Annotated in this window: 189 protein-coding genes; 107 read left to right on the top strand and 82 right to left on the bottom strand. The window is 57.6% G+C overall.

Translation table 11 applies throughout. The features are described 5' to 3' along the window. Window positions 1-133: 133 nt before the first annotated feature. The 7 genes from D777_RS00935 (at window position 134) to D777_RS00905 (ending at window position 4,698) form a co-directional block, all read left to right on the top strand. The gene (locus tag D777_RS00935; RefSeq protein WP_036127759.1) at window positions 134-772 is read left to right on the top strand and encodes an HAD family hydrolase; all 639 of its coding nucleotides are present in this window, start codon (window positions 134-136) and stop codon (window positions 770-772) included. A gap of 87 nt (window positions 773-859) precedes the next feature. Beyond that, complete coding sequence (locus D777_RS00930; protein ID WP_036127756.1) at window positions 860-1,360, top strand: pyridoxamine 5'-phosphate oxidase family protein; 501 nt, start codon at window positions 860-862, stop codon at window positions 1,358-1,360. A 483-nt stretch (window positions 1,361-1,843) separates the two neighbouring features. Further along, entirely contained in the window at window positions 1,844-2,560 is a 717-nt protein-coding gene (locus D777_RS00920; protein ID WP_051668902.1) for a class I SAM-dependent methyltransferase, read from the top strand. A 19-nt stretch (window positions 2,561-2,579) separates the two neighbouring features. Beyond that, window positions 2,580-2,909: a DUF2834 domain-containing protein gene (locus D777_RS00915; RefSeq protein ID WP_036127749.1), complete on the top strand. Its 330-nt coding sequence runs from the start codon at window positions 2,580-2,582 to the stop codon at window positions 2,907-2,909. 260 nt (window positions 2,910-3,169) lie between these two features. Continuing rightward, window positions 3,170-3,562: a DUF6559 family protein gene (locus D777_RS00910; RefSeq protein WP_036127745.1), complete on the top strand. Its 393-nt coding sequence runs from the start codon at window positions 3,170-3,172 to the stop codon at window positions 3,560-3,562. A 75-nt stretch (window positions 3,563-3,637) separates the two neighbouring features. Beyond that, window positions 3,638-4,039 carry a GFA family protein gene (locus D777_RS17765; protein ID WP_081849427.1) on the top strand — a complete coding sequence of 134 codons (402 nt, stop codon included), beginning with the start codon at window positions 3,638-3,640 and terminating at the stop codon, window positions 4,037-4,039. 278 nt (window positions 4,040-4,317) lie between these two features. Then, window positions 4,318-4,698, top strand: coding sequence for a DUF4345 domain-containing protein (locus D777_RS00905; protein ID WP_036127742.1), 381 nt, complete (start codon window positions 4,318-4,320; stop codon window positions 4,696-4,698). Between the two features lie 12 nt (window positions 4,699-4,710). Here D777_RS00905 and D777_RS00900 read toward each other — a convergent pair whose 3' ends face one another. From D777_RS00900 to gstA, 3 genes are read right to left on the bottom strand one after another with little or no spacing between them, the layout of a single operon-like run. Continuing rightward, window positions 4,711-4,944 carry a tautomerase family protein gene (locus D777_RS00900; protein ID WP_036127740.1) on the bottom strand — a complete coding sequence of 78 codons (234 nt, stop codon included), beginning with the start codon at window positions 4,942-4,944 and terminating at the stop codon, window positions 4,711-4,713. Between the two features lie 2 nt (window positions 4,945-4,946). After that, window positions 4,947-5,336 (bottom strand): nuclear transport factor 2 family protein, encoded by a 390-nt coding sequence (locus tag D777_RS00895; RefSeq protein WP_036127738.1) that lies wholly within the window; start codon window positions 5,334-5,336, stop codon window positions 4,947-4,949. Further along, window positions 5,333-5,935 carry a glutathione transferase GstA gene (gene gstA, locus D777_RS00890; RefSeq protein WP_036127737.1) on the bottom strand — a complete coding sequence of 201 codons (603 nt, stop codon included), beginning with the start codon at window positions 5,933-5,935 and terminating at the stop codon, window positions 5,333-5,335. Before gstA ends, D777_RS00895 begins: the two co-directional genes overlap by 4 nt. Before the next feature lie 141 nt (window positions 5,936-6,076). Between gstA and D777_RS00885 the strand changes: the two genes are divergently transcribed. The 13 genes from D777_RS00885 (at window position 6,077) to D777_RS00825 (ending at window position 17,780) form a co-directional block, all read left to right on the top strand. Next, window positions 6,077-6,961 (top strand): LysR family transcriptional regulator, encoded by an 885-nt coding sequence (locus D777_RS00885; protein WP_036127734.1) that lies wholly within the window; start codon window positions 6,077-6,079, stop codon window positions 6,959-6,961. Between the two features lie 48 nt (window positions 6,962-7,009). Further along, window positions 7,010-7,414 carry a VOC family protein gene (locus D777_RS00880; RefSeq protein WP_036127732.1) on the top strand — a complete coding sequence of 135 codons (405 nt, stop codon included), beginning with the start codon at window positions 7,010-7,012 and terminating at the stop codon, window positions 7,412-7,414. 405 nt (window positions 7,415-7,819) lie between these two features. Then, a complete protein-coding gene (locus D777_RS00875; protein WP_036127730.1) occupies window positions 7,820-8,749 on the top strand; it encodes a porin in 930 nt (309 codons plus the stop codon). 303 nt (window positions 8,750-9,052) lie between these two features. Next, window positions 9,053-9,853: an SGNH/GDSL hydrolase family protein gene (locus tag D777_RS00870; protein ID WP_036127727.1), complete on the top strand. Its 801-nt coding sequence runs from the start codon at window positions 9,053-9,055 to the stop codon at window positions 9,851-9,853. A gap of 65 nt (window positions 9,854-9,918) precedes the next feature. Continuing rightward, window positions 9,919-10,914, top strand: a complete 996-nt coding sequence (locus tag D777_RS00865) for a 2-hydroxyacid dehydrogenase (protein ID WP_036127724.1) — start codon at window positions 9,919-9,921, stop codon at window positions 10,912-10,914. Between the two features lie 104 nt (window positions 10,915-11,018). Beyond that, the gene (locus tag D777_RS00860; RefSeq protein ID WP_036127719.1) at window positions 11,019-12,269 is read left to right on the top strand and encodes an MFS transporter; all 1,251 of its coding nucleotides are present in this window, start codon (window positions 11,019-11,021) and stop codon (window positions 12,267-12,269) included. Window positions 12,270-12,308: 39 nt separating this feature from the next. Further along, the gene (locus D777_RS00855; RefSeq protein WP_036127716.1) at window positions 12,309-13,088 is read left to right on the top strand and encodes a CLCA_X family protein; all 780 of its coding nucleotides are present in this window, start codon (window positions 12,309-12,311) and stop codon (window positions 13,086-13,088) included. A gap of 15 nt (window positions 13,089-13,103) precedes the next feature. Next, window positions 13,104-13,487 carry a nuclear transport factor 2-like protein gene (locus D777_RS00850; RefSeq protein ID WP_036127714.1) on the top strand — a complete coding sequence of 128 codons (384 nt, stop codon included), beginning with the start codon at window positions 13,104-13,106 and terminating at the stop codon, window positions 13,485-13,487. A gap of 140 nt (window positions 13,488-13,627) precedes the next feature. Next, a complete protein-coding gene (locus D777_RS00845) occupies window positions 13,628-14,263 on the top strand; it encodes a DUF1326 domain-containing protein (protein ID WP_036127711.1) in 636 nt (211 codons plus the stop codon). 15 nt (window positions 14,264-14,278) lie between these two features. Continuing rightward, on the top strand, window positions 14,279-15,046 hold the full coding sequence (locus D777_RS00840; protein ID WP_036127707.1) for a DUF2182 domain-containing protein: 768 nt from the start codon (window positions 14,279-14,281) through the stop codon (window positions 15,044-15,046). A 142-nt stretch (window positions 15,047-15,188) separates the two neighbouring features. After that, a complete protein-coding gene (locus D777_RS00835; protein WP_036127703.1) occupies window positions 15,189-16,298 on the top strand; it encodes a ferredoxin reductase in 1,110 nt (369 codons plus the stop codon). A 10-nt stretch (window positions 16,299-16,308) separates the two neighbouring features. After that, window positions 16,309-17,505 carry a fatty acid desaturase family protein gene (locus tag D777_RS00830; protein ID WP_036127700.1) on the top strand — a complete coding sequence of 399 codons (1,197 nt, stop codon included), beginning with the start codon at window positions 16,309-16,311 and terminating at the stop codon, window positions 17,503-17,505. Between the two features lie 68 nt (window positions 17,506-17,573). Beyond that, window positions 17,574-17,780, top strand: coding sequence for a hypothetical protein (locus D777_RS00825; protein ID WP_036127697.1), 207 nt, complete (start codon window positions 17,574-17,576; stop codon window positions 17,778-17,780). Here the strand turns inward: D777_RS00825 and D777_RS00820 are convergent. Further along, a complete protein-coding gene (locus D777_RS00820) occupies window positions 17,767-18,159 on the bottom strand; it encodes a MerR family transcriptional regulator (RefSeq protein ID WP_036127694.1) in 393 nt (130 codons plus the stop codon). The genes D777_RS00825 and D777_RS00820 overlap by 14 nt on opposite strands. Window positions 18,160-18,272: 113 nt before the next feature. Here D777_RS00820 and D777_RS00815 point away from each other — a divergent pair, with 113 nt between their 5' ends. Further along, window positions 18,273-19,346, top strand: coding sequence for an SDR family oxidoreductase (locus D777_RS00815; protein ID WP_036127691.1), 1,074 nt, complete (start codon window positions 18,273-18,275; stop codon window positions 19,344-19,346). On the opposite strand, the gene D777_RS00810 is transcribed toward D777_RS00815, so the two are convergent. The 3 genes from D777_RS00810 to D777_RS00800 form a co-directional block, all read right to left on the bottom strand. After that, window positions 19,321-21,921 (bottom strand): EAL domain-containing protein, encoded by a 2,601-nt coding sequence (locus tag D777_RS00810; RefSeq protein ID WP_036127687.1) that lies wholly within the window; start codon window positions 21,919-21,921, stop codon window positions 19,321-19,323. The two genes, D777_RS00815 and D777_RS00810, sit on opposite strands and share 26 nt — an antisense overlap. Window positions 21,922-22,080: 159 nt before the next feature. Further along, window positions 22,081-22,884 carry an enoyl-CoA hydratase-related protein gene (locus D777_RS00805; protein WP_036127683.1) on the bottom strand — a complete coding sequence of 268 codons (804 nt, stop codon included), beginning with the start codon at window positions 22,882-22,884 and terminating at the stop codon, window positions 22,081-22,083. Window positions 22,885-22,949: 65 nt separating this feature from the next. Continuing rightward, on the bottom strand, window positions 22,950-23,861 hold the full coding sequence (locus D777_RS00800; protein ID WP_036127681.1) for a LysR family transcriptional regulator: 912 nt from the start codon (window positions 23,859-23,861) through the stop codon (window positions 22,950-22,952). 150 nt (window positions 23,862-24,011) lie between these two features. Here D777_RS00800 and D777_RS00795 point away from each other — a divergent pair, with 150 nt between their 5' ends. Further along, the gene (locus D777_RS00795) at window positions 24,012-24,458 is read left to right on the top strand and encodes a DoxX family protein (protein ID WP_036127679.1); all 447 of its coding nucleotides are present in this window, start codon (window positions 24,012-24,014) and stop codon (window positions 24,456-24,458) included. Continuing rightward, a complete protein-coding gene (locus D777_RS00790; RefSeq protein WP_036127676.1) occupies window positions 24,458-25,264 on the top strand; it encodes a DODA-type extradiol aromatic ring-opening family dioxygenase in 807 nt (268 codons plus the stop codon). The genes D777_RS00795 and D777_RS00790 overlap by 1 nt, the downstream gene beginning before the upstream one ends. 27 nt (window positions 25,265-25,291) lie before the next feature. Here the strand turns inward: D777_RS00790 and D777_RS17760 are convergent, their stop codons facing one another. After that, on the bottom strand, window positions 25,292-25,459 hold the full coding sequence (locus tag D777_RS17760; RefSeq protein WP_081849425.1) for a DUF2897 family protein: 168 nt from the start codon (window positions 25,457-25,459) through the stop codon (window positions 25,292-25,294). 18 nt (window positions 25,460-25,477) lie between these two features. Next, the gene (locus D777_RS00785; RefSeq protein WP_036127673.1) at window positions 25,478-26,299 is read right to left on the bottom strand and encodes a substrate-binding periplasmic protein; all 822 of its coding nucleotides are present in this window, start codon (window positions 26,297-26,299) and stop codon (window positions 25,478-25,480) included. A 196-nt stretch (window positions 26,300-26,495) separates the two neighbouring features. On the opposite strand from D777_RS00785, the gene D777_RS00780 reads away from it, so the two are divergent. Both D777_RS00780 and D777_RS00775 read left to right on the top strand, forming a co-directional pair. Beyond that, window positions 26,496-27,101 (top strand): hypothetical protein, encoded by a 606-nt coding sequence (locus D777_RS00780; protein WP_150112583.1) that lies wholly within the window; start codon window positions 26,496-26,498, stop codon window positions 27,099-27,101. A gap of 68 nt (window positions 27,102-27,169) precedes the next feature. Next, window positions 27,170-28,114 carry a hypothetical protein gene (locus D777_RS00775; protein ID WP_150112582.1) on the top strand — a complete coding sequence of 315 codons (945 nt, stop codon included), beginning with the start codon at window positions 27,170-27,172 and terminating at the stop codon, window positions 28,112-28,114. Here D777_RS00775 and D777_RS00770 read toward each other — a convergent pair whose 3' ends face one another. Beyond that, complete coding sequence (locus D777_RS00770) at window positions 28,115-29,455, bottom strand: S8 family serine peptidase (RefSeq protein ID WP_051668900.1); 1,341 nt, start codon at window positions 29,453-29,455, stop codon at window positions 28,115-28,117. 75 nt (window positions 29,456-29,530) lie between these two features. Here D777_RS00770 and D777_RS00765 point away from each other — a divergent pair, with 75 nt between their 5' ends. Next, window positions 29,531-30,043, top strand: coding sequence for an RNA polymerase sigma factor (locus D777_RS00765; RefSeq protein WP_051668899.1), 513 nt, complete (start codon window positions 29,531-29,533; stop codon window positions 30,041-30,043). Further along, window positions 30,040-30,759 (top strand): anti-sigma factor, encoded by a 720-nt coding sequence (locus tag D777_RS00760; protein ID WP_036127664.1) that lies wholly within the window; start codon window positions 30,040-30,042, stop codon window positions 30,757-30,759. The genes D777_RS00765 and D777_RS00760 overlap by 4 nt, the downstream gene beginning before the upstream one ends. Window positions 30,760-30,776: 17 nt before the next feature. Here D777_RS00760 and D777_RS00755 read toward each other — a convergent pair whose 3' ends face one another. After that, window positions 30,777-31,661: a helix-turn-helix transcriptional regulator gene (locus D777_RS00755; RefSeq protein ID WP_036127661.1), complete on the bottom strand. Its 885-nt coding sequence runs from the start codon at window positions 31,659-31,661 to the stop codon at window positions 30,777-30,779. Window positions 31,662-31,782: 121 nt separating this feature from the next. Between D777_RS00755 and D777_RS00750 the strand changes: the two genes are divergently transcribed. The 8 genes from D777_RS00750 to ahpC all read left to right on the top strand — a co-directional run bounded on the left by D777_RS00750 (window position 31,783) and on the right by ahpC (window position 41,266). Then, window positions 31,783-32,703, top strand: coding sequence for a DMT family transporter (locus tag D777_RS00750; RefSeq protein ID WP_051668898.1), 921 nt, complete (start codon window positions 31,783-31,785; stop codon window positions 32,701-32,703). A gap of 16 nt (window positions 32,704-32,719) precedes the next feature. Further along, window positions 32,720-32,932: a hypothetical protein gene (locus tag D777_RS00745; protein ID WP_036127658.1), complete on the top strand. Its 213-nt coding sequence runs from the start codon at window positions 32,720-32,722 to the stop codon at window positions 32,930-32,932. A gap of 136 nt (window positions 32,933-33,068) precedes the next feature. Beyond that, on the top strand, window positions 33,069-35,078 hold the full coding sequence (locus D777_RS00740) for a hypothetical protein (protein WP_036127655.1): 2,010 nt from the start codon (window positions 33,069-33,071) through the stop codon (window positions 35,076-35,078). Between the two features lie 178 nt (window positions 35,079-35,256). Next, window positions 35,257-35,865, top strand: a complete 609-nt coding sequence (gene betI / locus D777_RS00735) for a transcriptional regulator BetI (protein WP_036127651.1) — start codon at window positions 35,257-35,259, stop codon at window positions 35,863-35,865. A 14-nt stretch (window positions 35,866-35,879) separates the two neighbouring features. Then, on the top strand, window positions 35,880-37,349 hold the full coding sequence (betB, locus tag D777_RS00730) for a betaine-aldehyde dehydrogenase (RefSeq protein WP_036127648.1): 1,470 nt from the start codon (window positions 35,880-35,882) through the stop codon (window positions 37,347-37,349). Between the two features lie 27 nt (window positions 37,350-37,376). Beyond that, window positions 37,377-39,062, top strand: coding sequence for a choline dehydrogenase (betA, locus tag D777_RS00725; RefSeq protein ID WP_036127645.1), 1,686 nt, complete (start codon window positions 37,377-37,379; stop codon window positions 39,060-39,062). Window positions 39,063-39,273: 211 nt separating this feature from the next. Then, window positions 39,274-40,491 (top strand): BCCT family transporter, encoded by a 1,218-nt coding sequence (locus D777_RS00720; protein WP_036127642.1) that lies wholly within the window; start codon window positions 39,274-39,276, stop codon window positions 40,489-40,491. Between the two features lie 211 nt (window positions 40,492-40,702). Next, on the top strand, window positions 40,703-41,266 hold the full coding sequence (ahpC, locus tag D777_RS00715) for an alkyl hydroperoxide reductase subunit C (protein WP_081849424.1): 564 nt from the start codon (window positions 40,703-40,705) through the stop codon (window positions 41,264-41,266). A gap of 93 nt (window positions 41,267-41,359) precedes the next feature. Here the strand turns inward: ahpC and D777_RS00710 are convergent, their stop codons facing one another. Together D777_RS00710 and D777_RS00705 are read right to left on the bottom strand one after the other, a co-directional pair. After that, window positions 41,360-44,206: a cation-translocating P-type ATPase gene (locus D777_RS00710; protein ID WP_051668897.1), complete on the bottom strand. Its 2,847-nt coding sequence runs from the start codon at window positions 44,204-44,206 to the stop codon at window positions 41,360-41,362. A gap of 74 nt (window positions 44,207-44,280) precedes the next feature. Further along, window positions 44,281-45,012, bottom strand: a complete 732-nt coding sequence (locus D777_RS00705) for a DUF3581 family protein (RefSeq protein WP_036127640.1) — start codon at window positions 45,010-45,012, stop codon at window positions 44,281-44,283. 312 nt (window positions 45,013-45,324) lie between these two features. On the opposite strand from D777_RS00705, the gene ahpF reads away from it, so the two are divergent. Together ahpF and D777_RS00695 are read left to right on the top strand one after the other, a co-directional pair. After that, the gene (ahpF, locus tag D777_RS00700) at window positions 45,325-46,890 is read left to right on the top strand and encodes an alkyl hydroperoxide reductase subunit F (protein WP_036127638.1); all 1,566 of its coding nucleotides are present in this window, start codon (window positions 45,325-45,327) and stop codon (window positions 46,888-46,890) included. A 154-nt stretch (window positions 46,891-47,044) separates the two neighbouring features. Continuing rightward, window positions 47,045-47,857, top strand: a complete 813-nt coding sequence (locus tag D777_RS00695) for an alpha/beta fold hydrolase (RefSeq protein ID WP_036127636.1) — start codon at window positions 47,045-47,047, stop codon at window positions 47,855-47,857. 2 nt (window positions 47,858-47,859) lie between these two features. On the opposite strand, the gene D777_RS00690 is transcribed toward D777_RS00695, so the two are convergent. Beyond that, window positions 47,860-48,525: a transglutaminase-like domain-containing protein gene (locus D777_RS00690; RefSeq protein WP_036127797.1), complete on the bottom strand. Its 666-nt coding sequence runs from the start codon at window positions 48,523-48,525 to the stop codon at window positions 47,860-47,862. A 97-nt stretch (window positions 48,526-48,622) separates the two neighbouring features. Next, window positions 48,623-49,654 carry a histone deacetylase family protein gene (locus tag D777_RS00685; RefSeq protein ID WP_036127634.1) on the bottom strand — a complete coding sequence of 344 codons (1,032 nt, stop codon included), beginning with the start codon at window positions 49,652-49,654 and terminating at the stop codon, window positions 48,623-48,625. Window positions 49,655-49,794: 140 nt separating this feature from the next. On the opposite strand from D777_RS00685, the gene D777_RS00680 reads away from it, so the two are divergent. Together D777_RS00680 and D777_RS00675 are read left to right on the top strand one after the other, a co-directional pair. Next, on the top strand, window positions 49,795-50,346 hold the full coding sequence (locus D777_RS00680) for a YgjV family protein (protein ID WP_036127631.1): 552 nt from the start codon (window positions 49,795-49,797) through the stop codon (window positions 50,344-50,346). A gap of 107 nt (window positions 50,347-50,453) precedes the next feature. After that, window positions 50,454-51,980, top strand: a complete 1,527-nt coding sequence (locus D777_RS00675; protein WP_036127628.1) for a flavin-containing monooxygenase — start codon at window positions 50,454-50,456, stop codon at window positions 51,978-51,980. A 42-nt stretch (window positions 51,981-52,022) separates the two neighbouring features. Here the strand turns inward: D777_RS00675 and D777_RS00670 are convergent, their stop codons facing one another. Next, window positions 52,023-53,081 carry a transporter substrate-binding domain-containing protein gene (locus tag D777_RS00670; protein WP_036127625.1) on the bottom strand — a complete coding sequence of 353 codons (1,059 nt, stop codon included), beginning with the start codon at window positions 53,079-53,081 and terminating at the stop codon, window positions 52,023-52,025. Between the two features lie 50 nt (window positions 53,082-53,131). Continuing rightward, window positions 53,132-54,505: a membrane-bound lytic murein transglycosylase MltF gene (gene mltF / locus D777_RS00665; RefSeq protein ID WP_036127622.1), complete on the bottom strand. Its 1,374-nt coding sequence runs from the start codon at window positions 54,503-54,505 to the stop codon at window positions 53,132-53,134. 170 nt (window positions 54,506-54,675) lie between these two features. Between mltF and D777_RS00660 the strand changes: the two genes are divergently transcribed. Beyond that, window positions 54,676-55,980, top strand: coding sequence for a hypothetical protein (locus tag D777_RS00660; RefSeq protein ID WP_051668896.1), 1,305 nt, complete (start codon window positions 54,676-54,678; stop codon window positions 55,978-55,980). Here D777_RS00660 and D777_RS00655 read toward each other — a convergent pair. Continuing rightward, on the bottom strand, window positions 55,961-56,779 hold the full coding sequence (locus tag D777_RS00655; protein ID WP_036127615.1) for a TlpA disulfide reductase family protein: 819 nt from the start codon (window positions 56,777-56,779) through the stop codon (window positions 55,961-55,963). The two genes, D777_RS00660 and D777_RS00655, sit on opposite strands and share 20 nt — an antisense overlap. A 315-nt stretch (window positions 56,780-57,094) precedes the next feature. Here D777_RS00655 and D777_RS00650 point away from each other — a divergent pair, with 315 nt between their 5' ends. Then, the gene (locus D777_RS00650; protein WP_036127612.1) at window positions 57,095-58,438 is read left to right on the top strand and encodes a DEAD/DEAH box helicase; all 1,344 of its coding nucleotides are present in this window, start codon (window positions 57,095-57,097) and stop codon (window positions 58,436-58,438) included. Window positions 58,439-58,526: 88 nt separating this feature from the next. On the opposite strand, the gene D777_RS00645 is transcribed toward D777_RS00650, so the two are convergent. Both D777_RS00645 and D777_RS00640 read right to left on the bottom strand, forming a co-directional pair. Beyond that, complete coding sequence (locus D777_RS00645) at window positions 58,527-59,240, bottom strand: OmpW/AlkL family protein (RefSeq protein ID WP_036127609.1); 714 nt, start codon at window positions 59,238-59,240, stop codon at window positions 58,527-58,529. A 157-nt stretch (window positions 59,241-59,397) separates the two neighbouring features. After that, window positions 59,398-59,868, bottom strand: a complete 471-nt coding sequence (locus D777_RS00640) for a winged helix-turn-helix transcriptional regulator (RefSeq protein ID WP_036127606.1) — start codon at window positions 59,866-59,868, stop codon at window positions 59,398-59,400. A gap of 90 nt (window positions 59,869-59,958) precedes the next feature. Between D777_RS00640 and D777_RS00635 the strand changes: the two genes are divergently transcribed. Then, window positions 59,959-61,071, top strand: a complete 1,113-nt coding sequence (locus tag D777_RS00635; protein ID WP_036127601.1) for an NADH:flavin oxidoreductase — start codon at window positions 59,959-59,961, stop codon at window positions 61,069-61,071. Between the two features lie 49 nt (window positions 61,072-61,120). On the opposite strand, the gene D777_RS00630 is transcribed toward D777_RS00635, so the two are convergent. Continuing rightward, a complete protein-coding gene (locus tag D777_RS00630; protein ID WP_036127598.1) occupies window positions 61,121-61,756 on the bottom strand; it encodes a TetR family transcriptional regulator in 636 nt (211 codons plus the stop codon). 202 nt (window positions 61,757-61,958) lie between these two features. Between D777_RS00630 and D777_RS00625 the strand changes: the two genes are divergently transcribed. From D777_RS00625 to D777_RS00605, 5 genes are all read left to right on the top strand, one after another. Further along, complete coding sequence (locus D777_RS00625; protein ID WP_036127595.1) at window positions 61,959-63,542, top strand: flavin-containing monooxygenase; 1,584 nt, start codon at window positions 61,959-61,961, stop codon at window positions 63,540-63,542. Window positions 63,543-63,656: 114 nt separating this feature from the next. Continuing rightward, window positions 63,657-65,663 (top strand): phospholipase effector Tle1 domain-containing protein, encoded by a 2,007-nt coding sequence (locus D777_RS00620; protein ID WP_051668895.1) that lies wholly within the window; start codon window positions 63,657-63,659, stop codon window positions 65,661-65,663. 3 nt (window positions 65,664-65,666) lie between these two features. Continuing rightward, the gene (locus tag D777_RS00615) at window positions 65,667-66,266 is read left to right on the top strand and encodes a DUF2931 family protein (RefSeq protein ID WP_036127593.1); all 600 of its coding nucleotides are present in this window, start codon (window positions 65,667-65,669) and stop codon (window positions 66,264-66,266) included. Between the two features lie 172 nt (window positions 66,267-66,438). After that, complete coding sequence (locus D777_RS00610; RefSeq protein ID WP_081849423.1) at window positions 66,439-67,038, top strand: DUF2931 family protein; 600 nt, start codon at window positions 66,439-66,441, stop codon at window positions 67,036-67,038. A 98-nt stretch (window positions 67,039-67,136) separates the two neighbouring features. Continuing rightward, window positions 67,137-67,733, top strand: coding sequence for a DUF2931 family protein (locus D777_RS00605; protein WP_036127591.1), 597 nt, complete (start codon window positions 67,137-67,139; stop codon window positions 67,731-67,733). Between the two features lie 67 nt (window positions 67,734-67,800). Here the strand turns inward: D777_RS00605 and D777_RS00600 are convergent, their stop codons facing one another. After that, window positions 67,801-68,214, bottom strand: coding sequence for a hypothetical protein (locus D777_RS00600; RefSeq protein WP_036127588.1), 414 nt, complete (start codon window positions 68,212-68,214; stop codon window positions 67,801-67,803). Beyond that, the gene (locus tag D777_RS00595) at window positions 68,207-68,782 is read right to left on the bottom strand and encodes a MarR family transcriptional regulator (RefSeq protein ID WP_036127585.1); all 576 of its coding nucleotides are present in this window, start codon (window positions 68,780-68,782) and stop codon (window positions 68,207-68,209) included. Before D777_RS00595 ends, D777_RS00600 begins: the two co-directional genes overlap by 8 nt. 208 nt (window positions 68,783-68,990) lie before the next feature. Here D777_RS00595 and D777_RS00590 point away from each other — a divergent pair, with 208 nt between their 5' ends. The 9 genes from D777_RS00590 to D777_RS00555 all read left to right on the top strand — a co-directional run bounded on the left by D777_RS00590 (window position 68,991) and on the right by D777_RS00555 (window position 75,856). Next, window positions 68,991-69,848 carry an RNA polymerase sigma factor gene (locus tag D777_RS00590; RefSeq protein ID WP_160171421.1) on the top strand — a complete coding sequence of 286 codons (858 nt, stop codon included), beginning with the start codon at window positions 68,991-68,993 and terminating at the stop codon, window positions 69,846-69,848. Further along, window positions 69,838-70,590, top strand: a complete 753-nt coding sequence (locus D777_RS00585) for a hypothetical protein (protein ID WP_036127580.1) — start codon at window positions 69,838-69,840, stop codon at window positions 70,588-70,590. The genes D777_RS00590 and D777_RS00585 overlap by 11 nt, the downstream gene beginning before the upstream one ends. Before the next feature lie 73 nt (window positions 70,591-70,663). Further along, window positions 70,664-72,295, top strand: a complete 1,632-nt coding sequence (locus D777_RS00580; RefSeq protein WP_201443319.1) for a vWA domain-containing protein — start codon at window positions 70,664-70,666, stop codon at window positions 72,293-72,295. Window positions 72,296-72,366: 71 nt separating this feature from the next. Further along, window positions 72,367-73,494, top strand: a complete 1,128-nt coding sequence (locus D777_RS00575) for a hypothetical protein (protein WP_150112580.1) — start codon at window positions 72,367-72,369, stop codon at window positions 73,492-73,494. Window positions 73,495-73,536: 42 nt separating this feature from the next. Further along, window positions 73,537-73,977 (top strand): hypothetical protein, encoded by a 441-nt coding sequence (locus D777_RS17905; protein ID WP_150112579.1) that lies wholly within the window; start codon window positions 73,537-73,539, stop codon window positions 73,975-73,977. 74 nt (window positions 73,978-74,051) lie between these two features. Beyond that, window positions 74,052-74,420, top strand: a complete 369-nt coding sequence (locus D777_RS00570) for a hypothetical protein (RefSeq protein ID WP_036127575.1) — start codon at window positions 74,052-74,054, stop codon at window positions 74,418-74,420. Further along, on the top strand, window positions 74,421-74,921 hold the full coding sequence (locus D777_RS00565) for a hypothetical protein (RefSeq protein ID WP_036127573.1): 501 nt from the start codon (window positions 74,421-74,423) through the stop codon (window positions 74,919-74,921). Between the two features lie 256 nt (window positions 74,922-75,177). Further along, a complete protein-coding gene (locus D777_RS00560) occupies window positions 75,178-75,378 on the top strand; it encodes a hypothetical protein (RefSeq protein WP_036127570.1) in 201 nt (66 codons plus the stop codon). Between the two features lie 139 nt (window positions 75,379-75,517). Next, window positions 75,518-75,856 (top strand): hypothetical protein, encoded by a 339-nt coding sequence (locus tag D777_RS00555; protein WP_150112578.1) that lies wholly within the window; start codon window positions 75,518-75,520, stop codon window positions 75,854-75,856. Window positions 75,857-75,883: 27 nt separating this feature from the next. On the opposite strand, the gene D777_RS00550 is transcribed toward D777_RS00555, so the two are convergent. Next, entirely contained in the window at window positions 75,884-76,456 is a 573-nt protein-coding gene (locus D777_RS00550) for a hypothetical protein (protein ID WP_036127563.1), read from the bottom strand. A 204-nt stretch (window positions 76,457-76,660) separates the two neighbouring features. Between D777_RS00550 and D777_RS00545 the strand changes: the two genes are divergently transcribed. From D777_RS00545 to D777_RS00535, 3 genes are all read left to right on the top strand, one after another. After that, the gene (locus tag D777_RS00545) at window positions 76,661-77,299 is read left to right on the top strand and encodes a MarC family protein (RefSeq protein ID WP_036127561.1); all 639 of its coding nucleotides are present in this window, start codon (window positions 76,661-76,663) and stop codon (window positions 77,297-77,299) included. Between the two features lie 21 nt (window positions 77,300-77,320). Next, window positions 77,321-77,887, top strand: coding sequence for a gamma-glutamylcyclotransferase (locus D777_RS00540; protein ID WP_036127558.1), 567 nt, complete (start codon window positions 77,321-77,323; stop codon window positions 77,885-77,887). Window positions 77,888-78,028: 141 nt separating this feature from the next. Then, window positions 78,029-78,466 (top strand): hypothetical protein, encoded by a 438-nt coding sequence (locus D777_RS00535; RefSeq protein ID WP_036127555.1) that lies wholly within the window; start codon window positions 78,029-78,031, stop codon window positions 78,464-78,466. Here the strand turns inward: D777_RS00535 and D777_RS00530 are convergent. Continuing rightward, on the bottom strand, window positions 78,444-79,373 hold the full coding sequence (locus D777_RS00530) for a DMT family transporter (RefSeq protein WP_051668893.1): 930 nt from the start codon (window positions 79,371-79,373) through the stop codon (window positions 78,444-78,446). The two genes, D777_RS00535 and D777_RS00530, sit on opposite strands and share 23 nt — an antisense overlap. Before the next feature lie 227 nt (window positions 79,374-79,600). Here D777_RS00530 and D777_RS00525 point away from each other — a divergent pair, with 227 nt between their 5' ends. Both D777_RS00525 and D777_RS00520 read left to right on the top strand, forming a co-directional pair. Continuing rightward, window positions 79,601-80,566 carry a LysR family transcriptional regulator gene (locus D777_RS00525; RefSeq protein WP_036127553.1) on the top strand — a complete coding sequence of 322 codons (966 nt, stop codon included), beginning with the start codon at window positions 79,601-79,603 and terminating at the stop codon, window positions 80,564-80,566. 84 nt (window positions 80,567-80,650) lie between these two features. Next, the gene (locus tag D777_RS00520; RefSeq protein WP_036127550.1) at window positions 80,651-80,962 is read left to right on the top strand and encodes a hypothetical protein; all 312 of its coding nucleotides are present in this window, start codon (window positions 80,651-80,653) and stop codon (window positions 80,960-80,962) included. Here D777_RS00520 and D777_RS00515 read toward each other — a convergent pair. Then, on the bottom strand, window positions 80,956-81,972 hold the full coding sequence (locus tag D777_RS00515; protein WP_036127547.1) for a lipase secretion chaperone: 1,017 nt from the start codon (window positions 81,970-81,972) through the stop codon (window positions 80,956-80,958). The two genes, D777_RS00520 and D777_RS00515, sit on opposite strands and share 7 nt — an antisense overlap. A gap of 56 nt (window positions 81,973-82,028) precedes the next feature. After that, the gene (locus tag D777_RS00510; RefSeq protein WP_036127544.1) at window positions 82,029-82,994 is read right to left on the bottom strand and encodes a lipase family alpha/beta hydrolase; all 966 of its coding nucleotides are present in this window, start codon (window positions 82,992-82,994) and stop codon (window positions 82,029-82,031) included. 255 nt (window positions 82,995-83,249) lie between these two features. Between D777_RS00510 and D777_RS17590 the strand changes: the two genes are divergently transcribed. Continuing rightward, complete coding sequence (locus D777_RS17590) at window positions 83,250-84,086, top strand: helix-turn-helix domain-containing protein (RefSeq protein WP_160171420.1); 837 nt, start codon at window positions 83,250-83,252, stop codon at window positions 84,084-84,086. A 9-nt stretch (window positions 84,087-84,095) separates the two neighbouring features. Here D777_RS17590 and D777_RS00500 read toward each other — a convergent pair whose 3' ends face one another. After that, window positions 84,096-86,597, bottom strand: coding sequence for an acyl-CoA dehydrogenase (locus D777_RS00500; protein WP_036127540.1), 2,502 nt, complete (start codon window positions 86,595-86,597; stop codon window positions 84,096-84,098). Between the two features lie 118 nt (window positions 86,598-86,715). Beyond that, the gene (locus D777_RS00495) at window positions 86,716-87,606 is read right to left on the bottom strand and encodes a prenyltransferase (RefSeq protein ID WP_036127537.1); all 891 of its coding nucleotides are present in this window, start codon (window positions 87,604-87,606) and stop codon (window positions 86,716-86,718) included. A gap of 74 nt (window positions 87,607-87,680) precedes the next feature. Between D777_RS00495 and D777_RS00490 the strand changes: the two genes are divergently transcribed. Beyond that, window positions 87,681-88,871: a MalY/PatB family protein gene (locus D777_RS00490; RefSeq protein WP_036127534.1), complete on the top strand. Its 1,191-nt coding sequence runs from the start codon at window positions 87,681-87,683 to the stop codon at window positions 88,869-88,871. Window positions 88,872-88,873: 2 nt separating this feature from the next. On the opposite strand, the gene D777_RS00485 is transcribed toward D777_RS00490, so the two are convergent. From D777_RS00485 to D777_RS00465, 5 genes are all read right to left on the bottom strand, one after another. Continuing rightward, window positions 88,874-89,818, bottom strand: coding sequence for a DMT family transporter (locus D777_RS00485; protein WP_051668891.1), 945 nt, complete (start codon window positions 89,816-89,818; stop codon window positions 88,874-88,876). Window positions 89,819-89,862: 44 nt separating this feature from the next. Beyond that, window positions 89,863-91,263, bottom strand: a complete 1,401-nt coding sequence (locus tag D777_RS00480) for a succinylglutamate desuccinylase/aspartoacylase domain-containing protein (protein ID WP_036127531.1) — start codon at window positions 91,261-91,263, stop codon at window positions 89,863-89,865. Window positions 91,264-91,412: 149 nt separating this feature from the next. After that, on the bottom strand, window positions 91,413-92,813 hold the full coding sequence (locus tag D777_RS00475) for an efflux transporter outer membrane subunit (protein ID WP_036127529.1): 1,401 nt from the start codon (window positions 92,811-92,813) through the stop codon (window positions 91,413-91,415). Continuing rightward, on the bottom strand, window positions 92,810-95,965 hold the full coding sequence (locus D777_RS00470; RefSeq protein ID WP_036127526.1) for an efflux RND transporter permease subunit: 3,156 nt from the start codon (window positions 95,963-95,965) through the stop codon (window positions 92,810-92,812). Before D777_RS00470 ends, D777_RS00475 begins: the two co-directional genes overlap by 4 nt. Before the next feature lie 5 nt (window positions 95,966-95,970). Next, window positions 95,971-97,152 (bottom strand): efflux RND transporter periplasmic adaptor subunit, encoded by a 1,182-nt coding sequence (locus D777_RS00465; RefSeq protein WP_036127523.1) that lies wholly within the window; start codon window positions 97,150-97,152, stop codon window positions 95,971-95,973. A gap of 154 nt (window positions 97,153-97,306) precedes the next feature. Between D777_RS00465 and D777_RS00460 the strand changes: the two genes are divergently transcribed. Further along, window positions 97,307-97,954 (top strand): TetR family transcriptional regulator, encoded by a 648-nt coding sequence (locus D777_RS00460; protein ID WP_036127520.1) that lies wholly within the window; start codon window positions 97,307-97,309, stop codon window positions 97,952-97,954. On the opposite strand, the gene D777_RS00455 is transcribed toward D777_RS00460, so the two are convergent. Then, complete coding sequence (locus D777_RS00455; protein ID WP_036127517.1) at window positions 97,951-99,588, bottom strand: MBL fold metallo-hydrolase; 1,638 nt, start codon at window positions 99,586-99,588, stop codon at window positions 97,951-97,953. The genes D777_RS00460 and D777_RS00455 overlap by 4 nt on opposite strands. Window positions 99,589-99,875: 287 nt before the next feature. Between D777_RS00455 and D777_RS00450 the strand changes: the two genes are divergently transcribed. Then, a complete protein-coding gene (locus D777_RS00450; protein ID WP_036127515.1) occupies window positions 99,876-100,301 on the top strand; it encodes a thioesterase family protein in 426 nt (141 codons plus the stop codon). Here the strand turns inward: D777_RS00450 and D777_RS00445 are convergent. The 5 genes from D777_RS00445 to D777_RS00425 form a co-directional block, all read right to left on the bottom strand. After that, on the bottom strand, window positions 100,287-101,576 hold the full coding sequence (locus tag D777_RS00445; RefSeq protein ID WP_051668890.1) for an MATE family efflux transporter: 1,290 nt from the start codon (window positions 101,574-101,576) through the stop codon (window positions 100,287-100,289). The two genes, D777_RS00450 and D777_RS00445, sit on opposite strands and share 15 nt — an antisense overlap. Before the next feature lie 274 nt (window positions 101,577-101,850). After that, on the bottom strand, window positions 101,851-102,348 hold the full coding sequence (tpx, locus tag D777_RS00440; RefSeq protein ID WP_036127511.1) for a thiol peroxidase: 498 nt from the start codon (window positions 102,346-102,348) through the stop codon (window positions 101,851-101,853). Window positions 102,349-102,472: 124 nt separating this feature from the next. Beyond that, on the bottom strand, window positions 102,473-103,690 hold the full coding sequence (locus tag D777_RS00435; RefSeq protein ID WP_036127508.1) for a Bcr/CflA family multidrug efflux MFS transporter: 1,218 nt from the start codon (window positions 103,688-103,690) through the stop codon (window positions 102,473-102,475). A gap of 227 nt (window positions 103,691-103,917) precedes the next feature. Continuing rightward, window positions 103,918-104,829, bottom strand: a complete 912-nt coding sequence (locus D777_RS00430; RefSeq protein WP_036127502.1) for a LysR family transcriptional regulator — start codon at window positions 104,827-104,829, stop codon at window positions 103,918-103,920. Window positions 104,830-105,042: 213 nt separating this feature from the next. Beyond that, window positions 105,043-106,194 carry an alpha/beta fold hydrolase gene (locus D777_RS00425; RefSeq protein ID WP_036127501.1) on the bottom strand — a complete coding sequence of 384 codons (1,152 nt, stop codon included), beginning with the start codon at window positions 106,192-106,194 and terminating at the stop codon, window positions 105,043-105,045. A 195-nt stretch (window positions 106,195-106,389) separates the two neighbouring features. On the opposite strand from D777_RS00425, the gene D777_RS00420 reads away from it, so the two are divergent. After that, window positions 106,390-107,298, top strand: a complete 909-nt coding sequence (locus tag D777_RS00420) for an acyltransferase (RefSeq protein ID WP_036127497.1) — start codon at window positions 106,390-106,392, stop codon at window positions 107,296-107,298. 12 nt (window positions 107,299-107,310) lie between these two features. On the opposite strand, the gene D777_RS00415 is transcribed toward D777_RS00420, so the two are convergent. From D777_RS00415 to folE, 16 genes are all read right to left on the bottom strand, one after another. Beyond that, window positions 107,311-108,129 (bottom strand): hypothetical protein, encoded by an 819-nt coding sequence (locus D777_RS00415; RefSeq protein WP_036127493.1) that lies wholly within the window; start codon window positions 108,127-108,129, stop codon window positions 107,311-107,313. After that, window positions 108,129-108,584: a YcfL family protein gene (locus tag D777_RS00410; RefSeq protein WP_036127489.1), complete on the bottom strand. Its 456-nt coding sequence runs from the start codon at window positions 108,582-108,584 to the stop codon at window positions 108,129-108,131. The genes D777_RS00415 and D777_RS00410 overlap by 1 nt, the downstream gene beginning before the upstream one ends. After that, window positions 108,581-109,825, bottom strand: a complete 1,245-nt coding sequence (locus D777_RS00405) for a hypothetical protein (RefSeq protein WP_036127488.1) — start codon at window positions 109,823-109,825, stop codon at window positions 108,581-108,583. The genes D777_RS00410 and D777_RS00405 overlap by 4 nt, the downstream gene beginning before the upstream one ends. Then, a complete protein-coding gene (locus D777_RS00400; protein WP_036127484.1) occupies window positions 109,809-110,450 on the bottom strand; it encodes a membrane protein in 642 nt (213 codons plus the stop codon). The genes D777_RS00405 and D777_RS00400 overlap by 17 nt, the downstream gene beginning before the upstream one ends. Before the next feature lie 20 nt (window positions 110,451-110,470). Then, window positions 110,471-111,973, bottom strand: a complete 1,503-nt coding sequence (locus D777_RS00395) for a hypothetical protein (protein WP_227501615.1) — start codon at window positions 111,971-111,973, stop codon at window positions 110,471-110,473. Between the two features lie 346 nt (window positions 111,974-112,319). Next, on the bottom strand, window positions 112,320-114,281 hold the full coding sequence (locus D777_RS00390; protein WP_036127480.1) for a ribonuclease R family protein: 1,962 nt from the start codon (window positions 114,279-114,281) through the stop codon (window positions 112,320-112,322). Between the two features lie 71 nt (window positions 114,282-114,352). Beyond that, the gene (locus D777_RS00385) at window positions 114,353-116,068 is read right to left on the bottom strand and encodes a sensor domain-containing diguanylate cyclase (RefSeq protein ID WP_036127476.1); all 1,716 of its coding nucleotides are present in this window, start codon (window positions 116,066-116,068) and stop codon (window positions 114,353-114,355) included. A gap of 87 nt (window positions 116,069-116,155) precedes the next feature. Continuing rightward, window positions 116,156-116,605, bottom strand: coding sequence for a DUF411 domain-containing protein (locus D777_RS00380; RefSeq protein ID WP_036127474.1), 450 nt, complete (start codon window positions 116,603-116,605; stop codon window positions 116,156-116,158). A gap of 123 nt (window positions 116,606-116,728) precedes the next feature. Further along, window positions 116,729-119,302: a heavy metal translocating P-type ATPase gene (locus D777_RS00375; protein ID WP_036127470.1), complete on the bottom strand. Its 2,574-nt coding sequence runs from the start codon at window positions 119,300-119,302 to the stop codon at window positions 116,729-116,731. Window positions 119,303-119,305: 3 nt separating this feature from the next. After that, window positions 119,306-119,734: a MerR family transcriptional regulator gene (locus tag D777_RS00370; RefSeq protein WP_036127467.1), complete on the bottom strand. Its 429-nt coding sequence runs from the start codon at window positions 119,732-119,734 to the stop codon at window positions 119,306-119,308. Between the two features lie 132 nt (window positions 119,735-119,866). After that, on the bottom strand, window positions 119,867-120,181 hold the full coding sequence (locus D777_RS00365; RefSeq protein WP_036127465.1) for a hypothetical protein: 315 nt from the start codon (window positions 120,179-120,181) through the stop codon (window positions 119,867-119,869). A 52-nt stretch (window positions 120,182-120,233) separates the two neighbouring features. Next, complete coding sequence (locus tag D777_RS00360; protein ID WP_036127462.1) at window positions 120,234-122,501, bottom strand: bifunctional diguanylate cyclase/phosphodiesterase; 2,268 nt, start codon at window positions 122,499-122,501, stop codon at window positions 120,234-120,236. 57 nt (window positions 122,502-122,558) lie between these two features. Further along, window positions 122,559-123,842, bottom strand: coding sequence for an HD-GYP domain-containing protein (locus tag D777_RS00355; protein WP_036127460.1), 1,284 nt, complete (start codon window positions 123,840-123,842; stop codon window positions 122,559-122,561). Between the two features lie 117 nt (window positions 123,843-123,959). Next, on the bottom strand, window positions 123,960-124,397 hold the full coding sequence (locus tag D777_RS00350) for a CoA-binding protein (RefSeq protein WP_036127457.1): 438 nt from the start codon (window positions 124,395-124,397) through the stop codon (window positions 123,960-123,962). A 23-nt stretch (window positions 124,398-124,420) separates the two neighbouring features. After that, window positions 124,421-124,795 carry a dihydroneopterin triphosphate 2'-epimerase gene (gene folX / locus D777_RS00345; RefSeq protein WP_036127454.1) on the bottom strand — a complete coding sequence of 125 codons (375 nt, stop codon included), beginning with the start codon at window positions 124,793-124,795 and terminating at the stop codon, window positions 124,421-124,423. 26 nt (window positions 124,796-124,821) lie between these two features. Next, window positions 124,822-125,391: a GTP cyclohydrolase I FolE gene (folE, locus tag D777_RS00340; RefSeq protein ID WP_036127451.1), complete on the bottom strand. Its 570-nt coding sequence runs from the start codon at window positions 125,389-125,391 to the stop codon at window positions 124,822-124,824. A 195-nt stretch (window positions 125,392-125,586) separates the two neighbouring features. On the opposite strand from folE, the gene D777_RS00335 reads away from it, so the two are divergent. Further along, a complete protein-coding gene (locus D777_RS00335) occupies window positions 125,587-126,519 on the top strand; it encodes an alpha/beta fold hydrolase (RefSeq protein WP_036127448.1) in 933 nt (310 codons plus the stop codon). 12 nt (window positions 126,520-126,531) lie between these two features. Here D777_RS00335 and D777_RS00330 read toward each other — a convergent pair whose 3' ends face one another. Further along, window positions 126,532-127,593, bottom strand: a complete 1,062-nt coding sequence (locus D777_RS00330) for a GGDEF domain-containing protein (RefSeq protein ID WP_036127445.1) — start codon at window positions 127,591-127,593, stop codon at window positions 126,532-126,534. A gap of 180 nt (window positions 127,594-127,773) precedes the next feature. Here D777_RS00330 and D777_RS00325 point away from each other — a divergent pair, with 180 nt between their 5' ends. Further along, window positions 127,774-128,856: a patatin-like phospholipase family protein gene (locus D777_RS00325; RefSeq protein ID WP_036127442.1), complete on the top strand. Its 1,083-nt coding sequence runs from the start codon at window positions 127,774-127,776 to the stop codon at window positions 128,854-128,856. A gap of 34 nt (window positions 128,857-128,890) precedes the next feature. Here the strand turns inward: D777_RS00325 and D777_RS00320 are convergent, their stop codons facing one another. From D777_RS00320 to pilG, 12 genes are all read right to left on the bottom strand, one after another. Next, window positions 128,891-129,886 carry a PAS domain-containing protein gene (locus D777_RS00320; RefSeq protein WP_036127439.1) on the bottom strand — a complete coding sequence of 332 codons (996 nt, stop codon included), beginning with the start codon at window positions 129,884-129,886 and terminating at the stop codon, window positions 128,891-128,893. A 63-nt stretch (window positions 129,887-129,949) separates the two neighbouring features. Then, window positions 129,950-130,762, bottom strand: coding sequence for a zinc ABC transporter permease subunit ZnuB (gene znuB / locus D777_RS00315; protein WP_036127437.1), 813 nt, complete (start codon window positions 130,760-130,762; stop codon window positions 129,950-129,952). Continuing rightward, window positions 130,749-131,540 (bottom strand): zinc ABC transporter ATP-binding protein ZnuC, encoded by a 792-nt coding sequence (gene znuC, locus D777_RS00310; RefSeq protein ID WP_036127434.1) that lies wholly within the window; start codon window positions 131,538-131,540, stop codon window positions 130,749-130,751. The genes znuB and znuC overlap by 14 nt, the downstream gene beginning before the upstream one ends. Beyond that, complete coding sequence (locus tag D777_RS00305; RefSeq protein WP_036127431.1) at window positions 131,533-132,024, bottom strand: Fur family transcriptional regulator; 492 nt, start codon at window positions 132,022-132,024, stop codon at window positions 131,533-131,535. The genes znuC and D777_RS00305 overlap by 8 nt, the downstream gene beginning before the upstream one ends. A gap of 68 nt (window positions 132,025-132,092) precedes the next feature. After that, the gene (locus tag D777_RS00300; protein ID WP_036127427.1) at window positions 132,093-132,554 is read right to left on the bottom strand and encodes a chemotaxis protein CheW; all 462 of its coding nucleotides are present in this window, start codon (window positions 132,552-132,554) and stop codon (window positions 132,093-132,095) included. 11 nt (window positions 132,555-132,565) lie between these two features. Continuing rightward, complete coding sequence (locus D777_RS00295; protein WP_036127424.1) at window positions 132,566-133,618, bottom strand: chemotaxis protein CheB; 1,053 nt, start codon at window positions 133,616-133,618, stop codon at window positions 132,566-132,568. Then, window positions 133,618-141,231, bottom strand: coding sequence for an Hpt domain-containing protein (locus D777_RS00290; RefSeq protein ID WP_036127421.1), 7,614 nt, complete (start codon window positions 141,229-141,231; stop codon window positions 133,618-133,620). Before D777_RS00290 ends, D777_RS00295 begins: the two co-directional genes overlap by 1 nt. Window positions 141,232-141,242: 11 nt before the next feature. After that, window positions 141,243-142,142 carry a CheR family methyltransferase gene (locus D777_RS00285; protein WP_051668889.1) on the bottom strand — a complete coding sequence of 300 codons (900 nt, stop codon included), beginning with the start codon at window positions 142,140-142,142 and terminating at the stop codon, window positions 141,243-141,245. A gap of 27 nt (window positions 142,143-142,169) precedes the next feature. Beyond that, a complete protein-coding gene (locus D777_RS00280; RefSeq protein WP_036127418.1) occupies window positions 142,170-144,245 on the bottom strand; it encodes a methyl-accepting chemotaxis protein in 2,076 nt (691 codons plus the stop codon). Window positions 144,246-144,336: 91 nt separating this feature from the next. After that, window positions 144,337-144,882, bottom strand: a complete 546-nt coding sequence (locus D777_RS00275; protein ID WP_036127415.1) for a chemotaxis protein CheW — start codon at window positions 144,880-144,882, stop codon at window positions 144,337-144,339. 20 nt (window positions 144,883-144,902) lie between these two features. Next, window positions 144,903-145,265, bottom strand: a complete 363-nt coding sequence (gene pilH / locus D777_RS00270; protein ID WP_036127411.1) for a twitching motility response regulator PilH — start codon at window positions 145,263-145,265, stop codon at window positions 144,903-144,905. Window positions 145,266-145,298: 33 nt separating this feature from the next. Then, complete coding sequence (pilG, locus tag D777_RS00265) at window positions 145,299-145,691, bottom strand: twitching motility response regulator PilG (protein ID WP_036127409.1); 393 nt, start codon at window positions 145,689-145,691, stop codon at window positions 145,299-145,301. Window positions 145,692-145,985: 294 nt separating this feature from the next. Here pilG and gshB point away from each other — a divergent pair, with 294 nt between their 5' ends. The 8 genes from gshB (at window position 145,986) to D777_RS00225 (ending at window position 152,983) form a co-directional block, all read left to right on the top strand. Continuing rightward, a complete protein-coding gene (gshB, locus tag D777_RS00260) occupies window positions 145,986-146,948 on the top strand; it encodes a glutathione synthase (RefSeq protein WP_081849422.1) in 963 nt (320 codons plus the stop codon). Window positions 146,949-146,979: 31 nt separating this feature from the next. Next, a complete protein-coding gene (locus D777_RS00255; RefSeq protein WP_036127406.1) occupies window positions 146,980-147,846 on the top strand; it encodes an energy transducer TonB in 867 nt (288 codons plus the stop codon). Continuing rightward, window positions 147,843-148,409 carry a YqgE/AlgH family protein gene (locus D777_RS00250; protein ID WP_036127404.1) on the top strand — a complete coding sequence of 189 codons (567 nt, stop codon included), beginning with the start codon at window positions 147,843-147,845 and terminating at the stop codon, window positions 148,407-148,409. The genes D777_RS00255 and D777_RS00250 overlap by 4 nt, the downstream gene beginning before the upstream one ends. Beyond that, window positions 148,402-148,827, top strand: a complete 426-nt coding sequence (ruvX, locus tag D777_RS00245; protein WP_036127403.1) for a Holliday junction resolvase RuvX — start codon at window positions 148,402-148,404, stop codon at window positions 148,825-148,827. The genes D777_RS00250 and ruvX overlap by 8 nt, the downstream gene beginning before the upstream one ends. Window positions 148,828-148,876: 49 nt before the next feature. Beyond that, the gene (gene pyrR, locus D777_RS00240; RefSeq protein ID WP_036127400.1) at window positions 148,877-149,383 is read left to right on the top strand and encodes a bifunctional pyr operon transcriptional regulator/uracil phosphoribosyltransferase PyrR; all 507 of its coding nucleotides are present in this window, start codon (window positions 148,877-148,879) and stop codon (window positions 149,381-149,383) included. Between the two features lie 50 nt (window positions 149,384-149,433). Further along, window positions 149,434-150,447, top strand: coding sequence for an aspartate carbamoyltransferase catalytic subunit (locus D777_RS00235; RefSeq protein WP_036127397.1), 1,014 nt, complete (start codon window positions 149,434-149,436; stop codon window positions 150,445-150,447). After that, window positions 150,444-151,751: a dihydroorotase gene (locus D777_RS00230; protein WP_036127394.1), complete on the top strand. Its 1,308-nt coding sequence runs from the start codon at window positions 150,444-150,446 to the stop codon at window positions 151,749-151,751. The genes D777_RS00235 and D777_RS00230 overlap by 4 nt, the downstream gene beginning before the upstream one ends. A gap of 239 nt (window positions 151,752-151,990) precedes the next feature. Beyond that, window positions 151,991-152,983: a putative solute-binding protein gene (locus D777_RS00225; protein WP_406564746.1), complete on the top strand. Its 993-nt coding sequence runs from the start codon at window positions 151,991-151,993 to the stop codon at window positions 152,981-152,983. Between the two features lie 52 nt (window positions 152,984-153,035). On the opposite strand, the gene D777_RS00220 is transcribed toward D777_RS00225, so the two are convergent. After that, on the bottom strand, window positions 153,036-153,308 hold the full coding sequence (locus D777_RS00220) for an HU family DNA-binding protein (RefSeq protein WP_036127389.1): 273 nt from the start codon (window positions 153,306-153,308) through the stop codon (window positions 153,036-153,038). 252 nt (window positions 153,309-153,560) lie between these two features. Here D777_RS00220 and D777_RS00215 point away from each other — a divergent pair, with 252 nt between their 5' ends. Both D777_RS00215 and D777_RS00210 read left to right on the top strand, forming a co-directional pair. After that, window positions 153,561-154,625, top strand: a complete 1,065-nt coding sequence (locus D777_RS00215) for a hypothetical protein (RefSeq protein WP_051668888.1) — start codon at window positions 153,561-153,563, stop codon at window positions 154,623-154,625. Between the two features lie 30 nt (window positions 154,626-154,655). Then, on the top strand, window positions 154,656-156,719 hold the full coding sequence (locus D777_RS00210) for a TRAP transporter large permease subunit (protein WP_036127386.1): 2,064 nt from the start codon (window positions 154,656-154,658) through the stop codon (window positions 156,717-156,719). Here the strand turns inward: D777_RS00210 and D777_RS00205 are convergent. Then, window positions 156,710-157,426: a winged helix-turn-helix transcriptional regulator gene (locus D777_RS00205; protein WP_036127384.1), complete on the bottom strand. Its 717-nt coding sequence runs from the start codon at window positions 157,424-157,426 to the stop codon at window positions 156,710-156,712. The genes D777_RS00210 and D777_RS00205 overlap by 10 nt on opposite strands. Before the next feature lie 113 nt (window positions 157,427-157,539). Between D777_RS00205 and D777_RS00200 the strand changes: the two genes are divergently transcribed. Further along, a complete protein-coding gene (locus D777_RS00200; protein ID WP_036127771.1) occupies window positions 157,540-157,902 on the top strand; it encodes a group I truncated hemoglobin in 363 nt (120 codons plus the stop codon). A 37-nt stretch (window positions 157,903-157,939) separates the two neighbouring features. On the opposite strand, the gene D777_RS00195 is transcribed toward D777_RS00200, so the two are convergent. The 7 genes from D777_RS00195 to mutM all read right to left on the bottom strand — a co-directional run bounded on the left by D777_RS00195 (window position 157,940) and on the right by mutM (window position 163,466). After that, a complete protein-coding gene (locus D777_RS00195; RefSeq protein WP_227501614.1) occupies window positions 157,940-158,221 on the bottom strand; it encodes a hypothetical protein in 282 nt (93 codons plus the stop codon). A gap of 116 nt (window positions 158,222-158,337) precedes the next feature. After that, window positions 158,338-159,873: a phosphoenolpyruvate carboxykinase gene (locus D777_RS00190; RefSeq protein WP_036127371.1), complete on the bottom strand. Its 1,536-nt coding sequence runs from the start codon at window positions 159,871-159,873 to the stop codon at window positions 158,338-158,340. A 169-nt stretch (window positions 159,874-160,042) separates the two neighbouring features. Beyond that, entirely contained in the window at window positions 160,043-160,897 is an 855-nt protein-coding gene (gene hslO, locus D777_RS00185) for an Hsp33 family molecular chaperone HslO (protein ID WP_036127369.1), read from the bottom strand. A 71-nt stretch (window positions 160,898-160,968) separates the two neighbouring features. Further along, window positions 160,969-161,376, bottom strand: a complete 408-nt coding sequence (gene hslR, locus D777_RS00180) for a ribosome-associated heat shock protein Hsp15 (RefSeq protein ID WP_036127367.1) — start codon at window positions 161,374-161,376, stop codon at window positions 160,969-160,971. Between the two features lie 41 nt (window positions 161,377-161,417). Beyond that, complete coding sequence (yrfG, locus tag D777_RS00175) at window positions 161,418-162,107, bottom strand: GMP/IMP nucleotidase (RefSeq protein ID WP_036127366.1); 690 nt, start codon at window positions 162,105-162,107, stop codon at window positions 161,418-161,420. An 84-nt stretch (window positions 162,108-162,191) separates the two neighbouring features. Then, complete coding sequence (locus D777_RS00170; protein WP_036127364.1) at window positions 162,192-162,524, bottom strand: hypothetical protein; 333 nt, start codon at window positions 162,522-162,524, stop codon at window positions 162,192-162,194. Window positions 162,525-162,653: 129 nt separating this feature from the next. Beyond that, complete coding sequence (gene mutM / locus D777_RS00165) at window positions 162,654-163,466, bottom strand: bifunctional DNA-formamidopyrimidine glycosylase/DNA-(apurinic or apyrimidinic site) lyase (RefSeq protein ID WP_036127363.1); 813 nt, start codon at window positions 163,464-163,466, stop codon at window positions 162,654-162,656. 204 nt (window positions 163,467-163,670) lie between these two features. Between mutM and D777_RS00160 the strand changes: the two genes are divergently transcribed. Next, window positions 163,671-164,849: a DesA family fatty acid desaturase gene (locus D777_RS00160; protein WP_036127361.1), complete on the top strand. Its 1,179-nt coding sequence runs from the start codon at window positions 163,671-163,673 to the stop codon at window positions 164,847-164,849. A gap of 58 nt (window positions 164,850-164,907) precedes the next feature. On the opposite strand, the gene rsmD is transcribed toward D777_RS00160, so the two are convergent. After that, window positions 164,908-165,534 carry a 16S rRNA (guanine(966)-N(2))-methyltransferase RsmD gene (gene rsmD / locus D777_RS00155; protein WP_036127360.1) on the bottom strand — a complete coding sequence of 209 codons (627 nt, stop codon included), beginning with the start codon at window positions 165,532-165,534 and terminating at the stop codon, window positions 164,908-164,910. A gap of 159 nt (window positions 165,535-165,693) precedes the next feature. Here rsmD and ftsY point away from each other — a divergent pair, with 159 nt between their 5' ends. From ftsY to D777_RS00115, 8 genes are all read left to right on the top strand, one after another. After that, window positions 165,694-166,875, top strand: coding sequence for a signal recognition particle-docking protein FtsY (gene ftsY, locus D777_RS00150; RefSeq protein ID WP_036127358.1), 1,182 nt, complete (start codon window positions 165,694-165,696; stop codon window positions 166,873-166,875). 30 nt (window positions 166,876-166,905) lie between these two features. After that, complete coding sequence (gene ftsE, locus D777_RS00145) at window positions 166,906-167,583, top strand: cell division ATP-binding protein FtsE (RefSeq protein WP_036127355.1); 678 nt, start codon at window positions 166,906-166,908, stop codon at window positions 167,581-167,583. Further along, the gene (gene ftsX, locus D777_RS00140) at window positions 167,584-168,588 is read left to right on the top strand and encodes a permease-like cell division protein FtsX (protein ID WP_036127352.1); all 1,005 of its coding nucleotides are present in this window, start codon (window positions 167,584-167,586) and stop codon (window positions 168,586-168,588) included. A gap of 193 nt (window positions 168,589-168,781) precedes the next feature. Next, entirely contained in the window at window positions 168,782-169,642 is an 861-nt protein-coding gene (gene rpoH, locus D777_RS00135) for an RNA polymerase sigma factor RpoH (RefSeq protein ID WP_036127350.1), read from the top strand. A gap of 99 nt (window positions 169,643-169,741) precedes the next feature. Further along, window positions 169,742-170,653, top strand: coding sequence for an NAD(P)-dependent oxidoreductase (locus D777_RS00130; RefSeq protein ID WP_036127348.1), 912 nt, complete (start codon window positions 169,742-169,744; stop codon window positions 170,651-170,653). A gap of 3 nt (window positions 170,654-170,656) precedes the next feature. Continuing rightward, a complete protein-coding gene (gene hyi, locus D777_RS00125) occupies window positions 170,657-171,436 on the top strand; it encodes a hydroxypyruvate isomerase (RefSeq protein ID WP_036127346.1) in 780 nt (259 codons plus the stop codon). A 104-nt stretch (window positions 171,437-171,540) separates the two neighbouring features. Beyond that, on the top strand, window positions 171,541-172,221 hold the full coding sequence (locus D777_RS00120) for a winged helix-turn-helix domain-containing protein (RefSeq protein ID WP_036127344.1): 681 nt from the start codon (window positions 171,541-171,543) through the stop codon (window positions 172,219-172,221). Continuing rightward, complete coding sequence (locus D777_RS00115) at window positions 172,208-173,683, top strand: sensor histidine kinase (RefSeq protein WP_036127335.1); 1,476 nt, start codon at window positions 172,208-172,210, stop codon at window positions 173,681-173,683. The genes D777_RS00120 and D777_RS00115 overlap by 14 nt, the downstream gene beginning before the upstream one ends. Window positions 173,684-173,688: 5 nt before the next feature. Here D777_RS00115 and D777_RS00110 read toward each other — a convergent pair whose 3' ends face one another. Beyond that, a complete protein-coding gene (locus D777_RS00110) occupies window positions 173,689-173,970 on the bottom strand; it encodes a hypothetical protein (RefSeq protein ID WP_036127328.1) in 282 nt (93 codons plus the stop codon). A 291-nt stretch (window positions 173,971-174,261) separates the two neighbouring features. On the opposite strand from D777_RS00110, the gene greB reads away from it, so the two are divergent. Together greB and D777_RS00100 are read left to right on the top strand one after the other, a co-directional pair. Continuing rightward, on the top strand, window positions 174,262-174,768 hold the full coding sequence (gene greB, locus D777_RS00105) for a transcription elongation factor GreB (protein ID WP_036127326.1): 507 nt from the start codon (window positions 174,262-174,264) through the stop codon (window positions 174,766-174,768). A 164-nt stretch (window positions 174,769-174,932) separates the two neighbouring features. Next, on the top strand, window positions 174,933-175,397 hold the full coding sequence (locus tag D777_RS00100) for a hypothetical protein (protein WP_036127323.1): 465 nt from the start codon (window positions 174,933-174,935) through the stop codon (window positions 175,395-175,397). 14 nt (window positions 175,398-175,411) lie between these two features. On the opposite strand, the gene D777_RS00095 is transcribed toward D777_RS00100, so the two are convergent. After that, complete coding sequence (locus D777_RS00095; RefSeq protein ID WP_036127321.1) at window positions 175,412-175,726, bottom strand: site-specific integrase; 315 nt, start codon at window positions 175,724-175,726, stop codon at window positions 175,412-175,414. 123 nt (window positions 175,727-175,849) lie between these two features. Further along, window positions 175,850-176,110, bottom strand: a complete 261-nt coding sequence (locus tag D777_RS00090; protein WP_036127317.1) for an acyl-CoA-binding protein — start codon at window positions 176,108-176,110, stop codon at window positions 175,850-175,852. Between the two features lie 293 nt (window positions 176,111-176,403). On the opposite strand from D777_RS00090, the gene tssB reads away from it, so the two are divergent. The 17 genes from tssB (at window position 176,404) to D777_RS00005 (ending at window position 202,388) form a co-directional block, all read left to right on the top strand. After that, window positions 176,404-176,898 (top strand): type VI secretion system contractile sheath small subunit, encoded by a 495-nt coding sequence (gene tssB / locus D777_RS00085; RefSeq protein WP_036127314.1) that lies wholly within the window; start codon window positions 176,404-176,406, stop codon window positions 176,896-176,898. 66 nt (window positions 176,899-176,964) lie between these two features. Then, window positions 176,965-178,446, top strand: a complete 1,482-nt coding sequence (gene tssC, locus D777_RS00080) for a type VI secretion system contractile sheath large subunit (protein WP_036127311.1) — start codon at window positions 176,965-176,967, stop codon at window positions 178,444-178,446. A 3-nt stretch (window positions 178,447-178,449) separates the two neighbouring features. Continuing rightward, window positions 178,450-178,878 (top strand): type VI secretion system baseplate subunit TssE, encoded by a 429-nt coding sequence (tssE, locus tag D777_RS00075; protein ID WP_036127308.1) that lies wholly within the window; start codon window positions 178,450-178,452, stop codon window positions 178,876-178,878. A gap of 256 nt (window positions 178,879-179,134) precedes the next feature. Next, entirely contained in the window at window positions 179,135-180,907 is a 1,773-nt protein-coding gene (gene tssF / locus D777_RS00070) for a type VI secretion system baseplate subunit TssF (RefSeq protein WP_036127305.1), read from the top strand. Beyond that, window positions 180,871-181,887 carry a type VI secretion system baseplate subunit TssG gene (tssG, locus tag D777_RS00065; RefSeq protein WP_036127303.1) on the top strand — a complete coding sequence of 339 codons (1,017 nt, stop codon included), beginning with the start codon at window positions 180,871-180,873 and terminating at the stop codon, window positions 181,885-181,887. The genes tssF and tssG overlap by 37 nt, the downstream gene beginning before the upstream one ends. 28 nt (window positions 181,888-181,915) lie before the next feature. Continuing rightward, complete coding sequence (gene tagH, locus D777_RS00060; RefSeq protein WP_036127300.1) at window positions 181,916-183,085, top strand: type VI secretion system-associated FHA domain protein TagH; 1,170 nt, start codon at window positions 181,916-181,918, stop codon at window positions 183,083-183,085. Beyond that, window positions 183,082-183,615: a type VI secretion system lipoprotein TssJ gene (gene tssJ / locus D777_RS00055; RefSeq protein WP_036127298.1), complete on the top strand. Its 534-nt coding sequence runs from the start codon at window positions 183,082-183,084 to the stop codon at window positions 183,613-183,615. The genes tagH and tssJ overlap by 4 nt, the downstream gene beginning before the upstream one ends. Continuing rightward, a complete protein-coding gene (gene tssK, locus D777_RS00050; RefSeq protein WP_036127295.1) occupies window positions 183,615-184,949 on the top strand; it encodes a type VI secretion system baseplate subunit TssK in 1,335 nt (444 codons plus the stop codon). The genes tssJ and tssK overlap by 1 nt, the downstream gene beginning before the upstream one ends. 3 nt (window positions 184,950-184,952) lie before the next feature. Continuing rightward, window positions 184,953-185,789 carry a type IVB secretion system protein IcmH/DotU gene (gene icmH / locus D777_RS00045; RefSeq protein WP_036127292.1) on the top strand — a complete coding sequence of 279 codons (837 nt, stop codon included), beginning with the start codon at window positions 184,953-184,955 and terminating at the stop codon, window positions 185,787-185,789. Between the two features lie 11 nt (window positions 185,790-185,800). Then, a complete protein-coding gene (tssH, locus tag D777_RS00040) occupies window positions 185,801-188,419 on the top strand; it encodes a type VI secretion system ATPase TssH (protein WP_036127290.1) in 2,619 nt (872 codons plus the stop codon). Window positions 188,420-188,587: 168 nt separating this feature from the next. Next, window positions 188,588-190,150 (top strand): sigma-54-dependent Fis family transcriptional regulator, encoded by a 1,563-nt coding sequence (locus D777_RS00035; protein ID WP_036127769.1) that lies wholly within the window; start codon window positions 188,588-188,590, stop codon window positions 190,148-190,150. After that, entirely contained in the window at window positions 190,150-190,797 is a 648-nt protein-coding gene (gene vasI, locus D777_RS00030; RefSeq protein ID WP_227501612.1) for a type VI secretion system-associated protein VasI, read from the top strand. The genes D777_RS00035 and vasI overlap by 1 nt, the downstream gene beginning before the upstream one ends. 18 nt (window positions 190,798-190,815) lie before the next feature. Next, window positions 190,816-192,252 carry a type VI secretion system protein TssA gene (tssA, locus tag D777_RS00025; RefSeq protein ID WP_036127288.1) on the top strand — a complete coding sequence of 479 codons (1,437 nt, stop codon included), beginning with the start codon at window positions 190,816-190,818 and terminating at the stop codon, window positions 192,250-192,252. A 28-nt stretch (window positions 192,253-192,280) separates the two neighbouring features. Beyond that, a complete protein-coding gene (gene tssM, locus D777_RS00020; RefSeq protein WP_036127286.1) occupies window positions 192,281-195,871 on the top strand; it encodes a type VI secretion system membrane subunit TssM in 3,591 nt (1,196 codons plus the stop codon). Window positions 195,872-195,945: 74 nt separating this feature from the next. Beyond that, window positions 195,946-198,030: a type VI secretion system Vgr family protein gene (locus tag D777_RS00015; RefSeq protein ID WP_036127284.1), complete on the top strand. Its 2,085-nt coding sequence runs from the start codon at window positions 195,946-195,948 to the stop codon at window positions 198,028-198,030. Next, a complete protein-coding gene (locus D777_RS17585) occupies window positions 198,023-198,952 on the top strand; it encodes a DUF4123 domain-containing protein (protein WP_051668887.1) in 930 nt (309 codons plus the stop codon). Before D777_RS00015 ends, D777_RS17585 begins: the two co-directional genes overlap by 8 nt. Next, the gene (locus D777_RS00005) at window positions 198,945-202,388 is read left to right on the top strand and encodes a toxin VasX (RefSeq protein ID WP_036127281.1); all 3,444 of its coding nucleotides are present in this window, start codon (window positions 198,945-198,947) and stop codon (window positions 202,386-202,388) included. The genes D777_RS17585 and D777_RS00005 overlap by 8 nt, the downstream gene beginning before the upstream one ends. Window positions 202,389-202,567: the final 179 nt, after the last annotated feature.

Genomic DNA, 202,567 nt, shown 5'->3' with positions numbered 1-202,567 from the left:
GGCCTCAATTTACCCAAAACACGGAAGGAATTGTCCATACAAGTTGTTGTAGCTCGTTCTGGCCTACGGCCTCCACCGGACGGCCCTTTCGGGCCGCCGCTAAACAAAAGCGTTATAATCCAAGGAAGAGTTTGTGCATCTGGTCTTGTTTGACATAGACGGAACATTGGTTGAGTCCTACGACTTCGATACTGAGTGCTTTCAAGCAGCTATCGAGGATGTGCTGGGAGTTACGATAGGGCCTGACTGGAGCTGCTATAACCATGTGACTGATTCTGGGATTCTCGCCGAGGTGATTGATGGACTGGGCCTTCAAAGTGACAGCGAGAGGATCACCGCAGAAGTTAAAGAGCAGTTTGTGAGCAGAGTAGCGGATTACATTTCGTGCCATGCTGTATCCCCAATCCCCGGAGCGTATGAGTTTTTATCGCAGCTCGTCGCCCGCAAGAATGTTGCAGTGGCCTTTGCGACTGGTGGCTGGAGTGAATCCGCGAAGATGAAACTTGGCGCTGCAGGTATCACCTTCTCTTCCATTCCGATGGCGTCTTCCTCGGATCACTACAGCAGAACAGAGATCATGCGGTTGGCCGAAAGGCGTGCGGGTAGGGGTCATTACGATTCCATGACCTATTTTGGGGATGGACCTTGGGATCAGAATGCTTCCAAGGCTCTCGGTTACAACTTTGTCTCTGTCGGAGATCGTATTACGAGCCCTAAGTCGGTTCGGGATTACACAGAAGTCGATGTGGCCTTGGGGTACATTGGCTTATAACCAAAGGCTGCACGGCAACCGGTTTTCTGCCGCTTCGCGCCTCCAAACTGGCGCGTGAGCCGAGCGTTATGCACAAATGGAGAAACCATGAACATCAAGGATGATTGGAAGAAGGTAAGGTCAGTTTTAGAGCAAGGCCAGGCTTCGACGGTTTACTGTTCGATTGCAACGGTTAACCCTGACGGCACGCCCCACATCACGCCAGTTGGCACTGTTTTCCTTCGCGATGATCAGAGCGGATACTTTTTTGATCACTACGCCGAGGCTTTGGGTAAAAACATCGATCAGAATCCGAACGTTTGCATCATGGCGGTCAATGCCGGTCGATTCTTTTGGCTAAGGTCTCTGCTAAAAGGCCGCTTTGTTGCTCCGCCGGGCGTGAGACTTTACGGTAAGGTCGGACGAATGCGTGAAGCCACGCCCGAAGAAATCGAGAAGATAGAAAAACGGGTTAAGCCATCCCAGTGGATGAAGGGGGCGAGATTGCTCTGGAGTGATTTCACCCACGTCAGAGACATTGAGTTTACTCATTACAAGCCAATCACCTACCCGGTGATGATGGATGGGATGTGGCCGGAGCATGCATAACCAGTCGCTGTTGCCGGATAACTTTTCCACCGCTTTGCGGCTCCAGAAATGCCGCAAAGCTCCGCGTTATGCACAAGGAATGTTCATAGATCATGGCAAGGAATCGTGGCCAAGGTGGGCCGATTGAAACAAGGTTGATCAGCCTTTTCGCATCGCTGTTTTTCTCTATCCCAACGGCAGTATTCGTTTGGCTCTGGGCCAATCTGGAGCTGGCAGTCTACTGGGATAGTTTTCTCAGCAGCCGTTACCTCATTTCCTGTATCTTGGTTTTTGCTGTGTTAGCGTTGCTGCTGCCGCGACTTTTTCCATCTATTCTCGGGGGTGTCTGGCGCGGTATCGCCAAGGTTTGGCATTGGTGGGGGTGGTAGCCTCGTGTATAACCAATCGTTCAAGTTTGCTACCGGCCTGGCGGCCGTCTACTACGCTGCGCGCCGCAGGCGCCGCGTGACATGCAGCGTTAGCGACCTGAGACGGATTCTCTGTATGAGCCCCTATAGCGATGAAAAGATTGTCGAGTCATGGGAAAAGAATGCGACTCAATGGTCCGCAGCTGTGCGAGGCGGGCAGATCGAGAGCCGAAAGCTGATAACAGACAAGGCAATTGTCGAGGCTGTATTAAGTCATTCCCCCGGATCGGTCCTCGATATTGGCTGTGGCGAGGGATGGCTAATTCGTGAACTCTCGGCTCACGTAACGCGTTTGGTCGGAGTAGATGCAATTCCTGAGCTGGTTGAGCAAGCCGAACGCGCCGGAGGCGGGGAATTTCGAGTGGCATCTTACGAGGATATCGCCACTGGTGCGATTGAAGGCTTGTTTGACACCGTTGTTTGTAATTTCTCGCTCCTAGGAAAAGAATCGGTAGAGGCGCTTTTTAGTGCTATCCCGGCAATACTGAAACCTGATGGTGTTTTTATCGTGCAAACACCACATCCGGTGTTTGCGGTTCATCCATCCGCATACAGCGACGGTTGGCGGGACGGCTCTTGGGCTGGGTTCAGCGTAGACTTTACTGATCCAGCCCCTTGGTATTTCAGAACTCTTGAAACTTGGGTAGCCCTTTTTTCCAGCAACGGACTCTCTTTACTCGAGATGCGTGAGCCGCTCCACCCAAAGACTCTTAAACCTGCGTCGATCATTTTCACTGGCGCTAACCAGGCAATGCACGCGACAAGCGCGTGTCCGCGGCGTTATATTTCTTAAACCGCAATCAAGGAAGATCATGAGAGTATCGACTTTACCCCTAATCGTTCTCTGCCTATTCATGGGCTTCACCTTTTGGGTTATGGCAGGCGCAGAGCAGTCGCTTTTGGCTTTCGGTGCCCAGCTCATGTCCAGCCCAGACACCGCTCAGGTCGTCATTGATCTGTACATTCTGGCCGCGCTGGCTTGTGTTTGGATGTACCAGGATGCCAAAAGCCGCGGCAAAGGTTTGGGCTATCTCATCCCATTCTTCGTCGTAACGGCGGTGTTTGTATCTGCTGGGCCGCTGCTATATTTGGTGCTGCGTGGTGGGCGAGAGCCGAAAGCTGAAACTAGCAAACAATCATAAGCCGCTTAAGGTTATTCCAAGCCTGGCGGCCGTCCACCGGACGCGACTGTCTCTGGCATTGGGTCGTGTTTTGTCGGCAAAATGGAAAAGAGACCGTTTTCGATTCCAAAAAAGGCCTAAAAACCAATATTCGAACAGACTTTGGCCGAATCAAACCTAAGTGGTTCATCGAAGTTTTGGTTTAACCAGGGGCTGCAGCGGGCCGCTTTTCCAGCGCGGTGCGCTTCCAAATCGGGCGATGAGCCCAGGCGTTAAATTCTATGATTGAGCTCATACGTAAATTCCAACTGAAAAGGGCGTTCCAGAGCTACGTCCATACACTGGGGCCAGCGCTTACAAAGCGATATGGCGGGTCAGACCAATACACCGTTCTTCAAATAAAGAAGACGGTAGCGCATCTGAAGCTCAATACTCAGTACCTTCCATATGCCGTGGCCATGTACCGGCATGAACAGTCGAAAAACACAGTGGATATACTGCGTCTTGATCAGGCTTTCCTCGATTGCCTGCGCTTGGAGGTGGCAGATGCGCTTTTTGATGGGAACCGAAGTTACACAGCAAGGGATGTGCTTGCCTTGAGTAAATCTGTGAAATGGAAAGGTGGTCCTTCCCCAAATTGGTGGTCAAACAATCTGGGCAAGACGAGCCTTTGAGAATTTAACCACGGCGTTACACATTTTGGGCGCTATGTTCGCGCCACCTGTGGCCCAGAGATAGAAGGAAGTGCAATGACGGACCACGTAGGTTCATGTCTGTGCGGAACTGCGAAATTTGAGGTACAAGGGGCGTTCGACAGCTTTTACCTGTGTCACTGCCAACATTGCCAAAAAGATACCGGGTCTGCTCATGCAGCGAATCTGTTTTCGACGTCAGCCAAGTTGACCTGGCGGGCGGGTGCAGATGCTGTGGCTACCTATACACTTCCTGGCACTCGCCACACAAAATGCTTTTGTAAGTTGTGTGGCTCAGCGCTGCCGAGCAGTCAGATCGCTGGTTTGCTCGTCGTTCCCGCGGGATGTTTGGATACTGAAGTCGCTACATCGCCAACTGCCCACATCTTTACATCCAGCAAGGCTGCTTGGGATAGGGAGCTAGGGAAATTGCCACAGTTCGAGGGCGTCCCAAAGTGAGCGTCTCTCGCATAACAAGTGACTGTGGTGTCAATTCCATATTTTAATCGCTACCACGGTCCCTAATGGGCTTTTGGAAGATGCCCTCGATTCTTACAGTGTATCCAGCCCTATGTTCACCGTTGCTGTTGCGGTCATCGAATAGAGGAAGAGCGCTTCGCACACTTCAAATAGGGTGTGGACTCGCACGACCAACCACCAACACGAGACGGTGCCAGACGCTAGACTACACTGGTGCTTGTCTATTCGGTTTCATAACAGTGGTGGGTGCTTAAGCGATGAGTAAACTGTTTGTTCTGGGTGCTGCGGCAGTATTTTTTGTTTATGGCCTTCTGTTCTACGTGATCCCTCTCGAAGCGTTTGAATTTGTGGTTGATGGGTCTGTCACGTCAAGCTCCGGCGTAACCGATATGAGAGCGACGTATGGTGGCATGTCTGTTGGTATTGGCATAATCCTGTTCATGCTTGGCCGGAACCCACAAACGGTGCAGCTGGGCCTGGTCTCGGTATTTGTCGTTATGCTCGGGATGGCGTTTGGCCGATCGGTGGGGATGACCTTTGACGGCAATGCCAATCATTATATGTATCTCTATCTGGCATTAGAGCTGGCTGTGAGCTTTATTGCGCTTTTCTTGATCAAAGCCGGCAAAGGTCAATAGCGGTATAGCCGATCAGGTCTGCCGTGCCGCTTTCCGGGCCCGAAACTCGGGTACCGGCAGTCCTCCGATTCCCCAATCCTCCAGGGCAACTTCATCGATCACGACCATGGTTGAGTCGGGCTTTTTATTCAGCACCTGCACCAGCAGGTCGGTAACGCCTTTAATGAGTTCTGCCTTCTGCGCGGGGGTAGGGCCGTTGCCCTCTGGCCCACCCTCGCGGGTGATTTTGATATTAACGTAGGGCATCTTCAGTCTCCTCGGTTTGCGATTTCATAGTGAAAGATCTTGGCCATGATGGCCCAGCGACCCTGGTCGAAGATCAGGGTCAGGAAGTCCGTGTAGTCTCGGCCCAGCATGGTCATTTCCACCCTAGCGAACGCCAGGTTCGGCTCTGCGATTTCGATGGAGATGATTCGCTCGCTACGACTCTCTCCCTTGCGCGCGGGTGATACCCGTTGATCCAAAACTTGCCGGTATTCGGGGAACGACAGCACCCGGTAATCCTCAGGCAACGCGCTCACGTAGCGGGCATCGGGGTGGAACACGGTGGTGAGCATGGCACTGTCGGCCCGGTAGAGGCCCTCGAAATAGGTTTCAAGCAGGGCCAGGATGGCCTTGTGAGGCTGGGCCGAATTCATTGTGTGATCAGCCCTTCTGCCTGCATGGCGGCCCTGGCGCTGGGACGGGCTGCGACGCGATCACACAGCGCCCGAAGAGCAGGCCAGTCTCCGAGATCGATACCGGGCACAGCCGCCCAGTTACAAACCACGAAGAGATAGGCGTCTGCAACGGTGAAGGTGTCCCCCACCCAGTAGGCCCGACCATCGGCCAGCTGAGTTTCGAGGTAGTTAAAGTGATGGTGGATGGTCTCAACCGCCCGGGCGCGTTGATCGTCCGTCGCTTCGGCTTTGAAGAACGGACCAAAGGCCTTGTGCAACTCCGATGCGGTGTAGTTGAGACATTCCTGTACCCGAGCACGTTCGAGTGAACTCGGCTCTGGAAGCAGCGGGGTTGATTCGCCCAGGTATTGGAGGATGGCGGCGCCTTCGGTGAGCACCACTCCGCCGATATCCAATGCGGGGACGTAGCCTTTGGGGTTGAGGGTCTTGTAGTCGATGCCCGATTCGGTTCGCAGGGCGTCGTTGTCGACGGACTCGAGGGCGAAATCTTTACCCAGCTCGCGAAGTACAATGTGGGAAGCCAGTGAACAGGCGCCGGGCTTGAAATACAGTTTCATGGGTCGATCTCCTTCGTGTGATAAGCGTTAGGCTTGAGCACGAAAGAGATTACCCATTGAAATAATAATAAAATAATATTGAGTTGTTATAGTTATGATCACTAAATAAGATCATGTTTGAAGAACAATCAAGGAGGACCGGTGAAGCTCGAACAATTGCGTGTGTTAGATGGCATTGTGACCCAGGGAAGCTTCCGCAAGGCTTCTGAGGCGCTCTTCAAATCCCAGCCTGCGCTGAGCCAGGCTATCAAAAGCCTGGAGGAAGAAACCGGGCTGACTCTGCTCTCCCGGGAAGGTTACCGCCCCGTGCTTACGTCGTCCGGTAAAGCCTTCTACCGCCAGGCGCGCATTGTGTTGGATCAGGTGCAGTCTCTGAAGGAGCTGGCGGATAAGCTATCCGCCAGTCAGGAAGCCGAAGTGCGGATATCGGTGAGCGCCACCTGCCCGCTGACGCCGTTATTGTCCGTGATCGGCGATCTCAAGCACGAATTCCCCGCGACCGATATTCGGCTGATGTCAGATGCGATGGGCGGCAGTGCCGAACGGCTCATGGCAGGCGAAGCGGATCTCGTTGTGGCCACGCTGGATGGGTTAGCCTCAGAGGCGGTCCTGACCGCGCCCTACACTACGGTGAACATCGTGCCGGTGGCTCACCCCGATTATGAACCGGCCCGACGTGGCAAACGGCTGAGCAATGCCGATATGCGTGCTTATGTGCAGGTGGTTGTGGCTGGCACCGGGCGAGGCCAATATGATCAAAGCCGGGATGTGGTGCACGATGGTTTGCGATGGACAGTGTCGGACTTTGCCGCCAAGAAGGAGATTGTGTGTGCCGGGATGGGGTGGGGCGGTATTCCGGACCATCTAATCGCGGACGAGTTGGAGCGCGGTGAGTTGGTCCCGCTGGATTTGGAAGGCTACCCGGTGCGCCACTCGCAACTTCATGTGATACGCCGGCGCGAAGGCGCGCTCGGCGTTGTTGCTCATGCCCTGTGGGAGCGACTGACCTCAGCCGCTCCTTCCTGACGACGTTGTTGGTCTACTCTGGTATGGAGAAGGGAGTCAGAATTAATCATGAAACCGAAAATAAGCATTATCACGCTCGGGGTAGACGACCTGGACAGGGCCACGCGCTTTTACGCCGATGGCCTTGGCCTGCCAAGGTATGAGTTCGAGGATGGCAACATTTCTTTTTTCAGTCTGGAGGGAACCTGGCTCGCGTTATACCCCCGTGACGAGCTTGCCAGGGACATTGGATTGGATGCCTCCTCTCCGACTGGCTTCTCGGGTATTACGTTGGCTCACAATGTTGCCAGCAAGGAGGAGGTAAATGCGGTGCTGGCGCAGGCAGTCGCCGCCGGCGCCACAGTCGTCAAACCGGCCGAGGAGGTTTTCTGGGGTGGGTATTCCGGATATTTTCAGGATCCGGAAGGGCATTACTGGGAAGTGGCCTTTAATCCCTATGAGGATCTGACGTAGAAGCATCAAACGGATGACATTACCCGATCAGTAAATATAAAAGCACGTGAATGAAAATGCGAAAGCGGGCCGCCAGGGCCCGCTTTTTTTTGGAACGACATAAAACCCGTCAACTCCCACTCCTGACCCCGTAAACAAAATGAACAAAACGGATTTTATGTCCTATAAACCCTTTAAATCCAAAAGCTTCATTTAAATGCGGCGTAAATCTAGCCTTTACTCATCATAAAAAATATACGCATCCAATAGTTTTTAAGAGTTTAAAAAAATATTTATATGTGACTGATGTCGCAGGGGTTTGTTTGTCTTTTAGATAATAAATTCGGAGGTCTTATAGGTAAAAATATAATCGGTAATAAAAATTCAAATAAACGTTTTATTTATAAACAAAAACAAGAGACCGTCATGAAAAAGAGAGTATTAGCATTAGCCGTTTCCACTGTCGTATTCGCCCATTCCTCTGCTGCAGCCACCATCTATGATGGCGACGGCCTGACCTATCAATTGAAAGGTGACTGGCAGATTCAACTCCGTGACAGTGCTTCCGAATCCGAGAGCCTGGATCTGGAGTTTGATGACATGGAAGTCAAAAACACCGTCACCTACGATCTGGGCGAAAATTTGCAGGCTTTCGGGCAGTTGGACTTCAGCTTCGACAAGGCCGCTGAAAGCCAGCAGAGCGGCGATAAGCTTGAAGAAGCGTACATGGGCATCAGGTACAACAACGTTGCCGTCCGGGCGGGCAAGATGAATACCGCCGGTGATGAGTTCGGTGTCGAGTCGGCCTACGAAAAGCCCGCCGGAATGAACGAAGATCAGTTTGAAGCCATGGTCGATGCCGGTGACGATGTGCTCCGCGTGGATGCGGACTTTGACATTGTTTACCTATCGCTTTCCCATGAGTTGGAATCGGAAGGCAATCCCAGTGCGGGAGACGCCTCAACCGACCTGTTTGTGTCCACAAGCGTCGAAGCCCTGACGTTAGCCGCAGCCTATCAGGTGTACGATAACAATGCCGATTCCTGGGGTGTCAGCGCCGAGTATGACGCCGGCATCGTCAACGTCGGCGCCGATTACAGCGTTTCGGACCTTGATAACAGCGATCGCAACGAATCCACCTACAATGTGGTGGGCGTATTCAAGGCCTCTCAGTCGACGGCCATTGCCCTGGGCTATGTGAACGTTGACGATGAGATAGAGGCACTGGATGCCTGGTATGCCAACGTCACCTACCGGTTCCCGGCCCAGAAAAATATCGCGCTGTTTGCCGAGGTCAGCGACTCGGATGCGGGGGATGAATCCGACATCCTCGCAGGCATGCAGATCAAGTTCTGAGACTCTGCATCAAGGCCCTGTGGACTCTTCCTGGGCTCCACAGGCCTGCCCTAGTCGCAGCCAGGAGCCATCCTTCCCCACTGATCAATTCCTGTGAAAGTGGTCAAAGTTTCTGCAGTTCTCGTGTGCCTATAATGGCCCTCAAAAAATGAACACATGTTCACTGAAGTGTTCTGGTCATTCGGTGGGGAGGGCATGCCGCCGTTCCCCTGAATGCGGCCAATGAGGAGCCGCGTATCAAGCCGTTGCAGCACGAACGGCATCACCTCATGCATTAACACAACAATAAGAGGAAAGTTCGAGATGCAGAATAAAGCACTATCAACCTTGATATTACTTCTGGCAGGTCTGGTCACCTCCTTCACCGTACTGGCCGCAAAGCCGGTTCCAACGATCTATGCGGCGCTGGGAGACTCCTATGCGGCGGGTAATGGAACCGGCACCCGTGATCTGGCGTACAGCTGTTACCGGAGTAGTGACGCATATGGGCCACTCATTGAAAAGGCGCATCGTAAATGGAACCTGGATTTCGAGGCCTGCTCCGGAGCCACGTCCGATGATGTGATCAATAGCCAGCTAAGTCCTCTCAGCGCGGACACCAACTATGTGACGGTCAGCATGGGAGGCAACGATATCGGATTTGCCGAACTGATCCTGAACTGCGCCATGTACTGGGATCAGGCTCAGTGCCTGGCAAAAGTGGACGAGGTTCATGCTCGTATTGACAGTGAGTTGCCGGCCAAACTGGAAGCAGCTTACGCTGCCATCAACGCAGCGGCACCCAACGCCAAGGTCATTCAGTTGGGCTACCCCCGTGCGTTCGGAAACAATCTTGCGTGCTGGGATGCTCGGGGCGTGTCTTCTACGGAAGCCCAGGCCCTGAATGGTGTGTCGGACCATCTTGACCAGGTGATTGGCGGCCGTGCAGCAATGGCAGGGGTCACCTACCTGAGCGTTATAGAGCAGTTCAAAGGGCACGATATGTGTTCGAGTGAGCCCTATATCCGTGGCAAGAGCGGTGTCTATCTTGAGGACTGGTTTCATCCCACCGCAGCCGGGCATGCCTCTGGCTTCAAACCCCTGATTGAGGCGGCCATGAAGTAAACGCGTGCTAAGCTTCCCGGTGATGATCTCTCAAGGACAGGGTTATTCAATTCCGGGAAATTCCGATGAAAGTGGCAGTTTTTAGCACCAAACCCTACGACGAGCAGTTCCTTCAACGGGCCAACGAGGAGTCCCACCAGCATGAGCTGGTGTTCTTCGAGGCCCGTCTGAACGAGGCCACGGCGCCACTGGCCAAGGGGTTCGGGGCGGTGTGCGTGTTTGTGAATGATCAGGTGAACTCAGCCGTACTGAATGTTCTGGCTGAGGGGGGCACCCGAGCTATCGCGCTGCGCTGTGCAGGTTTCAACAACGTGGACCTGAAGGCCGCTGAGCGGCTTGGCATAGACGTGGTTCGGGTGCCGGCCTATTCGCCTTATGCGGTGGCCGAGCATACAGTGGCACTGATGTTGACACTTAATCGTCAGATCCACCGCGCCTATCACCGCATCCGGGACGGCAACTTTGCCCTCGACGGGTTGCTGGGGTTTGATCTTCATGGTCGCACGGTGGGTGTTATCGGAACCGGGCAGATCGGTGTCGAGGTGGTTCGTATCATGCGGGGTTTTGGCTGCCGGGTGCTCTGCCACGACCTCAAACCCAACTCCGACGCAGAGCAACTGGGTGCGGACTATGTGCCTCTGGATCAACTCTTTGGCCAATCGGATATCGTCACCCTGCATTGTCCGCTGACACCGGAGACCCACCATCTGATTGATGCCGATGCTATCGGCAAGATGAAAAAGGGCGTGATGGTAATCAACACCAGTCGGGGCGCGATCGTTGATACCAGCGCAATGATTGAAGGGCTGAAATCCGGTCACGTGGGCTATCTGGGTCTGGACGTTTACGAAGAGGAGGGGGATCTGTTCTTTGAGGACCTTTCCAACATCGTGCTTCAGGACGATGTCTTTGCCCGTCTGCTCACTTTCCCCAATGTGGTCATCACGGGCCATCAGGCGTTTTTTACTCGTCACGCCCTGGAAAGCATTGCCCATACCACATTGGGCAACCTGACCGCGCTTGAGAGCAATGGGCAATGCGAGAACCGGGTAACCGGCTAACCGGTATCAGCCAACCCACCGGCAGTTCGTGTTTGGCGGAGTTTGCTTTGGGCAACTAGGCTTGGGGCAATTCTGAATTCTCGCCGTTTGTCATGGGAGGTCCCATGAAATTTCCGTCAAGCACGGCATTTGCTGTACTGGGTGCTGCTCTGATTGCCATCAGTTTCGGGCTTGCTCGCTTCGCGTTTGGTTTGTTCGTTCCTCCGATCCGCGCCGACCTCAACTTATCGCCTTATGCTATCGGTATCATCGGTGCGTTACCGCTGGTCAGTTTCGCGTTCGCTACCGTCATTGCACCGCTGGCGGCGGTCAGATTGGGGGCCAGGAATGCTGCGGTTCTGTCCGGTGGCTTCGGTGTGGTGGGGCTTGGGGTGATCAGTCAGGCTTATGGCGCAGTGTCACTGGGCATTGGTGTGGTGGCCTGTGGGGTCTGCACCGGACTGATGATGCCCGCGCTCACCGCTGCCATGCAGGCGTTGGTCAAGCGTTCCATGCATGGCCGGGTCAGTTCGGTCATGAACGCGGGGACCAGCGTGGGGGTTATGGTCGCGGTACCGGCAGTCATCTTCCTGACCGGCGCCTGGCGCTTTGCCTATGGTATGTTTGCAATCCTTGCGGTGCTTGGTGTGTTTGCGACCTGGTTCTTCCTGCCTTCGGTATCCCGGGTCCGGCCGGCGAATGCCGCACCGCCAGAGCCAATCAGTGCCCTGCAATGGTGGCGTCTTTTCCGCCTGTCCCTGTTTGCTTTTGCCATGGGTTTTGTGTCATCCGCCTTCTGGATTTTTGCCCCGGATCTGGTGATCAATCTCGGCGCTTTCTCGGCGGATGCGACCGGTTGGCTATGGCTGGCTGTGGGTTGCGCTGGCCTGGGCGGCGCTGTCGTGGCCGATCTTGCGGACCGCAACAATCCACCGATCACCCAGGCCCTGATGTTGATGATGCTGGCCGCGAGCCTCGCGCTACTGGCGGCAAGCCCCGGACAACTGGCGATTGCCGTGTTCTCTTCACTGGTGTTTGGTATGGCTTACATGAGCCTGACAGGGCTCTACCTGATGACCGGGATCCGCCTGCTTCCGGGGCGGCTGTCGATGGGGCCGGTGCTGCCATTTATGGCGGTGTCGCTGGGGCAGGCGGCGGGTGCTCCGTTGATTGGTATGCTGGTCGGGGAGCTGGGATACGCGGATGGGTTCTCGGTATTCGCGGCGATTTGTATTGTGGTGGCTTTGTTGTCACCGCTTTATCCCCGTTATCTCGAGCATGAACATGAGCCGGAAGAGGAGCAGACCGGTTTGCAGGCAGCTTATGATTATCAGCTCCAGGACGAGGAAGGTGAACCGCTTCAGCCAAGGCGCTGAACCAATGATAGACTTGGTGCTCGCTGAGCGGGGGAGGCCATGTCAAAATCGTTTTACCGCCGGGGTCCCGATTATCGTGGGGGAGCCCAGGTCACCTTTCTGGATGTTCGTCGCCGATTTCGCTTCCGTTCGGTCGAGATTGGCCGGTGGGTGACTGAGCCTGAAAAGCAGCGCAGCGCTGCCCTGTTCTACGATGCCTTGTGTGACCTGATGACCATCCTCAGTGGCACGGAATCTTTAATCTCCCTTCGTGGCAGCCTGGCCCTGCAGTATGGCATTGGGGGCAGGCCCGGGGTGTCGGCTCATTACACGCCGGCGACCCGCAGCTTTGCCCTGGCGAAGAATGCCGGCCCCGGCAGCATCGCTCATGAATGGTTTCATGCCTTTGACCATTACATTGCAGACAAGCTATTCCCTCACACCAGCAAAGGAGATTTTGGCTCGAAGCTCTGGCTGGAGCGCGAGGATGCCATCGCCCATCCATTGAACGACAACCTTCAGGCTTGCTACCAAGCTATACTGCTGGATGAGAGCGGTTCCAAGCCCAGTGAGTTATTTCGTCGTTCGGTGAAAGCGGACAAGGTGGCTGGAGTGCACTATTTCAGCCAACCTGAGGAGCTATGCGCCCGGGCATTCGAAGCATTCGTCCAGGACGCCGAATGCAAGAACGGGTTTCTGGTGAAAGGCACAAAAGAATCTGAGGAAGCCCGGCTGGGGCTGTATCCGCTGGACGATCAAAGAGTGCTGATTAACCGGGCATTTTTTAGGTATTTCTCGGGGCTGGGCAAGGCTCTCAGACGCTCAGAGTCGGGAGAATAATGTTGGAGTCAGTTGATGCAGCCAAAAGCCATCGTGGAGCAATTCATTTCGGATATTCAGGCCCAGCGTTTCGATGAGGCCAAGGCCTTGCTTGCGGCGGAGGACTTTGAGTATGTCGGCCCAAACATGCGCTTCCTGAGCCGGGATGACATGCTGGCCTATCAGTTTGGCATGGCAGCGATCCAGAAAGACCTTATTGTCCGTCAGCTCAGTGCTGACGGTGAGCATGTGTTCGCGATTCTGGACTATCAGACGCATTTCGAACCCATCGGGGATGTGCGACTTGCCGTCTGGTTCCGGGTTCGAGGCGAAACGATCCACACTGTGGAGGCCTTCTATAACGCTGCCGTGGTGGAAAACATGCTCGGAGGCATCCTTCCCTCGGCCGAGCAGGGCTGACCAGCCGTTTTACCGCATTTCTCCCTTTTTAGGCGTCTGCCGAATAATCACGCCCGGCTGGGAAACTATCAGTCTAACAGCGGATTCTGGCTGTCTTATCCTTGAGTTAAGGGGCTGCGTTTCTGAGAGGAGGAACGGAGATGGACAGAGTCGATTGGAGAATCAAAGGTCAGGAATTCGTTAACTGCAATTGCGACCTGGGGTGTCCTTGCCAGTTTATGGCACGCCCTACTCACGGTGATTGTGAGGCTTTCGCTGCCATCAAAATCGAAGATGGCTTTTTCGGTGATACCCGTCTGGATGATCTCTCGTTTGCCATGACGCTGAAGTGGCCGGGGGCAATCCATGAGGGTAATGGAAGCGCTCAGGCGTTTGTGGATGAACGGGCCAGCCCGGAACAGCGGGAGGCGCTGATGGCGATCCTTTCTGGCGAAACATCGGAGCCGGGGGCCACGTTCTTTAACGTGTTCGCCAGCACCCTGACGGAAATGCACGATCCGGTGTTCTGCCCGATTGAAATTGACTGTGATGTGGACGGCAGAAAAGCCACGGTTCGCGTGGCGGATCTGGTGGAGGCCAGCGGTACGCCGATCTTGAATCCTATTGATGGCTCGGAGCACCGGGCTCGTATCGATCTGCCACAGGGGTTTGAGTACGCGGTGGCCGAAGTGGCGAGTGGACAGACAAGCGCCCGCGCGGACATTCCGCTGGATCTCGATGCCAGCCACTGTCATATGTCGCATCTGGATATCGGGCCGACGGGTGTTCATCGCTGACGCGAGGAGAGTTCCGTGACCAGCAAGGTACTCTCAAGATGGGTGTCGTCAGGTGCAATGGCGGTTGTGCTGGGATTGGTCACGATTACCGTGCTGAGCTGGCTGTATCTCGTGGGTATGGCTGGGGATATGGCGTCAATGTCTGTAACGGACATAATGAGTTTACGGCATTGGACGCCCGGCTATTTCACCATGATGCTGGCGATGTGGGTGATCATGATGGTAGCGATGATGACCCCCAGCGCAGCGCCCATGGTTCTCCTGTACCGGCAGGTGGCCCATAAGAATCGATTGGCTGATGGGCGTTGGGGGACACTGCTGTTTACCGGAGGGTACCTGTTAGTCTGGGCCGCCTTCAGCCTGGTGGCCACGCTTCTGCAATGGTGGCTTGAAGAGGCAGCCATACTCAGCCCCATGATGGTCAGCCAGAATCATCTGTTCAGCGGCTCAGTTCTGGTTGCCGCCGGTATATATCAGTTCTCCCCATTGAAGCAGTCCTGCCTGAGACATTGTCGCGGGCCTTTACTGTTTATTACCCGCTACTGGCAGCCTGGGCCGAGCGGTGCCCTCGCTATGGGCGTGCGGCACGGCACCTATTGCGTGGGATGCTGCGCTGCCCTTATGGCACTGCTGTTTGTTGGTGGCGTTATGGATTTAACCGTTATCGCCGGGATCGCCGTGGTGGTGCTGCTGGAGAAACTGTTTCCGGTTGGGGAGTGGATGTCCAAAGCGGTTGGCGTGCTTGCGGTCATTCTGGGTGTGGCGTTGATCGTCGCACATTGACCCAATATGCAAATGGACAACCGGAAGGGCGGCGAACTACTTTGAAAGAGTCACATAACAAAAAGAGCACACAGGGACTGTCACCCTGGCCGCGGATTAGGGCCTGCCAAATCCTCTAGAACTACAAGTAGAGAGGCCCTGTATGAATGATGCTGCGGAAGCAGAGTATGGTACGTCCCCGTCCATCTGGACCCGTCTGACCACACTCACTGACTATTTCGCCTGGCCACTGCGCACCTCCCATTATCTGGAACTGGTCAATCCCCTGTGGACAACCCACAAGTTACAGGCCCGGGTGGTGAAAGTCTGGGACGAGACCCAGGATGCCCGAACCCTGACCCTTCGCCCCGGTATGAACTGGCGTGGTCATCGGGCCGGCCAGCATGTGAGGGTGGGCATACCCGCCAATGGCAAACATTACACCCGTACCTACACGATTTCCTCGCCGCCGGAGCGGAGCGATGACTGCTTTACCATCACGGTAAAGGCCATCGACAAAGGCACCATCTCCCATCACATCGTGCGCAACATCAAAGTGGGGGATTACCTGCCCATTGGTTTGCCTCAGGGGGATTTCTATCTGCCGGATGCGCAGCCGATTGAGCCCCTATTCATCACGGCCGGCAGTGGCATTACTCCGGCTTTCAGCATGATCAGCAGTTTGATCGCCCAGGGCCGCCTGCCGGATACCTGCCACCTGCACTACGCGCCCCATGAGTTCGATGTGGTGCTGGGCAAACAGCTACGGGAGATGGACCAACAACAGAATCGGTACCACTTGCATCTGTTGTACACCCGCGAAGGCCAGGACGTGCACTTTTCAGCCGAGCAGCTGGATGCCCTGTGCCCGGACTGGAAGCAGCGGGATGTGTATGCCTGCGGACCACCGTCACTGCTGGAGGCCATTGAAACCTGTTTTGAGGAGGCCGGTTGCAGCCGAAACCTGCACATAGAGCGCTTCCGCGCCCCATTTACGGAAATACCGGCGGATGCCGTCGGTGGCAAGGTTCGTTTTGCCCAGAGCGATGTCGACACCGAAGGCGACAGTGAAACGCCGCTGCTCAGGGTGGCCGAAGAGGCTGGTATGAACCCGCCCCACGGCTGCCGTATGGGCATCTGCCACACCTGCAATACCACGCTGGTGTCCGGATGTGTGCGGGATCTCCGGACCGGGGAAGTACTGAACGAGGCTGGCAGCATTGTGCAGACCTGTATCTGTGCTGCGGCTGGCGACTGCGAGCTGGATCTGTAAGGGGAAGGTTATGAAGACACATGAACTACCGGTGGACCTCACCGACGAGCAGATCGAGGAATTCGGCCGCGAACTGGATGCGATACGAGATGAGGTGTTTGATTCCCGGGGAGAGCGAGACCGCACTTACATCCTCAACGTCATCAGAACCCAGCGCACCCTGGCGGTGAGTGCCCGTTTTGTTATTTATCTGTCGCTGTTCTTCATCCCGGCCTGGGGACACGTACTGGCCTACTGGCCGGTGATGCTGACCATTCTTGCCCTCGGCACGGCGATGTTGGGCATTGCCAAGATTCTGGAGAACATGGAGATTGCCCACAATGTGCTGCACGCCCAGTGGGACTGGATGAAAGATCCGGAAATCCAGTCCAATACCTGGGAGTGGGACACCATGAGCCCGTCTGATCGCTGGATGCACTCCCACAACGTGGTTCACCACACCTGGACCAACGTGCTGGAGAAGGATCTGGATGTGGGGTACGGCATCATGCGGGTAACGCCGATGCAGAAATGGAAGCCTGCGTTCCTGCTGCAGCCGGTGTACTTCATTCTGTTGATGCTGCTCTTCGAGGAGGGCGTGGCACTTCATGAGCAAGCCATTGATGATCACCTCAAAGGCAAGAATAAGTTCTCTGATTTCAAACCGTTGCTAAAGCGGATCGGCTATAAGATCTGGCGTCAGGTGGCGAAGGATTACATTGCCTGGCCGTTGGCGGCGGCTCTGGTGGCGGTTCCGATTTCCTTCTTTGTGGATTTCTCGCCGCTGGCGGTCTTTGGGATCGTGGCCGGGGCAAACGCGGTGGCGAACATAATCCGCAACATCTGGGCGTTTGTAATCATCTTCTGTGGCCATTTCCCGGCCGGCGCTCATAACTTTACCCTGAAGCAGGTGGAAGGCGAGACGAGGGCTCGCTGGTATCTGCGCCAGTTGCTGGGCTCCTGCAACATTGAGGGAGGCAAGCTGTTCCACATTCTGTCTGGCAACCTCTCGCACCAGATCGAGCACCACCTGTTCCCGGACATGTGCAGCAACCGGTACAAGGAGGTTGCGCCCCGGGTTAGAGCGCTGGCTGATCGTTATGGGTTGCCATACAACAGTGCGCCGTTGTACCGCCAGTTCGGCACCACCTGGCTGAACAACCTGAGGCTGGCCTTTCCGGGCGGAGGAGAACCTTACGATCACAGAACGGAGCGCGCTGTGCTATAACGTCTGCACAGGGATTTTGGACGGGAACGGAATCATGAAAGCAACCATCAGACAACGGGCGACCAGGGATGAGTGATACCTGGTTTCTGGTGTTTGGTCTGATCTTTACGTCGATTGGCCTGGCTTATTTTGTGTATGGTCGAAAGCAGTCGAACTTGATGGCTCGCATGAGCGGCATCGGGCTGATGTTTTTTCCGTACCTGGTCGATGATATCTACGTCTTTTTTGGCGTAGGTATCGTGTTGATGGCCCTGCCAAAATTCATCGAGTTGTAGCGGTTCTCTTAAGGCTCAGCCCGTGGGCGACGGCGCTCGCTTCCAGCCGTTTTTGTTCGCTATCCAGCAGTTTTCGTATTTGTCTGAGTTCACGGATTTTCTTTTCCACCGCAGCCTTTTTTTCGGCCATCAGGTAGGCACCCTCGGCGCAGTCGATGCGGTCACTTCGCAGGGCATTCAGCAGGTCCCGGATTTCGCGAATGGAAAAACCGAGGTCCTTGAGCTGACACACCATGGCAACCCGATCGACCGCTTTCTCCGGATAGTCCCTGTAATTATTGCCGCCACGATGTACCTCCAGCAGCAGGCCTTCCTTCTCGTAGTAACGCAGTGTATGGCGGTTTACACCGGTGCGTTTTTCCAGTTCCGCGATGCGCATAACCGGCTCCTTGCTGTCTGTGTCTGAATACCGTCAATCAGAGTCTTGACCTTAGAGCTTACTCTATACTTTACGCTCCTCAAAACACTGCAATGATCTTGAGGAGAGTTCCTATGACTGTGATGATAACCGGCGCGACGGGTTTTATCGGGCGCCATCTGTGCGCGCATCTGACCGGAGAAGGTGCCACGGTGATGGCTATGCTCAGGCAGCCTGCACGGCAACTGCCTGAACTTCGCAGAGCGGTTGATCGACTCGGTGGAGACGGGCAGCTTGTTGTTGGCATTCCGGGTGATCTGGACGCACCGGAGTTGGGTCTGCCAATGGGATTGCAGGATGTGGAAGCCATCATCCACCTTGGAGCCCGGTTTGGCTGGCGGCTGGATCCGGCTGTGGCTCAGCGAACGAATGTGGCCGGTAGTCTGGCCGTTGCGAAGCTGGCGAGGTCGTTGGGGTGTCGGCTGGTGTTCATCAGCGGTTTCATGCTGGAGAACCGGGCGCACCTCGAAAAACTGGGAATAACGAGCGACGAGCCGGAGCAGGTGAACTGGTCTCAGGTGTATCGTCGTGCTGGCTCCTATGAGGCGAGCAAGCTCGAAGCTGCGATCCGCGTGCGGGCTTACGCACAGCATGCCGGTATCGACCTGGTTGAAGTTCAGCCGGCCACCGTGGCGGGCCATAGTGAGAGTGGCGAGCTGGATCGGGCTCAGCCGCTGTATACCCTGCTGGACAACCTGGCCCGAGGCCGCATGGCTCTGGTTCCCGGTACCCCAGAGCACTGGTTGCCGCTGGTGCCCGTGGATCATCTTGCCCGGCTGATTGCCCTGGCTGCGACGGCCGGCGAGGTGCCAGACAGGTTATTGGCTTTGGATGCAACGACGCCAAACCTCAGGGGCCTGCTGACGACAGCCGCTCATGAGCTAGGTAAGAAACCGCCCACGCGCCATATTCCAATGCCGATTCTGGCCGCTTTGCTCTCCATCCCCGGGGTGGCCAGAATAATGAACACACCCGTAGAAACACTGCATTTCATTCAGCCCACAAGGTTTGAGACGGCCGATCAGGAACGCTTCGCGACCGAGCAGGGGTTGCGTAGATCCGATATAACGGAGGTTATCCGGAGGACGGCTTCGTTCTATGCAGGTCAGGGTGGCCGCACCGTTAGCGAACCTGGAAACGTGTTTTGAGGTCGGCTTCTGAGCGAGTTTCCAGCCAGGATTTGAGGTCTTCCAGCGACAGCGGCCGGCATACCCAGTAGCCCTGGAGCATGTCGGCGCCGAGTTCTCTTAACAAAGAGGCTGATTCCTCGTTTTCCACGCCCTCTCCGACCACCCGGTAACCGAGGCCCCGGCCCAGTTTGATCGCGGTTTCCGCAATCACCCGGGAGTTTTCGCAGGTATCGATGTCGTGAATCAGGGAGCGGTCCAGCTTGAGCTCGGTGGCTGGCAGCTGCTTAAGATAAGACAGAGAGGAGTAGCCGGTGCCAAAGTCGTCAATAGACAGCTTCAGTCCCAGCTCGGACAGAGCGTTCAGTGCTTGCAGGCCTTTTTCCGGGTCCACCAGGGCAGCGGTCTCGGTCAGCTCGCAGGTAACCTGGCTCGCCTGCACCCCGTGGCACCTCAACCGTGTTTCGAACAAGCCTTTGAGCTCTGCAGAGACCAGGTCTTTTGCGGAGATGTTGATCGCCATCGACAAATCCGGCGCGTGCGGCAGGAGTGTCTTCAGATCACGCAGCGCCCGGTCTGCGACCCAACGGGTCAGATGTTTTATAACGCCGGTGCGCTCAGCCAGCGGGATAAATTCGCTGGGTGACACCCAGCCCCGCTCCGGGTGATGCCATCGGATCAGGGCTTCCACGCCGACCACTTGCCCGGTGCTGACGCAGACCTTGGGCTGGTAATGAAGGCTGGTCTGATCCTGGTGCAAAGCTTCCCGCAGGTCGGACATCAGGGTTAAACGGCTTTCGTTATAGATATCATTCTGACGGGAGTAAAAACCAGTCTCGAAGGTTCCCTGAGGCGCCATTTCCAGACCGACATGGGCGTTCCGGATCAGGACGGATGCCTTGTTACCATGTTGAGGGTACGCTGCCGCACCGAAGCGGGGATGAGCCTCAATGGCCAGATGATCCAGCATCACCGGTTCTGCCAGTTGTTTGAGCGCGTTGTTGATGCTCTGAAAGTTGTCACTGGTGTTGCTTGCATCGACCAACAGGCCAAAGCTGTCGCCGGAAAGCTGGTAGACCCGCTCGACCCGGCCGTGATTGTCGATGGTCGCGTGAACCATCGGCAGCTTCTCGGCCAGTTCGGTCATCTGCTCCGCAAGGCTCTTCAACAAACGCTCGCTTCGCTCGAGCCCGAGGGTGCGGTTGATCTCCTTCAATCGGGTAATCCGGGTAACGCCCACCATGTACCGGCCATCCGGGTCCATCTTCAGTTGCTGGTCCACCATCCACTCAAAACGGTTACGGTTTGGCAAACCGGTGACGGGATCGTGGGTCATGGCGTCGGTCAGGCGGTCCTGAGCGTCGTTACGGGCTTTTTCTTTACGCAGGCTGTCAGCCTGAGCGCCGATTTTCTCTTCTCGCTCCCGATACAACCGGTCCGCGAGCGCCAGGGTTAGAATGAAGGCCTCAAGGCCGGACCCGATCTGCATGGCGTACTCGGTGAAGAAGTTCTCAGGAAACAACCCCAGTGCACGACCTGCGGTTGCCAGCACGCCCAGGGTGAGCGGTGACCAGGCGATGGTAAAGAATACTCCGGCCCGAATGCCGGCCGCCCAGCTGATCGGTCCGGCAATCAGCAGCAGGGAGAAGAATACGAACGCGGATAGCGAGGCAATCTGAATGGCGGTGTTGTAATCCAGAAGTGGTGAGAACAGGAAAAACAGTATCTCGAAGCCCAACATCCCGAGCAGCGCCTTTTTGAGTCTTGGGCTGTGAGAGCCGACCTTGAGAAACTCCATGCAGAACAGAAGTGAAAACATGGCAAGGAAAGGCATCGAGAGAACCAGCACGTGGGCGTGAAGGTCCGGGTGCATGGGATAGAAATGCTGGAACGTGAACCCTCTGATGGCGGCAAAGAAAACCAGATATCCGAAGATCGCCAGCGAGTAAAACAGGTAGAGCTTTTCCCGCAGGGTCAGGAAAACCGCCAGGTTGATCAGCACGATAACCGCAAGGCTGCCGTAGTAGAAAAAGTGCAGCTTGTTCTCGTAAGACTCGGCTTCGTAAAACTCGTGCTCTTTCCAGATCCGAAGCGGCAAGACCATGGTGCCCTGAGTCATCACCCGGATGTAGAGCGTCTTCTCTTCCGAGGGTGACAGGTGAAATCGCATGGTGACATTCGGATGATCGATATCCCTGGGGTAAAAGGGGTGAGTGTCGCCGGTCCGGTACTCACGGGTCAGTCTATCGCCGGAGAAAACGTAAAACGTGGCATCGTCGAGTTGCGAATAGGCCAGCTCTGCAACCAGGTTAAGGCGTTCGGCGGTCTGATTGACGACGGGCACTCTCAGCCAGAAAGCGGACTCGGTAATTCCCATGGTGGCCTTGCCGGAGGGCTGGTCCTGCCAGCTGGACGCTGGCAGAGCAGTGACGGCTTCTATGGATGCATTGGCATCCTTGTCCTCCCAGTACTGGAAATGGCTTCCGATGGAGCCGTCCGGCGCAACGATCACGGTGTGTGTTTCTGCACGGGTTGTGTGGCTGGCACAAACCATCAGAAACAGGAGAAAAACGCGTAACGCCTTGCTCAGGATCACGGAAGGTAAACCCCGCTTTTGGGCCTCGTGGCCTCGTTTTTGTAGTAGTGTGTTATTCAGTTTACCAACCCCTGAGAGGCTGGGAAGCGACGAACCGAGATTTAATGTAGCAATATGTGTCATATTGCTAACGGTCTTCGGGTTCGTTCGTTTGCGCCGTCACTTTCGGGACATGGCCTCGATCATTCGGTTCACTGCATCCAGGTGTTCCTGTTCATTATGGCTCATGCCCTGGAAGCATGCGCAGAGATCCAGGAAGTCTTTCAGCTCCATCCGCTGTGCCATTTTCATCAACCGTTTAGTGAGTCGGGTCGCCTTGGGCGGCTGCTCGGCCATACGCTTTGCCATGGCTAAGGCGGACGGCATCAACTCTTCGTTCGGAACCACCTCCATGGCAATACCCAGTTCTTTCGCCTCTTTGGCGTCGACGACGCGACCGGACAGCGTCAGTTCAAAAGCCCGCTGGTAGCCAATCAGACGTTGCATGAACCAGGCCCCGCCGTCGCCGGGAATGATCCCGAGGTTCAGGAAGGTTTCACCGAACTTTGCTGATTCTGCCGCGATCCGGATATCCGCCATGTTAGCCAGGTCAAAGCCTGCGCCAATGGCGGGCCCATTCACGGCGGCAATAACCGGCACCTCAATGGCGTGCATGGCCAACGGGATTCTCTGAATGCCCTCGCGGTATCGTTCCGCGCACTCGGCCGGGTCGCCGGCGAAATCACCACCACGCTCTGCCATGTCACGAATGTTGCCACCGGCGCTGAACGCCGATCCTGCTCCGGTGATGACTAACACGCTCACGTCCTTGCAAGCGTTCACCCAGGTTGCGGTGGTCACGATATCGTCGATGAGGCTGGAGCCGGTGAGGGCATTGCGCAGATCGTGGCGATTCAAGGTCAGCACGGCGATGCGGTTTTCGAGGGTGAGGGTGGCATCGGTCAGTTGGGGCAGGACGGCCATGGGCTGTTCTCCGAATCATGAAAGAGAGGTGTAAACCGGCTAGCAGCGTTGGATCAGGCTTGTGACTATAACTCAAACTTATCCCAATAGGGCGGGTTGCCGAAATACCCATCCATGAAGTCCACGAAGCTTCGTACTTTGCTTGCCAGCAGCTGTCGATGAGCATACACCGCGTATAGCCCCATGGGCTCGGGTTCATAGTCCGGAAGAATGATTTTCAGGTGACCGTCCCGTATCGCCGAACCAGAGATGAACGATGGCTGAAGCGTGATGCCAGCGCCTGCAATGGCGGCCTCAACCAGCACATCGCCGTTGTTGCTGATCATCCCACCGGCGGACGACTTGCCATCTTGCATCAGCCACTTGTGCACCTCCGGGATGGCGTCCGGGTCCATGTAGCTGTAGCGCAGATAGTCGTGGTTTTTCAGGTCTTCGGGTTTCTGCGGGGTGCCCCGTTCGTGCAGGTAGTCCGGGGAGGCGCACATGATCAGCCGAACGGGCGCGATCTTCCTGGCAACCAGGGAGGAACTCTTCAGGTGCCCGATGCGAAGGGCGATATCAAAGCCCTCCTCAAGGATGTCGACTTTGCGGTCGTTCAGTTGCAGATCAATGCTCACGGCGGGATGGGCTTTGTGAAATTCGCTGAGCATCGGGGCCATATGCCGGATCGCAAAGGAGACCGGAGCACTGATCCTCAGCAGTCCCCTGGCTTCGGTGTGCAGATCACCCACCTGGCTTTCCAGCTCCTCAATGTCGTTGAGTACCTGTTGGGCACGCAGGTGGTAGCGGGTGCCCGCTTCCGTCAGATGGAGGCGTCGCGTGGTGCGGTTGAGCAGTCGTGTGCCGAGATGTTGTTCAAGCTGGGAGACGTATTTGCTGACCAGCTGGGGTGAGAGGTCCAGCCTGTCTGCGGCGAGCGTAAACGAACCTTCGTTTACAACGGTGACAAACGCGCGCATGGTCTCTATGCGGTCCATAAGGGCCCCCAAGGCTTAACTTATTAACAACGTATCATTGATAATAATACAACAACAGGCGGCTTAGTCTTTGTTTTTGGTGATAGTAAAGTAGGCACATCGCTGGGGCGGATGTCCCATCACCAAACACACTCTATCGAGGTGAAGACTATGAATTCCCGATTTGTTCAAACCCTGTTTGCGTCCAATGGCGGTTTTGGTTCCCTGATTCTGCGCGTACCAGTCGGCATTATCCTGCTTGCCCACGGTAGCCAGAAACTGTTCGGCTGGTTCGGTGGATACGGACTCGAAGGCACTGGCCAATGGATGGCGAGTATTGGTCTGGAGCCGGGCTACCTGATGGCGCTGGCGGCAGGGAGCGCCGAGTTCTTCGGGGGGCTGGCGCTGATCATCGGACTGTTGACCCGCCCGGCCGCACTGGTGTCTGCCTTCACGATGCTGGTAGCAATTTTCAGCGTGCATTTCAGCAACGGTCTGTTCATGTCCAATAATGGTTATGAATTCGCGCTGAGCCTGTTTGCTGCGACACTTGCCCTCGCTGTACAGGGCTCCGGTCGGGTCGCCGTTGATAACCTTCTGGCGCGCAGGTTCGCGTGATGAATGCATCAACCAATGTTCTGTTTATCTCCCACGGTGGCGGCCCCATGTCGCTGCTGGGAGATCCGGGCCACCGGGATATGGTGGCCCGGCTCCGGGAAATTGCTCAGGCGTTACCCAAACCCTCAGCGATCCTGGTTGTCAGTGCTCATTGGGAAGAAGCGGTGCCGACCATTACCTCGGGCGCCCATCCGTCATTGATTTATGACTACTATGGCTTCCCGCCTGAGTCCTACGAGATCGAGTATGCTTGCGAGGGTGAGCCGGGCCTGGCCCTGCAGGTATATCAGGCATTGGACAAGTCGGGCATCGACGCCAGGCTGGATGAGCACAGGGGCTTTGATCACGGGCTGTTTGTGCCCTTGAAGCTGATGTACCCGGAGGCGGATATCCCGTGCGTTCAGCTGTCGCTGGTCAACAGCCTGGATGCAGGCAGCCACATCGACATCGGTCGCGCACTGCAGGCGCTGGACTACGATAACCTGTTGGTGATCGGTTCCGGCTTTTCGTTCCACAACATGCGGGCTTTCTTTGCGCCAGATTCACCGGATATCCGGGCTCGCAATGAAGCATTTGAGCGTTGGCTGGAACAGACCTGCATGGATTCCGATATGGATGAAGCAGAGCGCACGAGCAGGCTGCTGAATTGGGAGAAAGCGCCCCATGCCCGTTTCTGTCATCCCCGGGAGGAGCATCTCTTGCCACTGCATGTCTGCTATGGCCTGGCAGGTAAGGCGAGTGATACCCACATATCAGCCACGATTCTGGGGAAGAAATCGGGAATGTTTGGCTGGAGCTGGGGATAAGAGGGCGGTCCGTTTGGGATGGGCCCCCTAGTCGTTTTCCTTCTCCTTGGCTTCCAGTTCCGCCTGGCGCTCTTTGATTCGTTTCATCTTCTCGTCGGAGATGTTCATGGTATTGGCGGAATCCCGCAGCAGCATCAGGCTGCCAATGATCATCGCAGCGGCGAGAATGATGAAGATCCATGCTATGACAGGCATGTTCCAGGCTCCTTCAACTCAGTCGTTATTGGTATACCGCTCAGTATACTCCGTGACCAACTCTTCAACCCTGCCATTGTTCACCAGTTTATAGAGCCGGTCAGCGACCCGTTCCCTGAATGCCGCATGGTTGCAGGGAGATTTCTTGGGAAAGGTAAAGAACAGGCCTTCTCTGCTGATGGGCTTTTCGAGGGGCACGAACTGATCCGCTTTTCCCTCCCTTGCAAGTTTGACCTGACCTTGCAGCTGCTCGTAGAGCACGTAGTCGATGCGCTCTGCCGCCGCCATGGCGAAAGACTGGTCTATCGACCGTACATGCTCGATATTCAGATTCTCTTCCGCGTAGGCGTCGAATCGTTGGCCAAAACTGTTTCCGATCAGCGTGCTTCCGGTTTTACCGATCAGATCCGGCCAGTGCCGGTACAAAAATTCTTTCCCCCTGGGCACCCAAATTGCGGTCGGCAGATGGATGATCGGGGGCAGTATGTAGTCCATGTACCCGAAGCGCTCTTTGGTCATAAAGGCGCCTGCCACCATGTCGATGGTGCCGGTTCTCGCAAGGTGTTGTACCCGGGCCCAGGAGCCAACATTCTGGATATGTGGGGTGACACCCATTGGGGTGAGAATTTCATGCAGCAGGGCGGGTACGACGCCAATGAGCTCTTCGGGGTTATCGGGGTCGGGCCAGAGCAGTGGCGGGTATTCGGGATTACCACTGACAATCAGGCTCTTACACTCATCCTGCGTGGCAAATGCCAGGTTTGCGGTTAGCAGAATAAACAGACAGGCAGCTTTCAGGATGAAACGGGACGGGAGGTGGCTTGTTTGTGTCTGGAGCACCGGTATCGGGGATCCTGTTGTTATTAGTGAGCGCGTGAGTCGAATGTATCACCGTTCTGGCAGGATTGGTAACGCTGGCAGGAGTCTGGCACGGGCCAAAGGAATGCTTGGGTATAAAAAAAGCAAAAAATATGGAATATCTCTGTGCTTGAAACGTTATCCCGGTGAATACGTCATAAAAACCGGAGGTAAAACCATGATGAAGCATGCTCTGACAATCGCGATTTGTTCTGTTCTTTCCATCCCCGCGTTCGCGGCAGAGTCCGATGCATCAGCCAATGCCAACGTACAGGCTGAGGTGCGTATGAACGCCCAGGCTGGCGGCGGTGCTGAAGCTGGGGAACAAAATGGGTCCTCGGGAAGTGCTGACGCCTCTGGCGAGGCTCGGGTTTCTGCTAATGCCAACGCTAATGCCGATGGTGGCCAGGAGACCGCTGCTCAGGCCCGAACCATGGGCCAGGCCGCGAAGAGCAAAGCCATGGAACTGCGAGAGCGGGCCCGTCAGTCTGGTGACGCGGCCGTTGAGGCAGGCGTCTCCGTTGGCAACCAGGCTCAGGCGGAAGCCCGGGCCGAGGCCAATGCTGCCCGTGAACAGGGGCAAGCGATGAGTGAGGCTGCGCGGGAAGAGGCCGGTGCCATGGGCGAAGAAGCCAAAAACCGTGTGCAGGCTCAGCAGAAAACCGAAATCCGTGCGGAAACCCGACAGGAAATCGGCGCGTCTGTCTCCGATAGCATCAAGGGAGAAGTACGTAACAGTGTGAAGGGCTCCGTGCGTAACTCTGCCAAAGGCGGCTTGCTCTGAGCAAATAGCCGAACCTACGGGACCGGGCCACATGGCCCGGTCTTTTTTGCACTTGGGAGTAGCCGATTATGCAACGAACTTACCGTTTACTGGCTTCAGCCGCGATAGCGGTAATGGGCATTCCTCCGGCGTTCGCTGTGGATGGCGGCGCCTATGTGGAAGCCGGCGCTGAATACGACAGTAACCTGAACGTTGATGAGCTGGAAACCTCTTCCGGTGAAAGCGACCAGGCCTTGTTACTGGGCGCCGGATTCGATATCAGCGGTCAGCCTGTGGATAACCTGACCCTCACTGGCACCTATGATATTACATCCCGGAGCTACCAGGATGAGGATGCCTTCGATCAGGACATTCACCTGGCGTCGGTGGACGTCAGCTATGATGTAGGTGCTGTGACCCTGGGGGCCAATCATTATTATTCCTACGCCACCCTGGCGTCTGATCCACTGCTTCAGCTAAATCGCAGCAGTGTCTACCTGGGTATCCTGGCACAGGACGATACCTACCTGATGTTAAGTGCCCTGAGCAGTCGCAAGGATTACGAGGACGACGAGGCGAGAGACGCCGAGGTGACAGGCCTCGGGCTGGACGGTTTCTTCTTTTTCAACCAGCAGCAGACTGTGCTGGTGCTGGGCATTGAGGGTAACGAGGAAGATGCCAAATCCGATGCCTACGACTACCAGATGCTCGCAGGCCGTGTGCGCCTGAAAAACCGGTTCGATGTATCCGGGCACGACAATACCATTCAGCTTGGCTGGCGCTATGAGTACCGGGATTATGACGAACCGGTCTCAACCGTTGAAAGACCGCAGTTCCCGTTCTTTGGTGGTGGAGGTGTGTCATCGGAGACGCGGAGTGACAGGATCTCCACAGCCGACCTCAGCTGGTCAGTGGGGCTGACTGATGTGCTGACAACGGAAGCAAAGGTGGAGTGGACAAACTATGATTCCAAACTGGATTCGGCGGATTACGACAAGACCGTGGCGTCCCTGATCCTGCGAGCCAGCTTCTGATCAGAGGCGATCCAGCAGACCGTAGCCGAAGATTGGGTCCTTACCCGGCTCGCCAAGATCAATGGCGAGTATGGTGAGGCCCTCAAAAAGATCGGCAATGGCTGCGCCAGTGCTCACCCGGTCACACGCCAGGCGGGCGGAGGCCAGAGGTGTCGCCAGGGAGGTACCACTTTGCCGCTCGTAATGACCATTGCTGGAGGCAACCATGACATCAACACCGATGGCGGCGAAATCCACCTGTTCGCCCCGATTGGCCCAGCGGTAAGGGCGCCTTACGCGACTGATTGCTGTGATGCCGACCACATCCGGATACGCGGCAGGGAACAGCGGTGGTGCCGAGGGGCCCTGATTACCCACGGCGGCGACCACTGGAATTCCATTTTCGATGATTCGCCGGATGGCCAAGCGTAGCAACGTATTGTCCGGCCCAGCCATACTGACGTTGATCACATCGGCCTTTTGGGACACCAGCCAGTCCAGCCCTTCCACCAGATGCATCAGCGTGGCACCGGAGCTCTCATTATTCCGGCCAAAAAAGACCGATGCGTTGAGCAGGGTGGCATTCCCGAGCCTGGGCTCTGGATGTTGTGGCAGTGTTCCCACCAGAAGACTGGCAACGGCGGTGCCGTGATCGTCCGGCTCGATCAGTTGTTCCTCTGCCAGAAATCGTTTCTGCACAATATTGGCATTGGCAAAGCTGGGGTGATCTGTCTGGATGGCGGTATCGACCATCCCGATGTTCAGAGGAGCGTCACAATGCAGACGACTGGCTTTCGGGTTCTCCGGAGATCCGATGGCCGAACCGGTTTCCGGGTTGTAGATGTGATTGCGGTCCAGCCGATCAGCAATGTCCTCGGGGAAGAGGGATTTCAGGGCGTCCAGGGAATCGAGAGCTTCGCTGACTCTGAAGCGCAGAATGGTGATGCCCAGCCCTGATAACTCTGTCTGTTCCAGCGGCGTGATGCCGGGTTGGTCGAACAGTTCGGTTTCATCCGGGGTGATGGTTACCAGCCATTGCCGCTCTACGGCCCGCCAGTTGTTTTCGACCCGTGCATCGATAAAGGCTTCTCGACCATCCCTCCTGTGAATGGGCAGGCGACCAGCGAGTTTCTCCACCCTGGTGGTCGCTTTTTCAACCGTTTGATGGACGACCCGTTCAACGGTTCTTTCCTCGGCTGCGCGTTGTACCGCCCGCTCTGCGGACTGTTCAACGCGACGTTCGATGGCATCGAGTGTGGGTTGAGCCAGACCACCGCTTCCGATGGCGAGGATCGAGGGTGATACGGCTACACAACCTGCGAATACCAGTAATCTTGTGAAGGGAATCTTGTCTATGCTCATGGTTATTAAACGTACCAGCCTGAAAAAAATTCCCGAAATTCTGGAATAAAAACGTTCCTTATCCGTCTATAAGGCATGACGACACACAATAGCGCAATAAAACAGGAACTCACGACGCTTCTGCCTGGCCTTCGACGCTTTGCCTATTCGTTGACAGGTTCGATGCCGGAAGCCGATGACCTGCTGCAAGGCACGGTTGAGCGACTGCTTGGCCGCGAGGTTCCGGATAACGTCGGCCTGGACCGTTGGGCGTTCCGGGTTTGTCGCAATCTCTGGATTGACGAATGTCGGGCCCGAAAGGTTCGTCAGCAGGCCGCTCAGCAACCGGAACTCAGCGACGGCCAAGTCTTCGACGGCGAGCGTAAAACCGCTGGAGAAGTAGAGCTCGGCCAGGTGAATACGGCCATGGATCGATTGCCAGCGGAACAGCGCGAGATTATCTCACTGGTGGCCGTTCAGGGTATGTCCTATCAGGAGGTATCCGAGACCCTGGCGATTCCAAAAGGCACGGTGATGAGCCGGCTGGCCCGGGCGCGGGCCGCCCTGGTCACGATGTTGAATTCTGAACCTGCGGGGACATCCACATGAGCATTTCCGACGAAACACTCTCCGCCTTCCTGGACGCCGAACTGCCCGAACAGGAGATGCAGGCCGTCCGTGATGCGTTGCAGGAAGACCCGACCCTGACGGACCGGATTGCCGATCTGGCGGTGGTGGATGAACAGCTGCGTGCTCACTATGGCGAAATTGACGAACAACCTTTGCCGGAAGCTGTGACCGCCATGCTGGCGGAGGCGCCGGAATCGACGGGTAAGGTGGTGGAATTCCCGATGTGGCGTCGCGTGCGCCAGGGGGTTCGGGAGCATACCGGGGCCGCCGTAGCGGCGGTTCTGGTGATGGGGTTTGCGGTTGCTCAGTTGGGCCCGTTCACCAGTAACGATGCCAGTGATCAGTGGCAAACCGTAGCGAACGCTCTGGAAACCACGCCCAGTGGTGAAAACAGGGTGCTTTCTGATGGCCAGTCGCTGGTGGCACGGTTCACGTTCAGCAACCGCGATGGGCAGTATTGCCGGCAGTACCGGTTGCAGGGAAGAGATAGCGCCAGTGAAAACATTGCCTGCCTTGATCAGGCCGGGGAGTGGGAGCGCGTCGCCCAGATTCCGGTTGAAGCTGGTTCGGCAGTTGGCGAGTACCAGACGGCCAGCGGTGGGTCGGCGCTCGACAGCACGCTTGATCGGATGATGGCGAGTGACGTGATGCCGCCTGAGGCTGAAAAGCAGTTGATTGACAGCGGGTGGGATTGAGCTGGGGATCCGGTGTCTCAGCGCCCATGGGTGCGGTATTGGGACGGCGAGACCCCGAACCGCTTCCGGAACGCCCGTGAAAACTGGCTGTGGTCTCCGAATCCGCATTCGAGTGCGACCGCGGTAATCTTTGCGGCCGGATGTCGGAGCAGGCGTCGTGCACGCAACAGCCGTTGCTCCTGAACATACTGGTAGGGTGCCAGCCCGAAGCTTGCCCGAAACAGGCGAGCAAAGTGATAGGGGCTAAGACTAAGCCAGCCGGCCATGGTGGCCAGGTCCAGATTTTGCCCCAGCGCTTCATCAATCCGATGGACCAGGGCCTGCTGTTGCCGGCGGGAAAACTGCCCCTGGACGTCTGGCTCTGGCAGGGTGGTTGCGCCATATCGGCTGGCAAGCTGCAGGATCAGCCAGTGTGCCAGGTGGTCCATGGCCTGGGGTTGGTTCACGCTGTTCCAGTCACTCATGGTGAGTAGCTGTCCAGCCTGGGCCAGTATCCCGTCCTCAACCTGGTATTGCTCCTCCAGGCGCAGGCAGGATGGATCGCGGTCCCAGGTGGATTCCATGCAGTGTTGTAGGTCCTGATCGGTAAAGTAGAAGTGCAGGAATTCGAACGGGCCGTTGATGTTCCATTGCGACTGGCTGCCCGCCGGAAACAGGCACACGGCGCCGGGAAAGCCGTGGCTGACGGTTTTTCCATTCACCTGCCGGGTTGTGGTTTCACCGCCCTGGGTGTAAATGCTCAGAGCGTGGTGCCGGGGCCGCTCGTAGTTGGCCTGACCATACTCATTACGCCAATGGGCCATGGCACGCCCATCATTCAGCTCCACAACACGGCGTGGGGCAGCGCCGGCGCTGGTCAGCGCGGTCACGATATCCCTGGGTTGTTGTTGAGAGTTGGCCATGATCTGGATTCCCGGTGTGTATCGCAAGAATCTTCCACTCTTGAGCAAGATCTGACAAGTCCGGAATTGGGGCACAGAGGTACGCTATCTGTCCGCTCGTCATCCGATTTGGAGGTTTTCTATGCCTGTCAGTGCCCATTATGTGCTTACGGTTTTGATCTGGGGGCTGACCTGGACGGCCATTCGCCTTCAAGTGGAGTCCGCGCCTGTGGATATCTCGGTGTTCTACCGGTTTGTGATGGCCTCTGCCGTTGCCCTTGGCGGACTGGCGCTGTTAAGGCGATTGCCACGCTTTTCAGCGCGTCAGCATGGCTGGCTCGTACTGCAGGGTTTGACCCTCTATAGCATCAATTTCCTGCTGATCTACCGTGCCGCCGAAAACATGACCAGCGGCTTGCTGGCGGTGGTGTTTTCCCTGGCGGCCCTGTTCAATGCATTCAACGGACGGGTGTTCATGGGCATTCTGCCCACACCTCGGATTTACCCGGCGGTCGCGCTTGGGGTAACGGGAGTCGCGCTGTTGTTCTGGCACGATCTGCAGGTCGGAAATGCCACGCCCGCGGCCCTCCTGTTTGCGGCTGCTGGTACTTTCTGGTTCTCGCTCGGCAACATGATCAGCCTCAAGGTTCGGTCCGAAGATATACCACTGTTCGCCGGTAATGCCTGGGCCATGTTCTATGGTGCGGTTGCCCTGGGTGCCTGGTGCCTGATCAACGGTACCCAGTGGATGCTTCCTACCGCTGGGGTGTTTTGGGGCGCGACGGTGTTCCTGGCGATTCCCGGATCCATCGTGGCCTTCTTTAGCTACATCACCGTGATCCGGACCCTCGGTGCGGACAAGGCGGGGTACGCGACTGTGCTGTTCCCGGTGGTGGCTTTGAGTGTCTCCACCTGGCTCGAAGGCTTTGTCTGGAGCGGCACCGCCTTCGCCGGGGCAGCCCTGGCGGTTATCGGAAACTGGGTACTGTTCGGCCGCAAACCGAAGCGGGCGGGTAACGGGCAAACATCGCAGACCTCTGTTAGGTTTAAAGAGTCGGCGTGAAAAAGGGGAGAGCGTTATGTTTGTGGCCGAGAAATCCACCGGGCATCTGATTGAGGTCCTTGATACCAAGGCACTTTTTGACCCACACGACACCCGGGTAAAGGGAAGCCTTCATTACGGTGAAGAAGCCCAGGACCCTGAATTCTATGATAAACCCGAGCTGGCGTTTCCATCTGGAGAGCCGTTGCCAAAATGCTGGACCGATCCCGGTTATCGTCGGAAACAATGATGGCCGATCGGGTCAACCAACTGTAATTTATTGTTAATTAAACACAATACCCCCCATATGGGGGGTACCGGATTACCGGTCCGCTGCTAACTTTTGAACTACTCAGTCCATTGAGATCGATCAAAAAGGAGTGGTTATGGATCAGTTCAGGAAGTTAGCGCTGGCAGCGGCGATTGCATCGCCCTTGGTGATTGCGGGATGTGGCGGCAGTAGCAGTTCAGGAGGTGACAGCGGGACAACGACAGACAGCACGGTTTCCGGTACCGCACTTGCCCCGGGTGGCGCTGTGGCTCACTTCGAGCCGCAGAGTATGTTTGAAATTGCTCTGAATTTTGTGGTGACACCGGTTGCGGCTGGCATTACAGGGCTGGACCCGATTGAGGGCGCCACCGTTGAGTTGATCCGGGTGGATGACCAGGGCAACCAGGTTGGCGATGTACTGGCGACAACGGCGACCTCTGTTACGGGTGATTACACGCTAACCCTGCCACAGGACGTGAACCTGGCGGGCAACCTGATCGTTCGCATTAGCGGTGCGAATGATGAACTCCGTGCGCAGGTTGTGGAGCAGGATGTCGATATCACTCCGGTATCCGAGTTTGTTTTGCGCAAGTTCATTGAAACCGGTGCAGATCTGGACCAGCTGGTTGTTCAGGATGTCGTCAAGCTCAACGGCTCCGTGGAACAGTTTGACCTGGTCGCCAACGGTCTGGCGGATCTGGATGCGGTATACACCGAGCTTGAAAAGGAGGTCGGTGACTTTGTTGAGAACGAAGTTGCGGTCGCTTCAGCCGGGGACGGAGATGCAACCTCGGTTGCCGGTGACTACCGTAGCGCTGCGTTTGGCTTTGAACTTCATGACAACGACGACAGCGCGTTTGGTGACTACGCGCATGATATGTGGGCGGCGACCTTTACCATGTCTGACGGTGGTTCAAGCACCGTATCCATCAACCTGAAGGACGAGGACGGGGCCTACGGTCGTATTGGCGGTAACACGCTTGCTACGAGTAGCCTCTATATCGATACCTACAGCGAAACGGTCGACGAGACATTCTCGGGCACCCTTACCGACTCCGGCATCCTCTCCATTGAGGGTGAATTTGAAGAGGATATTGATGGCGACTCCGGGTGGCGGCGTCCCGCAACCACGTACAACCTTGTCCAGGTTGCCGATAAAGGATTGTTCATTGTGCAGCCGAATGAAGCTGCCGTGCGCTATGCCACCGTGGACACCAACAACGATGGTGTGAAAGATGCGATCGACCCGGATCAGAAAGTCGGTGATGAGGCCCTGCGTTCCATTGAAATGTTTGCGCGTCTGCCAACCGCTTTCACGGATGCTGACCTGTCAGGCGACTTTGGCCGGGTGTACATCGAGTCCTATTTGATGGGTGGCGTGATTGAGCTGCGAACAGAAGTGAACACGCTGACCTTCCATGGCGACGGTACCCTCGATTATAGCGCGGTCGAGGCTGGCCACGGTCATCAGATTGGCAGCGACAGCAACGGCCCGAACTACCAGTCGATCACCGAGGTCGGTGGGACAGGTGAGCCTGTGACGGTTACCGCCGATGGTGATATTACCCATATCGGGTCGGATGGGGGCGTACCTGTGCCCGCTGACGGTTTTATCAACGATACCTTCGACTTTATCGTGCTGAGCGAGGCTGACAGCCAGGACAACGGTGTGGCGAGTGACTACTCCTCGAACAGTGAAACCGTCATGATCAAGCTGCCAACCACTGCTCCGACGGTTACTGGCAACAAGTACCGCATGCAGACCATGTCGATGAAGTTGGGCACGAATGAAGAGTTCAAACTGTTCAGTGGCAAGTTCAACACCTTCCTGACCATGACCTCTGAGTCTGCCGGTGAAATCGATGGCAGCTTCCTGGACGTGTCCAAGACCGGACTTGCCGGCCAGATCGCTGTTGAGACTGGTACAGAGCAGGGTGCAGCTGTCGTTGCCTCCATTGGCTCGGACGGTGCCACCACGCTGACGATCGATGACACCGACGGCGCAACCATTATGGATGGTTTCTTCAACGAAGACGCCAGCATGGGGATCTTCGCACTGCGCTGGGAAGAGACCGGTGGCAACGTGGATGAACTGGGGCTGGTGATTTTGACCAAGACCGAGTAACCGTCACGCAGTAAGTGATTGAAAAGCCCGCATCATGCGGGCTTTTTTCGTTAAAAGCGCGTTTCCTGCATTGAATGGGTTTTGGCCAAAACTTGCAGCCCGTCTCTCATTTCTGTAACCTTTTTATTGATTGAACGTTCAATCAATAAAAATTAACGGATCAAACAGCGAAGCCGTCATGCCAAAAGTCGGGGTCAAGGACACACGAAAACAGCAGCTGATCGACGCGACCATGGAGTCGATTGCCGAGCTTGGGATGCAGAACACGACCATCGTCAGCATCAGCAAGCGGGCAGGGATGTCGTCCGGGATTATCAGCCATTATTTCGGTGGCAAGCAGGGGCTGATCGAAGCCGCCTTGCGCTACTTGCTGGACCAGTTGGGCAAAGAGTTGCGAGAGCGTATGTCGCAAGCTCATCGGTCGCCGGCGTTGAGGCTGGATTGCATTGTTGAAGCCAATTTTTCCGAGTTTCAGCGATCCTCACTCGCAGCCAAGACCTGGCTGAGCTTCTGGGCGCGAAGCATGCATGAGCCGGGGTTAAAACGTCTGCAGCAGATCAACAATGCGCGTTTGTACAGCAACCTGCGGTATTCCTTCGCGCAAGTATTGCCCCCGCAGGCTGCAACCGAGGCGGCGCGGCAGACGGCGGCGATGATTGACGGATTCTGGCTCCGCAGTGCCCTGAGCATTGACCCGATGGAAAGCTTTGAGGCGGGTGAGCGGCTTACCAAACAGTTTATTCATGAAACCCTGGCCAAGGCCGGGGCGACGAATTCAGCGAATTGAGGTTATCGGTCAACATGTCCACCAACCTACCTGTATATCAGAACTTCGTTCATGGCCGTTTTCTGGCCAACACCAGCGGCGAAACCTTCCCCGTGGTCAATCCGGCCACTGGCGAAACCATCTATGAGGTCGAAGTGGCGGATGAGTCTGTCCGGCAGGCTGCTATCGAGAGCGCGCGTGCCGGTTTTGCACACTGGTCTGCCATGCCCGCGATAGAGCGTAGCCGAATCCTGCTGCGCGCAGTGGCGTTGCTGCGGGAGCGTAACGATGAGTTGGCTGCGGTTGAGGTGCGGGACACCGGTAAGCCCTGGCAGGAGGCGGAAGTCGTAGATGTGGTGACTGGTGCCGATGCCATCGAATTTTTTGCCGGACTGGCCCCGTCTATTGAAGGTAATCAGCAGGACCTGGGTGGCGATTTTTACTACACCCGCCGCGAACCATTGGGGATCTGTGCCGGAATCGGTGCCTGGAACTACCCGTTGCAGATTGCCTGCTGGAAATCAGCGCCTGCGTTGGCCACCGGTAACGCCATGATCTTCAAGCCCTCGGAAGAAACGCCGTTGGGCGCGATCAAGCTGGCTGAAATCTTTATCGAAGCGGGCGTACCCGCCGGGGTGTTCAATGTGGTGCAGGGCGCGGCCGAAGTCGGCCAGTGGCTGACTCATCACCCGGACATCGCCAAAGTCTCCTTTACCGGCGAAGTTGGCACTGGCAAGAAGGTGATGGCCGCCGCCGCCAGTACGCTCAAGGACGTCACCATGGAGCTGGGCGGAAAATCACCCTTAATCATCTTCGATGACGCGGATCTGGAAAATGCGATTTCCGCGGCCATGGTGGGCAATTTCTACACCCAGGGCGAGATCTGCACCAACGGCACCCGGGTGTTCGTGCACGAGAACCTGTACCCGCAGTTCATTGAGCGGCTACTGGAGCGCACCCGCAAGAACATCAAGGCGGGGGACCCGATGGATCCGGAGACCAACTTCGGTGCCCTGATCTCGAAGAAGCACCAGGAACTGGTCATGGATTACATCGCCAGGGGCCTGTCAGAAGGCGCCACCCTGAGCCATGGCGGCCGGGCCTTTGCGCCCGAGGATTCGGCAGGTGGCTACTTTGTCGAACCGACCATTTTCACCGATTGCAGCGATGACATGACCATCGTCAAGGAAGAGATCTTCGGGCCGGTCATGTCCGTGCTTACGTTCGCCGATGAAGACGAGGTGATTGCCCGGGCCAATAACACCGAGACCGGCCTGGCAGCGGCGGTGTTCACCAATGATATCCGTCGGGCCCATCGGGTGATTCATCAGATTGAAGCCGGTATCTGCTGGATCAACAGCTATGGCGCTTCACCGGCGGAAATGCCGGTAGGCGGCTACAAACTCTCCGGCATTGGCCGGGAAAACGGGCGCGTCACCCTGGACCACTATACCCAGATCAAGTCGGTGTATGTGGGTATGCAGGATATCGACGCACCGTTCTGATCCCGTGGGCCACAGAGGAGACGCTGTATGAAAGAAAACCAATACGACTACATTATTGTGGGTGCGGGCTCTGCCGGTTGTGTGCTGGCCAACCGCCTCACCGAAGACGGGCAGAAGCAGGTTCTGTTGCTGGAAACCGGTGGCAGCGACAAAAGCATCTTCATCCAGATGCCGACCGCCCTGTCTATTCCCATGAACACCAAAAAATACGCCTGGCAGTTCCACACCGAGCCGGAGCCGTTTCTCGATAACCGACGCATGCACTGCCCCCGGGGCAAGGTCCTGGGTGGCTCTTCCTCCATCAACGGCATGGTGTATGTGCGCGGGCACGCCCGTGACTTCGACGAGTGGGAATCCGAAGGCGCCACGGGCTGGAATTACAGCAATGTGTTGCCGTATTTCAAAAAGGCGGAAACCTGGGCCTTTGGTGGCGATGACTACCGGGGTGACACCGGCCCGCTGGGTGTGAACAACGGCAACAACATGCAGAACCCGCTTTACAAAGCCTTTATCAAGGCAGGTACCGATGCGGGTTACATGGAAACCGGCGACTACAACGGCGGCCAGCAGGAAGGCTTCGGCCCCATGCATATGACCGTCCGCCACGGTCGTCGCTGGTCGACCGCCAATGCCTATCTGCGTCCGGCGATGGCAAGAGAGAACCTGACGGTGGTGACTCATGCCCTGGTACACAAGGTGTTGCTGGACGGCAAAACCGCGACCGGTGTTCGTTACGAGCAGAACGGTCAGGTTCATGACGTCACTGCGAACGACGAGGTGATTCTTTCGGCCGGTTCCATCGGCTCTCCGCATCTGCTTCAGCTATCCGGTATCGGAAACCCGGACGTGCTGAAAACCTCCGGTATCGAGGTGCAGCACGAGCTGCCCGGTGTGGGAGAGAACCTGCAGGATCACCTGGAGTTCTATTTCCAGTTCCGTTGCAAGCAGCCGGTGTCGCTGAATCGCAAGCTGGACTGGTGGAACAAGCTCAAGATCGGTGTGCGCTGGATTCTGCGCAAGGACGGTCTGGGCGCCACCAACCACTTTGAGTCCTGCGGGTTTATCCGCTCCAAGGCCGGCGTTGAGTGGCCGGATTTACAGTATCACTTCCTGCCGGCGGCGATGCGGTATGACGGCAAAGAGGCCTTCGATGGCGACGGATTTCAGCTGCATATCGGCCACAACAAGCCGAAGAGCCGTGGCAATGTCCATGTGCAATCCGCAGACCCGAAAGTGGCTCCCCGCATTCGGTTCAATTATCTCGAGCATGAAGCCGACCGCGAAGGCTTCCGGGATTGCGTGCGGCTGACCCGTGAAATCATCAATCAGCCCGCCATGGACGAGTACCGTGGTGCAGAGATCCAGCCCGGTGCAAGTGTAGAGACGGACGAGCAGATTGATGCCTTTGTCCGTCAGGCGGTTGAGAGTGCCTATCACCCATCCTGTACCTGCAAGATGGGTACGGATGAGCTTGCCGTTGTTGATCCGGAAACCCGGGTGCGCGGCATCGAAAATCTCAGGGTGGTGGATTCGTCCGTCTTCCCGACCATTCCCAATGGCAACCTGAACGCGCCCACCATCATGGTGGCGGAACGGGCGGCCGACCTGATCCGGGGCAAGGAGCCCCTTCATGCTTCCGATGCGCCTGTCGTCATGGACGAACAATGGCAGTCGCGTCAACGTCAAGGGCAAGCGAAGCGGGTGCTGACCTAGCACCCGCTGCCCTGGCCCGGGTGTGCAAGGCATCCGGGTTGCAAGCCCTCAGGATTTCCCTATCAACGCAGCGGCATTTCGGCCGTTTTGGGGCGCCAGATAGGCAAGTCCTGGGTTTGTGTCCGATTCGAACGAGCAACAGCTTCAAAGTAGAGGAGGAACACCCAATGCTGTTCACTATAATGATGAAACACGGCCGGAGGTTGACCGCATGACGCTCTGGTTATCCGCAGGACTGATGTTTACCTTCGCCGCCATTGTGCTGATTCTGTACAAATGGTGGGACATGCAGTGCATCGGCGAGACGCCGGTCCGCACGCTGACCTTTATTGCCATTCTGTTTACCTCGGGCCTCGACGTGGGACTGATCATGTTCCCGCTGACCGAGTTCGGCGGCTACGCGGATACCGCCGCGAGCCCGGAGTACGGATTTGCCAATCCGCTGGCCATCGAGTTTGGCTTCTGGGCCTTCCTGATCTGGGGCTTCTACTTCCTGACCTGTTTCTACTTCGCCATCATCGAGCCGAGGGTGAAGTTCTTTGAGATTCCGCTGGTGAAGCTGATCAACAACGTGGTGATCATCGGCACCTGTGCGTTTACCGCGTACCTGCTGCTGGTCAACCTGCCCTGGTACCTGCCGCAACTCGGGGATGGGGAAACGGTGGTGCCAGCGTTCTATGTGATTGTGTTCGCCTCCATCGGTCTGGCCGTGTATTCCAGCTCCAAGATCAAGTTCGTACGCGTACTGAGCCTAGGCTCCAGCTTCCTGTTTATTGCCCTGATTGTGGGGATGTGGGTTCGTGCGTTTGTGCTTGGCAAAGGCTCACCCGGAGACTTCCTGGGAACGGCTGGCATGCTGGGTGAATACTTCACCCACCTGGATCAGTTCGTCCTGCCAATCAACGACTACCACGAGTTCTACCTGTTCTGGTGGTTCTCCTGGAGCATTATGATCGGTCAGTTCACAGCTCGGTTTGTCAGTGGCATCCGCACCTGGCAGCTATTGATCGCGATGCTGGTGATCCCGTCCATTGCCATCGGCACCTGGTTCAGTGTGTTGTATTACTATCACGCGGAAGGCTTGAAGATTGCGGCCTTTACCAATATTGCGATGATTTCGGTCGGGGTCTTAATGGTGGTGAATTCACTGGATTCTCTGATTCGTCTTTACACCGATAACCTTAATCTGACCGCCCAGCGACTGGGGCGTGCCAATTATGTGGTTTTCAACTTCCTCGCGATGGTGGGCCTGACCATGCTGTTCCAACTGGATTTCCTGCAGATCCAATGGGTCGGTGCGCTCGTGATAGCGCTGTATTTCGCCTGCTTTGGTTATATTCTGCTGAAAAAGCGTCGTGAGGTGGCTGCCATTGAATCGTCACCGAAAGACAATATTCTGGACTTCCATAAGATTGAACTTGTCAGTTAAGACCCCATAAAGGGAAAACAGTAGCCGTCTCATGATGTTGTGGCGGCTGTTGTGTCGCCTGGCACGGCAGGTGGTATCCCAAAAATCTGACATAGGCAGTGCCTATCTTGCGGTTGGGAATTATCAATTTTAACTGGGCGCGGGAAGGACGTATCTTTAGCGCCGTTAATCCATTAGATTCCGACATCCACGAAACAAGGAGCTATCCACAATGGGTATCGTAAACAGCGAGATCAAGCCGTTTAACGCAACTGCTTTCAAACAGGGCGAGTTCGTAGAAATTTCCGAAGCCGACGTTAAAGGCAAGTGGGCGGTATTCTTCTTTTACCCGGCCGACTTCACTTTCGTTTGCCCGACCGAGCTGGGCGACGTTGCAGACAAGTACGACGAGCTGCAGAAGCTGGGCGTAGAGGTGTTCTCCGTGTCTACCGACACTCACTTCACCCACAAAGCATGGCACGATGCCTCCGAGACCATCGGCAAGATCAACTACTACATGGTCGGCGACCAGACTGGCACCATCACCAACAACTTCGGTGTGATGCGTGAAGGTCAGGGCCTGGCAGACCGTGCTACTTTCCTGATCGATCCGGATGGCGTTATCCAGGCGGTAGAAATCACTGCTGAAGGCATCGGCCGTGACGCGGACGACCTGCTGCGCAAGGTTAAAGCTGCCCAGTACGTTCGTAACAATCCTGGCGAAGTTTGCCCGGCCAAGTGGAAAGAAGGCGAAGCTACCCTGGCTCCGTCCCTGGACCTGGTTGGCAAGATCTAAGTTTTTCCTTCGCGGAAGAACCGATAGGAACGAGGTCTGCGCGTCAGGCCTTGCTCTCAGGAAAGCCCCGGCAATGCCGGGGCTTTTTGCGTTTCAGCGGAGATTCAGGGGAGAGTCACCGTGAGATTTTTGCCGATGATGATTCCGGCGAACGATAAAGCGGGTTGCCTCGCTTATCCACAAGACCGAGCTGGCGGTCAGGGTGCATAGTAACCAGTCTCCCGGAGTGAGGCTGACCGTTGAGAACGCCTTCTGGAGAAACGGTACGTACACCACGGCAAGCTGTAATAGCAGGGAAAGCAAAACGGAGACCCAGAGCCAATGGTTGGTGAACAGATCCCGGAAGGCGCTCTGGTGATCGGAACGGGAGACAAACACCGCGAACAGGGAAAAGAAGACCAGCGTCGTGAATGCCATGGTTTGTCCATAGGCCAGGCTGCCGCTGCCTTCGATCAGGCCGCCCGGCATCGATGCATCCAGTACCAGCAGGGTACCGGTTGAGACAATCACGCCAACGAAGACGATCCAGGCCCACATGCCTCGGGTAATGACGCCCTCCACCCTTGGCCTTGGCGGATTCCGCATGGTCTCATCGTCACCGGGATCCAGCCCCAGAGCCAGGGCCGGAGCGCCGTCACTGACCATGTTGATCCACAGGATGTGAGTGGCCAGCAATGGCAGAGCCAGACTTCCGTTTCCAGCCGACAAGCCAATACGATCAGCAAATAGCACCCCTAGGAACATCGTAAGCACTTCGCCCATGTTGGTGGACAACAGATAGCGCAGGAACTTGCGGATGTTGGCGAAGATGGTTCGGCCTTCCTCCACCGCGGCGACGATGGAGGCAAAGTTATCATCTGCCAGGACAATGTCGGCCGCCTTGCGGGAGACATCGGTCCCGGTGATGCCCATGGCAATGCCAATGTCGGCATTGCGAAGGGCCGGGGCGTCGTTTACGCCATCGCCGGTCATGGCAACGATGGCCCGCTTCTCTTGCAGAGCCCGGACAATACGTAGTTTGTGTTCGGGGTTTACCCGGGCATACACCGAGATTTCCTGAACTCTCCTGCCAAGCTCCGCATCCGGCATTTTGTCGAGCTCAGCGCCAGTAAGGGCCTGATTGTCGTGACAGATACCCAGTTCCCTGCCAATCACCGCTGCCGTCACTGGATGATCGCCGGTAATCATGACTGGGCGGATGCCAGCAGCGAGGGCTTCGGCAACGGCGGCTTTGGCTTCTTCCCGGGGTGGGTCGATCATGCCGATCAGTCCTACGAATACCAGGTCGGTTTCCAGGTGCTCGCTGACAGCGTCCGGATCAAACGTTTCGGTGGGAAGCTGTCTGGCAGCAACGCCGAGTGTCCGCAGGGCTTCTCCGGCCAGTTCCTCGTTGATGCGGAGAATGTCTGCCCGGCGCTCCTGCGTCAGTTCCCGGGTCTCTGTGCCGACACGTTCGCGGTTGCAACGGCTGAGCAAGACATCCGGGGCGCCCTTGGTAAACACCTGGATGTGGGTTTGCTGCTCGCTGTCGGTATGGAGTGTGGACATGAGTTTGCGCTCGGACGAAAAGGGGACTTCGCCCACTCGTTCATAGCGGGCATCGAGCATCTCATCGGCCAGGCCGATTTTCCTGGCGGCCACAATCAAGGCGCCTTCTGTCGGATCACCCTGGATATGCCATTGTCCGTCTTCTTCCATCAGGATGGCGTTGGTGGCCCGGTCTCCCACCGTGAGCGCCCGTTCCAGTTCGTGTTTCAGAGGAGCGTTGATAAGGTCCTGGCCCTCGCCTGACTGAATATCTCCGACCGGTTGATAGCCGGTGCCACCGAGGGTGACGCGACCGCTGGCGGTTACCACCGCTCGCACGGTCATCTCGTTGCGGGTCAATGTGCCGGTCTTATCCGAGGCGATGACGCTGGCGGAGCCCAGCGTCTCAACCGCAGCCAGGTGCCGGACAATGGCGTTGCGTTTGGCCATTCGTTGAACGCCCAATGCCAGAACGGCGGTTACGATGGCGGGCAGCCCCTCCGGCACAGCGGCCACTGCCAGAGCCACACCGAGGATGAGTACGTCAACTAGCCCGGCAAGCCCGGAAACGTGCTCTACCGCGATAATGGTTCCGATGATGACAGCGGCAATGGCAATCACCACCAGCCCGAGGAGGCGGCCAACCCGGGCAAGCTCCTGCTGCAACGGTGTGGTTTCGGGCGGGGCGGCCTCCAGCATTTCCGCGATTTGCCCCATCTGTGTTTGCATACCCGTGGCGGTCACAATGGCTTTACCCCGCCCGTAGGTAACGCTGGTGCCACTGAACACCATATTCTGCCGATCCCCGAGCGGTGCCTCACCGACAATGGCCTCCGGCTCCTTGGCTTCTGGCAGGCTTTCTCCGGTGAGTGCGGCTTCGGCGGTTTGCAGTGCGACGGACTGAATCAACCGACCGTCAGCGGGCACGGTGTCGCCTTCTTCCAACAGGATGATGTCGCCGATGACAACGTCACTCGCGGCGATGCGGCATTGCTCGCCGCCACGAATGACCGTCGCCTGGCTGGCCGTCATTCGTTGTAGTTCATTAACGGATTGCTCCGCCCGGGCCTGCTGGAAAAAGCCCATGGCGGCATTCAGCAGGACAATGGCGAGGATCGCGATGGCTTCGTAGGGGAGTTCAGAGTCCTGCTCGAAGAGCCACAGAATGAAGGAAATCGCGGCGGCGACCAGCAGAAGAATAACAAGGGGTTCCCGGAACTGGGCAAGGAGTTTGCGCCAGCCAGGAACAGGCCTGGAAGCCGCCAGCTCATTGGGGCCCTCTCGCTCCAGCCGGGCCTGGGCCTCGTTGTTGCTGAGGCCGTGATGGGCGTTGCTGCCGAGCGCGTCCACAACAGCATCGGGGGGCAGCCTGTAGGCGGCCAGCGATTCACCCGTTACCCGGTTCGTTGCCATGGCATCCTGTCCTTGTGACGAAGATTCACAAGGAACAGTTTAGGCCGAATATGTGACCGCCAGAGTGACTCGGGTCAGGCGCCGGCGGTTTCGCTGCCGTAATCGACGCCTCGGGCTTTGAGCCGGTAGAACTCCTCAAGCACCGCATCCATAGCCTCGATGCTGTAGGGCCGCAGACCGCCCAGAACCAGGCTCTTGGTGACCTCGCCGCAGCTTTTACCACCGGAAGTCAGGTGGTAGTCGAGGGTCACGTTACCCCGTTTGCCGGCGGCTTCGAGGTCGGCCTTGTCCAGTTCGAGTTCCGGGGAGGGTATCTCAAGGCTACTCAAGGACAGGCTCATGCTCTCGTACATCACCATGGGGCGATCCGGGTTGAACATCACATCCCTGGACTCCATCAGCGGTTGCAGGGTATGAGGGAAGTTTTTCCCCGAGGCGGCGACATAACAGCGGATAAAGTCTTCAATGATCTTTTCGTCCCGGGTCAGAGCGCCATCGCGTGTAACCTCAAGATAGACCTTTCCGGCGTCATCACAGACGTCGATATTGCCATCGTCTTTTTCCTGGAACCGCAGCGATACGCCGTTACCCACCAGGCTGCGAAACCGGAAGGTCATTTTCTCGGATAGACCGAAATGCGACAGGACCAGAGCGAACAGCAGGTCCCCGGGAACACAGAAACGCCGGGCGTCCGGATCGTGGATGGGGTTGAAGTCCCCGGCGATTTCTTTGGCAAATCGGCTGGCTTGAGGGGCCGAGATCTGGATGTGGTCGTTCTCGACGGCGTGGAAACGTTCTAGAAACATGGTTCGCCTTTCCGGTGTCCGGAGTCAGTGCAACAGTTGCGACAGGATTCTACCTGCCATCATAGTTGAGCCTGATCGACACCAAAATACGCTATTTGTCCTAGTTTCCGCGCTAAAACGTCACTGAAGTGCCTTGAGCGTGCAAATCCGGGTAGTGCTGGAATAAGACCTTCAGGGCGGAGCATAGCAAACAGCTATCAAACATTTTAGGGCAATTAATTTGAGAGTGATCAGGGCTGTCCGTATCTTACTAGCATCAACGATTAACTACGTTTCGAATTCAGATACTTAGAGACTGAAAGAGGAAATTTCATGCTCGACGCCAATATCAAGCAACAACTGAATGCCTACATGGAAAAGCTGCAGCAGCCGATCGAGCTGGTCGCTGCCTATGACGACAGCCCGAAGTCTCAGGAACTCAAGGAGCTGCTGGAAGAGCTTGAGCCGATGTCTGCAAACATCAGCCTTCGCACCGAGGAATCGGCTGATGTGCGTCGCCCGTCCTTCGCTATTAACCGGGTGGGTACAGACATCGGTGTGCGCTTTGCCGGCATTCCCATGGGGCATGAGTTCACGTCGCTGGTGCTGGCGTTGCTGCAGGTCGGTGGCCACCCCTCGAAGGAATCCCAAGAGCTGATCGAACAGATCAAGGATCTCGAGGGTGAATTCGAGTTCGAGACCTATTTCTCCCTGTCCTGCCAGAACTGCCCGGACGTGGTTCAGGCGCTGAACCTGATGAGTGTTCTGAATCCGAACATCAAGCACACTTCCATCGATGGTGCCCTGTTCCAGGACGAAGTCGAGCAGCGGGAAGTGATGGCGGTACCGAGCGTGTACCTGAACGGTGAATCCTGGGGCCAGGGCCGGATGACCCTGGAGGAAATCGTCGCCAAGCTGGACACCAGGTCCGACGAGAAAGAAGCCGAGAAGATCAACCAGAAAGACGATTTCGAGGTTCTGGTGATCGGTGGTGGTCCGGCAGGCTCCGCAGCGGCGATTTATGCGGCTCGTAAAGGCATTGCCACCGGCATCGCGGCCGAGCGTTTTGGTGGCCAGGTGGCAGACACCATGGGCATCGAAAACCTGATCTCCGTGCCCTATACCGAGGGCCCGAAACTGGTTGCCGCGATGGAACAGCACGTCAACGAATACGACGTGGACATCATGAATATGCAGCGTGCCGAGAAGCTGATTCCGGCATCTCAGCCGGGTGGACTGCATGAAGTCCGTCTGGCGAACGGCGCCTCGCTCAAGTCACGCACCGTTGTCCTCTCCACCGGTGCTCGCTGGCGCCAACTGGGCGTGCCCGGGGAAGAGGAGTATCGCAATAAGGGCGTGGCTTACTGCCCGCACTGTGATGGTCCGCTGTTCAAGGGCAAACGTGTTGCAGTGATTGGTGGCGGTAACTCCGGGGTGGAAGCGGCCATCGACCTGGCAGGTATTGTCGGCCATGTCACGCTGATCGAGTTTGGCGCGGAAATGCGGGCGGACGAAGTGTTGCAGAAGAAACTGCGCAGCCTGTCGAATGTGGAAATCATCACCTCTGGCCAGACCACCGAGATTACCGGTGAGAATGGCAAGGTGAATGGCCTGATCTACACCGACCGGAATACTGGCGAATCCCATCAGGTGGCGCTGGAGGGCGTGTTTGTCCAGATCGGCCTGGTACCGAATACCGAATGGCTGAAGGGCGACATCGAACTGAGCCAGCATGGCGAGATCATCGTAAATGATCGCAATGAAACGTCGATTCCGGGCGTCTTTGCGGCCGGCGACGCCACCACTGTGCCCTACAAGCAGATTGTGATTTCCATGGGGGAAGGCTCGAAGGCGGCACTGAGTGCCTTTGACTTCCTGATCCGCAACTCTGCCGAGTAAGTGAGTTCATACAGACCTGGGAATCCAGGCTGACCCCTGAACCGGCGCCCGCAGGACGTGGGCGGCCGGTTTTTTCGTTCTTTGGCTCTTGGATATCCCGCCTGTGTTGGGCCAGACTGTTTTTAAAAAACGAAACTGAACAAGGATCAGGCACATGCCCAATGTTCTGAGTAAACACCATGTACTGATACGGGGTGCCGGCGCCCACACTCTGGTATTTGCCCACGGCTTCGGCTGTGATCACATGGTGTGGTCTGAAGTGGCGCCCGCGTTCGAGAAAGACTACCGGGTTGTCACCTTTGACCATGTCGGTTGCGGACTGTCGAAACGCGGGTCTTTCCGTGATGAGAGGCACAGCTCCCTGAAAGGCTACGCGCTGGATCTACTTGATATTGTGGACGATATTTCGGAAGAGCCGGTCACGGTGGTCGGGCACTCGGTCAGCGGCATGATTGGCTGTCTGGCCGCCAGCATGTTGCCGAATCGTTTCCGGCAGGTTATCACCATCAACCCCTCGCCAAGGTATCTGAATGACGATGATGGTTATACCGGAGGGTTTGAGAAGGCCGATGTCATGGCGATGCTGGACCAGATTGAACACGATCAGGAAGGCTGGGCTCGCAGCCTGGCGCCACTGGTGATGGAAAACGAGGACCGTCCGGAACTGACCGACCGGCTGATTCGGAGCTTTATGGCGGTGGATTCAATGCTGCTCCGACGTTTCGCGGAGGCCACGTTCCTGTGCGACTATCGCAATGAGCTGTCGAAGATCCCGGTACCTGTGGATATCCTGTACGGTCGCTCGGATAGGGTGGTACCGGTTTCTGTGGTTGACTACATGGCGGAGCGTATTCCCGACGTCCATTGCATTCCACTGGAGGCCAAGGGGCACTACCCGCAGTTGAGTGCCCCGGAGGAGCTGATCTTCAAGATTCGTGAGTCCCTGGGCCGCCTCGAAGCCCGCTAGGCTCAGGCGCTTTTCATGTCCTGTTCCAGGCTTCGTTCGCTTGTATTGGCGTCGTCTTCTTCAAAGAGGTGGCCGTAGGCCGAGCGCACCCCATCCACGATGAACTGGTGGGGGACATCATCGAAAACGCCGTGGTCGTTGATGTACTCCATGTGGGCCTCTCCGCTCTCGGTGTACTCTTGAAAGATGGAGTCATTGAGGCCATCGAACTCCAGCGGTTCCACTTTCATCATCTCACACAACTGGCGATTAAAGGCCGGCGTTGCCTTGACCCACCGCCCGTTCAGGTAGAGCTCGATAAACCCGTGCATGCGGAAAATATCCGAACGCAGCCATTCGATCAGCTTGGGGCTGGACAGATGGTTGCGGACATCAGCAAGCCCGAGCCGGCTGGGAATACCAATGGAGCGTGCTGCCGCCCCCAGCAATACCGCCTTGGGAATGCAGTAGGTTTCGCCGGATTCCAGGGCATAACTGGCAGACAGGGTGCGCGGATCGGTCTGGAACACATAGGGGTTGTAGCTGATGCTGTCGCGCACGGCCAGGTAGAGGGCTTTTACCTGCTCGATCGGGTCTGCAGGGAGGCCCTCTATTTGCTGGTCGATCCAGGCTTTCACTGAGGGCCGGTCGTAATCAAAAAAGGCCGTTGGCTGCAGGTAGCGATCCATGGTGTATCGTCCGGTTTCTGGGGGCATTCATCTGATCCTGCTTGATTAGCAACCTATGGGCAATGGCGGATTCGTTCATGGGGATTGTCCGGATCGATCAGGTCTTGCCTTCGAAGCCCTGCATCACATTGACCGCATTCACCCCGATGGCGTCCACGTCATAGCCTCCCTCCATGGTGAACACCGTCGGCAGCCCCAGTTGCTCCAGGCGCTGGCCCAGCGTCAGGTAGTCATCCGAGGTGAGCTTGAAGAAAGAAATCGGGTCTTCCTCAAAGGTATCCACGCCAAGCGCAATCACAAGGGCATCCGGTTTGAATTCAGCGATGCGTTGACAGGCCGTTTCCAGACCCTGGCTCCAGATGCTGTAAGGGGTGTTGGGTGGATAAACAATGTTGAGATTGTAGCCTTCGCCGTCAGCTTCACCGGTCTCGTCCTCAAAGCCAAGGAAGTGCGGGAACACCAGGTCCGGATCGCCGTGAAGGCTGATGGTGAGCACGTCATTGCGATTATAGAAAATCGCCTGCGTGCCGTTGCCGTGGTGGAAGTCCACGTCGAGAATGGCAACTCTGCCATAGCCCTGATCCCGAAATGCTTGTGCTGCGATCGCGGCGTTATTGAAGAAACAGTAACCGCCAAAGAGATCAGCATGGGCGTGGTGTCCGGGAGGCCGGCAGAGTGCAAAAGCTGCACGTTCGCCATTCGCTACCAGCCTCTGGGCGGTCAGTGCGACGTTGGCCGAGGCGCAGGCGGCTTCGAAGGTGCCATCTGATATCGACGTTTCGGCGGCAAAGCTGTAGTACCCCAGCCGGCCATCAATGTCCTTTGGCAAGCGGTGCCGCATGCCTCGGCCCGCCCACACGGCCGGAATCGCTTCCCCCGGTTTGCCCTCGGCGACCCACTCGTCCCAGCAGGTTTCCAGGAATGCCACATAGTCTGCCGTGTGTACCCGTTTGATCGGTTCCAGCCCAAATTCTTCCGGTGGCAGGACCTCCCCAAGTGCCTGATCCTTCACCCGGGCCAGAATGGTTTCCGCCCGGGACGGCTTTTCATGGGGCTCGATCAGCAGTCCACCGTCCAGTTCTGTCTTTACGTGGCGACGGCTGTGCAAAGGAGAAAAGATGGTTTTCATGGGCTGGGAGGTTCCTCGCAGGTCTGTTCCGATCAGGATTCGTGGCAACGTTCAGCATACTCTGGCACGGGGCTGAGCGTGGCTCAATGCCGGTAAGTGTGGCAGGCTGATGCGGGTTTCAGGGAGAGGGGATTACCGATATGAATGCAGACGGTTTGCTGGAACTTTCCTTGTCCGAATGGCTTGGGCAGGGTTTTGGTCTCGCCGCCCTGGCATTCTGCATAGCCGGTTTCGCCAACAAGAACGATGACCGGCTGATGGTGCTTCTGATCGCGGCCAACGTGGCCTTTGCCCTGATGTTTGCTTTCTTCCAGAGCTGGACCGCAGCCGCCCTGACCGTACTCGTTATTCTGCGCATCATGCTGGCTAGGCGATTTCCCGGTAGTGTGAAGGTGCTGACGCTGATGCTTTCGGTGAACCTGGTGGTTGCCATCGTCACCTGGCAAACCCTGACGGACGTGTTCCCCCTGACGGCGGCCGTGCTGGGAACCGTCGGTATGTTCATGCTGCGGGGCATTCCACTGCGTATTGTGCTTGGCTTTGCCGCACTGGCCTGGATGCTGAACAACCTGGTTATTGGTTCCGTGGGCGGCACGCTTGCGGAGGCCATGGTTCTGGTGACCAATATCATCACCATTATTCGTCTCTACCGTTTGCCGAAAAAATATCCGGATTTCCAGCCGGATAGGTGACGAACTGGCCGATAAAACCCGCAATCTCCGGGAGTCAGGCCAATTTCCCGCTTATGGCAAATCGATTACGTTGGTAATACGAGAACAAAACAAGTGGGACCAATGCCATGAGCCAACAACATTTTGATGTTCTGATTATCGGTGCCGGCGTCTCCGGCATTGGAGTAGGGTGTCACCTGACCCGGGAATGCCCGGGTAAAACCTTCGCCATTCTGGAGCGTCGCCAGTCGCTTGGCGGCACCTGGGATCTTTTCCGGTATCCTGGCATCCGCTCCGACTCGGACATGTTCACGTTCGGTTACAACTTCCGTCCGTGGACGGGTGGCAAAGTGCTGGCAGACGGTGCTTCCATCAAGGATTACGTGGCGAACACGGCCCGGGAGTACGGCGTGGATCGTCATATTCGCTACGGTCTGGCGGTAAAAAGTGCGGACTGGTCCAGTGTCGACAAGTGCTGGAAAGTGACCGCTGAGAACGAAGCCTCTGGTGAGGTGGAAAATTACACCGCTAACTTCATGGTTGGTTGTACTGGCTACTACAACTATGACAAGGGCTACAAACCGGATTTCCCCGGCGAGAGCGATTTCCAGGGTCAGGTTGTGCACCCTCAGCACTGGCCAGAGGACCTGGATTACACTGGCAAGAAAGTGGTGGTGATTGGCAGTGGTGCGACGGCGGTGACACTGGTCCCGACCATGGCCGAAAAGGCGTCGCATGTCACCATGCTTCAGCGCTCGCCCACCTACCTGATGCCGCTCCCGTCAGTGGACAAGGTGACACTGGCCTTGCAGAAAGTCCTGCCGGAAAAGGTGGCCTACAAGCTCACCCGGGCCCGGAACATTTCGATTTCCCGACTGCTGTACGAGCGTTCACGCAAGAGTCCGAAGGCGATGCGCCGACTGCTGTTGCGGGTGATCAAGCATCAACTGGATGGCAAGGTGGACATGCGCCACTTCAGCCCGGACTACAATCCCTGGGATCAGCGCCTGTGTGTGGTCAAGGACGGCGACCTGTTCAAGGTTCTCAAGTCTGGCAAGGCGTCCATTGCCACCGACCATATCGAGCGTTTCACCAAGACCGGCATCCGGTTGAAGTCCGGCGAGGAGCTGGAAGCGGATATCATCATTCCGGCAACGGGCCTGGATGTTCAGATGCTCGGAGGCATCAAGCCGAGTGTCGATGGTCAGGAAGTGGTGATGAAGGACAAGATCATCTACAAGAATGTGATGGTCGAAGGCGTGCCCAACGCGGCCATGATCTTCGGTTACACCAACATTTCCTGGACCCTGAAGGTGGATATTGCCGCCGAATACCTGTGCCGACTTGTGAACCTGATGGACAAACGCGGATACCGCACCGTCGTGGCCAAAGATACCGGCAACAGTCGCGGCGAGGACACCATTCTGGGCGCTCTCGACGCGGGATACATTAAGCGTGCAGCGGATCGCCTGCCCCGTCAGGGCACCCACGGTCCCTGGAAATCATCCCAGAATTACCTGGAAGATGTGAAGATCCTGCGCTTTGATCCGATTGAAGATGGTTGCCTGGAGTTTGACGGCAAACGGACCCACGGTCGCCAGCAGGGTAGCACTGGCTTCCTGAAACCGCTCCGCTCCGCGCTGTTCGGTGTGTGATTGAGCGTGCGGGCACGGCTCCCCGCCGTGCCCGCAACCACTTTATTCCCTTCCCAGGTAGGCCGATTGTATAGCCTGCCATTCGTCAGACTCGGCAATCCGCAGAATTTCCTGGGAGATGCTCTCCCTTAACGGGCTGTCCTCGGGCAGTGCCAGCGCGTAGAGTTGCTCGGCGAAGATGCCCGGCAGAATGGTGAGTCGCTTGGCGCCGAGTTGTTGGTTTCGATACTGCATCAAGGCCCGATCATAGACGATGGCATCGGTCTCCCCGTCAGCCACTGACACCATCGCGGAGGTGAGGTCGGGGTAGAGTTGATAGCGGATTCGCTGCTCTTCCAGGTAGCGCTGGCTGGCTGTGTTTGCGATGGTTGCGACGACGTTACCTGGCAGGTCGTCTGCCCCCTGAATGCCGGTTTTCAGATTGCTGACCGTGAGAGAGGAGGTGATGGCGGCGGTGAAGCTGGCTACCATGATCAAGGCCGCAAACATCCAGACCAGGCCAACCAGGCGTCCCGCCAGGGTTGAGGGCGCTTTGTCACCATAACCAACGGTGGTCATGGTGACCGCTGCCCACCAGAAACCGGAACCCAGGCCCTCAGCCGCCGAGCCACCGAACTGCTCCGGATTCCTGCGACGTTCAACCAGCCACACGAGAAAGCCCACGCCCAATAACAATCCGGCCAGGGCCAGGACGACGCTGACAAATTGCCAACTGAACAGCGCCTTCAGGGTCGAAAACAGGCTCTGCTCCGGCTGAACCGGGACCGCAATCGAGAGGCCTGTCTGGTAGAATGGATGACTGAAATCGAAGCGGGACTCGCGGTCGGCGGTCATGGTCAGAGCACCAACAGCCACGTCAATGTCGCCGGATTCAACGCCGGAGAGTAGCTCATTGAACGCCAGCGGAACCCACTCAGTTTCGTAGTTCAAGTTTTCTGCGATATCCCGCCAGAGGTCGATGCTGATGCCTTCCCAGCGGCCATCGTCGGTCTGCATCACGAAGGGCGGCACATGGGTTATCCCCACTTTCAGGGACTGCTGTTGTGCTTGTGCGGGCAGCGCCGCCAGCATAACGAGAAGACAAATAATCCTTTGCAGCATAGTTGTGAGCGGCCATCTCAGGCCGCACTCCTTTGTTGTGTTTTTATTCGTTAGTTAAACGCGGTCTGGATAACATCCCGGTAGTTACGAATTCGCTGTACATAATGCACGGGCTCATAGCCTCGCGCGTATCCGTATCGGGTGCTGGGGTAATAGCGTTTGTCTGCTTTCAGCGGCAGCACCTCGGCCATATCTTCCCACGAATCCGGGTTCTTTCCGAGGTCGCGTGCGAGCTGGCGAGCATCCAGCAGATGGCCTCTGCCAATGTTGTAGCTTGCCAGGGCAAGGAACGTACGATCCGGCTCGGGAATGGTGTCCGGCAGGCGGCGGTGGCGGTCCGCCAGATAGCGGGCGCCGCCGTCAATCGCTGCGGTGGCATCCAGGCGGTTGGTCACGCCGAGAGACTCGGCGGTACTTTGGGTGAGCATCATGATGCCCCGAACGCCGGTTGGGGAGACCGCATCCGGGTCCCAGTGCGATTCCTGGTAGGACAGGGCTGCGAGCAGGTCGGCCGGAATGCCGGTTTTCGCCTCGGCTTCTTTGAACTCGTCGATGAAGTCGGGCAGTCGATCGTCGATCCGACGGTTGAGTGCCCTCAGGTCCACAAAATCAAAGTCGCCGATGTAGGCGTAGTACCGATTTTCCATGCGCCCAATGGCTGCGTCACCCTGAGCGCTGTTCATCCACTCATGGGCGTCGTCGGCAAGAGCCTGCGCGCCGGCTGGCAGGTACCATCCCAGGTTTCGACCATCGGTCAGCGTCATGGCGACCTCCAGGTGCGGGAAGTGGCGGCGCATCACCTGCACGATGTTGGAGTCTGCTACGGTGCAACCGATGTCCTGTTCGGCAACCTCCGAAAGAAGGATTTCAGTTGTGCGGTTCTCATCCTCGGTGAATTCGATGCCCGCGTTGGTGTCAGCAAGCTTGGTCAGGGTCTCTGCATAGCTTGAGCCGGCGGTGATGACGATTTCCGTGCCGGCAATGGCATCCGGTTTCCTGGGCATCGGGCGGGTATCGCGGTGACAAACCAGTTGTTCGGTAATTTCGGTGTGTGCCGGTCCGCGGGCGAATTTTTCATCCCGCGAGGGCAGGTGGGTCAGCCCTGCTGCGGCCAGGTGGGTATTGCCAGCGGCCAGCGTATCCAGAACCGCGCTGGTGGAATCGAGCATGGTCCATTCCACTTCCCAGCCGCGGGCTTCGGCATAATCCTGTATCAATGAGTGTTCGGGGCCGATGGGATTTTCGTGGCGGTCGAGATAGTAAGTGGTGGAACCATTTCGGGTAGCGACTTTGAGTATGCCGGTTTCGGACGGCGGCTTGAGGCTGGTCTGGGTTTGTCCTTCTCCCTCTCCGGATTGACCGCAGCCCGCCAACACCAATGGAAGGGCAAGGAGGCCGGTCTTGAGCACGCGCGAAAGTCTCATCATAACTCCGTCATTATTCTCTTCTAGGTATTTATACCTATAAGGATACTCGCAGATTTCCGGATTGGATTCATGTCCCCTGTGTGGCGGTCTGCTATCGCGACAAATTGCTGATGGAGAAATCTGGATAGCTTCCTTAGTATCAGGTAAGGCCAATCCTGGAGTTCAACTTGCAGATATTTCGCTCGCTACTTGCCTACGTTGCCCTGTTTGCTGCGTTACTGTCACTGCTGCCGGGCATGGTCCTCCTTGGTGCCGTTTCCGTCGGGCTGGCGGTGACGCTTGGTTGGCGGGATCTGAGGCGGGTACCGAAGGCGGTGTTCACCATTGCGATTCTGATGGGCACCTATGCCTTGGGGAAGGACCCAACCCTATTGGAGGACGCTGTGACCAACATGACCCGTTTGGCCGGCCTTATCCTGTCTGTGATGTTGCTGTCATCGGTGTTGGGGCGATCCGGCGATCTTCAACGAATCTCGGCCAGCCTTTTTTCTGGCAAGCCGGGCCACCGTTACGTGAGTCTTGCTTTCGGTACGGCCCTGGTATCTGTTCCGTTAAACTTCGGTTCGGTGGCGGTGGTCGGGAGTCTGGTGGGGGAACGAATCCGAAAGGAGGGAGACTCGGTAGCCACTCGAAACGCCACTCGGGCTGTATTGAGGGGATTTGGGGCCTCGCCGATATTTTCACCGCTTTCGATTTCCGTGGTGTTGACCCTCACTCTGTTGCCGGGTTTGGCGAGTTTCCATCTCCTGTCATTGGCCATTCCTTTCGCAATTGCAATGATCCTGGTCGGGTTGATATTCCGGGAATCAGAGCCTGCCTCCGAACGGCAGGTAGGCGAGATCCAGGCCGGGAAGCCCACTTGGGCCCGGTTTTCGGGTTTGATCCTGGCTATCTGCATAGGCGTTTTTGTGCTGAGCCATCAGTTCCAGTTCAGTTATGCCCATGCGGTTACCCTGAGTTGCATGGGCGCCGTGATCGGGAGTCGGTTGATGGCCTGGAGCCGTGGAACCAACCCTCCGTTAACCAATATGGCCAACGTCAGCAATGAGCTGGCGATTGTGGGTGGTTCCGCCTTTATCGGTGCTGTCATCAGTGGTGTGGTGCTGGGGCAGATTCCGGATTCTTTGAACCTGCCCGGCTGGATCTGGCCAATGTTGGCGGCCTGCGTGCCCTGGTTCTTCTTTCTGGCTGGTCTGGCTGGTGTAAATCCGATTGTCGTGGGCACCCTCACCGGAGGTATCCTTGGTTCCATCTGGCCCGATAGCGTGCTGATCGGCCTGGGCATTGTGATGGTGACAGGTTGGGGGATAACGGCGTTTGGTACACCGTTTGCCGCCAATGCTCTGATCATGGAACGATTGACCGGGTATCGTGCCGTGGATGCGTCGCTGCGGTGGAGTCTCTGGTTGTCGTTATCTGGCCTTGCGGTTGCCAGCGGTCTGGGGGCTGGCCTTACTGTGGCACTGTCCTGATTTTCTCCAGACCTTGTGCCAGAGTGGCATGGGAAAGTTCACCCATGTGGCTGTCCACCAGAGTGCCGTCTGAACGATAGAACAAGGTAGTAGGCAGGCCATTTCCTCCAACCGCACGAGCCAGGTCGGCGTTGGTATCCCGATACAGGTTGTCCAGAATCAGCCCCTGTTTTTCGAGGAATCGTCGGATGGTTTCTGGCTGTTCCCTTTGATTGGCGAATACGAAGCGGACGTCCGGGTAGCGGCCCTGGGCTTCTTCAAGAACCGGCATTTCCCGGATACAGGGTGGGCACCACGTGGCCCACAGATTGATCACCATGGGCCGGCCTTCGGCGAGACGCTTGAGCGCAACGGTTTCATTCTCCATGGACGTCAGCGCGACGGGTGGCAGGCCTCGTGCCTGGTGCTCAATCATGCCGATGATCCCGGCTGTTGCTGCCCAGAAAACCAGGCCGGATGATGCTGCGATCGCAAGGGGGCGTCGGATGTGCGCATGGCGCCATAGCAGATAGGCCCCGCTGGCGAGAGCGCCAGCGATCCCCCAGACCACATCGAACCCGCCGTCACGGATATCGATGATCCCCATCAGATTGTCCTGATAGTGCTCAAAATACCCGACAACGAAGCCAATGCGGGCCACCACCATGGCCGATATAAAAATATCTCCGACGTAACCCGCGACTCTGACCTGGTAGCGCCGACCTAGAATGCCAGCGATCAGCAGGGCAAGAACAAAGGCGAGGATGAGGAGCAGGTGGCCGATAGACAGGCTCACGGGGCCGAGATTGACACTGTGCATAGGGGATCCATTGTCGGGACTGGTAGCGCCTCAGACGGACTTCGCTATAGTAAGTTCCCTGGCGCCGTTATATAAACACCTATAGCTAAAGGCCCTGAGCTCTGGTACTGTGCCCGCATCCTGCCTCTAGGGATTCCGCATTATCCGGCATCTGAAAGCCCTGTGCGAACCATCCATACGACCTGTCAGAGGACGTCACCCCGAAAACGGCGCGTGACCGTAGTCGTCTTTATCGTCCATGTGTAGTCATGGCATCTGCCCGCATTCGCCAATCGTGGTGTTCGTGGAGGCAGAGTAATCAAGAGTTGATCTTATATGAGTTTTTCTTCCCTCGGTTTGTCCGAGCAGTTGGTGCGTGCCACCAGCGATCAGGGTTATGAAACCCCATCCCCCATTCAGCAGCAGGCCATTCCCGCCGTACTATCCGGCAAGGACGTCATGGCGGCTGCCCAGACCGGTACCGGGAAAACGGCTGGTTTCACTTTGCCTTTGCTCCAGCGGCTGGGTGAGAAACCGCGTCAGGGCAAGGGCCCCAGGGCGCTGATCCTGGCGCCAACCCGTGAATTGGCTGCCCAGGTTCATGACAGTGTGAACCTCTATAGCCGGTATATCCCCACGAAATCCGCAGTGGTTTTCGGTGGCGTGAAAATCAACCCGCAGATGATGAAACTGCGCAAGGGGCTGGATGTGCTGGTGGCGACGCCGGGCCGGCTGCTCGATCTGTATCAGCAGAACGCCGTGCGCTTCAACGAAGTGGAAATCCTGGTTCTGGACGAAGCCGACCGTATGCTGGACATGGGCTTCATTCGCGACATTCGTAAAGTCCTGGATCTGCTGCCAGCCAAACGTCAGAACCTGCTGTTTTCGGCAACCTTCTCCAGTGATATCCGCAAGCTGGCACAGGGTCTGTTGAATAACCCGGTTCAGGTTGAAGTGGCTGCCCGGAATACCACAGCGGAAACGGTGAAACAGTCGGTTTACCCAGTGGATCAGAGTCAGAAAAGCGCGCTGTTGAGCAAGCTGGTTCGGGACAACAGCTGGGAACAGGTGCTGGTGTTCACCCGCACCAAACACGGCGCCAACCGCCTGACCCAGAAACTGGAAAAGGACGGTATCACCGCCGCGGCCATTCACGGCAATAAATCCCAGGGCGCTCGTACCCGCGCCCTGGCGAACTTCAAGGCCGGCGAAGTCCGGGTACTGGTTGCCACTGATATTGCGGCCCGGGGCCTGGATATCAAACAGTTACCCCAGGTAGTGAACTTCGAGTTGCCGAACGTACCGGAAGACTATGTCCACCGTATCGGCCGTACCGGTCGCGCCGGCGAGCGCGGCCATGCGTTGTCACTGGTTTGTGCTGACGAAGGCAAGCTGCTGGCGGGTATCGAAAAGCTCATCAAGAAGCAGCTTCCCCGCAAGGAAATCGAAGGTTTTGAGCCGAAGAACAATCTGCCGTTGAAGCCGAAGGCGAAGGCTGATCCCAGCAAGGCGAGAAACCGTAATGCGGGTCGCGGCACTAACGGTGGCAAGCCAGGGCAGGGTCGCAGTGGCAACGGCAAACCGGGTAATGCTGCCAAGTCGGCTGGCCGCAGCAATAATGGCGGGCGTGGTCGTGCGGGTGGTCAGCAGCGTAGCGGTGCTCGTCGGCAGAGTGCCTGACGTATAAAAAGGCGGGGCCGAAGCCCCGCACAGGAGAACGCACCTTCCGGCAGCCCACAGACCATGGAGGCTGCCGGAGGCACGGGGATCAGAATTTGTAAGTGAAGCCGACCATGTAGACCATCGGGTCGATTTCCACTTCGAACTCATCGGTTTCAGCCAAGTAGTTACCGGCACCGTCGTAGACTTTCACTTTTGCGTCGGTGTTGATGTCCGCCCACCAGATGGCCGCGTTCAGGCCGAAGTTGTCACTCAGCATGTAATCCAGACCGGCCTCCAGGGCCACACCAACGCTGTCGTCCAGTTCGAGCTCGCTGGAGCCGACACCCAGGGCGCCGTCCAGGTTCGACGTGGTTTTTTCTTCAAAGAAGATGGTGTAGTTCACACCAACGCCCACGAAGGGCTGCAGTTTGGATGAGCTCGCCATCGGGAAATACTGCAGTGTCACGGTCGGGGGAAGGTGCTTGGTTTCCCCGAGCTTGACGTCGTTGGGAATATCACCCCCACCGTTGATGTTGTGCTTGAACGGAGTCGCGCCCAATACACCGAGGCCGATGTGATCGGTGAACATGTAGGTTGCACGCAGCCCCAGCTGGCTGTTGTCGTCAACGGTCACCTTTGAGTCAACGCCTGCGCCAAGAAGCGGAGCGCCGCCGACCGTGATGGACTCACTGGAATCATCCGGTGCCACATGCACCACACCTGCACGCAGAATGAAATCGCCACCGTCGAAGGCTTGGGCGAGGGGGGCAGCTGCGAGCAGACCGGCAGCCAGGGCACAGAGTTTGAATTTACGGGACATTGTCATCTCCTTCACCAGAATCAGTAATGGCTACAGGTTAATGACGCGGGAATCCGGAAACTTGATTTGGCGCAAGAATCGCTTGCCAGTGGCCCTGGTTCAGGGCAAGTCTTGATTCAGCTCAAGAAAAACACCGTGAGGACGGCACTACGGATTGTCAGGCGGTGTTTTTCTTGCTGTCGGTGCTCTCGGCTTCGGGTATGAAGACGTCGCGGATGGACAGCGGGTTACCGTCGGCATCCTGAACGCCAACGGTATGAATGGGGCGACCGGTTGCGCGATCACGCAGGTCCAGTGGTGTCTGTTCCGGAGAGGGATTCCATTTGTCGCCCCATTGCCGAAGCGCGACAACAAGCGGGAACAGATCCCTGCCTTTTTCGGTAAGGCGGTATTCGAAGCGGGAGCCGTGTTCGCCCACATCCACTTTCCGAAGCACCTCGTTATCCACAAGGCGGGCAAGGCGGTCGCACAGGATGTTCTTGGCGATGCCCAGTTGTTGCTGGAAGTCCACGAATCGGCGGGTACCGTACATGGCGTGCAGCACGATCAGCAGGGACCACCAGTCGCCAACTTCATTGAGAGCGCGAGCGACGGAGCAATTGGAATCATCAAAACGTTTTCTGGCCATGTAGGTAAGTGTACCGAATAGGGTTGCATCTTAAAACCAGATTTAATAGGGTTGCTTTACGAAACCAAATTAATGAGGTTGCACACTATCATGAGCATGAATCTTGGTCCTATGTTTGAGCCGTTTGAAATTCACAACCTCAAGCTACGCAATCGCGTGGCCATGGCTCCAATGACCCGTAACTTTTCTCCAAACGGGGTTCCGGGCGAGAACGTAGTGGATTACTACCGCCGTCGTGCCGAGGCGGGCGTGGGCATGATCATTACCGAAGGCACCACGGTGAATCACCCGGGTGCCAATGGCTACCCCAACGTGCCGGCGTTCCACGGTGAAGAAGCCCTGGCGGGTTGGAAAAAGGTGGTGGATGCCGTGCATGAGGCGGGCGGAACCATCTTCCCGCAGCTTTGGCACGTGGGCGCTGTGCGCAAAGAGGGCACCGAGCCGGATCCTTCCGCTCCCGGCTACAGCCCGTCTGGCCTGTTCGCACCGGGCAAGCCCAACGGCAAGGCGATGACCAAAGAAGACATCCAGGACGTGATCAAAGCTTTTGGTGATGCCGCCCAGGACGCCAAGGCCATCGGTTTCGACGGCGTTGAAATCCACGGCGCTCATGGATACCTACTGGACCAGTTCCTGTGGGAGGGCACCAACCAGCGCGACGACGAGTACGGCGGCAGCCTGGAAAACCGTCTGCGTTTTGTGGTCGAGATTGTTGAGGAAGTGCGCCACCGCGTCGGCCCGGATTTTCCGGTTATGTTGCGTTTCTCCCAATGGAAACAGCAGGACTATGAAGCGAAACTGGTGAACAGTCCGGAAGAACTTGAGCGCTTCCTGAAGCCGCTGGTGGAAGCGGGTGTGGATATCTTCCACGCATCCACCCGTCGCTTCTGGGAGCCGGAATTTGAGGGCTCTGACCTGAACCTGGCCGGCTGGACCCAGAAACTGACCGGCGTACCGACTATGTCTGTGGGCAGCGTTGGCCTGACTGAAGATTTCATCAGTGGCACCTTTGCCAGCAAGAAGGATGCGGTGGAAAAAGCCGGCATCGACGAACTCGTGGAGCGCATGAACAACCACGAGTTCGAGCTGATCGCCGTTGGCCGGGCCCTGCTGCAGGACCCTGAGTGGCTGGTAAAAGTGAAAGAAGGACGCCTCGACGAGGTCGACTCTTTCGCCAAGAAATCACTGACCAAACTGTATTGATCGCGTTGTAGATCCCGCTGTGCCGCAGAGCTGAAAGCCTGCGGCTTTTTTATGCCTGCGATTGCCGGTCGCGGGTGAGGGCGTGCAGATCCAGCTCCTCCAAGTGTTCCACCATTGCGCCTCTGAACTGGCGATTGATGAAGCGCTCGGTTTCCTTTTGAATCACTTCCCGCTGCTCAGGCTTCTCGATGTAGTCCATCGCCCGGAACAGGATGTAGCGGATGGTCATGTGGGAAATTTCGTGGATAACCTCCGGCGTAACACCCGCAACCAGCTCCCTTTCCAGAATATCCTCCGCCATCTCCCGGGCACTGGCATTGAGCTGCGCCTCGAGGGCTCTCCGAAGAACCGGTGAGGGGCCGTGCAGTTCGCGAACGGCCACGGTCGTGGCGGCCGGGTTCGAGAGAAAGTAGCTGTACACGAATGCCACGGTATCGTGGGAGGCCTGTTCGGAGGTGTCGGCCATCTGCCGTAGCTGCCGGACGCCCGATTTCATGTCCTCGGCGATGTATCCCAGCACCTGAAGACCGAATTCATCCAGATTTTTGAAGTGTCGGTAGAAAGTGTTCGGGTTCAGGCCAGCCTCACGGGCAAGCTCCCGCAGCCCCAGGGACGTCAGGCTTCGGGTATCTGTTATCAACCTCAGTGCTGCCTGCACCAGTTTCAGTTTTCCGCCGCTTAACACTTTTACTCCTACCTCACCCCAATCTGCCAAACACCAGAAGCCGCAGGCCAGTGAGGACAACCACCTGTCAGCCAGGGCCAATCCAGAACCCGGGAGTATACAGCTGTCTACTTCTGCATGTATACATATGTCTACCGGTCACAGTTTGGCCGCTTAGACAATAACAGGCAAGGCTCATAAGGGTCTCTGAAGGAGAACAGCAATGACAGATAACGCACAGATTGCCATCATCGGTACCGGTTTTTCCGGCCTGGGTATGGCCATCAAACTCAAGGAAGCCGGTTTTCACGATTTTGTGATCATTGAACAGAGTGATGATGTCGGCGGCACCTGGCACGAGAACCATTACCCGGGTTGCGCCTGCGATGTGCAGTCAGCGCTCTATTCCTTCTCCTTCGAACAGAACCCCAACTGGAGCCGCATGTTCGCGCCCCAGCCGGAAATTCAGGCCTACCTCCGGCACTGTGCCGAGAAATACGGCCTGATGGAGCACGTTCGCCTGAATACCCACGTTGCCGGCGCGCGCTGGGATGAAAAGGCATCCGGCTGGACCATCGAAACCTGTGACAGCCCGAAACTGTGGGCTTACATGCAGAAAAATGGTCTGAAACCCGGTGACGAGCTGGATCGTTCCGATAAAACCCTGCCTAAATTCAAGAAACTGAAGGCTGATATCGTGGTGTCCGGCATGGGTGGGCTCAGCACCCCGGCGTACCCCGAGATCAAAGGCATCGAGACTTTCACCGGGGCCAGCTTCCACTCCCAGGACTGGGATCACGACTATGACTTCCGGGGCAAGCGCGTAGCGGTCATCGGCACCGGTGCCTCCGCGATCCAGTTTGTACCGGAGATTGCCAAGGATGCAGGCCATCTTGACCTGTACCAGCGCACCCCGCCCTGGATCATGCCCAAGCCGGACCGGGCAATCCGTCCGCTTGAAAAGGCTTTGTTCCGGAAATTCCCACAGACCCTGAACGCGTTCCGTCAGAGCATCTACTGGATGCTTGAAGGCCGTGTACTGGGATTTGTCGGCAATCCCCGCCTGCTCAAGGTGGGTGAGTTGCAGGCACGTCGCCATATTCGCAACCAGATCAAAGACAAGGAACTGCGTAAAAAGGTCACGCCGGATTTCCATTTCGGCTGCAAGCGGGTTCTGATTTCCAACAACTACTACCCGGCGCTGGACCAGGACAACGTTGATGTATTGACCGACGGCATCCGGGAAGTAAAAGGTAATGTCATTGTCGATAACCAGGGCAATGAGCGGGAAGTGGACTGCATTGTCTACGGCACCGGATTCAAGGCCCAGGATCCGATTCCCCGCGGCATGGTGTTCGGCCGTGGCGGACAGGATTTGCTGGATGCATGGCGCGAGGGCGCGGAGGCCTACAAAGGCACCACGATCGCCGGCTTCCCCAACTTCTTCATGCTGATGGGACCGAATACTGGTCTGGGCCACAGCTCCATGGTCTACATGATTGAATCCCAGGTTCAGTACGTACTGGATGCCATCAAGAAGATGCAGCACCGGCAGTGGAAGAGTGTGGAAGTCAAAGAGGAAGCGTTCAGCGAATACAACGCCTCCATTCACGCCAAACTGGGTGACTCCGTCTGGCAGACCGGCTGTCAGAGCTGGTATGTCAACGAGAACGGAAAGAACACCACACTCTGGCCGGGCTTCACCTGGCAGTTCCGTCAGCAGACCAAGCGCTTTGATGCGGAGCAGTATGTTTGTGAGACGTCAGGTGTGATCGAGGAAGGTGCTGAAGCGGCCCTGGCTGGCTGAGCGCTTGAATGTGACCGCATTGTGACATAACGTTCCAAGCTCGACATGCCACGGAGCCGGTGTGTCGAGCGACAGCAACCCAGGACGGGTTGCTTCCAGTAAACAGGGAACGTTATGTTTATCAAACACTTCTTTGATATCAGGCCAGAGGAACTGCGTCTGATTGAAAGCCCTCGTGTTGCCGCTGAAACGGTTCGCAAGGCGCTCTCCAGTCCCCATTCACCCCGGGCATCGCTGTTCTTCTATTCAATTCCGGGATTCGGTTCGGGAACAAAAAACAGCGAATATCCGCGCTTACTAGACAAGCTCGCCTCGGGAGAACTCTGTCTTATCTATTCCGGTATCGGCAGTGATACTCCCAGAAGCCCTGCGGTTGTCTGGCAAGACAGGTCAGGTAAATCGAGTGGCGGCTGGCGGTGTGCACTGTTCGGTGAATCTATTCCGGGACTTGAGAGGACGGTCGAGACACTGAACCGGAAGAGCGTCACTCCTGCGGATATAGACCGAATTCGCAGCCCGGGAGGAGGTGAACGATCCAACCCAGACGAGACAACTCCAAATCCTGGCCAGCACGCCGACCCCACTGACCACAAACTATCCCTGCCTCTGGGGGCTGCCGCGAGTGTGCTGCCCATTGCGGCCACTGCCAGTGACGAATCTGAGCCTGACGACAGTGAGGGCGTCCATGTTGTTCTCGGGTTGTTTACCGATGGGACGCTGAATAACTACGACAACATTGTGGAATTCCGGGAAAAAGCCAAACGATGCCTTGATCCCGATAAGGTCGCCCCAGCGGATATCGAGGCGTGTCGTGATCGTTTGGCCTTGGAGCTGGGTGACAGTTATGCCAATGCGCCTACAAATGTGATCAAGTTGTTTGATTTGTATAGAGAAGGTGAGCAGAGAGATAAAAATGCAAGAACGAGGTTTGTCAGGGAATACGAGCCTGGTGCAGGGACTCAGAGTGGGGAAAGTGATTCGGTTATAGGAATGGCAACAGGGCTCGGCGATACCGGAGTGATCGCTCAGGTTGAGCGGTTATTCAAGAAAGCTGCGCGAACGATTGCGCGAGACGTTGGGAATTCAAAGATACAAAGTATCTCTGTAGACCTTTTTGGATTTAGTCGGGGAGCTGCTGCTGCCCGCCATGCGAGCAATCAGATCCTGAAAGGAAAAGACGGGGAAATGGCCAAAGCCATGCTTGACCATGACATTAAATGGCCAGATAGAGTGACCGTCCGATTTCTAGGTCTGTTCGACACTGTAGCAGGGGTTGTTAATCCGACAAGACTGGATCTATCCCCAGGAAATGATCGCAACAGTCCCCTGAAACTTTATGTTAATCCGCACAAGGTTGTTCAGGCGGTTCACTTGGTAGCAAAAGATGAGAAAAGGGCAAATTTCTCTTTGAATAGCATCAAGCTGTCTGGTAACGATATTGCCGACAACTTTCGTGAGATCGAGTTACCTGGGGCACACTCAGATATTGGAGGCGGTTACCCCGAGCAGATCGTAGAGGAACTCCTACTCCATCCAAAACTGACTGTGAAAGGTTCGATGGTCAGATGGCCCAAGCAAACGCCTGAATGGGACGTTCTTAAGGCTTTGAGGTCGACTATCGATTCTGAAGGATGGGTTGGGCGTCATAGTTTAAAGCTCGATGATGGGAGATCCGCTTCCCTAAGGATTGATCAAGAATCGAATGAACATCCGTTGCCGGATGGGAGAGTAGATCTTTACCTGCGGATGAGGCGTTTGTTAAAGGGCGAATACTCTCACGTAAGCCTAAGGGTTATGCACAGGCTAGCGAGATCGGCTGGTGTCCCCCTGAAACCTATTCCGAATCGCCGTGATATGAGTTTACCGGGTGATCTGGAGGCGATTTTTGATTCTTTGCTAAAAGATATTACCAACGGCGAGGACGAACCAAGAGTTGGTGATCAAGAGCTGGCGTATATCCGGCAGCGTTATCTGCACCATTCGGATAACTACAATCTATTGGAAGGTTTAATTAGTGGTACCCCCTTCTCGTCAGAATACCCTTTCGATGAGTTCCTACACCCATTACGACCTAGTGCATCTCGCGCTAGGCTCATACATTTTAATGCCGAGAGTTCATGAGTGATGCTGAAAATTAAGGGATTAATGATCTGGCTAGCAATATTTCTATGTTCGTGTAGCTCGCTCTCAGGATCAGAGGAAAAAATTACCTGGTACTTTCAGCTTGCAACGCCTGAGCATTACGACATTTGGGTAGAGCACCTCCAGTTCGAACGATCTGGCGTGCGGCGCTGGTATCACCCTGCGGGATACATGAGCTGTTGCTGGAAAGGCCCAAGTGGACCATCTGGTGTTTCCGGCTTTATGGAACCCTTCCCAAACTTTGTGGCCATCCAGTGGTTCTCGTTTTCGGAGCAGAAGTTCTATCAGCGGCTGATCGAAATTCCATCAGAGTGGAAGGAGAGGATGAAAGAGTTGGCGCCGTCATACACTCCCAAACGGATGCGGATGACGCCGAGAGATACGCTGACATTTGGCTTGGCACCAGGTGGGGAAATTGTTGTCTGGATGATGAGCCAGATAGGCAATGAAGTCGAACTGGCTCGCTTTAAGGCGAACGAACTGGATCGTGATCCAGAGATCTATTCAGTCAATACCGAAGACTATCGCGAGCAGCATGGGGAATATCTGAAGCAGCATGGGATTCCCACGACAGGCTGGTAGTAGGTCTCTACGCCAGAAATCTCTGCACCATTAAGATCATTAAAACCTCTTCGAACTTTTGATTGGCGAATCCCAAACATCTTGGGAATTTCCATTCACAGAGTTACATCCGATGCGTTCTACGCTGTCTCGGGAGCGGAAATTGCTTTCCAATAAAAAGATGCAATAGATCATGATGATCCAAAAATATTTGGCAATAGCTTTACTTCTTTCTGCAACAGCCTGCAGCACGGTTTATCAACAGGTTGACGAGGTAACGTGGAGATTCCAGGTTGCCACACCGAAACATTACGATGTTTGGGTAGAGCACCTTGAGTTTGAACTATCTGGCGTTCGTCATTGGTGGCACCCGGTTGGCTACATGGGGTGTTGCTGGAAAGGCCCGAATGGGCCTACGGGTGTTCTGGGACGCATGGAGCCTTTTCCCAATTTTGTGGCCATCCAGTGGTTTTCGTTCGCGGAGCAGGTGTTTTACCAGCGGTTGATAGAGATCCCTCCTGAATGGAAAGAGAAAATGCGTGCGCTTGCGCCTATGGTCACACACGTTGACGTTCGCATGAGGCCGCGGTACATCCTGGCCTTCGGCTTGGCTCCGGGCGGAGAAATTGTAGTCTGGATGAAAAATCAAATCGGCAACGAGGTAGAGCTCGCACGCTTTCAAGCCAACAAGATTGAGCGTAGTCCGGCTATATACCGCAATAGTACAAAGGAGTACCTGGAGGAGAATGGTGCTTATCTTGAAAAACACGGAATTCCCCTGACCGGCTGGTAACCCTTAGGATAGGAGTACGTATGCCGCATCCACCCCTGACGTATCCAATGTAAGAGCGGGTTGTTCATATTGGTCACAGACCGTAATAGGGCATTGCGATGATTAAAGGGTTAGTGCTGGCGATTACCATACTGCTTTCGGCATGCAGTACTTCAGCGCCAAGCGAGGAAGAAACTATATGGTACTTTACCCTGGCGACGCCAAAGCATTACAGCATCTGGGTAGAGCACCTCGAATTCGAACGTTCTGGCGTGCGGCACTGGTATCACCCGGCAGGCTATATGAGCTGTTGTTGGAAAGGGCCGCACGGCCCTGCGGGGGTGTCAGGCAGGATGGAGCCATACCCGAACTTTATCGCTATCCAATGGTTCTCTTTTGCTGAGCAGAAGTTCTATCAACGCTTAATTGCAATTCCTGAACATTGGAAAGAGCGCATGAAAGAGTTGGCTCCACAGAAAACGCAGTTATACGGAACTGTTTATCGTCCGAGAAATTTTCTGACATTTGGATTGGCGCCAGGCGGGGAAATTGTCGTCTGGATGATGGGCCAGGTAGGTAACGAAGTCGAACTGGCTCGCTTTCAGGCGAATGAATTGGATCGTGATCCGGAGATCTACTCGGTCAATACTCAGAACTACCTTGAGGAAAATGGGGAGTTTCTTGAGCAGCATGGCATTCCAAAGAGTGGTTGGTAGCTCTTGGCGCACAAATACCCAATTTGGGCAAAATAATTCCCAAATTGGGTATTTGTTCGAATTTTCGTCAGGGCATAGCTTCGACCAGTGCGTTTATCTCATCCGTCACCCGGATAAGGCTACTCAACAAGCTTTCGTCGACATCAATGAATCCCTCATACTCCGCCAGATTCCTCTTTCGGTGAGCCTGATCCAGAACGCGCCATTTTTGAGGGGGTAGTCCAAGAGTATGTTTAAGGCACTGGAAAACCAGATAACGGTTGTCTGAGCGATAGCCACACTGGCGCAATGCTGCCAAAGAAAGGGCATGGGCTGCGTTGTAAGCCAGGTCAAAGCGGCTTTCGGGGCTTAAGGACTCTAGCTTTGCATCCTGCAACCTTGCTCTTCCTGACTTTATGAGACCCTGAACTTCTGAAGGGTCGGGGGGTTCCAACTTCAGCTTTCGTATCTGCACCAGGTTGTCGAGAGCTTTTTTATCCATCAATGCTTCCTTTCAGTAGAACATACGGCCCTTCCAGGACCTTCCTGATGAACGGGTTGCCTTGGGCTCGCCGTTGGTGAAATTCCTCAGTAGTGTAAAGTGTTGGATTGATCGGGCGGCTGAGTTCTTTTTCTACAGGTTCTAATGCTTCAAAAACATCTTCAAGTGTAAGCGAATCTGAAACCAGCATCAGGTCGATATCACTGTCTGCATGATCTGTTTGCTTTGCGAAGGAACCATACAAGAGCGCAAGCTTCAGGGCACTTTCCATCGGTTCCATTGCGCGCCGTATAGCCTCTTGCGGCCCTAAAGTTTTAACGACCAGAGAGCGCAGTTCGTGGTAGACCGGCGAATGCGTGTTGGTGCTGTATCGTTTCTGCCGACCATGACGTTTCAGTATGACTAATCCGCACTCAACTAATCGATTGATTTCTCTCTGGACGGCCCCTGTACCCACGCCTGCTTTTTCAATGAGCTCACCAATAGAGAACTCATGTTCCGGTTGGGAATAAAGAAGCTTCAGGACCTGTTGGCGGGAGAGCGAAAACAGGGCGTCTGCGATACTCATGTTCGGGGCGGGGCAGTCTTTACTAGGTGGCATGATATTGCTGAGGCTCAATTTTACCCAATTTGGGAAATAATATACCCATATTGGGTGGAATAAAAGTGAGCCATTCGTTCCTTCTTCAAACTCCAGCCAAAGAACTCGTCACTGGAAGTCTCTCCGCGATTGCGTTAAAACTGGTCCCAACCCACAACAAATTCAAATGGTTGGCATGGCATCCAGTACTGAGCCCGGGTCTTCGATCGACTGGCCTTCGGTGGTCTTTGATCCTGTTTTCATGGCGGGACTGGAGCGCATGGCGGCGAAGCGTTTTGTGCAGCCTGCGCTGAAAGAAGAAGCCGTAACGGCGATGATTGAGGCGCTCAGTGAGAATCACTGGCAGTGCCTGCAGAGCTTCACCGGGAAAAGTCAGCCTTCTACGTTTGCCTATTCCATTGCCAGCCGCGCCATGGAGGATTTCGCCCGCCGCCGTTTCGGTCGCCCGCGTCCACCCGCCTGGTTGCAGGAGCTTGGGCATGCCTGGGTAAAGCTTTGGCACATGCTGTGCCTGGAGCGCCAATGGCCGGACGCCATCAAAAACCGCTTGGCGATAGACTTTCAGGACGGCCTGATTGAACAGGCTATCCGCACTATCAAGCAGAAGATTCCCCGTTGCGGAGAACCCGGTTTCTCCGAATGTTGCACCACCGAGCTGGGCTTGGCACAGCTACCCGACGATCACGGGAGCAGTCTCACCGCCATTCTCCGTAATACGCAACGGAGCAAGGCGCTGGAAGTGTTGGGCCAGTTGCTTGGCCAGGCTGACGCATCGGATGCGGTGTGTCCGTCTAATGCTGAAGAAGCGCTCGACTCGATCAACACTCGGCTTTCTCTGAGTGAAAATGACCGTCTACTGCTTTCGCTGAGCTATGAAGATGGCCTATCCAGCCGCAGGATCGCGGAGCTTCTCGATCTCAGCGCCGCGACGGTACAGCGCCGCTTGCAACGTATTCGTGTCGAGCTTCAGACCTGCCTGAAGCAAATGGGGGTCGATGAGGCGATCGACATGGAGGCAGAGTTTGGCCAATAGCACAGAAAAAACCGTGATTCAGGCCCTGCTACAGCAACAGTCTACAGAGTTGCTGGGCCATCCCCTGTTCACTGATTTCGAGAGTGAGGACGCTGTCCTGGCGGCATTTGTCGACGAACGCCTGACTGCCAAGCAGAAGACGGTGGTTAAAGAGGTGTTGTCCAGCAACCCGATGCTGCGCCAGCAATGGCTGGCGGTGCGGGCGGCTCAGGCGAGTCAGCCTGCCGTTGGCCGCTCAAAAGTGAAACTCGGATGGTCGTTCGGCGGGATTGGTGCGGTTGCCAGCGTGGCCCTGGCAGCGGTGCTGCTCTGGCCGAACAAAGAGCCAGAGCCACAACTGGAGCTTGCAGCGAAACGGGAAATGCGCGCCCCGGTCAACGTCGCATCGGCACCTGATTATGCGGACATAGTCCAAGTCGTGCCGCTCTCCGCCTGGCAGGCATTTTGGGAGGTGTACGAGGGTGAAGAAAGCACCGCGTCGCCGATTGACCAGACCGCACAACTATTTGGGCAACTGGCGAGCAACCTTCGTGCGCTGGAAGCAACGGCATGCCAGGACGGTCGTGTGCCGCTGGGCGAAGAAGTATTGCCGGTCAAGGCCTCGTGGGGGCCATTGTCTGAGCGCTTCGCAGAGGAACTCGCCCCGCTTACGCCGCAAAACGATGCCCAATGGTGTCAGCTCGGTGCAATCCTGAAGCAGAAGGCGCAGAAGACCATTACGGATAACAATCCCCAACGCTGATTCGCAGATTGGGCTGATGCAGTTTTTCCTCCTGTCCGTCGAAGAAGGTAATAACGTCGGAAAGGAGAGTGTCATGAAAGGGTTAAAGTCTGTCGGCCTGGGCCTGATCGCTGGAAGTCTGCTTGCAGCGTGCGCAAGTGAGCGTGTTGGTGAGCAGTCGGTCGTCCAGCAGGAGAAGCAGGTTTCGTCAAAGTTCCTAGAAAAACGCATGGTAGCGGCTTCCGCGCCGCTGATGCAGGCGGACATGTCTGGAGGAGCTCATGTTCAGCCGGTACCTGGCCAGATCATCGGCTCAAAGGATCGATTTGAGTCCGTTGAACAAAACCCGGTGCACCGGGTGGTCGATGAACCTGTTTCTACGTTTTCCTCAGATGTGGATACCGCTTCGTACAGTTTTTCTCGCCGCCGGTTATCGTCGGGGCGATTGCCCGAGCCAGATGCCATACGCCTGGAAGAGTGGCTGAACTACTTCGATTATGACTACCCCGCCCCCGAGAGGCCGGAGCAACCGTTCAAGCCAACGGTAACGGTCACCGACTCTCCATGGAAAGCAGGCAATAAACTGCTGCACATCGGCATCCAGGGCTACGAACTACCCCAAACAACCCGGCCCCGGGCGAATCTGGTTTTCCTGCTCGACGTGTCTGGCAGCATGAGCGCTGAGGACAAGCTGCCCCTGCTCAAGCAATCCCTGACCATGATGCTCAACGATATGCCTGACGACGATACCGTGGCCATCGTGGTCTATGCGGGTGCCTCGGGTGTGGTGTTACCTCCCACACCAGTGAAGGAAAAAGCGAATATCCTGATGGCGTTGAACCATCTGCAAGCGGGCGGTTCCACCGCCGGAGGTGAGGGTATCCAGCTCGCCTACCAGCTGGCGGAGGCGAACTTCGATGAGAAGGCCGTCAACCGGGTACTGCTCGCCACGGATGGCGATTTCAACGTCGGCATGACAGATCGTGATGCCCTGGAGGGCCTGATCGCCCGAAAGAGGAAACAAGGTATCTACCTGTCTGTCCTGGGGTTTGGTGCTGGCAACTACAACGACCACCTGATGCAGACACTGGCCCAGAACGGCAATGGCGTGGCGGCCTATATCGATAACCTAAACGAAGCCCGCAAAGTATTGGTTACGGAGGCGACCTCATCTCTGTTTCCCATCGCCGAGGACCTGAAAATCCAGGTGGAGTTCAACCCGGCCACGGTTCAGGAATACCGGTTGTTGGGCTATGAGACCCGGGCCCTGAAGCGGGAAGATTTCAATAACGATGCGGTAGACGCCGGAGATATTGGCGCCGAGCACAGTGTTACCGCCATTTATGAGATCACCCCGGTGGGTGGCAGACCGTTAATCTCGCCTTCCCGATATGAAACGGAGCTGTCGAAGCCGATGGAGGAAAAGGCCGATGAGTATGCGTTCTTAAAGCTGCGCTACAAGCTGCCGGGCGAGAAAGCGTCCAAACATCTGGAAACTCCGATACCGGCACACAATACCGGGGTTGATGAGGCACTGCGTCACCAGGAAACCGCATTCGCCACTGCGGTAGCGGGTGCCGGGCAATTGTTGAGTGGCGGTAAGTACACCGGCGACTGGACGCTGGAAGATGCGATTACCCTGGCGCAGGCCAACCGGGGGGACGACCTGTACGGTTACCGGGCCGAATTTGTGCAACTGCTGCGCCTTGCCAGGGAACTGGATTGATATACCCCCCATATAGGGGGTGCCGTGCGCTAGCGAGTCGTATAGATTGCCTTAAGGGGAATTGGGGATTTATGACGTGGATTTACCAGGAGTATCGAGGGGCTATGAAGTACCTATTGGTTGTTACCTTGTTATCGATAACCTTTTTGAGCGGTTGCGGAACATACAATGCTAAACGTGAAAGTTACATGCAGGACAAGGTGTATGTAACAAAACACTATTTTGGAGACGCAGTTTCAGAACCGAAGTTTTCCCACTACGAGCTACGCGCCGATTACAAGGTTTCTGATGATGAGCTCAAGGTGAGTGTTGATCCAATTGAGATCTACACCCAGAGAAAGGAGCGATTCGCCATCAAGAAGGCGGTGAGCTACAAGCGTTATGGCCCCATTCGTTACAGCCCAACACGATGCGTCATTGGCGTGATAGGTGTTTTCCCCGTTGTGTTTGCGCTGATCGACAATGACTACGCTGATAGTTTCAAAAAGGCTTGCAACAAGGTTTACACGTGGGAGCGGGAGGAGAAAGAGCTGCCGCCAGAGAAGGCAGGGGTGGAAGCTGTCAGCTTGGAGCGCAGAGACTACCGGGATTCGGATGGAAAATTGAGTCTTCAGCTCGGGGTCAATGGAAAGATTGTCAACGGTGTGTTTCTTACAGGGTTCAAGGGCGGTAACAGAAACGATGCCTACGTTTGGAACATCAATAATTGGTATGACTTCTCTCAGCTGAATAATGACGAATCTCTTAGCATCAAAATTATTAATGATCGGGATGGGGAGACGTTGGTTAAAGATTTATCAATAAAGAAAAACGAGTCTGAGGTATTGATATTTAAAAGCAAATATGACGGTGTCTTCCACTTATATTATTATTGCAGGTTATGTAATGCTAATCTCACTGATAATTTTTATACGGATCAGGAGGTTTTGATATGGCGAACCCGGAGCTATCTCTATAAAGGGGATGATTCGCTGAGCTTCGTCTCTTCCTGTATTGAGGATCGATTTGACCACTTGCGCCACGGTAATGTTTTGGTGAGGAAGGCAAGTACACCAAAAAAGTTGATGGAGCTGAACTCTTTTATGTATGACAGATACGTTCCGGTTCGTGGCGTTAAGTCCCCTGATGAGCCAACCCCTGATCAGATTCGGTCTTGCATCAGAAAGAAAGATCTAGATTTGGTAATTGAGGAGTATTGATTAAATATTCTTTAATCCAAATTAAATTTTTAGGTGATTGTAATGAGGTTTTGTATTTCATTTTTTATGGTTCTTTGGAGTTTTGGTTCAACCGCATACGCTGAAACCAATGATCTATCCTGTGAGACCATCGGTTATGCATACGACTACGATAGTAAAATGTTTTATCAATCCAGGAAGGCCCATTTCTGGTACGAAAGCATAGACCACTGCACCTTTGAAGGGCCAAATCACCATGCGTTGGTTGAGTGGCGATCGTTTTTTGAAAGCGAAGTTCGTGATAGTTATAGCTACAAGGTGAGAGTAACAACCGACTGTGGGTGCAGCGGTAAACGGGCATCGGGAGTGGCCCGTAAATTCCAGGATGCCAAGAAAGATTTTGTGAGGCGTGGCTTCAAGGTAGAGCACCTCAAAGGGTTTTACCCTGAAAATAGAGAAATAAATTCTGGAGCGCCATCTGGCACAGTTCTATTACAGTACTAATTTGTTATCCGGTCCGTGTTTGATTGGAAAGTTACATGCCGGCTTGAGTTGGTCAATGGAGAGGGGAAGTAAATATGAATATTAATGTCAAAAAAGGTGTTGTCGGAATCTGCCTGCTGGCTGGAATGTACACAGCTCCGGCTAGTGCCCGTGGGCCGGGATACATGTTTTGTGAAGCTGAGTACCGGGAGATTTCGGGAGATGGTGCCGAAGGGTACGTATCAAAAGTTTTCCATGTTTCCGAGTTTTATGATGACGAGGTCAGCGAAAGCTTTGGAAAGTACATAGACGCTGAGTACGCGCCAGATTATGCGCCCTATCGATATACTTGTGAATATAACCTGTTTGACACAAAAAGGGCAGCAAAGGATGCGAGGAATGATGTTATTTCCGATTGGCGGTCAAGTGGGTATAAGGCCCATAAAGTAAACTGGAAGTATTGAGTGTCTGATTTGATATTATTTATAATATTATATTTTATAGGATCTCTTGTTATGATTTTTTGGGCTTTGATAATTTCTTTGGGGTTGTCATTATTTTCTTCGGCTGCTGCGAGCGCGCCTGCCGATGAGATGATTCTGAAATGTAGTTATGACAAGATTTCTAAAGAAAATAGAGAAAAAATCGGTGATGGGGCGCGATTTTTCAGGCTTGTCGAAAATGAAGGGAGCAACAATTTTCGCCTCTTCATGTATTTTGATACTAAAGGGAGATGGGGCGAGTTGCGCCAGACTGATGGTTTGTATTATGCAGCTGTAAAAGTCTCTGAAGAAGAGATAAGATATGATTATACTAGTGATAGTGGTGCCTCCGATCACAGCTACGTAATTAATAGGGTTACGGCGAGTTTTTATGCAAATGAAGGGAAATATTACGACTATTATTTGCAAGGTAGTTGTTCTCGTGTCGAGTCTGGCCCTAAAGATAAAGTGTCAAAATTCTGATAGCGTGCCGGCTCGCGATTGATACGATTGTTACCAAAACATCAAACAACAAGGATTGGCCTGGCCAGAAGCCGTTAAAAATTTGGGCGTAGGACCTTTGCATGTCGCAATTAAAAACAAAAATCGAAAACAGTTAGGTGGCTGATTCAGCGTGAGCCTGCTTTATTTCGAAGACGATGTCATGGTGATGGAACACGCAACACCATCGGAAGAGTGGGACAGATAACCCCTGGGCTGATTGAAGCGGTAGTCTGCGATGGGCGATGAACAGCTAAAGCATATTACGGTGACGGCGAAGAATTTTGCCCAGCTTGACCTGCAGCCGGGGCAGCGTTTGGCGCTTCGCTATGTCGTCATGCAGCGGTTACATGTTGATGGATCGGGCGTCTTGTACCTGGCCACGGAGCGAGCAACGGGTGAGGAAGTTCATGTTCATGTTCTGTATCCCAAGGGGTGATTGGTCTCTGCGATGGCAGAGGACCGGGTTGCTTTGCCTCGTGTTCGCGCTTCCCACATCATGGGCAGATACTCCGCCCCATGAAGTGGAAAACAAGGTTACGCCAGAAACTGTCGAGTTCTCCGATTTCCAGGTGGAAATGTCTCGTCAAACTGTAGAGCAAGTGGATATCGACAGTCATCCGGATGCCATCAGCTTCAGAAGCCGATTCAGCGCCTTGGTGGGGCGTCCTGCCAATTTTGCTGGCCATTACCGTCTGTTGTTTTGGGGCTGTGGCACAGAGTGCCAGCAGTTTTCCATTGTGGATGTGAAAACGGGGCAGGTCTTTATGGACGAAAGCTGGTCAACCTCCCTAGGGGTGAGCTTCCGGGCGGATAGTACTTTGTTGATCACTAATCCGGGAGCACGGCCAACAATGCGGATGAAGACTGGTTACTATCAATGGGATGGCAAGCAGCTCCAGCTCTTGAGGCCTTAGGTGATGCGACGGTAGGCAAAGAAACCGTCAGATTGGCTGGGGAGGTTCGTCATCATCGTCCAGCGGATCGAGGCCGAAGCCCCCGGTTTCCTCTACGAAGAGGCTGTCGGGTGCAGGCGCAGGTACGGTTTTCCATGCAATAACACGCCCTTGCTCCAGAACTAACTCCAGATGGTTCTTCTGTTCTTCCGGGGATTCACCACCCAGCGTTATGGTACCCGTGTAATCCAGCGCCAGGTTGATGTTCTGGTAGTGCCAATACCCCATGCCGGCATCGGTGGCTTCTATGCCATTGAGTGGCGGCAAGGTGTAATCACCAAGGGCCTCGTCCATGAGCGCGTCTAATTCGCTCCTTTCTTGATACCAAGTTCGGTGTATGCGTTTTCGGCGAGGAGGCGTATGGCCGACGGTCAGGTAGCCCAGATACAGCTGCTCATCATGAATATCAAAATGCGCGACAAACCCCGCCCAGTTGGAAGAGTCTGTATCTTCGGGGTGGATGTCGTGGTCCCAGAGTGAGAAAAGCGACTTGTCTGCGGCGAGCAGGATGTAGCTTTTGCCCCTGAAACGTACGTATTCCGTTGGTACTTGGTCTGTCATGTGCTCTTGGACTCCGGCTGACCTCACGGTGCTGGGGTGTTATCCAGTCTGGTTCACCTTATGCCGGAACGGGATAAAAGGGAATGCCGGCAGCCCACAGATCACATCTGCCTGGGTACGTTCAGTTGCGTACGGCGGGGAAGGCAATCACAGGCTATGCTACACGACTGTATTCACTCCTATTTCTGATTGGATTTGCTCCGGATGTTCGAAGCCTTTTTCAGCACCTATCTCAGCAGTGCCGTTCGTTTCCTGTTCCTCCTTGCGCCCTTTTTTGTCGTGACCATGTTTCTGGCACTGACCCGAGGGCTGTCCGGCCAGGAAAAGGCGTCGATCATTCGGCGTGCCTGCGTGTCCGCGTTTATTCTCGGTGTGGTGTTGTTCTTCGCCGGCCCCGTGCTGTTCAATGCTGTTGGCATTACCCTTAATTCCTTTCGGATTGGTGCGGGTTGCCTGCTGTTTCTGACCGCAATCAGCCTGGTAAACAGTGGCACCCGCAACCACGCGACCGGCTTACCGGAAGAGGATCGTGACGACGTCGCGGTGGTTCCGTTGGCGATTCCCGTTATTATCGGCCCGGCAACCATTGGTGCGATCATGGTCTACGGGGCCGAGCTAAAATCCGCGCCGGAAGTGGCCGGCGGATTATTTGGCCTGACCACCGGGCTGCTGATTCTGGCTGGTCTGCTGCGGCTGTCCGGCTATCTGGAGCGGGCGTTGGGGAAAACCGGCCTGAACATCATGTCGAAGATCAGTGGTTTGATTTTGTCAGCCATGGCAGCCGAGATTGTGCTGACGGGGATAGCGGGCTTTATCGCCAGCACTCAGGCAGCGGGCGCTTAGCGTTAGAGCGGAAAAGTGAGCATGTCAGCGAATACCATCGAACACAATCGTCAGCGCTTCAGTTTTGAGGGCATTGATGCCATCTGGCTGTTTGGCTACGGGTCTCTGATCTACAAGGTTGATTTTCCGTTCCTGGAGAAGCGGCCGGCGTCGATCAAGGGTTGGGTTCGTCGCTTCTGGCAGGCTTCTCATGATCATCGGGGTACCCCCGAGGCGCCGGGGCGAGTGGTGACGCTGATTGAGCAGCCCGGCGCCGTCTGTCGTGGTATGGCCTATCGGGTATCGCCAACGGTCTTTGAGCATCTGGATGTGCGGGAGAAAAACGGGTACCTGCGTTTCTCGACCCGGATGACCTTTGAGGATGGCAGCCACGCCGAGGGATTGGTGTACATTGCCACCGAGGACAACGAAGCATTCCTCGGTGAAATGCCGGAGCAGGACATTGCCCGCCAGATCGCCTCGGCATCCGGCCCCAGTGGTCCCAACTCGGAATACCTGTTGCGGCTGGCAGAGTCCCTGCGGGTACTGGGTGATGAATGCCCCCACACATTCTCCATCGAAGCCCACCTCACGTCCGCAAAAGGCTGAGCGTCAAGCAGTGTAAAGCTTGTGCAAAGGTTGGCTCTCGAGGCTGACAGCGCCCTTCCAATTGGTAATCTGGCGGTAAGGCTATCGGGATGTGTTTCCCGGTAGCATGATTCTTGTCGGTCAACGAACAGGAGAGCCGTCATGAATAAACTACTGATCTGCAGTGTTGCCGCGATTGCCCTTGGCTTTGCCGGAGTGGCCACTGCCGATGGCTATCTCGGGGGTGGGTATCCGCCAGGTATCCAGAAACGCCTGGATCAGGGCAAGGGCTTGCCACCTGGCCTCAAGAAGAAATATCTGCAGGCGGAATACCGCCGGGATCACCATCACAGACACCGTGATCACGACGATCGCCGCTGGTATGACAGGGATCGCCGGGAGTATCGGGATGGCTATCGTGACGGATATCGCGATCGGTACCGGGATAAGCGCCGTCACGACCGGTACCGCCATGATCGTGACCGATATCGGTATGAGTATCGGACCTCGCTGGGTATTAACGATCATTTACCCCCGGAGCTGCGCGTCGTCCGAATTCTGAACGACGCCCATACCCTTATCGAGCAGTCCCGCCGCTGAGCCGGAGCCGGAAACGCTTCCGCGGAGTGTCCTGACAAGCAGGGTTGAAGCCGCGGGCGGGATTTTGCCGCCTGTGGTTCAGCCCGATCAGGATCAGGGGCACGACAATCATCAGTGACCCGGCCAGGAACCAAAGGTCCGGGACTTCTCCGAACCAGATCCAGCCAATGCCAACAGCCCAGATCAGTCCAGTGTACTCGGCGCTGGTGACCTGGTTTGCCTCCACCTGCCGGTAAGCCAGAAGCACGGTGATGTTGTAGCCGAGTATAAGCAGTGACGATCCGATGGCACTGATCAGAATGCCCGGAGTCCAGGCCGCTCCCTCCCACAGCGCTAGAGCCGCAGCCGCTGGCAGGATCAACAGGTAGTTCAGGAACAGCTTGTGGACGGTGGTCTGTTCTTTCGGTAGCTGTCGAACCATGACGGCGTTGATGGCCAGGGCAAACGCTGAGCCCAGCGCGGCAATGGCGGCCCAGTTGAACTCCACCGGTCTGAGGATGACGATGATCCCGGTAAATCCGCTAAAGACGGCCAGGGTGCTCAGTGGAGTCAGTTTTTCCCGGAACAGGAATACCGAGAGCACCATCACCAGGATTGGTGCTGCGTAGAAGATGGCGTTGGCGGTGGCCAGCGGCAGGTTACCGAGGGCCACTACCATGCACAGGATGCCGATCAGATGGATGTGGGCACGGAACGCGTGGGTTTTCAGGCCGCTGAACAGATGCTGGCGGTTGAGTTGGCCGGCCAGCGGCAACAGGAAGGCCAGGGTGATCAGGCAGCGCAGGAAGGCGAACTGGAACACGGGAGCGCCCGGGTCCAGCAGTTTGATGAATACGTCAGAGCCAATGGCCAGGGCGTTGCCGATGACCAGCAATAGAATGGCGCTGTTGACGGTTTTTCCTGACATATTCCTTCCTCCATCATTTAACTGCTCTGTTCGGTGCCAGAGCTGGCTGAGTGTTCCCTCCGAAAACCGCTGTGAATACATCCCTGTACGCTTGCTCTGCGCCATCCATGGCTCCGAGCATTTTCGGAGTGAACACTCAGCCAGCTCCCCAAGCTCTGGTGGAAGTCTACGTCCGTGCTAATATCCGATAAAATGATCATTATTCGCCATCTATTAGAAAATTCGATATGAGACTTCCTCCCTTAAAAGCTCTCCCGGTCTTCGAGGCCGTGGCCCGGCTGAACAGCTTCTCCCAGGCCTCGGAGGAGCTGGCGATTACCCAGAGTGCGGTCAGCCACCAGATCAAGCAGCTGGAAACCTACCTCGGTGAGCGGCTGTTCTGGCGGTCGGGTCGCCGGGTGACGTTGACGGATGAAGGGCGCCAGTATTTCGATGCCGTCGGCTCGGCGCTGTTGCAGATTGAACGGGCCAGTGAGCAGTTGTTGGGGCATGAGGAATCGCGTATCCGGCTGTCGGTGTTCAGTTCCTTTGCGGTGCGCTGGCTGGTGCCGAGGTTGCCGGAGTTGCAGCAGTTGCACCCGCAGATTGATCTGGCGCTGGAGATGACCAGCGAGAATCCGGTGTTGTCGGATCGGGTGGCGGACTGCTTTATCACCATCCACAAGCGGTCATCCGCCTACAGTTATGAGCCTCTCTATGTCGAGCGGTTGTTCCCGGTTTGTAGTCAGGATTACTGGCAGAGGATTTGCCGGGAGCTGGGGCGGGAGGATGCCGATGCGCAGTCCCGGGAGATGACGCCGGATGAGGTGGCGCTGTTTCCACTGCTCTCAACTCACAGCATTTTTGACAAGCCAGCGGGCGACTGGGAAGCGTGGTACAAGTCGGTGGATCGGAGCATTCCGCAGTCCGCCCGTATCCAGCATTTCAGTCATATGTTGTTGGCCCTTGAGGCCGCGCGTTTTCATCAGGGCATTGCGCTCACCAACGATTACATGCTCAGTACCCGCAAGGATTCGGCGGATTTTGTGCGATTGCCGTGCCCGGCGGTGATGACCGGTGATGAGTTCTATTTTGCCTGGAAGACGAGCCGTCGTCGGGAACGGGGGATTCAGATTATCCGGCGCTGGTTGGTGGACGAGGCGATTCGAGGTGGGCTGAGGGCAAATCGTGACGTGGACGGCGAGGCTGTCTGAACGAATGGTAAGGAACGGTTCAGGCCCGGCGAGCGTGAGAGTGATAGCCTGATGAGAAATCCAATACGTTGTGAAGGGTTCGATATGAAGCTGTTGTTGAAATCCGTTCTGCTTGTGATCGCTCTGGCGCCGGTATCGGTGCTGGCGTCTCCGCCCCACAGTAATGGTTTGCCACCAGGGCTCCAGAAGAAGGTGGAGCGGGGCGAGTCATTGCCGCCGGGTTGGCAAAAGAAGCTGGACTATCGCCGTGGTGACCGCCTGGACCGCGATCTTTATCGCTATGGCCATGTTTATGACATCGAAGGTGGCCGTCAACGTATCGAGATTGAGGACAAAGTCTACACGGTCATCAAGGACACCCGCGAGATTGTGGATATCCTGAACGGTCGTTACTGATCGAACGTTTCCAGCGCCCGGACTCTCAGCTGCTCCGGGCCGCTGAATCGCGTGCTTCTGAGTGTCGCGATGGCGTTGTTGCGATCTTCCGGGCTGAGCCCTGACGCCAGGATCCGGGCCTTTTCCTCACGGTACCCTTCCAGCCGGTTTTTCCATTCGTTCTGTTGTGCGTCCAGCTGTGCCAGTTGAAGGGCTGCCGCTTCGCCAAGCGACTCGGCGCGCAGCTGATACAGGTCGGTACTCGAGGCACCCTCTGCTTTCAGCCGGTTTGTTTGTTGGTACACATCGGCGTTGATGGTGGCTCGCTTCCTCGCCTGTCTGTCGGCGACTGGCAGTTGCTGCTCCAGTAGTTGCAGTTGCTGCTGCCTTTGTTCAGCGCTCAGTGCGTCGTTCTGCTGGATTTCCAGTCGGGCGAGGGTGTAGTCGTCGAGTTGCTGGTCCCTGCCAAAGAATGCCGCCTGTTCGGCGCCCTCGAAATAGGTCTGTTGCAAGGCATCGAGTTCGGCTTGTCGTTGCCGGAGAGCACCAAGGTCAAAACCATCCAGTGTGACGCCGCCAGGCAGGGATTCCTGCAATTCGCCTACTGCCATCCGGTAGTCAATGTATCGCTCAAGAAGCGTCACCGCCTGGCTTTTTGCCGGCTCGTCGAGGCGTTGATCCAGGGCTGCATGCAGGCGTTGGATGACGACCTCCAGGGGCTCCCGGTCGACATTGGCGAGGTAGAAGTCAAACAGCCTCCGGAGATTGCGGTCGGGGACAAGGTCACCCCCGGGGTTGGTCGGAAGCTCCGCGCTGGGTTCAAGCCCCTGCAATTCCGGGGGCAGCGGTGTCTTTCTCGCCGTGATCTGAGCCTGTTGTGGTGACAGGGTGTTACCTATCGGCGCTCCGGTCGCCGCGGTTTCTCTGGACGGCTCAATATCCTCCAGGGGCTCGGGAGCCAGAGCAAGATAGAGAGTTAGCCCGGTAGCGAGGGCTAGGCCGCAACCGTATAGGATGACGTTCCGAGACATTCATTGCTCCTGGATTGACCCGACCGATGACGAATCACAGGTCGGGATCGAGGGGGTTACAGCCCGGCGTTTTTCAGGCGGTTGGCGTGATTGCGCATCAGGGTCAGCGGCGAGGTCTCAAACAGTGAGACAAGGCCGAGAACCTGGTTGTTCACGTCCAGGTGGTTCATGAAGTAGTCGTCGCGGATCACCTTGCCGAAATGGCTGGAGCAACGGCTGGTCACGCCATCGTTGGCTCCGGGAATGGCAAGGCTGGTGATGCCGAACAGGGCATCGGAGATATCCGCGCCGGTGGTGAACTGGGCAGTGCCGCTCCAGGAATAGAGGCGGATGGTATTTCCGGCAATCGAGACCTGTGAGGGGCCTTCGCCACAGGCCGTTGTGGGTACACCCGCCGGGAACATGGCGTTAAAGGCAGCGGAGCCCGGGGCGTTGAACTCGGCCAGCATGGCATTGATGTCGGATGGGTCGGCGGTGTTGTCGGACAGCAGATTCACCAGATCTCCCACCGCATTGGCCAGTGCCTCAAAGCCAACGCCGGTGAGGCTGCCCTCTGGAGCCACGCCGGTCACGATGTCTGCCAACTGCGAGCCCTTGTGGGGGGTGTGAAGAGTGGTGACAGAGGCAACCAGATCCGGGCGAGCGTTCATCACATAGCGCGAGGTGATGCCACCCTGGCTGTGACCGATGAGATTGAACTTCTGGATATTGCCTCCGGAGGCTGCCCGGATGGCATCCAGTTGTTCAATCAGCCGTTCTCCCCGGCGTGCGGAGCTGTCAAAGGCGTTGATTTTCGGGATGAAGACTCTGGCACCTTCATCCTCGAGGGCGCCGGGTATACGGTACCAGTAGTCAACACCGGCGATGGTGTCGAAAGCGAAGATACCGGGAACGAGCACGATCGGGTATCGGGTGGCGACTTCGTCGTTGGAGCCCCAGAGCCAATCGAACAGGCCTGCCTGGGCCGGGAGGGTAAAACTGCAGGCGAGCGCGAGCAGTGCGCCCTTGAGCCACAATTTCATAGCTTGTTTCCTTTTGTCTTTGTTATCGGAATGACTTCGTTAAAACAGCGCGATCCAATCTACGCCGGTGCTTTGCGGTAGCGCTTGTAAGAACTGACGAGAAGTCCGGAAAGCATCAAAAACCCGTGAGTTGGTCACGAATTCAACAATTGGTCAGGGTGGTCTGGCCAGGATTTACCTAGAATCAGCGGAACCTCTGAACAATAAGAAGCCGGCGGGCGGGATTGCCCAGCCTGGCAGGGAATGTTCGTACTGATGGACGATGATCGCTCAAATCTTCTTTACTTGTGGCCCCGGCGCACGTTGTTCGTGGGCTTTATGGACCAGCCGATACGGTTCAGTCAGGCTGCGGCTTCCGTGGTGTTTGGACTCAAGCAGCCAGTCACCGTCAGGGTCGCCGGGCACACGCCGGTACAGACTTGGTCGGTGTTACTGGCACCGGGGGCGAAAGTCGATATTGAACCGACGGGGCAGTTAGTCGCGGCCTGTTACCTGGATGCGCTGGGGCAGGACTACCGCCTGCTGTCACGTCGCATGCGTGAGGTGTTACCTGGGGTGCACGGCACGGTTCCCGGAGAACCAGGGCTGAGGCGGTGGCTGCAGGAACTGCATCGGGCGCCTGCGTTACCTTCCGAGGCGTATCGGTTGCTTGAGCAGGGTATCAATCCTGGCGCAGAACCCTACCCACCGGCCGATCCCCGGATTGAGAAGGTGGTTCGGATTATCCGGGAGCAGGTTCACCGCAATCTGTCGGTCGAGGTTTTGGCCGCTGAGGTGAATCTGTCTGTTTCCCGCCTGGTGGAGTTATTCCGGAATCAGGTTGGTGTGCCCATTCGCCGCTACCGGCAATGGCACCGTCTGTTCGTGACGTTTACCGGCGTTGAGAGAGGCGAGACATTGACGGATGCGGCCATTGCGGCAGGGTTTACCGATTCGGCGCATTTTTCACACACCTTCCGGATGACCCTCGGCATGAAACCGTCGGATATCCTGGCCATGCTGTCCGGCCGCCTTTTTGTGGATACCCATCAAGACGATACCCCGGCGGTTGTGCCGGGGTATGCTGGTGGTGAGCAGTGTTTAAGCCACTAGCGCGCGGATTTACTCCTTGGGGGGTCTCTCGACGACCTTGCGCTTGCCTTTGGCGCACCGTGACAGTGCTTTCAGGCCGTCGCCATCAAAGGCATCCACCCGAATCACGTCATAGAGTGCTGTTAGGGCCTCGAGCAGCTTGTCGCATTCATCGGCTTTCACGATGCCCTGGGCGCAGGCCCAGTCCACCAGTTCCTTGCGCTGATGCCCCATCAGCAGGGCAATGCCGTCGAGTTCGTCCTCATCCCGGTTGCGGATGGCTTCATGGAGCCGGGCCCGCATATCCGCCGTTTCGTTGGCCAGCTTGTAGGCATTGAGAACCCGGCCAAGCGGATCATCCGGATCCATGGTGGTAAAGGCTCCGCGGCTGATGCGTTGACGCACCGGGGTGTCTTTGACGATGGTGGCGGCAACCTCGCTGCCAAGCTTGTCATCCGGTCCGTTCAGGCCGGTGGCGCCAAGCGGGAATACCAGCAGACGCAGGGGCCAGCGCAAGGCAGGCACCGGGAAGTTGATGATGGCCTCCCGCATCGAACCCTGCAGGTCCCGCAGACTGGTCTGAAGGGACCACTCGACGAGGGGCCGCTGATCATCCGGGTAGCCTTCCTCATGCCACTGTTTGATCACGGCGGTGGCGTAGTAGAGGTGGGTCAGGCAGTCCGCCATGCGGCCAGACAGACGCTGGCGCGCCTTGAGACCTCCGCCGACGGACAGAAGCGTCACGTCTGTCATCAAGGCAAAGGCGGCCGAGAACCGGGCGAGTTGCCGGTAATGACGTTTGATTTCACCCTGTCTCGGTACGGACTCAACCAGTCCGCAGGTCAATGCCAGGACCGTCGCCCGCAGTGCATTCCGGGTCGTGTGAGCGAGATGCCGGTAGAACACGGCATCAAATTTTTTGACCGCCTGGCGCTCGTCCTCCATGCCGGCCGCTTCGATTTCCTCGACAATGTACGGATGGCAGCGGATGGCCCCCTGGCCGAAGATCATCAGGCTGCGGGTCAGGATGTTGGCCCCCTCAACGGTGATGCCAATGGGCACCGCCTGGTAGGCCCGGGCCAGGAAGTTCCGTGGCCCGGTGATTACTCCCCGGCCGGCCACCACGTCCATAGCGTGGTTGATCACCTCCCGCATCAGGTCGGTGTTACGGTACTTCAATACCGCGGATGGCACAGAGGGGCGAACGCCGCGATCCAGCATGCCGGATGTCAGTAGCCGTGCGGCATCCATCATGTAGGTGTAGCCGGCGATGGGTTCCAGGGCTTCCTGGACCCCCTCGAACTGGCTGATGGTGCGGCCGAACTGTTCCCGGGTGTAGGCGTAGGAGCCGGTCGCCAGGCTGGCCACCTTACCGGCGCCGGTACCCAGGGCCGGCAGTGAAATGGAACGACCGATGGACAGGCATTCCAGAAGCATGGTCCAGCCCTTGCCAAGCATGTCCTGGCCACCAATGACCTGATCCATGGGAATGAAGACCTCGGTGCCCCAGGTCGGCCCATTCATGAACACGGTATTCATCGGCAGGTGCCGTGCACCGGCGTTAACCCCCTCGGTTTCCCGGGGGACGAGAACACAGGTCACCCCAACCTCGTCCTGATCGCCAACGAGCTTGTCCGGATCGTAGACCTTGATGGCCAGGCCGATCAGCGTGGCTACGGGGGCCAGGGTGATGTAGCGCTTGTTCCAGGTGACTTTGAGGCCAAGCACCTCTTTGCCTTTCCACTGGCCCTTGCAGATGATGCCTTTGTCAGGAATGGCGCCAGCGTCGGAACCCGCCACCGGCGAGGTCAGCGCAAAGCAGGGGATTTCCTCGCCGTTGGCCAGTCGCGGCAGGTAATGCTGTTTCTGGGCGTCGGTGCCGTAGTGCATCAGCAGCTCACCCGGACCGAGTGAGTTGGGCACCATCACAGTGACCGCAGCCGAAACGCTGCGGGTGGAGATTTTCATCACGATTTCGGAATGAGCGGTGTTGGAGAACCCGAGGCCGCCGTCTTCCTTGGGAATGACCAGCCCGAAAAAGCCTTTTTCGCGGATGAATTTCCACACCTTGTCGGGCAGGTCGTACTGTTCGTGGGTGATTTTCCAGTCGTCCAGCATCTGGCAGAGCTTTTCCACCGGGCCATCGATAAAGGCCTGCTCTTCGCTGGTCAGGTGAGCTGGCTGGGCATCAAGTAACTTGCTCCACTCTGGCTGGCCTGAGAACAGCTCACCGTCCCAGTCCACGGAGCCTGATTTCAGGGCTTCGGCCTCGGTATCGGAGAGCTTGGGCAGTCGGCTGCGTACCCAGCCCAGAAGGGGCCGGCTGAGTTTTTCAAGGCGCAGATCGCCCGGTAGTACAAGCATCAGCGCCAGCGCCAGCAGGGCACCGCCAAAGAGGATGCTGAGGATGTGCCAGTCGTCCTGAAACAACCCGATGACGGTGGCAGCCGCCATGACTGCGGCGGCCGTGGTGCCGCCAATGCCGAGGTAGATCAGTATCAGGGCACTGATCAGTAGGAGCAGAACACTCATGGACAGACCTCCATATCATGAATGAAATCAACCAGATTCGCCTTTAACCATCGGTCAAAGTTCGTCCAGTTGCAAGGTCGGAGGAGGCAAACGGACCTTTTGTCGGATATTCCGGCGGTTACAGGCTGAGGCTGGTAATCAGCAGGGCCAGCGTCGCCAGTAACACCGCGACATTGGTGCCCAGAACCGGGTCGAGGCGATCCGGGAACTCGAGCGCAGAAGGCAGCTTCCAGCTTATCCAGATGGCCGCCGGAAGTGGCAAGAGGGCCAGTGCCGACCCGCCGGGAAGCCAGCCCCGGACAATACCCAGGCCAATCAGGACAAATCCACCGAGCAGCAGGAGCGCGACCAGCCGGGCTGCTGCGGCTTTGCCCAGAGTAATGACCAGGTGCCGGCGACCGATCTCGCGATCCGCCTCCGCATCCGGGATCTGGTTGATCAACAACAGCTCGCTGACCAGCAACAGGCTGATGCCCGCAGCGGTCACAGCCATGGCATCCAGTCGCGCACCGAGGGCCACCAGGCTGCCCATTACCATGACCGGACCAAACCCTATGCCGGGAGCAAGCAGGCAGAGCAGGGGCAAGCGGGTGATCCAGCGGGTGTAGGTGAGCACCAATATCACGCCGGCGGCGCCGAGCACCAGCATCGGCAGACCCCGGAGCCAGAGGAAGTAGCAGCCGATTGCGATGACCAGCCCCAGCGTACCAATGGCCGCCACCAGGACACCCCGGGCAGCTGACGGAAACTCTGGCAAGGCGCCGCTGCCGCCGGAAAACGGCGTGCGCCGGGTGATCATGTCCAGTCCCGAGGTGAAATCCTCATATTCATTGAACAGGTTGACGGCGGCATGGGCGAGGAGGGCCCCAACCAGCACCAGCAGAGTGTCCAGAATGTCGGGACTGGCACCCTGACGCCAGGCGATGGCAACCCCGAGACCAGCACACAGCGGGGCAAGAATCAGAAAATTCGGGCGAAAGGCTCGCACCACGGCAGCGGTTTCAGACATTGGATTCCCTTCACAATCAACACCTCTATAATAACCGAACCTGTTTTCGCCATTCATCCATTCCGGAGAGTTTTGTGTCCGTTCCGTTCGATGAACCTGTCTCCCGTGATCAGACCTGCTCGGTCAAATTCGATGCCCGCAAAGCCGTATTCGGGCGAGATGACGTAATTCCCGCCTGGGTTGCGGATATGGATTTCCCGGCTCCGGAAGCGGTCACCAGGGCGCTGAGCGAACGCGCCGCGCACCCGATCTACGGCTATACCCTGTTTCCGGAAAGTCTGTACCAGTCCATGATCGACTGGTTTGCCCAACGGCACCACTGGCAAATCGAGCGGGAGTGGATTCTGATGGCCCCGGGCGTCGTGCCGTCACTGCATGCCGCGGCCATGGCATACGCAAACCCGGGCGAGGGCGTCATTATTCAGCCACCGGTGTATCCTCCGTTCTTCAGTTCGGTGCGATTGAGCGGGCGGACGGTGATTGAAAATCCCCTTATCCGGGATGAAGATGGCGGCTCAGGATATTACCGCATGGACCTCGACCACCTGGACGCCTGTGCTGCCAGGCCAGAGGCTCGGGTATTGTTGCTGTGCTCCCCGCACAATCCGGTGGGGCGGGTCTGGACGCGGGACGAGTTGCAGTCGGTGCTGGATATTGCCCGGCGACACGATCTCGTCGTGGTGTCCGACGAAATCCATTGCGATCTGGGGTATCCCGGCAGCCCGAGCCACACTGTGCTTGCCTCATTGGCGAGGGAGGATGATCCACTCGTCACCGCAGTGGCACCCAGCAAGACCTTCAATATGCCCGGCCTTGGCCTGTCGGCCCTGGTGATTCCCGATCCGGAACGGCGCAAGGCCATGAAGACCGTCTTTGAATCCATGCATCTACCCCAGTGTAATCCTTTCAGCATCGCCGGTTTCGAGGCTGGATACCGGGAAGGGGAAGCCTGGCTGGACGAGTTGAAGGAATACCTGAAGAGTAACCGGGATTTTGTGGCTGACTGGGTGAGCCAGCGCTTGCCGGGGATCCGCACCAGCGCCCCAGAAGCGACCTACCTGATGTGGCTGGATTGCCGCGAGCTTGAATTGGACGACACCGAGCTGAAACGGTTTTTTGTGCGTGACGCCGGTGTTGGCTTGAACCCGGGAGTATCGTTTGGTGCCGAAGGGCGCGGTTTCATGCGACTGAACATCGGATGCCCGAGATCCACACTGGTTGCCGTGCTGGAACGCCTGGAATCGGCGCTTAGCGCCCGCAGCTGAGATCAGGCGTTTTTTCGATAGGCCGGAAGACGGCCTCCGGCCCTGGTGGCCAACAGCAATCCCGCGAGGATCAAAGCGCCGCCGATAATGTGGAACAGCCCCAGGGTCTCACCGAGGAAAACGGAGGCCAGAATGGAGGCGAAAACCGGGGTCAGGTACATGAAGATGGCCGCCTTTGATGGCCCGACTTGATGCACACCGTGATTCCAGAAGCCATAGGCCAGAATGCCCGGGAAAATGGCAAAGTAGATCAGGGGCAGGGCCGTGTCTCTGGAAAGCTCGAAGCCGCCGCTGAAAAACAGCAGATCTCCCAGGTAAAACGGAAAGATGACCAGTGTTCCCAGCAGAATCTGGGTAGTCAGGAAGGTGAGTGCCGGCAGTGGTACCGCCTGCCGCCTGAGCAACACCGAAAACAGCCCCCAGCTGAATACCGCGGCGACCATGATCAGGTCCCCGGCCTGAGCCTGCAATCCGGTCAGCACAGACACATCACCCCGTGCGACGACCGTCAGGATACCCAGAACCGCAAGCGCAATGCCGATAGCCTGAATCGGGCGAGTCCGATCCCCGAGTAAGACCCACGCAAGCAGGGCGACAAAAATCGGGATGGTGGCGTTGATCAGAGCAATATTGGTTGCGGTGGTCGTGGTGGCGGCTATGTAGAGCAGCGAGTTGAAGGCGCCAACGCTGAACGTGGCCAATGCCAGCATGGACCCCAGGTGCTGGCGGATAACCTGGCGCTGCCGCCACACACCGGGCAAACCGAAAGGCAGCAAAACCGCCAGAGCGATGACCCAGCGCCAGAACGACATCGACAGCGGCGGGATGGCATCAACCGTGCCCCGGGCGACCACGGCATTGCCCGCCCAGAACAGCGGCGTCAATACCAGGCCGATGTAGGCAAGGCTGGGAATCCTTGAGAGCAAATGAGCGTTGTCGGAGGGCACGCAGTCTCCTGTGGCGACGTGGCATCGTAAAAATGCCTAGCATACTACTCTCCCGGAACTTCTGCCTCCGTACCAATGTGGTAGGCGGCAAAGCCGGCCATCACCACCTGATCCACCGCCATGCCAATGATCCGGCCGTCGCTGCTGGAGCGAATAGGGTACTGGGCGTTGGTGATGGGGTCAGCCACGTAACCCAGAACTTCACCCTGGGTGACCCGGTCACCCAGCTCAACGGAGCTGAACAGAATGCCGCCGTACTCGGTTCGAATCCAGTCGGAGTCGTAGTACACCGGTTCCGGATCACCCCAAACGAACATGCGGGAGATCATGCCCTGCTTCTCCATCAGACTGTTGAGGCTGTTGACGCCAGCTTCAATCTGATGCTCCTGAATCCGGTGCGACTCCCCGGCCTCCAGTGTGACGGTGGTGATGCCGGCATCCACCGCCGCATTGCGCAACATGCCGGGGGAGCCGGTGCTGTGGACCACCGCCATTCGATCGAATCCCCGGGTGAACTCGGCGACGGCAGCGTTGTTCATGTCGGCTCGGAGCTGAGGCAGGTTGGTGCGCTTGAGGGATCCGGTGTGGATATCCACCAGCATGTCGCAGTGTCTGATGATGTTCTCGAACAGCGAGTAGGCGATGCGATCGGCCAGACTGCCATCGGGGCTACCGGGGAAGTGACGGTTCAGGTCACGACGGTCCGGCAGATAGCGGCTTGCCTGCTGGAATCCCGGCAGGTTCACGATGGGCACGCCCACAACCCGGCCGGACAGTTTGTCGGGCTCCAGGTCGTACATGGCACGACGGATGATTTCGATGCCGTTGAGTTCGTCGCCATGCACCGCGCCCGTCAGGCACAACGTGGGGCCGGCGTGAGCACCGTTCACGACCAGAACCGGCGTGGGTTGAGACAGGCCGGCAATCTGGATGCCGGGTGACCATGCCAGTCTTGTTGACGTGCCGGGAAGAACCTCGGTATCCAACAAGGTCAGGCTGTTGGCCGGTTCGGGGGTCGTCTCGTCTGCGGGAGGAGTTTCAGCTTCCGGCTCGGCGACTTTCTCGGCGGTTTCCGGGTCCGAGGCTGGTGCTGATGACGCAGGCGTCGTCACCTGGGATTCGGCCGTAGGCGGGGGAGCCACTTCCTTGAGATCTATATTGGGGGCGACTTTCTTTGCGGGATTGTCCGGTGTGTCCTGACCCCGGTTGTTCACCGATGGTTTCGGCTCCGGCGCCTCCTTTGTTGACTGTGCCTTACGAGGCTCGGACTGCTCGATGTCCTCCACGCTCTCGTCTTCGGCCAGTTCTGCCACCAGAACGGTGCCGGTCTTGGTCTTCTGGGCCTGGTTTTCATCGGCCTGGGTAGCGGTTGTCAGGCTGACAAGCAGCGTGCCGGATAGCAGGCAATACAGAGGAATCGGCGTTCGCATCCGTGGAAAAATCATAGGGCCTCGCGGTTGGTCTGAATGGGGCCAAGGATAGAGGCCGACCGCCCCGGGTGAATACCGCTGTGACAAAGATTTAATGGCATATTCATAAAGGGAACCGGAGTCAGGGCTTTGCCTCACTCCGGTCCATTTGGGTGCGGTGGTGTTCAGGAGGCGGCTGGCGCTTCCTCACCACCGCCGAGCGCACGATAGAGCGTGATCCGATTGGTCAGCTTCAGCCTTTTGATTTCCACCAGCGACTGCCGCGCGGTCAGCAATTCCCGGCGAGCGTCGAGAACGGCCAGGTAATCGTCGGCGCCGTTCTCGTATCGGATCTCGGCCAGGGCCAGGCTCCGTTCTGCTGCTTTGACGAGGGCCGCCTGAGCGTCTTCCTGCTGCTTGAGAAAAGAGCGCGCGGCCAGCGCATCGGCAACTTCCTGAAACGCCGTTTGAACGGTCTGCTCATAACCGACGACGGCCTTCTCAGTCCGGATCTCCGCAACGTTGAGGTTGGCCTGCAAGCGGCCGGCATTGAAGATCGGGATGTTGATACTGGGCGCAAAGGTCCAGGCCCCGGAACCGCCCTCAAACAGGCCGGACAGGTCTGAGCTGGCGGTTCCAGCGGACCCCGTTAACGTAATGGAGGGGAAGAACGCCGCACGGGCTACTCCGATATTGGCGTTGGCTGCCTTGAGGGTGAACTCGGCCTGACGAACATCCGGGCGACGGGTTAACACTGAGGCATCGAGGCTTTCGGGTACGTCCGCCAGAAAAGCAACGGTCGGGTCGATGACACTGGCCTCATGCAGATCCGGTACCGGCCCGCCGATAAGTACCGACAGGGCGTTGCGGTCCTTGGACACCTGCTGGCGGAATTGGGCGCGGTTGGCCCGGGCGGATTCCAGGGCAATTTCGGCCTGGCGCACCGACAATTCGGCGCTGAGACCGGCCTCGTAGCGCCGTGTCACCAGGTCGACCGAGGATTGCTGGGCCGAAACGGTCTCCTCACTGATCTGGAGTTTCTGTTGATCGGACAGCAGTGCCAGGTACGCATTGGCGACCTCCGAGATCAAGGTGATGCGGGCGCTTCGAGCGGCTTCTTCGGTGCCAAGGTAAGTCTGGAGCGCCGATTCACTCAGGCTGCGGATACGACCGAACAGGTCCAGTTCATAAGCCGCAACGCCGAGCCCGACACTGTATTGGCCACTGACGTTGCTGCTGCCGGTGCCACTCAGGTCCGCCGGGCGGCGCTGACGGGTGCCGTCGCCGCTGGCGCTGAGGTCCGGGTACAGTGCGGACCGTTCAATGCCGTATTGTGCCTGAGCCTCCTCCACATCGAGCAGGGCCAGCGCCAGGTCCCGGTTGTTTTCCAGGGCTTGCTCGACCAGTGCTCGCAGTTGCGGATCGTTGAACAGGCTTTGCCATTCGGGCAGAGCCAGATCGTCGGTGGCGTTGCCAGCCGAGCCGATGGTGGTGGGCACCGGGCTGGCCGGCGCCTCATACTCGGGGATCATGCTGCAGCCACTCAGCAGGGCGGCAGCAAGCAAGGGCGTCATCAGCGATTTCATGAGTGTGCCTCCTGATTGTCCTGGGCCGGAGTGGTATCCGCTTCGCTCGCCGTCAGCGGTACACCGGAAATGCGGCGTACCAGCACGTAGAACAGCGGGATGAAGAAAATGGCCAGAGCCGTGGCGGCAACGACACCGCCGAACACGCCGGTACCGATGGCGTTACGGGCACCGGAACCAGCACCGGTGCTGAGCATCAGCGGCGTGACCCCGAGACCAAAGGCCAGGGACGTCATCAAGATCGGGCGCAGCCTCATGCGTGTGGCTTCCAGCGTTGCCCGCAGGAGTCCACGGCCCTTCTCCTCGAGTTCCTTGGCAAATTCTGCAATCAGGATCGCGTTCTTGGCCGACAAACCGATGGTGGTCAGCAGGCCAACCTGGAAGAACACATCGTTGGACAGCTCGCGGAAGGTGGCGGCAAGAACCGCACCGATAATACCCAGCGGAACAACCATCATCACTGCGAACGGAATGGACCAGCTTTCATAGAGAGCCGCCAGACACAGGAACACCACAATCAATGACAACGCGTACAGAGCCGGTGCCTGACTGCCCGCCTGCTTCTCCTGATAGGAGAGTCCGGTCCATTCGAAACCGAAGCCACCGGGCAGTTCGCTGGCCAGCTGCTCCATGGCGGCCATGGCGTCCCCCGTGCTGTAGCCCGGCGCTGCATTGCCCTGAATGTTCATGGACGATACGCCGTTGTAGCGCTGCAGCTGTTGTGGACCATAGCTCCACTCGCCCTCGGAGAAGCTGGCAAAGGGCACCATCTCACCATTGCCGTTGCGGACGTACCAGTTATTGATGTCGTCCGGCAGCATCCGGAACGGCGCATCGGCCTGAACATAGACCCGCTTGATACGGCCATTGTCCGTGAAGTCGTTGACGTAGCTGGAACCCCAGGCCACCGACAGCGTGGTGTTGATATCCGCCAGGGATACGCCCATGGCCCGGGCTTTCTGGCGATCCACATCGAGATCGTACTGGGGGGCATCGGGCAAGCCGCTGAAACGAACCTGGCTCAGGGCCGGATGCTGGTTGGCTTTGCCCAGCAGCGTATTGCGAGCTTCGACCATGGCGTCATGGCCCAAACCGGCGCGATCCTGAAGCTGGAAGTTGAAGCCGCTGGCGACACCCAACGCCGGAATGGACGGCGGGTTCAGGGCAAAGATCACCGCTTCGCGCACCTGGGAGAACGTACCCATGGCACGGCCAATAATGGCATTCACACCGTTACGTTCCAGATCACGTTCGCTCCAGTCCTTCAGTCGAACAAAGGCAATACCGGAGTTCTGGCCGCGGCCGGAGAAACTGAAACCGGCCACCGAGAACATGGATTCAACCGCTTCGGCTTCATCCACCAGGAAGTGGTGTTCCATTTTCTTCAACACGTCGATGGTCTGTGCCTGGGTGGAACCGACCGGCAATTGAACCTGGGCCAGCAGGATGCCCTGATCCTCGTCCGGCAGGAACGCCGATGGCAGTCGCATGAAGCTGAACGCGAGCACACCAACGACGGCCACATAAATCAACATGTACCGGCCCCAGCGGCCAATCATTTTCTCGACGCGCCCGGTGTAGCGACCGGTTGCCTTATCAAAACTGCGATTGAACCAGCCGAAAAAACCGCCTTTGGAATGGTGGTCGCCCTTGTGGGGCTTCAGCATCGTGGCACACAGGGCCGGCGTCAGGATCAGCGCCACCAGCACAGACAACACCATGGCTGACACGATAGTGATTGAGAACTGGCGATAGATGGCGCCGGTTGAACCGGGGAAGAAGGCCATCGGTACGAATACGGCAGACAGAACCAGGGCAATACCCACCAGGGCTCCTGTAATCTGGCCCATGGATTTGCGTGTGGCTTCCACCGGCCCCAGACCTTCCTCGGCCATCACCCGCTCGACGTTTTCCACCACCACGATGGCATCATCCACCAGCAGGCCGATGGCCAGCACCATGCCGAACATGGTTAGCGTGTTCACGGAGAAACCGAATGCGAACAGCACACCGAAGGTGCCCAGCAGGACCACGGGCACCGCAATGGTGGGAATCAGTGTTGCCCGGAAATTCTGCAGGAACAGGTACATCACCAGGAAGACAAGGGCGATGCCCTCAAACAGAGTCTTCACAACCTCCATGATGGAGATTTCCACAAACGGCGTGGTGTCGTACGGGTAAGCAACTTCCAGGCTCTCCGGGAAGTAGGCACTCAGCTCATCGAGGCGTGCACGCACCCGGTCTGCGGTATCCAGTGCGTTGGCACCGGATGCGAGGTTGATACCCAGTCCGGACGCAACCTTGCCATTAAATCGACCCTGAATCGCGTACTGCTCTGATCCCAGCTCAATGCGGGCAACATCGCTCAGGCGAACTTCGGAACCGTTCTCGGTCACTTTCAGCAGAATCTCACCGAACTCTTCCGGTGTTTCCAGCAGGGTCTGTACCACAATGGAGGCCGTCATCTGCTGTTCGTCTACAGACGGGGTGCCACCAAGCTGGCCACCGGCCACCTGGTTGTTCTGGACCTCTATGGCGGCGGTTACGTCCGCCGGAGTCAGACTGAACTCGTTCAGCTTGTTGGGATCGAGCCAGACCCGCATGGCGTACTGGGAACCGAATATCTGAACCTGTCCGACGCCCTGAACCCGGGCAATGGGGTCCTTGATGTTGGCGCCCACGTAATCCGCAATATCCGCGCGGGTCATGCTGTCATCGTTGGAGGTGAAGGCCAGCACCATCAGGAAAGTGTCGGAAGATTTGGTGACCTGAACACCCTGCTGTTGCACCACCTGCGGCAAGCGCGGGGTAGCCAGCTGGAGCTTGTTCTGCACCTGGACCTGGGCGATGTCCGGATCGGTTTCTGCCGCAAAGGTGAGGGTAATCTGTACGTTCCCGGAGGAATCGCTGGTTGATCCCATATACAGCAGGTTGTCGATGCCGTTCATTTCCTGCTCGATGACCTGGGTAACCGAGTCTTCAACGGCTTCTGCTGATGCACCGGGGTAGTTGGCAGAGATGGTGACCTCTGGGGGTGCCACGGTTGGATACTGTTCTACAGGCAGGCTGTAGATCGCGAGCCCACCGGCCATCATCATGATGATGGCGATGACCCACGCAAAAATTGGTCGATCAATAAAGAAACGTGCCATGGCTATCAGCCCCGGGAGTCAGTGTCTTGGGTGTTGGTGTTGGCGGTTTCGCTGGCGATATCGACAGGAGTGACCACGGCGCCGGGGCGGATTTTCTGCAGCCCGTCAACAATCAGTCGGTCACCGGCGTTCAGGCCGGAGCGGATCAGCCACTGGTTACCAACGGCTTTTTCGGTGTTCACCTGGCGTTTTTCCACGGTGTTACCTTCGCCAATGACCATGGCCACGGCCTGCCCGTTGGGTTCGCGGCTGACCGCCTTCTGGGGAACCAGAACCGCATTGCTGCGCTCGGCCTGCGGCAGTTGTGCGCGCACGAACATGCCCGGCAGAAGTGCCTGCTCAGGGTTCGGGAACAGGGCCCTAAGGGTCACTGAGCCGGTGGCTTCATCAACGGCGTATTCAGAGAACTGGAGTGTGCCTTCATGGGAGTAATCACGGTTGTTTTCCCGCACCAGACGCACCGGAGCCTTGTCGTCGCCCAGGGTTTCCAGCTGTCCGCTGGCCAGGGCATCACGCAGTTGCTGCAGCTCGCCATAGGACTGGGTCAGGTCGACATAGATCGGGTCCAGCTGGCGAATGGTCACCAGAGCAGAGGCCTGATTGGCGGTCACCAACGCGCCAGCGGTCACGCTGGAACGGCCGATGCGTCCGCTGATCGGCGCCTCAATGCGGGTGTATTCGAGATTGATTCGGGCTGTGTCGAGCGCCGCTTCAGCGGCAGCAACCTGGGCGCTGGAGGCGTTGAAGGTGGCTCGGGCCTGATCCAGTTCCTGCTGGCTGACCGCACCGGTTTTGATCAGCTTTTCGTAGCGTTTGGCCGTGAGCTCGGCGGACTCCCGATTCGCTTTGGCGTTGGCCAGATCGGCTTTTGCACTGGCCAGCGCTGCCCGATAAAGCTTGTCGTCAATCCGGTACAGGGCCTGGCCGGCCTCAACGGTTTCGCCTTCGTCAAACAGACGCTCCTCAATCAGCCCGGTGATCTGCGGGCGGACTTCGGCAATCTGGTACGGCGTGGTACGGCCTGGCAGCTCGTTCACCAGGGTGAACGGTTTTTCTTCGACCAGCACGAATCCTGCCTGGGGCGGGGGCGGTGTTGCGGCCTGGGCAGTCGCCTGCTGTTCGCCACACGCGGACAACAGAAACGATGTGAACAGCAATAAAAGCACGGATTGCGTAGAATGGCGCATGATTACCTCAACGGAACTGAGTGGCCGGATAGCAGGAGTAGGGACCTCTACCGGCCGATACAGGGTGTGTCAGTGGAATTACGATGATACATACATTCACGAATGTATGTATAGTGACAAATACTATGTTTGCGAGACGTTTACAGGAGCGGTCATGGCTCGGCGCACCAAAGAAGATGCTCAGAAAACCCGGGAGATGCTGATAGAGGCGGCGGAGAATGTGTTCTACGAGAAAGGGGTTTCCAAGGCGTCTCTGAATGACATTGCGGTGGCGGCCGGGGTAACCCGTGGGGCGATCTATTGGCACTTCAAAAACAAACACGATGTATTTGAAGCCATGATCGAACGCCTGAAAACGCCGCTGGAAATGCTGCACGATGCCATCGAGCACCCCGACGAGCCTGACCCGCTGGGGCGCTTCCGGGAACTGTTGGTCTATTTGACCCAACAGATTGCCCGCGATCCACGCCGGCGCCGGGTCTATGAGATCATGTTCCTGAAGTGTGAGATGACCGAGGAAAACGAGCCGCTGGGCAGCAAGCACCGGCAGGCGTTCCTTGATGGCTCGGAACGCATCCGCAAGGCGCTGCAGAATGCCTTGAGACGTGGCCAGTTACCCGCCGATATCAACATTGAACTGGCGATTGTCCAACTGCACGTGCAGCTCACCGGGCTGGTATACATGTGGCTGTTGCTGCCAGGTTCCTTTGACTTTGAGCCGGAAGCTGAGCGCACCATCGATACCTATTTTTACGCTCTTCAGCATTGTTATGGCGAGGACTGCGCCCGGGAGAGTATCTAGTTCCCGGGCGTGGCGTGCCAGAGATCGCTTTTCTGACAGGCCCTGCCGTCCTGCTCCAGCTTGAGCAGGTGTGCCAGAGCTGATCGTGCCGCCAGACCATGCAACGCCGTTGGCACGTCGTCGTAGGCCGCTGCGGTGAGGTCTTTAAGTGTGCCGGGTGAGCCTTGTTTCAGAGCCCGAGCCACCTTGTGCTCCCGCGCCAGCCGGTGGGTAATCAGATAATCAATAACCGCTTCCGGTCTTGCCATCAGAAAACCGTGGGCCGGTGCGATATAGCTCACCTGCTCGGCCAGTAACCCATACAGTGATTCCAGATACGCCTTCATATCCCCGTCCGGCGGATTTATCACCACCGTCGAGCCCTGCATGATATGGTCACCGGAAAACAGCATGCCTTCACCGGTCAGCAGGAAACACACATGATTGGAGGCATGGCCTGGTGTATGAATGACCTTCAGCAGGCCTGCATCGGTCTTGATGGTGCTGCAGTCGTCCGGCTGCTGGTCAGGGGCAAAGTCGGTATCCTGCGCGGGGCCCTCCGGTGCAGGTAATCCGATGAGTGTGCAGCCGGTCTCCTGTTTCAGCGGCGTCGCGCCTGGGGAATGATCCCGATGGGTGTGGGTGACCACGACCTGATCAATGTTGCCGCCGGTAATGTCAAGAATACGCTGAATGTGGGCCGGGTCATCGGGACCCGGGTCAATGACCGTGAACCGGTCATGACCGAGAATGTAGGTATTGGTACCCGGACCGGTCATCATGCCGGGGTTCGGTGCCGTCAACCGGATCACCCGGGCCGCCACTTCAATCGCCTCGCCCGGAACAATCTCCGCCTTCACATGCCCTTCACCTTCCGGGTCCAGCTTTGCTGCCTCATCGTAAGCCGGCGCGCCCGGTTCCAGCATCACTGGCTTACCCTTCTTCAGCGCTGGCCATGGTTTCTCCGGCAACGGCTCCGGGGAATTGGCGTGGGCAAAACGCATCAGGGCTTCGGTATCCGGGAAGTCACTCAGCACCCGCAGGGTTCTCAGCGTCGGCAAACCGATCAACCGCCGCCCGGCCCGATGATCCGCAAGCGCCTCTGCCGGGGAAATCCAGACGTAATCAATGGTCTCAACGCCATCGTGACTGGCGCTTTGGCCTTCTGGCGCCGTGGTTACAAAAAAACGCGTGTCAAAACGCCGCGGCGGCCCCGGAGGCGTCGTCCAGTGGCTCAGATAGGCCAGCCGGTCCAGCGGCACCGACAACCCATGCCGCTGACACAATTCCGCCAGAGACAATTCCCCACGGAACACGGCCTGCCGATCCCCATGAACCGGATGATCCGCCCCGACAAGCTGGTTCTCGCTGTCGAACGCCACCAGAATCCCGGCCTCCTCAAAGCACTCCCGGACAGCCGCCAACATGAAATCCGCACCGCCTTCATCCAGACTCATGATCCGACTGATCTGGCGATCATCCCGACCAAGCGCATGTTCCCGGGCCGCCGATTCACTCTGATCCACCGCGCCTCCGGGAAAGACAAAATAGCCGGGCATAAACACCGCTTCCCAGGTGCGCTGCAACAACAGCACCTCGATTCCTTGCTTGGTGTCGCGGGTCAAAACCAGAGTGGCAGCAGGGCGAATGTCCATAGAATTCCCGATCTTTTCGTTATGTTTGGGTGGCCAGGTGCGCGAACTTGGTCGGATATGGGGCGCGGAAGAGGGCTTCCAAAACTGTGCGGAGCCAAGGATGGCGGAGCCCAAGCGCCACATGGATGTGCTTGAGCGGGTTTTGGAAGCCCTCTTTCGTGCCCCAACCCCCAAAGTTATTGCGCAAGAGTCAAATAAGCAAGATAACTGAATCTACGCCAGGATGAACAGCAAAACCCAAAGGCGTATGATTCACCCCAACCAGAACCCCACAACAGGACCTCCCAGTGGCCAGAATCAAACTCGCCTTCCCCGACGATGCCTTCTGCTTCGAAACCAGGATGCCGGTACGCATCACCGACATCAACGGCGCCAACCATCTCGGCAACGACGCCTTGATCTCCATGCTGTCCGAGGCCCGCGCCCAGTTCCTGGTGAGCTACGGTGTCCAGGAAGCAGGAAACGATGGTGTCGGCATCATCGTGACCGACCTGGCCACCATGTACCAGTCAGAGTCCTTCTTCCCGGAAATGCTGCGTTTTGAAGTGGGGCTGATGGATTTCAACCAATATGGCGGGGATTTCGTGTTTCGGGTCACCAAGGCCGAGAGCGGCCAGCCGGTGGCATTGGCCAAATATGGGTTTGTCTTCTTCAACTACCAGCGCAAGGAAGTGGTTGCCATGCCGGAATCGTTCCGGTCACGCTTCAGCTGAGGCCAACTCCGAGCGTAATTTGTTCATGCCCGCGCGATAGAAACTGTAGGCCATGACACCGGCAAGCAGGTTCCCGGCCAGCGCGCCGGTCATCAAACCGGACAAATCGCCCAGCTGGGAGCCGACCCAAAGTAGCGGCAGATAACAGGCAAACAACCGCAGAGTGGACACCAGCAGGGCCCGCATCGGCAGGCCCAGAGCGTTGCAGACAGACACCATCAGCATGCAGACGCCGAGGCCGCTGTAGCTCAACGGCACACGCACAAGGTAGTCTCCCAGCACCTCCTGCACATAGTCATCACTACTGAATAGCTCTGACACCAGCCCCGACGTTAGTAGCCAGACGATGCCGATAGCCAATTGCCAGCCCACCACGAAGCGCACCGCGATTCTTATCAGTTGTCGGATTTGCTCAATGTCCCCTGCACCGCGAAGACGACCAATCATTGGTGGCATCGACATCGTCAGGGCCAGTACAACAACAATGGAGAAAAACTCGAGCCGGGTGCCCAGGCCCCAGGCAGCGACGGCTGCAGAGCCAAAGCCTGCTACCAGGGCAGTTGCCAGCATTGCTGAGAGCGGCGGCATCAGCTGGCTGACCATCGCCGGTGCCATAATACCCCCAAGCTGCCGCAGTGATTTGATCAGTGACAGGTTGCCCAGATCAAAACTGATCCACTGCCGGCGCATCAAGGTCGGGTAAACCACCAGGACGCCAATCCCGAACGCGGTGAGCGTGGCCCAGGCTGCGCCGGGCAGTCCCCAGCCGAAGACGAAGATATAGAGTGGATCAAGCGCGATATTGAGCAAACTGGTGGCGATCATCACGTATCCAGGAACCTTGGTGTCGCCGTTGGAGCGGCACACGCTGTAGCCAAAATACGCCATGGCGCCAGCCCAGGCAGAGACCAGCCAGACCGCCCAGTATTCGCGAATGGTGGGAAGCAGAGAGGGGTCGGCTCCGAGCAACGACAGAATCAGATCCTGGAGCAGCCACACAGCAAGACACAACGTCGCTGCGAGGCTTGCCCCGGTGGTAATAACCAGTCCGCCGAGCCGTCTGGCCCGCATTTCGTCGTTCTGCCCCAGAGTGCGGGAAATAATGGCCGTGGTGGCGATGCCCAAGCCCACATACATTCCGCTGACCAGTTGCTGTATCGGAACGGTAAACCCCTGTGCCGCCAGAGGATCGCGCCCGAGCTGGCCGACAAATATCGAGTCGGCCAGCTGGAAAGTCATCAGGGAGAGTACGCCAAACAGCATGGGCCAGGTCATCGAATAAAGCTGGCGGGGGAGGCTGGCGGGGTTTGGCGGGTGGCTCACTGGGTGATGTCCGGGGTTAATTGAAAATGAGCGGTGATTCTAACAGAGTCCGCTTTCTGAATATGGTGCTGTCAGCCGAGCAAAGGCCTCACTACCGGCACGCCGTGAACCCATCCATGGGGGCTTGGCATTGCCATCCTTGGCAATGCACAGTCGGTAGTGAGGCCTTCGCTCGGCTGAGCCGGGCATCTGAACTGCCTGCCAGGGAAGACATCCTGATGGTGGCTTACAGGGCCTTCAGTGCGGCCTCGTAGTCCGGCTCTTCCTTGATTTCTTTGACGAGCTCGCTGTGCAGCACCTTGTTGTCTTCATCCAGCACAATAACCGCACGGGCACACAGACCAGCCAGGGGGCCGTCCTGAATGGCGACGCCGTAGTCCTGCTGGAAGCTGTAATTACGGAAGGTGGAGAGTGTTTCCACGTCTTCCAGGCCTTCGGCGCCACAAAAGCGTGAAGCGGCGAAAGGAAGGTCTGCGGAGATGACCAGCACAACGGTGTTATCGAGGCTGCTGGCTTTTTCATTGAACTTGCGCGTGGAGGCGGCACAGACACCGGTGTCGATGCTGGGGATGATGTTCAGGATCTTGCGCTTGCCCGCGTAGTTGTCGAGCTTAACCTCTTCCAGGCCGCTGCTGGTGAGCGTAAACGGGGCGGCATTTTCGCCGGCTGCGGGGAATTTGCCACTCAGTTCGATAGGGTCTCCGCCCAGGGTAACCTTGCTCATGTGTCTGCTCCTTGTGGTTGGGAATTCGGATCGGAGTATTCAGATGTACTCTGTGTAGCCCAATTCGGACTATCTTGCATCTGATTCCCATGTCTGCACAAGCGAAGCTGCCTGACGATGATGATTAAGCGGAAGCGCCCTGTGGTTCGAAACCGGGTGCAGGGTTTCGTTTAACAAACAGCAGATAGCTGGCCAGGGACGCACAGGCACAGCCGGCGATGATGACTGACATAACCAGTGACGTGCCGTCATGCAGGTGGCCCACCAGAGCACCGGCCATGGCGGCAACGGCCATTTGCACAAATCCGAACAGGGCCGAGGCAGAACCGGCCATGCGCGGGAAGTTGGCCAATGCACCTGCCATCGTCTGAGGCAGTACCATACCGGTCCCAGCCATGAATACGGCCTGCGGGATGATCACCGCCCATGGGCTGTAGACCTCTGCCATGGCCAGCCCCGCCATGGAAACACCGCCTGCAACGGCAATCAGAAGACCGCGCACGAGAATTTGATCGGGAACCAGGTTGCGGCTCAGGCGGACTGCCGTCAGGTTGCCGGAGATATAGCCTATAACGATGCCTGCGAAGTAGAGCCCAAAGTGCTGTGGTTCAACGCCAAGAAAATCGATGAGAACAAACGATGAGCCGGACAGGAAGGCAAACAGGCCGGAAAAAATCAGCGCGTTGGTCAGGGTATAGCCGAGAAAGCTCACATCGGTACCGATCTGGCGGTAATTCCCGACTAAGTTGCAGAGCCTGAGAGGCTGGCGGTACTCCGCTTTCATAGGCTCAGGAATACCGAAAGCGACGACACCAGCCATCAAAAGAGCATAGAGCGCCAGTACGATAAAAATAGAAGACCAACCCATGCCCGCGACGAGGAAACCGCCGATGGTTGGCGCAACGGCCGGGGCCAGTGCCATCATGCTGGCCAGGATCGCGAGAATCTTCGCGGCTTCTCTTGGTGTGTAGATATCCCGGATCGCTGCCCGCCCCAGTACCGGGCCGGCCGAACCGCCCAGCGCCTGCAGGAAACGGCAGGCAATCAGCGTCTCTATGTTTGTGGCGAACGCGCAGCCCACACTGGCCAGCGCGAACAGCACCATGCCGCCAATCATGATCGGCTTGCGTCCGAAACGGTCGGCCAATGGCCCGCAGATCAACTGGGCAATCGCAAACCCTGCCATGTAGAGGCTCAGGGTGAGCTGGACCTGATCCGTTCCCGTTCCGAAATCGGAACCTATCTGGGGCAACGCCGGCAGATACATATCCGTGGCAAGCGGACCCAGTGCCACCGCTGCGGCGAGTAGAACTGTTGTCCAGATGCTGGTGAGTGTGAGCATTCGATATCCATACCTTGCTTGGGGGTAGGCAGGAGTGGGAGGCGCTTTCCAAAACCCGCTCCTTGCGGCACATCCATGTGGCGCTTGGGCTTCGCCATCCCTGGCTTCGCACAGTTTTGGAAAGCGCCTCCCACTCCTGCCAGTGAACATTGCGGAAGAGTGTATGCAGTAAGAGGTCTGGGAATAACGATGCTCAGCTCATACGACGTATGAACAAAACTAATTGATTAACCGGGAAGCTGGTTCATCTTCGCGGCAACGGCATTCACCTGATTGCGAAGCCACTTGTGGGCGGGATCGTTCTGATTGCGGCGATGCCAGAGCATCAGCAGGGTGAAGGGTTTGAAATCGAACGGAAGAGGGACCCAGGCAAAATCGCGAAGTAAGTGCATGCTCATCCGCTCAGGCGCGGTTGCCAACATGTCTGTCCCCCGGAGGAATTCGGGCAGGCCGGAAAAGTTAGAAACCGTGACGACGTTCCGCCGCGTAAGGCCGCGGGCAGTGAGGGAGGTTTCCAGAGATGGCTTTTCGCCGGAGGCAAACAACAGGGAGATGTGATCGGCCTTCAAATACTCCGCCAGATCGGCGGGTGGTTGCCGGACGGCCGGGTCGTAAAACACCACCATCCGGTCCGCCGTCAGTCCCCGCTGCATGATGTCCGTGGCCTCAGGCGCATGGGGGGAAATGATGAGGTCGCATACGTCCTTACGAAGCATGTCAGCGGTCGGAATACCGGAAGGCATTACCTGCAGCTGGATGCCCGGCGCCTGTTGGCGCAGAGTCTGAACCAGTCCCGGCAACAGCAGGTCGCGCTGGTAGTCATTGGCCGCGATGGTAAAAGTGAACTCTGCCGAGGCAGGGCTGAACGGTGGTCCTACCGAGAGCGATTGCAGGTCGTCGAGAATCTGACGAATATGGGGCCCGGCCTGCAAGGCGTATTGAGTGGGAACAATGCCCCGCCCGGATTTCACGAACAGCGGATCGCCCAGGCTTTTGCGCAACCGTTCCAGAGTATGGCTGACGGCAGACTGAGTGACACCGAGGCGCTCCGCAGCGCGGGAAACACTGCCTTCGTCCAGCACAGCGAGAAACGTGCTCAGGGCACGAAAGTCCAGGTTCAAACTATCAACGGGGTTCATGGGTTCCAGTGTAACTGGACTACAAGTCCCAGGCTACGGGAGTGAGACTGTGAGGCAGGGTTTAACAGACGTTAGCGGAGGCGGGAGTCGGGGAAGGGCATCCAAAACTGTGCGAAGCCATGGATGGCGAAGCCCAAGCGTCACATGGATGTGCCGCCAGGAGCGGGTTTTGGATGCCCTTCCCCGATTCCTGCCGGCAACCTCCAGACAGTCTTAGTTAGACCGCTCAGCCAACCACTCCGCCATTTCCAGCCAGCTCTCTTTGGGCGCCTTGCTCCCCGCCAGAATTCCCATGTGCCCGCCGGGAATTACCCGAAACGTCTTGTCGGTGGAGCTGACGTGATCCATCACCCGCTTGGCCGCACCCGGGGTCACCATAGTGTCCTCTTGGCCTGCAACAGCCAGTAAGTTGGCACTCACATTCTCCAGGCGGGCAAGGTCCTCGCCGATCTGGATTTCGCCCTTTGAAAGCTGATTGTCGATCCACACGCGGACCACGGTGTCCTGAATGATCCCGCCAGGGTAGGCCACCATGCGGTCCAGAAAGGCAGACGTTGTTGCATGATTGGTGACAAACTCCCGGTCACCCAGCCGAACAATGAGCTCCCAGTACCCCATCACGCTGCCAATGGGGTTGGTCAGCTTGAAACCAATGGTATTGGCCCAGCCTGGCGTATGGAACCACTGGGGTTTGACATCATGAATACGGAAACCCGTGCGTTTGCGCACCACCTCGGCCACCTCGGCAATGCGCTGATACATCCAGCCCATCAAACCGGAGGCATGGCTGTCGATGGGGGAGCCGAGAACAATCGCATTGCGCACGTGCTGATCCTGGCTCAGGGCCGAGTAGAACAGGGTAAACATCCCACCCATGCTCCAGCCGTGCAGAGACAGCTCCTGCTCGCCGCTATGCGTCCGCACCCGGTTCAGGTACGCCGGTAACAGTTCAGCCACATAGGTGTGCATGTTGTAGTGAGTGTGCTCACGGCCGGGCACGCCCCAGTCAATCAGATAAACCTCAAACCCCTTGGCGCGCAGGAACCGCACCAGGCTGCGCTGCGGAAACAGATCGTAGATCAGCATGTTCACCGCCAGCGGTGGAATGATCACGATCGGCGTGCGATGGGTCTTGCGTTCCACCGGGATCACAAGATCATCCAGTTCGATGAAGTCCTCGGCCAGTGGCGGGTAATAACGGAGACTGACCAAACCATCGTCGTGAAGGGTTTCAAAGGGCGTTTGACCGGCTTTGACCAGGCTCGCAGCTCGGAAAACCCGGTCAAAGGCATTGCCGGCATACAGCGCAGTCTGTCGGGTAAGTCCGGAGGCTTTATTAGCGGCGGCTTTGAAGAGGTTTGGCATCGGGAGTTCCATGTTGCGTTGTCCCAGGGTTTGACGAATTGCTTGATCGCCAACACTAATGCAACTTTGCTGGCGAACCTATGGCAAATACGTCCATCAAGACAGGCATAATAGTCATAACCGGCCAGTGCCCAACACCGCGGACGGCTGCTATCATGCTCGCGACCGGATAAAACAACCAACAACAGGACCACCATGCTCAGCTTTCTTCCTGCTCCCATTCTCGGCGTTCTCAATTCTGTTCTGCTGGGAATCAATACCCTCTTCTGGTGCCTTCTGCTCTACATTCCGGCGGTGTTGAAACTGATTGTGCCGATCAAGGGTTTCCGGGTGCTTTGCACACGGTTGATCATCTGGATTGCTGAGGCCTGGGTCGCGGGGAACGTGGGCTGGATGAAGCTGACTCACGGCACACGGTGGCAGATTGATGGCGCCGAGCAGCTCAAGCGTGAAAGCTGGTACCTGGTGTTGAGCAATCACCAGAGCTGGGTGGATATTCTGGCCATGCAGCGAGTGTTCAACCGCAAGGCGCCGTTTCTGAAGTTCTTCCTCAAACAGCAGCTGATCTGGGTGCCGGTGATCGGGCTGGCCTGGTGGGGCCTCGATTTCCCGTTCATGAAACGCTACACCCGGGAGTACCTGATCAAGCACCCGGAAAAACGTGGTGAAGACCTGAAGTCCACGCAGAGAGCCTGCGAGAAGTTCCGCTACACACCGGTAAGCGTGATGAACTTTGTGGAAGGTACCCGCTTCACCCAGAGCAAGCACGACAAACAGAATTCACCGTATCAGCATTTGCTGGTGCCAAAAGCCGGCGGTGTCGGGTTTGTGCTGGACGCCATGAGCGACTCAATCGAGACCCTGGTGGATGTCACCATTGCCTATCCCGATGGCGCGCCGACTTTCTGGGATTTCCTGTGTGGCCGTGTGCCCGAAATCCGCATGGATATACGCACATCGGCCATCCCGGCTCACCTCAAGGGCCACGATTACTCTAACGATGCGGAGCATCGCCGCAACGTGAAAGACTGGTTGGCGGGTCTATGGCAGGAGAAAGATGCGCGGCTGACCGGGATGCTGACCAGCCGCGATACTGACGATTAGGCGAAGGGACGGTTATCCGCCCAGTTTCGCCAGGGTTTGCAGTGCCAGTTCCTGGCCGATTTCGTCCAGGGTGACGGTCTGCTCTACCTTCTGGAAGCCGTGATCGGTGGCTTTCCATTGGCGGGACTTATCCTTTTCCGGCGGTACGCCGTTGGAGCTCAGCATGGCGCGGATAGCGCCGTCCTGGACGTCCAGCACTTCAATTTCGAACTTGTCCCGGGCCAGCTTGCGGAATACCAGCAGCATGTCGGCGTGCTCGCCGAGCGCCCGCATCTCCAGACGACGCTGGTCCGGTGACAGGCGGGAGAAATCGCCGGTTTCCAGGGCGTTATCGGTAATGCGCATGATGGCGTCACGATCCACAACGGTGACGCCGGCGTCCTTCAGCTGGCCGACCAGGCCGCTTTGCAGTTCAAACGCCGGGCTGGCGGGGTTGTAGCGACGGTTCGATCGGTATTCGCCCTGTGCGGCTACCTGTCCCTGGCCCTGCAGATCAACCTTGCCATCGGGAACCTCACCTTTGACGGAGCCGCGGGCGGAAACCACACCCCGGGTGTTGCTGTTCCAGTCACTGACCTGATCATCAAACGCCCGGTTCCAGAATACCGCGACCCGGGGCGTCTTGTTGCCAAACGTGGCGCGGAAACGTTTGATGATGCTGTCGGCACTTTCCTGCCGCTGGGGGGCGGTGCGATCGTTTTTCAGATCCTCATCCGTCAGCGGCTTCTGGGCAGGCGCCATCATCGGTGCCGCCTCGTGGGTCTGGCTGGCAGCCAGGCCGAGGCCTGGCGCCAGCAAAGGCACACACAGTGCCAGAGCCAGTCGTTTCATCAGTTCAGCTCCCGGACTTCCACGCGGTATTGCAGCGGCTGCGTGGTGGTGGACAGTTCACGGTAGGTTGAGAGGCCGTTGGCCGGCACGGTCATTCGCTGCCACGTCGGCTTTACATCGGTGGGCACACCATCCTGGTCGAAGAACTGGGTGCGTGCTTCGATCCGGTAATCGTAGTCGGTGTGGTTGCGCAGAACCGCATAGACTTCACTGGTGCCAGTCGGGCTCTGGCGCTGTCCGTGCTTGACCACGGACATGACGTAGCGTTTATCTGCCCCGAAAATGCCCTCTGTCCAGGACCGGCTCAGCTTGTAGTCCGAGAACACCACGGAATTCATGGTAATGGGGGCGGTACGCTCGGTGAGCTCGGTGCTGCTGGAGCTCTTGTAGGCACAGCCTGACAACAGGCTGACGCCGAGGGCGGCAGCCATCAGGGTTTTCAATGACTTGCTCATGGGTTTCCTCCTGAATTCGGGCGACGGGAAGTGGCAAACGCCAGGCCCGCACCGCGCCCATCAAATTTGAACTCGGTATTATCAGAGAGTCCGGGAACTGGCTGACCGTACTCGTCAAGGAACCGGACGGTGACCGGATCCCCATCGGCGGCCGTCACCGGCATCAGGTGAATGGTGTCCGGCAGGCCTTCCCAGTAACGGGTATCGGCCCGGGTATTGGCGGACGCCGACATGCCGTCGGCGGCCACGCTGATCAGACTGATCGCGCCAAAGCCCACGGCGGCTGCACCCCCTGCGGCGGCACTGAAACCGGCCAGAGCACTGTTCTGGCTGACGTTACTCAGGGTTGAGCCGACCGCTCGGGTGTTTTCCTTGTACTTGACTTGGCCTTCCACGATTCGGTCAATGGCGCGACCGCCCCGGGTAGAGGCCTGAAAGAAGATGTCCTCCATGGGATACACGGGGGACCACTCTTCGCCATTGCGAAACTCGGCTGCAACGTCCTGGAAGTTTTTGCCCCGGCGATACACCAGTTGGTAGTGGCCAACGCCATCACCGAGCTTGCGGGGTGAGTTGCCGGTTTCAACAATCAGCAGGGCGTTGTCGTCGGCTTCCGGAATCGGCGCGTCCGGGCGGTACAGCTTCAGCTCCTCGAAGTGCTCTTTGGCGAGCTGATCACTGCCCATCTGCATGGCAGACCAGCCGGCCAAGTACAGCAGCAACGCAAAGTCGGTGCTGTTCTGCTCTTCCTCGGCAAAGGCATCCTGAAGCAGTCCGGCCAGGAAGCTGGCCCGGGCGTTGCCGTAGTCACCTTCCTCCAGGTAGATCAGCCCCAGATACAGGTACACCATGGATCGTTCGTAGGGCTCGCCCTTGAAGTCCTTCTCCGCCTCTTCGTACCAGATACTGCGGGCTTTGCGTGCTGCATCGTTATCCGCGTAGACGTTTTCGATTTCCAGGCGGGCCTGGGTCAGGGTGTTCTTCGCTTCCTGACGATAGCCGGCGCGGTAGGCCTTGACCCCGATTTCCATCAGGTTCAGGACCTTGTTGCGTTGCCCTTCCTCGAACAGGTTCTGGAAGTCGGCTCTCAGAGGAGCAGGCTTGCTGTCGACCAGCGACTGTTCCGCCGGCGCCAGCGTGGCCCGATCATAAACCTTTGGCCCGGTCGCGCATCCCGCGAGTGTGCCGGCGACCAGAGTCGCCAGCACCGGTTTCATCATTCCCTTATCGGTAGACCACATTGTCACGGGCTGCCTTCCTCATCTCATAAAGTCCGCTCCACACAATGGTGCCCAGCTCAAGATCCACCATTTCGAAGGTGATCTGGCTGTAGCGGGACTTGGTTCCGGTGTTGCGGTCGATCGCATCCAGGGATGAAATTCGACCACCGAGACGGAAATCGGCGCCCGCCTGAGCGGCGGTCTGGCGGATGGTGCCGCCGTCAACAGCGCCATCACGCTTCAGATCACGTTCCTTCTGAACCATGTCGGAGAAATGACGGCCCACAAACACCATGCGGCCGTTGGCGGCACGGTTTAGCTCGATACGCAGGCGGTCGGTGAGCATGTTGGTGTTGATCACCGAGGTGCTCTCGTTCTTCATGTATTCGTTGTCGATGATGATGCGCGGCGGCGTGGAGCGGCCAGTCAGCATCGGGTTGGCCAGCATGTCCCGCATCATCTTGTCGGTCATGGCCACCACGTCCTGGCTCTCGATGCCGACACCGCCAACGGCACCGGTGGTTGATACGTCTTCGTAGACGCTGGGCTGACCCTTGATGTTCTGGTTCTGGGTCGCGCAGCCGGACAGAACCAGGGCTGCCGCTGCCAGTCCGCAGGCCGTTTTCAATGCATTCTTCTTGAACATGTGTTTCTCCGTTATTCGTATCAGTAGGCTTGCGCGAGGGCGTCGGCCAGCTCTGGGTAAATCTGTCCGGTGGCTTCCATGGCATCAGCGAAGTTACCGGTGGAGCCATATTTTGCTTTCAGGTAGCGAACCATGGATTGCAGGTCGTCAAAGCTGCGATCAGAGGTGCCGCGAATCTTTTCCCAGCCGCCGGAAGCGCTGATGGCGGACTGACGACCAACGGTTTCGCCGATTTCGGAGCCCACCATGCCGCCAATGAAACTCCCGACAAACGGAACCTGCTCAAGCGCTTTCTCGGCGGCGTAAGCGCCTGCAGCAGCACCGATGGTACTGCCCGCTGTAGACCCGATATTGGCGTTAATCGCCAAGTCTACCCACTCGGCCAGGACGTCATCACTGGTGTAGGGGCTCATGTACTTGCCCTGGTTGTCTTTACGAACCAGTTGCTCAAGCAGCTCTTCCTTGGTTGGTATGCGTATGTTGCCATCTGCATCACGGAGTTTACCGGTTCTGGCGGCTGCCAACAGTGCTTTTGACGGGGAATCGTTGGTCATGCGATCCACCAGCCCTTCTGGTATACCGGCCTGTTTCAGTACCGCGCGGTGCTCGTCCGTGAGGCCTGTGTAATAGCCGGAGGTGATCTTACGGACTGACTGCCAGCTGCCTGCGACCTGTTCGTAAGTGACAGGGATGTCTTGTTCGGCGGGATAGGCGTTGAGCATGCGTACGAGAAGATCGTCGGTTGCGACGCCCTGTTCGATGCTCGCTTCCAGATCAAATCCCCTGAGTCCCTCCGGTCCGATGAGCCAGGCCTGGTGCTCAACCGGCAGCAGGTCGACATAACCGGGCACGTTACTATTTGCCTCGTGATAGGCGAGTGCGTTTTCTTCTGGGGCCAACTCGATAAGGCGGTTGACGGCTGAGGGGCGATACACGGAGTTTCGGCCCGGGCCGGTCAGATAGGCCGCAATCTCTTCCGCCGTCTGGGGGTTGGCGCGTTCAAACTCCTGACGTTGCTGGTCGATGGTTGCCAGCACCCCACCCTTGTGGAGGTCTGTAACATAATCTCTGGCGACGGCCTTTTCGGCTGCTTCGTCATTCACCGTTCCGAGGAACATCAGGGGCGTGGGGAAATAGACTGAAAAATAAGCGTCAATCGAGTACTCAACCCGACTTTCCAGCAGGCTTTCACCCTGCCACTTGAGTTCGTAGACATCGGCGTATCGCTTTTCCTCCCAGTAGGGGATGAGCGACAGGGTCACCATGTAACCAGTGAAGCTCAGGAAGTTGAAATCCGGGCTCTCGACCAGCTCCTGGCTGCGCTGGACGGTTACCTGGGGCGCATCGGGAGAGTCCGGCACCAGCCATGCCGGCTGCTCGTCGCCTACGACCATGAACGGTACCGTACCGGTTCCATAACTCTGGCCTGCGTCAATCGAGGCGTTCACGCTGTTCCGGTCAAATTTGTGGACCTGGCAGCCCGCTGCCAGCAAGGTAACCATCGTCAGAGCGCCAAGTTTCATTCCCAGGCGCCGGATGGGAGACCAGCCTGTGTCGTCAGAACAATAAGAAGGGCGAAGGGTATTCATGGGTATATAGCTTCCATTCAGTTGCTTTAGCAGGGTCCGGGACGTCGTTTCTCCGGAATTCGAGTAAAGGATGGAAACTGTATAAATAATTTTTAATGCGCGAGATACACCCCATTTGAGGGGGTGGGGGCTGGAAGCCCTTGATATAGGGCGGGAAACGCAGAGTGTTACACGTTAACTGAATGATATATAACAATAAATAGTTCGCAAAAGCATCCATGTAACCACATGAAAAACATTGCAAAATATTGTTCAGGCCCGGCTCTGCCGGGCCTGAATATCAAGAATTAGCGGTTTCTACTAATTGAAAATTGATCTGCCGGCGGCCTTCGTCCACACCTGCGAACGTTACCGATACTGGCTGATCAAGCTGGAAAATCCGACCGTTCTTGTTATGGATCAGTCGTAGTGTGACCGGATCGAAGCTGAACTTACCTTCCAGATCCCGGCAACTGACGAACCCTTCCAGGCCATTGCTGTCCAGTCGAACAAAGAATCCTGATGGCACGGTGCGGCTAATAATGCCGGTCATTGGCTCGTCGCCCAGCGTTTTAGCAAAGTCACTCTTGAGCCAGGCTTCCAGGCTGGCGGCTGCCTGGCGAGCGCGAATCTGGGCCTGCTGCAATGTTTCGAGCTGGACTTCGTTAAGGGCTTTCATCGGTACATCCCAGAGCGCCGCTTTGATCAGCCGATGCACATAGAAGTCAGAGAATTTTCTCAGAGGCGAGGTGAAGGTGGTGTAGGCATCCAGGCCCATGCCCTGATGGGGCGCTGCTTCAAAGCCCAGCTCTGCCCGCGCTAACTGGCGCGAGACGATGGACTTCAGCGGCACTTCGGACTCCAGGCCCTCGGTTTGCTTCATCAGATGCCGGAAGCCCTCCGCGCTGTTGGCATCGACGTCGGAGAGGTGAGGGGCATGGCTGGCGAGCAAAGCCTTGATGTTGTCGATACGGTCGTCTCGCAGGCCCGGGTGCTGGATAAACAGGCCGGACGTCGCCTCGCGGTTGAGGAAGTCGGCGGCACAGCGGTTGGCCGCAACCATGCATTCTTCCACCAGCCTATGAGCTTCGTTCTGCACTGCCGGCTCAATAGCGCGGATGCGTTTGTTCTCGTCAAGCCGTAGCCGGAATTCCGGGCGATCCGCACTGAGCAGGGCATGTTCGGCCCGCCACTTGCGTAACGCCGTGGCCGCCTGGTGCAGCTGATCCAGGCTGTTGGCAACGGCCTCGGGGAGTGTTCTGGTGTCTTCGTCTTCCCGTCCCTCGATAAGGTTGGAGACCAGGTCGTAGCTGAGCTTGCCATGGGAGCGAATCACCGCTTGATGAAAGCTGTACTCACCCAGGCTCCCATCGTTATTGACCTGCAGATCGCATACCAGTGCGAGCCGGTTTACCTCTGGCATCAGTGAACACAGACGCGTGCTGATGCTATCCGGCAACATGGGCAGGGGTTCACCGGGAAAATAAATGGCGGTGGCACGGTTATAGGCTTCCTGCTCAGCGGCGCTGTCCGGCGAGATAACTGCGGTCGGATCGGCAATGGCGATCGACAGGGTCCATCCGGTCGCGTTGGGTTCGGCAAACAGGGCATCGTCCATATCCTGGGTGCCCGGGCTGTCGATGGTGACAAATGGCTGACCGGTGCGGTCCTCCCGGTCGGCAGCGCCGGTTTCGATGTCCTGGTCGCTCAGGCTGTCTGCCTGAGTCTGAACGGCTTCGGGCCAGGCATCCGCCAGATCAAAGGTGGCCAGAGTCATGGCTCGTTCGATGCCCGGCTCGCCGGCTTTTCCGATGACCCGAAGCACCTTGGCCTGGCCCTTGCCATCTTTGAACGGATGCCGGTGGATCTGGCAATAGATGTAGTCGTCCGGCTCGGCGTTCTGGCGCTCCTTCGGCGGAATGAAAATCCAGCGGTTGATGCCGGGTGTTTCGGGCACCACAAAGTGCCCCTTACCCTTGATCAGGTAGCGTCCGACAAACGTCGTCAGGTGGGTTTCAAGCAGCTCGTCAACCACGCCCTGGGTCTTGCCTTTCTCCACCTCCTGTTCCGTAACGTTGACCCGATCTCCCGGAAGGACTTTCTGCATTTCCTCCGGCGGAAGGAATACGTCTCTTCCCTCATCAAGGGCCACGAACCCGAAGCGGCCATTGGTGGCTTTAACAGTTCCGGGGAAAACCACTTTGTTTTCCTCGATATCGGATTTCAGCTGGCGCAACTGGTTAAGAGCGTCGGCGTTGAGCATGAAGTAACCTGGCTGGTAAAAGTGGATGTTGGGGCGGAGTATAGCGGTTATGGCAGTATGAGTCAGACCCGTTACAACGGCTTAATCTCTTCGTCTTCCGGTGTGCTGATGCAAACCCGGTTACGACCTCTACGTTTGGCTTCATACAGAGCGCTGTCGGCTCGACGCAGAATGGTGTCGCTGGTGTCTCCCGGTTGAGCCAGGTAGGCCCCGACGCTGGCGGTGACCGGAGTGCCGGTTTTCTCGCTCTCCTGCTCGACCATTTGCTGAATTCGGTTGGCAATGGTTTTGAGGGTGCGCGAGTCACAGGGTGAGAGAATGACGACGAATTCGTCGCCGCCCCAACGCCCCGGATGGTCATAGGGACGAATGCCGGCTTTCAGCCAGAGTGCCACCCGGCACAGGATCTGGTCACCAATCTGATGCCCCAGCTCGTCGTTAAACGCTTTGAAATGGTCTACATCCAGCCAGATAACGCCAAAGCCGGTACCCTGGCGCTCAGCCCGCTGGATCTCTTCCTCCATGGCCTCGTCGAGGCCACGGCGATTTTTCAGGCCGGTGAGGGTGTCGATTCTGGCCAATCGATTGAGCTCCTCGGTACGCCGGTTTACCTTGTTCTCCAGTTCCCGGGTCGTGTTGCCGAGGGTGTCCACCATTTGTTCGAAGTGATGTGACAACCGGCCAATTTCGTTGTCTGGTTTATCCAGGCGCGGCAGTTCGAAGCTGCCATCGCGAACTTTCTCCACCGCTTTTTCCAGAGTCGTGATCGGTTTCAGGATCTTGGACTGGATGATCACGTGGAAAAGCACCAATGTGAGGATCAGGGCCACGAAAAAGACGGCCAGCAGCGGCCAAAGAAAGCTGTTGGGCAGCAGTGCATTGAGATCCAGCAGGGTAATCTCGAACCAGCCAATGGTTGGCAGAAAGGCTACGCCGGCCAGTTGCTCGTGACCATCCACGGTGACAAAGCCGCTTTCCACCTGGCCGGCTTCATCACGTTTCTTCAGCAGTTGCAGCATGCCCAGAATTTTTTGCTTGTCTTCTGGCTCATCAAACAGCAGGTCGACGGTGTTCTTCTGGCCTTCCGGTTTGATGATGCTGGCGAAATCAATGTAGTTACGGTCGCGGTAGAGCTGGATGGCACCGTTGTAATCGACGAAAAGTGTGGTGATGCCTTCCTGGCCGATATCAACAATGTCCTGAAGGAAGTCGTCGAGATTCAGGCCGGTGCCGACGATACCCACGGGCTTGCCCTCGCTATCGCGCATCAGGACGTCGATCCACAGTTTAGTAACCCCGAGCTCTGTATCCGGATTCACGTTCAGGTGGAAATCCCGGCCTTCGTCGAGGAGCTGATAGAACCAGGCATCATCGGGGTCTTCGGGATCCAGGGCATAGCGAAGTTGCTTGCCGGCGAACTCATTTTCGCTGTTGTTGTAGTAATAGTGGCCATTCTCGCGCAGCGCGACGAAATAGCTGTTGTCCCGGAAATTTTCGCGGAAAGACTCCATTTCTTCGATGGCGCTGGCCTGCAGGTCGGGGGCGTCAGGAGTCTTGGCGAAATTCAACAGAACCAGGGAGCTCGCCATCTGCTTGGCAAGGCCGATTTCACGTTCCAGGGATTGCAGCAGGCGGGCACTGTCATAACGGACCTGGATTTCAGCAACCTGCTGGCCCCACCGCTCGATAATGTCCGCAGAGAGCGCCCGGTAGGCAAACCATGAGGCGAGGGAAGCCACCATCATGAGAACAGCGGCCAGGCCAAGGATGCGGGTTTTCAAGCTCAAGAAACTATCCTGTCCGTTTTAAATGTGACGTGGCTCAATGATAGAACACCACGCCTCTTGAGTGTAGAAAAAACAGACAGGAATTTGTCAGTTGTACTCGGCAAATACCCGGGTTTGGCCCTGCCGGTTGAACAGCAGTACCTGGTAATGATCCTTGCGGTTGCCGACCTCCATGCCAGGCGAACCCATGGGCATGCCAGGAACAGCCAGCCCCCGTGCATCGGGTGCCTGGGCGATGAGTTTGTGGATCTCGGCGGCGGGCACGTGCCCTTCAATCACGTAGTCGCCAATGAAGGCTGTATGGCAACTGGCAAGCGCTGGGGTCAGGTTGGCATCCATCTTGATAGGATTGAGGTTCTGGGTTTCCGTCACCTCAACATCAAACCCGTTGTCTTCCAGATGCTTGACCCAATCCTTGCAACAACCGCAGGTCGGTGATTTGTAGACATGAATGTTCTGGGCAGCCGTGGCGGCCATCAGGGGCGTGGTGAATCCCAGGGCACCGGTCAGTGCCATGGCCAGAGTGGCTTTCTTCATGGTTGATACCTCAGTGATGATGTTCATGTGACGCTTTGTTGTCGCTGGAGCCGGAAAGCCAGAACCACCAGACGATAGCGGCAATCAGCGCGATTCCTCCAGCGTTGACCAGTAAGGCTTCCATCAGTTCCGCTCCTTGTGTTCAGAGGTTTCCGGCGACTGGCTGGTTTTGAACAACCGCAGCCGGTTGGCGTTGGTGACCACCGTGACTGACGACAGCGACATGGCTGCGCCCGCCAGGATAGGACTCATCAGGATGCCCCACAGAGGATAGAGCACCCCGGCAGCCACCGGTATACCCAGGGAGTTGTATATGAACGCCCCGAACAGGTTCTGGTGAATGTTCTTCACCGTCGCCCGGGAGATCTCGATGGCATCCGGCACGCCATGCAGAGAGCCCCGCATCAGGGTGATGGCCGCACTCTCAATGGCTACGTCAGTGCCGGTACCAATGGCAAAGCCGACATCCGAGGCAGCGAGCGCCGGCGCGTCGTTGATGCCATCGCCGACCATGGCGACGGTGTAGCCCTTGCCACGCATTTCGCTGACCACTTCGGCCTTGTCCTCAGGCAGGACTTCGGCGCGGTAGTCGTCGATCCCGGCCTTTTTCGCGATGGCTTTGGCGGTGGCATCCACATCACCGGTCACCATCATGACCTTGATGCCGGCGTTGTGCAGTCGGCGAATGGCTGCCTCTGAGTCCGGCTTAATGGCATCGGCAACGCCAATCACACCAATGACATGGTCGCCTTCTGCCAGAAACAGCGGTGTACCTGCTTCATCGGTAATGGTTCGGGCTGCCTCGGAAAGGCCCGAAATATCCAGTCCTTCCTGCTCGAGCCAACGCTTGTTACCCAGACGAACCGGCTTTCCGTCCCGTTCGCCGAGAACGCCTTTGCCGTTGAGAGCCTCGAAGCCGGTCACTTTTTCCGGTGTAATGCTCTGCTCCCTGGCTCTTTCCAGAATGGCCTCGGCCAGCGGGTGTTCGGAATGTTGCTCAAGGCCGGAGGCAAGCGCCAGCAGCTTGCTTTCGTCGCCGCTGACGGCATGCATGCGGGTGACGGCCGGGTGCCCTTCGGTAATCGTTCCGGTCTTGTCCAAAATGACCAGGTCCAGCTTGCCGGCGGTTTGCAGTGCGTCCCCCTGGCGGATCAGGGCTCCGTATTCAGCGGCCTTGCCGACGCCCACCATGACGGACATGGGGGTCGCCAGGCCCAGGGCACAGGGGCACGCAATAATCAGCACCGTGGTGGCCGCGACCATCATGTGAACCACCGCCGGATCGGGCCCAAGGTTGTACCAGATCAGCGCGGAAATGACGGCGATGATCATGACCGTTGGCACAAAGACAGATGAAATCTTGTCTGCCAGACGCCCGATGGCAGGCTTCGACCCCTGGGCCTTCTTCACTAACCGGATAATCTGTGCCAGGGCGGTTTCACTGCCGACACGGGTCGCCTCATAAATGATCGAACCATGGGCGTTCAGGGTACCGGCAGAGACCTCATCGCCTTCCGCTTTGCTCACGGGCATGGGCTCGCCAGTGAGCATGCTTTCATCAATCCGGGTGCTGCCTTCGCGGATGATGCCGTCGACGGGGATTTTCTCGCCGGGCCGCACCCGGACCTGGTCGCCCTGACGAACCTCCTCCACAGGCACATCTTGCTCCTGACCATCCCGGATAACCCGGGCTGTCTTGGCGCGCAGGTCCAATAGCCGGCGAACGGCTTCCGAGGTTTTGCCCTTGGCCCGCAACTCCAGGGCCTGGCCGAGGTTGATCAGACCAATAATCATGGCCGAGGCCTCGAAATAGACATGTCGGGCCATCTCAGGCAACAGCCCGGGCGCGCTGGCCACGACCATGGAATACAGCCATGCCGTGCCGGTGCCCAGCGCAATCAGGGTATCCATGTTGGCGTTATGGTGACGAAAGGCCTTCGCGGCACCCGTATAGAAATGGCCGCCGGTCAGGGCCATGACCAGAAACGTCATGCCACCAAGCGTCAGCCAGATCCCCTGATTCGCCTCAGTGACCATCATCGACCCGGAAGACAGCCCCCAGATCATCAGCCCGAGGCCCAGTGACAGACTGACCGCCATTTTGATTAGCAGCGAACGGTAGAGCTTACGGTCTTCTGCCTGTTTGCGGTCGTCGGCTTCATCAGCGTTTTCAATGACACTGGCGCCGTAACCTGAGCTCTTGATGGCCTCCACCAGCGCCTCCGAGTCGGCATTTCCCGTCGCGGTGGCGGTGTTGTCCGCCAGATTCATATGGGCGTGGGTGACACCCGGTACCGACATCATTGCCTTTTCGATCGTGTTCACGCAGGAGGCACAGGTCGCGCCCGTGACCGCCAGGCTGATCTGCTCTCCTGCCGGCGACGCGTGACTTGCGGTCTCGGCATGTCCGGATTCAGGAGACGGCTCTTCTGGCCGCTTCGAGGCACAGCAACTGGCCGACTCCCGGGGTTTTCCCGAAAGCGCCTCGGCAGGATAGCCCACCTCCGTCACGCGCCTGGCGGCATCCTCCAGGTCAATCCCGGAGGGCAAAGCCACGGTCTGGTTTTCCAGATCCACCTCGACCAGTTCGGTATTACCGGTCAGCGGTTCCAGTGCATTACGAATTTTCTTGGCACAGCCCTGACAACTGGCTCCTGAAATGGAGAGTGCCGGGGTCAGCTCTGCAACGTCAGTCATCGGTTACTTCTCCTTTCCAACAACGTCGGAATCGTCCCAATGTTCAATCAGGCGACAGATCGTATGCCCGTCAGGCGTTCCGTCCGGCATCTGCTGCCAGGCCGAAAGAGCATTCTTCATACGTGCCTGGAGCTGCTGCAATTCGGCAATTTCCCGCTCAACCTCAACCAGCCGGGACTCGAACACCTCCCGGACCATGGGGCAGGGCGAATGGTGCTCGTCGGCCTCGCCGAGAATGTTCCGGATCTCCGGCAGCGAAAACCCCAGCTGCCGCGCCTTGCGGGCAAACCGCAAGCGCCGCAGGTCATCGGCGCCATACTGCTGGTAATTGTTGTCCGGGTTCCGGGTCGGGTTTAAAAGCCCCTCCCGGGTGTAGAAGCGGACAGTGTCCGGCTTGACGCCAGCAGCATTGGCAATATCTTTAACTTTCATGAGTCGGAAACCCCTCCAATGTCAGAGGAGTGGTGGATAAGCCCTTAACCACCACGTCGAACATCTGATGAGGATAGACTAAAACCTGTGAGCAACTCACAGGTCAAAGGTTTTTTAGAGGAAGGAAAAAAATCAGCGCTGCTTTGCGCGCAGAAAAGTACCACAGGTACTGCATTGGTCTGGCGCCATCAGCTTCGCCTGCCAGCCAATCTTGTGGCCACAGGCCGGGCACTTGAGCCGGAGCTGAAGCACAATGATTGGAGCGACCAGCGCCGCGATCAGAACGCCGAGCGAACTCCAGCTGTCCCCACTTGAAAGCCCCAGCTGACTACTGAACACCAGAACGATGATCAGCGCCGGAAATGCAAACAGAAAATAGCCCCGGTTCCATCGCTCCCAGCGACGAAGCTGAGCATCCTGGTCCTGGGTCAGATACTTTGATGCCATAAACAAACCTGTCCAAACAAACGAATGGAATGATGGGGAACGCGAGGGGTGATTACAATTCGGAGTCCACAGTGCCGCCGGGCAACAGGATACCGTTATCCAGGGCGGATTCCAGATCTTCAACCGGAATGGGGCGGCTTATCAGATACCCCTGGACCAGATTGCACTGGTGATGCCTGAGGAAATTCAGCTGTTCTTCAGTTTCCACACCCTCGGCAACCACGCCAATGCCCAGGTTGTGGGCAAGATTGATGACCGCACGGGTAATCACCGCGTCATCGTGGCGCTCGGTCACATCGGTGATGAACGAGCGGTCGATTTTCAGCAGGTCGACAGGAAAGTCCCTCAGATACCCCAAGGAGGAGTAGCCAACACCGAAATCATCAATCGCCAGATGGACACCAAGCTGACGCAATCGGGACAGCTGGTTCAGATTGTGTTCGATATTCTGGATGAAGATCTCTTCGGTCAGTTCCACTTCCAGTCGGTCTGCGGGGACATCCTCGGAAACCAGCGCTTCACGGATATGGTCCACCAGTTCCTCGTCATCCAGCTCCCGGCCGGACAGATTGACTGCGATGCGCAGCTGCTCGAACCGGGTGCCTTTCCATTTTGCCAATTGTCGACAAGCGGCCAGTACGACCCAGCGACCAATGTCGGTAATACGCCCGCTTTCCTCGGCAAGGGGAATGAACTCCGCAGGCGACAACAACCCCCGTCGGGGATGCTGCCAGCGAATCAGGGCTTCGGCACTGTGAATCTGTGAGGTCTGAAGGTCCAACTGCGGCTGGAAGAAGAGAACAAACTCATCATTGGCAAGCGCCTGGCTCAAATCCTTGTCTAGCTCCAGCCTGAGCATTTCCCGATCCTGCATGCCCTCGGTGTAGAACTGGTAACTGTTCCGCCCCTGTTCCTTGGCCCGATAGAGGGCGACATCGGCGTTCCGGAGCAGGGTGTCGGCATCCAGGCCACTTTGCGGATACACCGCAACCCCGATGGTTGCCGTCACCAGATGCTCGTCACCCTGAATGCGGAAGGGGACTTCGAAGCATTGCTTGACCTGTCCCAGCAGGTGAATGACGTCGTCGATTTCATCCACATGTTGCTGGCAGACCATGAACTCGTCGCCGCCGGAATAAGAGACCAGCACGCGTTCGCTGCTCAGCCGATTCAACCGGTCCGCAACCTTGATCAGGAGTTCGTCACCGAATTGGTGGCCCAAAGAGTCATTGAGCATCTGAAAGCGGTCCAGGTCCAGCAGCAGAAGGGCTACCTGACGCATTTGCCGGTCTGCAATATTAAGCGTCAGTGCCAGGTCTTCCATGAAGAAACGGCGATTGGCGAGCCCGGTCAGGGTGTCGGTGGATTCCAGGCGGGCCAAATCCTGTTGGGCCGCCTGGCGCTGATCGATCTCCTGTTCCAGCTGGCGCCGTGTTTTCAGCAGCGCGCGGTTGCGCTTCAGGATGAGCTGGACCAGGAGTGTTGTCAGACTGGTGAGCAGCCCCATGAACAGAAGTGTTGCAAAGGTGGCGGTAGGCCAGGAACTGCGTTGTTTATCGACCCACTCCTCCGAGGGCTGCAGAGCGATAGACCACCCCAGCGCTGGCAGGTCAACGGCTTCTGCGTGGTTAAATTCGCTGTTGGTTGTGCTGGAATCGGTCAGTTGGTAACTGGCGCTGCCATCTTCAAGAATCTCGACCTGGAAATTGCCCAGTATTCGGGAACTCAGCAAATGCTTCGCAAGGGTTGTCATCCGGAATACCCCGGCGACAAATCCGTTGTTGTCTTTGCCAGTTCCTACAGGCGCATAGATAACCAACCCTTTGCCACCCTGTTTAAGATCAATGACCCCGGAAATGTCATATCCGCCAGACGCTCTGGCCTTTTCCAGGGCCTGGCGCCGTTGTTCCGTAAAAGCAACGTTGAAACCAACGACGCTGTCATTGCCCGAGACGGGTTCCAGCCAGCGGATAATAAAATTCCGGTCGATCCATTCAATGGCCTGATAAACGCCAAAGTCGTTGAGGTAGTTGCGGGCGTCCTGGCGCCAGATCTCTTCCGTGGTTCCGGGAGCAGCCTCTAGCCGCTGGGCCATTCGGCCGATCGCCTTGGCATGGACCGTAAACTCCCGTTCGAGCGAATGGGCCATGGCTTGGGTTTCATTTGCCAGGTTCGCCCGGATGAGCTGGTTATCCCTTTGTACAAGGCCATGGCGCAGACCAACCGCAAGCGCGAGAAACACCAGAAAAATGATGACGGGAAATGCCGGGCTGAGCAGGCTTTTCTCAATCAGAGTGGTGGATGTCAGTGGTTTTCCCACAATGTACCCCGGGGTTGGTTACGCGTGACTACTTTGTTATCGGCGGCCAGATGCGAATTATGAAGCATTTTTGCTGGCGCTGGCTATGAGCTCCCGTATCCGTTCTCTCAGCGACACACCGTAAGCGTCATCTGGCAAGGCGGTGGCGATCTCCAGTGTACTGGATTCTGCGCTGAGATCGACGACGCGCGATGGTGTCGGTTGTTTTTGTGCATCCAGCACAATCTCTATTCTCGGTTTCAATTTACGACCGGGATGTGCCGCGACCACGATAGCCACTTCTCCGGACGTAAGCTCAACCAGGCTGCCTGCCGGGTAAATGCCGATCAGGCGGATGAACGCTTCCACCATCGCGGGATCAAATTGCTGTCCCCGGTTCTTGTACAGAATCTTGATGGCCTCAGCCGCGGGGCGGCCGTTGCGATAACAGCGATCGCTGGTTATGGCATCGAAAGCGTCAATGATGGAAATCATCCTTGCAAAACGGCTGATCTGCCAGTCTGCCAGTTGTCGGGGATAGCCCTTGCCATCTATGCGCTCGTGATGATGACGAGCGACGTCGACGATGATCGGGTCGAGGTTCGGATCGGATCTGAGCATTTCGTAGCCCAGGTTCGTGTGCTTCCTCATGATCTGGAGTTCCTCGGGTGTGAGGGGGGCCGGCTTGTTCAGAATGTGGTCCGGGACTTTGAGTTTTCCCAGATCGTGCAGTAGCCCACACATGCCAGCGGTTTCCAGATCTTCCTCTGGTACACCGAGGAATCGGGCGAATGCAATGGTGAGAATGGCGACTCTCAGGCAGTGTTCGGCGGTGTAGGCGTCGCGGCTCTTGATTCTGCCCATCCAGAACATGGCGCTACTGTTGGCCTTCACGCTGTCTACACAGTCTCGGATGACGGGGCGTGCATCCTTTAGGCTGAACTCGTTACCGGCCTCGATATCGCGCGTCACCTGTTCGACAAAATTCTGCGTCCGGCTCCAGGCACGCTGGGCTCTGGGAAGCTCTTCTATCAGGGACTGGGATTCTTCCAGGGGTTCAGTGGTGCGCCTCTTGAGTACGGTGATGCGCTCAATGATGGGGGTGAGGTTCCGCTCGTCGTCTTCCACGAGCACCCACTCGCAGTACCGACGGAGAATGGCGGCCTGCGAGGCGTCCTCAAGGGTGAATCCCTGGAAAAGGACGGGCACTTCCGTCCACGGGCGATCAAGCTCAATCACTTGCATGCCGAGTTGCAACAGGTCAACCGGGAGCCGGGCCCGTTGCCTGGTGAGGGTGTTCCTGGAAGTGCCTTCCACCTGGCTTGGCTTGCTCAGCCCGCCGATTTTACGTCTGAACCACATGTCGCTGCCGGTTATTATAGTTATGACGTCTTAATATACAGTCATTCACCCGATTATGGCAGACTCCTGTCGACCGATGTGGCCGGTTATCAGGACTGTGATCCAGTCGATTATCCGTCAGGCTTGCGTGTGGGGCGTGGCAATACCCAGGCGGGGAATTTCCTGCTTGGGGCAGCGATCCATAACCACCGTCAGGCCTGCCGCTTGTGCGCGGGCAGCCCCTTCTTCATTGATGACCCCGATTTGCATCCAGACGACGGGAATATTGAGCGCGATTGCCTCATCAATCAGGGCGTCTGTGCGTTCCGGTGCAAGAAATAGGTCGACCAGGTCGACCTGGATGGGGAGGCTCTGCAGGTCCGGGTAGACGGTTTCACCAAGGAGTTCTTTACCCGCGATGCGCGGGTTGACCGGAATGACCCGATACCCCTGACTCTGAAGGTATTCCATCACTTCGTGGGATGGACGGTTGGTCTTCTCGCTCGCGCCCACCAGAGCGATGGTGCGGGTTGACTCCAGAATACGTCGGATCCGGTCGGGTGAGTTATCTGGCATAGGGGGTTGCTTATCCGGGTAAGTTAACGATGTGCTTCGAGACGGACAGAGACGGATTCAGCGTAGCGAAGCGCATGGGGCTTGTCGATTTCCACTTCCGCCCATTGCACGGCCTCATGTTCCATGACAATGCTGAGTACCTCATGGGTCAGGCGCTCAAGCAATGCGAACCGGTTGCCATCAACGTGCCGGATGATCTGTTTGGTGATCGTCCGGTAGTTCAGTGCGGATTCTATCCGGTTTTCGCTGATAGCCTCGGTGGCGTCGTAAGTGAGACACACGTTGATGCGCACGTCTTGCTGATTGTTGATCTCCTCTTCCTTGATCCCGATGTAGGTTCTCAGGAGCAGATCCTTTATGCGCACCCGTGCCTGATGATCTCCGAATACGTCTGTCATTGCGCCTCCGAATCGCTGGACGAACCTCAGCGGTTGCCGCCGATAAGGTTCAGGAACTCAGTTCTGGTTGCCTGGGATTTACGAAACTGGCCGAGCATCATTGACGTTTTCATCCTGGAATTCTGCTTCTCGACGCCCCGCATCATCATGCACATGTGCTGGGCTTCGATAACAACGGCCACACCCTTGGCGTTGGTCACGCTCTCGACAGCTTCTGCGATCTGCCGGGTCAGGTTTTCTTGTATCTGAAGCCGGCGAGCGTACATGTCGACAATACGGGCAAATTTCGACAACCCAAGGACGCGCCCCTGGGGCAGGTAGGCAATGTGGCATTTACCAATGAACGGCAGCATGTGGTGTTCGCACATGCTGTACAGTTCGATGTCCTGTACCACGACCATTTCGTCCATGGAGGACTCGAAAACGGCGTTATTGACCAGGTCGTTGAGGTCCTGCTGGTAGCCTTGTGTGAGAAATTGCATGGCCTTCGCCGCGCGCCTGGGCGTGTCCTGTAGACCTTCGCGGCGAGTGTCTTCTCCAAGTCCATCAATAATGGCCTCGAAGTGGCCGGCCAGGTCGTCAAGGGGTTTGGTCATAATGTGTTCCAAGTCACGGTGTCTATCAAAGGCCAAAGCTTAAGGTAATTTGCCCGTCATCTCTATGCTTTACGATGGTATGTCAGGAAAAGACCAACATGGCCTTAAGGTCAGTGTCATGACGTCTATGGCGCTATGGTAGGTGGCGGCGGATTGTTTTACAGTTTGCGTAATTAACGTCACCGGGGAAACGACATGGAGCAGGTGATTGCCACCGCCGACGAGAGTGCCGGGTCCGCACGTGATTCGGGCTCCCTGGAAGGCTGGCAGCATGGAGGCAAATGGTTCTGTTATGGGGGCCACGCCATATTCAGCAGAATGGCCGGGCAGGGAGAGCCACTGGTTCTGATTCACGGATTTCCAACCGCAAGCTGGGACTGGAGTCGGGTCTGGCCGATGCTCACCCAAGAGCACAATGTACTGACGCTGGACATGCTCGGATTCGGTTTCTCCGACAAGCCGGTGGACTATGCCTACAGCATTGAAGACCAGGCTGACCTTTTCCAGGGCTGGATTGAAGGCCTGGGTCTATCATCGGTTCACCTGCTGGTGCATGACTATGGCTGTAGCGTTGCCCAGGAGCTTCTGGCGCGGGAACAGGAAGGTGCGCTTCCATTCGCTATCGCCAGCGTCTGCTTCCTCAATGGCGCCCTGTTTCCGGAAGTCCACAATCCGCTTCTGATTCAAAAGCTTCTGAGTAGTCCGTTTGGTGGGCTGATCAGTCGTGGTCTCACCCGGCGCTCCTTTGAGCGGAACTTCCGCCGGCTGTTTGGCAGCCAGAACCCGCCGGATCGTCAGGACCTTGAGGATTTCTGGTACCTGCTTACCTACAATAATGGCCGCGGTATCCTGCATCGTCTGATCCATTTCATGGAGGAACGGCGTTGCCATCGGCATCGCTGGGTTGGTGCCTTGCAGCGTGCGCAGCAGCCCATCCGCCTGATCTCAGGCACAGCCGATCCGGTGTCAGGTGCTGGAATGGCCAGACGTTATCGGGAGCTTGTAAGCAATGCCGATGTGGTGAGCCTGAGAAATGTGGGCCACTACCCGCATTTTGAGTGTCCCTGGGACGTGTTCAGTGCCTACCGGGATTTCCGCAAGCGGATTGCGCCGACATCGGATGAGTGATCATCCTCCAATTCAGCCTGGAGCCGGGTCGAACAGCGGGCCCTGATCATTCATTGGGCGCGATCTGAAGGCGTTGACCACCTGGTTGCGGCCCCGGGATTTGGCCTCATAGAGTGCGTGATCTGCACGATTGAGCCAGACTGACCAGGTCTCGCCCTGGCTTACCTCCGCCACGCTGGCGCTCGCCGTCAGTTTGATATCGTTCAGGAAAGGCCGAGAGCTGATGCTGGTCAGCAACTGATGGGCCAGCGTATCAGCATCCTTTTCACGGGTTTCCGGTAGCACAATCATGAACTCCTCGCCGCCGATCCGGAACAGCTGATCGCTCTCGCGCAGGCGTTTTCGAATCCGGGTCGTCATTTCCTTGAGAACCTTGTCACCGGCCAGGTGTCCCCATTGATCATTGATGGCCTTGAAAAAATCCAGATCCAGCAGGACCAGGCTGGAAACCCGTTCATAGCGTTCGCGCATTTGTATCTGACTGTTCAGGATGTCGGCCAACTGAGTCCGGTTCAGGCAGCCTGTCAGCGGGTCGGTGGTGGCCAGGCGTGTGAGCTCTTCCTGGAGCTTGCCGACAAGCCACGCAAAAATCATGGCGAACAGGCAGGTAAGTCCCAGAGAAAAAGTGATGCGCCAGAAGTCGGGCTCCGGGAATTTCATGAACGAAACCGCCGACATGGTAATAACGAAGACGATGTTGCTGCCGATTGCTTCCCTCAGAGGCAAGAGGAAGAACAGTGCCGTTGCCGCCGGGTATGACCAGTATAGGCCGGCATGGCCGTTGATGGCGGTTGAATAGACCGCGGATATCACCGCCAGAAGCGGAAACAGGCGGCCACGAAGGAAATAGGTATTACGGTAGCGCAGACATCCTATGACCAGCACCGCATTGGCGCAGAACAGGATCAGGAACATGGCCAGAAGATGGTGGTCCTGGCGCCACTGAACCAGTACCAGGGGAGCCACCGCTATGAACGCCCAGAAATGCAGGTGATAGACCAGCTGACGCTTGAATCCCAGAACCGCGAGGGTTGGGGTGGTGGCCAGCGAATCGGATGAAGGGAAAACGCTCACAGCTTACTCCTGCTGCCTGGTGGATCTCAGCCGACGTTCCGGTTGCGGCTGGTAAAACCTAGTATGGCATGCGCTTAAATGTAGCGTACAGCGCTATTAATAACCTCTATTAGTTTTGTTCAGTTGGCTGGTGCCTGTCCACTTGGTTAAACTCCGCGAGACGTTGACAGGGAGTTTGCCATGAGCGCCATACATACCAGCACACCGGCTCTTACTATACGAGCGGGCAGCCGAGCCATGAAGAGGCTGAAGGATAAACCGCTGACCGCCGATGATGTTCATGTCATTCCCGGCGCCGCCGGAGGCCCCAAGGCACTCGGAATCAGCGGTCTGGACAAGGCTGTTTTCGGTGACTGGCTCCCTGCTGCACCGCAACCCCGTTCCCTGATCGGTTCCTCCATCGGCAGCTGGCGGTTTGCTGCCATCATGTCGTCCGATGATCCGAAAGCACAGCTTGGTAAGCTGGCGGAACTCTATACGTCCCAGCGTTTTTCCAAGGGTGTCAGTCCGGCGGAAGTCACCCGCAAGAGCGTTCTGTTTCTGGAAGAACTCCTGGGGGGATGCGAAGAGCACATTCTCAATCACCCCTGGTATCGGCTGAACATCGTGGTCGTGAGGAGTCTCGGCTTGCTCGAGCACGATACCCGCGGGCGTCTGGGCATGGGCTTGATGAACGCCATCAGTGCCAACATGGTGAGCCGACGACACCTGGGTCGGTTCATGGAGCGCGGGATCATTCACGACAGCCGGCTGAAACTGCCGGTGTCGAAACTGGTGGATTTTCCCAGCCACGAGGTTGCTTTGCGCCCGGACAACCTGCTTCCCGCGCTTTTGGCGTCGGCCTCTATCCCGCTGGTGATGTCGGGCGTGCGGAACATTCCTGGCGCACCGGCGGGTGTGTACCGGGACGGTGGGTTGCTCGACTACCACCTGGATTTGCCCTACGAACAGCCGGGTATCGTGCTGTACCCTCATTTCACCGACCGTGTGGTGCCGGGTTGGTTCGACAAGACGCTGCCCTGGCGTCGGGGCGATGCAACACGACTGCAGGATGTTCTCCTGGTTGCCCCGTCCCGGGAGTACCTGGAAACCCTTCCGGACCGGAAACTCCCGGACCGGAAAGATTTCGAAAAATACGCCGATGATGACCGGGGGCGTGAGGCCAGTTGGCGCCAGGCCATTGCCGAAAGCGACCGGTTGGGTGATGAATTTTTGGAGCTGGTGGAAACCGGTCGTCTGACCGAGGTCATACAACCACTCTGAGTGCCCCCGGCCCCGGGAGCGATCAGTCTCTCGGCTAGGCGTGAGTTAGAGGCTGGACACTGATCCGGAAACCGGTCAGACCGATAACCGGATCGTGTAATGCCAGTATCCGGATCACCGCAGGCACCGTTCGCTCCTCTTCCGGGTGATCGATCGACAGATCAATCCGCTCCAGGGATTGGTCTGCACGGGCAGATTCAAGAGCCCGCTGGAAGTTCTCCCGGTATTCCGCGGCAATGAGTTGGTCAAAACGGGTTCCGGCCAGATCGGTTGGTGCCCGGCCAACCAGCTCGGCAATCTGTGCCGAGATAAACCCGATCTTTCCGGATTCATCAAGCTCACCAATGGTCGCCCCGGACAGGGCAACAAGGTCCCGGCTTCGCTGCTCGCTGTCATTCAGCGCGTGGCGGAGCGCCGACTTTTCGATCTGCAGATTGGTCATCTGAAGCTGGGTAGTGGCATCTTTCTGGGTCAGTTCTGACAGCGTGTTGGACTGCTGTTGCAGGCGTTTACAGAGCAAGAGAGCGAGCACGGACATCAGTCCGGATAGGGTAATGCCGGCTGTCCAGACGATGGTCTCGACCCTGTGGGCAGCCTGATCAAGCATGGCGGGATCTGGAACCGTTGTCAGCATCCAGTTGACTCTGCCCGGCCTCACCTCGGTGCGAAGGGCCAGGGTCGGGTCGATCTCGCCACTGGTTCCGACCTGGAACAGCGGCTGTTTGCTATGACGTTCCAGGGTATCGATACGAATGCCGAGGCTGGGTGGTAGCACCTCGTCGAACAGTGCTTCAAGCCAGGCGGAGGTGTTGCCTGGCGGGTTTTGCTCAGACGTCCTGGCGAGCAAGAGGTTAACGAGGGTCTGATGCTGGTAATGGTAACGGGTCTCTGCGAGCTCCCGAGTCCGTCCGGACTCGACCGTTGCCAGTGCCGCTGTGACCGCCAGACCGATCAGAAGAATGCATGCCGGAATCCAGAGACCCGGCCAAAGCCGCAGTCTCCCGGCCATTCGGGCATTTGGGCTTTCCATGCTTACTTTCCCGGGAAATGGCGTTACTACACTTTAGCCCAGCAACGCGCTTCAGGGAAATGCTCAGGCTCTGCTTTTACGGGCGCTGCTGTAAACCAGCACGAAGGCCAGGAACGCAGTAACCACGACGGAAGGTCCCGCTGGTGTGTCCAGGTACCAGGACAGACTGAGGCCGCCGGACACGGCAATGAAACCGAAAATGATGGCTATGCCTGCCATCTGCTCCGGGTTCTGAGCCAGCCGACGTGCCGTGGCCGCAGGAATGATCAGCAACGCGGTAATCAACAGTACGCCGACGATTTTCATGGCGACGGCAATGACGATGGAAAACATCAGCACCAGCACCAATCGAAGTCTTTCTACCGGAACCCCTTCCACCCGCGCCAGCTCCGGGTGGATGGTGCTCATGAGCAAGCCCCGCCAAAGCGTGATCACAAGAACCATGATCAGCAGCGCACCGCCGTAAATCCATAGAAGATCGTTCCGGCTCATGGCGAGTAGATCCCCGAACAGCAGGCCGGTGAGATCCACACGCACATCGGGCATGAAACTCAAGGTGACCAGGCCAATAGCCAGTGCGCTGTGGGCAAGAATGCCCAGAAGCGTGTCTGTGGCCAATGCCTTGACCCGTGAGAACAAAACCAAGGCCACGGCGAGAACCACACAGGTCAGGACAACACCCACGTTCAGTGGTACCCGGATCAGGAAACTCAGGGCGATGCCCAACAACGCGGAATGGGCCAGTGTGTCGCCAAAGTAAGCCATGCGGCGCCAGACCACGAAGCAACCCAGCGGACCCGCCACCAGGGCAACACCGAGCCCCCCGATCAGGGCCCGCCAGAAAAAGTCGTCGAGTATGGTGTCAATGATGGGCATGGCCGGAGCACTCCTCATGACCCTCGGTTGGTCGAGGCTGTTGGCTGCGGACCACATCTCCGTGAAGGTCGTGCCGATGGTTGTGATGGTGGTGATAGACCGCAACAGATTCGGCGACCTGATGTCCGAAGGTTTCAATAAACGCCGGGTCGTGGGAAATATCGGCGGGATAGCCGCTGCAGCAGACATGCTGATTCAGGCAAATGACCTTGTCGGTCGCGGCCATGACCAGATGGAGATCGTGGGAGATCATGAGCACGCCGCAGTTAAGCTCGTCTCTGAGCTGCCGGATTAACTCGTACAGCGAAGCCTGGCCATTAATGTCGACACCCTGGGCGGGCTCATCGAGTACCAGCAAATCCGGTTTACGGGCCAGTGCTCGAGCCAACAAAAGGCGCTGCCGTTCACCTCCGGAGAGATGATGTACCGACGCTTTCAGCAGGTGCTGGACACCGGTTCGTGCCAGTGCGGCTTTGCACTCCTCGCTGGACCGGCCGCTCAGAGCCATGAAACGCTCCACATTGAGGGGCAGGGTGGACTCCAGAACAAGATGTTGGGGGACGTAGCCGATCACCATTTGCCTATCCAGATGTACCTTGCCGGCGGTCGCCTTCTGGATGCCGAGAATCGCCTTGATCAGGGTGGTTTTGCCGGCTCCGTTGGGGCCGATGATGGTGATGATATCGCCCCGGTGGACGTTCAGGTTCACATGATCCACCGCTGGCCGGTCATCAAAGGCGACGGTCAGGTTCTCAAGGGTTACCAGCGGCTCAGTCATTGCCAGGCTCCGCCTGGCATTGCGGGCAGAGGCCGGCAATTTCCAGGGTGACCTCATCGACGTCGAAGCCTTCGGTGCTGGCGGCATCCTCGACGGCCCCGGATACTGCCGGTGCCGTCAGTTCTAGCACGTTCTGGCATTTGCGACAGATCAGGAACATGCCGGTGTGCTGTTCACCAGCGTGGGTGCAGCCGATGAAGGCATTCAGTGATGCAATTCGGTGGACCAGACCGTGTTGCTGCAGGAAATCAAGTGCGCGATAGACGGTGGGCGGGGCAGCGTTGTGGCCATCCTCGGTGAGGTGGGCCAGGACATCGTAGGCCCCCAGCGGTTTATGGGATTGCCAGATCAGTTCGAGCACACGTTCACGGGTTGGGGTCAGACGTGCGTGTTGCTGTTGGCAGATTTCTCTGGCATCAGCAAGGGCCCGGCTGACACAGGCGTCGTGATTGTGGGGGCGATACGGGAGAGCGCTGGCGGGCATATCGGGCTCCTGCAAGTTTTGCAACATTATAACATTTGCAGGAGCTGGCGCCAGAGCTGGCGCCGGAATCAGTGCCGGGTTTGCTGGGCGAGCGTTTCCAGGTATTCCAGATTGGGGATCCAGGCGCTCTCGCCATCCACCTCGACGTGCATCAGATCGGCGGGGCCGTTCTCGCCGTCCAGTTCCCGGATCTGCTCTTTGGTGAGGCGAGCCTGGCTGGGTATGCCCTGAGTGACGAGCGCCATGAATGGGGTTTCCTGATGGTTGTCTCCGATGGTGTTAAGAACCACGATTCGGCCACGGTTGTCACCCGGAACCGTGAGGATGTCGCCATTGGCAGCATCGTAGGATATGACTGGCAACTGGAGTCCCCGCCAGTCAAGGTAGCCCACCAGCCAGTCAGGCGTATTGGCTTCGGCATCGCTGCTGGCATAGTCCACAACTTCCGCCACAGACACGTTTGGCAGGAGTAATTGCCGCCCATTCATGGGGATCAGAACGCAGGAGAGGGATTGGCTGTTGTCGTTCATCGCGTGTTTCCTCAGGCGGAGTCCCGTTTTTGCCGGCCCTTGAGCAGGCAGGATTCTTCAATGGTTTTTATCAGTTCTCTGGCCAGCTCTTCCGGGGTGCCGACGAAACCGGCGCACCCGGTCGCGGCGACGGAATCGGGCATCGAGCTGTTGCCGCAGCTGTTGCTTTCCTGAACCCAGATTCGGCTGCCGTAGGCTTTCAGCATGGGGGCTGCCAGGGCGCCGTCGTTGCCCATGCCGGAGAACAGAATAGCATGACAGTGTTGGCCGTAGTGATCGGCAACGTTGAGCAGGACCTGATCGATGGATGGCCCGTAGGGGCCCGGCCAGGGCGAGTCCTTTTCTGTCAGTTTGCCGCTGCTGTCAAATTGCCACTCGTGGTCCACGGGCATCAGCACCACATCGCCATTTCTGATCTGGTAGCCTTCTTCGGCCTGTTTCAACGAGTAGTGGGCATGTCGGCCCAGAACCCTGGCCAGCACATCGGTGAAATTGTCATCGATGTGCTGTGCGTACACGAAACCGACCGGGAGGTTTGGGGGCAGATGATCAAGAAACGCTTTGACCGCTGCAGGGCCACCAAGAGAGGCTCCGAGTATCCAGATGTTTTCAGCCACGGTGTCCGGGCGCGCCGGGGTAATCCATTGGGGAAGTTCGGGGGCCTCTGAGCCACCCTGTTGCCGGGTTTCCAGCGCTTCCAGGCTGGCCTCGGAATCCAGCTCTTCCAGGTGTCCCAGTTCCTGCTCCAGCTTGTCGAGCAGCCTGCGCTCCCAGCGGACATAATCCTTGGTGCCGGGTTTCGGAGCCTGGTCCAGGCCGAACAGGACGGAGGCTTCGGTATGGTCGAACAGGTGGTCCAGCAGCGCCGGATGGTCGGCTTCATCTTCCAAGGTTACCAGCCAGAGTGCTGCGTCGGGAAATTCCGGATAGCCGAGCAGGCGCTCCGGGTCCCCAGAAAAGCAGACATCCAGTCCAAACTTTGAGGTTGCCTCCTGCAGCCGGTGGCGCTGCAGGACAACATCCGAAACAATTCCGACCCTCGGTCGGCCAAACTGGCCGACCATTAGGTGTTCCTTGTCAGCCGTTCGATCGTCTCAAGCAGCTCGGTTTCCTGGAACGGCTTGCCGAGATACTCGTTGACGCCGATGGCCATGGCGCGTTCCCGGTGTTTCTCGCCGGTCCGTGAGGTGATCATACAGATCGGCGTGTCCTGCAGGCTTTCGTCGTGGCGAACGAAGCTTGCGACCTCGAAACCATCCATCCGCGGCATTTCGATATCCAGCAGGATGATGTCCGGCCTGTGGTCCTGCAGCTGGGCCACGGCATCCAGGCCGTCTTTGGCGGTGATGACTTCCATGCCATTCCGTTCCAGCAGGCGGGAGGTCACCTTGCGAACGGTTACCGAGTCGTCCACCACCATGACCGTCGTAATCTGATCTTCGTAGCGGGCCGCCTCGCGGGCCTTCTCAAGGTTCGCCACGCGTTGGCGCTCGGACAGGATGTCGGAGCGGATCATGGCCGGCAAGTCGAGAATCACAACCACGTTACCGTCACCCAGGATGGTGGCGCCGGAGACGCCGCGGACCGAGCTGAACTGGGGGCCGAGAGATTTTACGACGATTTCACGGCTACCCATGAGGTTGTCCACCTGCAGGGCCATGGGTTGCTCCGCGCCGCGCACCAGAATCACGGGCAGCGGCAAGGCCTGGCCCTGAAGCTTGGGCTGATGGTCACTGTTCAGCAGGCTGCCCAGGTACTGCAGGCGATACTGCTGGCCGGCGTACTCGTACATGGGAGCGTCCGGCTTGTAGTACTCTTCAAGTTCAAAGGTACTGACCCGAACGATACCCTCGATGGTGTTTAGAGGGATGGCGTAGAAGTCTTCACCGGTCGATACCATCAGCGCGCGGTTCACCGAGACGGTGAATGGCAAGCGGACCGTGAAGGTGGTTCCACGTCCCAGAGCTGAATCGATGTCCAGGCTGCCACCAAGCTGTTTGATCTCGCTGGCGACAACGTCCATGCCGACCCCGCGACCGGAGATCTGGGTGACCTGTTGTGCGGTCGAGAACCCGGGCTGCAGAATGAACTGGAGGATTTCCCGCTCGGTCAGGTCTTCATCTTCTTTCATCATGCCCTGACGAATGGCCTTGTCACGAATGATGTTTGACGGAATACCCTTACCATCGTCCATCATCCGAAGAACAACGTCGCCACCTTCACGGGTCAGGGAGAGTACGACTTCGCCGGTCTCCGGCTTTCCAGCCTTCGTGCGGTCTGCCGGCGATTCAATGCCGTGGTCGAGCGCGTTACGCAGCATGTGTTCAAGCGGGGCAATCATCCGCTCAAGGATATTGCGGTCCATTTCGCCTTCGGCGTTACGGACATCAAACTCCACCTTCTTGCCCAGTTCGCCGCTGATCTGGCGCACGATGCGGCGTAGACGCGGCACCATGGACGCAAACGGAATCATCCGGGTCTTCATCAGACCTTCCTGGAGTTCCGTGTTGATACGGGATTGCTGGACCAACAGAGTCTCGGTATCCCGTACCCGGTCAGAGAGGGTTTCCCTGAGGTCGGCAAGGTCTGAGGAGGACTCTGTCAGTGCGCGCGACAACTGCTGGATGGACGAGTAACGGTCCATCTCCAGAGGGTCGAAATCTTCGGTGTAATCGGGGCCATGTTCTTTTTCAGCGCTGAACAGAATCTGCGCCTCGGTCTCGATTTCCATCCGCCGCAGCTGCTCGCGCAGACGTTCGATGGTGGCGGCCATTTCCTCGAGCGTATGGCCAAAGTCACTGGTCTGTTGCTCCAGACGACCACGGGTGATACTGGTCTCACCGGCGAGGTTGACGAGATCGTCCAGCAATGGCGCCGAGACCCGGATGGTTTCCTGGGGAGCACGCTGCGGCTCCGCTGCCTTGCGGGGCTTCGCCGGCGGTTTCGGCTTGGCGGACACCTCGGGCTCGGAGGCCTTAGGCTGTTCACTGCCCGGTGCCTGTACGGGCGGCTGGACCGCTGAGGGCTGATGGAGCGCTGAAGGCTCCTCCGCTGCTGGCTTGGGTTCAGATTTCGCCTCTATGGCGGGTTCCGCGACGGCGGTCTCTGCATCCGCGCCCTGGCGGATGTTCGCGACCATGGCGATGATCGCGTCGTGGTCTTCGGTGATGCTCTGCCATTGGCTGTCGTCTGGCGCGTTTCCGCCCAGATCGATCAGCCGGGTTTCGAAGGCGTGGGCTTTGTCACCGAGGGCGACCAGCTGTGCCAGGCGAGCCCCGCCCTTGAGAGTATGCAGGGCACGCTGGGCTTCCTGATTGAAGCTATGGTTTGTCGGTTCCTTGCGCCAGTCCTCGAGCAGTTGCTCAAGCTGGTCCATGATTTCCCCGGCTTCCTCAAGGAAAATCTCGAGTACTTCCGGATCGACCGGCTCCTGCTCGGCTTCCTCCACCGGCTGCTCGTTCGTCGCGGAACCGCTGGCATCGGCACTTTCGTTAGCCTTGCCGAACGCCTCGATAAGGTCGGTGGCCGCTTCCGGTTGGTTACCGTCTTCCAGGCTGGTCAGCATCTGTTTGAGGGATGCCTGGGCCTGTTCGCTGAGGTTGAACAGGGTCTGCTGGTTGTTCTCGCCGCTGATCAGTACGTCCAGCGCATCAGACCAGGCTTCGGCCAGCTCTGCAATTGGGTCGACATCGGAAAGGCGGGCGCCGCCTTTGAGCGTATGCAGTTCCTGCTGCAGCTGGGTCACGCCTACCAGCTCGGACGGTTCCTCCTTCCACTGTGCCAGGTTCTCTGCAATGGCATCGTGGATCTCTGTGGCTTCATCCAGGAAGATGCCGATGAGATCATCGTCGATGGCGGAAACGTCATCTGCCTTGGCTTCTTCTGGCTCGTCCTCGAGTTCAATGGCGGGCTGCTCCACCTCGGTGGTGTCAGGAGCCGGGGGTTCCTCAATCGTGGGCGTCGGGGCTGGAGCCACGGGTTCGCCATGCAGAATCGATTTGACACGGGCAACCAGCTCCTCCGCCGGTGGGCAGGGTTTCTGGGTCGCTACCTGTTCTACCATCATGGCCAGTCGGTCATGACAGGCAAAGAGCAGGTCATTCATGTCGTCGTTGGCTTCGAGCTGCCCTTCGGCCACTTTCTCGAACAGGTCTTCCAGCACGTGAGTGAGGTCGCCGATCGCGTCCACACCGGCCATTCGGGCACCGCCCTTGAGGGTATGAACCTCGCGCTGAAGCTCTGCCGCGATGTCGCGATTGGAAGGATCTTCGCTCCAGGTGTGCAGGGCACTCCCGGTAGAGTTGATCAGGTCGTAGGCTTCTTCCAGGAAGATACCGACCAGCTCGGGGTCCAGATGGGACAGATCCGCGACCGAAGAAGTATCTTCGGTGGGCTCTTCTGCAGTGCCTTCCTGCGGACTCTCCGGTGCCATGTCCTCGTGGAGGTCGGCAGCGGGAGGTAACTCATCGTCCTGAATGTCGGGTTGGGTATCGCTGACATCGGTAACCGGACGCGATCCGTTGGCATTACCCATGTAGGCATGGATTTCGCTGATAACATCGGGCGCCGGGCGCGGTGTTTCAGAGGCTTCCAGTGCATCAACCATGCCGGCCAGGCGGTCATGGCAGCGGAACAGCAAGTCGGAGAGCTCGTCGTTGATCGACAGGCGCTGCTCGGTCAGCCCTTCGAACAGGTTCTCCAGTTCGTGGGACAGGTCGCCCACAGCGGGGATATCGGCCAGGCGTGCACCGCCTTTCAGTGTGTGAAGATCCCGTTGTAGCAGTCGCAGTATATCGAGGTTCTGAGTGTTTTCACTCCAGCTCTGCAAGGCTTCTGCGGTGCTGTCGATAAGGTCGCGGGCTTCCTCCAGGAAAATCTCAGCCAGTTCCTGATCGAGTTCGTCGTCTGACACCTCAACTGACTCGGAGATTTCCGGAATCGGAGGTTGTTCCACGGGGGCTTCTTCAACGGCCGGGGCTTCGATTTCCTCCATGTCGAAACTGAGGTCGATCTCTTCCAGCTCACCGGTGAATTCTTGTTCGAATGCATCAGGTTCGGCGGTTTCGCTATCGGAATCCGGATCAACCTGATTGAGCGCTTCCAGATTCGCCAGCAGCTCTTCATCAGCGTCCGTGGTGAGACCGGCTGCCACCTGATCCATCATGTTGATCAGATGCTCATGGGCGGCTCTGACGGTGTCGAAGAAATTGGCATCCGGGGCCTCGTCGCGCAGGGAGACAACGCTGTAGGTTTCCTGCAGGGCGCTGGTCAGGGCTGCGATATCCGCCAGACCCGCGTCGCTGGCTCCGATGGTCAGTTGTTCAAGCTCAGCCCGTAGCTGATTCAGCGAGGCGGTTTCTTTGGGGTTTTCAGACCACTGGTCCAGGATGCGATCAGCATCCAGGACGATGTCCAGGCCTTCACTGAGGAACAGCTGGACCAGCTGTGAGGATTCCTGCTGTGCTGGCTCGTCGGTGCTGACTTCGCTCTGGCCGCGCAGTGTGTCTGTGGCAATGCGTTCGAGCCGCTCCAGATACTCATCGGTGCCAGCCAATGATTCCTGGGGCGTGCTGCGGAGCTGGGCCAGACCCTGCGTCAGGAAACTGCATGCGTTCTCGAGCAAGTGCAGGACGTCCCGGTCTGCACGCTTGTTCTGAGCCCTGGATTCTTTGACAAAGCGTTCCAGAGGCGTGATGACGGATGCAATCGGAGCGATGCCCGCGGTGTGAGCACTGCCTTTAAGCGTATGCAATGCGCGGGATAGATCGTCGGTGTAGGCAACAGTCGATTTATCGCCGGCGGCCGCCAGATAATCCTTGAGGGTTTGCAGATGGGTCTCGGCCTCACTCTCGAAGATATCGAGCAGAATCGGATCGACGCCAGACTCTTCATCATAGGTAGCGGCGGCTGCGTTTTCGGAGCTGAGGTCGGCTTCACTGGCCGGCATCGAACTGGCATCGGGTATTTCACCGTTGGCAAGCGCGTTGGCCCGTGCTTCGAGAGCGGAGGTGTCCAGGCGCGCCTCGTGACGCTGCTCGAAGTCTTCGACCAGACCGGGCAGTGCCCCGGTGACCTCTTCAAGTAGCCCGGCAATATCGTCATTCATGAAGATGCTGCCGTCGATGACACGGTTCAACATGTTCTCAACAGACCACGCCAGCTCACCAACGACCAGTGCGCCGACCATCCGGCCGCTACCCTTGAGGGTATGGAACGCCCGACGAACTTCTGACAGCGCGCTGCGGTCATCGTGCTGACGCAGCAACATGGGCAGGTATTCCCGGATGGTATCGAGTACTTCGCCGGCCTCCTCGACAAAAATCTCGAGGATTTCATCGTCAATCAGGTCATCATCGACGTCGCTTTCCTGAGCCGTTGCGGAGACAACCGGAGGCGCTTCGGGCGCTGCTGGCTCGACTTCGGCAGCGTCTTCCGTCGGCGCTTCGGCTGTGGCCGTTTCTGCCGGCTCGCTATCTGCCCGGCGCGTGGTTGCCAGCGCCTCGGCCCGCTCGATCAGGCTATCCACAGCGCCATCGGCCTGACCGTTTCGGAATTCGGAAATCAGGGCGGGGATACGGGCAATGACATCATCCACCAGCGAGAACATGTCATCGGTGGCCTTGATGGTCTGGTCGATGACCCGGTTCAACAGGTTCTCAACGGACCAGGCAAGTTCACCAATGCTGTTGGCACCAACCAGGCGCCCACTGCCTTTCAGGGTATGGAAGGCCCGGCGGACTTCGGTCAGCGCCTCGCGATCCTCGTGATCCTGGCGGAGGCGGGGGTAGAATTCATGAACGGTTTCGAGGACTTCCTCCGCCTCTTCCACGAAGATGCCCAGGATTTCGTCATCCAGAAGATCGTCGTCGTTGTCTTCGGTGACTTCCGGTGCCGCCGTGAGTTCAGGCTCTTCAACCACGGGGACTTCCTCGACCGGCACGTCCTTGGCGGCGGCCTCGTTCCAGGTGGGCTCTTCGCCAACCGGGAATCCGAGGGATGCGAGACTGTCTTCTGCGACCCGCAGCACGCTGTCGTTTTCGCCAATCCCTTCGGCCAGTCGTTCCAGGTAGTACTCGATGCTGGTTACGGCATCAGCCAGAACGTCCAGCTGCTTCCAGTCCGGCACTTGCTTGCCAGCGAGCAGAACGTCGGTAATGTAGCGTTCGGCGGAGGCCAGCATGTCCGCTACCCGATCCAGCGGGACCAGGCTCAGGCCGCCCCGGATGCTGTGAAGCAGACCGGGCACGTGTTCGATTTCACGGGTATCCCACTGGGAGGCAATGAAATTGACGATCGAGGATTTGACCTGCTCCAGAGTGTTCCGCGATTCCCTGAGCAAGGCGCCACTGGCTTCCCCGAGCTCGCGGGAGCCCAGATTGATGGTGCCGTCACTTTCGCTGGAGGCCGGTTCCTCACTTTGCCCCTCGCTGTCGAGGCCGGCCAGGCTGGCTTCGACATAGAGCAGGGCGCCGGCAATATCCATCAGCGTGCCATCGTCGACCGCGTCGGCCTGGGCGCTGAGCTTTTCCACCAGCTCGATCTGTTCGGTCACCACCTTCCGGGGAATACCAAGGCCAAGCACCGCAAGGGTGTTGGCGACCTGGCGCAGGCCGGGCAGCAGGTCCTGAAGTTCGTCGTTCTGGCGCAGTTCGGCGCGGACAAAAAGGTCTAGCTGGTCTTTCAGCTTGGCGAGCTCTTCGTTCAGTGCGCTGACAACGGAATGAATCGCTTCGCGCCCCGGTCCGGATACTCGGGTGCGAGCGGCGTCTACGTCATCTTCGGAGGGCAGGGCCTCGCTCAGGTGGTAGCTCTCACGTAGCGCGCTGACCTGTGGGGTCCCCAGGTCGCGGGCACGGGCAACGTAGTACAGAAGGTGTTTCAGCAGCGCTTCGGGTACCGGTTGTTGCAGAATGTCGGCGTGTTCGTCGCTGAGTCGACGAATCTCGCTGTCCAGCTCGCGCAGCAGGGATTTGACCGCGGCGTTGATCGGATTGACCCGTGCCTGCAGTGTTTCGATAAACGCACTCGCGGCTTTCCACAGTTCACCACGGGGGGTTTGCTGGCAAAGACGGATCAGTCTCAGGATGACTTTTTGCAGGTACTCGAAATGCGCGTCAAGGTCTTCCTCGCGGATGATGCCCGCGAGCGCAAACTGATACATCTGGCGCAGTTTGCGAATATGGCCGAGAACTTTAGGATCCTGTAAACGCTGGGATACCTTGCCGCTGACGCTCATTTGTGACGGCGCCAGATTCGGCTTGAACAGTGACGTGTCGGACAGCAGCGATTCGCCACGGGCTGCCCGGAGATCGTTCAGCAGCGGCAGCAGTATCATCGGAAAATCATCGCGGCTGCTGGCCAGGTGTTCGAGATACTGGGGCAATTGCAGGATCGCCTGCATCAATACTTCGACGGCTTCGTCGACGTTGGCAACGGTGTCGTTGAGAATGGCCTGCGTCAGCTTTTCCATCTCTTCGGTCAGCAGAGCTGCGCCGTAGAGTTCGACCATCTGCAGGGTGCCGTGCACTTGATGCAGGTAATTCAGGCAGAAGCGCAGGCGCGCGGTGTCGTCACGGTTTTCGACATACGCTTCCAGTGCATGCTGACCTTGTGTCAGCGTGTCCTGTATTTCGCCCCGAACCCAGTCGAGTGCGATGCTGTCATGGTGATTGCCCATAACCACTCCGGTTATTCTTCGTCAGTCTGGCGTTTGATCCACGCCAGTACATGTTCCGAGGGTACCTTTTGCAGGCCGGGAGGCTGCCAGTCGGTCAGTTCTCCCTGGCCCAGGACCAGTAGTCCCCCGGGCGCCAGCCGCTCTGCAAGCCGCCTGACAATTTCCCGCCGGCGCCAGCGGCGGAAATAGATCAGCAGATTCTGGCAGAAAATAATGTTCATCCCGTGCATCGGGGCTTTATCCAGATCCAGTACATTCAGTCTGGTAAAGCACACCCGCTCGCGGATGCTGCTTATGATCTCTACGGTATTCCGTTCGGCCGGGCGGAAATACCGGTCTTTCATGGCTTCGTCCATTCCCAGCAATTTGCGGGGATTGAACTGGCCGACCCTGGCTTTCTCTATGGCTGGTTTGCTGATGTCCGAGCCTGTCACGCCAAACAGTGGCTGCAGGTTCAGCTGGTTCATGCACTCATTCAGCACCATGGCCAGTGTGTAAGGCTCCTCGCCGGTGGAGCAGCCCACACTCCAGGCTTCCAGGGGGCGCTTTTTCAGCTGCTCCCGTGGTCGTGTCAGGACAAAGTCCGACACCATGCGAAAGGCATCCGGATCCCGGTAGAAGCGGGTTTCCTGAACGGTCAGGCGGTCCACCAGTGTGGACCATTCCTGAATCGCGTCAGGGCCGGATACGATCTGCTCGTAATACGCCTGGTAGCTGCTGCAACCGATTTCCCGCATCCGGATTCCGAGATTGGTTTCCAGAAAGGAGCGGCGCTCGACCGGCAGGGTAATGCCGGTGCGATGCTCCAGCAGGGTTTGCCACTGGCTGAACTGCGCGTCGTCCATATCCGGGAGTCGGCGCAGTGACCAGATGGCATCGGCGGGTGACAGTTTGTTATGCATCTGAGCCATAAACCGTCAGCAGCCCTGGACCGGAACTCAGCCCACCACCGGAACGTCGGTGTCTTCCTCTTCTTCCTGGTCGGCCACGTCCTCTTCCGGCAGGGTGAAGCCGGCAACGGAGGACCGAAGTTCGGAAGCCATCTCTGCCAGGTTACCGATGGACTTCGCAGTCGCGTTGGTACCGGACGAGGTCTGGGAGGTGATTTCCTGGATAACGTTCATGGTGTTGGAAATGTGCGCCGCGGAGGACGACTGCTGGCGTGCCGCGTTGGAGATGTTCTGGATCAGCTCCGCAAGACTCATGGATACGTTCTCGATTTCCTCGAGCGCGATACCCGCGTCCTGAGCCAGGCGAGCACCACGGACCACCTCGGCGGTGGTGTGTTCCATCGAGATGACCGCCTCGTTGGTATCGGACTGGATCGTCTTAACCAGGGCTTCAATCTGTTTGGTTGCCGCAGAGGAGCGTTCCGCAAGGCGCTGAACTTCGTCCGCAACCACCGCGAAGCCTCGGCCTGCGTCACCGGCCATGGAGGCCTGAATCGCCGCGTTCAGAGACAGGATGTTGGTCTGGTCGGCAATGTCGTTGATCAGGGATACGATGTCACCGATTTCCTGGGAGGATTCACCCAGACGCTTGATCCGTTTGGAGGTTTCCTGGATCTGCTCACGGATGTTGTCCATGCCGCGGATGGTGTTCTGTACCACTTCCGCGCCTTTCTTCGCGATCGCAACCGACCGCTCCGCAACCGCGGAGGACTCTGCCGCGTTTGAGGATACCTGGTCGATGGATACCGCCATCTCGTTAACCGCGGCGGAAGCTCCGGCAATTTCCTGAGCCTGGTGCTCGGAAGCGTCGGCCAGGTGCATGGCGGTCGACTGAGTTTCCTGAGCGGCGCCCGCAACCCTTACTGCGGTGCCTCGAATCGCCTGTACCAGACCGCGCATCTGGTCAATCGCGTAGTTGATGGAGTCGGCGATGGCACCGGTGAAGTCCTCGGTTACCGTGGCCTCAGTGGTCAGGTCACCATCCGCCAGGTCGGCGAGTTCGTCCAGCAGTCGCAGGATCGCGTTCTGGTTCTGTTCGTTCTGTTCCTGAGTTGTGGACAGACGTTCCTGGGCTTCGCGGTAGAGGGCGAGACCGATGAAGACAACAATCGCAACCATAGCGGCCAGGATGATGAACGCCAGCGTCGGGCTGACAAGACGTGAGCCGGACTGGCCACGGAACTGATCCGCCAGAACAGACAGTTCAGACAGCAGGACCTCGGAGTTCTGGAAGATATCGCTGGCCGCAGTACGAACCTTGAAGAGGTCGGGAGAGGCTTCAAGGATGGCGTCTACGTTCTGGGATACGAATTCGAAAAGTTCGGCAACGGCCTCGAGGCCGTAGATGGCATCTTCGTCGTTAACCTTGGAGATACCCATGGCCGGGTTGCCGTTCAACTGCCCATCGAGTACGCGACCGAAAAGGCTGGCGTCGCGACCGAAACGGTCAGCGGCAATAACCGCGTCTTCGTCACCGGACAGTACGTTATTGACCGAGCGCACAATCCGCTCCGCAAGCAGGGACTGACGCTGTGCCAGAGCGATCTGCTCGGACGGTGCACCGTTATCCAGCAGGATTTGTACGATATCGTCGTACTCCACCTGCAGCTGCGGAATGGTTTCGTTCAGTGTGCGGGCAACTTCGTGCAGACCGAGCACTGCATCCTGCGTGGAGAGGATGCTGTCAGCGTTTTCCCGAACCGTGTTCCAGTTCGATTGAACGCCGCTTTGTTGAGCCATTTCACTGGCCGGAAGACCGGTGTCCGGGTTGCCTTCTGTGACATTGGTCCAGAGTTTCTGGAACTCGTCCCGGGAACTCCGGAGCTGGTTGAAGGCTTCTGCGGTACCGCCGGCTGCCTCGGTGGCGTTCTTCGCGATAGCCTGCGAGAGTACCCTGAGCTCAGCGGTGTGGGCGATGTATTCCTGATCGTTCTGGCTGTCCCTGTTGATGATGAACAGCACCGCAACGAGCAGGACGGTGAGTGCAATCAGCGCCGCGATCAGGCCGGCAACCAGTTTGTTGCCTCCCTGTCCCGCGCTGAGTCTTCCGGCTCTGTTTTTCATGTTCTGGCTCCCGGCCTTTTCTTTAAATTGACACGTTTGTTGTCACGGGTATCAGGCGGTCAGGGTGATGTTCCTGCCAGTACCACCACCCTCACCACTGCGCTACGTCAAGAAAGCGTTCGTCGTCGACCAGGTCCACGGCGGAAAAGACTTTCCAGACTTCCTCATTGCGCTCGTAACCGCCTGAAACAAACGGACGAACGCTTTCGGGAATACCTTCCGGTGCTTCCCTGAAACTGTCTGTTGCAAAGTACTGCATGCCCAGCACGCTATCCACGACCAGGCCGCTGAAGACGTCACCTTTTTCGACCACCAGAACCCGGCGCTCGCGTTGACTTCGCGAAGACCGGGGGATGTCGAAGAAAGCAGCGAGATCCACCAACGGAAGGAGGCGGCCCCGAACGTTGGCGGCGCCAAGAAGAAAGGGTCTCACACCCGGAATATGGGTGAAGCGGGGAACATGCAGGATCTCGGTGACTTCGCCCATGGGGGCCACGTAGCGTTCACCTGCAAGAACAAACCCGATTCCGTTCCAGAGTTCAACGGCTTCCTGTTGCTCCGGCAGGCCGGCTGCCATGGACCGGCTGCGTTGGGCGATATCCGTCAGAACGGCGAAAGGGGCTGCCTGGGCGGACATGCTTACTCCACAGTTGGGGATCAGGCAATCAGACTGTTGATTGTTTTGATCAGATCATCTTCGTTAACCGGCTTCACCAGATAACCCTTGGCGCCCTGACGGGTGCCCCAAACCCGGTCTGTTTCCTGATCCTTGGTGGTCACGATGATGACGGGGATGGAGGCGGTTTCAGGTGCGCGGGTCAGCTGGCGCGTGGCCTGAAAACCGTTAAGGCCTGGCATGACGACGTCCATCAGCACCAGATCGGGCGTTTCGGCACGAGCTTTTGCCACGCCGTCAGCACCATTGTCTGCGGTCATAACTTCATGCTGGTGCTTTTCCAGGATGGTGGAGATTTTCTTCACCTCGGTGGGGGAGTCGTCAACGATAAGAATGCGAGCCATGTTTTCCTCGATGGTTCTATATATTCAGCAGGTTTACTGTTCCGCCTGGGGAACATAGTGGCGGATCGTGTTAAGCAGCTCATCCTTGCTAAACGGTTTGGTCAGGTACTGGTCCGAGCCGACAATGCGACCCTTGGCCTTGTCAAACAGACCGTCCTTGCTGGAGAGCATGATCACCGGCGTCTTCTTGAAAGAGGAATTGTTTTTGATCAGTGCGCAGGTCTGGTAGCCATCCAGCCGGGGCATCATGATGTCCACAAAAATGATGTCGGGCTGGGAATCGGCGATTTTGGCCAGAGCGTCAAAGCCGTCGGTCGCGGTGATGACCTCACAGCCAACCTTTTTCAGGAGGGTTTCTGCGGTGCGACGGATGGTTTTGCTGTCGTCGATCACCATGATCTTCAGATTCTCGAAGTTGTCATCCATTGTCCAACTGCCTTGCGCTCAGCGGTGTCATTTTCAGTCGTGGGTTTTTAGCATAAACCTTAAGGTTCTTCTATAAACCCCGCTCATTTATAGATTATCAATGGCTGGATAAAAAGTATTAGTTTGTGACCAAATGTACTTTCGCCTGCAACGTCACGTAATCAGCTGAGGATTTCTGCGGATGCATTCGCAGCTCGGGTACAATACCATTCAACGTCTCAGCATAGCACTTATTGCCCGGTCCGCTCTGCAGACCGGTTCGTGTTTTTCAAACTCTGGAGCTCAAGAGACACTATGACAGTCAGACTCGGGATCGTGATGGATCCGATTGAGAACATCCATTTCAAGAAAGACAGCTCCCTGGCGATGTTGCTGGCCGCGCAGAAGCGTGGCTGGGATATCGAGTACATGGAGCAGCAGGATCTTTACCTGGATGGCGGCAGAGCCATGGCTCACACCCGGAAGCTGACCGTACACATGGATCCGGACGACTGGTTCAGTTACGGACCGGATCAGGATCGTGCACTTGGGGATCTTGATGTCATTCTGATGCGCAAGGATCCGCCGGTGGATCGCGAGTTCCTGATGGCGACCTACATTCTGGAAGCGGCGGAGCAGCAAGGGGCGCTGGTGGTGAATCCGGCCGCCACGCTCCGGGACTGCAATGAAAAGCTGTTCGCGACCCAGTTTGAAGACCTGACGCCACCGCTGCTGGTGAGTCGCTCGGCCAATCGTTTCCGGGAGTTCCACGCCAAGCACGGCGATATCATCATGAAGCCGGTGGACGGCATGGGCGGGCATTCGATCTTCCGCGTCAAGGACAAGGATTTTAACCTCGGCGTGATCATTGAAACCCTGACCAATTATGGCCAGCACCAGGCCATGGCGCAGAAGTTTATTCCCGAAATCACCGATGGCGACAAGCGCATCCTATTGATTGACGGCGAGCCGGTTCCCTATGCGCTTGCGCGAATCCCATCCCAGGGCGAGAATCGCGGCAACCTGGCGGCCGGAGGTCGGGGCGAGGGGCGTGAACTGACAGCCCGTGATCGTGAGATCTGTGCCCGCGTGGCTCCGGTTATCAAGGAAAAAGGGCTGATCTTCGTCGGACTGGATGTGATCGGGGATTATCTGACGGAAATTAACGTCACCAGCCCGACCTGCATCCGGGAAATCGATGCCGCCTACGGAATCGACATCGCCGGGATGCTGATGGATGCCATCGCAAAACGCCTGGAAACGCCGGGCGAGGCTTAAGGCCAGAGATCTCTAGTAACCAGGAACAGGAATGGCAGCTCAGGTAAGCGACTTCGACCGATTTTCCTTCACCCTCTTCATGGCGCTGGCGGTGCACGCCATTGTGGTGTTGGGCATCAGCTTTGCGCCGGAATCGCCGAGGTCTTCCGCCCAGACCATGGAGATCACGTTGTCCCAGTTTGACGACGACGTGGCGCCGGAGAAGGCGGATTTTCTGGCCCAGACGAACCAGAAAGGCAGTGGTACCACCGAAGAGGCGCGGGAGCTGACGAGTCCCCGCCCGGCTGAAGTGTCAAAGCCGGAAGTCGCTCAGATCCAGCCTGAGCCAAAATCGCAAACTGAACCCCGGCCTCAGCAGCAGCGCCAGGTCGTTCAGACGCAATCCCGGTCAGAGCGCAAGGTCAATGAACCCGAAGAGCGGGTGGATCCGGTCGAGGAGCCGCTGCCGGTTCGCAAGAAGAAAAGTCTGATGGAGCGTAGCCTGGAAATCGCCAGTCTGGAGGCCAGGTTTGATGCCCAGCAGCAGGCCTATGCGCGTAAGCCCAGGGTTATGAGAGTAACGGCGGCGTCAACGCTGAAGTCATCCAATGCCTGGTATGTACAGAACTGGGTCAGTCGGGTGACCCGTGTTGGCAACATCAATTACCCTACTGAGGCACGTCGGGCCGGTATCTACGGTACCCTGCGAATGCTGGTTTCCCTGAAGAAAGATGGCACAATCAAGGAAGTCGCCATATTACAATCCTCGGGCAGTACGGTACTTGATGATGCCGCGATCCAGATTGTCCGGATGGCATCACCGTTTGCGCCTTTCCCCGAGGAGATGCGGGAAAATGTGGATGAACTGGAAATCATACGTACCTGGTCTTTCCAGCAGAGGGGGCTGACATCCGGATGACAGCAACCACGCAATCTCCAAACAACCTGCGCCATCACTTTCTGGTGGCCTCGCCCTGGCTCGCCGATCCGCGCTTCCACGGTGCAGTTATCTATTTGTGTGAGCATTCTGATGACGGTGCTCTGGGATTGATGATCAACCACCCGCTGGATATCCATCTCGGTGAAATCCTTGAGCAGCTCGATATGCACGGTGGTGAGCTCGATTTGCCGGTATTCAGCGGCGGACCGGTCCAGCCGGAACGTGGTTTCGTGCTGCACACGCCGGGCAGTGAGTGGCAGAGCACCGCCCAGGTGACCGATGACGTTCTTTTGACGACCTCACGGGATGTGCTCGCGGCGATTGGCCGGGATGAAGGGCCGTCGGAATTTCTCGTCGCGCTGGGTTACTCCGGCTGGGGCGAAGGCCAGTTGGAGGAAGAGCTGGGCAGTAATTCCTGGCTGACCTGTCCGGCGACCACCGACATACTGTTTCGGACGCCATTCGAGCAGCGTTACGAGGCCGTTCTGAAACTTATGGGTATCGATATCAATCAGCTCAGCGAGTCCATTGGCCATGCCTGAGTCTGTTGATCGCAGGGTGATGGCTTTCGATTTCGGTACCCGTCGAATCGGTGTTGCGGTGGGGCAGGAAATGCTGGGTTCCGGCCAGCCGGCGGCGATGATTCCGGCCCGGGACGGAATTCCGGACTGGTCGCAGATCGAAGCCCTGATCGCAGAGTGGCGTCCCGATCTGGTGGTGGTGGGTTTACCGCTGAATATGGATGATTCGGAAAACGAGATGTGTGCACGGGCACGCAAGTTCGGCAAGCGCCTGCATGGCCGCTACCATGTCCCCGTTGAGATGGTGGATGAACGGCTGACGAGTTTTGAGGCGAAAGGCGACGTTATGTCTGCTGGCGGCAGTCGAGACTACGGTCGCCACGGCGTGGACGATCGGGCGGCCGTCCTGATTCTGGAAACCTTCTTCAACAACCAGTAGATCGTCTGCCGGCCCTTGGTTGCCGGTTTCGTAATTTAGAGAGGATGTGATGACCGCACAGCTGGATATCAATGTGTTGCTGGACGATCTCGAGACCGGGTTACGCCGGGTGCTTGAGGAGCGGGGCGTGGACTCTCCGGTGATCGTCGGCATTCGCACCGGAGGCGTTTGGCTGGCGGATACGCTCAGCAAGCGTCTGGGACTTGAGGGACCGTTTGGTGAGCTGGATATTTCGTTTTATCGTGACGATTTCAGTCGGATTGGTCTCAACCCTACCGTCAAGCCATCCAGTTTGCCGTTCGATACGGAAGGTCGCGACATTATTCTGATTGATGATGTCATCATGAGCGGAAGGACAATACGGGCTGCCATGAACGAGATCTTCGATTACGGTCGTCCTGCCAGTATCATACTGGCCACCCTGATTGATCTCGGGGCTCGTGAACTCCCGATTCAGCCTGATGTAGCTGGCCGGACACTGGCGCTTGCAGAGAATCAGCGGGTCAAATTGCGTGGCCCGGATCCCTTGCGAATCGAGCTGCAGGAAACAGCGTAACGACCCCGTTTATCCGGGTGATCCACCGAAGAACAGAAAACAGGCAACCCATGACCGCGAATGATCCTTCCCCGAACCACTTGCAGCTGACCCGGGATGGTCAGTTGCGGCATTTCCTAACCCTGGATGGCCTCGAACGGGGGCTGCTGACCGATATTCTGGACACCGCCGATTCGTTTATTGAAGTCGGCGAGCGCACCATCAAGAAGGTTCCCCTGCTACGGGGGCGCACCGTCGTTAACCTGTTTTTTGAATCCAGCACCCGCACCCGAAGCACGTTTGAGCTGGCGGCCAAGCGGCTGTCGGCGGACGTGCTCAATCTCGACATCAGCACCTCGGCGACATCGAAGGGTGAATCCCTGTCCGATACGCTGCTCAACCTGGAAGCCATGGCCAGTGACATGTTCGTGGTCCGGCACTCCCAGAGTGGGGCGCCCCATTTTATCGCCGAGAGCGTGACGCCCGGCGTTGCCATCATTAATGCCGGAGACGGGCGTCATGCCCATCCGACCCAGGCCATGCTTGATATGCTGACGATTCGCCAGCACAAGGGCGGGTTTGGAGGGCTCAAGGTGGCGATTGTCGGTGATGTACTGCATTCCCGCGTTGCCCGTTCCCAGATCCGGGCACTTAATGAGCTCGGTGCTGAAGAGGTCCGCATCATCGCGCCCGGGACCCTGCTTCCCCGGGATGTGGAAAGCCTTGGTTGTACGGTGGAGTACGACATGGCCCGGGGCATGAAAGACCTGGATGTGGTGATCATGCTGCGTTTGCAGAAGGAGCGTATGGAAGGTGCGCTTTTGCCCAGCGAGCGGGAGTTCTATCGATTGTACGGTCTGAATCAGGAGAAGCTGGCGCTGGCCCATCCGGAATGTATTGTCATGCATCCCGGGCCCATCAACCGAGGGGTTGAAATTGAATCGGCCGTGGCGGACGGCCCTCAATCGGTGATTTTGAATCAGGTGACTAACGGCATTGCGATCCGCATGGCGGTCATGTCCATGGCGATGGGTGGTCAAGTCGCAGAGCGTCAGCAGAAACAGAGCGAGAGGGGCACGGCATGAGCGGTACAGATCAGATCCGGGGCGCCAGCCTGAAACTCATGGGTGGTCGTGTGCTGGATGGTAATGGTATCGATGCAGAGAACACAGCCCTGCTGATCGAGAATGGCAGAATCAAGGCGATGGGTGCCGCGGCTGAAAGCGCCGATGCCGAAGAAGTGATTCGGGTCGATGGCTGCGTCATCGCGCCTGGTTTTGTTGATCTGTGTTGCAACCTCCGTGAGCCGGGCAATGGCCAGAAAGGCAACATCGAGTCTGAAACCCGGGCAGCAGCCCACGGCGGCTTTACCACCGTGTGTGCATCGCCGGAAACCTCACCGGTGAACGATTCCGGCGCCGTGACGCACCTGATCCGGGATGGCGCCGCAAGCCGCTCTCCCATTCGTGTGTTACCTGTTGGCGCCGTGACTCGTGGTCTGGAAGGCGATTTGCTCAGCGATATGTCCGGTCTGGCAAGGGCCGGGTGCGTGGCCGTTGGCAATGGTTCCCGGGCGATCAAGAACGCCCGTATTCTTCGTCGATGTATGGCCTACGCCCACACTTTCGGCCTGACCGTCATGCTGAGCCCTGAAAATCAGGCGCTGGCGGCCGACGGCTATGCCCATGATGGCCTGGTGACTTCTCGTCTCGGACTGCTGGGCATTCCGGAAGTGGCGGAAACCACAGCGGTGATGGAAATGCTGCTGCTGGCGGAAGAAACCGGTGTGCGGCTGCATCTGAGTCAGCTCTCCTGTGCGCGCAGCGTGGAGATGATTGCGGATGCGCGCAAGCGCGGGATTGCGGTGACCGCTGATGTGGCCATGCACCAGCTGGTCTTCACCGAGGATGCGATTGCCGGGTTCGATAGCCGTTTCCACGTTCGTCCTCCTCTGCGCTCTGAGACCGACCGTTTGGCGCTGCTGGCCGGTGTCCGGGACGGCGTGATCGATGCCATTGTCAGTCAGCACCAGCCGCACGATACCGCCGCCAAGCAGGCGCCGTTCGGTGCTACAGAGCCGGGGCTTTCGAGTATCGAAAGTGTGCTTTCACTGGGGCTTGAGCTGGTAAATCGCGGTGAGTTGCAGCTGCGTCAGTTGATTCGTGCGCTGACGGCAGGGCCGTCTTCGGTGATTGGCCAGGACGGAGCTCTGAAAGAAGGTGCGGTGGCGGACCTGTGCGTGTTTGATCCGGAAGCGCACTGGACGCCGGGACCTGAAACACTGGTCTCAGCAGGTCAGCATGCACCGATGGTGGACCGGGCATTGCCGGGCGTGGTTCGCATGACTCTGCTGGAAGGTGCCAAAGCCTGGGCGTCGAACCTCGGCTGATCGGGCCCGCCAATAAAATGCGGCAGAGGTTTCATTGCCTCTGTCGACGCCATCACAGAATTCCGGGTATTGCTGAAAAAACCTTGATGACAGGCACCTGTGCCAACGTATTCTTGTGCTGACCGACCTAGTGTCGAACAAGGAGAGCAGGGCCATGGCCGGCGCAAGCTGCCAGTGCCCGACAATAATAAATCAGGAGTCATCCCGTGAATTCAGCAACCTTCCCGCGTCGGGTGGTCATGGCCGCCACCCTGTGTGCCAGCCTGTTTGTGCCCGCTCTCGGGCATGCCCAGTCAAAGAGTGAACCCCTCGAGCGCAGTTTCTGTGTGTTTGATCCGGTGGGTGCTAACGGCCCGCTGTTTGCCATTACCAAGACCTTTCAGCCAGTTGCCCTCAAGCGTGGTATCAAGCTCAACCTGAGCGCCTATACCGATGAAAAAGTGGCCGCTGAAGACTTCAAGGCCGGGCAGTGCGATGCGGTATTGCTTACCGGCACCCGTGCCCGCGAGTTCAACAAGTTTACCGGTAGCCTCGAGGCTATGGGGGCCGTGCCCGGCGAAGAAGAAATGCGCCTTCTCTACAACACCCTGAGCCAGCCCAAGGCCAGGCCGTTTCTGGTCGACGGACCCTATGAAGTTGCTGGCGTTTTCCCGGCGGGTGCGATCTATCTGCATACCCGTGATCGTGACATCGATTCAGTGGAGAAGCTCCAGGGCAAGCGCATAGCCACCCTGGACTACGACGAGGCCTCGGTTCGCATGGTTCGCCACGTTGGTGCCTCTGTGGTGGGCTCCAACTCTGCCAACTTTGCCGGCAAATTCAATAACGGCAGCGTTGACCTGGCCTACGCGCCGGCCGTCGCGTATCAGCCTCTGGAGTTGTACAAGGGGGTGAATCCGAACGGTGCGGTGGTCAAATACGCGCTGGCCTACATGAACTTCCAGGTCATTATTCATCGAGATCGTTTCCCGGATGATGCCGGGCAGATGGTTCGTGATGAGTCAATCAAGCGGATTGACGAGGCCTACGAGATCATTGCCCAGGCCGAGAAAGACATCCCCAAGGATGTCTGGATGAGCCTGCCGCAGGAAGATACCGCGGAGTACGACAAGATGCTGCAGAAGGTTCGACTGTCTCTTCTGGATGATGGCGTCTATGACGAACGGGCTATCAAACTAATGAAGGCGATTCGCTGTCGGGTGGATGGTACGCGCTCAGAGTGCGCGTCCTGATCGATTGACCTGAACTCGAGTGGGCCCGCATGAGCGGGCCCCGATTGCCCCTTTAGCTGATCTGATCCTTGAGTGCCTTGCCCGGTTTAAAGCCGACCGTGCTGCTGGCGGGAATCTGGATCGTTGCCCCGGTCTGCGGGTTGCGACCACTTCTGGCCTCACGCTTGCGGATATTGAAAGTACCAAACCCTATCAGGGTGACGTCTTCGCCGCGGGAGGCGGCGGCAGAAATCTGATCAGTGAACGCGGTAATCACCTCGCTGGCTTTTTCCCGGGTCATTCCGGTCTGATCGGCAATCGCTGCGGCGAGTTCAGGTTTTCGCATCGGATACTCCTTTTTTATTCCTGTTATGTGGCACCGGGTGCTGTGCCGGCCACGCCCCGGAGAGGGCGAGGTTGAACCAACCTATAGTGGTTCGGGACAAATTCCGCAATAGCGGGTGGTGCGGGGATCTGTGTCGATCGGCGTCATTTGCGGTGTCGGTCTCATAAAAACAGCAGCTTGTACGCGATAATGCGCGCTTGGTTACAGTTTGTAACAGGCTGCGTGACAACAAAAGCAGAAGGTGAAAACGCGATGAATAATTTTTCGATTCCCTCCCTGGCGAGATTTCGTGTAGTGCCTCGAGCAAAGAGCCTGTTTGCTGCCGTGGCAGCCAGTATCGCGCTCAGTGGCTGTGGCGTGGTCAATCACATGATTTATAAAACCACCGGCGATGTCATGCAGGGATTCTCCCGGAATCACACCGTTCCCTATCTGATGGAGAGCCGTGATCTCGCCATGGGCTGTGCCATGAGTGAAGCGACGGCACCGCTGCTGATGTCGTTTGGACGGGTAACCAGCGAACCCGATCAGATCGCCGTAATGCTTTACCTGTCTGCCGGTGGATGCGCGGAAGAACAGGCCCGGGAGCATGAGCTGGCCGGTCTGGCGGCTATGAACGCGTTGAATGCCGACGGCGCTGAGGACGCCATGATTCAGCAGAAACGGGCCTATTCACTTGCCTCCAAGCGTTATTTCCGCGCCTGGAAACACCACAACGCCTATTACGGTGAGCCGGGCACGGGTGAGTGCCCGGATTTCGATGATGACATGGATGAATTCATCTACATGGCGGGCTTGTTGTCGGGCCTGCAGGCATTGAACGCACAGATTCAGTCCACCTCCTCCATCGGCGTACCGGCCAATATTGGTTCTGTCGTTGCCAGGGCCACGGGTTGTCTGGAAAACGAAAAGTGGTGGGGGGCGCCGATGGCGTTGCGCGCAACGGTCTGGGCAATGATTCCAGGCGCTCAGCCCCAGGGTGAGGATGCGTTCGAAAGACTCGCAATCGCGGATGACCAGGGTGAGAAAGCCGGTGTCCGGCTGCCGCACGTCTTTCATGCCATTGCTGCCATCAATAAGGGCGATCAGGCTCTGGTCAAAGACGTGATCCGGGAACATGCCCGTTCCCTCGACGAAGACGCCGCCAATGAAGAGTGGCAGTTCGTGGATGCGATGGCGACCGACATGCTGGTGGCTATTTCCGATCGCCTCTGGGTGGAGAACACCGGCCATCGAACGCCGATGGGACAATTCGGTTCCTTCTGGGACGATAAGCAGGAAGCCGTCGAAACCATGGATCTGGATGATCTTCTGTAATAAACCTGAATCCCAGAGTGTGTAGTTATTATGTCCAAGGGTGGTTTTCGTCGTAGTGGGCTGGAATGGTTTTCCTCATTGCCGGCCTGTCTGTTGCTGTTGGCCGTGGTGGTGTTTTCCACCAGCAGCGATATCCACAATCAGATGCTGCGCGGTGGTGAGCAGCTTTGGAGTGGTTACTACAAACTGCGAATGGATCCGGTGCCGCCCACCTGTGACCCGGACAGGGACATCGACGCGGCCGTGGCCCGTGAGCTGGCCGAGAGCCCGGATGCCGACGACCCGATGGCTGCCCTGCTTGGCGCCGAGGAAAAGGATCCAGCGGACGTCCGTCTCGCCATTGAGCGGTCCGTGGCCGATTGTCAGGAGGCCCACCGATCCTACGTCAATCTCAAGGATCAACTGACGCCGGGGGTCAAGGCGTATCGGGCGGTGGAGCTGTTCGTTGCCGACCTGATTGCCTTCGGGCTCGAGTCACAGCGATATATCCTGGTGATACTGGTGATGCTCTGTGCGGTCACCGCGACGCTGACTCGCCACCACATTGCCATGCGTGCGATGGAAACCCGCCTGGATTACACCGTTTCTCTCACCCTGCAGACTGTCGCCAATGCCATGTTGCTGGGTTCCAGTGTGATATTCCGGCAATCCAGCCTGGGCGCCGAGACGACGGTCTCAGCGGAAGAGCTGTTGCTGCACAATTTCTGGATCACAGGATTCGCCTGTCTGACGCTGGCCTCCCTGTATCGGCTGTTCAGGGTGCCCAACGGGCTTCAGGACGGCGGCAGCCTCAATAGGGCCTTTCTCGCGGTGCCACTTTACACCGTGATGTGCCTGATCTCCGGCACCTACTTTGCGCTTATCGGCCATTCATCCGGCATTGGCATCTACCTGGGTAAGATGATGGAGCTGGCGGACATGTTCCTCAATGTCGGGCTCTACGTCTGGGTCGGCATGATGCTCAAGCAGACCCGCCTGGCGACTCTGGTGTTCAATGTGTTCCGGCCCTGGCGGATGCCGCCGGAGTTGTTGGCAGTCGTGGCGGTGCTCGTCGCCGCGATCCCAACGGCCTACACCGGGGCCTCCGGGATATTTGTCATTGCCGCCGGTGCGGTTATCTACAGTGAACTCAGGGCGGCGGGTGCCCGTCGTCAGCTGGCGTTGGCGGCGACCGCGATGTCGGGCTCGCTCGGGGTGGTTCTGCGGCCCTGTCTGCTGGTCGTGGTCATTGCCTATCTGAACCGTGAGGTCACGACAGATGAGCTGTTCGGTTGGGGGATCTGGGTGTTTGTGCTCACGGCAAGTCTGTTTTCACTGGTGGCGGTCACCGTCAATCGCCAAAGCCAGTTCGACCTCGCACCGTCCTCCGTTGCGTTTCCAGCGATGATTCAGGCGCTGAAACCGCTCATCCCCTATGTGCTGGTGATTGCTGCGGTGGTGCTGTTCTACCGCTTTGCCCTGGATGTGAAGATGGATGAATTCTCCGCACCGCGACTGTTGCCGGTGATCATGCTGGCGGTGCTGTTATATGAGCATGTGAGTCTCAAAAAGCGTCGGGGCAAGACCTCGGGTGAATTGAATCATCAGGGACTGGAGCGCAGCCTTCGCGGTGCCACCAACGATACAACGGCCGAAATCGGCGCCCTGTTGTTGTTGCTTGGCCTGTCAGTGAGTATCGGGGGGGTTATCGAGCGTTCCCACATCATGCAGAGTTTCCCTCAGGCCTTTGACAGCGCCTGGTCCGCCATGGCGTTGATGGTGGTGATTCTGGTGATTCTGGGCATGATCATGGATGCCTTTGGTGCGGTTATTCTGGTGACCGCAACGGTGGCGAGCATCGCCTACTCCAGCGGTATCCACCCGGTGCATTTCTGGATGGTGACCCTGGTGGCGTTTGAACTGGGCTACCTGAGTCCGCCGGTGGCGCTGAACCACCTGCTGACAAGGCAGGTGGTTGGGGAGGCTGAGATTCTGGCGGCCCAGCAGGAAGGTGGCAGCTTTTACCAGCGTCATGAACGGATCATCATGCCGCTCATTACCATGGGGATTGCGCTGTTGCTTGTGTCTTTCGTTCCGCTGATGTTCTACGCCTGATCCGGGGCCTGCCAACTCAGCTCTGGAGCCTTGCCGCTGGCACCGAGCCGCGATAGGGGGCTGGCGCCCAGCCAGTCCTGCAGCCTGCCGGCCAGCTCCGGGTCGCCCTGAACCGTGATGCTCCCGGCTCTGACGGCGTCGTTGAAGGTATCCTCGCAGATCCAGACGCGGGTCATGGCTTTCAGGGAGCTTTGTACCACCAGGTCCACGTCAAAGCCCGGGTCACTGAGACACAGGTCGGTGTCGCCGTCGCGGGACACCAGCCACCAGGCCTGTGCTCCCCTGGGTGCATCGGGGTACAGGAACTGGACGACAATCTCCCGCCCGTCAAAGATTTCCGGATTGACGCTTCGTCGCATGTCCCACATCAAGAGCCCCGCGTCCAGGTCGCCCCCACTGAGATCCGATCGGGCCCAGCGGTGGCCCCAAGCCCCCAGTAGTTCTACAACCGGGCGCAGTTCGTTTCCTGCCTGCGTCAGGCGGTAAGTGGTATGTGCTTTTTCTTTATTAACGGTGATCACTCCGGCGTGCTCGAGGGTTTTGAGGCGTCGGGACAACATAGTTGGAGAAATCTGTGGGAGGCCCTTTTCCAGTTCCGAAAAGCGGGTGCTGCCGGCGATCAGCTCGCGGACAATGAGGAGCGTCCAGCGCTCGCAGAGCAACTGGGTGGATTGGGCAAGGGGGCAAAACTGGCCGTAGCTGAGCATGACTTCTCCCTGGGGCGCTGATGAAATGGCTTACCTACATAAAGTGTAGTACATCTACTGTATGCAGGTGCTAATCTTTCAGGGAGGGTATGGACAACAATCAGGAGGTCATCATGACGGATTCACTGTTTAACCGCCTGGGTGGGGCTGATGGCATTGCTCGCATCTCAAGCGATGTAGTCGATAATCACGCAGCTAATCCGGTCATCGGGGTCAGGTTTGCAGGCTCCGATCTCGACCAACTCAAGCATGCTGCGACAACATTCTTTATTACGGCCACTGGAGGCCCGTCCGATGCGTATCAGGGCAAGGATATGGTGGCAGCTCATAAAAACATGAATATTTCACCGGCCGAATTTATGGCGGTGCTGGACGATGCCCTGGACGCTCTGAATAAAAACGATATCGGTCAGCGGGAACAGGAGGAAGTCCTTTTTGCGCTGTATGGCCTTAGGTCCCAGGTGGTCGGGGTCTGACGGTAGCGTTGCCCCGTCTTTCAGGCGGGGCGCTTATCTATTTGTTTCCCCACATTTTGGAAACCGCCACATCCGACCCTAACGTGCCGGCAATGAGTGACACGCCGCCTATACCCAGGAACGCAATAACAGGAATCAGCGCGCCAAGTTGGCCGGTATAGAACAACGCAACCAGTGACAGGAACGACAGGAAAACGAAAAGCACGCCGACCACATTGAGTATGGTTCGGTGGGATGGTTTGTAACTGGGGCCAACCTCGCCGGATTCCAGTGGCTCGAGTATGGGGCGGAAGATATTTCTGAGGATGCGTTTCATCATTGCTTCAGTTGTGGGAACGGTATTTCTGTGTTTAACACTGTTATCGGCTCGGTGGCAAACTTAAGACACAAAAAAAGCGCCGTGCTTTCGCAGGGCGCTTTTTAGTACCGGATGCCTTAGCTCAGCTTGGGGCCGGCCTCAACAATGGCCTCGGATACGTCGAACTTCTTGAAGTTCTCGACGAACTGGGCGATCAGTTCCTGTGCCTTGCCGTCATAGTAGTCTCCGCTGACCCAAGTGTTGCGTGGGTTCAGAAGCTGGCTATCGACACCAGGAACATGCTTGGGCACATCAACGTTCAGTGCATCCAGATGCTCGGTTTCTGCGTCATCCAGATCACCATTCTGGATGGCTGCGATGATGGCGCGGGTTGTTGGAATGCTGAATCGGTTGCCCTCGCCGTATGGACCACCGGTCCAGCCGGTGTTAACCAGGAAGACCTTGCTACCGAACTCGTCCATGCGCTTCATCAGCAGCTCGGCGTAAACGCCGGCAGGACGCGGGAAGAAAGGCGCGCCGAAGCAGGTGGAAAAGGTGGACTTGAGCTTCGAGGAGGAGCCCATTTCGGTGGAGCCGACCAGAGCGGTGTAGCCACTCAGGAAGTGGTAGGCAGCCGCTTCGCGGTTCAGGATGGATACCGGGGGCAGAACGCCGGTCATGTCGCAGGTAAGGAAGACGATGTGGGACGGCTCACCGGCCCGGTTTTCCAGAACCCGCTTCTCGACGTGCTCCAGCGGATAGGCGCAGCGCGAGTTCTCGGTCAGGGAAACGTCGGTGTAGTCCGGCTCACGGGTTTCCGGATCGATCATCACGTTCTCAACGATGGCGCCAAAGCGGATGGCGTCCCAGATAATCGGTTCGTTTTTCTTTGACAGGTCGATGCACTTGGCGTAGCAACCGCCTTCGATATTGAAGACCGTGCCGGTGCCCCAGCCGTGCTCGTCGTCACCGATCAGGTAGCGGTGCGGATCGGCGGACAGGGTGGTTTTTCCGGTACCGGAGAGGCCGAAGAACAGAGTGGTCTGGCCGTCTTCGCCCACGTTGGCGGAGCAGTGCATCGGCAGCACGTCTTTCTCCGGCAGCAGGAAATTCTGGACCGAGAACATGGCTTTTTTCATCTCGCCAGCGTAGTGCATGCCTGCCAGCAACACTTTGCGCTTGGCAAAATTGATCATGACGCAGCCATCGCTGTTGGTGCCGTCACGCTCGGGTACACACTCGAAGTTGGCAGCGTTGAGGATCTGCCACTCCTGCTTGTCGGCCGGGTTGAAACTATCGGGGCGAATAAACAGGTTACGTCCGAACAGGTTCTGCCACGCGGTTTCTGTGGTCATTTTCACCGGCAGATAGTGCTCGGGATCTGAGCCAACGTGAACGTGAGATACGAACTGCTCTTTCTCAGCGATATAGGCCTCAACGCGATCCCAGAGGGCGTCGAATTTCTCGGCGTCGAACGGGCGGTTGATCGGCCCCCAATGGATATCGTCAGCGGTGCTGGGTTCTTCGATGATGAAGCGGTCCATCGGAGAACGGCCTGTACGCTTGCCGGTTTTAACTACCAGCGAACCATTGGAAGCCAGCTCGCCTTCGTTGCGTGCCAGTGCCAGCTCGACCAGTCGCGCTGTACTCAGATCAGTATAAGTGTTGCTCACTTCGACCTCGCCCTCGGGATGTCTTCTTGATCGCTCTGGCCGCCCGAAATTGGCGGATTTGTGAGCAATCGGGTCAATTCAGGCGCGCTATTATGCCAGAGACGCCGATAAAAAACGACCGCCCTGGAAGCCGCGTCATGGCAGGCTTTCGGGCGAATTCGGTGTGGCCTTAGTGTAACGTGTGGCCGGTGAAAAGGTGATCAATATCATTTCTATCGAAGCGATAGTGTGTGTGGCAGAACTGGCAATCCATATCGATGGCGCCCTGTTCGTCCAGGATGCTGTAACACTCTTCTTTGCCGATGGCTTCGAGGGCGCCAAGTGTGCGTTCCCTGGAGCAACTGCAGCGGAACGCAACGGGCTCGGAGTCGAAAAGCCTGACGGTCTCTTCGTGGAACAGCCGGTGCAGCACGGTTTCGCTGTCCAGTTCCAGCATCTCGTCTTCTTTTACCGTTCTCGCCAGGTGGTTCACCCTGTCCCAGAGCTCGTTGTCTTCATCACTTGAGCCGGGTAGCCGCTGGAGGAGTAGGCCGGCAGCCCCCTGTTCGTTTGAGAACAGCAACAAACTGGTGGCGATCTGTTCGGAGCGCTCGAAGTATTCCTCGAGGCAGCCTGCCAACGTATCCGCTTCGCGGGGCACAACGCCCTGATAGCGGTTGCCCTTGTCGGGCGTAATGGTGATGGCCATGCGGCCCTCGCCCAGCAGGCTGTGAAAATCCTGGTCGGTCATGGCGTGCTCGTCGAAACGGGCTAGGCCACGGATGTAGCGATCATGGCTGCACTCGGACATCAGGGTGCGTAGTGGGCCTTCGCCCTGAGCTTGCAGAGACAGGGTGCCTTCGAACTTCAGGGTGCTGCTCATGAGCACGCTTGCGACCAGGGCCTCGCCCAGGAGTTTGCGAATGGGGTCCGGGTAGGGGGCCTGTTCGGTGATTTCGCGGTAGCTCTCACTTAGCTGAACCCAGGCTCCGCGGACCTGGCTGTCCTCAAATATAAAGCGCTGAAATTGGTCGCGGGATGCCATGTGTTTCTCCTGGTGTTCGATCAAACGTCGAGTTGATTGGTAAAGGCCGGTAGGCGGATAAAGCGGCGGAATCAGATATTGTTCTGTTCCCGGAACCTCTGGATATCGCGGCGATCTTTCTTGGAAGGGCGGCGGGCCGGGGGAAGCTGGGCGGCTTGCATGGTTTTCCGCTGCCAGGCCATATCCTCCCGCTTTTTCACGCTGTCCTCGGTCTCGTGATAAAGCTTCTGGGCTTCCGGAGCGCCCCGACGGCGATCACTGATGTCGTCGATGATCACTACTTTTTCCTGCCAGCCCAGTCTCAGGGTCAGTCGGGCACCGGTTTCGACCGTTTTACCCGGCTTGCAGCGCTGGTTGTTGTAGTGAACCTTGCCACCTTCGATGGCTTCCTTGGCCAGGGAGCGGGTCTTATAGAAGCGCGCTGCCCACAGCCACTTATCAAGCCTGACTTTCTGATCTTCAGCGATGGATGCCGCCATGTCTCCTCACCTGATGGGCGTATGGGCCGATTATAGCGCGCTCATTTGCAGGATGGCAGGGGCGGGCATTGGCGAAGGGCCGGGATCACCTCGTCAAAGTGATGAATGCCGGGGATCTCGGGGTGCTGTTCGTTGGCCGCCTGTTTGCTGTCTGGAGCAAGAACGGCCAGGCACTGGCTGATGCCGGCTCGGCGGGCACTCTCCAGTACCGGGAAGCTGTCGTCGACCATCAGCGTGGTGTCGGCCCGATAGGGAGCCAGGTGTTGGAGATCTTGCCAGAATTCGGGGTCTTCCTTGGCTTTGCCAAGCTGGTGACTCGAGACGATGCCGTCAACGTGCTGGTCCAACCCGGTCCGTTCAAGTTTGAGCTTGAGTGGATCCGGGTGACAGTTGGTAACGATGACGGATTGGCGCCTGGAAGCGCGAAGGGCCTGTAGGAAATCCTTGACGTGTGGCCGGTACCCGATGCGGTCGCCGACTTCGGCTTTCAGTCCGGTGATGTCCAGCGACAGGCGCTCGCTCCAATAGTCGGTGCAGTACCAGTTCAGCGACCCCCGCTCGGCCATGATCATCGGGATCACCCGATCGCGGGCTTCCTCGGGGGACAGGTCGTAGTGATCTGCGTACCGTTGCGGCAGGTGTTCAAGCCAGAAGTGGGAGTCGAAGTGGAGGTCAAGCAGGGTTCCATCCATATCGAGGAACACTGTCTCAAGCGCGGACCAGTTCACCATAAAACAAAACAGCCTGAAGGAATTTCCCTCAGGCTGCCTCAGATGCCCGGCCTTGGCAAGCCGGGAGAACTACGGACTCGTCGATCAGTTCTCGGACTGTTCAACGGTCTCCGGCTTGCGTCCGCTGCGGGTGCAGCCCAGGCAGCGAACGAAGGTGGCTTCCGCAGGACCCAGAACCAGAGTCTCGCCCGCTTCGGCTGCATTTCCACCCAGCAGTGAGAAGGGGAGGGAGACGATGTAAACGGCGGTGCCAACAATGGTGGTGGCCAGAAGCACAGGGCGTGCGAACAGTGCATCGCCGGTCATTGCCAGCGCGGTCGGTTCCTCTTCAACGGTATTCGCGTAACCGAGGGAGGAGAACGCGAGCAGGCACGCAGCCAAGGTCGCCATCAGCGTGCGGGAAATCATGCGGGTCATTGTGTTGTCTCCTGAACTATCATTCTGCCTTCCAGTATAAGGCAGGGACATCATTCCTGAGTTAACTATGAATCATATTTGCTCAATTTCAAACGATTTTTCGTTGCAAAGTGTGCACTGGAACGGACTTTAACGCTGGCAGCGGGGACAGTAGACCGTCGATCGGCCGCTCATCCGTATCTCTCTGAGATTGGTGCCGCACTCCGGGCAGGGCTGATCGGCGCGGCCATAGACCAGCAGGGATTGGGCAAAATAGCCGGGCTTGCCGTCACTGTTAACGAAGTCGCGTAGCGTCGTGCCGCCCATCAGGATGGCGGCGCTGAGGGTTTCCTTGATCGCGTCGGCCAGCCGGTTGTAGCGATCAAGGCTGATGCGTCCAGCCTTGCGTTTCGGGTGAATGCCGGCTTTGTACAGGGCCTCGTTGGCGTAGATGTTGCCAACGCCGACCACCACGTGGTTGTCCATGATGAAGGATTTCACCGGGGTCTGCTTTTTGCGCGATAACTGGAACAGCAGGCGGCCGTCGAACTCCGGTGCGAGCGGTTCCGGCCCGAGGCGGCTGATTAAGGGGTGACCGCTGGTATCATCGGCCCAGAGCCAGCATCCGAATCGCCTGGGGTCATTAAAGCGCAGGATAACCCCGGACTGCAGGGCCAGTTCGACATGATCATGAGCGGCAGCGGGTGCGTTGTCGGTGATCACCCGCAAACTGCCGGACATGCCGAGATGGACGATCACGGTACCGGTGTCCAGGCACAGGAACAGGTATTTGGCCCGCCGGTCCACGGAACGGATGACCTGGCCTTCGAGGCGCTCGGCAAGATCCACGGGTATCGGCCAACGGAGTCTGGGGTCGCGTACGGTAACCTTTGTGACCGTCTGTCCCTCGCAGTGGGGTGCAATGCCACGCCGGGTGGTCTCGACTTCGGGTAATTCTGGCACTCAGGTGTTCTCCCCGGCGTTGATTGCCGACATTTTGTGGCCGATTGTGACAAGTAAACAGCCGATAAGTGTAATCAGTAACAAATTTGCATCCAAATGCTGTTGTTGCAGTGAACAGCTGTACGCTAAAGTTGCGGGACTGGTTTGTTACCCTCCCCAGTTTTGGGGCGGATGCAAATCTCTGCCTGATTTTGAGGAATTGATATGTGGTTTAACGGTCTTCTCGACCTTTCGGTGATGCAACTGATTCTGGTTGTCCTGGGTATGACCCACATCACCATCGTCAGTGTTACGCTCTACCTTCACCGACATTCTGCTCATAATGCCCTGGATCTGCATCCGGTTCTGAAGCATTTCTTCCGTTTCTGGCTCTGGCTGACAACGGCCCAGAACACCAAAGAATGGACGGCGATCCATCGTAAACATCATGCCAAGTGTGAAACCGAAGAAGATCCGCACAGTCCGGTGGTCCTTGGCATCCGGAAGGTGGTCCTGCAAGGCGCGGAACTCTACGCCGAGGCCGCAACTCCGGAAACCCTGAATCGATATGGCCAGCGCACCCCGGAAGATTGGTTGGAGCGGAATGTCTACACCCCCCATAAGGCTCTTGGTATTGCCCTGATGGCGGTGTTGGATCTGGCTCTGTTCGGCGTCAATGGTATCTGGATCTGGGCGATTCAGATGATGTGGATTCCGGTCTGGGCTGCTGGCGTGGTCAATGGTGTCGGGCACTGGTTTGGTTACCGCAACTTCGAGTGTGCCGATAACGCCCGGAATATTTCCCCGCTGGGTATCCTGATCGGCGGCGAAGAGCTCCATAACAACCATCACACCTATCCCAATTCCGCGAAGCTGTCCCGTCGCTGGTATGAAGTTGATATCGGCTGGGGATACATTCGCCTGTTCCAGCTGTTCGGGCTGGCCAAGCCCAAGGGCTATCGCCCTATTGCGCACTTTGTTCCGGGTAAACAGGATATGGACGTGGAGACGGTACAGGCTGTTGCCAACAACCGTTTTGACATCATGCGTCAGTACCGCAAGCGGGTGATGGAGCCGGTCCTGAGGCAGCAGAAAAGTCTGATGGACGAGGAAGTGCGTCCCCGCTACAGGAAGCTGAAACAGTTGTTGTCACGGGAAGTGACCCTGATCAAGCCTAAAGAAAAAGAAACTCTGGAAACGCTGCTGGAGCGTAATGTCATCCTGCGTCAGATCTACGACAAGAGCCATGAGCTTCAGGCGCTTTGGCGTCAGCGTGGGCTGAAGCCCCAGGAGAAGCTCAATGCTCTCAAGGAGTGGTGTAAGGAAGCCGAGGCCAGTGGTATTCGGCACCTGGAAGAGTTTGCTGCACACCTGCGGGCTCATTCGCTTCGACCCAGCGTTTAACGTCAACGCGAACCCTGCAACGCGCAGGTTGCTGAGACCCCGCCAAGGCGGGGTTTTTTCATTCTGCTCCCGCTACCCGAAACAGGGAATAGGTCACCTGGCCGGCGCTCTTCTGGCGATGCAGCTGCCAGGTTGAAGGCGTGGGCGGTGTGCTCATCTCACTCTCGTGTTCGACATAGACCCACCCCCCGGGTTTTATCCAGCCCTGTTGATCCAACAACGGAAACAATTGCTCCAGCCAACCCTGACGAAAGGGTGGGTCCATGAAGATGATATCGAACGGTGGGCGTGCCCGCTCAGCGAGGTAGCTGTCGACACCGGTGCAAATCACCTCACCCGCGTTGGAATTCAGCAATCGCAGGTTGGACCGTAACGCCTGGGTCAGCGCCGGCGTGTGATCCACCAGTGTGGCGCTGGCGGCGCCCCGGGAAAGGGCTTCCAGTCCGAGGGCGCCTGAGCCGGAGAACAGGTCCAGACAATCGCTTCCTGCGATGTGGAAGTTCAGCCAGTTGAACAAAGTTTCCCGGGTTCTGGCGGGGGTTGGCCTGACCCCGCCGGCGGCGGGGAAACGGAGTTTTCGGCTGCGCCAGTCGCCACCAATAATGCGAAGCTCGCCGCCGCCTGCTGCTGAATCGGAGGCGGTGCGCCCGGATGGTTTTCGGCCCGCGGAGCGTCGGCGTGTCATCGTGTGGAGTCCTGCAAATAATGGTTTTCGGATGTTGTGCTGAATGGTACCGGAAACGGCAGCACGGCGATAATCGGACGCCCCCTCACTTCGCCCGGACAGTCTGCTAGAATGTCGGGCTTGTTTGTCTCGCCCAAATCAGATTGATGGTATGACTTTATGACCGCAGAGTGGATTTCAGTCGGCCTTCTGGCCCTTCTTGTGCTCGCCTTTGTCCTGGATGTTGCCGGTAACCGGAAGCGGGCTCCCCGTCCCGCACCGGTACCCCAGCGCAAGCCAGAGGTTGCTCGTGGGCCCTCGCCTGTTGCGCCGGAAACTGCAGCCGAGCCGGAACCTGAAACTGCGGCTGTGGAACCGGAAGCAAAAGCAGAGCCGGCTGCCGAACCGGAGTTAGCGCCTGAGCCGGCTCCGGAACCTGAGCCCCAACTCAGTGTCTTCGAGCGGATCAAGCAGGGCCTGGGGAAGACCAGGGCCAGTCTGACCGGTGGCCTCGCGGATATCTTCTCCGTGGGCAAGAAAATCGATGAAGACCTGCTGGAAGAGATCGAAACCACGCTGCTAATGGCTGATGTGGGGGTGACTGCCACATCTGAAATCGTCGAGTCGCTGACCGATAAGCTGGAGCGCAACCAGTTGAAGGATGGCGAGGCGTTGCGCAAGGCCTTGCGTGACGAACTCCATGGCCTGCTTTGTGGCGTCACCAAACCGCTGGAAATTGATTCTGCCAAAGCGCCGTATGTGATCCTGATGGTTGGCGTAAATGGCGTCGGCAAAACCACCACCATCGGCAAGCTCACCAAGAAATTCCAGAGCGAAGGCAAGTCGGTGATGCTGGCAGCCGGCGATACCTTCCGGGCTGCGGCGGTTGAGCAGCTGCAGGTCTGGGGTGAGCGTAATGACGTTCCGGTTGTGGCCCAGCACACCGGTGCCGATAGTGCATCGGTCATATTCGACGCCATCCAATCTGCCCAATCCCGTGGTGTCGATGTGGTGATCGCGGATACGGCGGGTCGTCTGCAGAACAAAGACAACCTGATGAACGAGCTTGAGAAGGTTGTCCGGGTCATGAAAAAGCTTGACGACACAGCGCCACACGAAGTGATGCTGGTACTGGATGCCGGCACTGGCCAGAATGCCCTGAGTCAGGCTCAGGTATTCCAGCAGGCTGTTGGCGTCAGCGGCATTACATTGACGAAATTGGACGGCACCGCAAAAGGCGGTATTGTGTTCGCCATTGCCCGTCAGTTGCAGCTGCCCATCCGGTTCATCGGGGTGGGTGAGCAGGTCGATGACCTGCGCAGCTTCGATGCCGAAACCTTTGTGGATGCGCTGTTTGACTAATCCATCAATCGCCCGGAATGGCTGTAGGTCATGATTGAGTTTCGCCAGGTCACCAAACGATACGACAGTGATCACACCGCCCTGCGCCAGGTGAACTTTGCCCTGGATCGCGGTGAGCTGGCGTTTCTGACCGGGCATTCCGGGGCCGGCAAGAGCACCTTGCTGAAGCTGCTCATGGTCATGGAGCGACCCAGTGCTGGTGAAGTCGTGGTGGGTGGCCAGAAACTGAACAGTCTGCCGCGCCGCCAGATTCCCTACATTCGTCGCCATATTGGCGTGGTTTTCCAGAATCACCAGCTGCTGTTTGACCGCACCGTGTTTGACAACGTTGCCATGCCGCTGGAAGTGACGGGGGCTTCCCCGAGTGACATCGGTCGGCGCGTCCGTGCTGCTTTGGACAAGGTGGGCCTGCTCAGCAAGGAAAAAATGAACCCGATGCAGCTCTCCGGCGGTGAACAGCAGCGGGTTGGCATTGCTCGGGCAGTGGTGAACAAGCCCCCGTTGCTGCTGGCAGATGAGCCCACCGGTAATCTGGATCCGGAGTTGTCGGCGGACATCATGAACCTGTTCGGGCAATTCAGTCAGGTGGGAGTAACTGTGCTGATCGCGACCCACGACATCGCCCTGGTCAACGAGATGAATTGCCGGACCCTGACCCTGGATCATGGTCGGCTGGTGGCTGGCGGTTCGCCGCTGATGGGGGTGTAAGTGGCCACTGACTCACGCAGCAAGCAGGAAACCGCAAGGGGAGCGCGAAAGGGCCAGGCTCCGTGGCGGCAACAGGCTGACAGTTATCTGAATCATCATCGCAAGGTTGCAGCCGACAGTGCCCGTCGGCTCTGGCGTATGCCGGTGGCCAGCTTCATGACCTGGACTGTGATGGGGGTTGCTCTGGCACTGCCGGTGGCGCTTCTGTTACTGCTGACCAGTCTGGAGGGCGTCAGTGCTGGTTGGGAGAGCAGTGCCCGGGTGACCGCGTACCTCAAGCTTGACAGTTCTCTCGAGGATGCCCGGGGGCTGGCCCAGGAAATAGGCAGTGACGGGCGAGTGGAAGGCGTAGAGCTGGTTGCGCGGGATCAGGCGCTGGCCGAGTTCCGGGTTTCATCCGGTCTGGAAGACGCCCTGGATTTCCTGCAGGACAATCCGCTGCCTCACACCCTCCTGATCACGCCGGAAGACAGCGCCCGAAGCCAGGCGGGCGTTCAGTCGCTGGTTACCTATGTCGAAGGTATGGAATCCGTAGAGCAGGTGCAGGTGGATCTTGGCTGGTTGCAACGCCTGAATGCCATGACGGATCTGCTGTCGCGGGCGGTCTGGGCGTTATCGATGTTATTGGCGGTGGCCGTCGTGCTGGTGATCGGCAATACCGTTCGGTTGGCGATCGAAAATCGCCGGGATGAAATTCTGGTGGCGAAGTTGGTCGGTGGGACGGATGCGTTTGTTCGTCGGCCCTTCCTCTATACCGGCGCCTGGTTTGGTCTCGGCGGAGGACTGGTCGCTTTTATCTTGCTGGAGTTGTCGCTCTGGTGGCTGAGTGGGCCGATCGAGCGCCTCGCCGGTTTGTATCGCAGTGATTTTTCACTCAACGGTCTCAGTATCGATGGCGCGCTTGCGTTGATTATTGTGGCCATGGTGTTAGGCTGGCTAGGCGCTTGGGTCGCTGTGAAACGTCACATGGATGACATTGAGCCGGGAGAAATCGCCGGCGGTTGATCCGGATTGCGGGAAAACCGTATTGAGTAAGTGTCTGTGCACGTCTTATTTTCTTGCAGTGGGCACGATTTAGTGAATTTTTCAGGTAGTTGATTTTTAACGGTTTACTGGAAAATTTGGGAACTTTTAAGGTTCTTGGCGGTCATAAAAGTAATTGGTATATTTAAAGGCTGTCAGGTTCGGAGGTAACTGCATGGGTACGAGTTTACAACTGGTTGACAGACTGGTTCCGGGCGCCAACCTTGAGGCCTACATCCAGGCTGCAAGTCGCATTCCGGTACTCTCGGTTGATGAAGAGCGGGAATTAGCCGAGCGTCTCCATTACGAAGGCGACGTCGAGGCCGCACGTCAACTGGTGCTCTCTCACCTGCGATTTGTCGTTCACATTGCCAGAAGCTATTCCGGGTATGGTCTGTCACAGGCGGACCTGATTCAGGAAGGCAATGTCGGACTGATGAAGGCGGTCAAGCGCTTCAACCCGGAATACGGTGTGCGGCTGGTGTCCTTTGCTGTGCACTGGATCAAGGCCGAGATTCACGAGTTTATCCTGCGTAACTGGCGAATCGTGAAGGTCGCTACTACCAAGGCCCAGCGGAAGCTGTTTTTCAATCTTCGCAGTCAGAAGAAAAAGCTGGCCTGGCTGAACCACGACGAATTGAACGCCGTCGCGGCCGATTTGGGTGTGGAGCCCAGGGTTGTGCGGGAAATGGAGGGGCGCCTCGCCTCCCAGGATACGGCGTTTGATGGTCCGATGGACGATGACGACGATAATGCCTATCAGGCACCGGCCTATTATCTTGAGGATCGCCGCAACGATCCGGCCGTCCAGCTGGAAAATGCGGACTGGACCGAAGACTCCAATGGCCGCCTGATGGAAGCACTAAGCAGCTTGGACGAGCGCAGCCAGGACATTCTGCGTGAGCGCTGGTTGTCGGATAGTAAATCGACCCTGCACGAGCTGGCTGACAAATACGGGGTGTCTGCCGAGCGCATCCGGCAGCTTGAAAAGAACGCCATGAAGAAGATCCGTAACCAGATGACAGAAGCGGCCTGATCCTACTGGCAGCGGAGTCGTAACAAGCGCCACCACCGAGAGGTTGGTGGCGTTTTTGTTTGTATAATGCACCCCATTTGACAGATAGGCGGAATAACAATGACCTCGACGCTTCCCCGCATTGCATTTCTCGGTATCGGCCTGATGGGTGCTCCCATGACCCGTAACCTGCTGAACGCCGGTTTCCCCATGACGCTCTGGAACCGTACTCAAAGCAAGTGCGAGTCGTTTGCCGGTGAGGCAACCATTGCCGACACACCCGCCGATGCGGCCAAAGGCGCGGATGTCGTGATCACCATGCTGGAGAATGGCCAGGTCGTGGACGACGTGCTCGTTGCCCAGGGCGCCCTGGATGCCCTGGAGCCGGGCGCGCTGTTGATTGATATGAGTTCGGTGCAGCCCTCCGTTGCTCGTCGCCATGCCGCGCTGGCTCAAGAGCGAGGGGCAGGCTACGTCGATGCACCGGTTTCCGGAGGGACGCTGGGGGCTGCCGAAGCGCGCCTGAGTATCATGGCGGGCGGATCGGAGAAAGATATCGAGACGGCAGCATCGGTGTTTGAGGTGCTGGGCAAATGCACACGCATTGGACCGGTCGGCGCCGGGCAGCTGGCCAAGCTTGCCAACCAGGCAATTGTGGGCATTACCATCGGTGCCGTATCAGAGGCCCTGTTACTGGCCGCCAGGGGTGGCGCGGATCCGGCGGCAGTGCGGGAAGCCCTGATGGGGGGCTTTGCTGGCAGCCGGATTCTTGAATTGCATGGTCAGCGTATGATCGACCGGGAGTTTGCACCGGGGGCTCCGGCCCGCATCCAGCTCAAGGATATGCGGATGATTCTGGACGAGGCCAGGGCTGAAGGCCTGACCCTGCCATTGGCGCAACAGACCCACAACGAATACCTGTCGCTGATCGCCAACGGCCACAGCGATGTGGATCACAGCGGGTTGCTGCTGGAACTGGAGCATATGAACGGTACACTGATGGGATCACTGGGTCGCGGCCCGAAGGAGTAAGCCATGCCTCGTTTTGCTGCCAATCTATCCATGCTGTTCACCGAGGTGGACTTCCTCGACCGTTTCGCCCGAGCCCGTGCGGCTGGATTCCGGGGCGTTGAATACCTCTTTCCCTACGAGTACCCGGCAGAGCAGCTACGCCAGCAGCTCGATGATAACCAGTTGACCCAGGTACTGTTCAATCTGCCGCCAGGCGATTGGGATGCCGGGGAGCGGGGCATTGCGTGTCTGCCGGACCGGGTGGAGGAATTCAGGGCCGGGGTGGATACGGCGATTGCCTATGCACAAGTACTGGGCTGTAAGCAGGTCAACTGCCTGGCCGGCCTGAAACCGGCAACGGTGGGTGATGATACGGCCTGGCAGACGCTGGTGGCCAATGTGAGCTACGCTGCTGAGAAACTGGCGGCAGAGGGGATTACCCTGTGCCTTGAGGCGATCAATTCCCGCGTCGACATGCCCGGCTTCATGCTCGATACCTCGGGCCGGGTGCTGGCGCTGATTGAAGAAGTGGACGCGGATAATGTCCGCCTCCAATATGATCTTTACCACATGCAGATTATGGAAGGTGATCTGATTCGATCGATGGAGTGTCTGAAGCCATGGATTGCCCATATTCAATTTGCGGACAATCCGGGCCGGCATCAGCCGGGTACGGGAGAGATTAACTTTTCGAATGTTTTCGCGGCCATCGACCAGATGGGGTACGAAGGCTGGGTCAGCGCGGAATATCGGCCGTCCGGAGAGACAGATGACAGTCTGGGCTGGTTATCAGGGGTAAAGTGACCGTCGCCATAGGCGACACCCTCTTACAAGATCGTAACTGGCTCGCTGTGGGACTTCTTCGTACCCTTGATGTTAATGAAATCCGCTAATCGGGAGGAACGCCGGTGAAAGCACTGGTAATTGAAGACGATCAGGATGTAGCCAATTATCTGGTGAAGGGGCTCAAGGAATCCGATTTTGTTGTGGATCATGCCGCCGATGGCAAAGAAGGCATGATGATGGCCGCCAGTGAGGACTACGACATCATGATCGTGGACCGCATGCTGCCGGGCATGGACGGTCTGTCCATCATCAAGACCGTGCGCGCCACGGGCAATCAGGTGCCGGTACTGATTTTGAGTGCCCTGGGCGATGTGGACGATCGCGTTGAAGGTCTCCGGGGCGGCGGTGATGACTACCTGACCAAGCCATTTTCTTTCACCGAACTTCTGGCGCGCATTGAGTCCCTGGTGCGCCGCAATCGTCAGGCCGCCGAAACAGAAACGGTACTGCGGGTCGCAGACCTGGAAATGGACCTGCTGGCCCGGACCGTCAAGCGCGCCGGCCAGAATATCGACGTGCAGCCACGGGAGTTCCGGTTGCTGGAGTACCTGATGCGTAATGCCGGACAGGTGGTTACCCGGACCATGCTGCTGGAAAAAGTCTGGGATTATCACTTCGACCCCCAGACCAACGTGATCGACGTACACATCAGTCGTCTACGGGCGAAGATCGACAAGGAATTCGAAACACCCTTGCTGCAAACCATCCGGGGTGCAGGATACATGTTACGTGAAACTGCTTAGCCAGCTCAGGACATCGTCCTTCCAGCTTGCCCTGCTATACATGGTGGTATTTGCCACCTCGGTATTCATTCTGCTGGCGTTTATCTACTGGCGCACAGCCGGGTTTATGGCCGCCCAGACCGACGAGACCATTGAAGCGGAAATCGCCGGTCTGGCGGAGCAGTATCGCGGTCGCGGTGTCAATGGACTGATCACCATCATCCGGGAACGTGTCGCCCGGGATCCCAATGCCAAATCCATTTACCTGCTAACCACAGATGATTTTCTCAAGCTGGCGGGCAATATCGAGACCTGGCCGGAAGGCAGCCGCTCGGAAAGCGGCTGGATCAACTTTACCCTGGACGAGTCCGTGGGCTGGACCGGGGCCAAGCGACTTGCCCGCGGCCGTATCTTTGAAGTACAGGGCGGGTTGCGCCTTTTAGTCGGTCGCGATGTTGACGAACTGACCAATCTCAAGCGGGTGATCGAAACCGCCATTAACTGGGGCATGGGGATTACCCTGGCCCTGGCATTGTTGGGCGGCTTCATGATGAGCCGCAGTACCACCCGGCGAATCGAAGTGATCAACAATACCTCCCGCCGGATCATGAATGGCCATCTCTCCCTGCGCATTCCCACCCGGGGCACCGACGACGATTTCGACCAACTCGCCGGCAACCTGAACCAGATGCTCGACCGGATTGTGTACCTGATGGAAGGTATCCGCCACGTGTCTGACAGCATTGCCCATGACCTTCGAACACCGCTGACCCGGTTGAGAAATCAGCTGGAAAACACCCTGATGGCTGTGGACAACGATGAGGCAAGGGAGCAGGCAGGGCGCGCCGTGGCAGAGGCCGATCAGCTGCTTGCGACATTCAATGCCCTGTTGCGAATTGCCCGCCTGGAAACCCGAGGCAATACCGCCGATATGAAACCGGTCGCACTCGACGAACTGGTGGCGGATGCCGGAGAGCTCTATGAGGCACTGGCCGAGGATAAGGAGCAGACATTCAAGCAGTCACTGGCGCCGGACGTGATGCTTGAGGGCGACAGGGACCTGCTGTTCCAGATGATCAGCAACCTGATTGATAACGCAATCAAGTATACGCCGGAGCATGGCACCATCGGGGTCAACGTCCGTAAGGAAGGTGGCGAGGCCGTCTTTGAAGTATCTGACAGTGGTATCGGCGTACCTGATGACGAGAAAGATCAGGTATTCCAGCGCTTTTACCGTGTGGGTAAGAGTCGGTCACTGCCGGGAAATGGGTTAGGACTGAGTCTCGTCAGCGCCGTTGCCGAGATCCACAAGGGGCGCATTATCCTGACGGATACCTATCCAGGGGAGGATTTGCCCGGGCTGACCGTTACGGTAAGGATGCCGGCGTTCAATGGCATCGGAAAACGCATCAAAACAGCCCAGGCAGAATTACCAGCCGGTACCGATGAGCCCCGGAATGCGCCGGAAATCAGCAGTCACTGATGAAGTTACTGGCTGGCGCGAAACCGGTTTACCTGCGCCATAACCGGAGAAATCACCGCGTCTGCACGGCTTTCGATCAGGTGGGTGACCTGCTCGAACTGTGAGCGACGACGGTCCACTTTGGCCTGGATGCTGTCCCACTCGCCTTCCAGGTGCTTTTGCTCGGCCATCAGGAACGCCGCAATGTTGTGGCGATTGAGCTTGCCGGTAATACCGAACTGGTCGAGACGGTAGCCGAGTGTGTCCACGCCCTGAAGGGCCATGTCGATGAGTTTCTGCGTGTTCATCTGCAATCTCCGTGAATGGTCAAAGTACTGAAATATTCCCTGAACGCTACTGCCGGACGCTAGAGTGTGCAACCTAATTTCGGATTCTCCTCGCCCGCGGGACCCTGACTAAAAGGTAATTCCTCGGCCACGCCCAGGTAACCCAGACTGTGGAGAATAGGCACTGTAGTAAGTGAAGCAAGTGGCGAAGCCGCTTGCTTCTCCCTCCAGCACAGCGCTAGCCTTACCCCGTTTTGACGGGGTTTTTTTATGTCTCCCCGCCCGTCCGTGACCGATCCGAAGGCAGGTTCTATGAGTAAGATCCAAGGCAGTGCCAATGCCCGTCCCCGCTATATTACGCCGGAAGGAGAGCAGGCGCTTCGTGAAGAACTGCGTTATCTCTGGAAGGAAAAGCGCCCGGAAGTGACGCAGGCGGTGCGTGAAGCGGCCGCTTTAGGGGACCGGTCGGAGAATGCCGAATACATCTACGGCAAGAAACAGCTGAGGGAAATCGATCGCCGTGTGCGCTTTCTGACCAAGCGTCTGGACGAGTTAACCGTGGTTGATCGACTGCCCGAAGACCGGAACAAGGTGTTCTTTGGTGCCTGGGTAACGGTCGAAGATGAGGAGGGCGAGGAGCAGACCTATCGTCTGGTCGGTGCCGATGAATTCGACCTGAGCAAGGGCTACCTCAGCATCAACGCGCCGCTTGCCCGGGCTCTGATTGGCAAGCGCCGGGACGATGAGGTCAGCATCCGGACGCCCGAGGGCTGGAAAACGGTATTTGTCACCGATATTCACTATGAGCCAGCCCCCTGAGAACAAGTGAATAGCGTCACATATCCGTCGATTGCCTGCGCAAACTGTCGCGTCAGGCGATAAACTGATCAAAAATTGTCTGGTTGGCCTGCCTTTCAGAGGGATGCCTGTTCTGCGGGTAACATTGGATGTTCTGAAAGGGGAGCTAAGTCACGGTGTCGGATATGAGCAGAAAATCAGGAATTTCGTTTGGTGGCTGGCGTTCCGCGCAAGCCTTGACGCTGGCGGTTTTTGCGGCTGCGCTCTGGACCACAAGCGCAGAGGCTGAGGAGAACAATAACCGCGATGGTGAGGCCTTTCAGTATGAAGAGCGTTCCACCATAGAAAGCATCCCTTTCCAGTCGGTCGAGGAAGAAGCCCTGGCGAACACCATCGTTGAAGGCGGGCTGGCCGCTCCGGCTGCCGGTGTGCCGACGTCACCTGCCGGTGATGACGATTTCTATCTGGATCCGCTGGCACTGCAGCCCGGTGACAGTCGCACGGACCTTGGCCGGTCGGAGATCCCCGCCGAGTTCCGATTCAGCAACCCGAAATCCATTCCGGGACAGACCCACAGTAACAACTATGTGATTCGCCCGCCCCAGAACCGGACTTACGACGCCCTCAACGTCAACATGACGGAGCGTTGATTCCGCTGCCTGGCTCAGGCAGCAACGGTGGTTCCGCTCACGGAAGCTTTGCCCAGCACGTCCTCATAGAAGAACGTTAGTGCCTGGCTGGCCTGGTTCAGCCTTGCCCGGGACACACGGATACGGTCGCTGAGATAGCTAAGAAACTGCTGGCGATCTTCGCCGGCCAGGGTTTCCGGATCTTTCATATCGTGGAAAAGCACAAAGCGGGTGATCCAATGCAGATAGTTCTGCTCGGCTCGCTGGTTTAGCTGTTGGTTACGGATGGCAACTCTGACACGGCCAACAAGGCCCGGCTGGGATTGTTCCAGCGCCTCAGTAATGTCCATGGATAATACTCACGGTGTGAATTTTTGTTGTTATCTTGGCGGCATCTTATGACAAATTGTTGAACGCCGCAAAATTTTGATGGGCGCGCAGGCCCCGGCCATGGAAGCCGGGGCCGGAGGGCATTACTTCAGCGCTTCAAGTTTGTCGATATACTGCTGCATGGCGGCATCGCTGGAGGTGCCCTTGAGCTTTTCCCAGGCGTCGTACTTCGCGCGACCCACAAAATCCATCATGCCCGGACGCTTGCCGGAGACATCGCCTTCGGTGGCTTGCTTGTACAGCGCATAAAATTCCAGTTTCATCTCGTTGGACGGCTGGAAATCGCCCTCTGCGGTCTGGATATAGTTGACCGCTTCGTCAAACTGGGTTTTCAGGTCGCTCATTGCGTTCTCCTTGATTGAGTCTCTGTGTTGGTGTTTATGTCCTGGAAAGATCAGTTCGAGTATAGCCGCAGGTAAAAAAGGCGTCATTGACTGAACCGTCCTGCATGGCAGAAGGAAACGTCAGAAACAAGGTATTTGGCAAAAGTTTGCCTCTACGCACAATCCGAGATTCTGCTGGCCAGTTTTTGCTTGAGAATGCCGGATTAGGGGTGTAGAGTTTTTGCCGTTGCGTGCCAGGAGGGCGCGTACAAGGGATTGAACAACTGCAAATGATTTGCACAGGGAGCAAGCGCATGTCTTCTAAAGACGGTTCCGTCGCGCCTAAAGAGCGCATCAATATCAAGTATGTCCCCGCCACCGGAGATCAGCAGGCTGAAACCGAATTGCCGCTGAAGATGTTTGTTGTTGGCGATTTCAAGGGGCATGCGGAAGAAACCCCCATCGAAGATCGAAAGGCCATTTCCGTCGACAAGAACAACTTTCGTTCGGTCATGAAGGAAGCGGGCCTGAGTCTTTCCACCACCGTGACCAACAAGCTGGATGAGGAAGCCGACGACCTGCCGGTAAACCTTGAGATCCAGTCTCTGGACGATTTCTCCCCTGACAGTGTTGCCCGCCAGGTACCCGAGCTGAAAAAACTGATCGAGCTTCGGGAAGCACTGGTCGCCCTCAAGGGCCCGCTGGGTAATGTGCCATCGTTCCGTTCCAAGCTGCAGGAGCTGCTGGACAATGATGATGCAAGGGACAAGCTGCTGGCCGAACTGGAACTGGCCACCGACAGCGAATAATCGAAGGCTGCTGCCTGAACGCGGCCTTCAATATCGACGATCAATTACGTACTAAAGGGATGTGGTATGTCTGATACTGCTGTGCAGCAATCTGCTGCCTCCGAATCCGTGGCCGAAGGGTCGCTTCTCGATCAGGTCATGGCGAACAGTCGCATGGCGCCGGCGGATGAGGGATACGATGTGGCCCGAAAGGGGGTAGCAACCTTTATCGCCAACCTCTTGAACAGCGACGAGAAAGGCCAGCCCGTCAACAAGGCCCTGGTGGACCAGATGGTCGTGGAACTGGACCGAAAGATCAGCGCCCAGATGGATGAAATCCTGCACGCGCCACAGCTGCAGGAGCTGGAATCCTCCTGGCGCGGCCTGAAGCTGATGGTGGATCGCACCGATTTTCGCGAGAACATCAAGGTCGATATCCTGCACGCCACCAAAACCGAACTGCTCGAAGACTTCGAATTTGCTCCGGATGTAACCCAGACCGGGTTCTACAACCACATTTATTCCACAGAATACGGCCAATTCGGGGGCGAGCCGGTCGGTGCCGTCGTCGGCAATTACGCCTTCACTCCCTCCACCCCGGACATGAAACTGCTGCAGTATGTTTCCTCCGTGGGAGCCATGGCCCACGCGCCGTTCCTGTCCTCCGTGGCACCGTCGTTTTTCGGTGTCGATAGCTATCAGGAACTTCCGGCCATCAAGGAACTCAAGGCCGTTTTCGAAGGTCCGAAGTACGCCAAGTGGCGCTCTCTGCGTGAATCCGAAGATGCCCGTTATCTGGGCCTGACCTCGCCGCGATTTCTGCTGCGGGTGCCTTACGATCCGACCGAAAATCCGGTTCGCAGCTTCAATTACAAGGAAGACGTATCCGCAGATCACGAGCATTACCTGTGGGGTAACACGGCCTACCTGCTTGCAACCCGACTGACCGAGAGCTTCGCCAAGTATCGCTGGTGCCCGAATATTATCGGTCCCCAGAGTGGTGGCGCCGTGGAAGACCTGCCGGTGCACGTGTTCGAGTCCTTCGGTCAGCTGGAATCGAAGATCCCCACCGAGGTGCTGATTACTGACCGTCGAGAATACGAAATGGCAGATGAGGGGTTCATCGCCCTGACCATGCGCAAAGGTAGCGATAACGCCGCCTTCTTCTCTGCCAACTCGGTTCAGAAACCGAAACAGTTCCCGAATACCAAGGAAGGCAAAGAAGCGGAGACCAACTACAAGTTGGGGACCCAGTTGCCGTACATGATGATCGTGAACCGGCTGGCGCATTACATCAAAGTGCTGCAGCGGGAGCAGATTGGTTCCTGGAAAGAACGTCAGGACCTGGAGCGTGAACTCAACACCTGGATCCGACAGTACGTGGCCGATCAGGAAAACCCGCCTGCGGATGTCCGCAGTCGTCGCCCGCTGCGCGCCGCTCAGGTTACGGTCTCGGACGTCGAGGGCGATCCGGGCTGGTACCAGGTCTCTCTCGCGGTTCGCCCTCACTTCAAATACATGGGCGCGAACTTCGAGTTGTCGCTGGTAGGTCGTCTGGACAAGGACTAAATCGTGTTCGGCGATGAGGCCCTGAGTCGGGGAGGCAGTCTGTTCGAACGTCTGGAACAGGCTGCCGACGCAGCCGGCCAAAGCATGGGGGATACCCCCCACGTCGTTGAATCCATCAAACGCCATCTGGTTCGATTGCTGAATGCCCATCCGGGCAATAGCGCGAGTGTTCCGGGCCTGGGTCTGTTGGATTTCAACGACGCGACGCTGGGAACCCATGATCTGAGCATCCAGATCCGGTCCGCGATCCGGAAGTGCATCGAAGACTATGAGCCCAGGGTGAGCCGGGTGGATGTGGTTGCTTTGCCCCAGGGGCCGGATCCGTTGCAGTTGCGGTTTCAGGTGACGGTCTATCTCAGGGTTGGCTCGGAAGACGATAAGACGACCATTGATCTGTTATTGGATGACAAGCGCTACTACCGGGTGATGTAACGCCCTAGTAGCTGAAGACAAGGATGAGAACTGGAGGCATGGCGCTGCCCGGAAGTGTGCGGAGCCATGGATGGCGAAGCCCAAGCGCCCAGGGATGGCTTGAGCGTCTTTCGGGCAGCGCCATGTCTCCAGTTCGGAGTTAGAGGGAGCAACGACGCTTTTCTTCTGGAAAAAAAACAACTCGCTGCGCTCAGACATTTTTTCCCGCCAGAAAAGCATCGTCACTCCCTCTTCCCGGCATTGGTGTTGTTGCCCCATGAAGTTGAATCGGTTTTACAGGGATGAATTGAGCTTTCTGCGGTTGCAGGGACGGGAGTTTGCGGAGGCTCATCCGCAACTTACCCGGTTTCTGTCGGAACAGAGTACCGATCCGGATGTGGAGCGGTTGCTCGAGGGGTTTGCGTTTCTGACAGGTAAGCTGCGGGAGAAGGTAGAAGACGAGTTTCCCGAGCTGACTCATTCGCTGCTGAACATGCTTTGGCCCAACTATCTGCGGCCGGTGCCCAGCTGCACCATCATGAAATTTGATCCGCAACTGCACGCCATCAGTGAGCGCCAGCGGGTCGAACGACACACCGAGATCAAGAGTCGGCCGGTCGGAGACGCCATCCGTCAGACTCAGTGCCGGTTCCGGACCTGTCGGGCGGTGGATGTATTCCCCATCAGCGTCGCCGGCGTTTACGCCGAGCATTCCAGGGAGGTGTCTTCCGTCACTGTGGATCTGGCGTTGCACACCGATCAGTCACTGAACACTCTGGGGCTGGACCATCTTCGCTTTTATCTGGGGGGTGATGATCATACCTCCGAGACCCTGTACCTGTGGCTGAATCATTATCTGACCGGCATCGAACTGGTGGTCGGCAACTCGACCTATCGGTTGCCTGCTTCGTCGTTGCGACCGGTTGGGTTTGCCGCTGACGAAGCACTGCTGCCGTATCCGAAAAACGCCTATCCCGGCTACCGGATCCTGCAGGAGTACCTCAGCTTTCCGGACGCGTTTCGCTTTGTGGATATAACCGGCCTGAAAACACGGCTGCCGGCTGTCCAGGCCGATGAAATCAGTGTGCGTTTCCAGTTCAGCCGGATTCTTCCTCCGGAGGCCAAAGTAAGGGCGGAGAGCCTGCAGCTGTACTGTACCCCGGCGGTCAACCTGTTCAGCCATGAAGGCGAGCCAGTGGACCTGAACGGGCGCCAGACCGAGTACCGGATCTCCCCGTCGAGTCGCTCACCGGACCACTACGAAGTGTTCTGTGTCGAACAGGTGGAAGGCTGGCTTGAGGGCCGCTCGGGACGGGGCGAGCCGCGTATCTACACGCCATTCGAGAGCTTTCAGCACGAAGTGGAGAGAGATCGGGGGCGAACGGCATTGTATTACCGGACCCGGGTCCGGGAGAGTGTTCGTGGCGATGGTTTCGACCACTATATGTCCTTTGTCCGGGGGGACGAAAGTGAGTGCCTGAACCGCCAGGAAGCCGTGTCTCTGACCCTCACCTGCACCAACCGCCAGTTACCCAATCAACTGGCGGTTGGGGAAGTGTCCATGGCAACGGAGACGACGCCGGCATTTGCCTCCTTCAGCAACATTACCCGACCCACAGCAACGCTTCGGCCAACGCTGGATGGCAGCCTGCTGTGGACATTGATTTCGAACCTGTCGCTCAACTACCTCTCCATGCTGGATGTGGAGGCCTTGAGGACCGTGCTGCGTGTCTATGATTTCCGGGCGCTGGTGGACCGGCAGGCGGAACGAATATCGAAGAAGCGGCTGGCGGGTATCAGTGGCATAGCCACAAACCCCGTGGACAGGATGATCCGGGGGCTGCCGGTACGTGGCATACGCTCGGAGCTGAGTCTCGATCAGAGCGGATTTGCCTCGGAAGGGGATCTGTACCTGTTTGGAACGGTACTCAGCCAGTTCTTTGCGCTTTATGCCAGCATCAACGCATTTCACCAACTGGAAGTGGTGAATACAGAAAACCAGGAACGGTACACATGGACGTTACAGCAAGGTCAGCAGCCGCTGATGTAGCCGAGCTGCAACCCGTTCTGGGTAACGCGCGGCGCTACAGTTTTTTCCAGCTGGTGGATCTGATCCATCGGCACCACGGCGACGATCTGGAGCAGGGTGGTGAAGACCATCCTCAGCAGGAGCGCATCCGGTTTTCTGCCTCGGCAGGGTTGGGGTTCCCCGGCAGCGACGTGGTGTCTGCGTTGTCGCCCGAGCATGAGCATGCGCCTTACCAGATGGAAGTGAGCTTCCTTGGATTGCATGGTTCGCAGTCGCCATTGCCCGGATATTACCTGGAAGATCTGGCCTGGGAAGCCGGCCAGAACCTGGGTGTGCGTCGGCACTTTCTGGACTTTTTCAACCACCGTCTGGTGACGCTGTTCCATCGGGCCTGGCGCAAGTACCGGTATTACATTCGCTTCCAGCCTGGCGCCTCGGATGGGTTTTCTGACCTGATCTTCGCGCTGGTCGGATTGGGCGATGCGCGGCTGCGCGAAGCCACCCCCGTGAACTGGTCCAAAATGCTGGCCTATGCCGGGTTGATGGCCGGGCGCAGCCGATCCCCCGACGTTGTCAGTGGCATGGTTGCCCATTGTTTCGATCTTGAAGATGTGAGCATCGAGCAGTGGGTGTTGCGCAAAGTGGATATCGCCAAAGCCCAGCAAACCCAGCTGGGCAGGAGCAACGCCTCGCTGGGGATGGACACGCTCGTGGGTGCTCAGGTGCGCGACCGGAGTGGCAAGTTCGTGTTGCGGATCCGCAACCTGAGCCGCCAACGCTTCGCGGATTTCCTGCCCAATGGCCGGGAGCACAAACGCTTGCTCAAACTTGTGGAGTTCGCCACGCGGGAACAGTTGGCTTATGACCTTGAGCTTCAGATGAGACCCAGGGACATCCGGCCGATGCAGCTGGGCGAGGATGTGCGCCTGGGATGGAATTCTTTCGTCACGCCAGAGCGGGCCTCATCCCGGCCTGCCGTTCGGATTCAGATACGCCGGTAACCACGCTGGCGATACAGGGAAGTTGATTATGGAAAGGCAACCAGCAGCGGTTCTGAAACTGACCGTCACCAACCCAACGGCCACAAATGGTGGTGCCGCCATTGAGCACCGTTTCAATACCGCCGGTGGTTCCATCGGGACGGCGGCCAATGATACCTGGCAGTTGTCCTCACAACGGACCGGTGTGGTGGCCGGGCACGCCGAAGTGCGGTTCATGGAAGGCGATTTCTGTTTGATTGACCGGAGCGGCCGCACCTACATTAACAGCGCCAGCCAGCCGGTTGGTCGCGGGCGGCGGGCGCGGCTGAATCATGGTGACACATTAACCATTGGCCGATACCAGATCCGTGCCGAACTCGCCGGCGATGATGCCCCTGAAGTCTGGCCGGAGGGCGGGGCAGACGATGATCGCCTGATCAATGGTCAGGCCGCAGAGTTGAAGAGGGCGCAGGTGCGGGATGCGGAGCCCGGTGGCTGTGAACCGCTCGAAGGCATCGAGCCGGTGACCCCTGCTGTCGAGAGTAATGACCCGATGCTGCACTGGCCGGATGGTGAACAAACGCCTGAAACGCCGAGACTGGGGGCACATCGGGACGAAAAGAGCCGGAAACACATCAGCGCCACGCCACTCATCAAGGGAATGGGCTGCGAACTCGACTTTGCCGACAGCGACGAGATGCGCTTGTTTCTCGAGGAAGCGGGGCAAACCTTGCAGGCCACTGTAGACGGCTTGCTGGCACTGCACCGGGGCGAAGACAGCCACCACCGGGCATTGAGAACCCGGTTGCAACCCATCGAAGACAACCCGCTGCGACTTGGTGAGTCCTACGGCGACACCGTTCAGACGCTGTTCGCTGGTCAACGGAGCCCGGTCCACCTCTCTGCCCCGGCGGCGGTTCGGGAAAGCCTGGAGAGCCTCAATCAGCACCAGCAGGCGACTCGGGTCGCCATCCGTGAGGCTCTGGATGCCATTCTGCACGCGTTTTCACCGGAAGCACTTTTACGTCGTTTTCACGGCTATCGCCGGGGCCTCCAGGAGAGCGAGGACGAGGGGCACTGGGCTTGGGACATGTACCAACACTATTACCGGGAACTGAATTCCAGTCGTCAGCAGGGATTCGAGCGCCTGTTTCAGGAGGTGTTCGACCAGGCATACGACCAACATCTGCGCCAACTACAAAGGGAGAATCTGAAGTGAAGACCTGCAAATGGAGTTTGCTGGCCATCGTGATTGTGCTTGCCGGATGCAGCACACCCTATAACGCGGTCACCAAGACCGCCAAGGTGCTCTGGGACCCGGACATCCCCGTGGGCTACCCGGAAGATCTGCCCAGTCGGGTGGACCTGACCATGGTTGCCGAACCCGATGTGAATCCCAACGAGTCCCTGGCGCCGACACCCATTGCCTTCCAGATTATCGAGATGCGGGACAGCTCTCTGCTGATGGCCGGAGATTTCGATTCCCTGCTCAACAACCTGGAGGATTCTCTGGGCCAGAACTACGTCGACCACAGCGACTATTCCCTGGTTCCAGGCCAGTTCAAATTCGTCGAGCCGTTCGAGATCAGTGAGGACACGCGCTTTGTCGGCATCATCGCCTTCTACGCGTATCCCAATCTTTCCCAATGGAAGAAAGTGGTGAAGGTGGATCCCATCGGCGGACGCTATCACCTGCTGGTCAACCTGCGTGAGCGGGAAGTTCAACTCAAGCGCTCGGATGAATCCTGATGACAGTCACCAACCGTGTGGTCTGGAGTGACGGGCTGTTTATCAAACCCCAGCACTTCCAGCAGCAGCAACGATATCTTGAGCACCAGATCAATGAGCGCGCCCTGGCGGTATCGGATTACCTCTATGGCTTCAGTGATCTGGAACTGAATGCGGAATATCTCAGTTTTGGCCGGGTGGGGCTGGTCCGCGGAGCCGGACTATTCCCGGATGGTACCCGCTTCAACCTGCCTCAGGATGATGTGATGCCCGAACCGCTGGAGATCAGCGATGCGTCGGTGGCCAACCAGGTGGTCTACCTGGCCTTGCCCCTGGGCAGTGACAACCTGTCCGAAGTTGAGTGGCCAGAGGGTTCGGTTACAGGACGGTTCAGGGCTCAAAGCACCGAGGTTCGGGATTTGCACTCGATTGATGGCGATGCCCACAACATTGATGTCGCCCGGGTGGCACCACGGTTGATGCTGGAGCAGGAAGACCGCAGCGCCTATGCCGCTCTGGCGATTGGCCGAATCCTGGAGAAGCGGCCGGACGGTAGCCTGGTCATGGATCCAAACTTCATACCGACCATGCTCAGCGTTCGGGCGGCGCCCAGACTTCAGCGGTTTGTCGGCGAGATGGCGGGATTGATGCGGGAACGGGCGCGGAACCTCGCCGATCGCGTCGGTGCCCCCGGGCAGGCCGGTGTAGCGGATGTGTCGGATTTCATGCTGTTGCAGATGCTTAACCGGAGTCATCCCAGATTCATGCACCTGGCGCGATTGCGACAACTGCACCCGGAACGCTTGTTCGAGGCGCTGTTGGAATTGTGTGGCGAGTTGGTGACGTTTACCGACGAATCGCGGCTGCCTCAGGAGCACACGGCCTACGATCACGACCTGCCGGAAGCCTGTTTCAGCCCCCTGATGCAGGTGCTGAGGCAATCCCTCAGTACCGTGCTGGAGCCCCGTGCCCTCGCCATTCAGTTACAGCAACGCCAGTACGGTCTGACGGTCGCGCCGGTGCAGGATGTCCAGTTACTGCAGAGCGCCGAGTTCATTCTCGCGGTGAAAGCCGACATGCCGCTGGACGACCTCCGCAAACAGTTCACCCAGCAGTGCAAGGTGGCGTCGGTCGAGAAAATCCGCGATCTCATCAGTCTTCAGCTTCCGGGTATTCCACTGTCGGCACTGCCGGTGGCGCCCCGGCAGTTGCCATACCATGCCGGCTTCGTCTACTTCCGGCTGGACGATCAGAGCCAGGCCTGGCAGATGCTGGAGAACGCCAGTGGCTTTGCCTTCCACGTGGCAGGCAGTTTCCCGGGCATGGAAATGCAGTTCTGGGCAATCAGGAGCTAGGTCATGAAGGACGCAGCAGTAATGGACTTACCGGATAGTGAGGCCAGCAGCAGCGGTGAATTCAGCGAGTTGTTGTTTGCCAACCAGGATGGGCAGCAAGCAAGTGGGGAGGTCGGTTTTGACGACCCGCAATTCCAGTTGCGGGGGCTCGAGAACAACCGACTGATTGATGCGGCCACGCCGCTGCTCGGATTGGTAATCCGGGTGCGTCGGCTGGCGGCCTTCCGGGACGTGGAAAGCCTGTATCAGCAGGTGGTGGATGACGTGGCGGGCGTCGATAGGGAGCTGATTGAGCAGGGCTATGAGCGTCCGACGGTTGTTGCCTATCGCTATGTGCTCTGCGCGTTCATTGATGAGGCGGTCCTCGGTACCGACTGGGGGGCGCACAGCGTCTGGTCCCAGCACTCGCTGCTGTCTCGATTCCATAACGAGACCTGGGGTGGGGAAAAGGTCTTCGCTATCCTCGCACGCATGGAGCAGGAACCGGCCCATTACCGGGAGATGCTGGCCTTTATCTATCTGTGTCTGTCCCTGGGTTTCGAGGGCCGCTACAAGGTCATGGAAAACGGCCGTGAAGAGTATGACCAGATCGTCCGAGGCCTCTACGAAACCCTCTATGAAACCTCCGGCGGTCCGGAAGACGACCTCGAGCGCCCGGCGCTGCCGGATGCGATGGAAAATGTGATGCCAGCGCGAAACCGACTGCGCAGTGGTCTCCCGATGTGGGGCATTGCCGGGCTGTTTGTGATCGCCATGGCTGGTGTTTTCACACTCTATCGAGTGGCGCTGGATGAACGCATCAGGGATGTGCTCAGCGTGCTCGACCAACTACCGAAATAAGGATATTGACAGTGATTCGGGTTGAACTGCCGGCGCTCATCGGGCGCCTGAATGACATCTGCCGCGAGGGAATGGAATCCTCGGCGGCTCTCTGTATCAGCCGTCAGGGTGCGGAAATTACGCCGGCACATCTGATCTTCAAACTGCTGGAGACACCGTTTTCGGATGTGCGCCAGATTCTTGATCACAGCGACATTGATCCGCAGGCCGTCCAGGCTCTGCTCGGCGACAGCCTGACCGGTGAACGGCAAAGCGCCGAGCCTTATCCCTCGTTCTCGCCGCTGCTGGTTGAACTGCTCCAGGATGCCTGGTTGCTGGCTTCGACAGAACTACAGCATCAGGAACTCCGGTCGGGGAGCATTTTTCTTGCCCTGCTGATGAATTCGGACCGCTATCTGATGCCCGCGGCCAGCCAGTTGCTGGGCGACATCAACCGGGAACAGATTCGCCGCCATTACGACCGCTGCACCGAGGGGTCCGTCGAGCGCCCGGAGCTGGGGAAGGCGGATGCAGATTCGAAGGCTGCCGCAGCGGATATGGACCCCCTGCAACGTTATGCCACGGATTTCACCCGGCTGGCCCGGGAACAGAAACTGGACCCGGTTGTTTGCCGGGATGAAGAAATCGACCAAATGATCGATATCCTCTGCCGCCGCCGCAAAAACAACCCGATTGTGGTGGGTGATGCTGGCGTGGGTAAGAGTGCCGTGGTTGAGGGACTGGCGCTGCGAATTGTGGCCGGGGAGGTACCCGAGCGCCTGCGCAACGTTGAACTCTGGACCCTGGATATGGGCGCGCTCCAGGCTGGTGCCTCGGTCAAAGGGGAATTCGAGAAGCGGCTGAAAGGTGTGATCGAAGCCGTCAAAGGATCGCCGACGCCGATTATCCTGTTCATCGACGAGGCCCATACACTCATCGGAGCCGGCAACAGCGAGGGCGGTTCTGATGCAGCCAACCTGCTCAAACCCGCACTGGCGCGCGGCGAGCTGCGGACAATTGCCGCAACCACCTGGCGGGAATACAAAAAGTACTTTGAGAAAGACCCGGCCCTGAGCCGCCGTTTTCAGCCGGTGGCCCTGGACGAACCCAGCCCCCGGGAGGCGGTTCATATCCTGCGGGGCCTGAGAACCGTGTATGAAACATCCCACAACGTACTGATTGCCGATAGCGCACTGAAAGCGGCCTCGGAAATGTCCGCTCGTTACCTGGCAGGCCGTCAGCTGCCGGACAAGGCCATCGATGTGCTGGATACCGCCTGTGCCCGGGTCAGCCTGAACCTGAGCACGCCGCCGCGTCGGCTGAGCCACGTAAGGAACGAGATCCACCAGCTGGCGATGGAACAGGAACTCCATCAACGGGAGCATACACTCGGGCAAACCGTGGACGGCGAACGAGAGGCCGCCCTTGAAAGCCGAAAGTCCGAGCTGGAAAGTGAGGCAACGGAGCTGGAACAGAGCTGGAACGAACAGCGTGATCTGGTCGCGAAGCTGATTGATATTCGACAACGTCTGTTGTCATCAGGCAATGATGAGCCTGAGGATGATCAGGCGGATGAAGAAACACCGGCGCTGAGCCAACAGGCCGCAGCCATTGAGCAGGAGCTGGCGACGCTACAGGCAGAGGAACCCCTGGTTCATGCCCGTGTGGATGCGCGTCAGGTGGCCGAAGTGATTGCTGACTGGACCGGCATTCCCGTCAATCGAATGACCGCCGACGAACTCGAAAGAATCACTCACCTGCCGGACTACCTGCAATCCCATATTAAAGGGCAGGACACCGCCATCAATTGCCTGCATCAGCATTTGCTGACCGCCCGCGCCGACCTGCGTCGTCCCGGCAGACCCATGGGGGCCTTCCTACTGGTGGGCCCCAGTGGTGTCGGCAAAACCGAGACCGTGGTTCAGCTGGCAGAACTGCTCTACGGCGGGCGGCAGTTCCTGACCACCATCAACATGTCCGAATACCAGGAAAAGCACACGGTATCCCGGCTGATCGGTTCTCCCCCCGGCTACGTCGGCTTTGGCGAGGGCGGTATCCTCACCGAGGCCATCCGCCAGAAGCCCTATTCCGTGGTGCTGCTGGACGAGGTGGAAAAGGCCCACCCGGAAGTGCTCAACCTGTTCTACCAGGCCTTCGACAAGGGCGAACTCGCCGACGGCGAAGGCCGGCTGATCGACTGCAAGAACGTCGTGTTCTTCCTGACCTCCAACCTGGGCTACCAGGTCATCGTCGATCACGCTGAGCAGCCTGAAACTATCGACGCAGGGCTTTATCCCGAACTCTCGCAATTCTTCAAGCCGGCGCTACTGGCCCGGATGGAAGTGGTGCCGTACCTGCCGCTCGGAGACGAAACCCTGAACCGGATTATCGGCGACAAACTCGAACGCCTGGCGGCCCAGATCCGCGAGCGTTACCAGACCGAAGTGATTCTGGAGCAGGGCCTGGTGGAAGCCATCCGCTCGCGGGCACACCGAAGCGAAAACGGCGCGCGAATGCTCGAATCCATCATTGAAGGGGAATTGCTGCCACCGGTGTCGCTGGCGTTGCTGGAGAAGCTGGCGGCAAAAGAGCCTGTGGGAAAAGTGACCCTGAGCGTACAAGAGAGCCGCTTTACAGGAACCGTGGTGTAGGCAACACCAGAGTAGCGTGTGATGCCGTTCCTTTGCACGAAACCGTGCGGAGCCATGGATGGCGGAGCCGAGCGTACACGGATGTATTTAGAGCGTGTTTCGGGCAAAGGAACGGCAGCGCACGCGGGCAGGCACGTTGCATTAGACGAGGATATGACGATGGGACGGATGCAGATGGAACTGCACACCGGTATAGAGCTGGCGGTTGCCATGGTACAGCAGCAAACGCTGCCAGACCTGCTGCGCACCGCTACAAAACAACTGGAGACTGCCTTCGGGCTGACTCGCTGCTGGGCACTGGAACTGGACCTGAGCGGTCGTCTCCTGCATTGCAGCGATCTGGCGGATCAGGGCGAGTTCGATTGCAGTGATTTCAGCCATCCGTTCAGCCATATCCTGCAAACCGGACAACCCCGGGAACTGACCCGTGCAGCAAGCTACCGACTGGATCATCCCGGATTCCAGGCCATGTTCGAAGCCAGCGACCGGCCACGTTCGCTCTGGCTGGAACCGCTGACAGGAGCCGATGGCAGAACGCTCGGAATCCTGGTGATGTGCCGGGACGGTGGTGACTGGGACGGCATTGTCGGCCAGCCATTGTATCGCGGGCTGAAAGAACTGCTGACTCTGCAATGGGTTGCCCGGTTGCAAAGCCGTGATGAAGGCTGGCAACGGCGTTTGCTCAAACGCTCCCTGGATCAACTGAATGACAGCGAAACCTTGAGACAGCGAAGCGAACAGCTGTCGAGAACCCTGGTTGGCAACTCCCTCGCGATGAACCAGCTTCGGGCCCAGATCGTTCGCGCTGCCAGCAGTCAGCTGTCGGTGCTGGTCCAGGGCGAGACTGGCTGTGGCAAGGATGTTGTCGCCAGGGGCATCCATGACATGTCCGAGCGTTCCGGTGGGCCCCTGATTATCGTCAATTGCGCAGCGATCCCGGATACGTTGCTGGAAAGCGAACTGTTTGGCCATACCAAAGGTGCGTTTTCCGGTGCTGATCAGAACAAGGAAGGCCTGCTGGCCCAGGCCAATGGCGGCACCCTGTTCCTGGACGAAATCGGTGACATGCCAATGGCATTGCAGTCCAAACTGCTGCGAGTGTTGGAAAGCCGGCAATTCCGTCCTCTTGGTGCCAGCCAGGAGCAACATTCCGACTTCCGTCTGGTTGCCGCGACGCACCAGCCGCTGCAACAGGGCATTGAAAACGGGCGGTTCCGCCGGGATCTGTTCTACCGGTTAAGCCAGTTCCCGCTGCGCATCATGCCGCTGCGGGAACGCCCGGAGGATCTGGAAGCGTTGAGCCGGCACTTCATCCGCTTGTACACAGAGCGGGAAGGTGGCGGGCCGCAAGGCATCAGCAGCCACGCGTTGCACTCACTGGCCCGGTACGATTTCCCGGGCAATGTTCGGGAGTTACGCAATGTGATCGAACTGGCCTGCTTGCAGACTCCAGTGGGGGATGACATCCAGCCGGAACTTCTCAGGTTGGAAGATCCGTTCAATGTAGCGGATGCAGGTGTGGCTGCCGAAGTAGAACCCAAAGCCCTGACCGGCGTGCCGACGTCCAACGATATACGGGACCTGAAAGCGGCGGCCCAGGCGTTTGAAGCGGCGGTCATTCGGGAACGTCTTCAGCAGTATGGTGGCAATCGGGCCCAGGCCGCAGAGAGTCTGGGATTGCCCAAGCGGACCCTGGCTCACAAGTGCCTCAAGTATCAGGTGTCCGAGTGATGAGAGAGATGACAGTGATAAGAGTCATGGTGCGTCATTTGCTGATCTCGCCTTTTCTTACGCTGGCTTTTGCATTCCCAGCGTTGGCTGGCCAGCTTGAGGAAGCCCATGCCTGTGTGCAGAAAGCGGACAGGCTGGCCCGCCTGGCCTGCTTTGATCGGGTTTTCGGCACGCCATTGCTGGCGCCATCAGCCATGACAATCCCCCGCTCGAACCAGCCTGAGCGGTGGCGTCAGGCGTTTGCCCAGGCCAGTCAGGACGACACCGCCGTCTACCGGGATACCGGGCGGGCTGCGGGATTGCTGGTCACCGTGCCGGCGCTCGGGGCCAAGCCTCCCCGGCCGTTGCTGGTGTTGCAATGCCAGAACAACATCACCGAGCTGTCGGTGATGTTGCCACAGGCGCTTGATGCCGAGCGGGTGCGGGTGGTTGTCGGCACTCAGGGTGCGGCCAGCTGGCGGGTACGGGATGGCGGATACGTCGTCAGCGGTGGTCGGGGGCTTCCGGCGATACGAACCGTGAAAACCATGCTTTCCGAACCGGATGTCCGATTCAATGCGCAGCAGAGTGAACTGGATGGTCTGGTCTTTGATCTGACCGGATTTTCTGACGCCATTCGTCCTGTGCGTTCGGCGTGTGGCTGGTAGCGGGAAAGGAGACCGATTTTGCAGATCATAGAACAGCATCCCTACGCCGAACAGGTTCTGGACCCGATTGCCGGCGAACACGGGGTTGGGGACGCCCTGGAAGACGACACCACGCTGGAGTTCCTGGAAGACGAGATCATGAAAGTGGGCTCGCTTGCCCACAACGAGATCGATTGGCCGAAAGTGGAGTCGGAGGCGCTCAAACTGCTTTCGGACCGGAGTAAACATCTCAAGGTGTTCGGCTTTCTGCTTTTGGCGCTTCAGCGCGGAGGCAACGGCGAGCGGTTTGCGTTGTCGTTGTTTCTGCTCCACCGGGTTCTGGATAGCTGGTGGACTCAGGCCTGGCCGTATCCCGGGGACAAAGGAAAGCGCGCACGCAGGATGCTGTTCACCCAGATGCTCCAGCGCGCGGAGAAGGGCGTGGATGGTCTGAGTTTTGATGGCGGCTCCGGGGACGGACGCAGTTACTGTCTGGGCCTTCTGTCAACGCTGGTGGGTCAGGCTGAACGGCTGGAACTTCCCGATGAGCTGTTGTTGGATATCAAGCGCAGTATCGAGAAGCTCGAAACGGTTGAGGTATCGGGAGCCGGCGGCACCGGGCCCCAAGCAGCCGAAACGGACAGCTCTTCCGCTACCTCAAGGGAAACGGAACCGAGGCCCGCGCCCACAGCATCACTGGGTCAGCTCACACTGGACCCTGGCAATGAGCGGGCGACCCGGCAGAGTTTGCTGAAGGTGGCTGACATGCTGACCGGCAGTGAACCCGACAGCCCACTGGGTTATCGGATGCGACGCTATGCCATCTGGTTGGGCATCACCAGTGCACCCCCCACCCGGGATGGTCAGCGGACCGATCTGGCGGCCGTCAGCGCTGACCGTGTGGCGGAGTATCGAGAGGCTTTGGAAAAAGCGCCGGATCTCAGCCTTTGGCAACGGGTGGAGCAGAGCTTGTCTGTCAGCCCATTCTGGCTCGATGGACATTGGCTCAGCGCCCGCATTGCCTCGGCACTCGGCCACGAATACTGTGCCGAGGCCATTCGCGAGGCACTGCGGGAGTTTGTCGAGCGCCTGCCGCAGGTACCGGAACTCACGTTCAATGACGGCACGCCGTTTCTGGGGGAGGACGCCGCAGATTGGGTATGGGCGTCGCCAGGCACGGGTAAGGCCGGCGGGGCCGATGCCAATCCCTGGGATACAGCCTATGAACAGGCCCGGGAACTGCTCACTCAACAGGCGCTGAATGAAGCCATGCAGTTGATGGAGAAGGGGCTCTCCGAGGCTCAAGAACCCAGGGAACGCTTCTACTGGCGGCTGAGCAATGCCCGCCTTCTGAAGGACGCCGGAATGGCGTCGCTGGCGTCTCATCAGATCGAGGATATACGCCTTCAGGTTCAGGGGCGGCCGCTTGAGGAATGGGAGCCGGGACTGATCAAGGTTCTCGAACGGCTGGCCTGATTGTTTGTTTAAAGGATTGATTGCAGGAATGGATACCATGTGGAGAAAAGCTTTACTCGTTGGTCGCTGGCTACTTCCATACATCCGCGGTGCGGCGCCGATCACTCTGATGTTGGGGATCATTGCCCTGCTGGTGGCCACGTGGTGGCTGGGACCCCGCTGGTCAATCAACGGGGAATATCCGTTGGCGGCCTGGCAGATGCGGGCCCTGGTGACCCTGGGGGTCGTGTTACTGGTGGCGATGGTCTGGGGAACCGTGCTTGCCCGCCGTCTGCGCAAGGTCAACCTGGAAAAGGCCGACCAACAGCGGGAACAGGAAGATCCCATCCTGCCCATGGAGCGCAAACAGCAACGCCTGCTGGATCGGCAGTTGGCGGCCCTGAAGAGCAATCTCCCCGGCCGCAAGGGGCTCTACCGTCTGCCCTGGTATCTGGTCATCGGACTGGAAGACGCCGGTAAGACCAGCCTGATTCAGCGATCGGGTCAGACCTACACACTGACCAACGTCACGCGAAACAACCGCACCGACCGCAATCCCTTCGGTTTCGACTGGTGGATCGGTGATGACGGTGTGCTGATTGATCCGGATGGTGAGTTGTTGAGCCAGAATCAGGGTCAGGGTGCGAGTGCCGAGGTCCAGCAGCGGTTGTGGCAACATTTCATGACCTGGCTTGAGCGCAACCGGCCACAGCGGCCACTGAATGGCGTTGTCTTGACGGTCGACCTGGCCGAATTGAGTACGCTGGGTGAGCAGGAGCGCGAGGCCCGGGCCATCCTGCTTCGAACGCGGCTCCGGGAACTGATGGATCAGTTGGGGTCACGCTTACCGGTTTATGTCAGCTTCACCAAGATGGACCTGCTGTACGGTTTTTCGCCTTTTGCTCGCGGCCTTGATAAAGAAGAGAAAGAGCGGGCTCTGGGCTTCACGTTTACCATCGGCAACCGGTCCGATCAGGATCACTGGATCAATGAGTTTTCCGAGCGGTTTGAATCTCTGGTTGAAGGTCTGGGGGGGCGGCTGCCCAGGATTCTGGCCAACACGCGGGACGCTGAAGAGCGAGCGGCGGCCTACTCATTTACCCGCCAGATGGCGGGCCTCAAGCCGGTACTCGAACATTACCTGACGCAACTGTTGTCGGCGGATGCCTTCTCTACGCCGGCTTTGGTCCGCGGAACCTATTTCACCTCGGTATTGCAGGAAGGGGTGCCAGAAGATGCATTCGTATCGGCGGCGGCTGCAAACTACCGGATGGCCAGCCCGATTCAGCCGGCGCAGCGCTCCGGCAAGTCTCTCAGCCTGTTTACCCGCAAGCTGTTCCCCGAAATCATCTACCGGGAGGCGGGATTGGCCGGGGACAACCGGCGGGTCGTGCGCAAGCGCCAACACCGAATCGCCATGGCCAGCGTGCTGGCTTTGTGTGCAGGGGCCGGCATGACCGCGGGCTGGCAGCATTACTTTATTCGTAACGCCGACGCCGCAACGGAAGTGGAAACCCGGGTACGCACATTTGTGGATAACTGGCAGCCGGTAGGGTTTGAGGCCGACACCAGTGGCCGCAACCTGCTGGAGCCGCTGGATGAGCTCCGCGAAGCGACGCTGGCATTTGGTAACTATCGGGACCGTTGGCCAATGGTGACCGATATGGGGCTGTATCAGGGCCATCGGATCGGGCCTGAGGTGGAGTCTAGCTACCTGGATATGCTGGCATACCAGTATTTGCCTGCCATCATGTTCGGGGTGATGGATGAGATGAGCAAGGCGCCGGACGGCAGTAATGAGCGGCTGGAACACCTGAGGGTCCTGCGCATGCTCTACGATGCCAGTGGCCGCAGATCCGACATTGTTCGTCACTACATGCAGGATTACTGGCAGCGTCTGTTCCCGGGACAGAAAGGGGTGCAGCGGCGGTTGACGAACCATCTCGAGTACGCAATGGCCAACACGGACCTGGCCCGAATGGCCCAAGAGGGAGACAGTACCGCCGACATGGCCCTGGCGCCGTTTCGCAGCAGCGTTCAGTGGGCCCAGCATGAACTGGGCCGTGTCCCCACCCCGGACCGGGTGTATCGGGATATGGAAACCGATGCCGAACAGCAATTCCGCGCACCCCTTGACCTGGCACGGGCGTCCGGCCCCGCGTTCGGTACGGCGTTTGTGCCGGTGGACGACTATGGCGAGCCACGAGCCGAGGACTCGACAGAGGCCAATCCCCTGCTGATACCGGCACTGCTGACTCGGGAGGGAATGGAGAAGTGGTTCCTGCGCCAGTCCGGTTCCGTCACTGAACTCGCGCTGGTGGATGCCTGGGTGCTTGGGCGCCGGGAGGATGTGAACTTCAGTACGGCCGATGAAGCAGAACTGAGAGCCAGCCTCCAGACCCTCTACGCCGAGCATTATGTGGATGCGTGGCGGGAGGCACTGAGCCATCTCGATATTCCGGGGTTTGCCGATCTCAATCACGGCGTACGGATTCTTGAAAGCCTGACCGGTGGGCACCGTCCATTGGCCCAGTTGCTAAAGCGGGTGCGGACCAATACCCAACTGATCCCGGCTGCTGACGGGGAAACCGCGGCAGCCCGGGAATTACTGGAACAGTCGCCCCACTTCCGCATGTTGCAGGAAATTGAGCGTCAGTTTGCGGACCTCAACGCGCTCTCCCGAAAAGAAGGGGATCAGCCCAGCGGATTGGATCAGGTCATGGTGGTGGTTGGGGATCTTCATCAGTACCTGCGCAACGTTCAGGAGGCTCCGGACACTGGCAAGGCGGCACTGGCTGCAGCCCGGGCGCGAATGGGGCTTCAGGGCGCCGACCCGATCTTTACGCTTCAGCGTATGGCCGACAACCAGCCCGAGCCCATCAAACGCATGCTGAACCGGCTGGCGAGTGAAAGCTGGCGGGTACTTCTCGATCAGGCGGTGGCACAGCTTGAGCGGGAGTGGTACCGGGAGGTCTATCAGCCGTTCCAGCAGAATCTGGCTCGCCACTATCCGTTCAACCCGGATGCCGGGCGGGATGTCGCTCTGCAGGACTTTGAGCGCTTTTTTGGTCCAGAGGGCATCCTGGCGTCCTTCTACAAAAACAACCTGAAACTGTTCCTAGAGGATCATCCGGAACAGATCGGGGACGCGAAACGGGCGGGCCTGGTGCGTCGGGATGTGCTGGCCTCGCTCGAGCGGGCTGACCGTATTCGCTCCGCCTATTTCACCCGGAGTGGCACGTTGGATGTGGAGTTCGCTCTGGAGCCGTTGAACCTGTCCGCGAACAAACGCCGCAGTGTGGTGAACGTGGATGGCCAACTGGTGGAATTCAGTCACGGACCGCGCCAGAGTATACCGCTGGTTTGGCCCAATACGTTGCGGGACAGCGTTGAAAGCCGGATCACTCTGGTGCCGATTCAGGTGAACCGGTCGCCTCGCAGCCTGTCCGAGAGTGGGCCCTGGGCATTGTTCCGCTTGCTGGATCAGGCGGACATCACCGGTGTGAGCAGCAGTGCCGTGGATGTGCGCTTCCAGGTTGACGATGGCGAAATGCGCTACCGACTCCATGCAGCCAGCAACACCAATCCGTTCACCCAACACTTGTTGGCGGGGTACCGTCTACCCCGTAGCTTGTATTAGACTAGGTGCCGATTCGGGATGACAGGAGGTCATCCCGAGCACCGAGAATTCACGAATCTTCAGGGAATGAAGACATGCCCCAGGCAAGCGGACTGCAGTTCACCGCCCGTGTTGGTGAACTCCCCCAAGATCTATTCGCCGTGGTTGGCTTTGCGCTGACCGAAGGCCTTTCCGACCTCTTTCAGGGCCGGCTCGAACTGGCCAGCACCGATCCGGACATCCAGGCAGCCGATGTGCTGGAACAGCCCGTGGATCTGGTGGTCTGGCAGGATGGCGCGCCCCTTCGTCGCTTCACCGGCGTGGTCAACGAATTCGCCCGCGGGGACACCGGCCATCGGCGAACCCGCTACGAACTCGTGATCCAGCCGCCGCTGTGGCGTCTTGGGCTGATGCACAACAGCCGCATCTTCCAGACCCAGAGCACCGACGCCATCCTGCGCACCCTGCTGGAAGAACGGGGCATTGTGGACACCGTCTTTGACCTCAAACGCCCCCCGGAAGAACGGGAATACTGCGTCCAGCACCGGGAGAGCGATCTGGACTTCATCAACCGGCTGGCGGCCGAAGAAGGCTGGCACTACCGCTACCAGCACGGCAGCGTGGATGGCGCAACCCAACCCGGCTTGATCGTCGCCGATCATCACGGCGATGCCCCGAGACTGGATAACGTGGCCTACAACGCCAAAGCCGGAGGCAGCACCAAGCAGCCCTGCGTCTTCCGCTTTAGCTATCAGGAACGGGTCAGAGCCGCCTCCGTCGCCATGAAGGACTACACTTTCAAGAACCCCGCCTACGCCCTGATGCACGAACAGGCCAGCGGCAACCTGAACCAGCGGGACGATTACCAGCACTACGATTACCCTGGCCGCTTCAAGGCTGACGCCTCCGGCCAGCCCTTTACCCAGACCCGGCTCGATGCCCTCAGAAACAACGCCAGCACCGCCAACGGCGAAAGCAACCGACCGGACTTCACCGCCGGGGCCAAAATCGCACTCACCGACCACGACTCGGATGCCCTTAACCGGGAATGGCTCCTCACCGCCATCACCCACACCGGCAAACAGCCCCAGGCCCTGGAAGAAGAGGGCGGCAGCGACCCGACCAGCTACCACAACGAATTCAGTGCCATCCCGGCGGACAAGACCTGGCGCCCCATCTGCGAACACCGCCCCCTGATGGACGGCCCCCAGATCGCACTCGTGACCGGCCCGGACGGGGAAGAAATCCACTGCGACCAGTACGGCCGGGTCAAAGTCCGCTTCCCCTGGGATCGCTACTCGAACAATGACGAACACAGCAGCGCCTGGCTAAGAGTCAGCCAGGGCTGGGCCGGAGGCCAGTATGGCTTCATGGCCCTGCCCAGAATCGGCCACGAAGTGATCGTCTCCTTCCTGGATGGCGACCCGGACCAGCCCATTATCACCGGCCGGACCTACCACGCCACCAACACACCGCCGTATTCACTGCCGGAACACAAAACCCGAACCACCCTGAAAACCCAGACCCACAAGGGCGAGGGCAGCAACGAACTGAGGTTCGAGGACGAAGCGGATCAGGAGCAGATCTACGTTCATGCCCAGAAAGACCTGGACCTGCTGACCGAACACAACCGCACCGAAGTCATCAAAAACGACAGCCACCTGGCGGTGGAGAACGACCGTTTTGCACACACCAAAGGCAACAGCCACCACACTGTCGATGGCGAAAAACGCGAGCAAACCGGCAAAGACCATAGTTTCAACGTAAGCGGCACCCTCCACCTGAAAGCCGGCACCGCCTGGCTCAGTGACTCCGGTACCGAACTCCACATCAAGGCTGGTCAGAAAGCCGTCATTGAAGCCGGGGCGGAGATTACCCTGAAAGCGGGCGGCAGCTTCGTGAAGATCGATCCCAGTGGCGTGGCCATGGGGGGAGCCAGTATCAAGATGAATGCCGGTGGGGCTAAAGGGAAAGGCAGTGGGCAGGAGGTGCAGGTGCCGGAGAGGCCGGGGTTGGTGGATGCCGGTGGCGCGTATACCGAGCCTGCTGTGCTGGCCACGGTCGGCCAGAGAACCAATGCGCGACCGGATGCCCAGATGCGTGCGCTGCAGGAAGGTAAAGCCCTGACCTCCATTTGTCAGGCAGAAGAGACCACATCGGGAGATGGGGCCAATGCTTGATGTGTTCAAAGCGCCTTCAACAGCCAGCGCTCAGTTTCAGGACATGCATTTCAATTATGTCCTGATCGATGGCAGCAAACGTGCCGAGGCGGAACGCTGGCTGTACGAGCTTGTTGACACTCCGGACTATCGCAATCTGTTTGATGGCACTGAGTGGGCATCGATTCGCGATGTTGCACCGTTGCTGGTGTGTACTGAACGGGGCCATCCGTTGTTGGACCGACTGCCTCTGGGGTGCAAAACACAAGAGTGGGGCTACGCGATCGCCAGCGATGAATCGTTGGGCGCGCTAGCGGATCATCTACGCGGCTTTATCACCGTACACCACCCTTTGGGCGATAAGGTCATGTTGCGGTTCGCCGACCCCACCGTTGCACGGGTCCTGTTGGCCAATTCCGGTGATGGCGGGGTGCCCGAATACTGGTCTCCTTTCTCTGCGGTGAAGCTCCCGGACGCCCTATGGGATGGCTGGCACCTTCAGATACGCCCGGACTGGTTGCCGGAGGTTGGCGTTGGCCGGAACGCGGAGAGTCGTGTTTCATTTCGGCTGGGTGAACTCACCCTCAGCGGTTTAACGGACACGGATCGACGCGCAACGCTGGTCAAATTGATGCAGCACCTTGAGACCCATTTCCCGAGCAGGGTTGCGTCGAATGTAAGGCCGGCTGCAGTTAAGGACCTTCGGACCATCATGGAGCAGGCGTTGGCCAATGGTTATGAATCGCTACAGGCCTTGCTCCACTGGGGTACTGTATACGGCTATCTGGGACAGATGTCGCGGTGGGAAGCCGCAGCCCCTGGCATTTATGACCTTTTTCACCGATGGCCAGGAATGGCCGCAGAGGCCCAGGCCAGAGAAGCGGCGATAGTCGCTATGTCCTCTGCTGGAACCCAAGTGCAAGGAGAGCCGATCCATGGGTAAACAACTCACTAATCCCATAGCCGCCGCCGATCGCGCAAGCCTGGCAAGCACTACGGCTCAGGGCGCCTGCCCTTTGACCCGTGCGGATATCCAGTTGATCCCGGTACGATACGCTTATGCCTGTGAGGCGGCGGAACACCCTTCATTGGAGCCCCGGTTCAACCTCGAATTTCAGCCAATTGGCATCCGGCAGATACGGGATGGTTACCTGTACTTGTTCCATTCCGATGCCCCCGACATTCTGCACGAATACGAAGTCAAAGACGGTGGCGCGGTCACCAAGCGTCTATGGCAAGGTGACGAGGCCGCTCAGGATCAGCGTACTGGAACCCCGGACACACCCGCCATCGTGGTTCCGCGCAGGGGGCATGTGGATGTTTTTTTCTCGGCCACGCAGCTGACCGCGAAAAAGTGCAGCATGCTTATTAGCTGGGACGATTACCGTCGCCAGGTGATGGAGCGAGTGAGCTTATCCGGCTACTGCCCCATCAACGGAAAGCCCCAGTTGTTGAACAAGGCAAGTCTGGAATCGCTGCTGACCCACCCCGACACACAAAACGTGCCCATGGATGGGAAAACCCATTTACCCTCCTGGTATTGGGCCCAAAATACACTGGATACCGGCTCTGAACCGTTCGCCCATCGATTACCTGCTTATGATCTGGACCATGCGTATATCGTGGTTGATGATTTTATGGGTCACATCAACGACCTGCTGGATGCCTGGGCCGTTGTGGATACCAACCATAACGCTTGGTTGGAGGCAGAGGACGAGAAATACTATCCGGCGCGTTTCATCAGCGATCTGATTCGATTAGATGACGACCGAGTGGCTGAGTTGGCCCGCGCGTTTTCGAAACAGGTTGAAGATGAAGATGCCAGGGCATTGTTTGAAAAGGTTGCTGTGGGGAGCCGCGACCAACATGTCCAGTTGAAGGAACTGATCGACGACTTCCCGGAATACCAGCAAAGCGCCCGAAAAGTCGCCGGCCCCGCCACCTACAACTATATGCCGTCGGACCACGAGCGGGTCACCAGAGTGCGTGACGCCGCCGACGCGCTGGCGATGGAAATGGGACTGTCGCAGCGCGAATTGCTCAGTATCGTCGAATCCATGTCGGACTATCAGTCCAACCTTGTTGATGGCTCCGATTTCGGTGGCGAGCAAGGCATTGCGGATCTGGTGAAACTCGACGACATGAATGCCTATCTGGAACAGGCTCAGCAGCATCTCTCGACATTCTCCGAAGAGAAACAACGGATCGTCACGGACATTCAGTCTTTGTTGGCCACCTTCTACCTTCATGGTCACCTGTATGACCGGGAAAGCGATGCCGACTACATGGCACTGCTAAAGATGGACAACGGTCTGATTGCGGTGCTCACGGAGTGGGCACAAGCATCGGGTGATTTTTCATTCCTGAAGCAATTCTACTTTGAGGAGATCGGGCATCAGCATTTGATCTCGCTGGACCTGAAACCCGAGATCATCCCCGGCACGTTAAAAGACGTAATCGACAGCCTGAAAGCCATTATGGGTGCCAATCAAGCTCCTGCCGCATACAAGGAGTGGGTTGAGCTGGTTGAGCAGAGTCCCCATTTGCAATTCCCGTCCCTCTCGGAGGGCGCGGCCGTACAACTCAGCCACCACCTGGCTCAGCTCAACATCGCCGGGCGATTGGCGGTATTCGAGTTAGTACAAGCGGCGGATGCCGCTGACTTGCATGGCCGCTTGAGGCAAGTGTTTGAGCGGATGGACCTTGGGCTGCGGGCCCACATCTTCGAGAACCAGAGGCTGTACCAGATGGATCTGGAGATTGCCGATGCCGACAGCCTTGCCAGGCATGAATCTCTCATGAAGGAAATCGAATGGCTGGCCAAGTTGCGTGAGGAGGTTTTGGAGCGAGAAAATCGCCTTCAGCAGCGGTATAGCGAGGCCAGCACCCGAGACCGTCGCCGATATAAACGAGAGTACGACGAACAGATCCGGGCCATCCGGGCTCAAAAGCAAGAGCTGACCAATCAGCTTCGTGAGCGAGGTTTTCAACTGATGGATACGTCCCCGGTTGAGGGGGAAAACCACAGCGGAGCCCTCCTCATCGGTGGGTTAACCCGCACCGCCTACGGCCGTGCCGTGCAATCTGAAGTCGATGAACTGAAACGCCTGAGAGAGCGGGGCGGGCTTACGCGAATGATGGATTACGGCCGAGGCATGATCCACGGACAGGATACGCTGGATCTGCCGAAACGAATTGGTGGCCTGGGATTGGTGTCGTTTATGGGGTTGGTTGGGGCTGTTGGAACATGGGATGCAATCAAAAAATTGATGAATGACGATCCGGATGGCAGCTGGGCAGACGCGTTCTCTGGGGCTACCGGCACAATCGGCGCGGCTGCCAGTGTTTTGACCATCGTCGGCAGTGCGCGTCTGAATTATTACTACCAGACCATCTCACAGGCGGATGAGGTCTTGACGCGGTTGGCTCGGGTGAATGTATGGGGGGGGACCCTTGCGGCTTGGGCGGGGTTCTTTTCGGCGGCGGCTGATGGAATAAAACAGCTCAATATTATCCGGAATAGCCAGCAAACCATTGGAACAAAAGCCGGCGCAGGCGTGACTCTCGCTGGTGATGCATTGCTCACTGCGGGAAGTTGGCGAATGGCTCGAACAGGATCAGCCGGCATCTACCACGTCCTCCGCAAAACTTCCGCCGACATCACCTGGAAATCGGTCAATCGGGGGATGCTGTCGTTGGCCGGCGGTGTGTTCCGGGGGTTGAACGTTTATCTGTGGATAGGCACCGCTTTGGTCTGCCTAGGCAATTGGGTACAAAGCTATTATAAACGCACAGACGTGCAGCGCTGGTGCGAGCAGAGTGCCTGGGGCAATGATGCCAAGGGTTGGGATACGGATCAGCAACGCCACGAACTGGCCAAGGTCATTTACCAACCGACTCTGGCAGTGAAGGCAGAACAAGCCGCGTTGGATGGGCGTACAAGTTATTGCGCCTTCCGCATAGAACTACCCGGATTGAGTTCGCTGGAAGCGGATAACATGGAATGGGCAATCCTGCGGCAGGAAGGGACGGCCTGGTACCCTGACCACGACTACTGGAATCAGGCCATCACTACCAAGAGCATGGGCTCGGCGGGCGTTGCCCTAGAGCTGTCCCTGACCGGGGCTGACCTGGATACGGCCGATGGGTTCTATCTGGCCTTCCGCTACAAGGCAGCCAATTCTCCGAACTGGTTGCCAGAGACAGACAAGGCGTACCACTACAAGCTGACCTTGCACGAGCAGGGCAATTTGCCGATGGTGGGCGCTAACGAAACGAAAGAGTGGCAGCCGATAACACCTCTGGATGCGCCGGACACGCGATTGACCCCATTGATCATCAACTACCATGCCCTGGTAAGCCAGCCCATTAAGTCCTAACTATGACCAAAGCTAACGAGAGCCCATCACCAACTCAAACATCGCCTGAGCCCGACTGGGAAGCCGGTGTGCGCCGAACGACCCAAGAGGGGCGACTGCTGGCCCTGAGCCCTGTACCTGTGACCACCGGTGAGCAGGCGGTGGACGTCAATGCCTGGATTCGACGAAAAACCGAAGGG

Origin of the sequence: Marinobacter nitratireducens (assembly GCF_000708045.1) — a bacterium.
Taxonomy (GTDB): domain Bacteria; phylum Pseudomonadota; class Gammaproteobacteria; order Pseudomonadales; family Oleiphilaceae; genus Marinobacter; species Marinobacter nitratireducens.
Note: the sequence above shows the minus strand (reverse complement) of the source record. Positions and strands in the feature narration are given on the sequence as shown.

Coding starts and splice junctions, on each gene's coding strand:
- D777_RS00930 (WP_036127756.1), top strand. CDS start 860: ATGAACATCAAGGATGATTGGAAGAAGGTAAGGTCAGTTTTAGAGCAA.
- D777_RS00920 (WP_051668902.1), top strand. CDS start 1,844: ATGAGCCCCTATAGCGATGAAAAGATTGTCGAGTCATGGGAAAAGAAT.
- D777_RS00915 (WP_036127749.1), top strand. CDS start 2,580: ATGAGAGTATCGACTTTACCCCTAATCGTTCTCTGCCTATTCATGGGC.
- D777_RS00910 (WP_036127745.1), top strand. CDS start 3,170: ATGATTGAGCTCATACGTAAATTCCAACTGAAAAGGGCGTTCCAGAGC.
- D777_RS17765 (WP_081849427.1), top strand. CDS start 3,638: ATGACGGACCACGTAGGTTCATGTCTGTGCGGAACTGCGAAATTTGAG.
- D777_RS00905 (WP_036127742.1), top strand. CDS start 4,318: ATGAGTAAACTGTTTGTTCTGGGTGCTGCGGCAGTATTTTTTGTTTAT.
- D777_RS00900 (WP_036127740.1), bottom strand. CDS start 4,944: ATGCCCTACGTTAATATCAAAATCACCCGCGAGGGTGGGCCAGAGGGC.
- D777_RS00895 (WP_036127738.1), bottom strand. CDS start 5,336: ATGAATTCGGCCCAGCCTCACAAGGCCATCCTGGCCCTGCTTGAAACC.
- gstA (WP_036127737.1), bottom strand. CDS start 5,935: ATGAAACTGTATTTCAAGCCCGGCGCCTGTTCACTGGCTTCCCACATT.
- D777_RS00880 (WP_036127732.1), top strand. CDS start 7,010: ATGAAACCGAAAATAAGCATTATCACGCTCGGGGTAGACGACCTGGAC.
- D777_RS00875 (WP_036127730.1), top strand. CDS start 7,820: ATGAAAAAGAGAGTATTAGCATTAGCCGTTTCCACTGTCGTATTCGCC.
- D777_RS00870 (WP_036127727.1), top strand. CDS start 9,053: ATGCAGAATAAAGCACTATCAACCTTGATATTACTTCTGGCAGGTCTG.
- D777_RS00865 (WP_036127724.1), top strand. CDS start 9,919: ATGAAAGTGGCAGTTTTTAGCACCAAACCCTACGACGAGCAGTTCCTT.
- D777_RS00860 (WP_036127719.1), top strand. CDS start 11,019: ATGAAATTTCCGTCAAGCACGGCATTTGCTGTACTGGGTGCTGCTCTG.
- D777_RS00855 (WP_036127716.1), top strand. CDS start 12,309: ATGTCAAAATCGTTTTACCGCCGGGGTCCCGATTATCGTGGGGGAGCC.
- D777_RS00850 (WP_036127714.1), top strand. CDS start 13,104: ATGCAGCCAAAAGCCATCGTGGAGCAATTCATTTCGGATATTCAGGCC.
- D777_RS00845 (WP_036127711.1), top strand. CDS start 13,628: ATGGACAGAGTCGATTGGAGAATCAAAGGTCAGGAATTCGTTAACTGC.
- D777_RS00835 (WP_036127703.1), top strand. CDS start 15,189: ATGAATGATGCTGCGGAAGCAGAGTATGGTACGTCCCCGTCCATCTGG.
- D777_RS00830 (WP_036127700.1), top strand. CDS start 16,309: ATGAAGACACATGAACTACCGGTGGACCTCACCGACGAGCAGATCGAG.
- D777_RS00825 (WP_036127697.1), top strand. CDS start 17,574: ATGAGTGATACCTGGTTTCTGGTGTTTGGTCTGATCTTTACGTCGATT.
- D777_RS00820 (WP_036127694.1), bottom strand. CDS start 18,159: ATGCGCATCGCGGAACTGGAAAAACGCACCGGTGTAAACCGCCATACA.
- D777_RS00815 (WP_036127691.1), top strand. CDS start 18,273: ATGACTGTGATGATAACCGGCGCGACGGGTTTTATCGGGCGCCATCTG.
- D777_RS00805 (WP_036127683.1), bottom strand. CDS start 22,884: ATGGCCGTCCTGCCCCAACTGACCGATGCCACCCTCACCCTCGAAAAC.
- D777_RS00800 (WP_036127681.1), bottom strand. CDS start 23,861: ATGGACCGCATAGAGACCATGCGCGCGTTTGTCACCGTTGTAAACGAA.
- D777_RS00795 (WP_036127679.1), top strand. CDS start 24,012: ATGAATTCCCGATTTGTTCAAACCCTGTTTGCGTCCAATGGCGGTTTT.
- D777_RS00790 (WP_036127676.1), top strand. CDS start 24,458: ATGAATGCATCAACCAATGTTCTGTTTATCTCCCACGGTGGCGGCCCC.
- D777_RS17760 (WP_081849425.1), bottom strand. CDS start 25,459: ATGCCTGTCATAGCATGGATCTTCATCATTCTCGCCGCTGCGATGATC.
- D777_RS00780 (WP_150112583.1), top strand. CDS start 26,496: ATGATGAAGCATGCTCTGACAATCGCGATTTGTTCTGTTCTTTCCATC.
- D777_RS00775 (WP_150112582.1), top strand. CDS start 27,170: ATGCAACGAACTTACCGTTTACTGGCTTCAGCCGCGATAGCGGTAATG.
- D777_RS00770 (WP_051668900.1), bottom strand. CDS start 29,455: ATGAGCATAGACAAGATTCCCTTCACAAGATTACTGGTATTCGCAGGT.
- D777_RS00765 (WP_051668899.1), top strand. CDS start 29,531: ATGACGACACACAATAGCGCAATAAAACAGGAACTCACGACGCTTCTG.
- D777_RS00760 (WP_036127664.1), top strand. CDS start 30,040: ATGAGCATTTCCGACGAAACACTCTCCGCCTTCCTGGACGCCGAACTG.
- D777_RS00755 (WP_036127661.1), bottom strand. CDS start 31,661: ATGGCCAACTCTCAACAACAACCCAGGGATATCGTGACCGCGCTGACC.
- D777_RS00750 (WP_051668898.1), top strand. CDS start 31,783: ATGCCTGTCAGTGCCCATTATGTGCTTACGGTTTTGATCTGGGGGCTG.
- D777_RS00745 (WP_036127658.1), top strand. CDS start 32,720: ATGTTTGTGGCCGAGAAATCCACCGGGCATCTGATTGAGGTCCTTGAT.
- D777_RS00740 (WP_036127655.1), top strand. CDS start 33,069: ATGGATCAGTTCAGGAAGTTAGCGCTGGCAGCGGCGATTGCATCGCCC.
- betI (WP_036127651.1), top strand. CDS start 35,257: ATGCCAAAAGTCGGGGTCAAGGACACACGAAAACAGCAGCTGATCGAC.
- betB (WP_036127648.1), top strand. CDS start 35,880: ATGTCCACCAACCTACCTGTATATCAGAACTTCGTTCATGGCCGTTTT.
- betA (WP_036127645.1), top strand. CDS start 37,377: ATGAAAGAAAACCAATACGACTACATTATTGTGGGTGCGGGCTCTGCC.
- D777_RS00720 (WP_036127642.1), top strand. CDS start 39,274: ATGACGCTCTGGTTATCCGCAGGACTGATGTTTACCTTCGCCGCCATT.
- ahpC (WP_081849424.1), top strand. CDS start 40,703: ATGGGTATCGTAAACAGCGAGATCAAGCCGTTTAACGCAACTGCTTTC.
- D777_RS00710 (WP_051668897.1), bottom strand. CDS start 44,206: ATGGCAACGAACCGGGTAACGGGTGAATCGCTGGCCGCCTACAGGCTG.
- D777_RS00705 (WP_036127640.1), bottom strand. CDS start 45,012: ATGTTTCTAGAACGTTTCCACGCCGTCGAGAACGACCACATCCAGATC.
- ahpF (WP_036127638.1), top strand. CDS start 45,325: ATGCTCGACGCCAATATCAAGCAACAACTGAATGCCTACATGGAAAAG.
- D777_RS00695 (WP_036127636.1), top strand. CDS start 47,045: ATGCCCAATGTTCTGAGTAAACACCATGTACTGATACGGGGTGCCGGC.
- D777_RS00690 (WP_036127797.1), bottom strand. CDS start 48,525: ATGGATCGCTACCTGCAGCCAACGGCCTTTTTTGATTACGACCGGCCC.
- D777_RS00685 (WP_036127634.1), bottom strand. CDS start 49,654: ATGAAAACCATCTTTTCTCCTTTGCACAGCCGTCGCCACGTAAAGACA.
- D777_RS00680 (WP_036127631.1), top strand. CDS start 49,795: ATGAATGCAGACGGTTTGCTGGAACTTTCCTTGTCCGAATGGCTTGGG.
- D777_RS00675 (WP_036127628.1), top strand. CDS start 50,454: ATGAGCCAACAACATTTTGATGTTCTGATTATCGGTGCCGGCGTCTCC.
- D777_RS00670 (WP_036127625.1), bottom strand. CDS start 53,081: ATGCTGCAAAGGATTATTTGTCTTCTCGTTATGCTGGCGGCGCTGCCC.
- mltF (WP_036127622.1), bottom strand. CDS start 54,505: ATGAGACTTTCGCGCGTGCTCAAGACCGGCCTCCTTGCCCTTCCATTG.
- D777_RS00655 (WP_036127615.1), bottom strand. CDS start 56,779: ATGCACAGTGTCAATCTCGGCCCCGTGAGCCTGTCTATCGGCCACCTG.
- D777_RS00650 (WP_036127612.1), top strand. CDS start 57,095: ATGAGTTTTTCTTCCCTCGGTTTGTCCGAGCAGTTGGTGCGTGCCACC.
- D777_RS00645 (WP_036127609.1), bottom strand. CDS start 59,240: ATGTCCCGTAAATTCAAACTCTGTGCCCTGGCTGCCGGTCTGCTCGCA.
- D777_RS00640 (WP_036127606.1), bottom strand. CDS start 59,868: ATGGCCAGAAAACGTTTTGATGATTCCAATTGCTCCGTCGCTCGCGCT.
- D777_RS00635 (WP_036127601.1), top strand. CDS start 59,959: ATGAGCATGAATCTTGGTCCTATGTTTGAGCCGTTTGAAATTCACAAC.
- D777_RS00625 (WP_036127595.1), top strand. CDS start 61,959: ATGACAGATAACGCACAGATTGCCATCATCGGTACCGGTTTTTCCGGC.
- D777_RS00620 (WP_051668895.1), top strand. CDS start 63,657: ATGTTTATCAAACACTTCTTTGATATCAGGCCAGAGGAACTGCGTCTG.
- D777_RS00615 (WP_036127593.1), top strand. CDS start 65,667: ATGCTGAAAATTAAGGGATTAATGATCTGGCTAGCAATATTTCTATGT.
- D777_RS00610 (WP_081849423.1), top strand. CDS start 66,439: ATGATGATCCAAAAATATTTGGCAATAGCTTTACTTCTTTCTGCAACA.
- D777_RS00605 (WP_036127591.1), top strand. CDS start 67,137: ATGATTAAAGGGTTAGTGCTGGCGATTACCATACTGCTTTCGGCATGC.
- D777_RS00600 (WP_036127588.1), bottom strand. CDS start 68,214: ATGGATAAAAAAGCTCTCGACAACCTGGTGCAGATACGAAAGCTGAAG.
- D777_RS00595 (WP_036127585.1), bottom strand. CDS start 68,782: ATGAGTATCGCAGACGCCCTGTTTTCGCTCTCCCGCCAACAGGTCCTG.
- D777_RS00590 (WP_160171421.1), top strand. CDS start 68,991: ATGGCATCCAGTACTGAGCCCGGGTCTTCGATCGACTGGCCTTCGGTG.
- D777_RS00580 (WP_201443319.1), top strand. CDS start 70,664: ATGAAAGGGTTAAAGTCTGTCGGCCTGGGCCTGATCGCTGGAAGTCTG.
- D777_RS00575 (WP_150112580.1), top strand. CDS start 72,367: ATGACGTGGATTTACCAGGAGTATCGAGGGGCTATGAAGTACCTATTG.
- D777_RS17905 (WP_150112579.1), top strand. CDS start 73,537: ATGAGGTTTTGTATTTCATTTTTTATGGTTCTTTGGAGTTTTGGTTCA.
- D777_RS00570 (WP_036127575.1), top strand. CDS start 74,052: ATGAATATTAATGTCAAAAAAGGTGTTGTCGGAATCTGCCTGCTGGCT.
- D777_RS00560 (WP_036127570.1), top strand. CDS start 75,178: ATGGGCGATGAACAGCTAAAGCATATTACGGTGACGGCGAAGAATTTT.
- D777_RS00555 (WP_150112578.1), top strand. CDS start 75,518: ATGTCTCGTCAAACTGTAGAGCAAGTGGATATCGACAGTCATCCGGAT.
- D777_RS00550 (WP_036127563.1), bottom strand. CDS start 76,456: ATGACAGACCAAGTACCAACGGAATACGTACGTTTCAGGGGCAAAAGC.
- D777_RS00545 (WP_036127561.1), top strand. CDS start 76,661: ATGTTCGAAGCCTTTTTCAGCACCTATCTCAGCAGTGCCGTTCGTTTC.
- D777_RS00540 (WP_036127558.1), top strand. CDS start 77,321: ATGTCAGCGAATACCATCGAACACAATCGTCAGCGCTTCAGTTTTGAG.
- D777_RS00535 (WP_036127555.1), top strand. CDS start 78,029: ATGAATAAACTACTGATCTGCAGTGTTGCCGCGATTGCCCTTGGCTTT.
- D777_RS00530 (WP_051668893.1), bottom strand. CDS start 79,373: ATGTCAGGAAAAACCGTCAACAGCGCCATTCTATTGCTGGTCATCGGC.
- D777_RS00525 (WP_036127553.1), top strand. CDS start 79,601: ATGAGACTTCCTCCCTTAAAAGCTCTCCCGGTCTTCGAGGCCGTGGCC.
- D777_RS00520 (WP_036127550.1), top strand. CDS start 80,651: ATGAAGCTGTTGTTGAAATCCGTTCTGCTTGTGATCGCTCTGGCGCCG.
- D777_RS00515 (WP_036127547.1), bottom strand. CDS start 81,972: ATGTCTCGGAACGTCATCCTATACGGTTGCGGCCTAGCCCTCGCTACC.
- D777_RS00510 (WP_036127544.1), bottom strand. CDS start 82,994: ATGAAATTGTGGCTCAAGGGCGCACTGCTCGCGCTCGCCTGCAGTTTT.
- D777_RS17590 (WP_160171420.1), top strand. CDS start 83,250: ATGGACGATGATCGCTCAAATCTTCTTTACTTGTGGCCCCGGCGCACG.
- D777_RS00500 (WP_036127540.1), bottom strand. CDS start 86,597: ATGAGTGTTCTGCTCCTACTGATCAGTGCCCTGATACTGATCTACCTC.
- D777_RS00495 (WP_036127537.1), bottom strand. CDS start 87,606: ATGTCTGAAACCGCTGCCGTGGTGCGAGCCTTTCGCCCGAATTTTCTG.
- D777_RS00480 (WP_036127531.1), bottom strand. CDS start 91,263: ATGATTTTTCCACGGATGCGAACGCCGATTCCTCTGTATTGCCTGCTA.
- D777_RS00475 (WP_036127529.1), bottom strand. CDS start 92,813: ATGAAATCGCTGATGACGCCCTTGCTTGCTGCCGCCCTGCTGAGTGGC.
- D777_RS00470 (WP_036127526.1), bottom strand. CDS start 95,965: ATGGCACGTTTCTTTATTGATCGACCAATTTTTGCGTGGGTCATCGCC.
- D777_RS00465 (WP_036127523.1), bottom strand. CDS start 97,152: ATGCGCCATTCTACGCAATCCGTGCTTTTATTGCTGTTCACATCGTTT.
- D777_RS00460 (WP_036127520.1), top strand. CDS start 97,307: ATGGCTCGGCGCACCAAAGAAGATGCTCAGAAAACCCGGGAGATGCTG.
- D777_RS00455 (WP_036127517.1), bottom strand. CDS start 99,588: ATGGACATTCGCCCTGCTGCCACTCTGGTTTTGACCCGCGACACCAAG.
- D777_RS00445 (WP_051668890.1), bottom strand. CDS start 101,576: ATGACCTGGCCCATGCTGTTTGGCGTACTCTCCCTGATGACTTTCCAG.
- tpx (WP_036127511.1), bottom strand. CDS start 102,348: ATGAGCAAGGTTACCCTGGGCGGAGACCCTATCGAACTGAGTGGCAAA.
- D777_RS00435 (WP_036127508.1), bottom strand. CDS start 103,690: ATGCTCACACTCACCAGCATCTGGACAACAGTTCTACTCGCCGCAGCG.
- D777_RS00430 (WP_036127502.1), bottom strand. CDS start 104,829: ATGAACCCCGTTGATAGTTTGAACCTGGACTTTCGTGCCCTGAGCACG.
- D777_RS00425 (WP_036127501.1), bottom strand. CDS start 106,194: ATGCCAAACCTCTTCAAAGCCGCCGCTAATAAAGCCTCCGGACTTACC.
- D777_RS00420 (WP_036127497.1), top strand. CDS start 106,390: ATGCTCAGCTTTCTTCCTGCTCCCATTCTCGGCGTTCTCAATTCTGTT.
- D777_RS00415 (WP_036127493.1), bottom strand. CDS start 108,129: ATGAAACGACTGGCTCTGGCACTGTGTGTGCCTTTGCTGGCGCCAGGC.
- D777_RS00410 (WP_036127489.1), bottom strand. CDS start 108,584: ATGAGCAAGTCATTGAAAACCCTGATGGCTGCCGCCCTCGGCGTCAGC.
- D777_RS00405 (WP_036127488.1), bottom strand. CDS start 109,825: ATGTGGTCTACCGATAAGGGAATGATGAAACCGGTGCTGGCGACTCTG.
- D777_RS00400 (WP_036127484.1), bottom strand. CDS start 110,450: ATGTTCAAGAAGAATGCATTGAAAACGGCCTGCGGACTGGCAGCGGCA.
- D777_RS00395 (WP_227501615.1), bottom strand. CDS start 111,973: ATGAAACTTGGCGCTCTGACGATGGTTACCTTGCTGGCAGCGGGCTGC.
- D777_RS00390 (WP_036127480.1), bottom strand. CDS start 114,281: ATGCTCAACGCCGACGCTCTTAACCAGTTGCGCCAGCTGAAATCCGAT.
- D777_RS00380 (WP_036127474.1), bottom strand. CDS start 116,605: ATGAAGAAAGCCACTCTGGCCATGGCACTGACCGGTGCCCTGGGATTC.
- D777_RS00375 (WP_036127470.1), bottom strand. CDS start 119,302: ATGACTGACGTTGCAGAGCTGACCCCGGCACTCTCCATTTCAGGAGCC.
- D777_RS00370 (WP_036127467.1), bottom strand. CDS start 119,734: ATGAAAGTTAAAGATATTGCCAATGCTGCTGGCGTCAAGCCGGACACT.
- D777_RS00365 (WP_036127465.1), bottom strand. CDS start 120,181: ATGGCATCAAAGTATCTGACCCAGGACCAGGATGCTCAGCTTCGTCGC.
- D777_RS00355 (WP_036127460.1), bottom strand. CDS start 123,842: ATGTGGTTCAGACGTAAAATCGGCGGGCTGAGCAAGCCAAGCCAGGTG.
- D777_RS00350 (WP_036127457.1), bottom strand. CDS start 124,397: ATGCCAGATAACTCACCCGACCGGATCCGACGTATTCTGGAGTCAACC.
- folX (WP_036127454.1), bottom strand. CDS start 124,795: ATGACAGACGTATTCGGAGATCATCAGGCACGGGTGCGCATAAAGGAT.
- folE (WP_036127451.1), bottom strand. CDS start 125,391: ATGACCAAACCCCTTGACGACCTGGCCGGCCACTTCGAGGCCATTATT.
- D777_RS00335 (WP_036127448.1), top strand. CDS start 125,587: ATGGAGCAGGTGATTGCCACCGCCGACGAGAGTGCCGGGTCCGCACGT.
- D777_RS00325 (WP_036127442.1), top strand. CDS start 127,774: ATGAGCGCCATACATACCAGCACACCGGCTCTTACTATACGAGCGGGC.
- D777_RS00320 (WP_036127439.1), bottom strand. CDS start 129,886: ATGGAAAGCCCAAATGCCCGAATGGCCGGGAGACTGCGGCTTTGGCCG.
- znuB (WP_036127437.1), bottom strand. CDS start 130,762: ATGCCCATCATTGACACCATACTCGACGACTTTTTCTGGCGGGCCCTG.
- znuC (WP_036127434.1), bottom strand. CDS start 131,540: ATGACTGAGCCGCTGGTAACCCTTGAGAACCTGACCGTCGCCTTTGAT.
- D777_RS00305 (WP_036127431.1), bottom strand. CDS start 132,024: ATGCCCGCCAGCGCTCTCCCGTATCGCCCCCACAATCACGACGCCTGT.
- D777_RS00300 (WP_036127427.1), bottom strand. CDS start 132,554: ATGAACGACAACAGCCAATCCCTCTCCTGCGTTCTGATCCCCATGAAT.
- D777_RS00295 (WP_036127424.1), bottom strand. CDS start 133,618: ATGGTCGGCCAGTTTGGCCGACCGAGGGTCGGAATTGTTTCGGATGTT.
- D777_RS00290 (WP_036127421.1), bottom strand. CDS start 141,231: ATGGGCAATCACCATGACAGCATCGCACTCGACTGGGTTCGGGGCGAA.
- D777_RS00285 (WP_051668889.1), bottom strand. CDS start 142,142: ATGGCTCAGATGCATAACAAACTGTCACCCGCCGATGCCATCTGGTCA.
- D777_RS00280 (WP_036127418.1), bottom strand. CDS start 144,245: ATGAAAAACAGAGCCGGAAGACTCAGCGCGGGACAGGGAGGCAACAAA.
- D777_RS00275 (WP_036127415.1), bottom strand. CDS start 144,882: ATGTCCGCCCAGGCAGCCCCTTTCGCCGTTCTGACGGATATCGCCCAA.
- pilH (WP_036127411.1), bottom strand. CDS start 145,265: ATGGCTCGCATTCTTATCGTTGACGACTCCCCCACCGAGGTGAAGAAA.
- pilG (WP_036127409.1), bottom strand. CDS start 145,691: ATGGATGACAACTTCGAGAATCTGAAGATCATGGTGATCGACGACAGC.
- gshB (WP_081849422.1), top strand. CDS start 145,986: ATGACAGTCAGACTCGGGATCGTGATGGATCCGATTGAGAACATCCAT.
- D777_RS00255 (WP_036127406.1), top strand. CDS start 146,980: ATGGCAGCTCAGGTAAGCGACTTCGACCGATTTTCCTTCACCCTCTTC.
- D777_RS00250 (WP_036127404.1), top strand. CDS start 147,843: ATGACAGCAACCACGCAATCTCCAAACAACCTGCGCCATCACTTTCTG.
- ruvX (WP_036127403.1), top strand. CDS start 148,402: ATGCCTGAGTCTGTTGATCGCAGGGTGATGGCTTTCGATTTCGGTACC.
- pyrR (WP_036127400.1), top strand. CDS start 148,877: ATGACCGCACAGCTGGATATCAATGTGTTGCTGGACGATCTCGAGACC.
- D777_RS00235 (WP_036127397.1), top strand. CDS start 149,434: ATGACCGCGAATGATCCTTCCCCGAACCACTTGCAGCTGACCCGGGAT.
- D777_RS00230 (WP_036127394.1), top strand. CDS start 150,444: ATGAGCGGTACAGATCAGATCCGGGGCGCCAGCCTGAAACTCATGGGT.
- D777_RS00225 (WP_406564746.1), top strand. CDS start 151,991: ATGGCCGCCACCCTGTGTGCCAGCCTGTTTGTGCCCGCTCTCGGGCAT.
- D777_RS00220 (WP_036127389.1), bottom strand. CDS start 153,308: ATGCGAAAACCTGAACTCGCCGCAGCGATTGCCGATCAGACCGGAATG.
- D777_RS00215 (WP_051668888.1), top strand. CDS start 153,561: ATGAATAATTTTTCGATTCCCTCCCTGGCGAGATTTCGTGTAGTGCCT.
- D777_RS00210 (WP_036127386.1), top strand. CDS start 154,656: ATGTCCAAGGGTGGTTTTCGTCGTAGTGGGCTGGAATGGTTTTCCTCA.
- D777_RS00205 (WP_036127384.1), bottom strand. CDS start 157,426: ATGCTCAGCTACGGCCAGTTTTGCCCCCTTGCCCAATCCACCCAGTTG.
- D777_RS00200 (WP_036127771.1), top strand. CDS start 157,540: ATGACGGATTCACTGTTTAACCGCCTGGGTGGGGCTGATGGCATTGCT.
- D777_RS00195 (WP_227501614.1), bottom strand. CDS start 158,221: ATGATGAAACGCATCCTCAGAAATATCTTCCGCCCCATACTCGAGCCA.
- hslO (WP_036127369.1), bottom strand. CDS start 160,897: ATGGCATCCCGCGACCAATTTCAGCGCTTTATATTTGAGGACAGCCAG.
- hslR (WP_036127367.1), bottom strand. CDS start 161,376: ATGGCGGCATCCATCGCTGAAGATCAGAAAGTCAGGCTTGATAAGTGG.
- yrfG (WP_036127366.1), bottom strand. CDS start 162,107: ATGGTGAACTGGTCCGCGCTTGAGACAGTGTTCCTCGATATGGATGGA.
- D777_RS00170 (WP_036127364.1), bottom strand. CDS start 162,524: ATGACCCGCATGATTTCCCGCACGCTGATGGCGACCTTGGCTGCGTGC.
- D777_RS00160 (WP_036127361.1), top strand. CDS start 163,671: ATGTGGTTTAACGGTCTTCTCGACCTTTCGGTGATGCAACTGATTCTG.
- rsmD (WP_036127360.1), bottom strand. CDS start 165,534: ATGACACGCCGACGCTCCGCGGGCCGAAAACCATCCGGGCGCACCGCC.
- ftsY (WP_036127358.1), top strand. CDS start 165,694: ATGACCGCAGAGTGGATTTCAGTCGGCCTTCTGGCCCTTCTTGTGCTC.
- ftsE (WP_036127355.1), top strand. CDS start 166,906: ATGATTGAGTTTCGCCAGGTCACCAAACGATACGACAGTGATCACACC.
- rpoH (WP_036127350.1), top strand. CDS start 168,782: ATGGGTACGAGTTTACAACTGGTTGACAGACTGGTTCCGGGCGCCAAC.
- D777_RS00130 (WP_036127348.1), top strand. CDS start 169,742: ATGACCTCGACGCTTCCCCGCATTGCATTTCTCGGTATCGGCCTGATG.
- hyi (WP_036127346.1), top strand. CDS start 170,657: ATGCCTCGTTTTGCTGCCAATCTATCCATGCTGTTCACCGAGGTGGAC.
- D777_RS00110 (WP_036127328.1), bottom strand. CDS start 173,970: ATGAACACGCAGAAACTCATCGACATGGCCCTTCAGGGCGTGGACACA.
- greB (WP_036127326.1), top strand. CDS start 174,262: ATGAGTAAGATCCAAGGCAGTGCCAATGCCCGTCCCCGCTATATTACG.
- D777_RS00100 (WP_036127323.1), top strand. CDS start 174,933: ATGAGCAGAAAATCAGGAATTTCGTTTGGTGGCTGGCGTTCCGCGCAA.
- D777_RS00095 (WP_036127321.1), bottom strand. CDS start 175,726: ATGGACATTACTGAGGCGCTGGAACAATCCCAGCCGGGCCTTGTTGGC.
- D777_RS00090 (WP_036127317.1), bottom strand. CDS start 176,110: ATGAGCGACCTGAAAACCCAGTTTGACGAAGCGGTCAACTATATCCAG.
- tssB (WP_036127314.1), top strand. CDS start 176,404: ATGTCTTCTAAAGACGGTTCCGTCGCGCCTAAAGAGCGCATCAATATC.
- tssC (WP_036127311.1), top strand. CDS start 176,965: ATGTCTGATACTGCTGTGCAGCAATCTGCTGCCTCCGAATCCGTGGCC.
- tssF (WP_036127305.1), top strand. CDS start 179,135: ATGAAGTTGAATCGGTTTTACAGGGATGAATTGAGCTTTCTGCGGTTG.
- tssG (WP_036127303.1), top strand. CDS start 180,871: ATGGACGTTACAGCAAGGTCAGCAGCCGCTGATGTAGCCGAGCTGCAA.
- tagH (WP_036127300.1), top strand. CDS start 181,916: ATGGAAAGGCAACCAGCAGCGGTTCTGAAACTGACCGTCACCAACCCA.
- tssK (WP_036127295.1), top strand. CDS start 183,615: ATGACAGTCACCAACCGTGTGGTCTGGAGTGACGGGCTGTTTATCAAA.
- icmH (WP_036127292.1), top strand. CDS start 184,953: ATGAAGGACGCAGCAGTAATGGACTTACCGGATAGTGAGGCCAGCAGC.
- D777_RS00035 (WP_036127769.1), top strand. CDS start 188,588: ATGCAGATGGAACTGCACACCGGTATAGAGCTGGCGGTTGCCATGGTA.
- vasI (WP_227501612.1), top strand. CDS start 190,150: ATGAGAGAGATGACAGTGATAAGAGTCATGGTGCGTCATTTGCTGATC.
- tssM (WP_036127286.1), top strand. CDS start 192,281: ATGGATACCATGTGGAGAAAAGCTTTACTCGTTGGTCGCTGGCTACTT.
- D777_RS00015 (WP_036127284.1), top strand. CDS start 195,946: ATGCCCCAGGCAAGCGGACTGCAGTTCACCGCCCGTGTTGGTGAACTC.
- D777_RS17585 (WP_051668887.1), top strand. CDS start 198,023: ATGCTTGATGTGTTCAAAGCGCCTTCAACAGCCAGCGCTCAGTTTCAG.
- D777_RS00005 (WP_036127281.1), top strand. CDS start 198,945: ATGGGTAAACAACTCACTAATCCCATAGCCGCCGCCGATCGCGCAAGC.